Origin of the sequence: Sphingobacterium spiritivorum ATCC 33861, assembly GCF_000143765.1 — a bacterium.
Classification (GTDB): Bacteria; Bacteroidota; Bacteroidia; order Sphingobacteriales; family Sphingobacteriaceae; genus Sphingobacterium; species Sphingobacterium spiritivorum.
In genome coordinates this window covers 2,465-233,150 of the sequence record NZ_GL379776.1, presented here as the reverse complement: position 1 = coordinate 233,150, position 230,686 = coordinate 2,465, and the positions used below count along the sequence as shown (strand labels likewise).

At 39.8% G+C, this 230,686-nt stretch carries 180 protein-coding genes, 1 tRNA gene and 1 pseudogene (1 of these 182 only partly in view); 114 read left to right on the top strand and 68 right to left on the bottom strand.

Going from position 1 to position 230,686, the window contains the following annotated elements; genetic code table 11:
* The 4 genes in view from HMPREF0766_RS19955 to HMPREF0766_RS19940 are tightly spaced (at most 26 nt apart) and all read right to left on the bottom strand, a layout consistent with a single transcriptional unit that may run on beyond the window.
* A protein-coding gene (locus HMPREF0766_RS19955) for an efflux RND transporter permease subunit (protein WP_003001462.1) crosses the window boundary here: on the bottom strand, positions 1-2,404 show its 5' portion. 767 nt of this gene lie to the left of the window's left edge; the window shows 2,404 of its 3,171 coding nt (coding positions 1-2,404); the start codon lies at positions 2,402-2,404; its stop codon lies off the left edge, out of view.
* Between the two features lie 26 nt (positions 2,405-2,430).
* The gene (locus HMPREF0766_RS19950) at positions 2,431-3,579 is read right to left on the bottom strand and encodes an efflux RND transporter periplasmic adaptor subunit (RefSeq protein WP_003001461.1); all 1,149 of its coding nucleotides are present in this window, start codon (positions 3,577-3,579) and stop codon (positions 2,431-2,433) included.
* A 23-nt stretch (positions 3,580-3,602) separates the two neighbouring features.
* Entirely contained in the window at positions 3,603-4,916 is a 1,314-nt protein-coding gene (locus tag HMPREF0766_RS19945; RefSeq protein ID WP_236590453.1) for a TolC family protein, read from the bottom strand.
* Entirely contained in the window at positions 4,903-5,511 is a 609-nt protein-coding gene (locus HMPREF0766_RS19940) for a TetR/AcrR family transcriptional regulator (RefSeq protein ID WP_003001459.1), read from the bottom strand. Before HMPREF0766_RS19940 ends, HMPREF0766_RS19945 begins: the two co-directional genes overlap by 14 nt.
* 619 nt (positions 5,512-6,130) lie before the next feature.
* On the opposite strand from HMPREF0766_RS19940, the gene HMPREF0766_RS19935 reads away from it, so the two are divergent.
* Complete coding sequence (locus HMPREF0766_RS19935; RefSeq protein WP_236590454.1) at positions 6,131-6,817, top strand: hypothetical protein; 687 nt, start codon at positions 6,131-6,133, stop codon at positions 6,815-6,817.
* A 108-nt stretch (positions 6,818-6,925) separates the two neighbouring features.
* On the opposite strand, the gene HMPREF0766_RS19930 is transcribed toward HMPREF0766_RS19935, so the two are convergent.
* The 4 genes from HMPREF0766_RS19930 to HMPREF0766_RS19915 are packed head-to-tail and all read right to left on the bottom strand — an operon-like array spanning position 6,926 to position 8,971.
* Positions 6,926-7,351: a c-type cytochrome gene (locus HMPREF0766_RS19930; RefSeq protein WP_003001456.1), complete on the bottom strand. Its 426-nt coding sequence runs from the start codon at positions 7,349-7,351 to the stop codon at positions 6,926-6,928.
* A 1-nt stretch (position 7,352) separates the two neighbouring features.
* Entirely contained in the window at positions 7,353-7,988 is a 636-nt protein-coding gene (locus tag HMPREF0766_RS19925; RefSeq protein WP_003001454.1) for an SCO family protein, read from the bottom strand.
* A gap of 6 nt (positions 7,989-7,994) precedes the next feature.
* Entirely contained in the window at positions 7,995-8,426 is a 432-nt protein-coding gene (locus tag HMPREF0766_RS19920; protein ID WP_236590455.1) for a transposase, read from the bottom strand.
* Positions 8,427-8,437: 11 nt separating this feature from the next.
* Positions 8,438-8,971, bottom strand: coding sequence for a DUF4442 domain-containing protein (locus HMPREF0766_RS19915; protein WP_003001450.1), 534 nt, complete (start codon positions 8,969-8,971; stop codon positions 8,438-8,440).
* 107 nt (positions 8,972-9,078) lie between these two features.
* Here HMPREF0766_RS19915 and HMPREF0766_RS19910 point away from each other — a divergent pair, with 107 nt between their 5' ends.
* The 3 genes from HMPREF0766_RS19910 to HMPREF0766_RS19900 all read left to right on the top strand — a co-directional run bounded on the left by HMPREF0766_RS19910 (position 9,079) and on the right by HMPREF0766_RS19900 (position 15,156).
* Positions 9,079-10,314, top strand: coding sequence for an MFS transporter (locus HMPREF0766_RS19910; RefSeq protein WP_003001448.1), 1,236 nt, complete (start codon positions 9,079-9,081; stop codon positions 10,312-10,314).
* Positions 10,315-10,643: 329 nt separating this feature from the next.
* Positions 10,644-11,528 carry an ABC transporter ATP-binding protein gene (locus HMPREF0766_RS19905; RefSeq protein WP_003001446.1) on the top strand — a complete coding sequence of 295 codons (885 nt, stop codon included), beginning with the start codon at positions 10,644-10,646 and terminating at the stop codon, positions 11,526-11,528.
* Positions 11,521-15,156, top strand: a complete 3,636-nt coding sequence (locus HMPREF0766_RS19900) for an ABC transporter permease/M1 family aminopeptidase (RefSeq protein WP_003001445.1) — start codon at positions 11,521-11,523, stop codon at positions 15,154-15,156. Before HMPREF0766_RS19905 ends, HMPREF0766_RS19900 begins: the two co-directional genes overlap by 8 nt.
* Positions 15,157-15,189: 33 nt before the next feature.
* Here the strand turns inward: HMPREF0766_RS19900 and HMPREF0766_RS19895 are convergent, their stop codons facing one another.
* From HMPREF0766_RS19895 to HMPREF0766_RS19885, 3 genes are read right to left on the bottom strand one after another with little or no spacing between them, the layout of a single operon-like run.
* Positions 15,190-15,828, bottom strand: a complete 639-nt coding sequence (locus tag HMPREF0766_RS19895) for a uridine kinase family protein (RefSeq protein WP_003001442.1) — start codon at positions 15,826-15,828, stop codon at positions 15,190-15,192.
* 17 nt (positions 15,829-15,845) lie between these two features.
* Positions 15,846-16,769 carry a DPBB and LysM peptidoglycan-binding domain-containing protein gene (locus HMPREF0766_RS19890; RefSeq protein WP_003001440.1) on the bottom strand — a complete coding sequence of 308 codons (924 nt, stop codon included), beginning with the start codon at positions 16,767-16,769 and terminating at the stop codon, positions 15,846-15,848.
* A 16-nt stretch (positions 16,770-16,785) separates the two neighbouring features.
* Positions 16,786-17,580: a hypothetical protein gene (locus HMPREF0766_RS19885; RefSeq protein ID WP_115388612.1), complete on the bottom strand. Its 795-nt coding sequence runs from the start codon at positions 17,578-17,580 to the stop codon at positions 16,786-16,788.
* Here HMPREF0766_RS19885 and HMPREF0766_RS19880 point away from each other — a divergent pair.
* Entirely contained in the window at positions 17,579-18,931 is a 1,353-nt protein-coding gene (locus tag HMPREF0766_RS19880; RefSeq protein WP_003001436.1) for an NfeD family protein, read from the top strand. The genes HMPREF0766_RS19885 and HMPREF0766_RS19880 overlap by 2 nt on opposite strands.
* 77 nt (positions 18,932-19,008) lie before the next feature.
* On the opposite strand, the gene HMPREF0766_RS19875 is transcribed toward HMPREF0766_RS19880, so the two are convergent.
* On the bottom strand, positions 19,009-20,571 hold the full coding sequence (locus tag HMPREF0766_RS19875; protein ID WP_003001433.1) for an OmpP1/FadL family transporter: 1,563 nt from the start codon (positions 20,569-20,571) through the stop codon (positions 19,009-19,011).
* A gap of 77 nt (positions 20,572-20,648) precedes the next feature.
* Positions 20,649-21,773, bottom strand: a complete 1,125-nt coding sequence (locus tag HMPREF0766_RS19870; RefSeq protein WP_236590456.1) for a hypothetical protein — start codon at positions 21,771-21,773, stop codon at positions 20,649-20,651.
* A gap of 181 nt (positions 21,774-21,954) precedes the next feature.
* On the opposite strand from HMPREF0766_RS19870, the gene proS reads away from it, so the two are divergent.
* The 4 genes from proS to HMPREF0766_RS19850 all read left to right on the top strand — a co-directional run bounded on the left by proS (position 21,955) and on the right by HMPREF0766_RS19850 (position 26,344).
* The gene (gene proS, locus HMPREF0766_RS19865) at positions 21,955-23,427 is read left to right on the top strand and encodes a proline--tRNA ligase (protein ID WP_003001429.1); all 1,473 of its coding nucleotides are present in this window, start codon (positions 21,955-21,957) and stop codon (positions 23,425-23,427) included.
* 49 nt (positions 23,428-23,476) lie between these two features.
* Entirely contained in the window at positions 23,477-24,262 is a 786-nt protein-coding gene (locus HMPREF0766_RS19860; RefSeq protein WP_003001427.1) for a Rossmann-fold NAD(P)-binding domain-containing protein, read from the top strand.
* 31 nt (positions 24,263-24,293) lie between these two features.
* Positions 24,294-25,439: a cystathionine gamma-synthase gene (locus HMPREF0766_RS19855; RefSeq protein ID WP_003001425.1), complete on the top strand. Its 1,146-nt coding sequence runs from the start codon at positions 24,294-24,296 to the stop codon at positions 25,437-25,439.
* Positions 25,440-25,561: 122 nt separating this feature from the next.
* A complete protein-coding gene (locus tag HMPREF0766_RS19850; protein ID WP_003001423.1) occupies positions 25,562-26,344 on the top strand; it encodes a TIGR02757 family protein in 783 nt (260 codons plus the stop codon).
* Positions 26,345-26,378: 34 nt separating this feature from the next.
* Here HMPREF0766_RS19850 and gap read toward each other — a convergent pair whose 3' ends face one another.
* From gap to HMPREF0766_RS19830, 4 genes are all read right to left on the bottom strand, one after another.
* On the bottom strand, positions 26,379-27,395 hold the full coding sequence (gene gap / locus HMPREF0766_RS19845; RefSeq protein ID WP_003001421.1) for a type I glyceraldehyde-3-phosphate dehydrogenase: 1,017 nt from the start codon (positions 27,393-27,395) through the stop codon (positions 26,379-26,381).
* Between the two features lie 3 nt (positions 27,396-27,398).
* Positions 27,399-28,010, bottom strand: coding sequence for a peroxiredoxin family protein (locus tag HMPREF0766_RS19840; RefSeq protein ID WP_003001419.1), 612 nt, complete (start codon positions 28,008-28,010; stop codon positions 27,399-27,401).
* 114 nt (positions 28,011-28,124) lie between these two features.
* Positions 28,125-29,189, bottom strand: a complete 1,065-nt coding sequence (locus tag HMPREF0766_RS19835) for an AI-2E family transporter (RefSeq protein ID WP_003001417.1) — start codon at positions 29,187-29,189, stop codon at positions 28,125-28,127.
* Between the two features lie 87 nt (positions 29,190-29,276).
* The gene (locus tag HMPREF0766_RS19830) at positions 29,277-30,272 is read right to left on the bottom strand and encodes an acyl-ACP desaturase (RefSeq protein WP_003001415.1); all 996 of its coding nucleotides are present in this window, start codon (positions 30,270-30,272) and stop codon (positions 29,277-29,279) included.
* A gap of 190 nt (positions 30,273-30,462) precedes the next feature.
* On the opposite strand from HMPREF0766_RS19830, the gene HMPREF0766_RS19825 reads away from it, so the two are divergent.
* From HMPREF0766_RS19825 to HMPREF0766_RS19745, 17 genes are all read left to right on the top strand, one after another.
* Positions 30,463-31,686, top strand: a complete 1,224-nt coding sequence (locus HMPREF0766_RS19825; protein ID WP_003001414.1) for a cysteine desulfurase — start codon at positions 30,463-30,465, stop codon at positions 31,684-31,686.
* A 13-nt stretch (positions 31,687-31,699) separates the two neighbouring features.
* Positions 31,700-32,119, top strand: a complete 420-nt coding sequence (locus tag HMPREF0766_RS19820) for a SufE family protein (protein WP_003001411.1) — start codon at positions 31,700-31,702, stop codon at positions 32,117-32,119.
* Positions 32,120-32,463: 344 nt separating this feature from the next.
* Entirely contained in the window at positions 32,464-35,436 is a 2,973-nt protein-coding gene (locus tag HMPREF0766_RS19815) for a SusC/RagA family TonB-linked outer membrane protein (protein WP_003001408.1), read from the top strand.
* Between the two features lie 22 nt (positions 35,437-35,458).
* The gene (locus tag HMPREF0766_RS19810; RefSeq protein ID WP_236590457.1) at positions 35,459-36,994 is read left to right on the top strand and encodes a RagB/SusD family nutrient uptake outer membrane protein; all 1,536 of its coding nucleotides are present in this window, start codon (positions 35,459-35,461) and stop codon (positions 36,992-36,994) included.
* Positions 36,995-37,005: 11 nt separating this feature from the next.
* The gene (locus HMPREF0766_RS19805; protein ID WP_003001404.1) at positions 37,006-37,662 is read left to right on the top strand and encodes a fasciclin domain-containing protein; all 657 of its coding nucleotides are present in this window, start codon (positions 37,006-37,008) and stop codon (positions 37,660-37,662) included.
* A gap of 4 nt (positions 37,663-37,666) precedes the next feature.
* Positions 37,667-38,665 carry a DUF5007 domain-containing protein gene (locus HMPREF0766_RS19800; RefSeq protein ID WP_003001402.1) on the top strand — a complete coding sequence of 333 codons (999 nt, stop codon included), beginning with the start codon at positions 37,667-37,669 and terminating at the stop codon, positions 38,663-38,665.
* 17 nt (positions 38,666-38,682) lie between these two features.
* Entirely contained in the window at positions 38,683-41,853 is a 3,171-nt protein-coding gene (locus HMPREF0766_RS19795) for a SusC/RagA family TonB-linked outer membrane protein (protein ID WP_236590458.1), read from the top strand.
* Positions 41,854-41,872: 19 nt separating this feature from the next.
* Positions 41,873-43,459 (top strand): RagB/SusD family nutrient uptake outer membrane protein, encoded by a 1,587-nt coding sequence (locus tag HMPREF0766_RS19790; protein WP_236590459.1) that lies wholly within the window; start codon positions 41,873-41,875, stop codon positions 43,457-43,459.
* A gap of 11 nt (positions 43,460-43,470) precedes the next feature.
* Positions 43,471-44,196, top strand: coding sequence for a fasciclin domain-containing protein (locus HMPREF0766_RS19785; protein ID WP_003001396.1), 726 nt, complete (start codon positions 43,471-43,473; stop codon positions 44,194-44,196).
* An 8-nt stretch (positions 44,197-44,204) separates the two neighbouring features.
* Positions 44,205-45,818 carry a DUF5008 domain-containing protein gene (locus HMPREF0766_RS19780; RefSeq protein ID WP_003001394.1) on the top strand — a complete coding sequence of 538 codons (1,614 nt, stop codon included), beginning with the start codon at positions 44,205-44,207 and terminating at the stop codon, positions 45,816-45,818.
* A gap of 24 nt (positions 45,819-45,842) precedes the next feature.
* Positions 45,843-47,633 carry a LamG-like jellyroll fold domain-containing protein gene (locus tag HMPREF0766_RS19775; protein WP_003001392.1) on the top strand — a complete coding sequence of 597 codons (1,791 nt, stop codon included), beginning with the start codon at positions 45,843-45,845 and terminating at the stop codon, positions 47,631-47,633.
* A 10-nt stretch (positions 47,634-47,643) separates the two neighbouring features.
* Entirely contained in the window at positions 47,644-49,641 is a 1,998-nt protein-coding gene (locus HMPREF0766_RS19770) for a M60 family metallopeptidase (RefSeq protein WP_003001390.1), read from the top strand.
* Between the two features lie 14 nt (positions 49,642-49,655).
* On the top strand, positions 49,656-51,383 hold the full coding sequence (locus tag HMPREF0766_RS19765; protein WP_003001388.1) for a LamG-like jellyroll fold domain-containing protein: 1,728 nt from the start codon (positions 49,656-49,658) through the stop codon (positions 51,381-51,383).
* Positions 51,384-51,436: 53 nt separating this feature from the next.
* Positions 51,437-53,413 carry an NHL repeat-containing protein gene (locus HMPREF0766_RS19760; protein WP_003001386.1) on the top strand — a complete coding sequence of 659 codons (1,977 nt, stop codon included), beginning with the start codon at positions 51,437-51,439 and terminating at the stop codon, positions 53,411-53,413.
* 230 nt (positions 53,414-53,643) lie between these two features.
* Entirely contained in the window at positions 53,644-57,288 is a 3,645-nt protein-coding gene (locus tag HMPREF0766_RS19755; RefSeq protein ID WP_003001384.1) for a T9SS C-terminal target domain-containing protein, read from the top strand.
* A 101-nt stretch (positions 57,289-57,389) separates the two neighbouring features.
* Positions 57,390-57,965, top strand: a complete 576-nt coding sequence (locus tag HMPREF0766_RS19750; protein WP_037460997.1) for a Crp/Fnr family transcriptional regulator — start codon at positions 57,390-57,392, stop codon at positions 57,963-57,965.
* An 84-nt stretch (positions 57,966-58,049) separates the two neighbouring features.
* Positions 58,050-58,490 (top strand): carboxymuconolactone decarboxylase family protein, encoded by a 441-nt coding sequence (locus tag HMPREF0766_RS19745; protein WP_003001381.1) that lies wholly within the window; start codon positions 58,050-58,052, stop codon positions 58,488-58,490.
* Between the two features lie 29 nt (positions 58,491-58,519).
* Here HMPREF0766_RS19745 and HMPREF0766_RS19740 read toward each other — a convergent pair whose 3' ends face one another.
* The 3 genes from HMPREF0766_RS19740 to HMPREF0766_RS19730 all read right to left on the bottom strand — a co-directional run bounded on the left by HMPREF0766_RS19740 (position 58,520) and on the right by HMPREF0766_RS19730 (position 60,535).
* Positions 58,520-59,038 (bottom strand): ClbS/DfsB family four-helix bundle protein, encoded by a 519-nt coding sequence (locus HMPREF0766_RS19740; RefSeq protein ID WP_003001379.1) that lies wholly within the window; start codon positions 59,036-59,038, stop codon positions 58,520-58,522.
* Positions 59,039-59,099: 61 nt separating this feature from the next.
* Positions 59,100-59,909: a DNA alkylation repair protein gene (locus HMPREF0766_RS19735; protein WP_003001377.1), complete on the bottom strand. Its 810-nt coding sequence runs from the start codon at positions 59,907-59,909 to the stop codon at positions 59,100-59,102.
* Complete coding sequence (locus HMPREF0766_RS19730) at positions 59,906-60,535, bottom strand: peroxiredoxin-like family protein (RefSeq protein WP_236590460.1); 630 nt, start codon at positions 60,533-60,535, stop codon at positions 59,906-59,908. Before HMPREF0766_RS19730 ends, HMPREF0766_RS19735 begins: the two co-directional genes overlap by 4 nt.
* 104 nt (positions 60,536-60,639) lie before the next feature.
* Here HMPREF0766_RS19730 and HMPREF0766_RS19725 point away from each other — a divergent pair, with 104 nt between their 5' ends.
* The 7 genes from HMPREF0766_RS19725 to HMPREF0766_RS19695 all read left to right on the top strand — a co-directional run bounded on the left by HMPREF0766_RS19725 (position 60,640) and on the right by HMPREF0766_RS19695 (position 68,866).
* Positions 60,640-60,999 (top strand): winged helix-turn-helix transcriptional regulator, encoded by a 360-nt coding sequence (locus tag HMPREF0766_RS19725; RefSeq protein WP_003001373.1) that lies wholly within the window; start codon positions 60,640-60,642, stop codon positions 60,997-60,999.
* 305 nt (positions 61,000-61,304) lie between these two features.
* Complete coding sequence (locus HMPREF0766_RS19720) at positions 61,305-62,399, top strand: porin (protein ID WP_236590461.1); 1,095 nt, start codon at positions 61,305-61,307, stop codon at positions 62,397-62,399.
* Positions 62,400-62,423: 24 nt separating this feature from the next.
* Positions 62,424-63,854, top strand: coding sequence for an anion permease (locus HMPREF0766_RS19715; protein WP_003001370.1), 1,431 nt, complete (start codon positions 62,424-62,426; stop codon positions 63,852-63,854).
* A gap of 12 nt (positions 63,855-63,866) precedes the next feature.
* Positions 63,867-64,523: a succinate dehydrogenase cytochrome b subunit gene (locus HMPREF0766_RS19710; RefSeq protein ID WP_003001368.1), complete on the top strand. Its 657-nt coding sequence runs from the start codon at positions 63,867-63,869 to the stop codon at positions 64,521-64,523.
* Positions 64,524-64,542: 19 nt separating this feature from the next.
* Positions 64,543-66,459: a fumarate reductase/succinate dehydrogenase flavoprotein subunit gene (locus tag HMPREF0766_RS19705; RefSeq protein WP_003001367.1), complete on the top strand. Its 1,917-nt coding sequence runs from the start codon at positions 64,543-64,545 to the stop codon at positions 66,457-66,459.
* An 18-nt stretch (positions 66,460-66,477) separates the two neighbouring features.
* Entirely contained in the window at positions 66,478-67,224 is a 747-nt protein-coding gene (locus HMPREF0766_RS19700) for a succinate dehydrogenase/fumarate reductase iron-sulfur subunit (RefSeq protein WP_003001366.1), read from the top strand.
* A 244-nt stretch (positions 67,225-67,468) separates the two neighbouring features.
* The gene (locus HMPREF0766_RS19695; RefSeq protein WP_037460950.1) at positions 67,469-68,866 is read left to right on the top strand and encodes a LuxR C-terminal-related transcriptional regulator; all 1,398 of its coding nucleotides are present in this window, start codon (positions 67,469-67,471) and stop codon (positions 68,864-68,866) included.
* Positions 68,867-69,437: 571 nt separating this feature from the next.
* On the opposite strand, the gene murI is transcribed toward HMPREF0766_RS19695, so the two are convergent.
* Both murI and HMPREF0766_RS19685 read right to left on the bottom strand, forming a co-directional pair.
* The gene (gene murI / locus HMPREF0766_RS19690) at positions 69,438-70,265 is read right to left on the bottom strand and encodes a glutamate racemase (RefSeq protein WP_003001364.1); all 828 of its coding nucleotides are present in this window, start codon (positions 70,263-70,265) and stop codon (positions 69,438-69,440) included.
* 54 nt (positions 70,266-70,319) lie between these two features.
* Positions 70,320-71,738, bottom strand: a complete 1,419-nt coding sequence (locus HMPREF0766_RS19685) for a glycoside hydrolase family 125 protein (protein WP_003001363.1) — start codon at positions 71,736-71,738, stop codon at positions 70,320-70,322.
* A 188-nt stretch (positions 71,739-71,926) separates the two neighbouring features.
* Here HMPREF0766_RS19685 and HMPREF0766_RS19680 point away from each other — a divergent pair, with 188 nt between their 5' ends.
* Entirely contained in the window at positions 71,927-73,567 is a 1,641-nt protein-coding gene (locus HMPREF0766_RS19680) for a hypothetical protein (protein ID WP_003001362.1), read from the top strand.
* Between the two features lie 33 nt (positions 73,568-73,600).
* Positions 73,601-74,017: a type II 3-dehydroquinate dehydratase gene (aroQ, locus tag HMPREF0766_RS19675; protein WP_003001361.1), complete on the top strand. Its 417-nt coding sequence runs from the start codon at positions 73,601-73,603 to the stop codon at positions 74,015-74,017.
* A 64-nt stretch (positions 74,018-74,081) separates the two neighbouring features.
* Here aroQ and HMPREF0766_RS19670 read toward each other — a convergent pair whose 3' ends face one another.
* A complete protein-coding gene (locus HMPREF0766_RS19670; RefSeq protein WP_003001360.1) occupies positions 74,082-75,287 on the bottom strand; it encodes a multidrug effflux MFS transporter in 1,206 nt (401 codons plus the stop codon).
* 49 nt (positions 75,288-75,336) lie between these two features.
* Positions 75,337-76,167, bottom strand: coding sequence for a prolipoprotein diacylglyceryl transferase (gene lgt, locus HMPREF0766_RS19665; protein WP_003001359.1), 831 nt, complete (start codon positions 76,165-76,167; stop codon positions 75,337-75,339).
* A gap of 483 nt (positions 76,168-76,650) precedes the next feature.
* Here lgt and HMPREF0766_RS19660 point away from each other — a divergent pair, with 483 nt between their 5' ends.
* From HMPREF0766_RS19660 to HMPREF0766_RS19650, 3 genes are all read left to right on the top strand, one after another.
* Positions 76,651-77,769, top strand: a complete 1,119-nt coding sequence (locus HMPREF0766_RS19660; RefSeq protein WP_003001358.1) for a M42 family metallopeptidase — start codon at positions 76,651-76,653, stop codon at positions 77,767-77,769.
* A 46-nt stretch (positions 77,770-77,815) separates the two neighbouring features.
* Complete coding sequence (locus tag HMPREF0766_RS19655; protein WP_003001357.1) at positions 77,816-78,127, top strand: DUF3467 domain-containing protein; 312 nt, start codon at positions 77,816-77,818, stop codon at positions 78,125-78,127.
* 263 nt (positions 78,128-78,390) lie between these two features.
* Positions 78,391-79,899: a carbon-nitrogen hydrolase family protein gene (locus HMPREF0766_RS19650; RefSeq protein ID WP_003001356.1), complete on the top strand. Its 1,509-nt coding sequence runs from the start codon at positions 78,391-78,393 to the stop codon at positions 79,897-79,899.
* An 85-nt stretch (positions 79,900-79,984) separates the two neighbouring features.
* Here the strand turns inward: HMPREF0766_RS19650 and smc are convergent, their stop codons facing one another.
* Positions 79,985-83,527 (bottom strand): chromosome segregation protein SMC, encoded by a 3,543-nt coding sequence (gene smc / locus HMPREF0766_RS19645; RefSeq protein ID WP_003001355.1) that lies wholly within the window; start codon positions 83,525-83,527, stop codon positions 79,985-79,987.
* Positions 83,528-83,643: 116 nt separating this feature from the next.
* The gene (locus HMPREF0766_RS19640; protein ID WP_003001354.1) at positions 83,644-84,129 is read right to left on the bottom strand and encodes a regulatory protein RecX; all 486 of its coding nucleotides are present in this window, start codon (positions 84,127-84,129) and stop codon (positions 83,644-83,646) included.
* 72 nt (positions 84,130-84,201) lie between these two features.
* Between HMPREF0766_RS19640 and HMPREF0766_RS19635 the strand changes: the two genes are divergently transcribed.
* Entirely contained in the window at positions 84,202-86,643 is a 2,442-nt protein-coding gene (locus tag HMPREF0766_RS19635; protein ID WP_003001353.1) for a bifunctional UDP-N-acetylmuramoyl-tripeptide:D-alanyl-D-alanine ligase/alanine racemase, read from the top strand.
* 52 nt (positions 86,644-86,695) lie between these two features.
* A complete protein-coding gene (locus HMPREF0766_RS19630) occupies positions 86,696-87,292 on the top strand; it encodes a DUF502 domain-containing protein (RefSeq protein WP_003001351.1) in 597 nt (198 codons plus the stop codon).
* Positions 87,293-87,418: 126 nt separating this feature from the next.
* On the opposite strand, the gene HMPREF0766_RS19625 is transcribed toward HMPREF0766_RS19630, so the two are convergent.
* Positions 87,419-88,909, bottom strand: a complete 1,491-nt coding sequence (locus HMPREF0766_RS19625) for a transglutaminase-like domain-containing protein (RefSeq protein ID WP_003001349.1) — start codon at positions 88,907-88,909, stop codon at positions 87,419-87,421.
* A 317-nt stretch (positions 88,910-89,226) separates the two neighbouring features.
* Here HMPREF0766_RS19625 and HMPREF0766_RS19620 point away from each other — a divergent pair, with 317 nt between their 5' ends.
* The 4 genes from HMPREF0766_RS19620 (at position 89,227) to HMPREF0766_RS19605 (ending at position 93,375) form a co-directional block, all read left to right on the top strand.
* Positions 89,227-90,864 (top strand): O-antigen ligase family protein, encoded by a 1,638-nt coding sequence (locus tag HMPREF0766_RS19620; protein WP_169311228.1) that lies wholly within the window; start codon positions 89,227-89,229, stop codon positions 90,862-90,864.
* A gap of 10 nt (positions 90,865-90,874) precedes the next feature.
* Entirely contained in the window at positions 90,875-91,300 is a 426-nt protein-coding gene (locus HMPREF0766_RS22755; RefSeq protein ID WP_003001345.1) for a DUF1573 domain-containing protein, read from the top strand.
* Positions 91,301-91,328: 28 nt separating this feature from the next.
* A complete protein-coding gene (locus HMPREF0766_RS19610; RefSeq protein WP_003001343.1) occupies positions 91,329-91,901 on the top strand; it encodes a hypothetical protein in 573 nt (190 codons plus the stop codon).
* Positions 91,902-91,974: 73 nt separating this feature from the next.
* Positions 91,975-93,375, top strand: a complete 1,401-nt coding sequence (locus HMPREF0766_RS19605; protein WP_003001341.1) for a TlpA family protein disulfide reductase — start codon at positions 91,975-91,977, stop codon at positions 93,373-93,375.
* Between the two features lie 48 nt (positions 93,376-93,423).
* Here the strand turns inward: HMPREF0766_RS19605 and HMPREF0766_RS19600 are convergent, their stop codons facing one another.
* From HMPREF0766_RS19600 to HMPREF0766_RS19590, 3 genes are read right to left on the bottom strand one after another with little or no spacing between them, the layout of a single operon-like run.
* Entirely contained in the window at positions 93,424-94,491 is a 1,068-nt protein-coding gene (locus HMPREF0766_RS19600; protein WP_003001339.1) for a hypothetical protein, read from the bottom strand.
* An 11-nt stretch (positions 94,492-94,502) separates the two neighbouring features.
* Positions 94,503-96,278, bottom strand: a complete 1,776-nt coding sequence (locus HMPREF0766_RS19595) for an HSP90 family protein (RefSeq protein ID WP_003001337.1) — start codon at positions 96,276-96,278, stop codon at positions 94,503-94,505.
* A gap of 3 nt (positions 96,279-96,281) precedes the next feature.
* On the bottom strand, positions 96,282-98,768 hold the full coding sequence (locus HMPREF0766_RS19590) for a tetratricopeptide repeat protein (protein ID WP_003001335.1): 2,487 nt from the start codon (positions 98,766-98,768) through the stop codon (positions 96,282-96,284).
* Positions 98,769-98,962: 194 nt separating this feature from the next.
* Between HMPREF0766_RS19590 and HMPREF0766_RS19585 the strand changes: the two genes are divergently transcribed.
* Positions 98,963-99,574, top strand: a complete 612-nt coding sequence (locus HMPREF0766_RS19585) for a LytS family sensor histidine kinase (RefSeq protein WP_003001333.1) — start codon at positions 98,963-98,965, stop codon at positions 99,572-99,574.
* Here HMPREF0766_RS19585 and HMPREF0766_RS19580 read toward each other — a convergent pair.
* Positions 99,571-100,350: a Cof-type HAD-IIB family hydrolase gene (locus tag HMPREF0766_RS19580; protein ID WP_003001331.1), complete on the bottom strand. Its 780-nt coding sequence runs from the start codon at positions 100,348-100,350 to the stop codon at positions 99,571-99,573. The genes HMPREF0766_RS19585 and HMPREF0766_RS19580 overlap by 4 nt on opposite strands.
* A gap of 62 nt (positions 100,351-100,412) precedes the next feature.
* Positions 100,413-103,772, bottom strand: coding sequence for a DEAD/DEAH box helicase (locus tag HMPREF0766_RS19575; protein ID WP_003001329.1), 3,360 nt, complete (start codon positions 103,770-103,772; stop codon positions 100,413-100,415).
* Positions 103,773-103,878: 106 nt separating this feature from the next.
* On the opposite strand from HMPREF0766_RS19575, the gene HMPREF0766_RS19570 reads away from it, so the two are divergent.
* The 3 genes from HMPREF0766_RS19570 to HMPREF0766_RS19560 are packed head-to-tail and all read left to right on the top strand — an operon-like array spanning position 103,879 to position 105,107.
* On the top strand, positions 103,879-104,217 hold the full coding sequence (locus HMPREF0766_RS19570) for a DUF6249 domain-containing protein (protein WP_003001327.1): 339 nt from the start codon (positions 103,879-103,881) through the stop codon (positions 104,215-104,217).
* Positions 104,218-104,225: 8 nt separating this feature from the next.
* Positions 104,226-104,762 (top strand): RNA polymerase sigma factor, encoded by a 537-nt coding sequence (locus tag HMPREF0766_RS19565; RefSeq protein ID WP_003001325.1) that lies wholly within the window; start codon positions 104,226-104,228, stop codon positions 104,760-104,762.
* Positions 104,763-104,765: 3 nt separating this feature from the next.
* Complete coding sequence (locus HMPREF0766_RS19560; RefSeq protein WP_003001321.1) at positions 104,766-105,107, top strand: hypothetical protein; 342 nt, start codon at positions 104,766-104,768, stop codon at positions 105,105-105,107.
* Here HMPREF0766_RS19560 and HMPREF0766_RS19555 read toward each other — a convergent pair.
* The 3 genes from HMPREF0766_RS19555 to HMPREF0766_RS19545 form a co-directional block, all read right to left on the bottom strand.
* Positions 105,104-107,185 (bottom strand): TonB-dependent receptor, encoded by a 2,082-nt coding sequence (locus HMPREF0766_RS19555; RefSeq protein ID WP_003001318.1) that lies wholly within the window; start codon positions 107,183-107,185, stop codon positions 105,104-105,106. The two genes, HMPREF0766_RS19560 and HMPREF0766_RS19555, sit on opposite strands and share 4 nt — an antisense overlap.
* Before the next feature lie 74 nt (positions 107,186-107,259).
* Positions 107,260-108,561, bottom strand: a complete 1,302-nt coding sequence (locus tag HMPREF0766_RS19550; protein WP_003001314.1) for a BamA/TamA family outer membrane protein — start codon at positions 108,559-108,561, stop codon at positions 107,260-107,262.
* 208 nt (positions 108,562-108,769) lie between these two features.
* A complete protein-coding gene (locus tag HMPREF0766_RS19545) occupies positions 108,770-109,723 on the bottom strand; it encodes an acetyl-CoA carboxylase carboxyltransferase subunit alpha (protein ID WP_003001311.1) in 954 nt (317 codons plus the stop codon).
* A 204-nt stretch (positions 109,724-109,927) separates the two neighbouring features.
* On the opposite strand from HMPREF0766_RS19545, the gene HMPREF0766_RS19540 reads away from it, so the two are divergent.
* The 3 genes from HMPREF0766_RS19540 to HMPREF0766_RS19530 all read left to right on the top strand — a co-directional run bounded on the left by HMPREF0766_RS19540 (position 109,928) and on the right by HMPREF0766_RS19530 (position 113,511).
* Positions 109,928-112,078, top strand: coding sequence for a glucoamylase family protein (locus tag HMPREF0766_RS19540; protein ID WP_003001308.1), 2,151 nt, complete (start codon positions 109,928-109,930; stop codon positions 112,076-112,078).
* Entirely contained in the window at positions 112,075-112,905 is an 831-nt protein-coding gene (gene ygiD / locus HMPREF0766_RS19535) for a 4,5-DOPA-extradiol-dioxygenase (protein WP_003001303.1), read from the top strand. The genes HMPREF0766_RS19540 and ygiD overlap by 4 nt, the downstream gene beginning before the upstream one ends.
* 84 nt (positions 112,906-112,989) lie before the next feature.
* Positions 112,990-113,511, top strand: a complete 522-nt coding sequence (locus HMPREF0766_RS19530; protein ID WP_003001299.1) for an OmpA family protein — start codon at positions 112,990-112,992, stop codon at positions 113,509-113,511.
* A gap of 45 nt (positions 113,512-113,556) precedes the next feature.
* On the opposite strand, the gene HMPREF0766_RS19525 is transcribed toward HMPREF0766_RS19530, so the two are convergent.
* Positions 113,557-113,748, bottom strand: a complete 192-nt coding sequence (locus tag HMPREF0766_RS19525) for a PLDc N-terminal domain-containing protein (protein ID WP_236590654.1) — start codon at positions 113,746-113,748, stop codon at positions 113,557-113,559.
* A gap of 328 nt (positions 113,749-114,076) precedes the next feature.
* Between HMPREF0766_RS19525 and HMPREF0766_RS19520 the strand changes: the two genes are divergently transcribed.
* The 5 genes from HMPREF0766_RS19520 (at position 114,077) to HMPREF0766_RS19500 (ending at position 124,726) form a co-directional block, all read left to right on the top strand.
* The gene (locus HMPREF0766_RS19520; RefSeq protein ID WP_003001292.1) at positions 114,077-116,035 is read left to right on the top strand and encodes a tetratricopeptide repeat-containing sensor histidine kinase; all 1,959 of its coding nucleotides are present in this window, start codon (positions 114,077-114,079) and stop codon (positions 116,033-116,035) included.
* A 247-nt stretch (positions 116,036-116,282) separates the two neighbouring features.
* On the top strand, positions 116,283-120,707 hold the full coding sequence (dnaE, locus tag HMPREF0766_RS19515; RefSeq protein WP_003001289.1) for a DNA polymerase III subunit alpha: 4,425 nt from the start codon (positions 116,283-116,285) through the stop codon (positions 120,705-120,707).
* A 120-nt stretch (positions 120,708-120,827) separates the two neighbouring features.
* The gene (gene trxA, locus HMPREF0766_RS19510; protein WP_003001286.1) at positions 120,828-121,145 is read left to right on the top strand and encodes a thioredoxin; all 318 of its coding nucleotides are present in this window, start codon (positions 120,828-120,830) and stop codon (positions 121,143-121,145) included.
* A gap of 200 nt (positions 121,146-121,345) precedes the next feature.
* Positions 121,346-122,659 (top strand): ammonium transporter, encoded by a 1,314-nt coding sequence (locus HMPREF0766_RS19505; protein ID WP_003001282.1) that lies wholly within the window; start codon positions 121,346-121,348, stop codon positions 122,657-122,659.
* A gap of 156 nt (positions 122,660-122,815) precedes the next feature.
* A complete protein-coding gene (locus tag HMPREF0766_RS19500) occupies positions 122,816-124,726 on the top strand; it encodes an amidophosphoribosyltransferase (RefSeq protein WP_003001279.1) in 1,911 nt (636 codons plus the stop codon).
* Positions 124,727-124,807: 81 nt separating this feature from the next.
* Here the strand turns inward: HMPREF0766_RS19500 and HMPREF0766_RS19495 are convergent, their stop codons facing one another.
* Both HMPREF0766_RS19495 and asnA read right to left on the bottom strand, forming a co-directional pair.
* Positions 124,808-125,287, bottom strand: a complete 480-nt coding sequence (locus HMPREF0766_RS19495; RefSeq protein ID WP_003001277.1) for a GNAT family N-acetyltransferase — start codon at positions 125,285-125,287, stop codon at positions 124,808-124,810.
* A 63-nt stretch (positions 125,288-125,350) separates the two neighbouring features.
* Positions 125,351-126,358 (bottom strand): aspartate--ammonia ligase, encoded by a 1,008-nt coding sequence (gene asnA, locus HMPREF0766_RS19490; protein WP_003001274.1) that lies wholly within the window; start codon positions 126,356-126,358, stop codon positions 125,351-125,353.
* A gap of 472 nt (positions 126,359-126,830) precedes the next feature.
* Between asnA and HMPREF0766_RS19485 the strand changes: the two genes are divergently transcribed.
* The 6 genes from HMPREF0766_RS19485 to HMPREF0766_RS19460 all read left to right on the top strand — a co-directional run bounded on the left by HMPREF0766_RS19485 (position 126,831) and on the right by HMPREF0766_RS19460 (position 138,387).
* The gene (locus HMPREF0766_RS19485) at positions 126,831-128,471 is read left to right on the top strand and encodes a DUF6377 domain-containing protein (protein ID WP_003001271.1); all 1,641 of its coding nucleotides are present in this window, start codon (positions 126,831-126,833) and stop codon (positions 128,469-128,471) included.
* 212 nt (positions 128,472-128,683) lie between these two features.
* Entirely contained in the window at positions 128,684-131,668 is a 2,985-nt protein-coding gene (locus tag HMPREF0766_RS19480; RefSeq protein ID WP_003001269.1) for a SusC/RagA family TonB-linked outer membrane protein, read from the top strand.
* Between the two features lie 11 nt (positions 131,669-131,679).
* The gene (locus tag HMPREF0766_RS19475) at positions 131,680-133,200 is read left to right on the top strand and encodes a RagB/SusD family nutrient uptake outer membrane protein (protein WP_003001267.1); all 1,521 of its coding nucleotides are present in this window, start codon (positions 131,680-131,682) and stop codon (positions 133,198-133,200) included.
* A gap of 39 nt (positions 133,201-133,239) precedes the next feature.
* Positions 133,240-134,715, top strand: a complete 1,476-nt coding sequence (locus HMPREF0766_RS19470; protein ID WP_037460987.1) for an endo-1,6-beta-glucanase — start codon at positions 133,240-133,242, stop codon at positions 134,713-134,715.
* An 8-nt stretch (positions 134,716-134,723) separates the two neighbouring features.
* Positions 134,724-136,058 (top strand): DUF5125 domain-containing protein, encoded by a 1,335-nt coding sequence (locus HMPREF0766_RS19465; RefSeq protein WP_003001263.1) that lies wholly within the window; start codon positions 134,724-134,726, stop codon positions 136,056-136,058.
* A 1,108-nt stretch (positions 136,059-137,166) separates the two neighbouring features.
* On the top strand, positions 137,167-138,387 hold the full coding sequence (locus HMPREF0766_RS19460; RefSeq protein WP_003001258.1) for a DEAD/DEAH box helicase: 1,221 nt from the start codon (positions 137,167-137,169) through the stop codon (positions 138,385-138,387).
* Positions 138,388-138,488: 101 nt separating this feature from the next.
* On the opposite strand, the gene HMPREF0766_RS19455 is transcribed toward HMPREF0766_RS19460, so the two are convergent.
* From HMPREF0766_RS19455 to HMPREF0766_RS19420, 8 genes are all read right to left on the bottom strand, one after another.
* Positions 138,489-140,441 carry an OmpA family protein gene (locus tag HMPREF0766_RS19455; RefSeq protein ID WP_003001256.1) on the bottom strand — a complete coding sequence of 651 codons (1,953 nt, stop codon included), beginning with the start codon at positions 140,439-140,441 and terminating at the stop codon, positions 138,489-138,491.
* A 57-nt stretch (positions 140,442-140,498) separates the two neighbouring features.
* A complete protein-coding gene (locus tag HMPREF0766_RS19450; protein ID WP_003001254.1) occupies positions 140,499-141,512 on the bottom strand; it encodes a PorP/SprF family type IX secretion system membrane protein in 1,014 nt (337 codons plus the stop codon).
* A gap of 38 nt (positions 141,513-141,550) precedes the next feature.
* The gene (locus tag HMPREF0766_RS19445; RefSeq protein ID WP_037460943.1) at positions 141,551-143,137 is read right to left on the bottom strand and encodes a T9SS type B sorting domain-containing protein; all 1,587 of its coding nucleotides are present in this window, start codon (positions 143,135-143,137) and stop codon (positions 141,551-141,553) included.
* Between the two features lie 137 nt (positions 143,138-143,274).
* The gene (locus tag HMPREF0766_RS19440; RefSeq protein ID WP_003001249.1) at positions 143,275-144,075 is read right to left on the bottom strand and encodes a hypothetical protein; all 801 of its coding nucleotides are present in this window, start codon (positions 144,073-144,075) and stop codon (positions 143,275-143,277) included.
* An 81-nt stretch (positions 144,076-144,156) separates the two neighbouring features.
* Positions 144,157-144,936: a hypothetical protein gene (locus tag HMPREF0766_RS19435; protein WP_037460985.1), complete on the bottom strand. Its 780-nt coding sequence runs from the start codon at positions 144,934-144,936 to the stop codon at positions 144,157-144,159.
* Positions 144,937-144,944: 8 nt separating this feature from the next.
* Complete coding sequence (locus HMPREF0766_RS21990; RefSeq protein WP_003001243.1) at positions 144,945-148,196, bottom strand: WD40 repeat domain-containing protein; 3,252 nt, start codon at positions 148,194-148,196, stop codon at positions 144,945-144,947.
* A gap of 428 nt (positions 148,197-148,624) precedes the next feature.
* Positions 148,625-149,074 (bottom strand): KTSC domain-containing protein, encoded by a 450-nt coding sequence (locus HMPREF0766_RS19425; protein WP_037460980.1) that lies wholly within the window; start codon positions 149,072-149,074, stop codon positions 148,625-148,627.
* 134 nt (positions 149,075-149,208) lie between these two features.
* Positions 149,209-149,433 carry a VF530 family protein gene (locus tag HMPREF0766_RS19420; protein WP_003001237.1) on the bottom strand — a complete coding sequence of 75 codons (225 nt, stop codon included), beginning with the start codon at positions 149,431-149,433 and terminating at the stop codon, positions 149,209-149,211.
* Between the two features lie 511 nt (positions 149,434-149,944).
* On the opposite strand from HMPREF0766_RS19420, the gene HMPREF0766_RS19415 reads away from it, so the two are divergent.
* The 7 genes from HMPREF0766_RS19415 to HMPREF0766_RS19385 all read left to right on the top strand — a co-directional run bounded on the left by HMPREF0766_RS19415 (position 149,945) and on the right by HMPREF0766_RS19385 (position 154,865).
* Positions 149,945-150,775 carry a hypothetical protein gene (locus HMPREF0766_RS19415; RefSeq protein ID WP_248676789.1) on the top strand — a complete coding sequence of 277 codons (831 nt, stop codon included), beginning with the start codon at positions 149,945-149,947 and terminating at the stop codon, positions 150,773-150,775.
* Position 150,776: 1 nt separating this feature from the next.
* On the top strand, positions 150,777-151,478 hold the full coding sequence (locus HMPREF0766_RS19410) for a hypothetical protein (RefSeq protein ID WP_003001231.1): 702 nt from the start codon (positions 150,777-150,779) through the stop codon (positions 151,476-151,478).
* A 14-nt stretch (positions 151,479-151,492) separates the two neighbouring features.
* Entirely contained in the window at positions 151,493-152,131 is a 639-nt protein-coding gene (locus tag HMPREF0766_RS19405) for an FG-GAP repeat protein (RefSeq protein WP_003001228.1), read from the top strand.
* On the top strand, positions 152,109-152,471 hold the full coding sequence (locus tag HMPREF0766_RS19400; protein ID WP_003001226.1) for a hypothetical protein: 363 nt from the start codon (positions 152,109-152,111) through the stop codon (positions 152,469-152,471). Before HMPREF0766_RS19405 ends, HMPREF0766_RS19400 begins: the two co-directional genes overlap by 23 nt.
* Positions 152,472-152,659: 188 nt before the next feature.
* A complete protein-coding gene (locus HMPREF0766_RS19395) occupies positions 152,660-153,934 on the top strand; it encodes an MFS transporter (protein WP_003001223.1) in 1,275 nt (424 codons plus the stop codon).
* A gap of 157 nt (positions 153,935-154,091) precedes the next feature.
* Positions 154,092-154,541, top strand: coding sequence for a hypothetical protein (locus HMPREF0766_RS19390; protein WP_003001220.1), 450 nt, complete (start codon positions 154,092-154,094; stop codon positions 154,539-154,541).
* 96 nt (positions 154,542-154,637) lie between these two features.
* Positions 154,638-154,865: a hypothetical protein gene (locus HMPREF0766_RS19385; RefSeq protein WP_003001217.1), complete on the top strand. Its 228-nt coding sequence runs from the start codon at positions 154,638-154,640 to the stop codon at positions 154,863-154,865.
* 15 nt (positions 154,866-154,880) lie between these two features.
* Here HMPREF0766_RS19385 and HMPREF0766_RS19380 read toward each other — a convergent pair whose 3' ends face one another.
* Complete coding sequence (locus tag HMPREF0766_RS19380) at positions 154,881-155,459, bottom strand: hypothetical protein (RefSeq protein ID WP_003001212.1); 579 nt, start codon at positions 155,457-155,459, stop codon at positions 154,881-154,883.
* 222 nt (positions 155,460-155,681) lie between these two features.
* On the opposite strand from HMPREF0766_RS19380, the gene HMPREF0766_RS19375 reads away from it, so the two are divergent.
* The gene (locus HMPREF0766_RS19375) at positions 155,682-156,554 is read left to right on the top strand and encodes a DUF808 domain-containing protein (RefSeq protein ID WP_003001210.1); all 873 of its coding nucleotides are present in this window, start codon (positions 155,682-155,684) and stop codon (positions 156,552-156,554) included.
* Between the two features lie 1,054 nt (positions 156,555-157,608).
* Here the strand turns inward: HMPREF0766_RS19375 and HMPREF0766_RS19370 are convergent.
* Positions 157,609-159,798, bottom strand: a complete 2,190-nt coding sequence (locus tag HMPREF0766_RS19370) for a glutamine synthetase III family protein (RefSeq protein ID WP_003001208.1) — start codon at positions 159,796-159,798, stop codon at positions 157,609-157,611.
* Between the two features lie 473 nt (positions 159,799-160,271).
* Here HMPREF0766_RS19370 and HMPREF0766_RS19365 point away from each other — a divergent pair, with 473 nt between their 5' ends.
* Complete coding sequence (locus HMPREF0766_RS19365; RefSeq protein WP_003001205.1) at positions 160,272-161,039, top strand: DUF3050 domain-containing protein; 768 nt, start codon at positions 160,272-160,274, stop codon at positions 161,037-161,039.
* A complete protein-coding gene (locus HMPREF0766_RS19360; RefSeq protein ID WP_003001202.1) occupies positions 161,039-161,785 on the top strand; it encodes a metallophosphoesterase family protein in 747 nt (248 codons plus the stop codon). Before HMPREF0766_RS19365 ends, HMPREF0766_RS19360 begins: the two co-directional genes overlap by 1 nt.
* A gap of 187 nt (positions 161,786-161,972) precedes the next feature.
* Here the strand turns inward: HMPREF0766_RS19360 and HMPREF0766_RS19355 are convergent, their stop codons facing one another.
* On the bottom strand, positions 161,973-164,762 hold the full coding sequence (locus tag HMPREF0766_RS19355) for a S9 family peptidase (protein ID WP_003001200.1): 2,790 nt from the start codon (positions 164,760-164,762) through the stop codon (positions 161,973-161,975).
* 111 nt (positions 164,763-164,873) lie between these two features.
* Here HMPREF0766_RS19355 and HMPREF0766_RS19350 point away from each other — a divergent pair, with 111 nt between their 5' ends.
* The 6 genes from HMPREF0766_RS19350 to HMPREF0766_RS19325 all read left to right on the top strand — a co-directional run bounded on the left by HMPREF0766_RS19350 (position 164,874) and on the right by HMPREF0766_RS19325 (position 171,081).
* Complete coding sequence (locus HMPREF0766_RS19350) at positions 164,874-165,608, top strand: SIMPL domain-containing protein (protein WP_003001196.1); 735 nt, start codon at positions 164,874-164,876, stop codon at positions 165,606-165,608.
* A 49-nt stretch (positions 165,609-165,657) separates the two neighbouring features.
* A complete protein-coding gene (locus HMPREF0766_RS19345; RefSeq protein ID WP_037460937.1) occupies positions 165,658-167,175 on the top strand; it encodes a bifunctional ADP-dependent NAD(P)H-hydrate dehydratase/NAD(P)H-hydrate epimerase in 1,518 nt (505 codons plus the stop codon).
* A gap of 114 nt (positions 167,176-167,289) precedes the next feature.
* On the top strand, positions 167,290-168,099 hold the full coding sequence (locus HMPREF0766_RS19340; RefSeq protein ID WP_003001191.1) for a DUF2314 domain-containing protein: 810 nt from the start codon (positions 167,290-167,292) through the stop codon (positions 168,097-168,099).
* 13 nt (positions 168,100-168,112) lie between these two features.
* Positions 168,113-168,883, top strand: coding sequence for an MBL fold metallo-hydrolase (locus HMPREF0766_RS19335; protein ID WP_003001189.1), 771 nt, complete (start codon positions 168,113-168,115; stop codon positions 168,881-168,883).
* A gap of 35 nt (positions 168,884-168,918) precedes the next feature.
* Positions 168,919-169,497 carry a GDP-mannose pyrophosphatase NudK gene (nudK, locus tag HMPREF0766_RS19330; protein ID WP_003001186.1) on the top strand — a complete coding sequence of 193 codons (579 nt, stop codon included), beginning with the start codon at positions 168,919-168,921 and terminating at the stop codon, positions 169,495-169,497.
* 231 nt (positions 169,498-169,728) lie between these two features.
* Positions 169,729-171,081, top strand: a complete 1,353-nt coding sequence (locus HMPREF0766_RS19325) for a PDZ domain-containing protein (RefSeq protein WP_003001183.1) — start codon at positions 169,729-169,731, stop codon at positions 171,079-171,081.
* A gap of 25 nt (positions 171,082-171,106) precedes the next feature.
* Here the strand turns inward: HMPREF0766_RS19325 and HMPREF0766_RS19320 are convergent, their stop codons facing one another.
* From HMPREF0766_RS19320 to HMPREF0766_RS19300, 5 genes are all read right to left on the bottom strand, one after another.
* The gene (locus tag HMPREF0766_RS19320; RefSeq protein WP_003001180.1) at positions 171,107-171,508 is read right to left on the bottom strand and encodes a hypothetical protein; all 402 of its coding nucleotides are present in this window, start codon (positions 171,506-171,508) and stop codon (positions 171,107-171,109) included.
* A 111-nt stretch (positions 171,509-171,619) separates the two neighbouring features.
* A complete protein-coding gene (gene dapA, locus HMPREF0766_RS19315) occupies positions 171,620-172,498 on the bottom strand; it encodes a 4-hydroxy-tetrahydrodipicolinate synthase (protein WP_003001176.1) in 879 nt (292 codons plus the stop codon).
* A 47-nt stretch (positions 172,499-172,545) separates the two neighbouring features.
* Positions 172,546-174,567, bottom strand: coding sequence for an NAD-dependent DNA ligase LigA (gene ligA / locus HMPREF0766_RS19310; RefSeq protein ID WP_003001173.1), 2,022 nt, complete (start codon positions 174,565-174,567; stop codon positions 172,546-172,548).
* Positions 174,568-174,689: 122 nt separating this feature from the next.
* Complete coding sequence (locus HMPREF0766_RS19305; RefSeq protein ID WP_003001170.1) at positions 174,690-175,721, bottom strand: glycosyltransferase family 2 protein; 1,032 nt, start codon at positions 175,719-175,721, stop codon at positions 174,690-174,692.
* A complete protein-coding gene (locus HMPREF0766_RS19300; protein WP_003001167.1) occupies positions 175,718-176,584 on the bottom strand; it encodes a lysophospholipid acyltransferase family protein in 867 nt (288 codons plus the stop codon). The genes HMPREF0766_RS19305 and HMPREF0766_RS19300 overlap by 4 nt, the downstream gene beginning before the upstream one ends.
* An 83-nt stretch (positions 176,585-176,667) precedes the next feature.
* Between HMPREF0766_RS19300 and HMPREF0766_RS19295 the strand changes: the two genes are divergently transcribed.
* From HMPREF0766_RS19295 to HMPREF0766_RS19285, 3 genes are all read left to right on the top strand, one after another.
* Entirely contained in the window at positions 176,668-177,279 is a 612-nt protein-coding gene (locus HMPREF0766_RS19295; protein ID WP_003001164.1) for a WbqC family protein, read from the top strand.
* Between the two features lie 67 nt (positions 177,280-177,346).
* Positions 177,347-178,030: a hypothetical protein gene (locus HMPREF0766_RS19290; protein WP_236590463.1), complete on the top strand. Its 684-nt coding sequence runs from the start codon at positions 177,347-177,349 to the stop codon at positions 178,028-178,030.
* A gap of 9 nt (positions 178,031-178,039) precedes the next feature.
* Positions 178,040-179,698 (top strand): ABC1 kinase family protein, encoded by a 1,659-nt coding sequence (locus HMPREF0766_RS19285; RefSeq protein ID WP_003001159.1) that lies wholly within the window; start codon positions 178,040-178,042, stop codon positions 179,696-179,698.
* A gap of 152 nt (positions 179,699-179,850) precedes the next feature.
* Here the strand turns inward: HMPREF0766_RS19285 and lon are convergent, their stop codons facing one another.
* Entirely contained in the window at positions 179,851-182,316 is a 2,466-nt protein-coding gene (lon, locus tag HMPREF0766_RS19280) for an endopeptidase La (protein ID WP_003001156.1), read from the bottom strand.
* Between the two features lie 374 nt (positions 182,317-182,690).
* Here lon and HMPREF0766_RS19275 point away from each other — a divergent pair, with 374 nt between their 5' ends.
* Both HMPREF0766_RS19275 and HMPREF0766_RS19270 read left to right on the top strand, forming a co-directional pair.
* Positions 182,691-183,365: a tetratricopeptide repeat protein gene (locus tag HMPREF0766_RS19275; protein ID WP_003001153.1), complete on the top strand. Its 675-nt coding sequence runs from the start codon at positions 182,691-182,693 to the stop codon at positions 183,363-183,365.
* 600 nt (positions 183,366-183,965) lie between these two features.
* Positions 183,966-185,444 carry a DUF3943 domain-containing protein gene (locus HMPREF0766_RS19270; protein WP_003001151.1) on the top strand — a complete coding sequence of 493 codons (1,479 nt, stop codon included), beginning with the start codon at positions 183,966-183,968 and terminating at the stop codon, positions 185,442-185,444.
* A gap of 25 nt (positions 185,445-185,469) precedes the next feature.
* Here the strand turns inward: HMPREF0766_RS19270 and HMPREF0766_RS19265 are convergent, their stop codons facing one another.
* A complete protein-coding gene (locus HMPREF0766_RS19265) occupies positions 185,470-185,961 on the bottom strand; it encodes a hypothetical protein (RefSeq protein WP_003001148.1) in 492 nt (163 codons plus the stop codon).
* A 491-nt stretch (positions 185,962-186,452) separates the two neighbouring features.
* On the opposite strand from HMPREF0766_RS19265, the gene HMPREF0766_RS22610 reads away from it, so the two are divergent.
* Together HMPREF0766_RS22610 and HMPREF0766_RS19255 are read left to right on the top strand one after the other, a co-directional pair.
* A complete protein-coding gene (locus HMPREF0766_RS22610) occupies positions 186,453-186,593 on the top strand; it encodes a hypothetical protein (protein ID WP_003001142.1) in 141 nt (46 codons plus the stop codon).
* On the top strand, positions 186,578-186,895 hold the full coding sequence (locus HMPREF0766_RS19255; RefSeq protein WP_003001139.1) for a DoxX family membrane protein: 318 nt from the start codon (positions 186,578-186,580) through the stop codon (positions 186,893-186,895). The genes HMPREF0766_RS22610 and HMPREF0766_RS19255 overlap by 16 nt, the downstream gene beginning before the upstream one ends.
* A 161-nt stretch (positions 186,896-187,056) precedes the next feature.
* On the opposite strand, the gene HMPREF0766_RS19250 is transcribed toward HMPREF0766_RS19255, so the two are convergent.
* Together HMPREF0766_RS19250 and HMPREF0766_RS19245 are read right to left on the bottom strand one after the other, a co-directional pair.
* Positions 187,057-188,367 (bottom strand): ABC transporter permease, encoded by a 1,311-nt coding sequence (locus HMPREF0766_RS19250; RefSeq protein ID WP_003001134.1) that lies wholly within the window; start codon positions 188,365-188,367, stop codon positions 187,057-187,059.
* Positions 188,360-189,304 (bottom strand): ABC transporter ATP-binding protein, encoded by a 945-nt coding sequence (locus HMPREF0766_RS19245; protein WP_003001130.1) that lies wholly within the window; start codon positions 189,302-189,304, stop codon positions 188,360-188,362. Before HMPREF0766_RS19245 ends, HMPREF0766_RS19250 begins: the two co-directional genes overlap by 8 nt.
* Positions 189,305-189,547: 243 nt before the next feature.
* Between HMPREF0766_RS19245 and yihA the strand changes: the two genes are divergently transcribed.
* The 5 genes from yihA (at position 189,548) to cmk (ending at position 194,647) form a co-directional block, all read left to right on the top strand.
* A complete protein-coding gene (yihA, locus tag HMPREF0766_RS19240) occupies positions 189,548-190,171 on the top strand; it encodes a ribosome biogenesis GTP-binding protein YihA/YsxC (protein WP_003001127.1) in 624 nt (207 codons plus the stop codon).
* A gap of 9 nt (positions 190,172-190,180) precedes the next feature.
* Positions 190,181-191,035: a 4-hydroxybenzoate octaprenyltransferase gene (locus tag HMPREF0766_RS19235; protein ID WP_003001124.1), complete on the top strand. Its 855-nt coding sequence runs from the start codon at positions 190,181-190,183 to the stop codon at positions 191,033-191,035.
* Positions 191,036-191,132: 97 nt separating this feature from the next.
* Positions 191,133-193,502, top strand: a complete 2,370-nt coding sequence (gene topA, locus HMPREF0766_RS19230) for a type I DNA topoisomerase (protein ID WP_003001121.1) — start codon at positions 191,133-191,135, stop codon at positions 193,500-193,502.
* Positions 193,503-193,528: 26 nt separating this feature from the next.
* Positions 193,529-193,942 (top strand): hypothetical protein, encoded by a 414-nt coding sequence (locus HMPREF0766_RS19225; RefSeq protein WP_003001118.1) that lies wholly within the window; start codon positions 193,529-193,531, stop codon positions 193,940-193,942.
* 3 nt (positions 193,943-193,945) lie between these two features.
* Positions 193,946-194,647, top strand: coding sequence for a (d)CMP kinase (gene cmk, locus HMPREF0766_RS19220; protein ID WP_003001115.1), 702 nt, complete (start codon positions 193,946-193,948; stop codon positions 194,645-194,647).
* An 85-nt stretch (positions 194,648-194,732) separates the two neighbouring features.
* Here cmk and HMPREF0766_RS19215 read toward each other — a convergent pair whose 3' ends face one another.
* From HMPREF0766_RS19215 to HMPREF0766_RS19195, 5 genes are all read right to left on the bottom strand, one after another.
* Positions 194,733-195,026, bottom strand: a complete 294-nt coding sequence (locus tag HMPREF0766_RS19215; protein WP_003001111.1) for a hypothetical protein — start codon at positions 195,024-195,026, stop codon at positions 194,733-194,735.
* Between the two features lie 124 nt (positions 195,027-195,150).
* Entirely contained in the window at positions 195,151-196,350 is a 1,200-nt protein-coding gene (locus tag HMPREF0766_RS19210; protein ID WP_003001108.1) for a pyridoxal phosphate-dependent aminotransferase, read from the bottom strand.
* 152 nt (positions 196,351-196,502) lie between these two features.
* Positions 196,503-196,877 carry a DUF1573 domain-containing protein gene (locus tag HMPREF0766_RS19205; RefSeq protein WP_003001104.1) on the bottom strand — a complete coding sequence of 125 codons (375 nt, stop codon included), beginning with the start codon at positions 196,875-196,877 and terminating at the stop codon, positions 196,503-196,505.
* Positions 196,878-196,996: 119 nt separating this feature from the next.
* Positions 196,997-198,259, bottom strand: a complete 1,263-nt coding sequence (locus HMPREF0766_RS19200; protein ID WP_003001101.1) for a cation:proton antiporter — start codon at positions 198,257-198,259, stop codon at positions 196,997-196,999.
* A gap of 50 nt (positions 198,260-198,309) precedes the next feature.
* A complete protein-coding gene (locus tag HMPREF0766_RS19195; protein ID WP_003001098.1) occupies positions 198,310-199,275 on the bottom strand; it encodes a KpsF/GutQ family sugar-phosphate isomerase in 966 nt (321 codons plus the stop codon).
* Between the two features lie 99 nt (positions 199,276-199,374).
* On the opposite strand from HMPREF0766_RS19195, the gene recQ reads away from it, so the two are divergent.
* Positions 199,375-201,564 (top strand): DNA helicase RecQ, encoded by a 2,190-nt coding sequence (recQ, locus tag HMPREF0766_RS19190; RefSeq protein WP_003001095.1) that lies wholly within the window; start codon positions 199,375-199,377, stop codon positions 201,562-201,564.
* A 26-nt stretch (positions 201,565-201,590) separates the two neighbouring features.
* Complete coding sequence (gene kdsA / locus HMPREF0766_RS19185; RefSeq protein WP_003001092.1) at positions 201,591-202,406, top strand: 3-deoxy-8-phosphooctulonate synthase; 816 nt, start codon at positions 201,591-201,593, stop codon at positions 202,404-202,406.
* Between the two features lie 91 nt (positions 202,407-202,497).
* On the opposite strand, the gene HMPREF0766_RS19180 is transcribed toward kdsA, so the two are convergent.
* Together HMPREF0766_RS19180 and HMPREF0766_RS19175 are read right to left on the bottom strand one after the other, a co-directional pair.
* Complete coding sequence (locus tag HMPREF0766_RS19180) at positions 202,498-203,049, bottom strand: ferritin (protein WP_003001089.1); 552 nt, start codon at positions 203,047-203,049, stop codon at positions 202,498-202,500.
* A 96-nt stretch (positions 203,050-203,145) separates the two neighbouring features.
* Positions 203,146-204,048, bottom strand: coding sequence for a serine hydrolase (locus tag HMPREF0766_RS19175; protein ID WP_003001086.1), 903 nt, complete (start codon positions 204,046-204,048; stop codon positions 203,146-203,148).
* Positions 204,049-204,124: 76 nt separating this feature from the next.
* Here HMPREF0766_RS19175 and HMPREF0766_RS19170 point away from each other — a divergent pair, with 76 nt between their 5' ends.
* On the top strand, positions 204,125-204,682 hold the full coding sequence (locus tag HMPREF0766_RS19170; protein WP_003001084.1) for a DUF1543 domain-containing protein: 558 nt from the start codon (positions 204,125-204,127) through the stop codon (positions 204,680-204,682).
* Positions 204,683-204,931: 249 nt separating this feature from the next.
* Here HMPREF0766_RS19170 and clpB read toward each other — a convergent pair whose 3' ends face one another.
* The gene (gene clpB / locus HMPREF0766_RS19165) at positions 204,932-207,538 is read right to left on the bottom strand and encodes an ATP-dependent chaperone ClpB (protein WP_003001081.1); all 2,607 of its coding nucleotides are present in this window, start codon (positions 207,536-207,538) and stop codon (positions 204,932-204,934) included.
* Positions 207,539-207,801: 263 nt separating this feature from the next.
* On the opposite strand from clpB, the gene HMPREF0766_RS19160 reads away from it, so the two are divergent.
* The 3 genes from HMPREF0766_RS19160 to HMPREF0766_RS19150 all read left to right on the top strand — a co-directional run bounded on the left by HMPREF0766_RS19160 (position 207,802) and on the right by HMPREF0766_RS19150 (position 209,339).
* A tRNA-Thr gene (locus tag HMPREF0766_RS19160) sits at positions 207,802-207,874 on the top strand.
* A 121-nt stretch (positions 207,875-207,995) separates the two neighbouring features.
* On the top strand, positions 207,996-208,742 hold the full coding sequence (locus HMPREF0766_RS19155; protein ID WP_003001079.1) for a hypothetical protein: 747 nt from the start codon (positions 207,996-207,998) through the stop codon (positions 208,740-208,742).
* 3 nt (positions 208,743-208,745) lie between these two features.
* Positions 208,746-209,339 carry an LEA/WHy family protein gene (locus HMPREF0766_RS19150; protein ID WP_003001075.1) on the top strand — a complete coding sequence of 198 codons (594 nt, stop codon included), beginning with the start codon at positions 208,746-208,748 and terminating at the stop codon, positions 209,337-209,339.
* A gap of 299 nt (positions 209,340-209,638) precedes the next feature.
* Here HMPREF0766_RS19150 and HMPREF0766_RS19145 read toward each other — a convergent pair whose 3' ends face one another.
* A complete protein-coding gene (locus HMPREF0766_RS19145) occupies positions 209,639-210,376 on the bottom strand; it encodes a DUF2071 domain-containing protein (RefSeq protein ID WP_003001072.1) in 738 nt (245 codons plus the stop codon).
* 12 nt (positions 210,377-210,388) lie between these two features.
* A complete protein-coding gene (locus HMPREF0766_RS19140; RefSeq protein ID WP_003001069.1) occupies positions 210,389-211,030 on the bottom strand; it encodes a CatB-related O-acetyltransferase in 642 nt (213 codons plus the stop codon).
* 215 nt (positions 211,031-211,245) lie between these two features.
* Between HMPREF0766_RS19140 and HMPREF0766_RS19135 the strand changes: the two genes are divergently transcribed.
* The 18 genes and pseudogenes from HMPREF0766_RS19135 to HMPREF0766_RS21980 form a co-directional block, all read left to right on the top strand.
* The gene (locus HMPREF0766_RS19135) at positions 211,246-211,815 is read left to right on the top strand and encodes an RNA polymerase sigma-70 factor (RefSeq protein ID WP_003001067.1); all 570 of its coding nucleotides are present in this window, start codon (positions 211,246-211,248) and stop codon (positions 211,813-211,815) included.
* Positions 211,816-211,923: 108 nt separating this feature from the next.
* Positions 211,924-212,937: a FecR family protein gene (locus HMPREF0766_RS19130; RefSeq protein ID WP_003001064.1), complete on the top strand. Its 1,014-nt coding sequence runs from the start codon at positions 211,924-211,926 to the stop codon at positions 212,935-212,937.
* Positions 212,938-213,103: 166 nt separating this feature from the next.
* A complete protein-coding gene (locus HMPREF0766_RS19125; RefSeq protein ID WP_236590464.1) occupies positions 213,104-216,361 on the top strand; it encodes a SusC/RagA family TonB-linked outer membrane protein in 3,258 nt (1,085 codons plus the stop codon).
* Between the two features lie 8 nt (positions 216,362-216,369).
* Positions 216,370-217,797 (top strand): RagB/SusD family nutrient uptake outer membrane protein, encoded by a 1,428-nt coding sequence (locus tag HMPREF0766_RS19120; RefSeq protein WP_003001058.1) that lies wholly within the window; start codon positions 216,370-216,372, stop codon positions 217,795-217,797.
* Positions 217,798-217,874: 77 nt separating this feature from the next.
* Positions 217,875-219,341 carry a TlpA disulfide reductase family protein gene (locus HMPREF0766_RS21985; protein ID WP_003001054.1) on the top strand — a complete coding sequence of 489 codons (1,467 nt, stop codon included), beginning with the start codon at positions 217,875-217,877 and terminating at the stop codon, positions 219,339-219,341.
* A 211-nt stretch (positions 219,342-219,552) separates the two neighbouring features.
* Positions 219,553-220,125: a hypothetical protein gene (locus HMPREF0766_RS19110; protein ID WP_115388690.1), complete on the top strand. Its 573-nt coding sequence runs from the start codon at positions 219,553-219,555 to the stop codon at positions 220,123-220,125.
* Positions 220,126-220,320: 195 nt separating this feature from the next.
* Positions 220,321-220,998 (top strand): aspartyl/asparaginyl beta-hydroxylase domain-containing protein, encoded by a 678-nt coding sequence (locus tag HMPREF0766_RS19105; protein WP_003001047.1) that lies wholly within the window; start codon positions 220,321-220,323, stop codon positions 220,996-220,998.
* Complete coding sequence (locus tag HMPREF0766_RS19100) at positions 220,988-221,941, top strand: hypothetical protein (RefSeq protein WP_003001044.1); 954 nt, start codon at positions 220,988-220,990, stop codon at positions 221,939-221,941. The genes HMPREF0766_RS19105 and HMPREF0766_RS19100 overlap by 11 nt, the downstream gene beginning before the upstream one ends.
* Position 221,942: 1 nt before the next feature.
* Complete coding sequence (gene cysC / locus HMPREF0766_RS19095; protein WP_003001041.1) at positions 221,943-222,500, top strand: adenylyl-sulfate kinase; 558 nt, start codon at positions 221,943-221,945, stop codon at positions 222,498-222,500.
* Positions 222,478-223,467: a phytanoyl-CoA dioxygenase family protein gene (locus HMPREF0766_RS19090; RefSeq protein WP_003001038.1), complete on the top strand. Its 990-nt coding sequence runs from the start codon at positions 222,478-222,480 to the stop codon at positions 223,465-223,467. The genes cysC and HMPREF0766_RS19090 overlap by 23 nt, the downstream gene beginning before the upstream one ends.
* A gap of 24 nt (positions 223,468-223,491) precedes the next feature.
* Positions 223,492-224,040: a hypothetical protein gene (locus HMPREF0766_RS19085; RefSeq protein WP_003001034.1), complete on the top strand. Its 549-nt coding sequence runs from the start codon at positions 223,492-223,494 to the stop codon at positions 224,038-224,040.
* 434 nt (positions 224,041-224,474) lie between these two features.
* The gene (locus tag HMPREF0766_RS19080; RefSeq protein WP_169311227.1) at positions 224,475-225,608 is read left to right on the top strand and encodes an ABC transporter substrate-binding protein; all 1,134 of its coding nucleotides are present in this window, start codon (positions 224,475-224,477) and stop codon (positions 225,606-225,608) included.
* Positions 225,605-226,546, top strand: coding sequence for a formyltransferase family protein (locus HMPREF0766_RS19075; RefSeq protein WP_003001028.1), 942 nt, complete (start codon positions 225,605-225,607; stop codon positions 226,544-226,546). Before HMPREF0766_RS19080 ends, HMPREF0766_RS19075 begins: the two co-directional genes overlap by 4 nt.
* Before the next feature lie 7 nt (positions 226,547-226,553).
* Positions 226,554-227,153 (top strand): phage tail protein, encoded by a 600-nt coding sequence (locus HMPREF0766_RS19070; RefSeq protein ID WP_003001024.1) that lies wholly within the window; start codon positions 226,554-226,556, stop codon positions 227,151-227,153.
* Between the two features lie 3 nt (positions 227,154-227,156).
* On the top strand, positions 227,157-227,747 hold the full coding sequence (locus tag HMPREF0766_RS19065) for a phage tail protein (RefSeq protein WP_003001022.1): 591 nt from the start codon (positions 227,157-227,159) through the stop codon (positions 227,745-227,747).
* Between the two features lie 7 nt (positions 227,748-227,754).
* A complete protein-coding gene (locus HMPREF0766_RS19060; RefSeq protein ID WP_003001018.1) occupies positions 227,755-228,342 on the top strand; it encodes a phage tail protein in 588 nt (195 codons plus the stop codon).
* Positions 228,343-228,393: 51 nt separating this feature from the next.
* Positions 228,394-229,323: a bifunctional UDP-sugar hydrolase/5'-nucleotidase gene (locus tag HMPREF0766_RS19055; protein ID WP_003001015.1), complete on the top strand. Its 930-nt coding sequence runs from the start codon at positions 228,394-228,396 to the stop codon at positions 229,321-229,323.
* Between the two features lie 36 nt (positions 229,324-229,359).
* Positions 229,360-230,686: pseudogene (locus HMPREF0766_RS21980) on the top strand (hypothetical protein); the annotation flags it as partial.

The window sequence follows — 230,686 nt, the reverse complement described above, 5'->3', positions numbered from 1 at the left end:
ATGTAGCCATTGGTACCGAAGAGCCGGCTGCATTTCTAACATACAGTTTGTTGATATCTTCTATTCCCATGCGATAAGCTGTATCTGCCTGTGTAACGACACGGAAGTTACGGCCATATTTCGTGAAATCGTTGACATAACTACTACCAAGGTACGCAGCTATAGTCGAATAGATATTGGAAACAGGAACTCCCATTCTTTTTGCCTGTTCACGATTTACGTGCAGTTTATAGTTAGGAGAATTCGAACTGAACAGGGTATAGGCCATACCGATCTCAGGACGCTGATTAGCAGCGGCCAAGAATTTACCTACTACGCCTTCAAATTCTTTGATATCTACCGTCTGCTGATCTAATAACATCATAGAGAAACCTCCGGATGTACCAAGACCCGGAATAGCAGGAGGTGTTACTGCCAGAATACGGGCTTTTTGATAAGCCATATATTTTTGCATAATAGCACCTGTAATCTCCGCAGCTGTACGCTTACGGTCGTTCCAGTGTTTCAATGAAACAAAGAGCGTTGCACCATTTGGTTTAAATGCACGGTTAAGGATATTGATACCAGAAATGGTCGTTACGTGATTGATTTCAGGGAAATCTTTCTTTAAGTCCGCTTCCAGTTCGTCCAGTACCTCATTTGTACGGGCAGAAGAAGCTCCTTCAGGCAATGTAACACCGGCAAAGAACATACCTCCATCCTCGGAAGGAATAAATCCTGTAGGTTTGGCGTTGAACATCCATCCTGTTCCCACAAAAATACATAAGAGGATAATCAGTACCAGAGGTGCCTTACGGATACATTGCTGTACACCTTTGGAATATTTGTTAGTTACTTTTTCAAACCATACATTGAATTTGTAGAAAAACTTATTCAGTCCTCGGGCTTCTTTATTAACGGATGTTGGTCTCAACATCAGTGAACACAGGGCTGGAGTAAGGGTAAGTGCTATAAAAGCCGATAACATTACAGATACGGCAATTGTAATGGCAAACTGCTGGTAAAGTTTACCAACCATACCCGGGATAAATCCTACCGGAACGAATACTGCAGAAAGAATCAGTGCAATTGCAATAACAGGAGCCGTAATATCTTTCATCGCCCTACGGGTAGCTTCTTTAGCATCCAGCTTATAATGATCTATATAATGCTGGACAGCTTCCACTACAACGATGGCATCATCCACTACGATACCAATTGCGAGTACGAATGCAAGCATCGTCAGGTTATTGATAGAGAACCCAAACAGTAAGAAGAATATAAATGTTCCTACAATAGAAACCGGGATAGCCAGTACAGGGATCAATGTTGCTCGCCAGCTCTGCAGGAAGAAGAACACCACCACCGTTACCAGTAATAAGGCTTCTAAAAGGGTGTGGATAACCGATTCTATAGATGCATTTACAACCGAAATGGTTTCATATCCGACAACGTAATCCACATCATCCGGAAATGATTTTTTCAACTGTTCCAATGCTTTGTAAATACCATCAGCTGTTTCTACCGCATTACCTCCCGGAGTCTGATTGATCATCATACCGGTAGATACCATTCCGTCAGTTTTGGTAGAGGTACTGTAAGAGAATTGTCCAAGCTCTACACGGGCCACATCTTTCAATAATACGATAGATCCGTCTGTATTGGCTTTTACAATAATATCTTCAAAGTCTTCCACATTGGAAAGATCTCCATCTGTCAGGATAGGATATTCGAATACAGTAGAAGATTCCTGAGGGCGTCCACCCACACTACCTCCCGGCATCCGTATATTCTGTTCCTGGATAGCATTTGATACATCAGCAGGTGTAAGTCCAAGGTTTGACAGTTTGTTTGCATCTAACCATACCCGCATAGAGAATGGCTGTCCGAATACTGTTGCATCACCCACACCTTTGACACGCATAATCGCATCTTTGATGTAGAGGTTGATATAGTTGGACAGAAACTTATCATCTCTTGTTCCTTTAGGAGAAACTAAGGAAACGAGCATCAGGATATCTGTATTTGCTTTACGTGTAGTCACACCCAGACGTCTTACCGCTTCCGGTAGTGACGGTTCAGCAATACCCACACGGTTTTGAACGTCAAGCGTTGCAATATCAATATCTGTACCTACTTCAAAGGTTACGGTGATCTGAGACTGACCGTTTGAGGTACTGTTTGATGACATATAGATCATGCCCGGAGTACCGTTGATCTGACTCTCAATAGGAGTAGTCACCGTTTGTTCTACAGTCTGTGCATCGGCACCTGTATAGTTAGCCGTCACAGATACTGTCGGAGGAGCAATGGAAGGGTATTGACTTATCGGCAGTGTGGCAACGGATATCGTTCCCAGAATCGTAATCAATATTGATATTACGATTGCCGTTATGGGTCTTTTTATAAAAACTTCTGAAATCATATATTAATCGTTAAATGAGGATCGTATTATCCTTTTTTAGGAGCTGCACCATTCTCTGTTCCTTTACTTTCAGTTACTTTAACACCGGGCTGGAGATTCATTACTCCTTCAACAATTACTTTATCACCCGGAGTAATTCCTTTTTTGATGACAATTCGGTCGCCGATCTTAGTTCCCAGTTCGACATGACGAATCTCAGCTTTACTGCTGTCACCTACTACGTATACATTGAAGACGCCCAGTTGTTCCATTACTGCTTTGTAAGGGACAACAAGCTCATTGCTGGCAGATTCCTGTTTGATGCTCAGTGTGAGGTTCATACCGGCTACCAGGCTTCTGTTTGCATTGTTAAATGCAGCACGTACTTTTAATGTTCCTGTATTCGGATCGATAGCTCGGTCAACTGTATGTATGGTACCGTGTCCGGGATATTCTGTTCCGTCAGGTAAGGTTAATGAAATAGCAGATGAGCTGTGGCTGTTTCTGAGTGCCGTGAATTTGCTGATATCTTTTTCGTTGACCTGAATTTCTACTGCGATAGGATCATTTGATGAAATGGTATTTAGCAGCGTAGTTCCTGCAGATACCAACGCTCCTGCACGTACCTGTGAGATGCCTACTGTTCCTGCAAAAGGGGCTCTGATCACTGATCTTGCCAGGTTGGTATTAGCTGTTGTCAACGCAGCTTTTGCAGAAGCCACTTGCGCTTGTTGATTAGCCAGGTCAGTCTTTGCATAGTCTAATGTCTGCTTTGCAATCGCATCTTGCTGAGCAAGTTTCTCATATCGTTTCAAATCGGTTTGTACACGGTCATAATTAGCCTGCGCAATATTCAGATTCGCTTTCGCCTGATCTACAGCTGCAGTGTAACGTATGCCATCGATTTCATATAATTTCTGTCCTTTTGAAACAACCGCTCCATCGGCAACAAATATGTTGGTAATGTAACCATTAACTTCAGCACGTAGTTCTGTTTCATTGAGTGCAACTACTGATGCCGGGTAAGTGATATTACCAGTTACAATTTCTTCGTTAACAACGGCTGTAGTAACCGGAACTATCCGTTCAGCAGGTGCCTGTGCAGCGCCTTGCTGTTTAGCATCCTTATTCCCACATGATTGCCACACGAGTGCGGAACCAATAAAAAATGCCGTTAATAATTGTCTTTTATTCATGATATTGTCGATTTCTTAAGTGATTAATTCGTTTGTATATTTCCCAATGCTTTTTGAACATCCAGCTTACTGGACAACAATGCATACAATGCATTCAGATAGTTTAGCTGACTTGTTTTTAGATCAGTTTCTGCTGTCATCAGATCCAGATAGGTCTTGATCCCTTCATCATATTGAAGTTTGATCGTATTATAGACTTCTTTGGAAAGATCAACATTGTCTTTTGATGTTTTCCAATCGCTCAGATTTGCATTATAAGAAGCTTTGGCTAACGAATATTCAGTACTGATCTGATTGTTCAGATTCTGAATATCCCAGTCTATCCTTGCTTCTTGGAGTTGTGATTTATTGATTTGATTTTTTCTTTTAAATCCCTGGAAGATAGGGAAAGTCAGATTAAGACCTACAGTAGATCTAGGGAAGCTGTCATTGTAAAGATCTCCGAACTTATCATTGCGGTAATCAAGCCCGTAATTAATAAATGCACTAAGACTAGGCAGGTATGTCCATTTGTAGTACTGCGTATTTAACTGTTGTAGTTTTTTCGCAGTTTCTAATTGTTGGAATTCAATCCGCTTACTGTTATCCAGTCCGCCTGTTGTATCTAAAAGTATTTCGGTTTCCATATTCGCATTGTCAAATGACAGCGTCAACGGATCTTTTATATCCAAGGCGAGGAGTTGCTTCAGATAGTCATACTTATATTTACGCAGTTCCACTGTTCTTTTTTCATCTGCTCTTGCATTACTCAGCGCAATCTGTGCACGTTTGAAGTCCGTCTTATCCACCAGCCCTACTTCGTATCTCACTTGTGCATCCTTCAATTGTTTGTCCAGTCTGATGATATTTTCTCTGACAATGTTGATTTGCTCTTCACTTGTCAGAATATCATAATAGGCTTTACTGACGTCCACTACAGTATTTATCCGGACATTTTCAGTATTCTGTTTATTAGAGAGTCTGGTCAGTTCAGCTGCTTTTGACGCTTGCATAAGGGCTGGATTCAGTAATTGCTGATCAGCCTGCAGTGTCAGGTTGCTTGAATTTTTCTGTCCCATGACAACAGTTTGTCCACCAAAAGCATTCGTAGGTATCTTAAGATTATGATTATAATTACCGGTCAATGCCAACTGAGGGTACCATCCGGAAAGGGAGATATCAATATCTTTCTCGCCGATGGCTTCATCAATTTCGGCTTGTTTTATTGAAATTTTGTTCTGCAAAGCATAATCTATAAGCTGTTGCAGCGTAGCCTTTTGAGGCACTTGCTGTGCAAACGCCCAGTTGAAAAGGGCAGTGGTGGCAAGGATGGATAATATAATTTTATTGGACTTCATATTTATTTTCATTTGAAACACCATCCCAAACAATCTGGATCAATTGGTCGTAATGTGTCTCTGTGTAATTTACTTTTGCGTATAGTATGATTCTGATAGTAGATGTAGCAACTCCAATGTAAGAAGTTAATAATATGTTGATATCTAAATCCTTAAGTTGTTTTGATTTCACTCCTTCAACAAGGAAATCATGTATATTGTTTTCACTGATAGCACTATGTCTGTACTTTTCTTTAATATTCTCCATATAAGGGGAGGAATAGAACTGCTCAAGAAAGCCAAACATGTCCGGTTGCATTAACCCGTAATGGATAAACCGTTTCCAAATGGTGAAAAATTTTTCTTTGTAATCCTTAATCTCCGAAATATTTTCAAAGATGTGTGCATTCAGAAACTTTTTACATTCCAGATGAAGTTCCTCTATCAGACAGTCCTTAGACGGAAAGTAATGATAGATGGTACCTGTCGCAACCTGTGCCGATTTTGCAATCATACTCATAGAGGTGCCATGGAATCCATGCTCACCAATGAGTGCTATAGTCGTATTGAAGATAGCAGCCTTTTTTTCATTTATATCTCTAAACCGAACGTTCATTCGGTTGCAAATGTAGATAAAATTAAGTTCAGAAAATGTCAAAATAATGTTATAAAGACCATCTTTAACAGAATTTAAGATTTCTTAACAATTTGTTTATTTGTAGGCTGATTGAAACGTTTTGGCTGTTTTTGGAATATCGGTAGGTGCTAGTCCACACTTTTTGAGAGAAAGCAAACGGGGGCTTAAAAATATTTCAAAAAAAGATTTGGAGTGAATCGAAATAAGCTGTACCTTTGCAGTATCATAATTTAGGTTTATAATTGGTTAGTAAAGGTTTCCATTCTCCCCGTTTGGAAACCTTTTTTTATGCACTGAATTTACCCAGATCTTATTCTTAATGACTGAGATTAGTCCCCGTTTTTACCCTATTATTCTTCAATTTTTTTGTTAATCAGCATTCCTGGCCTATACATTGTGCATTTAGCTTTGAGTTAAGGTAAAGGGAGATGTTTTAGGATATATAAATTACATGTATATGGTATTCATCTTTGAGGTATATTTGATGGGTGATAAACGAATTATTTAATCTGATCTGAAATTGAAACGAGAGATTCTATTTAAAGGTGTAACTAAGCTAAAGGTAAAAGGGAAGGATAGATATTCAGCTTTATTACTGATGGTACTACTAACATTGTTTTTAAGTTGTAAACAAGAAGATAAATTTGATTTGCTGAATCTGTCCTTTCCTGTTAAAAAAGAGCTGCTGAATAGTATGGGGATAGAGACTAAGGATTATAATACATATCTGGAAGGGGAGATCAGAAAATTCAGTTCTGAAAAAGATTCGGTTTTAATTTTTGGTAATGTAAAATTATCCGGAAATATCAGCAGATACAATAAAGATCTTTTTTTTGCCAATTATGTTGATTTTTTCGAAGACCCACTTCAGAAAAACATAGGGGCTTATCAGGTCAATATTCATACAACCGAAGAAACTAAAGCCTTAGAAGAGTTTATGGCAGAGCATTTTGGTAAAACTGACTTTTATTACAAAGACAAAAAGATAAGCTGTCGTATCTGGGAAGCTGATAACCGGATACTTTTCTTTGGCGTCATGAATGATCAGCATCATCCGGATCTTCCCAATAAGGTACAAAGTACCTGTATGCTTTTTGTTATTGATAAGTCAAATAAAGAATTAATGAAAGAATCTCCCCAAGGAAGTTACTTTAAGTTTTATAAGGATTATCTGGATAAAAAGGAATCTACTAAACAGCAAGCTGAGGTTTATATCTATAGTGATTTCGTGCATGATAGTGGAAATGAAACTATTTATACAACCAATTATGTGGGCGATAAATAAACACAAATAACCAATTTGTTATAAGTACTTTATATATCTTTTTATAGTATTTTCAATGCGAATTCTGGTGTTTGCATTGTCCATTACAGAGCCTTATATCTCATATTACTATTTACAGTTTTGAAGGTTCATCCGAACCTCTTCCTGACTATATTTTTCTGTCTCCTGAGCGAATGTTGTTGTGATGTACGTCAGAATATAGGCGATATCGACCTCTGTGAGTTCAGGTAATCCCGGCATTTTTTCATTAAAAGTTTCTCCGTTAATCTTTATGGGTCCGGAAATACCGTTTTTTATAATACAAGGAAGTATTTTGCGGTTATCTTTGAAATATTTAGCATCTGTAAGGGGTGGATACAGTTTTCCAAGTCCTTCTCCTTTGGCACCATGACAATTCTGGCAGTGCGTGCTGTATAGTTTTTGACCATTGACGGCATATTGAGCTGTCTGAATGCTCACATTTGGTTGGCACGCATTCAACAGGCTGATAAGATAGACTGCTGCCAAACAGCTCAATACGGTCAATAATTTCATATTACTTGTATTCGTTGAATAAGATTTCCAGATCTTTTAATAATTTGTCTACCTGTTCTGAATCTGTACCATCATAAGCACCACGGATACGTTTTTCCTTATCCACTATCACAAGATATCCCTGATGGTCATATCCGCCGGGTACATTGCTGTCTTCTTTGGCAAACACAAGATAATCATTAGCTATGCCATATATGTCTGCTTTAGACCCGTTAACGAATTGCCACTGGTCATTCGTTACACCCAGTTTATTAGCATATGCCTTTAATATATACGGATGATCATATTTGAAATCAATACTATGTGAAAGAAAGGCTATACGCTGATCTCCTTTATATTTTTCATATACTTTCAATAAGTTACGCTGCATAGTAGGGCAGATGCTCGGGCAATGTGTAAAGAAAAAGTTGGCAATATATATTTTATTGTCAAAATTCTTATCAGTTATCAGCACACTATCCTGATTGAGAAAACTGAATGCAGGAATAGTATGATATGCTGTGTCAATAACGACTTTACCATCCACGGTCTTTTCCACAGCTTCTCTGTCTCCGTAGATCGGAAGTTTGGCATCATTACCTGAACAAGCGGACAGAAAAAGACCGGCAGCCAGTGTCAATGTGTATAGTAATCTCATAATCGTTTAGTATTTTCCTAATATAGTTTTGCTTTCTGCGGATACATCTGTAAATAGCTTTTTCATTGTATTTACTTTCTCCAGTTCTTTTTGCTGGTATTCTACGTTTGTGCTATCTACGGCATATTCCATCATCCAGTCTTCCATAGAGCCGGTAGCCTGTTCCAATTTTGACTTGAGCGCCGATAATTCAGTTCGTGCTGCAGCGGTGTCAAGTGCAGCGTTTTTAGCTTTTAATGCTGCAATATTGGTCAGTATAGAATCTATACGGACCGTATTTTTATCAAAAGTGGAGATCTGTGGCATGATCTCATCATGTATAGCGATAGCTTCTTTTTTTATTGTTTCGATGTCACCACCTTTTTTTTGATCTCCTGAATTCTGACATGAGACAGCAAAAGCTGATCCTGCTAATAATAAATAGGCTAAATTTTTCATATACATTATTTTTAGTTTATGGAATTAATATTTATTTCTGAAGTGTTTATTTCTTTCGGTGAAGGAGTTTGCTGGGATTCATGAAGGAGATTGCGAATGTATATCTCATTATTGGAAACGGCGCATAGATTACGGTGTTTATCATAGATCTCTATGGTGAATATTTTGACAATCTTACCTTCATTCTGAATGGAACGAAGAGCGTCACTGATATCTTCCTGCGAGATACGTATGGATATATACAGATTGCCGTCTCCCGGTTTTTTATATTCTATACGTGCAGATTTGACCCATACTACTGTCTTTTTATATCCTTTTGCCTTGAATATCTGATCGATGAGAAGCGGATGTAAAGGATCTGTAGCTGCAAATATGGTGCCTCCGAAGATTGTTCTGTTGCCATTAATGTTAAAGAGGCTTCTGAATATCTTGACATCAGCTCCACTATAGTCCGGGAGGATCTTTTGAATCCAGATCCGCTGGAATAGAAAAGGCGGATAGCTACGGAGTATCCATTTGAGTATATTGGGACGCAATGTCAGCATAGTATTTACAAAAATAGCACAAAAATGAGAGGAAGTCGAACTTATCGGGAATATCTTGCATTAAAATGAAAACTATATTAAATTCGCTTTTCTAAATTAACCAAATCATGTCTGAACTACAGCAGAGTGTGCTCCCCAATAAACGTGTATGGATTATTGTTTTCGTTGCTGCCTTAGGGTACTTTGTGGATATCTATGATCTGATTATTTTTTCTATAGTTCGGGTGCAGTCTTTTGGAGATATCGGAGTCGCAGAAGCTGATATGCGAAGCAAAGGCGAGTTTGTATTGAACATGCAAATGGGAGGGCTGCTGATCGGGGGAGTCATCTGGGGTGTGATCGGAGATAAGTACGGGCGTCTGAAAGTGCTCTTTGGGTCTATATTACTTTATTCCGTTGCCAATATTACTAATGGATTTGTGCATGATGTGACGACATATGGAATTGTTCGTTTTATTGCCGGTATTGGTTTAGCCGGTGAGCTGGGAGCAGGTATTACTCTGGTAAGTGAGAGTATGAGTAAAGAGAAAAGAGGATACGGAACCATGATCGTGGCGGGAGTAGGAGTGCTGGGGGCTATATTGGCTTACTTTGTAGCAGAATTGTTTGATTGGCGTATCGCTTATTTTGTAGGCGGAGGAATGGGGTTACTGTTACTGCTGTTGCGTGTTGGTGTATTTGAATCGGGTCTGTTTCATAATATGAATTCTGCGAATGTACAGAAAGGGCAACTTCGGATGTTGTTTAATAATACTGTACGGTTTAAGCGTTATTTGTACTGTATGTGTATCGGACTACCGATATGGTTTGTGGTAGGCGTGCTGGTTACACAGTCGCCCGAAATCGGCAAGGCACTGGGGGCCCCGGTCGTATTGAGTGCAGGAAAAGGGGTTATGTTTACCTATTTAGGAATATCACTTGGCGACTTTATCGCAGGCCTGTTAGCTCAATGGCTTAAATCCCGTAAAAAGGTGGTTTTTATATGTCAGATCCTTATCATTATAAGTTCGTGCTGGTACCTGAATAGTAAAGGACTGACCGAACCTACCTTTCTGGGATTGGCTTTTCTAATGGGGTTAGGGGTAGGCTACTGGGCAACTTTTGTGACTATTGCTGCTGAACAGTTTGGGACTAACCTGAGAGCTACAGTAGCCACGACAGCACCGAACTTTGTCAGGGGAGCTCTTATTCCGTCTACCTTGCTCTATGGATATTTTGTTGATATATGGGGCATCGTAACAGCAGCTCTGATCATGGTATTTCTTCTTTCGGGAATTGCCATATTTGCACTGACGCAATTAAAAGAAAGCTTTTCCAGGGATCTGGACTATATTGAGGAATAACCCATTATCTTTTGGGACATTTCTTGCACCTGCTGCCTCTTTTATATTTTTTGCAGCACTTTTTGAATACACAGCAGGAAAATCCTGCAGTCGGATTTAATCTTTTATGAAGATCCTCCATCTGTAATTCCGGGGCACATAAATCAAGCATTATTTGATTTTCTCGATCAATCATGCTGCAAAGATAAATATTGTTTAGATTTGTTATAAATAATATTTTAAAATATGACAATTCAGCGGGTTAGGCGGTATTGTCTGATTTTTTTTATGTATGTTGTAACAAAATGTATAATTAAGATACCAATTCAATATTAACAGTTAACTGCTTTATGAATTTATTAATCCAAGAACTTAGTAAAACCTATTCTAACGGTGTAAAAGCGCTCGATCATGTCAATCTGGAGATTACTCCCGGAATGTTTGGACTGCTTGGTCCGAATGGTGCGGGTAAATCCTCCCTGATGCGTACTATTGCGACTTTACAAAAACCTGATTCGGGAAGTATTCAGTTTGATAACATTAATGTGCTGGAGAATCAAATGGAACTGCGCAAGGTATTAGGATATCTTCCTCAGGAATTCGGCGTTTATCCTAATCTGTCAGCTCAGGAACTCTTACAATATTTTGCCCGCCTTAAAGGAATTTCTTCAGGTGCTGACCGGGAAAAAATTATCAGACGGGTACTGGAAGTTACTAATTTGTGGGATGTGCGTAATAAGAGTGTAAGCGGGTATTCAGGAGGTATGAAGCAGCGTTTTGGTATTGCGCAGTTATTGCTGAATGATCCGAAATTAATTATTGTAGATGAACCGACAGCAGGTCTGGATCCGGCTGAACGCCATCGTTTTCTGAATGTACTCCGTGAAATCGGAACGAATCATACCGTAATTTTCTCCACTCATATTGTGGACGATGTCCGTGAATTATGTCACGAACTGGCCATTCTTAACGGGGGTAAGATTCTGCTTCAGGGCACACCAAAGGATACTATAAGTCAATTGGATGATAAAATCTGGGTGCGTATTATCGGCCGTGAGCAGCTGGATGAATATATTGGGAAGTTTAATGTTATTTCGACCAATTACAATCAGGATAATACCCTTAATATTCGTGTCTATAGTGACAGTGTACCTGACGAAACATTTGTAAAAGCTCAGGTTCAACTGGAGGATGTCTATTTTGTTGCCCTTAAAAAAGATCAGCGTCATGTTTAGTACTATCTTTAATTTCGAATTTAAACGATGGTTCAAAAATGCTGCTATATATGTTTACATGGCCTTATTTTTTGGACTGGCGTTGCTGATTATGCTGATGTCACTGGGGATATTTGATGGAATCACAGCTACGACTTCATCCAATACCTATATGAACTCTCCGTTGGCGATCAGTGATATGATCAACGGCATGTCTGCCCTGATTTATTTTCTGATCCCGACTATCGTAGGAGCTTCTATATACCGTGACTTTCAGTATAATGTTCATACCATACTGTTCAGTTACCCCTTTACAAAGACAGATTACCTTCTGGGGAAGTTTTTCGGATCCTTGCTAGTGGTTCTGATTGTTGTTCTGTCTTCTACATTAGGAATTATTTTAGCGCAGTATGTGCCGGGGATCAATCAGGAATTGCTGGGGCCTAATCATATTTTTGCCTATTTTCAGACTTATCTCGTACTGATTATTCCAAATCTGATTTTTATAAGTTCTATTATCCTTGTACTGGTCACGCTCACCCGAAATGTGTATGTGGGTTTTGTGGCCGTTCTGATTCTGATGGTGCTGCAGGGAGTGATTCACAACCTGAGCAGCAATGTAGACAATCGGTACTGGGGAGCGCTGCTTGATCCTTTCGGAGAGTCTGCTATCACATATTACACGCAGTATTGGTCGCCGGAAGAGAAGAACGTAAACAATCTTCCTTTTGAGGGGGTTGTCATCTACAACAGACTGATTTGGCTGGCTGTTTCGGCATTATTTATTGGCGGCTTTTATATATTCTTTTCTTTTTCACAGAGCAGACTTTCTCTGGTAAAGAGCAAGAAGTCTGAACGGGTTACCAAGAATAATTTCGGGAGTATATTCAAAGTTGATCTGCCAAAAGTAAACTATCGTTTTTCTATGGGGCACTACCTGAAGACGACATGGTCCCTTTCTAATTATGATTTCAGGTATATCGTCAAAAATCCGGTATTTTTGATTATCTCTCTGATCGGAATTTTATTTGTGTTCCTGATGGCCTCTACTTTCGGAGAAATATTCGGAACGTCCACCTATCCTGTTACCTGGAAAATGGTCATGATACCAGGCTCTACATTCAAATTTTTCATGATGATTCTGACTTTCCTGTTTTCAGGACTGTTGATTCATCGCGGAGAGATTTCCAGGATGGGAAGTCTGATCGATTCTACGCCGGTTCCAAACTGGACACTGCTGTTATCCAAAGTCATTGCTATAATAAAAATGCAGCTGTTTCTGATGCTTCTTGTGATCCTGACCTGTATGGCTTATCAGGCCTATTACCAGTATTATAAATTCGAGATCGGACAATATATTATGACCTTGATGGTGTTTGGTATGTTAAGCAATATCATCTGGCTTTTTCTGGCTGTATTTGTCCATACCTTATTTAAAAGTTATCTGAGTGGCTTTTTTGTGCTCCTGATTCTTTATATAGGCTTACCGTTTCTTTCCTTTGCAGGAATCGAACAGGATATTTTTAAATTTAATCAAGGACCCAATCTGCAATATTCGGATATGGACGGCTTTGGGTTTATTCTGCCATTCCTGACCTACAAGTTTTATTGGTTCCTGTTTGCTATAGTACTGTTGATTCTGGGATTGTTACTTTGGAGAAGGGGAATATTTTCCGGAGCCAGAGAAAGATGGAATATGCTGAAATCCGGTCTGGATATGAGTAAAGGTATTATACTTGCTGTATGTTTGCTTGGATTTTTAAGTATTGGATCTGCGATCTATTACGAGGATAATGTAAAGAATCCGTATTATAAAGCACTCGATATTGAAAAACAAGCTGTACAATGGGAAAAGAAATATAAAAAATATCAGTATCGTGCTCAGCCTCGTGTCGTGGACGTAAAGTTTAATCTGGATTTTTTCCCTTCATCCAGATCATTCAAGGCAAAGGCTTCATATGTACTCAAAAATAAGACAGCACAGGCAATAGACACGATATTTGTAAATTATAATGATTACGAATATACCTTCAACTGGAATGTGCCTGTCAAACTGATTTCAGAAGATGATGTGTATAATTTCAATATCTACACACTTCAGCAACCTTTGTTACCGGGCGATTCTATTGTGTTGACTTTCGAAACAATGAACAAGCCTAATACCTGGATTCATGAAAATTCACCTGTAAAGGGAAATGGAACTTTTATAAATAATATGATGTTTCCAAGAATAGGTTATTCGGATCAATCTGAACTTGTGGATAATGATATCCGTATCAAATACGGATTGCCGGCTAAAGAAAGGATGGCAAAACCTACTGATCAACGTGCCAGACAGAACAATTATATCTCTAATGATGCAGACTGGATCCGGTTTGAAGCAACTATAGGTACAGATGAGGATCAGTTAGCTATTGCTCCGGGATACCTGGTGAAAGAATGGACGAAAGATGGCCGTAAATATTACCAGTATAAAATGGACAGTGAAATGCTGAATTTTTATGCATTTAACTCGGCTCGTTATGCGGTAAAAAAGGATAAATGGAAAGATGTCAATCTGGAGATTTATTACCATCCGGGGCATGACTACAATCTGGACCGGATGTTAGCTTCCAGTAAGGCTTCATTAGATTATTACACCCGCGAATATAGTCCTTATCAGCACAGGCAATTGCGCATTATTGAATTTCCGCATACCGGAGGTACGTTTGCTCAGTCATTTGCCAATACCATACCTTTTTCAGAAGCCATTGGTTTTATTGCTGATGTAGATGAAAAGAATCATAATGCCGTAGATTATCCTTATGCTGTCACTGCACATGAGATCGCGCACCAGTGGTGGGCACATCAGGTTGTAGGTGCTAATGTACAGGGAGCAACCCTGATGTCTGAAAGTATGTCGGAGTATTCTTCCCTGAAAGTACTGGAGCAACGGTACGGTAAAGGACAGATGCGCAAGTTTTTGAAAGATGCACTGGATAATTATCTCAAAGGGCGCAGTGCTGAACGCCTGGGTGAAAAACCGTTGATGTACAATGAGAATCAACAGTATATTCATTACCAGAAAGGTTCACTGGTATTGTATGCGATGAGTGATTATCTGGGTGGAGCGGTATTTAACGGAACTGTAAAAGGATATCTGGAACAGACAGCCTTCCAAAATCCACCTTACACCACTTCACTGGAGTTTGTAGATCATTTGCGAAGGGCTACTCCTGATTCATTGCAATATTTAATAAAAGATATGTTCGAGACCATCACTTTTTATGAGAATAAGGTTGAAAATGTATCCAGTAAGAAGTTAGCTAATGGAAAATATCAGGTAGATATCGCTTTTCAGGTGGCTAAGTACAGAGTGGACAAAAACGGCAAACGTATATATGATGACAGTAATCCTGCTGCACAGCCTAAATCCAAAAAAGGAGAGATCCGATCCCTGCCCTTACAGGATTATATTGAGGTGGGTGTATTTGCTGAATCCAAAAAGGATAATAATGACCAGAAGGAATTGTATGTGAAGAAGCATAAGATAGGTCAGGTCAATAATAAACTGTCTATTATTGTAAATGAAAAACCAACTGCAGTCGGAATAGATCCGTACAACAAACTGATCGATACCAACTCTGATGATAACAGAAAATCAATTTAAGGATATATAAAAAAAGCGGCTTAGCCGCTTTTTTTATATTGTTTTTATTTTATCCTTCACTTCCTGACAGATCTCATCTGTCACCATTCGGATGGGTTCCGGATCATCAATATTATTGATGATTACTTTATCACAGAATTCTCTGTAGGGTAATAAATATTCATTATAAGACGGTACGACATGGTTTACCCATTTGTAACGTACATCGTCTTCATCGTATCCGCGTTCTATGAGGTCTCTTCTCAGACGTCTTTCCAGAGCAACAGATTCTTCCGCATCCAGAAATATACGCATATCCAATAAGTCATTGACTTCTGTATAATAGAAGATAAACAGCCCTTCAATAATCAGAATGGGGGCCGGTTTGATCTCCAGCATTTTGGGTGTAAGTGCCGGATTATTGAATGTATACTCTTCTTTAAAAACTGTTTTTCCATCGAAGAGGTCTTTGATGTCATTATAAAAAGCGGATCTGTCAATAGAGGTCGGAATATCGAAATTGTACAGTCTGTTTTCTTCCTGAGTCTTTGTATTTGCCGGAATATAGTAATCATCCTGTGAGATGAGTGTAATCTCATCTTTTGAGAAATGTTGCAGGAAACTATTTAAGAAAAATGTTTTACCCGAACCGCTACTTCCTGCGATTCCTATGACGAAGGGTTTGTTATTCATTTATGATACGATACTGTTTAATTTTCCAAAGGTACACCATAATTTATTTCTACCAAAAAACGCTTATCCAAAGCTCCTATGTAGGAAGCTGCCGATTTGGATAATACTACAATGGCATTTTCCGTTTCTGCATTGTCATTAAACTTTCCGACTACTTTGGCGTAAGTGACATTGTGTGTCATCGGATTGGTGATTTTGAGGATAGTGCCTATAGGAGCTGTTTTATGAAGTGCAAGGTTGCTCTTTCCGTCCGAATTCAGATTACTCATCCATACTGCAATACCTCGTTCTTTTTTCTCGCGGATACCATATTTATTAGCCGAGATTTCATTGTAAGATGAATCCCGTTCTGTAGAATCTACACGGGTCGTGTCTATGGGTGTCAGAACGATCTTGGGTTCTTCCACAGGTTTCGGAGGTGTAGGTGTATTGTTCGGAATTTTTAACAGTTGATTTTCCTTCAGTGAATTAGAGGTCAGGTTATTCAGTTTTTTGATATCGTCTACAGATACACCGAATCTTCTGGAGATCGCATATAATGTTTCGCTTTTTCCGACTTTGTATTCTGTAAGAGGAGTCTGCTGCTGTGGATTGCCTGCATTTTTTGATTTTTCAGGTTGTGTAACAGCTTTAGCAGTTTGTTGAAACGGTCGGCCGGTAGGAATTTTTACGGTATCTCCGGGACGCAAATCCTTGCTGTTGTTTGCCGCCATAATATTTTTCACTATGGCATTGTATTGGCGACCTAATTTATAGTAGGTGTCTTTTTGTTCAACTTTATGAAGGATATAAATTTCTCCTTTGACATTTTCAACGCCTATAGAGTCTTTTGGGCTAAAATCTGTTTTCCACGAAGATGCGTACAGATTTGAAATAGAAAAGCTAGCAAAGGCAATGACTGCTATCTTCTTATAAAGAGATGATTTCAATAGTTTGTTCATGATAAAAATTATGCAATTATACTAAATACGAAACAATTTCCTGTTTATTATAGGTCATAAGAAATATTTGATCGTCAATTTGAAAATAAGGCTGAGGAATCATTTTAGAATTTTGCTCAAGCAGGCAGCATCTGTGTATCTCTCTGTATTGATCAGATATGCAGATATTCAGGTCAAATTTATCCTCCTTCCGGGTATGATAGCACCAAAGATACCGTTGTCTGATCTTGCTGATCCACATCGTATCTTCGTATACTGTCGATTGTAAAAAATGCGGTAAATTTCCGTTATAAGCTAACGGAAAACTGATATGATTAGCGCAATACTGGATTTCGCTATCCGTTGTTTGTAACGGAGTTCCGGTAGAAAGGGAAATATATTCATCAAATCCGGAACTGATGGTATGATGTCTTACTTTGAGTAAATCTTTGAAAATATCAATCAGCAAATACTGATGCCATTGTTGGGTAATTGTACGGGACGGAATATGTAATACGGTGATTCCTGCTGCATAAGGGGTATTGGTGCCCAATTTTTTGAGAATCAAGTAGTCGCCCTGAATATCTGCCAGCGTCCATTCTTTAGTTTTTAGCCGGAAGTTGTCTAATAATCGGGTACCTGTAAAGCTAATGACATGAAAGGCAGGCAATGTGCTTTCCTGATCACGGGTTTCCACAGCCAGTAACCGGGTATTGGAGTCGGCTTCAATTTTCCAGATCGGATCCGAAAAACTTTCCGCAAATACTTTATTAATTGTATATTTAACCATTACGCTCAACACAAATTTCAACCAGTCAATGATTGAATACATGAACAAATTTACGAAAACCTTTTTAACCATACTATTTCTGATGTCATGTTTTGCGATTACAGCAGTGCAGGCACAGGAAGTGTATCATGTTCGTATCCATGATGAAATAGGCCCTGCCGCATGGCGTACATTTGACAAAGCCACTAAAAGAGCTTCAGAATTAAAGTCGGCTTATTTGCTGGTCGAGTTGAATACATTTGGCGGAGCAGTCAATTATGCAGATTCTATACGAAGCAGGTTGCTCAACTCTCCGATGAAGACAGTTGTGTATATTAATCATAATGCGGCTTCTGCAGGCGCATTGATTGCTATGGCTTCGGATTATATCTATATGCAAAAGGGAGCGAGTATAGGCGCTGCAAGCGTAGTGGATGCAAAAGGGGAGGTGCTGCCGGAAAAATATCAATCATACATGAGAGGACTGATGCGTGCTACAGCTGAAGCAAAGGGCAGAGATCCGAAGATTGCGGAGGCTTTTGTGGATCCCTCAGTCTCCATCCCAAACCTGAAACCTGACGGCAAACTGCTTACTATGACCGCAGACGAAGCTGTAAAGGCCGGCGTAGCTAAAGCAGAAGTGTCTGCAAATAAAGAAATATTTATTGACCTCGGTATTAGAAAGCCAACTGTTACTGTGCACGAAGTAGGGATGATTGATAATATCATCGGCTTTCTGATTAATCCGGTTGTAAGCGGAGCACTTATTCTCTTGATTATCGGAGGTATCTATGCCGAAATGCAGACTCCGGGAATCGGATTTGCTCTGGCTGTTGCTCTTATAGCGGGTGCTTTATTTTTTGCGCCTCTTTATATGGAAGGATTGGCGGCACATTGGGAAATCGCACTTTTTTTTATAGGCGTAATACTTATCGCGTTAGAAATATTTGTTATCCCTGGCTTCGGGGTCACAGGTATACTGGGGATTATCTGTCTGGTGTGCGGGTTGGCATTTAGTATGGTATCCAATGATTATTTTGATTTTAAACTTGCACATCCGGGTATGCTGTTTAATTCTTTTCTTATTGTAATAGGCTCGATGTTTCTGGCCGTCATATTAATGGTGATCTTTGGTAAGAATATTTTGAAATCTTCCGCATTTAAGAGACTTGTTCTGGAAGATGAACAAAAGTCGGATCAGGGGTACACTTCTTCTGTATCAAAGGCTGATCTTTTGCATAAACAGGGAGTTGCAAAAACTGTCCTTCGTCCTTCCGGTAAGATAGAAATAGATGGAGTATGGTACGATGCGGTCGCGTTGGATGGGTTTATAGATGCAGGAGATCTTATATATGTAGAGAAACATGAAAATTATAACCTTTTCGTTCGTAAGATAGAGGAGCTAAAAGGCTAACAGCTAAAAACAAATGCTATAAAAAAGGCTCAGATTCTAAAGAATCTGAGCCTTTTTTTATAATGATAATCTCTGGTTTAGAATTTTGCGCCAAGGGTCAACACTGCATTTGTGCGGTTGTTTTTAATTTCTGCTACAGGGTTAGGAGTCTCCCAGAATCCTTCTTCAAAAGTATACGGACTTTCATAGTACTTCAGCATATTGTGTACTACCGCTATATCCATATAAAGGGAACTGGATAATTTTACACCCAGACCTAAGGTCCCTGTATAGTGGCTGTAGTCTGCGTTCTTATATGGATTACCATAATAATTAAATCCGGCACGACCACTTATAATGTTGGTGATCAGATATTCCCCACCGATTCTGGCATTAATTGCCGCTTTGTACATACCTTTGACTGATTTTTCCATATCTACTTCCATTTGCGGATTATAACGGTTCGGCGATCTGAATTTGGTTGTAGAATAATCTGTCAGATCAGCATCTGCGGTAATAAGACCTCTTGGGAAAAATTTTGTAACACCCAGACTGTATTGAAATGGCGTAATGATATTGATATCATCTTCCGTATTATAAGAATCTGACTTGTAAGGATCTAATGCTGTAGTTCCTCCTGTATAATAGATATCCGTATAGGAATTTGTATTGTCCTGTACAGCTATCCAGGTTGGTGTCTTTATGGTAAGTCCCAGATTCCAGTCCTGTGCAGGTTTGTATATCATACCTAATTTGAAATCTACTCCTGATCCTTCTGTATATTGATTGTAGTAATCGTCAAGTGCATATTTGATTCCTACATATTTGCTTTCTGCTTTGGTAGGGTCAAGATATGGGGAGTTTGGGTTTCTACTTTTGATCTCATCGCTGCTTTTAGTAGATCCTTCTTCTGTAAACTTCTGTGCTGTCTCATATTTGAAAGAAACCATCGAGAAGGAAGCTCCTATATAAAATTTGTTGCTGTAATTAGCTCCGAAAGAAAGGGTTGTTCTTGAACGGTCTCCTTTTTCAAGAATATTATTTTGCTGGTATTTATCCGCTCCTTCTTTTGCCAGGGGAAAATACCCTCGTTTATCAATATCCGCATAGCCTTCCATAAAATAAGAACTATACAGATCTTTCCCCCAGGGCGTATTATCCTGTGTATACATCAGATCTGCTAGTGTCTGCCCCTTGGTGCTTTCATTATTGGTTCCTGAATACAGAATCTTGTTGCGAAAATTATTTGTCTTATCGTAGCTCAATCCCACATTAAAATTAAGCCATCCTTCTGTCAGATCTGCTCCCAGTCCTCTTGCTGAAGGAAAATGGAAAACAACACCGGCATTGTCGATCAGAAAACGGCCCTGATTCTGACTGTTAGACTGACCGAAATAATTTGTCTTGCTGTTATTATTGAAATAATTAAAAGTGACACCGATATCTGACTGCCCGTAAAATCCTAAACCTGCAGGGTTGCCGGCTATGGAACTCAGATCGCCTCCTAAAGCGGTCTGTACATTACCCATACCTTTGAAACGCGCTGTTCCTCCGGGATATTCCTGAGAGAAGAGAAGTGCTTCTTTTTCAAATTGCGCATGTGCTGTTCCTATTATTCCACAAAGGAAAAATGATGAGAGTAGTAAGTGTTTGATATTCATACGTAAATGAAGTATTTATTGCAAAATAATAGTCAATACGCAAGAGCATATTGACTATTAATACGTTTGTTTATGGTTTAACGTCTTCCGGAACGTCCAGAGCCTCCGCCGGATGATCCACCTCCAGATCTGGAGCTTCCGCCACCCATACTAGGTGATGCAGATCTGCCCGAAGATGGTGAAGGTGTATATGACGGTCTGGATGCCGGTTGATCATATGTTCTGCCTGAAGAAGAACGACCTGAAGATGTTTCTCTTGATCTGGTCTCAGCCGGACGTGATGTAGAGCGGGTAGATGGAGCTACACGTTCTGAAGTACCTTGTCTTGAGCTGGTTCTGCCTGAGTTAATATCTCTTGTATCTCTGTAGATCGCGTTGTTATCTCTTGCTGTTCCGGATCTACCTGATGCCGTTCCTGATCTGCCTGAACCGCTTCTGTCAGTACCGCCAACTGCAGATCTGCCGCTGGTCGAACGTGATGATCTTCCAGAGCTTGTACCTGTGATTCTGCCATTTGCATCTCTGCTTACAGCAATGCCGCTTCTGTTGCTGCTTCTTCCTGAAGATGCACTTCTTGAAGAAGTTCTTACATTAGAATAATTATTACGGTAAGCTGTCGAACGGTTGGATGCTACACGGTAATTACCTGCGTAATGTCCGTGGCCGTAGTAAGGATGTCCCCAGGAGTTATAGTAGGAATTATATCCCCAGTAATTGCCCCATCCGAATCCGGGATAACCGTATCCGTAGTAAGGGTAACCACCCCAGCCGAAGCCTCCGCCCCAACCGAAACCACCACCCCAGCCAAAGCCAAGTGACCATCCGCCACCCCAGCCCCAACCAAGGCCTAATCCAAATCCGCTATATCCGTACCATGGATCAAACCATGGATCGTAATATGACATACCGGGTGAAGAATAATAGAATCTGTTGATTCTGTTTGCATATTCCAGTTCGCCCATGTCATCATATCCGTTGTTATATTCATCGTCCGAATATTCGTCCGAATAATAGGAGTCATCCTGTGCATATTGATCTCCGTCAGTATAATAATAATCCGGACTCTGATACACTCTCTGAGCCTTAGATTGGTTATTATAGACATCATCTCTATAGGTGATTTGCTTATTGGTTGAGCAGGAGCCAAGTGCTATGACCGCGGCTATTGCCAACCCACCGAATAATAATCTATTTTTTTTCATGATTTCCATACCAGTTAACCTTCGACAATTACAGTCTTATTTGTTATCTTAGACGCCGAATTAGGCGATTAGTTTAATGCGTCCTGTAAAATAATTTAAAATTACGGATTTTAATCCATTCACTACTTATAGAGACGGAAATTAATCACATATTGTTACATATTTTTGAAGAAATACATATATGAGTAAAGGAATTACAAGTAGAGCAGAAGATTATTCACAGTGGTATAATGACCTTGTTATCAAGGCGGATCTGGCCGAATATTCTGCGGTAAGAGGATGTATGGTGATCAAACCATACGGATATGCCATCTGGGAACGCATGCAGGCGATTCTGGACAAGATGTTTAAAGATACCGGTCATAGTAATGCCTACTTTCCTTTATTTATCCCCAAGTCTTTCTTTTCTAAGGAGGCATCTCACGTAGAAGGGTTTGCAACAGAATGTGCTGTAGTTACGCATTATCGCCTGAAGAATGACGGAGCCGGAAATATTATTGTTGATGAAGATGCAAAACTGGAAGAAGAACTGATCGTAAGACCGACTTCGGAAACGATTATCTGGAATACTTACCGTGGCTGGATAGAATCCTACCGCGACCTGCCAATTCTGGTGAATCAGTGGGCGAATGTTGTTCGTTGGGAAATGCGTACACGTTTGTTTTTGCGTACTGCAGAATTTTTGTGGCAGGAAGGACACACTGCTCATGCGACGAGTCAGGAAGCTATAGAGGAAACGGAAAAAATGCTGGGTGTATATGCTCATTTTGCGGAAAACTATTTAGCTGTTCCTGTAGTAAGAGGCAGAAAGACTGAAAACGAACGTTTTGCAGGAGCATTGGATACCTATTGTATTGAGGCTTTAATGCAGGATGGTAAGGCTTTACAGGCGGGAACTTCTCATTTTTTGGGACAGAACTTTGCAAAGGCTTTTGATGTCAAGTTTACTTCTAAGGAAGGTAAACAGGAGCATGTCTGGGCATCTTCCTGGGGAGTGTCTACCCGTTTGATGGGAGCGCTTATCATGGCACATTCGGACGATCAGGGATTGGTATTGCCTCCTATGCTGGCACCTGTTCAGGTGGTGATCGTGCCTATTTACAGAACGGATGAGGAAAAAACGAATATCGATGTTTTCGTGGATGGTCTGAGTGCAGAGCTGAAAGCAAAAAATATTTCTGTTAAATACGATGACCGTGATACACAACGTCCGGGTTTCAAATTTGCAGAATGGGAACTTAAAGGCGTGCCTTTGCGTGTAGCTGTTGGCGCACGTGATATGCAGAATGGTACTGTTGAACTGGCCCGCAGAGATACACAGACCAAAGAAACAGTTTCTCAGGAAGGATTATCGGCTCTGATTGAAGGTTTGCTGGATACCATACAGGAGAATATTTTCCAGAAAGCGCTGACATTCCGGGATAGTCATATTACAGAAGTGAATTCTTACGAAGAATTTAAAGATGTACTGGAGAACAAAGGCGGATTTATTTCCTGCCATTGGGACGGAACTGTGGAAACTGAAAAGCGTGTGAAAGAAGAGACTAAAGCGACTATTCGTTGTGTGCCTTTGGATGCAAAAGAAGAAGAGGGAGTATGTATCTTTACAGGTAAACCTTCTAATAAACGAGTTTTATTTGCTAAAGCTTATTAATAATAATTGATTGACAATAAGAAGTTTTACTTCTTTAAATTACTGATATATGCGTTACCTGATATTAGGTTGCGGTTGGGTAGGAGAATATGTCGCCCGTTTGTGGATTGCTGAAGGGCATGAAGTATGGGCATCTACTACCTCATCAGAAAAATACCATCGGCTGTTGTCCGATGGTATTTTTGCTTTTGTGCATAATTTTGATGATGAAAATGCTGTTCCGGATAATTTTCCGGAAAGCTTTGATTATATTCTGATTAGTGTACCCGCTACCAAACGTCATAGTGAAGATATCCTTATCAAAAGATTTGATCGTGTATTCGGGTTTGTCTCGGGACTAACGTATAACAAACTTATTTTTCTCAGTTCTGTAGGAATCTATCCGGATGTTTCCGGTGATATGTTTGAGAACGGATGGGAGAGGAATCAGCTTGATGCAAAGTTGTTAAGCGCTGAAGAATCTATACAGCGTCTTAGCAGGGTGATTGTATACCGGCTGGGGGGCTTATTTGGTCAGGAGCGGATTTTTGCGAAATATTTTCAACATAAGGTGTGTACCACCGGCGGGCAGCTTTGCAATTTTGTTCATCTGGAAGACGTGGCTGCATTGATCCGTCTGGGGTTTGCTTTTGATCTTACAAACGGGCTGTATAATGTAGTTACTCCAGCTCATCCGCTGAAGCATGATGTGATCTTAGCATCGGCACGAAAGTATGGTTTTGCTGTTCCTGAAGCTTTTCGGGATGAGGATTCTTTTCAAAAAAAGGTACACGGATCTTTACTTCAGGATGAACTGAATTATACTTTTAAATTCCCTTCTCCGTTAGATTTTTGATAAATTTACATTTCACTAAATAAACAGAATAATGGCTTATAAATTTGCAACGAAAGCGATTCATGCCGGTCAGCAGTCAGATCCGACTACCGGAGCCGTCATGACCCCTATATATCAGACTTCTACATATCAGCAGGCTTCTCCGGGAGATCATAAAGGTTTTGAATATTCGCGGGGAACTAATCCTACGCGTAAGGCTCTTGAAGATTGTCTGGCGGCGCTGGAAAACGGAAAGCACGGACTGGCTTTTGCAAGCGGTATGGCTGCTACGGACTGTGTGCTGAGACTGTTGAAACCGGGGGATGAAGTGGTGACAGGTGATGATCTTTATGGCGGGTCGTATCGTATATTTACAAAAGTATACGAGCAATATGGTATTACTTTCAAATTTGTCAATACATCTGATGCAGAGGCTGTGCGTGCTGCCATCACAGATAAGACAAAACTGATCTGGGTAGAAACACCAACAAATCCTACGCTGAAGCTGGCTGATATTGAAGCTATCGGTCAGATTGCCAAAGCGGCGAATGCGCTGTATGTAGTCGATAACACATTCGCTTCTCCTTATTTACAGAATCCTCTGGATCTGGGGGCTGATATTGTAATGCATTCGGCTACGAAATATATCAACGGGCACTCTGATGTAGTCATGGGAGCGTTGATCCTGAATGATGACGAAGTATACAAACAATTATGGTTTTACTATAATGCCTGCGGAGGTACTCCGGGACCTCAGGATTCTTTTCTGGCACTTCGCGGTATCAAGACCTTGCATCTTCGTATGGAGGCTCATTGTGCCAACGGACGCAGGGTGGCAGAATTCCTGAAAAATCATCCTAAGGTAGAGACGATTTACTGGCCGGGTTTTGAAGATCATCCGGGACATGAGATTGCTAAAAAGCAAATGCGGGATTTCGGAGGAATGATTTCTATCGTCCTTAAAGGGGCTGATATGAAGGAAACTTTCCGTATTTCATCGCGGTTCAAGGTGTTTACGCTTGCTGAATCACTTGGAGGAGTAGAATCGCTTATAAATCATCCGGCAACTATGACACATGGTTCTATACCAAAGGAAGCAAGAGAAAAGGTAGGGGTAGTGGATAATCTGCTCCGTCTTTCGGTGGGTATAGAAGATGCTGATGATCTGATTGAAGATCTGAAACAGGCATTGGCTTAGTATTACTTTTATCAGGGGCTGTCTCAAAAATATCTTTTCATAGCTTATCTGTTTCCAAATCTTAGGATAGGAATCTTGTTATAGCATGTAAGTGTCGGATTTGAGACAGCCTTATTTTTTAGATGACCATGTCTGATTTTAATATAAAAGAATTTCTGGATCAAAAGGTTGAACAGTACAATCAGCCTGGTTTTATTCCAAATGATCCTATCTGTATTCCTCATTTATTTGCCCGAAAACAGGATATTGAGATCATGGGTTTTTTTGCTTCTGTTCTGGCCTGGGGGCAGCGCAAAACCATTATTAATAAATGCCGGGAGCTGATTGACCGTATGGATGGAGCTCCTTTTGATTTTATAATGCATCATCAGGAGACGGACTTGAAACAGCTGCTGGGATTTAAGCACCGTACCTTTAATGATACAGATTTATTGTATTTCATCTCCTTTTTCAGATATCATTTCTCAGTGTTTGATTCTTTGGAAGATGCCTTTTTGATTGGTCAGGAACAGACTAAAGAAGTTTCAGTAGAGAAAGCATTGAATGCTTTTAAGGCTTATTTTTTCTCTTTGCCGGATTTTCCTTTACGTACAAGAAAACATATCAGTGCTCCTGTACAGAAATCAACGGTAAAGCGTATAAATATGTTTTTGCGATGGATGGTGCGTCGGGATAATAACGGTGTTGATTTTGGAATCTGGACCCGGATTTATCCAAAGGATCTGATTTGTCCCTGCGATCTTCATGTGGAAAGGGTGGCTCGTAAATTCGGGTTGATTACGCTTGATAAAGTGAATTGGAAAACGGCTCTGGAACTTACCGAAAATCTCCGGATGCTGGATCCGATGGATCCGGTTAAATATGATTTTGCATTATTTGGACTGGGAGTAGAGAGGGAGATGTAGATATAAGTTTGCTAACAACTGCTACAGCGTGTTTTTACACTGTAGCAGTTGTAGAGTCTATTTTTAAGAGCAGATCTACCAGTCTGTTGGAATATCCGAATTCATTGTCGTACCAGCCGACTACTTTTACAAGCCCGCCTACAATGGAGGTCAGTTGCGAATCAAATACGCATGAATAGGGATTGTTTATGATATCTACAGATACAATGGGATCTTCAGTATAATACAACACTTCTTTTAATGAGCCATTTGCAGCAACTTGAAACTTTGCATTGATTTCTTCTACTGTAGTCTGTTTTTTTAGGGTACAGGTGAAATCTGTGAGTGATCCGTTTAATACGGGAACACGTATTCCTGCACCTCCTAACCGGCCTTCTAAATGTGGGAATACATTGGTGATAGCTTTTGCAGCACCTGTACTCGTGGGTATAATAGAGGAAGATGCAGCACGTGCACGACGCAAATCACGATGCGGTGCATCATGTAAATTCTGATCCCCGGTCATGGAGTGGACAGTCGTGATGTACCCGTCTTCTATTCCCCAGTTTTCATCCAGAATTTTTACTAACGGCGCAACATTATTTGTTGTACAGGAGGCATTGGAGAGTATAGGAGCGGATAAATCGAATGCTTGATCATTGATGCCTAAAACTATAGTAGGAATCTCTTTGTCAGGTGAAGGGGCAGATATAATGACTTTTTTTGCTCCGGCCTTCAGGTGTAAAGCCGCCTGTTTTCCGGAGGTAAAATGTCCTGTAGATTCAATAACGATATCAATTGAGAGTGCTTCCCAGGGAAGTAACTCCGGATTTTTTTCTTTGCTGACCTGTATCTGTTGTCCATTGATAAACAGATGATTCTCATCATAACTTACGGTGCCTTGAAAAGGGCCGTGTACCGAATCATATTTGAAAAGGTGTGCAAGTGTTTTGGTGTCCGTCAGGTCATTAATCGCTACTACGTGCAATTGTTCGCCGACATTCCTAAGCAGAATATTCCGAAGTGTATGTCGTCCTATCCGTCCAAATCCGTTGATCGCAATATTGATCATGTGTTATTTTGTGTAAGCTGCAATAATCTCGTTAATGTTTTTGTCACCTTCCCAATGCTCTTTTAGCTGTCCGTCCGGACCGTATACATAATTAGCCGGGAACTGTGAAGGAACATGGAATTTCTGGATAAACTCCTGATTGCGGTCATACAGTAGCTCTACGTTTGATTTACCATTTAATTTTGGTCCGAACGTGTCAAAAAATGAAGCCATTAAAGCAGGATCATTCATAGAAACGAAGTAAACGTTTACTCCTTTTATCTTATCGTAGTTGTCGGACAGGGCAGTGGCTTCGTGTTGACAGTGGCTGCATCCCGGATCGAAAAGAACGAATACAGAGTTTTTATCTTTTGCAAGATCTGCTTTTCCAAAGCTGATGCCTGACTTCAGTTTGTAAAATGTGAAATCAGCAGGCAATACTTTTGCGATTTCTTTTGTCATCGGCGGAGCAGCCTGAGCGGGACTATGAGCTGCTTGTCCTGCATGCGGGTCTTCTGCTGGAGCAGCTGTCTGCTCTGAGGATGTCTGTGTAGCTTGTTTGTTTTCTGAATTGCAAGAGAAAAGCAGAGTTGCTGTAAGCATACTCATTGCTCCTAAAACTAACTTCTTATTCATATGGATATTGCTCTTAATGATATTATGGCTTCAAAACTATGAAAAAAATATAAGTTTAAAGGTAAGAATACTGTTATATGACAGTAGGCTGTTCTTTTCAAAAATGTATTTGTTTCAGGGGAGCGTTTTATCTTCTGATGCATCAGGTATACCACTGTTGGAACGTCCGTATTCATTGCTGTAGACCTTGAGTAATACACCTACAGAGGATAGAATAAGAGGGCCGAAAATAACACCCAGCATTCCAAAAAGTTTCAATCCGAGGAGTACTCCGAATACCGTGATCAGCGGAGGGACGTCTCCTAATTTTTTGAGTATGGTAAATCTAAGCACGTTGTCAATACCACCAATCACAATAAATCCGTACAGCAATAATCCTATACCATTCCCGATCTCCCCATTGGCAAACAGGAATATAGACAGCGGTACATATACCGTCATGGTTCCAAGTACCGGGATTATGGTAGATACAGCTGTCATTCCTCCCCAGAGAATAGGATTTTCAACGCCCAGAAACCAATAACCTACCATAGCTACAAAGCCCTGGCAGAGTGCCAGTATGGGGATTCCGATGGCATTTGACCTTACCATCATATTGACCTCAGTCCACAACTCATTTTTACTTTGTGGTGAAAAGGGGATAGCATGATATATGGTCGATTCCATTCGTTTGGAATGTACCAGCATAAAGTAGAGTACAAATAAAGATACGAGAAGGTTGACCCCTACTTCTGCGATTGAGTTGAGGATGCTTGGAAGGTAACGTGTGAGTTTTTGTAAGATATTTAACAATGCTTCCTCGGAGAGGTCGACATTTTTTAGTAAAGGTACAGTTGCTATATAATCTTTTATTGAATTAAAATTTTTGATAATATCATTTTTATCGCCAATAAGATTTGTCATCTCTGGTGTGATGTAATTTATAATTCCCCATGTCGGAAATACAATAAACACAACTGTTAGGAGCACCATGAGCAGGCTGACGAGCGATTTGTTCCATTTTCTCTGTTCTGTCATTTTGAAATAGGCATTTCTAAAGAGAATATATAAGGTAACGGCTCCCAGAAATCCGGGAAGGTAGTACGACAGATTGGTGAAGATGAGTATGCAGATCAGAATGATAATAATGATCAGCATGATCTGATTGATAGAATTGTTATGTATTTGCTTGTACTTCATCCTGATATCCGGTTTATTTTTTAATAAATATCATAAAATAGTTTAACAAATAAAAAAAGCGCTAAACTATTAGCGCTTTTTAAAGTTTTATCCGTAAATCCATTTGAATTTATATTCTTTTAATGGTGTTTTCATACGGTCTGCCAACCGGAGGAGGCGATCCGGCAATTTAAGCAGATAATCTCTTGCTTTCTCTGCCTGTTCATTCAGTCCGGTCAGTTTATCAATATTCCAGTCTGTATTTAATTCTTTGAGGATATCTACATAATCTATTGCTGTATATACACCCAGACGTTGCGCTGCATCGGAAAAGTGAGCAAAGGCTTCTCCCTGAGGTTCTCCGGATTCTCTCAAAAACTGAGCTGGCATAACGATTTTTTTACGCATCATATCTTCAAATGCCAGAATTACTTCACTTGCATCGACAACGAGTGCCTGAGAAATAAAAGACATATATGCTTTAGCATGTCTGGCTTCGTCTGAAGCGATTACACCACACATTTTTGCCAGAAGTTTATCTCCGTGTTTTTTTGCCAAACCGGCTACCCGGCGATGAGATACGTTGGTCGCTATTTCCTGAAAGGAGGTGTAAATAAAGTTACGATACGGATCTCGTCCTGTGCCGATATCAAATCCGTCCTGTATAAGGTATTGAGCTGAACGCTCAAATTCTTTCATATTAACACGCCCGGTGAGGTATAAATATTTGTTCAGTAAATCTCCGTGGCGGTTTTCTTCTGCAGTCCATGCGCGTACCCATTTCATCCATCCTCCCTGCTCATTTTTCTCTACATCATCCACCATAGTCAACCACGATTCGTAGGTAGGAAGGGCTTCTTCGGTAAGTGTATCGCCGATAAGTACTGCGACTAAATCATAAGAAAGTTCTTTAGCACTTTCCTGCAAGTCTCTTACCTCTTCAAAGAATGTATCTCTGGAAGCATCAGGCAAAAAATCTGCCGGTTGCCACATTTCTTCAACAGGCTTTAAATATTCGCTCATCTCATTCAGCATGAACGGCTCCAAATAAGTCATGACCTCTTTACGGGATCCTTCTGGTATTTGTTGGTTTAATTCTTGCATAGCATACAAAGGTAACTAAATAATGATTAATTGTATTTTAATAATTTCATAATTTGAATGGAAAGTGATGCAAATCATATTGTTTAGAGGAACGTTAATTCTCTCGATTTTTCAAAAGAATACAGTGTGCTGACGTATTTTTTGTCTAAATACTATTAACTTTGTCTACTTTAATAAACGTGTATACATTTTGAAAAATTTCAATATATCCCAAATCAGGGCCGATTTTCCTATTCTTTCCAGGTCGGTAAACGGCAAACCTCTGGTGTACCTGGATAATGGGGCTACCACACAAAAACCTCAGCAGGTCATCGATGCTATTGTTCGGTACTATACGGATATGAATAGCAATGTGCACCGTGGAGTACATTTTCTGAGTCAGATTTCTACCGATGCATTTGAAGTGACCCGCCGTAAGGTGCAGGCCTTTATCAATGCTGCTCATGAACATGAGATTATTATTACAACAGGTACTACTCATGCTATTAATATTGTAGCGACCTGCTTTGGAAAAGCTAATATCGGAAAGGATGACGAGATCATGATATCTGCGATGGAGCATCACTCTAATATTGTGCCCTGGCAGATGTTATGCGATGAAGTAGGTGCAAAATTGAAAGTTATTCCTATGGATGAAAAAGGTGAGCTGGATATGGATGCCTATCAGGCGCTTTTTTCTGAAAAGACTAAAATTGTATCTTTCACTTATGTGTCTAATGCCTTGGGTACAATCAATCCGGTGAAAGAAATGATACAGATTGCACATGAGCATGGCGTACCGGTACTGGTCGATGCTGCACAGGCGATTCAGCATATCCCTGTGGATGTACAGGATCTGGATGTGGACTTTCTGGTGTTCTCCGGACATAAAATGTATGGTCCGACGGGAGTGGGTGTATTATATGGAAAGGAAGATTTGCTGAATGCTATGCCTCCGTACCAGGGTGGAGGAGATATGATAAAGGAAGTAACGTTTGAAAAGACCACCTTTAACGAGCTTCCTTTCAAATTTGAAGCGGGTACGCCTAATATTGAAGCAGGTATTTGTCTGGCTGATGCAATAGATTATATTAATGCTATCGGACTTGACCAAATTGCTGAATATGAAGCAGAGTTACTGGCGTATGCAACTGAAAAGATGTCCGCTATTCCGGGAATGAGGATTATCGGTACAGCGGATCATAAGTCCTCTGTACTATCATTTGTAATAGATGGTGTGCATCCTTACGATGTAGGTGTGATTCTGGACAAACTGGGAATAGCTGTTCGTACGGGACATCACTGTGCACAACCTGTCATGGACCAGTTTGGTATCCCGGGAACAGTACGTGCTTCTTTTGCATTTTATAATACAAAGGAAGAGGTAGATCAGCTGGTAGCAGGAGTGGAGCGTGCTGTAGGTATGCTCGTCTAAATTAGAGTAAAATATGACAATCAACGAGATACAAGATGAACTCATAGAAGACTTTTCATTCTTTGAGGATTGGATGCAGAAATACGAATATATTATTCAACTGGGTAAAGAATTGCCTTTGGTCGATGAACAATATAAGACGGAGGATTATACCATTAAAGGCTGTCAGTCTAAGGTCTGGTTACATCCGGATATGGAAGACGGCAAGATTATTTTCAAGGCAGACAGTGATGCTGTTATTACAAAAGGGCTGGTCAGCCTGATGGTGAAAGTATTGTCGGGTCATACGCCTAAAGAGATCGTGGAGTCAGATCTTTACTTCATTGATCGTATTGGTTTGCGTGAGCATTTGTCTCCGACACGTGCCAATGGATTGCTTTCAATGGTGAAACAGATGAAACTTTATGCAGTAGCACTGCATGCAAAAAATTAACTAAGGCTATCATTTATAGAAAAAGGAGGTTTCGTTATTCGCAACCTCTTTTTTTTGCTTCTTTCATTTTCTTTTATATTTAATTTATATACAATAAGAATATTGTATGTTCATTTTATGTAAATAAAAGTGTGTTGTAAACACGAAAACGTTATAGTTAGTTACGCAAACGGTTGTGTTTTTGTGACATTCTTCGGTGTCATTCTATAGTTCTAATATTGCCCTACCAATTAATTAACATAGAACTAACAAGGCTATAAACCTGACGAAGAGAAAAGCCATTATAAACCTTGAAGTCTCTAAGTTTTTTTTAGGTAAAAGTGTTCATCTTTTAAATCCGTTAAATGAAAAAATTATACGTTGTTGCTACGGTTTTTTCTCTTATTGGTGGATGTTTGACGGGGATCGTTTCAGCTTCTCCGGGAACAAAGGCATCAAGTAAGAGAGTTACTGGTTTCGGGATAACCAATTTTTCCAAAAGGCTGGTTGATACCACGCAAGTTGACTCAGTCCTCATTTATGACCTGAGTGCAACCAAGCTTTACCTTGGAAAGGACAGTCTCGGTATGGAAGCTGCCAGATTGAGACCTTTTGTATCTGTTCAACAGATGCTGAAGGGTAATATTTCGGGACTGTATATTCAGGAATCTTCCGGCGAACCCGGGACGATCAAACAGGGAGTAACTGTGAGAGGTATTTCTACGCCTGTATTACATGCGACAGATTTCAATAAGAATAAGCCGCTGATTGTTGTGAATGGCATTCCGCTGACGGAGGATCCTGCAATTGTATATGATATCCAAAATTATACTATACAACCTGTCGGAGCTGCAACCAATATTAACACTATACTGGATCCGGACAATATCGAATCTATTTATGTATTGAAGGATTACAGTACTGCGGCTATCTACGGACCAAGAGCAGCGAACGGAGTTATTTATATAACTACCAAAAATGCATCGGCAGGGGAGAGACGTATCAGTGTTAACGGGCATTTCGGATTTGCGACTCCGTCGAATGTATCTACGATAAACGGAGAATTTGAAAAGAATTTCCGAAAACCATTTTATGACCGCTATGCAGATATCCTGCAGCAGGCTTCTTACCCTGCTTATCTGAGTGATTCTTCCAATGTCAATTATTACGGTCCTTCCAACTGGACAGATCTGTATTATAAAACATCTCCGATCTATTCGGTCAATGGTAGTCTTGTCGGTGGAGGAAACCGGTCTAATTTCAGATTTTTTGCAGGACATACTTCAGATGCAGGAGCAGCTGATGCCGCAAAGTTCAAAAGATATCAGGGCGCATTCTATATCAATATGGTTCCTCTTCCCTGGTTGACTATCTCCAGTATGATACATGCTACTCGTCTGGACCGCGATCGTAATAAGTCGATCATCGAACGGTTTGGTGAGACCCGCTATGTGCCGGATCTGAGTACACCTATCTCTCCGAATAAAGATATGTATGGCTTATATCTGAAGGAGTATGATAAAACTATTGATGAGAATTTCAATAATAGTATTATCGGTTATTTCGCACTGAATTTTGCTATTCTGAAGAACCTTAGTTTTTCTCCGAAGCTAATGATGGATTATAATGAGAATACAAGAAACGTATTCTGGCCTTCAACGTTGATGTCAGGCAACAATTATGTTTCCAATTACTTCGGCTATAATGAACGGATGGTATTTGATAATACGCTGAATTACTTTTATGATGTCAATGATAAAGATCGTTTAAGTTTTGCGGGAGGATTCAACTATCAGGCTGATGTACAAAAATATAATTATGCACAAGGCTACAGAGGGCCAAACGATTTTATTAAGGTCAACGTCGTGGAAGGAAATTCGCAGTATGCTAATTATCTGAAGTCTGTCGGTTTTATTCCTTACTATTATTCAGATAAGATCCAGCACAGACTGGCTTCGTTCTACGGAAAACTGAACTATACCCGCAAAGATGAATGGAATGTTGCAGCATTGATCAGAAATGACGGTTCATCTGCCGTACAACCTTCTGAACGTTGGTTTTTATCTTATGCGGTCAATGCGGATTATAATCTGAATCATGTAATAAAATCTGATTTCTTCGATTACTTCAAAGTACTGGCTTCCTATGGCCGGCTTGGAAATATTCCGACCACAGACCGGGATGCGGCAGGACCTCAGTATGCCTCTGAACTGGGCTGGGATGGCAATAAAGCCGTATTTTCATACAATGGATTAGGAACATTGAGCCGTCCGTATCAGTCGGGTTGGGTAGGTTACGATCTGCCATGGTCATATACGGAAATGTTAAACGTGGGTCTTGATGTTTCTCTTCTGAAAAACATGCTTACGGCCAGAGTTGATTTTTATAGTAAAGATAATAAGGACGCTATTTTTAATGTGCCTATCGTGGCGGAGTCAGGATATCAGTTCGAACGAAAAAGCGGAATGGTGGTCAATAATAAAGGAGTAGACCTGACGCTGAATTTTAATCTTCCTTCCAAAAACGATTTCTCATGGAACAGTTCCTTTAACATCTCTTATAACAATAATAAGCTGAAAGCTTTACCAAACGGTCTTCAGGAGATTGAAATCGGAACCCGGAAACTGGCTGTAGGTGAGCGTATCGATCATTTTTGGTTGTTGCAGAACAGAGGAATATTCAACAACGACCTGGATGTGCCGGTGAATCCGTCGACTTACAAAATCCTGACTTATAACGGTACCGATATGAAAGGCGGGGATCCAAGATGGGTAGATGTGAACGGGGATTATGATATCAATAATAAGGACCGTCAGTTAATGGGGAATATTTTTCCTAAGTACACGGGAGGATTCTATAATCAATTCAAATATAAGTCTTTTGATATCAGTGCTTTGCTTTATTTCAATCTGAAAAAAGATATTCTCAATTCTCAGGCGGCGAGCTATTATGATTTTGCCAATCAGGATGAATCCAGTGCTATCGGAGCGGTAAGAGATATTACATTCTGGGAGAAAAATTTTGATGATAAAGCCTATCCTCTATATAATCCCTGGTCTCCGGTATCGCCTTATCAGGCAGAGCAGGATATGTTTCTGGAAGACGGTTCATTCCTGAAACTGAGAAATCTCACTTTGGGGTATGATATGACCAAACTGATGAATCGCAGCAAGGATAGATTTTCAAAATTTTATGTGTACGTGAGCGGAAGCAACCTGTGGACCCTTACAAAGTATACGGGAAGAGATCCTGAGTTAGTAGATTTTTATGGATATGACACGGGTTTGGGTCTACGGATTCCGAAGACATTCATATTAGGTGTTAAAATGGACTTGTAATCATAGGGTTATGTTAAGAAAAATGAAAATTAAATATTCTAAAAAGCGTTTTCTGACCACATTAATGATGGGTGCAGTGATGACCGTTGTAAGTGTCAGCTGTAATAAAATGCTGGATATCGAGTCTCAACATATTGTTGATGAAGAGAATAAGTGGAAAGATATTAATGATGCACGCGGTTCGATGCTGGGTGTGTATGGTTTGCTGCGTAGTGCTTTGGCGGAGAACAATTCACAGTGGATGTATGGTGAACTGAGAAATGGAGATTTTACTTCATTAGGCAAACGCGATCTGCAGGTTATCATTAACGGTGAGCTGAACTCATCTTATGCTTTAGTTCAGAAACTGAGTAACTGGCGTAAATTTTATGCCGTCATCAACGCTGCGAACCTGTTTATAGAAAAATCTCCTGAGATCGTTAACAACGATAAGCAGTATACAGCCTTGAATAATAGAATAGATGTTGCACAGATGCGTGTTATCAAAGGATTCTGTTATTACCTGCTGGCGCGTACCTGGGGTGATGTGCCGATCTGGGACAAATCTTATGAAGGTAGTTTTCCAAAGGTGAAACAATCCACAGAGAAAGAAGTATTGGCGTATGCAGAGAAAGAGTTGAAAGCTGCTGCAGAAATTCTTCCATTTCAGTATGGTTCGCGATTCGATGAAATCTATCCTACTGAAAAGTACATGGGATTCGATCAGACAAAATGGAATGGTGTCTTATTTAACAGGATTTCTGCTAATGCTATTCTGGCACATGTGGCTGCCTGGAGCGGCAATTATCTGGAAGCTTCGGTATATGCAGATTATGTGTTGAAAAATGCAAATAAGGCTGGTGCAGCTTATGTAGAATCTTCTTTTCTGAGTTCTGAAAAAGGATTTTTCAGTAACTCTAATTCTTCTCAATTGGTGGCTCTTCCTTTTTCATGGACGGCAAGCGAGGCTTCATTTGAAGGTCATCTGGAACAGCTCACACTGGCAGCTCCATTAGTATCCAAACCTGTAGCTGATATTTATATACCTGCAGACCAGATTATTCAGATTTTCCACGAAGCAGGAGATGTACGTTTCAGTATCAATAGTGCTGGTGCTGTACAGACCACTTACTTTACTGATTTCGGTGGAGTCAGACCTATATTCAGTAAAATCAAAGTGATCCGTGAAGGAGTTTCCGGAACAGACGGTTCGCTGCCCTTATTCAGTTCGGCTATCGTATTTACACGTATGGAAGAGATTGCCTTGCTGCGTGCAGAAGCCCTGGCTGTATTGGGGCAACGTGAACTTGCTAAAAACATACTGGATCAGATAAGAAAAAGCCGTGGTCTTTCGGAGTCTTCTTCTGCTACCGATCTCATAGATGAAATCTTTGCCGAACGTCGTCGCGAACTATTGGGCGAGGGCTGGAGATGGTACGATCTGGTTCGCTACAAAAAGATCAAAAGAAATGATGCAGCCTTCAATATCCTTATCGATCAAAAAGGAATTTTCTGGCCGGTTGCATCCGAAGTCTTATCAAATAATTCTGAATTAGTACAAAATCCTTATTGGAAATAACCTCCTGAATTATGAAACAACAATCTATACTATTCGTCATTATGCTACTTGTCACTGCCTCCTTATGGAGCTGTGCCAAGACTGATGGTTATTATGACTATGAAAATAAGGAGAATATCTTCACAGGAAATACGATTGAATATTTTCAGTCTAAACCTCAGGTATATGATTCCTTATTGACTGTGCTGAATAAATTTCCGGCATTAAGAGATTCTATTGCAACGACGGCAACAACTGTCTTTGCGCCAACCAATTCTTCTTTTCATTCTGCTATCACCAATCTTAATCTGGTTAGGAAAACACAAAATAAACCTTTGTTATATATCCGTGATCTGGATCCTGTACAATTGGATACCCTGATCAGCAAGTATATATCCGAAGATCTGGTAACGACAGATTCTATGCTTTTTGTAGACGGGCTTTTTATCAATGCGCGGTATAATCAGGATATGCATGCTCAACGTATTAAACAAGAGTCTTCAGGATTTGTAGGAGGTGGATTAGTGACGGTGTATTACAGTGATACCAAAGGTTCAAATTTTCAGAGCCAGTGGACACGTACAACAACGCAAGCTGTAAATATCAAAACTTCAAACGGAGTGGTACATATCCTTAATAACGGACATGAGTTTGGTTTTGGTGAATTCCTGACACGTTTTAATAAGTAATCAAATGAAAAGAATATATATCAATTCCATTGCAATAGTTATTTTATCTGCTATTGTATGTATTGGATGTAAGAAAAATTTTCCTGAAGATCTGGATGCTTTCAGTCTGGATATGAATTTTACGAGTACCGAATATAAGCCGGTACTGGGCAGAACAACTTATTTTTCGGGCAATTTTAATCCGGGACAGACTACACTGCCTCTTACATTCCGGATTTCTGCTGTACGTACACATGAAGGTAAAGCTGCTCCGGAATTACAAAAGTTATTTCCGGTCTCCGTATGGAAAGATCGCTATACAGGGGAGGAAACATCTCTGGAGCAAATCAATGCTAAACGCGAAACGGTAATGCGTCCGCTATGGGAGATCGGAGAGCACTCCGGTAATTTTATTATGCATTCTTATGCTAATTCAAATATCCTGAAAACATTTCCGGACTCCGGTTACCTGTTTGATGTAGAGGTAAGCAGCAACGGTGGAAAGCGTTTTTTCAGAGATATGAAATTAATGCCTGAAAAGGAACGCTCTTATGAGCCTTATAATGATAACGGCTCTGTATCTCCTATGTTTATGATTGGTGTGAGAGGTGACTCTACCCGTACATTGATGGCAGGTTCGGATATCAAAGTCTGGTTTAACAAAGTAGGGGAAGGAAATTCACTGACCTTTAAATTTCTTGATCCGGATCTTAAACCAATTAAGCTTTCCAGGTTTAATACAACGAAGTGGGAGGATTTGGTACATGGTTTCAATATGACATTTGCATCAGATTCATCTTCTGTACGCTATGATGTCGCCTACCCGATTCCTCTGGTTCCGACGATTAAGACCAAGTATAACAACGGTGCCCTTGCACAATGTATGTTCAGTTATAACAGAACAGCCTTTGGGGGTATGCGTGAAATATCAATTATCGGGATGAACTATACTATACTGGAAAAAGGAGATTGGGAAATGATTTATTATTTCTCCAATGAGGCTCCATTATTTGATAACGATTAACAGCCATGCATATAATTATGAAAAGATTTATACTATTAAGTTTGATTTTAATGTTATCCGGGCTGGTGTATGGACAACAGACAATATCAGTTTCGGGATTTGTCCAGGATCAGAGTTCGCGTATCGGGATGGGGGATGTGACTATACGTTCTACCAAATTGAAGCGTGCGCTGGGATCTACGGATAGAAAGGGACTTTTTAAAATTCAGGCGCCTGTAGATGATATTTTGATTTTTACCAGCACAGGTTTCAAAACTGTCACTGAAAATCTTGCCGGAAAGAAAGCTTTTGTCTTTACTATTTATATGGAAAAGCAAGAGAATGAATTGGATGAAGTGGTGGTCCAGGGTTATCAGCAGCGTAAACGTGAAACACTTACCGGTGCATCGGTGACTATATCCGGAAAAGATCTGCAGGATAATCCTGTTTCCAACGTGACAGAATTACTTCAGGGTAAGGTCGCGGGTATGAATGTACAGATGACGACCGGACAACCGGGAGTCAGAGCGTCCGTACTGATTCGTGGTCTGAATAGTATTTCATCCACAGGAACAGGTTCGGATGCGTTTCTTACACCTACTTCTCCGCTTTATATCGTGGATGGTGTGCCTGTAGATGATAACACTGATTTTCAGTATGGATTCAACAGCGGAGGTACTGGTATCAGTCCGATTTCGTTGATTCCACCAGAAGATATCGAATCGATGGATATTCTGAAAGATGCTGCTGCTACAGCGCTGTACGGTTCCAGAGGTGCATATGGTGTTATCCGTATTACAACCAAAAGAGGACGCTCGAAGATTCCGATTATTCAATATACAACAAACCAGTTTTTCAGTGTTCCTCCACAGTTAAGATCTGTATTAGGAGGTAAGGATGAACGTCTGATCCGTATCAATCAGGTTTTGGAAAATGACGTGGATTATTATACCGGAAGGGATAAAATCTATGATAATCAGATTCTTTCGGATAGTCTGAACCCGTATTTCAATAACTCGACCAACTGGCAGAAGGTATTTTACAAGCCTACTTATAACCAGACGCATAATGTGAATGCTTCGGGAGGTGATGAAAACTTCAATTATAAGATCAACGGTCAGTATTACAATGAAAAGGGTATTATTCAGAATACCGGATTCAGTCGCTATACTTTGAGTATGAACTCTGAGTACAGACAATCTGATCGTTTCAGACTCTTTGTAAATATGTCCGGTAATATCGGAGAACAACAGACCGGAAGTGGAAACTCTGTGACACAAGGGGGTGTGGCGAAGGCTTCTTCTGCTTCTTCATTACTGCCTGCGCCTAGCTCTTCTATTGTAGGAGGAGGGTTGGTATCTGCACTGGAAGGACGAAATGATAACCGGACAACAGATGTCAAAGCAAATGTGGATCTGGAATATGAAGTTTTCAAAGGTATGAGAGCTAAGAACTCTTTCAGTTATAACTATATCACGTACCGTACGGATAATTTTACGCCAGCCATTGCCAATAATAATATCTCTCAGAATTATAACTACGATGCGCAGCGCAACTCGATGTATAATCTCTTCCAGTTATCTTATCTGAAAGCTTTTGGTGCAGAAGAGAAACACCTCATCAATACCTATGTGTTTAATGAGTTGAATCTTAACAGCTTCAAAGCTAAGGCGCAACGGAAATCCGGGTACCCTAACGATCAGCTGGAAGGGCCTTTTGGATTTGATGCCGGAAGTGCTGTGGGGGGTGTGCTGAATAACCTGGCAGATGTTCGCTCAGCGGGTTTTGCAGGAGCATTCAGTTATCAGTATGATTCCAAGTATATTATCGACTTTACCTACCGTCTGGACAAATCTTCTTCTGTAGGTCCGGATGTACCATGGGTCAAAAATCCATCGATTTCCGCTCGCTGGAATATGGCGAAGGAACCTTTCATGGATGTTTTTACAGACAAGTGGTTAGATTATTTTTCATTCAGAGGAGGGTGGGGTAAGAATATTACACCTACGGGAACTGTATTTGATGCAAACGGAAGATATATTTTTACAGGAGCTTTCAATAATAATCCTACTATCGGTTTCAACTGGAATCAGATGCCTAATAGTAAATTAGTTCCTTCTACCACTACCTCTTCAAGTTTGGCGATAGAAGCGGGATTCCTGAAAAACAGAATCACAACGATCCAGGAGTTCTATTACAAACAGGTAGACGATCAGTTATGGTCCAGAAATCTGGCCGATCATAATGGTTTTACATCTTTACAATCGAATGAAGTCAGCTTTGTAAACTACGGATATGAATTCACATTCATGTTCAGACCTTTATCAAATCAAAGTAAAGTGAACTGGAGTATTAGTCTGAATGGAGCAATCAATAATGAAGTATTGACCCGTCTGCCTGATAACAGCCGTGAATACCTGAAATATGATGCTAATAATAAACTTCATACGCTTTACCGCCTGGGTCGTAATACGATGTCGCATGTATTGTTTGATTACCGTGGAACATTTGCTACAGATGCTGCGGTACCGGTCAATCCTGCTACGGGTGAACCTTACAAAATGATCAAAGACGGAGCTGTTTATTATTTCCAGGCCGGAGATCCGTACTGGACTGATCTTAACGGTGACTATATTCTGGATGAGAATGATCTGGTGACGGTCGGAAATTCACAACCAAAGGTCATCGGAGGTTTGTCCACATTCGCACAGTATAAAGGAATCAGTTTGTCTATTAATACCTCTTTTACTTTGAAGCGTGATATCATTAATGAAGCTCTGGCTAATCAGATGAACTCTTACGGTAACCCATTGATGGGAGGTACCAATGGTATTGAAAAATCAACTTTACTGCCTCTTGACAAATACAATTTCTGGCTTAATAACGGCGATATAAGTGCGTATCCGAATCCGTATGGGTTTACACGTCAGGGGATTATCACTCCGTTTCGTGCCAATCAGACTTTATTTATGGAGGACGGTTCTTACTGGAAGATCAACAGTGTGACACTGTCTTATACGTTCCCGAGAGAAAAAACACAACGTTATAAAATATCCTCTCTCCGGGTTTACGGAACAGCAAATAACGTATACACTTTTAGTAATTATTCAGGTCCTAATCCGGAGAACGTAACGGATATGGGCTATGACAGAACAGATGGTTACCCGAATAAAAGAACATATACGCTGGGATTAAATGTACAGTTTTAAGATGAAAAATTTGTCAAAGATGAAAGGGAAAAGAATTGCTAAATATATAGTTATCGTAGCGGTAACAATAAGCTTTTTGGGATGTAAAAAATTCCTCAACGTCGAACCGATCGACAGTCTTTCCGGAAATAATTTCTGGAAAGATCAGAATGATGCGGAGACGTTTACGAGAGAGGTATACCGTCTGTTTCGTGTAGGAGTGGGAATAGACCGTCCTCTGGTACTGATGGGTGATCTGCGCAATGCTCCTGTTCTGAAAACGGAAACATTTCCGAACAGAAATGATATCCGTATCATTTCCAGAGGAAGTATTAAAGAACTGGTGAGTACAATCCGCCCTACACCAGGTACCGATGCTGAACGCTTCTGGACGTATAATGTAGAGTGGGATAAGATTGCAGACTGGAAACCGGTTTATAAAGTGATTCAATCCGCTAATATCCTGTACACCTTAGTACCCAAAGTAGCGGAAAATGACCCTTCTTTTACACCTGCACAAGTCCGTAAATATCAGGCTGAAGCTGTTTTTATGCGCAGTATGTCTTATTTCGTATTGCTCAGATTGTTCGGAAATGTACCTTACTATACGGATGCATACAATCAGGATCCCCTGCCACGTATGGATCACAGAGAAGTAGCCAGAAAATGTATTGAAGATCTGGAAAAAGTAAAAGACGATCTTCCATGGACATACGACGATCCGGCCAATCGCGGGGTAAGAGCTATGAAAGGATCCGCATTGACGTTGATGATGCATCTGAATATGTGGTTAGCCTGGTTTGATAAACCTAATGCGAATCAATATTATGCTCAGGTAGACCGTCTGGGTGATGAGTTGAGACTGGAGAATAATGGAGCATATGAATTGCTGCCAATCGAACGCGTGGCTGAGATTTTCAATGGTCGCTCCAAAGAAGGGTTATTTGAAATTCCGAATAACGTAAATTATGGTGAATCCTACGGAAGTCTTCGTAAAACCTATTTCGCACATGTACTTCATGCACCTTATTTCATTCTGAATGCAACGACTACTGACAAGAGTGAACTGGCATACGAATCTTCATATATGAAGACTTTATATCCTGAAGGAGAATCAGACGGAAGGATACAAAGTTGGTTTACAGATAAACAGGGAAATAATTTTATGTTTTCCGGCAATGGTAATTTTACCTTTTTCAAATTCTTCAATTTAGCCCTGGGATCTGGTAATACAGCACAGTCTATTGGTAACTATCAGGTGATGTTTCGCTATGCAGACGCAATCCTGTTACAGGCAGAGGCGCTGGCTGCAATGGGCGGTAACGACGATAAGGCTACTATGCTGCTTAACCTGATTCGTTCACGTGCTAAAGCCGGTCTTTATCCGGAAGCCAATAATTATGACAACAAACTGCAGGATGCTATTTACTGGGAGAGATGTAAAGAATTAATGGGAGAGGGACATTACTATTATGATCTGGTACGCACAGGCAAACTATATGACGCCGCTTATTCGTGGCATCCGATGGCTTACTCGGCATATCTGCAGGAAGCCTGGACCTGGCCTATCGATCCTAAAGCATTGGAAAACAATCCTTTTATGACACTAAATGAATACTGGAAATAAGAGAAAGAGATATGAAAAATTTACTATACATACTAACCGCACTGCTTGTATTAGCATCTTGTAATAAAGACGATTATTTTTCGGATTCGGGGGTACATGATCCTAAGTTCAATGGAAATATGATGCAATATCTGGATTCAAAAGGTCAAAAACCACAGGATCCATTTGATACGCTGACGCAAATCATCCGCTATGCCGGAATGGAAGATAATTTTAAAAATGACAGGCTGACCTTTTTCGCTCCTCCCGATCCAACGATCCGCAAGGCACTGAACTACCTGAATGTGGTTCTTTATTTAGGCGGACAGGATACGATCAAGAGTTATCAGGAAGTAAAGCCGGCGGTCTGGAAATCTATCTTATCTGAATATATGATCAAGGGTGATTTTGGATTAAATGATTTTCGTCAGGTAGATACTACTGCATTGTATGCTTTCAGCGGGCAGATTTTCGAAACGTATAATGAAACTCAGCCGATCAATGTAGGTGCGGTCTACCATGATCTCAATAACAACGGTGTTGTGATCAAATATGCCGGGCCAAGACAAATTTTACTTTCGTATGTGCCGGATTATTCCAGACCAACATCCTCCTGGGTCAATACTTTTGTAGCTTCTTCTAATATTCAGCCAACTAACGGAAGAGTTCATGTATTGAATTACAACAGACATGTATTTGGGTTTTTATATAACCGGTTTGCCAATCTGGCGATCGAATATGGTATTGATTATAAATAAGATCTGATATGAAAAAGAATTATACAGTTTACTCCTTTATTATCTTGTTCGCGGTAGCGCTGCTGGCCTCCTGTACGGACAAAATAACATATGGACCAGATCCTTATGCCGGTGGGGCAGAACCTTTGGGTATCGGATTCAGAGAGGCATTGCCCTCACCTTCACAAGCCAGACCCGGCACAGATGTAACCTTTAAAATAGATGGTTTGCTGAAATATAAACCTGAAGATATTCAGTTGTTTATGAATAATATTCCGGCTCGTATTGTCAATATTACAGATACTTCCGTGACTTCTACCGTTCCGGTTAACGCCAGTACAGGCGGAGTCCGGGTAGTTGTAAACGGGCAGATTTTTGCAGGACCATTGCTGCCGATTATAGGGAAGGCAGGTCTTGACCTGACCTTCAGGTCCGGTACCGGTACAATCGGACCCATTTTTTCAATTAAGCAGCTCAGTAACGGACAGATTTATATCGGCGGAAACTTTACAGATTATAATGGTTTTTCTTCTTCTACCAAAATTGGTGGTATAGCACGGTTGTCGAATTCAGGGGATTTTGTAAAAGGCATGAAATTCGGTGAAGGGGTGAAAGGATCCATACTGTCAATCAATGAACTGACTAACGGCTCTCTGTTGATCTCGGGTGCGTTCACCAATTTTGATACCATCAATCTGGTGAGAAATATTACACGTATCACAAATACCGGAGCATTAGATGTTGCAAGTGTGCCTATTCTGAATCTGACATCTGATCCGAAAAAGAGCAATCTTATTGCTCCGACATTTAATGGAGGAACAGACCTTTCTGTTGTGAAGACTTTTGTTCAGAATAATAAAGTAACGGCTATCGGCAATTTCCAGTCTTATGCAAACAATTATTATACACGTTCCACATTTGATAATATTCTGACAGATTACTTTTCTACAAAGCAAGTTGTGCGTATGGATATGAATGGTGTGCTGGATTCTAATTATTACATGAATAAAACTACGCTTCCGATTAAGGGACTGGCAGGGGTTAATGGTAATATTAATGATGGTTACCTGCAGAAAGACGGCAAACTGGTATTGGTAGGGTCTTTTACCAATTTCAATGCCACTCAAAGTGCAGGCAGGATTGTCAGGCTGGATGTCAATGGTAATTATGATCCGAGTTTTTCTGCCGGTTCAGGAGCCGATGACAGGATTATGAAGATATTCTATTCAGCTACTACTAATAAATATATCGTGGTAGGGAGCTTCAATACGTTCAATGGCGTACCGTCAAATGGTATTGCAGTGTTGAATGTTGACGGAAGTGTTGATCCTTCTTTCAAAAGCTATGGCTTTGCAGGTGGTAAACCAAACTATGTCACGCAACTTTCGAATGGATTGATCCTTGTTTCGGGAACATTTACAAAATACAATGATGTGATCCGGGAAGGTCTGCTGATCCTTAATCCTGACGGTACGCTTGCTGCTGATTACAATAATACGGGTAAGCTGGTTGGCAGTATCTATGATTCTTTGGAAGGAACCAATTCTCTGGGGCAGCGAACGATCACGCTGGTGGGAAGTATCAGTTCTTTCAACGGACAGCTTAATGTCGGAAATATTGTACGTATGACGATTGTTGATTAACAGGAGTATTAAAGAGATTTAGAAATGAAAAATAGCAATACAATTTCGATCAGGAAATATAGCCGTCAACTGCTGCTGTTGACTACAGCTATATGGGGACTGCTATCCTGTAATAAGGATTTTGAAAATAAAATTCAATTTGGCGATGATGAGCCTAACCTTAATATAAAGGGATCTCAGTTTCGGATGGCCTATATTATTGTAGAAGGAGCGGTAGGTTCAGTGGTCGGTAATCAGGCTACAGACTATGGGGTGATGCCCAATTTGTCTGGGATGACTTTTAATGCCATGTTTAGCTGGAACTCGGTCAGTGCAGCTTCTCCAAATGACGGAACAACATATGCAGATCTGTTGACTGGTGTCGAAAAAGATAAACATAAAGTAACCAGTACCAATCTTTCAGGTAATAATCTTGCAAAATATCCAAGTCTTTTTACGCGGATTAAGCAATATACTAAATTGCGTACAGCTCTTGTGACAAGTAACAACACTGTAGAAGGGATTGTGAATCCGGCAGATGTCGATCAGAATCTAAAAGTCAATAGTGATACAGAAGTACTGACAGGAGCTCAGACAGAACTGAATCATGCAGATGCAGGTCTGGTGGTGGCCACTTTTAAAGATGTAAAAGCTGCCGGAGATGCTTATGGATACGGTCCTGATTCGGAGCGTTATCTACAGGCATTGCATCAGTTTGATCAGCGATTAGGCGAGCTGATGAAAACGATCAAGTCAAGACCGAATTATAAAGATGAAAAATGGTTAGTCATCGTCGCATCGAATAACGGCGGATCTTATACCCTGAAACCGGGGCTGGATGACGGAAGTGTGTTTTCGAAAACCGATCGCAATAATTTTGTACTGATGTATAATAATCAGTTTGCTTACAAACTGGTGGAGCGTATTGAAACAACAGATCCGGCCTGGAGCTCTTCTGCGGTTCGCTACACAGGTAATTCGGGTTTTGCAGCCATAGCTCCGGCCGATGCTAAACTTTATGATCTGGGAACAGGTGCAGATGCCGGTAATTACACCGTGCAGATAAAACTCAAAGTACATGAGATGAATGGCAAAGGAGGGAAGACCGGAAGTGCATTAAATGGTGTTATCGTAGGAAAGATGAACAGTGCACAGAATTTTCCGGTGGGTTGGAGTATTACCTATAACGGAGGTAATGGATGGCGATTTATATCGAACAGCAGTTCATCTTCCAATTATGCATTTGATAGTGCCCCGTTTGAATTGGATACCTGGTACACGTTGACAGCCAAGATCTATAAAGACGGTACCAATCGTGTCGTCAAGTTATTCAGAGACGGCGTATTGAAGCAGACACTTACCAATTTTGCTGCACGTAACCTTTCTTCTCCGGATATGCCATTACAGTTAGGATATCAAAAAGGGTCTTATGGCGACAATTCAGGATTTGTTCATTCTATAGCAGATGTCCGGATATATAATGCTGCATTACCGGATAATTATATTGCTGCAAATGCATGTACTACACTTTCTACGCCTCAAAAAGATAGCTATTATGCTAATCTGATCGGATATTGGCCAGCCAATGACGAAGGTACACAGATTAAAGACCTAAGCCCATACAAGAGAAATTTTGTACTCAACGGATCTTTTGTGTGGAACAGTTTTTCAGAACGTGCCGGTAATTTATGTCCTACCGTTCCGGATAATCTGGAAAGATATGTTATCCGTACAGTAGATGCACCTTTGATGATGTATAGCTGGTTAGGGATATTAGAAGTGTCGCAGTTCGATCTGGATGCACAGAGTTGGTCTCCAATATTTTCAAACAAATAATTATTGAACGATGAAAAAGCAATTATTTTACGGTTTTTCATTCTTATATATACTGGCTTCTTTAGCTTCATGTTCTAAAGACTACGGTTATAATTTTGAAAACGGATATTCTTCCGGTGAATATGAAGATACAGTAAATGTGAATATCGATACCAATCGGTTTAAGATCGATTATTCTAAAATAACACAAGCCAGACTGTTTCCAGGTGTGGTCGCAACCACAGAACCAAGATTAGAAAACTATAAGGTCAGTATCGATCTGAATTATGTAGAAGTATCTCCTTCCGATCTGCGGATCAGTGTAGCTCCCGGAGCATGGCAGAGTACAAGTATGTTTGCTCCTGCGGGCGAATTGATTGTGATCGATGTACCCCAGGGTGTATACGGTCTTAAAGCGCAGGTCGGTCCGCACGTGTATACAGGAAGTACGAAAATCGAGTTTCCGCGAAGAGATGAAAAAATTGTAGTGAGCAAGGATCTTTTCCCGGGCAAAAACTATATACGTAATCTATACGGTGGACTTGTATATATTATTCCTGAGCGTCCTTTGGGCAGAGTTGTAGATCTTCTTTTCTCCGGAACAACACTTGCGCCAAGTTTCAAATTAGGCAAAATGACCGATCAGCAATGGAAAGACCTTGTTAATAAATCTTCAGTTCCATGGTTTGAACTGGAAGGTAACCGGATCGTATTTACACTGCAGACAGAGCGTCTCAAAAGATTTCCGATCAACAGTCCTACAGAGTTGATGGAACTTTGGGATAAGATGATCAAAGAAGCCTATTGGGACTGGACAGGTATGACTGAGGGAAATCCTGATGTCAAGCATCGTGCACCATTCAATAAGTGGCGTATCGTACATGATGTGTTGTTTGAGCCGGGAGTAGCGCAGGTATCTGGATATCCGGTACGTGCAGGAGCCAATGATCAGTACTTTGGTCAGGCTGTGACTGTAAATTCGGTTCGTACGCAAAACTGGGGAACATATCATGAACTTGGACATAATATGCAACAGGGCAGGGTCTGGAGCTTTGACGGCAATGGAGAGGTGACAAACAACTTATTCAGCTTTAAAGTAGCCATGATAAACGGCCGTCAGCATACCAAAATAGCCGAAGTATGGCCTACAGGGCTGGAATGGATTAATTATGTTCCCAAAGATGCTGCAGATGCTAACCGCAAGATATGGGCTAATATGCCGACATTATCTAAAAATCATAATGACGCCAAGTTGATTATGTATGCACAGATTTTCGAAAAATACGGATACGAGTTTATGACTTATCTCTATACCCGTGCACGTAATGCCAGATTTGAATCGGCGAATGATCAATCAAAGATTGACTTCTTCTATGAAGCATTGTGTGAATATACAAAAGTGGATATGGAACCTTTCTTATGGATAGGATGGGGCATAAAAGTAAGTGATGTTTCCCGTAATTACGTTAAGTTTCAATTGGGACTTCCGTTACTGAACAAGAAATTCTGGCTTTTTAATCCAGTAACCAGAAGCGGGGGCGAAGAACCTTATTATGATGTTATTGAGGTTGCAAAAACCGGATGGACAGCTACTGCCACCAACTATAATACTACATATGAGCCTAAGAATACAATAGACGGCAATCTGACCACCTTCTGGAACGCGTGCTGGAATACCACCTGTACACCAGCTAACAGCTTTGTTGCTAACGGTCCGTGGGTGATTAATTTACAGACAGGAGCTAATGCAATCAGTGCAAGTGGTATCAGTTTTACGCAGCGTCAGGTTGCAAATTCCACGAATCATGTCAAAAATTTCAAACTGGAAGTGAGTGATGATAATGTATCATGGCGTTCATTGGGAACCTACACTGTTACACGTGATCTCCCAACGCAATATGTGTATTTCAATAGTGGTCAGACCGCTGAAACATTCAAGTATGCAAGACTTACAGTCAATAAGTCTGACTTGTATGTTACCACAGACTTTCCGGTGATAGCTGAGTTAGGATTTTACAACAATAGATAAGAAAGGGGATAATTATGAAAAGTAATAGAATAACAAAATTCCTGTTGATGTTGATGCTTTTGGTAGCAGGTCTGACATCTTGTAAGAAGTATTTTGATCCTCCTTTGGTATTTGAGAAGGAAGTCGTCACACCGTTCGTGAAAGAAAGAAAAGTCTTGATGATCGTTGTTGACGGATTGTCCGGTATTGAACTGAAAAAGGACGTTCCGACAAATATTAAGGCTTTATTGCCGAACAGTAAATATTCCTTCAATGCACTGGCGGATGCCAATACCGGTGATGCTTCTACCTGGACGACTATCGTGAGTGGAGTAGGACATAATAAGCATGGTATCGAAGGGGATGATTTTGATGAGGAATTTGATGAAGATGATCCGCATGGTACAAACAACCCGCAGAGCGGAACAGGTTTCGTTACGTTTTTTCAGCGTATACTGGAATCAGGCAAAACAATGAAATCTTATGCTGTAACTCCAAATGCTTTAATTTCAAAGAATCTCTTTGGATTAGCTGATGGGAATGTATTGGTCAGTTCGGACGCAGCAGCAAAGGATAGTATTCTGTCCAAACTTGGTCGTAACGAGACGGATCTGGGTGTGGCAGTTGTCAACTTCAGAGGTGTAAATGAAGCGGGTGTAAAGAGTTCCTTTTCAATGTCAAGTGCTATGTATAAAGATGCGGTAACTGTAGCTGACGGATACATTGGTGAGATCCTGACAGGTCTAAAAAAGCGTAAAGATTATGCAAAGGAAGACTGGCTGGTGATTATCACCTCTAATCATGGAGGTAGCGGTAATACCTATGGTGGTGCATCTCTGGAAGAACGCAAAGTGCCTGTTATCTATTATTCTCCGAATATTGTGGGTAAAGAATTCGAAATACCGGATCTTAAAAACTCATTAACTGTAAATGCTATTAATGCCTTCAATCCTACAATACTTAATGCAAATGCAGGTCAGTTCAATGTAGGGAATACAGGTGATTATACCATCATGTGTAAGGTTAAAGTAATCACAAAATCCGGAACCAATTCGGTTATTGTGGGTAAGACAACACATGCTTACAGTGCGACCAGAGGCTGGCATCTGATGATAGCTTCCTCAGAGAATAAATTCAGAGCCATACTGGGAGACGGTACCTTGTATTTTGTCTATTCTCCGAAAACATTTGTAATCGGACAGTGGCATACCATAGCCATTAAAGTGTATACTGAAAATGGTAAAAGATATGGTCGGGTGTATCAGGATGGTGAACCGGGAGCAGCTGTAGATGTGACAGGTAAAAACATTACCGGTACGGGTGACTTTTTCGTTGGGCCAGGTAAAAGTGGAGTGGCATATGGTGCCTCCAGCAACCTTGTGAATAATCTTGCATATTATAATGTAAATCTTCCGGATCAGTATATCAAGGATTTCGCATGTAAGCAGGAGCTGGATGCTACAGACACGTATTGGAATCAATTGGTCGGATACTGGCCGATGGGTGAAGGATCTGGAAGTGTACTTAAAAACAGAAAAGACGATTCCGGGAAAACTGACTTTTTGTTTCCGGGATCACCTTTCGCATGGAATCTTGCACAATCCTGGTCTTGCAGTACAGAAGAAAACCCGAATATATACCTTACTTATGATAAAGATCTGATGAGTAATATTCTGTACTGGCTGAAGATACCAATCGTGGCTTCCTGGAATCTGGAAGGAACTCCATGGTTGCAAAAGTATGAAACAGAGTTTATCAAGTAATTAATCCGGGGATTGGTCTTGTTTATAAATAACGACACTATTATTAACCTAATATGAAGAGAAGAATATATATATGGATGATACTTTTTACAGGTCTGAGTCTCGCTGCCTGTAAAAAGAATGATTTATGGAATCAGTCTGCTGATGTAGATCGTGGAAGGATTGTGGGGCAACTGATCAATACGGAAGATAATAATCCGTTAAAGGGCGTAAAAGTCTTGTTTCAGCGTCAGACCAGAGCAAATGGCACCCAAACATTTATTGATACGGTTAGTACAGACAGTGAGGGTAGATTTTCATATGAGATCACGTACCCGAATAAAGTACAGGTTGTGATTCGCGATACAGGAAGATATGCCGCCGATACAGTACAGGTTGTCCTGGAAGAGAAGAAGGATTATACGATCGGCCTTAAAAGTCATCCGCGGTTCGGATTGTCTGCTATAACGACTACCCTCACAGATAAGGATACAAAAGCACCTTATGCAAATTATAAGGTAGCCCTATTTGTCAAAGAAAGTGCTACTGAGTCATACTCAGCAGCTGATACATTGGTAACGGATATGAATGGCCGCGTACAATTTAAGGATATAGCATTTCCTGTTTATTATAAAGTCAAATCCGTAGCCAATGAAAACCTTTATACACTGGATTCTCTGGAAGGAAGAATAGTTACAAAAGATCCGTTGACTTTAAATCTGGCTAATACCAAGAGAGCTCTTAATTACTATTTTAACAGCAAAAATTTCTATTCTTTAAAAGTAGATCAGGATGCTAAAATCCGTATACAACTGAAAAAAGCAAATGGAAATTATGAAGATGCTAAAGACTATACTTTCGACAATGAAGGAACGGTTGTCATCCAGTTTAATGCTGAATATCTGGGTGGGGCTGTGCGTGTTGTCGCTGTAAATCCTTCTGAATACCCGCTATTTGGGGAAAAGATATTCCCAATCACAGAAAACACCATTAACAATCATACGGAGTTAGAGTTTAAAAATGCAACTCCAAAATATGCAACACCTGTCTATACCAACCTGGAAGTTTCTGAGCTCAATACCGGGTCTGTAACTTTTGGATTTCCGCAGGATGCTGTTTTTGATCCTGTCAGCGGAAATACGTACATCACCGATGGAGCCGTGACCAGTGGAAATAAGATTGTTAAAATTGACAGATTCGGTACAGCTTCTGTGTTGATCGGTTCAGGCGGAGCCGGCTATGTTGACGGCAGTCTGGCAGATGCGAAGACAAACGGAGCATGGGGTGTGGTAGTGGACAACAAGGGAGATTTGTATTTTACCGATAACAATGCGACAGGAGGAAACCGTATCCGTAAAATTACATTCGATGCTTCCGGTAACGGAACCGTAAGTACTATAGCGGGGCAGGCCAGTACCGGTAATGCTGATGGAATAGGTGCTGCAGCTTCGTTTAACAGACCTTCAGGGCTGGCAATCGATAAGAATAATAATATATTGTATGTCTCGGAATGGATAGGCAACAGAATACGAAGAATCGATCTGGCTACTAATCGTGTAGAATTACTTGCCGGAAGTGCAACAGCACAAAGTGGAGATGTGGAAGGTATTGGTGGTGTTGCCAGGTTCAATCAGCTAGGAAACGCACTTGAACTGTCACCTGATGGTAAGAAACTATTTGTATCCGGCAATTCAAGTAGGTTTGGAGTAATCGATATTGCTACAAAAAGCTATAAATTTTATACCACTAATGCTGTAGGAAGCGGATACCGTTCCCGGGGAATGGACATTGCTCCAAATGGCGATCTGTTTATCTACAGTCCGAGTACATTCAGGCTTTATAAAACAGATGTCAATCAGCCGGTAGGAACAGCCGTATTAAAAGAAATTGCCGGAACTGCATCAGGACGTGTTAACGGGCCTGCAGCCTCAGCTAGTTTTAACGGTGTACTGGGTATTATGTTCAATCCCTATACGAATACCTGGTATCTGATGGAAGGAGATGCCTCTGGAACTAAAGTCAGAGTCATTAAATCCAGAGATGTCCAATAATCCTGTAGTCTATATATACAATAAAAAAGTTCCGGATGATCTCCGGAACTTTTTTATTATTAGTGCTTTGATGTAGAGCTTAATCTACATAATTAATGAAGCTTAGGTATTATAATGCATTATCTGTTATATTTCCTATTGTTTTTGTAATTACCGTTGTACTATTTAAAATAACTGGTATATTTACGTTAACATTTGATTATCATATACTTCGTTAACCTAAAGTAAACATGAATAGAGTAAGGTGGAGGGCTTGCTTTCTATTGGTATTCCTGAGCTTTATAGCCTCTGCTTTTGCTGATGGTTCTAAAGATTTGTATCCTGAAGGAGTACAGGGTAACCGGGCTTTTATGATGTCCAAAGGTGAAAGCGGACAGGGTACAGCGAGCTTTCCTTTTCCAACGCTAGGGGCTCATTTTGTGTATGTCCGTATCGGAGAGACTATCGCAGCAGCTTCAAGTGCTCAAAATGCATTTGACGGACGTATTCGTATAACCAGCCCATCCGGTAAAGTCTATACTTCTGCCGCAAACAATATAGGCAAGATTATGGATAAGGGGCAGGGAACACGCAGAGCAGAACTGGATGGGCCTGATGTCGGCTATACACCTTATAAAGTGGCTGTAGATGAAGAAGGTGTGTGGAAAGTAGAGTTCTTTTCACCTTTAGGAGAAAATAATGATGCGGATGTAAATACCCTTCTTCCTGCTTTAGGCGCTAACGAGGACTGGATACAGTTCGATGGTATGTATATCGCAGCCTGGGATGTATCTGTAAGAAATGTTGCAAACACGGCCTGGCTACCGGGAAGAGTATATACCAATGTTCTCAATCTCTATATTAATAGTGGAAGACTTTCAAATGCTGATGGTGCATTTTATGGCAAAAATTATGTCATGACTAATGATGGATACGTGTACAGGGTAGATGGAAATGGTAGTAATGGGATAGCCTTTACCTCATTTGTCAATAATAAAGGATTTCCAGGTGCAAATGGACAATCCGTGTATAAGAGTCTTAACTATGTGCCAGCTGCCGGTTCTTCCGATGTAATCGATCCCCGGGCTGCAGATGCTAATGGTAATGTCACGCATAAGATGATGTATACATTACCGGATATGAGTATGCCAGCAGAAGCAGCAGGAGCTGTTCCGGGTAAAAAAACATGGCTGATCCGTCATCGTATAACTGCTCAGGTAAATGATATAAATGTGACGGGAGTCGAAGGAAATGCAGATCACGTAAGCAGCAAAGGGGCCTGGGTGCAATTCAAGACAAATCTGGCCGGCAATTATAAAATTACAATTTCAAGTCTTGACAACAGCCATTCCTTTCCGGATGCTCAATTTATATATCTGGCGAAGGAAGGAGTAAATAATGCCTATTGGAACGGACGTGATCTGAGTGGGAATCTCGTTCCTGCCGGAGATAAATATCCGGTAAAAATCAAAGTCGAATTACTGGGCGGAGAAGTGCATTTTCCTTATATCGATATGGAAATCAATCCGCAGGGAATTATTCTGGAATTGCTTTCTGAGGATTTGCATACGGTCGAATCTGATATTGTGTATTGGGACGACAGTAATGTCAGTGAAGGACTGCCTTCGGAAAACAGTGATCCGAGAGTAAATCTGGAAGGCATTAGCAGCCGTATCAACGGACATCGCTGGGGGACATATTCGAATGCGACAGTTAACAGAAATAATAATCAGAATTATGGTAATTTCAGCTTTGGAAATGAGAAAGCTATGGATACCTGGGCTTATGCACTGAATATTGCTGAAATCAAAACTCAGAATATAACCGTAAAAGTAGCCGATCTGGAAGTTGTATCTGTAGAAACGAGCAGCAGTCAGGTAGAATTGGGAGAGAGTTTTACGTATATAGTGACTGTGAGAAATAATGGTCCTTCTGCAGTTGATAAAGCTCCGTTTCATTTTACTTTGCCGGAGGGAGTGATCATACAGCAGGTAAATCCGGTTTCCGGGGCGGGTACTATATCCGGAGCACTGACTAATAATAACCGCTATGCAGCCTATCTCACCTTAGCGGATCAGGAAGAAGTCGTTCTTTCGTTTACTGTACGGGCAGATGTTGTTCCGGATGCGACCTATGGATATGTTCCGGCTAAAGCTACCATTATGCGTAAACCGGATATGACAGACCCTGATGCAACTTCAACAGATATTTTAAAGCTCCTGCCGAACACAGCAGAAGAAGAGTGTGCCAATAACGGCAAGGGTGGAACCTGTAATAATATAAAGATCAACAGTCAGGTATTTTTATTAGAGCCGTTAAACGAAAGGGGAAAACTGGCGCTGCTGAAAACAGCCGTTTTCACGGATGAAAATAAAGATTCCTACATGCAGGCCGGCGAAACGATACAATACACACTTCAAGTGGAGAATGTCGGCTATGTACCTGTCAAAGATATTAAAGTGCTGGATCCGCTTATCAGATCTGCTGAGATTATGATGACACCGGCTGTACTGGCAGCACAAGGGAAGAGCAGTGTTACACTTTCATACACGATCACACAACAAGATTTTGATAAAGGATTGATTACCAATTCGGCCAATGTTAGAGGGAAAAATCCAAGAGGATTTGATGTAAAGGATATATCCGGTTCTGCTGTTGATAATGATGAACCGACCGTGACACTCATAGACCGTATTCCGGAAGTGTATTTACGCAAACGAATTACTAACCGGGGTTCAGGAACCGGAGGATTATTTATTGAGGGAGATCAGCTGGAGTATACGTTTACAGTGTGGAATAAAAGCGGATTTACGATCTATGATCTGTACCTGGAAGATCCGATGTTGTTTACAACAGCTACTTCTATTTCTTCTGGTGCTCTGGCTGCAAGCGATTCAGTGAAGTACGTCGTACGGTATCAGTTGCTTGATACAGATTTTGACAAAGGAAAAGTGAGTAATTCAGCGCTGTTGACTGCAAAAGAAAGTAAGAAAGGGCGTACCGTAAAAGATGTCTCAGGTACGGAATATGATAATGACACGGCTACAGAAATTACTATAGCAAAGAGACCTGTGGCAGTGGCAGATTCCTATACAGTAAAGCAGAACCGGAAATTACAAATGGAAGTTCTGAAAAATGATATTACCGAACGTACACTTATTAATGTCAGTTCAGTCAGAATTACTAAAGCTCCTGAATATGGTACGCTCAGCATCGAAAAAGATGGTACCATAAGCTATATTCCACAGCATAATTATTTTGGTTCGGATGAGTTTTACTATGTTTTTAGTGATGGAAACAAATTAGAATCTTATCCCGGAAAAGTAAATATTGAGGTTGCAAAAACAGTTCCGGTCGCCATACCTGATACCGTCAATGTGCGCTACAACACGACTATGATCATTCCTGTACTTAAGAATGATAAACCGGAGGAATATGCTCCTTTGGATCCTATGACTATACAGATTGTTTCATTACCACAATATGGTAAAGTAGTCGTGAATAACGGAAAAGTATCCTATACTCCGCAATTGAATTTTACAGGAAAAGATCAGTTCGGATATCAGGTATTGGATGCTAATGGCAATTGGACAAATATTGCCTCAGTAGATATCATGACCTATGGATTCTTTGTGCCGAATGTCTTTACGCCAAACGGGGATGGTAAAAATGATGAATTTGAAGTTATTGGTACGGGATACTATGATCGTATAGAAGTTCAGATATATAACCGGTATGGCAAGATTGTATATGAGAATGATAATTATAAAAACGATTGGAATGCTGACGGTTGTTTAGATCAGACTTATTTTTATACTGTGACGGCTCATAAAAGTGGTGAGGAATCCAAACGCAAAACGGGTTATGTACTGATTGCAAGAAGGCTTGCACAGTAAAATCTTATTTAATTTTTTCAGATAACAGAAGAGGCGGATAGCCGGAGATGGCTATATTTGATGATGCAGCGTGCCTGTTATGTACGCTCAACAGAATCTATATGTCAGAATTATTTAAACAACATCTGCAGAAATTCATTGTAATTGACGAAGAAAAATTCAACGATGTGCTTTCTTTTTTTGAACTGAAAACAGTAAAGAAAAAAGAAAATGTACTTGTGGAAGGTCAGGTCTGTAAGTTCAACTATTTTGTGCTGAACGGTTGTATGAGAATGTTTTTTATCAATGAAAAGGGTGTTGAACATACGACTCAGTTTGCTATTGAGAACTGGTGGATTACAGATAATATGGCATATGAACATCAGTTGCAGACCGAATTTTATATTCAGGCAGTAGAAGATACCCGTCTTTTGACCCTACATGCCGAATCTCAGGAAAAATTACTGTCCCGTTATCCGGAGATGGAGCGTTATTTCCGGTATATATATCAGCGAGCGTACGCTGCAGCCCAACGTCGTATAAAATATATATACGATTTTTCCCGGGAGGAACTTTACAATCATTTTCAGCTGGTCAATCCTCAGTTTGTACAGCGTATTCCGCAATACCTTATAGCATCTTATCTTGGCTTTACACCTGAATACCTAAGTGAGATCAGGCGAAAAAAACGAACTTAAACTGGTTTAAGTTTTTTGTGTAATCTAACGCTTAACTTTGTCTCATAATCATTGAAAAATATATCATTATTTAATTAACATGTTATGAGTGAGAGAATTAATATAGCGAAGTCAGAGCCTCAGGGATATAAAGCAATGTCCGCTCTGGAACAATATATTCAGGCTTCGGATGTGTCTAAAACGCATCTGGAACTAATCAAAATCAGAGCTTCACAGATCAACGGGTGTGCATTTTGTCTTGATATGCATACGAAAGATGCCTTAAAAAAGGGAGAAACAAACCAACGCATATTTTTGCTGAATGCCTGGAAAGAAACCACTTTGTTTACCGAGGAAGAGCGTGTCATCCTAAGTATGACAGAGGAAGTGACCTTGATACATGAGCACGGACTTTCTGAAGCCACTTATCTCAAAGCCGTAGAATTACTAGGTGAGCAGTATGTTGCACAGGTACTGATGGCAATCGTGACGATCAACGGATGGAATCGTATAGCTGTAAGTATGCAGTACCAGATTCCGGAATAATCTTTATTTTGAATGGACAGCAACATATCTTATTCCGCTGCTGCCCCTTTTAATTTTTTCCAATTTCGTATTCTGGCTCTTGCATTGGTATATGGGGAGGCCGTATTGAATTGGATCATACGCCCCAGAGTCCACTTTTCATACCAGGACTCTTCATATAATTCACGATTTGTTTTACGCCCGATGAGTTGTAAAATATCTCCTACAGTAGTATCCAGACGTTTTAATAATTCAGGATAAGGAATAGTTTCGTAATCGCTGTAAAATTTCTGTGCAAGTATACCCAGCTGATTCCATTTATATTCGGTTTCCGGAAAATCTACTGTCTCCTGCAGATCTTTTTTTCTATTCCATTTAAGAACCAGCTCTCCCCATCCGATAAGGTAGGAGACAAGATTGTGCACACTCATATAGGTGTCTTTAGCATGCCCTTCCAGTTCGGGGATAGAAGTATCTGCTAAAGGGATGTCCGCTAACTCTTTCATGAGTTTGTCGTAATTGCTTTTAATTGCTATCAGCAATTGTTCTTTATTTGTTGGAATCGCCATTTGGTTTTCAATAAGAAATCAGATGTTTGAGACATTCAATATACACAAAAACAGTAACACATCAGGCTTGTTTATCTAATGTTCGCATGGCTTTTTTTAAGATATAAAGCGTTTCTTTGGTTGGACTCTCCATCTTCCATCGGGAACAAATATCCAGTACAAATGCCGGATTAGTTTTACTTGCATCATTTAACCAATTGCCAACACTGTCTCTCACATATTTGGAAGAATCTGATTTTAATTGCTCAAGTACAGGCAATGCCAATTCAGGTTGTTTTTTCAGTATCTCGATATGTGCACACCATACACCTCTCGGTCGTATAGATTCAGACGCAAATCTTCTTATGTTTTCATTCTCATGGGCTGCCCATAGGGTTAATATAGATATACTATGTTCCAGATTCTGTATAATACTGTTTCGAACAGCCATCCATGCGATTTCCCGTACTCCGAAGTGGCGGTCTGCTGCGAAAAACTGAATCTGATCCAGTTTCTCTGTAATGGACAAGTTTTCATTATTTCCCGTCAGATATGTGGCCCAGCACCTGACCATATCTGAGGGATGAGTTTTTAAAGCCTGCTTTATGTGCAGATCCGAATAAGAGACTGATAAAGTAAGTATTGTATTTCCGATGGCTTCATTAACGGTATTCACTGTTTTTTTGGGGAGCTTATCTATTGCTGCGGATACAGGTGCTATATAATGTTCCCTGCCCATTTGGGATAATACACGCTTCAATAATATGTTCTGATCAATGGTGAGCCATTCCGTCAGATTAGCGGATTCGATCAATCCGCTGTTGAGTTGTTCCAATACTTCTGCAGGAATATCTTTTGCAGATCTGGCTCCTTTTCTTTTTTCGTCTTTCATAATTGTGCTATCAGCAAATCCGGATCTATCCTGTTGGTGTAATCTGTATCTGCAAATGTATATATAATCGTGTGATCGGTGTCCACGACAAATATTGCAGGAATAGGAAGTTCGTACGTGTTGTTTGCATTAAACGCTGCCAAATCAATTCCCAGCTCCTCGTAATAAGGTTTTACAAAATCCTGTAATTCGAAGGTAATCCCTAGTTTGCGGGCATAGTTATTATCCTTATCTGTCAGTACATCAAAATCAAGATTATGTTGTGTAGCTGTATTACTGTTGTGGGATAAGGATTGCGGAGAAATAGCTACTAAAGTGGCATTTTTATTTGTTACCTGATTAAGCTGATTATTCAGTGCCCTGATCTGCAGATTGCAGTATGGACACCATATACCTCTGAAAAATGCTATAATTAATTTGCCCTGCGAAAGGAGCTGTTTAGAACTTATGATATTATTGGCTACATTTGGTAATTCAAAATCCGGTAATTTTTCACCGGTACGGATTACTCCGGCTTCGATATTCCGCTGTTTCAGATCCTGTACGGATGCTTCAAAGGCCTGCACTGTGGAAGCAGGGAGTTGAGCATTTATTTGCGCGCGGAGCGCAGCTGTTTGTTCGGTCATATTACTCATGTTGTACGTTATTGTTTTTGCAAATATTTAAAAGTATTCCGGCTCCGACAATACCGCATAATTTTACCCCTATGGGTTAAAAAAGTCACTTTTTTATGAAAACAAAGGAATCAACGATTATAGAGAAAATTTGTCCCTTAGAATTTGCTGTTAATGCCATCAGCGGTAAATGGAAAATTCCTATTGTATGGCAGATCAATGAGGGCAAAAAAAGACCAAGTGAGTTTTTGCGTGGTATCGGAAAAGTTGACCGACGGGTTTTGAACCAACAATTGAAAGAAATGGAGCAAGCCGGAATACTGACAAAGGAACAGTTTGCTGAGTTACCTCCCCGTGTAGAATATTCTCTTACACCCATAGGAGAAAAATTAGTAGAAGCATTATGGTTGCTGAATGACTGGGGAAAAGTATTGCTTGATAGAGAAAAACCAACTTCAGAGACTGATAACCATTAATTTAATACCCAATTAAGAAGTATTTTTTTCAAATTACCTTTTAGGGCTATGCTGTACACCGGACTTCTCCGTTTGTATAAAATCTGTAATTCCCCCTCTTTACTTATAGCCTTATTTTAATATTTTCTTATTAAGATTGTTTGTGAATTGTAAATAAATTGAAACAATTCCATTTTGTATTTGTAATTTATATACCAAATACCAATTAACATAACTACCGAACCATGAAGAAACATTTATTTTTTCATATGAAAATACATGCCTTATGTCCTTTCTTCTTGATTTTAATAATTCATGTATTTCCTGTGAATAAGGTATATGCTCAGGTACCTGACAGTACATGGGGAAAGGATTTTGAAAATTACCCCAAATTTCAGTTTAAAGGATTATTTCAGGCAAGGTTCACCACGAGTCTGAATAAAGATGTGGATGTAGGAGGTTTACATCATGCAGATCATTCAGGCACAGACAACACATTTGCATTGAAATATATGCGTGCTCAGGTACAGGCTAAGATCAGTAAGCGCACTGAAGTAGTCGCTTTGGTAAATCTGGCTGATTTTAAATCTGATCCAAAGACTAAAGTATTGGAAAACGCCTATCTCAAATATACATTTAGTCCCAAAATAGCGTTGACGGTAGGGCAATTCAGACCCTGGTTCGGAATAGAAGAAACTTATCCTGTAGATATTATCAAATCCTTAGACTGGTCCAATCAGTATTTTGAATTTGGTAAAAATGGCTGGACAAGTTTTCAGCTGGGGGCTTCGGTAGGCGGGACGTTACATTTCGGAACGATGCCTTTCCAGTATGCGTTGTCCGTTGTCAACGGTAATGGTAAAAATCAGATTTCTGATAATAACAACGGGAAGCAATACCTGTCCAGAATGGTATTCGGCTTGTCCCGCAAATATGGGGTTAATCTGGGTGTAAACGGTGGAGTAGGTGATGCTTTCCATAAGACTGTATATGCCCTCGGGGCCGATATAACCAGTAACATAGCCCTTTCTCCGCGCTGGTTCCTCGATATGCAGGTAGAGGCCAAACAGGCTGTCAATCACAATCTGTACTTTGCATTAGGTGAGGATGTCCGTTCTCCTGATATCAATGATTATCAGATGCGGGGTATATATTTTCTGCCAAATCTGCGGTATGAGATCAAGCATAAGAATCTGAGTGCAATAGAAGTTTCCTGTCGTTATGAATATCTGGACGTCAACTTCAAAAAGGATAAAAATCCGAGAGAAACCATTACGCCTATGTTCGGTCTGGAATTTCTTAAAAATTACGGAGCAAGGATTCAGGTTGGTATGCAGATAGACCGCTATAAGCATCAGATCGAAAATACCACTACATACAACGGAAACCTGTTTATTCTACAGGTACAAAGCAGACTTTAAAAAAACTAAACTATACGAGATCATATGAAGGAGATTAACATTAAGAATGTATGTATTACATTTATTGTGGCGATCATTATCTGGTTTATACCTATACCCAAAGGTGTCACACCGGAAGCATGGCATTTGTTTGCCATTTTCGCTGCCACTATTCTGGGAATTATTCTCAAAGCAGCTCCGATGGGTACCATGTGTATGATGGCCATTGGTTTTACGGCATTGACGCAAGTACTTGCACCCGGTAATGCGAGTGCATCTATTGTTAAATCACTCAGCGGCTTTGGAGACAAAGTAATCTGGTTGATCGGAATTTCATTTTTTATTGCCCGGGGTTTTATTAAGACAGGTCTTGGTAATCGTATTGCCTTTCTGTTTATCAAAGTATTCGGAAAGAGTTCTTTGGGACTGGCCTATGGGTTAGGACTGGCAGATGTCTGTCTTGCTCCTGCGATCCCCAGTAATACTGCCAGAGGAGGAGGAATCATCTATCCGATTATGAAATCTATGGCGATTAGTTTTGGTTCAATGCCTGACGATCCGAAAACTCACCGCAAGCTTGGGGCTTTTCTCACGCTGAACAGCTATTACATGAATCTCATCGCTTCCTCTATGTTTCTGACGGGAACAGCGAGCAATCCGATGTGTCAGAAATTTGCTGCAAACCTGGGTATCGATATCACGTGGATGTCCTGGGCTATTGCCGGATTTGTGCCGGGAGCAGTTGCTTTTTTTATTGTTCCTTTGGTTCTGTACAAATTATTTCCGCCGGAACTTAAAAAAACCGGAGATGCACCCAAAATGGCATCTGAGAAACTGAAGGAGATGGGGCCTGTTAAGAAAAATGAATGGCTGATGCTATTGGCGTTCTTTATCCTTTTGTTTCTTTGGATTTTTGGAGGTTCACTGTCTATTGATGCTACAACAACAGCCTTTATCGGTCTGACCCTGCTACTATTGACCTCTGTACTGACCTGGGAAGATGTCAAATCCGAAAAGGGAGCCTGGGATACCATAGTATGGTTTGCGGTATTGGTCATGATGGCAAGCTCTTTAAATGAGCTGGGTTTTATAGGTTGGTTCAGTGATCTGATTAAAGTACAGATAGGTGGCCTCAATTGGCTGGTTGCGTTCCCGGTGATCATATTGGTTTATTTTTTCAGTCATTATATTTTTGCCAGCGCAACAGCACATGTGGCTGCTATGTATGCGGCACTATTGGGAGTTGGGGTATCATTGGGTATTCCTCCGATGCTTCTGGCCATGATGCTGGGGTTTATGGGATCTATATATGGTGTACTGACGCATTACGGACATGGTCCTGCTCCGGTATTTTTCGGAAGCGGATATGTCGAACTCAAAGCCTGGTGGCTGAGAGGTTTGGAGATCGGGATTGTACTCCTGATCATATATATGGCCGTAGGCGGATTATGGATGAAAGTAATAGGTTATTATTAAAAATAAAAAGATATGCTGTCTACATTGTCCAAAAAAATAGTCATGTGCCTTACCGGATTGTTTCTGTGCTTTTTTCTGATCATTCACTTTCTTGGCAACCTGCAGTTGTTTCTGCCTGCGGAGCAGGCAAGGGAGCAGTTTAACTGGTATTCTCATTTCCTGTCTGGCAATGCTTTGATCAAAATTGTGTCTTATGTGTTGTATGCGAGTATACTGCTGCACATGCTGGATGCACTGGTTATCACTATTCGTAATCGCAAATCCGGAGGATCATACCGTCAGGATAAACGGGGAAGAGCGAGTAAATGGTATAGCCGCAATATGGGCATTCTGGGAACCATTATCTTGATTTTCTTAGTGATTCACTTCCAGAATTTTTGGTATGTGTACAAATTCGGAACACTTCCGCTTGATGGCAACGGACACAAAGATCTCTATCTTCTGGTGGTGACGACTTTCAAGGAATGGTGGTACGTATTGATATATGTTTTAGCTATGATTGCGCTATGCTATCATCTGATTCATGGTGTATATAGTTCTATACGTACGCTCGGATTATTCCATCCGAAGTATATCAAATGGTTAAAAATTGCCGGTATTGCTTATTCTGTGATTATATGTGCAGGATTTGCACTGATGCCCGTATATGTTTATTTCACAATAGATTAATCTTTAACACTTATTAGGGATGAATTTAGATGCTAAAATACCTCAGGGTCCCTTAGAGGACAAATGGGAAAATTATAAAAAGACAGCCAAACTGGTGAATCCGGCCAACCGGAAGAAACTGGATGTCATTGTGATCGGTACCGGACTTGCCGGAAGTTCTATAGCCGCCTCACTGGGCGAGATGGGATATAATGTCAAATCATTCTGTTTTCAGGATAGTCCGAGAAGAGCTCATTCCGTTGCTGCACAAGGAGGCGTCAATGCCGCCAAAAATTATAAAAATGACGGAGACAGTGTATACCGGATGTTTGTGGATACACTCAAAGGTGGAGATTTCAGAGCCCGGGAGGCTAATGTATACCGTATGGCCGAATGTTCACTCCATCTGATCGATCAGGCAGTAGCTCAGGGTGTACCATTCGGAAGAGAATATGGCGGTTATCTTAATAACCGGTCATTTGGTGGGGTACAGGTAAGCCGTACCTTTTATGCAAGAGGACAGACCGGTCAGCAGTTGCTGTTAGGTGCTTATCAGGCGCTGATGCGACAAGTGGGCAAAAAGACAGTACAATTGTTTTCCAGACATGAAATGTTAGATCTGGTTGTGGCAGATGGAAAGGCCAGGGGAGTCATTGTACGGAATCTGGATACCGGTGTTTTAGAACGCCATGCAGCTCATGCTGTTATTCTGGCTACTGGCGGATATGGTAAAATTTATTATCTGTCAACTCTCGCGATGGGCTGCAACGGTTCAGCGATATGGCGTGCACACAAAAGAGGTGCATTGATGGCCAGTCCGAGCTGGACACAGATCCATCCTACATCGTTACCTCAATCCGGAGATTACCAGTCCAAACTGACACTTATGTCGGAGTCTCTCCGCAATGACGGCCGTATCTGGGTACCTACTGATACGGAAGAACGACGTGCTGCCAATGATATTCCGGAAGAGGAAAGAGATTATTATCTGGAAAGACGCTATCCTGCATTCGGCAACCTGGCACCTCGTGATATTTCTTCACGTGCAGCCAAAGAACGTATTGATGCCGGATACGGTATAGGTCCGCTCAAGAATGCCGTGTATCTGGATTTTGCAAAAGCAATCCAAGAGCAGGGGGTGGAAAAGATCAAAGAGAAATATGGAAATCTATTTGATATGTACCGTAAAATCACCGGATATGATGCATATAAAGAACCTATGATGATATCCCCTTCGGCACACTTTTCTATGGGGGGACTGTGGGTGGATTATGAATTGATGACCACTATTCCCGGTTTGTTTGCGTTGGGAGAAGCAAATTTCGCAGACCATGGTGCCAATCGTCTGGGGGCAAATTCATTACTGCAAGCCTCTGTTGATGGCTATTTTATTGCACCTTATACCATAGCAAATTATCTTTCGGGCGATATACATACAGGTAAAATATCAACTGACTTACCGGAATTTTCAGAGGCTGAAGAACGGGTGCAAGCTCTTTTAAACCGTCTGATTGGTAGCAAAGGAGATAGAACCGTGGATTATTACCACAAAACCTTAGGTAAAATTTTGTACGACTATTGTGGTCTGGCAAGGAACGAATCGGGACTGAATTTTGCAATAGCCGAAATCCGGAAATTACGCAAAGAATTTTATGAACGGGTACATGTGCCCGGAAGTCTGACTATGATGAATACCGAATTGGAAAAAGCCGGAAGAGTAGCTGATTATCTGGAGATAGGAGAGCTTATGTGCTATGATGCCTTGACAAGGAATGAATCCTGCGGAGCGCATTTCAGAGAAGAATATCAGACTCCTGAAGGAGAAGCCCAACGTAATGATGAAGAGTATCAGTATATATCGGCCTGGGGCTGGAATGGAGAAGATGCTGCTCCGATCCTGAATAAAGAACCATTGAAATTTGAAGTCTTACAGCCTACAGTGAGGAGCTATAAATAACCTATTAATAATCGAAACATGAAATTACATTTGAAAATATGGCGTCAGGAAGATCGTAATTCCAAAGGGAAACTGGTCGATTATGAATTGGAAAATCTTAATCCTCATATGTCTTTTCTGGAAATGCTGGATACCTTAAATGAAAAATTAATTGTAGAAAATGATCAACCAGTGGAGTTTGACCACGATTGCAGGGAAGGAATCTGCGGACAATGTGGTATGATGATCAATGGTATCGCACATGGTCCGCTGGAAAATACCACTACATGCCAACTGCATTTAAGAACATTCAAAGACGGGGAGACTGTTTTTATAGAGCCTTTCCGGTCGCATGCTTTTCCTGTTAAAAAGGATCTGAAAGTAGACCGATCGGCATTTGACCGTATCATCTCTTCAGGCGGGTTTGTATCTGTCAATACAGGTCAGGCTCCTGATGCGCATGCTATTCCAGTAACACATCAGTCTACAGAGGCTGCTTTCGATGCTGCCGCCTGCATAGGTTGCGGAGCTTGTGTCGCTACATGTAAAAATGGAAGCGCAGCTTTATTTACTTCTGCCAAAATTGCGCATATGGCCTTACTGCCGCAGGGAAGGGAAGAACGAAACGAAAGGGTTATTAATATGGTTCAGCAGATGGATCAGGAGTTTTTTGGTCATTGTTCCAATACGGAAGCATGTGAGGTCGAATGTCCGCAGGGTATATCGGTGATCAATATTGCACGAATGAATTACGAATATAACAGAGCTTTATTTTACAAGAAATAGTACCTGTCTTGATATACCAAAATATATTGTCAAAACAACAATAAAAGCAGACCTAAGATCTGCTTTTATTGTTGTTAAAAGAAAACCTGAATCTTTGACAGAAGCATAAAAGATAGGGCTAAATTGTTTAAAAAAATACTAAATTTAAGCCTTTAACCCTAAATGTTAATAATCTACCTAATCTTACATGAAAGATATGTATCTTTTTAGTTGCCGCTTTCCATATTGCATTATTATAATTTCTATGGTATTGTCTCTTTTAATGGTGCATACTCAATTGAATGCATCTGTTCTGGAAACTGAAGCACCGCCATCTGTCATTCAGGAAATACAGTCTTTAAAGTTTGGATCTGTCCTCAATCGGGACAAAACACAATATGCAGATGGAGCGGATGGTCAATCCTGGTGGATCAAAGGTGTCTTGACCGGAGAACAGCTTCATAAAGAGCTCATACTCCAGATTCCTTCGCCACATTTCAGAGATGCCTCTTTATATGTGTATTCACACGGAAAATTAGTTCTCCTAACAGATAGCGATCATGCAGCTAAAGCAGAGTCTTTTGCCAGATATAATCAATTTCATTTCATGACAGACCAGCCTGTGTATTATATTAAGAGTAACAGTACCATGTACAAGGGTATTCATGTTGTTGTCAAAGAAGAGAGTGCTTTTTTCCGTCATGAGGCTACCCAGTTATTTGGAATTGGTTTGTATTACGGACTCGCAGTTATGTCTGTCATCTTTAATTTCGTATTCTACCTTATTTTCAAAGACAGACGATTTATTACTTACTGTTTGTTTCAACTGATCGTATTCGCAGAGTTTTTCTATGAAGACGGTATGTTTTATTTTCTCTCGGAAGGTAAACTCATATTGGAGCATTTTGTAGTCTATTCCGTTCCGTTCTCCTCTTCTTTGGCCTGTTTATTTGCCTATTATTTTCTGGATCTTCGGAATAATTTTAGAAACTATTGGAAAGTGGTTATTCCGCTTATGACTTTGTCTTTTGTCGGATTGATACTTTTTATCATTTTTGAATGGAAAGGCTTCATAAGCGTAGTCAATATATCGAGTTTTGCTGCGACATTATTTGCAATAGCTTTAGCAATCAAGCAATTCCGTAAAGATGTATATGCACGGTTTCTGGTTCTTACGTTTGGTGTAATACTGCTTGTCGGAATCGGATTTGTATTGAATACAAATTTTAATCAATCCTGGCTGTCTGTTTTCAATATGGATACATTGAGACTGGTAAGTGCTTTTGAAATTATTAGTATCAGTTTTGCCATTGTTTTTAAGGCCCGTGCTTTACAGGAAGAAAATGAACGCTGCCGGAATGAGATCAATAGCTACCTCAATCAGTTGAATGAGCTGAAGGATAATCTTCCTGTCGCTAAAGAAACAGTTGTACTGAAAGAAAATACCATCGTATTCTTAAAGGAAAACTATCAGCTTACGGAACGAGAGATGGATGTGCTGATGGGATTATGGGAAGGCTTATCCAATCAGGAGCTTGGTGAAAAATTATTTATTTCTTTAAATACGGTCAAGTATCATGTGAGTAATCTCTATATCAAACTGGATATAAAAAGCCGCACGCAGGCACTCAAATTTAAAGAGAAAATAGGTGGTCTGACCTGATATCCGATTTTATGAATTTTTCCATATAAAATAGAAGTCAACAGTACCTACCCAGGGGGACAATTTGTGTTATTTTATTAAAATTCTGATTTTCAATATTTTATAAATTATATTATTTTCAATCCTATACTTTCGGGTGGGGATAAAATGGATTCGTCGTTGTACTTTTACATCGTATTTAACCAACATCTTAAAATGGGAGATAACTTATTAACCATCCATTTATTCTTTAATGTGCAGTCTTGGGGAAGGGCCGGCCGCAATTAGTTTTCCGGACGGTTATGTACATTTTTTGTAATTGGTTAATAAAATCTCAAAAGGGAATAAATTCAGTTACCACAGCAAATTGAATTATTCCCTTTTCCTTAAGATTGGTGAGCAACGAAAATGGCAGGATAATATTCAACCTGTGTGACAGTAAATAATGTAGAAGCAGAAAGAAGATTGGACAAATCAGATTTTCTTATGATACATTTTTAAAGCGCAAATTATTAACCCAAATAAATCATCACTTCTTGTGGTATCTTTTTAAGGTGGATCTTGCTGATCCACCTTAAATTATGTTTAAAAGTCAGACTTTTATAGTACTGGCTTTTACGGGGTGTCCGAAAAATATTTCAGCTTTCTCTTCAAATCCTGAAGCATCATCTGTGGTGAAAAATTGTAATGTAGAACCTTTCGAACAACTTTGCTCTACTTCAGGATGTCTTTCCAGATAATTTTTCAGGCTATGTGCTACAATAGGACCCTGCGAGATAATCTGAATATGAGGAGGAACGAATTGCTTGATTACTGGAAGTAACAAAGGGTAGTGCGTGCATGCCAATACTATGGTGTCTATTTCCGAAGATTGCGAAAGAAGCTCGTGAATATCTTTTTCTACAAAATAACGGGCACCTTCTGTATCTATTTCATTGTTTTCTACCAAGGGTACCCAAAAAGGGCAATCATGCTGAAAAACCTCAATCTCCGGGTAGAATTTGTTGATTTCAATTTTGTAGGATTCTGATTTTACCGTGCCGGTAGTAGCCAGTATACCAATCTTATTTGTAATTGTATATTTCTTGATTATTTCGGTAGTTGGCCTGATAACACCTAGTACCTTCTTTCCGGGAGGAAGGTCATGCTGCTGTATAGATCGTAAGGCTTTTGCAGATGCGGTATTGCAGGCCAGAATAACCAGATCGCAGCCCAGATCAAATAATTTGAAAACGCACTCTTTCGTAAATTGATAGACGGTTTCAAAAGAACGGTTGCCATAAGGAATACGGGCATTATCACCCAGGTATATATAGTCGTATTCAGGAAGTTCCTTTTTGATTTCTTTAAATACAGACAACCCTCCGTAACCGGAGTCGAATACACCTATTGGACTGTTATGAAATACAGTATTGGACATAAAAAACGCTATTGAGAATATTCCCAATAGCGTTTTACCTTAAGAATATTCTGTTTACTTAAGCAAAGATGGCTTTTCTTTGTAAGTTTTCCATAGTAATTCTCCAAATAATGTATTTGCCCATGCAAACCAGTGACGGGTGAATTTCGTAGGATCATCTTTATGGAAGGATTCGTGCATAAATCCGGTACCTCCATGGGTATGAATCAACGTCTGAATACAGTTGCGGATCTCTTCATCATTCGTAGAAGTGAAGGCTCGCATGATGATCGACATTGGCCAGATCATATCACGACCAATGTGAGGACCTCCGATACCTTCAGCTTTTGTTCCTTTAAAGAAGAACGGATTGTCTGAAGAAAGGATATATTTACGTGTACGTTGGTATACTTCATCATTGACATCTACAGCACCAAGATATGGTAAAGCCAATAAACTTGGTACGTTAGCATCATCCATCATAAGATGACTGCCGAAACCGTCTACCTCAAAAGCGTACACACGGCCAAACTGCGGGTGATCGATAATGCCATATTTCTGAATAGCTTGTTCTACTTCATTGGCAAGACCCTCCATTTTGGAAGCGAGATCCGCGTTTTTGTTTACAGCACGTAAGATTTCGGCGGATTGTCTCAAACTGACTACAGCAAACAGGTTAGAAGGAATCAGGAAGGAGAAGATAGTCGCATCATCCGATGGACGGAAACTGGAACAGATCAGTCCTACAGGTTTTACAGGATAACCTAATCCATCTACTTGTAAGGTATCTGTACCGCGAGCTGTTGTACGTTCGAATTTGTATGGTCCTACACTTTCTTTACGTTGCTGCTCTACAAATGTTTTGTAAATGTTTTGTTGTGCTTTTACCCATTCCTCATCAAATGGAGTTGCATCATTTGTTGCCTTCCAGTATGCGTATGACAGACGGATAGGATAACAAAGAGAATCTATTTCCCATTTGCGCTCATGGATACCCGGTTTCATATCCGTATGGTCACTGAACCATTCTCCTTTTTTAGCAGGATCGTTGTAGAACGCATTTGCATAAGGATCAATGATGATACACTTGCTCTGCTTGCGGACTAATCCCATTATAAGATTCTGAAGATTCTTATCTTGCTTCATAAAAGGCAGGTATGGCCATACCTGCGCACTGCTGTCACGAAGCCACATCGCATCGATATCTCCTGTGATAACATAGGTAAGTGGTTTATTTCCATCTTTTTCAGGATAAACAGTTGTGTCCAATGTATTTGGAAAACAATTGTTAAACATCCATGCCATCTCTTTATTTGAAACTCCTTTCTGGAATTCGCTAATCACATCTTCAATGACTTTACTGGAAAAATGTCTTTTATCTTTTGCGATACGTACTACCGGAAATGAATTTTGCATCCCGGCGAATGAAAGTTTACTGGCCATCATTCCGGACGTCAGAAGGGCGGCATTTTGAATGAAAGTTCTTCGTTTCATTATGGTGGAGTTATAAATTAGTTTCTGTAATAATTTGCAATATAATAAAAATATATTTCTTTTTAAACGCGGCAAATACGTTTTAGCTTTATCAAAACTGACATTGACAGAAATCGAGTCAATAATATTTAGTTAATTTGCAGTTAGGAATGGATTTTGCTTGTAAAATCCGTTGAAACTTGATATATATGAAATTCACTTTACTCAGACCCTGGCTGCGTTGGACATTTGCCGTATTGCCTTTATTACTTGTATCTCATACTGCATTAGCACAGGTCAGAAATCAGACATATTCTTATCAGTATTATCAGAAATTCAACGAACTCGTGTATTCTCCCGATACCCGGGAATTTACATCTTCCAAACCCTTTATATTTAAGGATCAGCTATTATCTAAATATGACTCATTACAAAATGTAGGACATGTCGATTCGGATAATATCTTTATGCGTAAGATATTTAATGAACATCTGGTACAGGTAGAAAAAGAAGATCATACTTTTTACCTTGATTTTATGCCGGATTTTCAGATTGGTAAAGATCTGATGGGAGACAAACGCAGCACCTGGATGAATACACGCGGTATTCAGGCTGGTCTGACAATAGGAGACAAGTTTACATTCTATGCCAATGCTTTTGAGAATCAGGCACGGTTTCCGGAGTATCTGGATAATTATATGACGCAAAATATGCTAATTCCTGGACAGGGAGTTACCAAATTACAATCTAATAATGTCAAAGACTGGATGTATGCAACTGCAAGTGCAACTTATGATGTAAACCCTTACTTACAGGTCACACTGGCATACGACAAAAACTTTATCGGAGACGGTTACCGTTCTTTATTACTTTCAGATTTTTCATCCAACTATTCCCATCTTAAGCTAAGAGGTAAAATCGGGAACGTGCAATATACTTCGATATGGGCTTATATGACAGACCCCAAAAATCCGCGAGTGGATTCACTCAATTCGGGAGGAAGATTCGGGGATGGAATCAAGTGGGGTGCATTTCAGTATTTAGATTATAATGCGACAAATAAGTTGTCAGTAGGTTTTTTTCAGGCTGTGATCTGGGCTAATCAGAATGAAGCCGGTAAAAGAGGATTTGATTTTAACTACATTAACCCAATCATCTTTCTGCGTGCTGTAGAATCAAATAATTATTCTTCGCCTGATAAAATGTTTCTGGGATTGAATGCCAAGTATAAGGTCCTGCGCAATGCAACCGTATATGGTCAGTTCTTACTGGGAGAATTTACAGCAAGCGAATTTTTCAAAGGAAATGGCTATGCGCACAACAAGTGGGGAGTACAGCTCGGAGCACGTGGATTTGACCTGTTTGGTGTAAAAAGCCTTAATTTTCTGGGAGAATTTAATACCGTACGTCCATATACTTATCAGCACTTTACTTCTATATCTAACTATAGTAACCATGGTGAACCTCTGGCGCATCCCTCGGGAGCTAATTTCAGAGAATTGATCGGAATGCTGAATTATTCTTGGAAACGATTTGATTTTTCAGGTCAGCTGATCTATAACAGATACGGTACAGATCCTAATCCGGATATCAATATGGGGGGTGATATCTTTCAATCTTATGAGACGCTCCCGAATATGTACGGAAATTATATCGGACAAGGTGTCAAGAATAATCTGTACTATGGAGATCTGAGAGCTGCCTATGTGTTAAATCCGAAGTATAACCTGAGGTTTGAAGTGGGGTATACCCAACGCTACCGCCAGATCGAAAATCTTCCGACGCAAAAATCAGGTGTTATTTCAGTAGGATTGCGGTCTTCGTTCCGCAATTTTTATGGAGATTTCTAAGAATAACCTATCTTTACGGAATAGCATAAGCACATGAAAAAAATATTAATAATCAACGGTCCGAATCTTAATCTCTTAGGTGTGAGAGAAAAGAGTATTTACGGAGATCAGGATTTTAAGTCATATTTTGAAACATTGAAACAGCGGTTTCCGGAACTGGACCTGAACTATTTTCAGAGCAATTCAGAAGGAGCCATTATTGACAAAATTCATGAGGTAGGTTTTGATATCGATGGAATTGTGTTAAATGCGGGTGCATATACGCATACTTCTGTTGCTATAGGGGATGCTATTGCGGCAGTAAAGACTGCGGTTATAGAGGTACATATTTCCAATGTATATGCACGTGAAGAATTTCGCCATAAATCATATCTGGCGAAGAACTGTAAAGGCGTAATTTGTGGTTTTGGATTGGACGGCTATCGCTTAGCTATAGAAGGACTGATCTAAAGCATAACATAATCATATAATGAAAACGGGCTGTTCTGATTATCAGAACAGCCCGTTTTTTGTATTATATAGTAGCAGGTTTTAGTAATTTCGGCAGATATAAGTATATAATAAGCCCTAAAAACGAGCATGCAGACATGACGATCACCATTGGCAACGCGGTGTTGTTGTGCAGTATACTCACCGCTCCGGAAGCCAGTGCTCCAATGCCCATCTGAAAGCAACCCAATAAGGCAGAAGCACTTCCGGCAAGTTCTTTGAATGGTGCTAAGGCCAGGGCAGAAGTATTTGGGAAAATAAATCCCTGAGCCAGCAGAATCAGAAAAATAAATCCGACCATAGTAGGAAGGGTGATCCACCCCCCTAAAGTCACAACAATAAATAATGCAGACATACTCACCTGTAGACGTGATGCAAATCTGGAAATATCGCTACTTGACCATCTGTTGAGTGCAATCCTGTTGATCTGGGTAGCCAGTATAAGTGCAGAGGCGATTATTGCGAATACAATTCCATATTCTGATTCTGTAAGTCCGTATAGTTCCTGCATGACGAATGGCGAGCCGGCCAGGTAGGCGTATAGTGCGGATGCAGTAAGTGCGCTGACGAGACAAAAGCTCAAAAATTGCGGGTTTTTACAAACCGTCCAAAAGTTAATTGTGACCTGTTTCGGTGCTAAAGAAAAATTTTTATTTCCGGCAAATGATTCCGGTAACAGGAAAATAACGCTGATCAGAATAAGGACAGCCATGACCGTCAGAATGGTAAAGATCATATGCCACTCAAAGTGCGACATGACGAATGCCCCGACACTCGGTGCCAGAATAGGAGAGATACCCACGATAAGCATCAGCATACTGAATATCTTTGCGGACTCCTGCGGTCCAAAATAATCTCTCACCATTGCCCGTGAAGCGACCATACCCGAGCAGCTGCCCAAGGCCTGTATAAAGCGGAAAACAATCAACTGTTCAATATTAGTGGAGAATATACACATTATGGAAGCGAAAATATACAGACTGATTCCTACGATCAGTGGTTTTTTGCGTCCGAATTTGTCAAGAAGAGGTCCGTAAACAAGCTGACCGATAGCTATCCCGATAAAAAAAGAAGAAAGAGATAGTTGTACACGATCTACAGAAGTACCAAAATCCGTTGCTATGGTTTTGAAAGCCGGCAGATACATATCAATAGAGAAGGGACCGATAGCCGATAGCAGGCCCAGAATAAAAATAATAGTACTTCGTTTGAATTTACTGAAATTGTGCATATATATTAAAATGAAAAAGCCCTTTTTAAGCAAAAAAGGGCTTTTATGATTATTTGGATTGACCTTCTTTCGGTTTTCGGAAGATCAGATAAAAACCCGCAAGAATAAATGGAATACTCAGGATCTGTCCCATATTAAATAACATGTTCTTTTCAAAATCTTCCTGATCTATTTTGAAGTATTCCAGAACAAATCGCGCACCGAATAATAACACCAGAAATATTCCGAACAAATATCCAGGCTTAAGAATGCTCTTTTTATTGTAGAGGTACCACATCACAATAAAAATAATCACATAAGCCAATGCCTCATACAATTGTCCGGGATGACGGGGAATATTATCAATATTTTTGAATACTACAGCCCAAGGAAGATCTGTAGGAGGACCGATCATTTCAGAGTTGAAGAAGTTACCTAATCTGACAAAAGCTCCTGCTATCGGTACGACAATCACAAGACGATCTGCTACCCACATAAAATTGATCTTTGTTTTTCTGGCAAAGAGATAGATCGAGGTCAGTATACCGACAGCAGCACCATGGCTGGCTAAACCTGCAAAACCTGTCATTTGGAAATTGCCATTTGCATCCCAACGGAAAGGAAGGAAAATCTCCATGATATGATCTTTGTAGTAATCAAACTCATAAAACAGACAATGTCCCAAGCGGGCACCGATTAATGTTCCTAAGAAAATATAGATACTTAACTGATCCAGCTGCTCCTGTGTTTTGCCTTCTCTTTTGAAGATCTTCAGCATCAGAACATACGATATTGCAAATGCCGCCAGCCAACAGAGTGCATAATAGCGTAATCCAAAAGAGCCGATCTTAAATATTTCGGGATGAATATCCCAGTAGATTATATTGAAAAGATTTTCCATTTGTTATGAACTATTTTGATGCTGTAAAGATAGTATTTCTCCACCTTTTTAAAAGGCTTTGTCCAAATGTTTTAAGCCTGGTGAAAGCCCTGGTGGAATAAGTACAATCTTATTCTGCTATAGTATGGTTATTCTGTGTAAGTTAGAATATACTTCAAATCCGCAGGTAATATTTTTAATACACCTTCAGCATTAAAAAACAGGATACTCAGGGATCACTGAATTAATTAAGATAATTATATTCTTTCTGCAAAGAATTAGGGAAAAGAATTCTTTATTGTGTTTTTTTGATTATTTTACATTCGTATCCCTCCATGGGAGGAATACTGTGCTCCCAGGGCAGAAGGTGTAGATTATAATCCTTGTTTTTGGACGTGAATTAAACGGAATAGAGGTATCCGGTCCGAAAACTTAAAATTATCTTTTTTAACTTTGTCCTGAGCTTACTATGTAAGCAATCGTATCTGAAATCATTAATTGAATATGGCTAAGAAAAGTGAAAAAACAGAAAAAAAACACATTCCGATAGTGACAAAAGAGTCGCTCTCTTTTTTTGAAAAATACATAAATAACCCTTCACCAACAGGTTTTGAGTGGGAGGGGCAACGCATGTGGCTGGATTATCTGAAGCCGTATGTAGATACAACTTATATTGATAATTATGGTACAGCTGTAGGAATTATCAATCCGGATGCGCCTTATAAAGTAGTTATAGAAGCACATGCAGATGAAATTTCCTGGTTTGTAAATTACATTACGAAAGATGGTTTGATCTATGTTATCCGCAACGGAGGTTCAGATCATCAGATTGCACCTTCCAAACGTGTAAATATCCATACAGATAAAGGAACCGTAAAAGCTGTATTCGGATGGCCGGCTATTCATACCCGTTCAGGCGAAAAAGAAGAAGCACCTACTCTTAAAAATATTTTTCTGGATTGTGGCTGTACAAGCAAAGAAGAAGTAGAGGCGCTGGGCATTCATGTAGGTTCAGTAGTTACTTATGAGGATGAATTTATGATCCTCAATGACCGGTACTATGTAGGACGTGCACTGGACAACCGTGCCGGCGGATTCATGATCACCGAGGTAGCGCGTTTGCTGAAGGAAAATAAGAAAAAACTGCCTTTTGGTCTTTATATCGTTAACTCTGTACAGGAGGAAATTGGTCTTCGCGGGGCAGAAATGATCGCCGATTATATCAAACCTCATGTTGCTATTGTGACCGATGTAACCCACGATACACAAACACCGATGATCAATAAGATTACCCAGGGAGATCTGGCTTGTGGTAGCGGACCTGTATTGTCCTATGCACCTGCAGTGCAGATCAACCTGAATAAACTGCTAGTCAGGGTTGCGGAGCAGAATCAGATTCCATTCCAGAGACAGGCTTCATCCCGTTATACAGGTACGGATACGGATGCCTTTGCGTACTCTAATGGTGGTGTACCTTCGGCATTGATCTCTTTACCGCTTCGCTACATGCATACTACAGTAGAGATGATTCATAAAGAAGATGTAGATAATGTGATCAGACTGATTTATGAAACTGTACTGGCGATAGAAGAGGGACAGGATTTCAGAACATTCAAAAGTTAATAATAAGACTATATTATAAAAACCCTAAATATATATTACAATAAGAATGGAAAATAACAATCAGGAGAATCAGGAATTGAGTATTGAACTGACGGAAGAAACAGCAGAAGGAGTATACTCCAATCTGGCTATTATTACACATTCATCTACAGAATTTGTTGTGGATTTTGTTCGTATCATGCCCGGTGTACCAAAGGCAAAGGTCAAATCCAGAATTATTCTGACTCCCGAACATGCGAAAAGGCTTTTAGGTGCTTTGCAGGATAATATTAACCGTTTTGAAGCTCAAAACGGATCAATTAAAGCCAATGATAATACATTGCCGCTTAATTTTGGAACTCCAAAAGGAGAAGCATAATTAAAAAATCTCTTGCTGCCTTTAGCCGAAATCAGAGGATAAAGGCAGCAATGATTTATAAACGGAACTCATCCTTTCAGACGTTCCGATCCATACGTACCTGCCGGTATATCAGGATATTCAGACTTTCTTTCGTGCAAATTAGCTGATTAATTTTAAAAAAATGCTAAGTTAGGATAACAGTTGGCATTATTTTTTGTTTGAATGATGTATGATCGCTGATCTTAATTTTTCACTTACATTAAATTTTAAAAATAATATATATGGATATACAGGTAAGACCTTTGACCAAGAAGGACTATAGAGATTTAAAAAACTCCATGGAGGAAGCCTATCAGGGTATGGGAGAAGTCTGGAGCCGGGAGAATATCGTCGATCTGATTGAGTTGTTTCCCGAAGGGCAGTTATGTGTGGAGGTCGATGGTCATGTTGTCGCTTGTGCCTTATCCATTATCCTTAATTCAAAAAAGAATAATATCTATGATAGTTACTACGATATTATTGATGATGGTAAATTCAGTAAACATACGCATGAAGGTGATACTTTATACGGGATAGAAGTTTTTGTACATCCGGATCATCGTGCATTACGCCTGGGGCGAAGACTTTATGACTCCCGTAAGGAACTGTGTGAGCAACTCAATCTCAAAAGTATTGTAGCCGGAGGACGTATCCCTAACTACCATAATTACTCAGAAAAAATGAGTCCCCGCGTTTATATCGAAAAGGTAAAACGTAAAGAGATCTACGATCCGACGCTCACATTTCAGTTGTCCAATGATTTCCATGTCAAGAAGATTCTGAAAAATTACCTGCCAGAGGATATGGATTCCATGGAGTTTGCGGTATTACTGGAATGGAATAATATTTATTACGAACCCGATTCCCGTTCCATTTCTACATCCAAACAAACTATTCGTCTTGGACTGATACAATGGCAGATGCGCCTCTTTGATAATGTCGAGGCTTTTTATGACCAGATTGAGTTTTTCGTAGATACGGTCAGCGATTACGGTGCTGATTTTATTATGTTTCCCGAATTTTTCAATACTCCGTTGATGAGTCCATTCAATGACCTTCCTGAAAGGACCGCAATGAAAAGACTGGCCGAGCTCACCAATGAGATCGTAGATCGTATACAGCAGTTCGCGGTATCATATAATGTCAATATTATAGCAGGGTCTATGCCTGTCTATGAGAATAATAAACTGTATAATGTTTCCTATCTCTGTCACCGGAGTGGTAAAGTAGATTCCTATCGTAAGATCCATATCACCCCGAATGAGTCCAAGTATTATGGTATGATAGGAGGGAATGAAGTCAAAGTATTTGATACAGATTGTGGTAAGATCGGATTATTGATCTGCTATGATGTAGAATTCCCGGAATTGAGCCGTATACTGGCCGATCAGGGTATGCAGATTTTATTTGTACCTTTTATGACAGATACGCAGAACGGATATATCCGTGTACGTACATGTGCGCAGGCACGTGCTATAGAAAACGAATGCTATGTGGCTATTGCAGGTTCAGTCGGTAATCTGCCACGTGTCAATAACATGGATATTCAATATTCCCAATCGGCTGTATTCACTCCCTCTGATTTTGCATTTCCCAATAATGCCATCAAAGCCGAAGCCACTCCCAATGCTGAAATGGTGCTGATCGCAGATGTGGACTTATATGCGTTGCGGGATCTGCATGAATATGGTACCGTCAAGATCATGAAAGACAGAAGAAAAGATCTGTACGATGTACGGCTATTGAAATAAGAGAAGGATAGTAATAATCAGGTCCTGATATAAGAAAATCTTCACCTGGCATATTTGTAAAACATGCCAGGTGAAGATTTATTTTTTAAGCGACATCTCTCAGGTCGACAGCAACTACTCTGGAGATTCCCTGTTCTACCATCGTCACACCGTAGATGACATCTGTACTTGCTATAGTACGCTTGTTGTGCGAGACTACTATAAATTGTGAATCGTTAGAGAATTCACGGATAATATTGTTGAATTTGTCAATATTCGTATCATCAAGCGGAGCATCTACCTCATCGAATATACAGAAAGGCGCTGGCTTCAGCAGATACAGGGAGAATAACAACGCTGTAGAAGTCAACGTCTTCTCTCCTCCCGACAATTGATTAATAGAAAGCGGTCGCTTGCCTTTAGGACGTGCAATAATGTCAATATCCGATTCCAGTGGATTGTCCGGATCAGAAAGCGTCAGGTCACAGCTGTCTTCTTCATTAAATAATGATCTGAACACACGGATAAAGTTTTCGCGGATCATAGTAAAGGCCGTCATGAACTTATCTTTAGCCGAATCATCGATCTCTTTGATGGTTGCCATTAAAGAGTTTTTGGCTTCCAGCAGATCAGATTTTTCTTTCGTAATGAAGTCCGACCGCTCGTTCATTTCATCATAGGCTTCTTTGGCCATTGGATTGATTGTACCGTATTCATCCAGTTGTTTCTTGATCTTCTCACAGGTTATCTGCAGCGCTTGCTGAGACAGGCTTGTTTCTGGAGGTTCAGTTTCCAGAAGGTCTTTAAGGTCAATATTGAACTCTACAGAAAGACGCTCACGAAGAGCATTCAGATCGATCTGTAATCTGGTCTTTTTATCTTTAATCTCACCGATCAGCATATCGGTAAGCTCTTTGGATTTGCGCAACTGTGCTATAGCTTCTTCCAGATCATTAATGACTTTGCGTGAAGCATAGAAGTCCTCTTCTATGTCCTGTAAGCCTTTTTCAAGAGCCTCCTTCTGAGCGTACATAGCGAGCAGATCCTCATCGTTATGATCAACGTGCTGAAGTGTATCTTTTATACTTTGTTGTACCTCTTCATATTCAATCGTATTCTTTTCGATGCGGGCTTCAAATGTTTCTTTCTGAACATCTCTGTATTCCAGATCCTTCTGAATACCTGATACTTTATTCTGTTGCTGATGAAAATGAATATTCTGTTGATTGAATACCGCTGATTTTTCAGTCAGGATCTCCGATATTTCATTAAAGTTTTCCTGCAGATCCTGTACCTCCAGATCTCTCTTCTGGTTTTCAATTTTCAGATCCTGTAAGGTCGGGTCTGCCGTCAAAAGATCATTGGTAATAGTCGTGATTTTGGCTTCTATGTCCTGTTTACGGTTATGACTATTGGTGATAAAAGTCTGGTATTGTTCCTGTTTGGTTTTGACGGATATCAGTTCATTGTTGAGACGATTAAGCTGGTGGCGCAACTCATCTATAGTTTCCCGTTGTGAATTGTTTTTGAGCGATACCAGTTTACCGGATTGCTCTACTTCACGGGTTTGCAGTTCTACGATCTGCTGATTCAATGTTTTGATTTCTTTTGCCAGATTCTCCAGGTTTTTGGCCCTTCCGATTCTCTTCCCTTCAAACAATCCTACCGAACCACCCATAAGTCCTAATCTGTTTTTTGCAAATCGTCCTTCCTTATGCAGTATGATTGTATCATCCTGCGGAAGCTGCGTTTCGAGATCTGCAGATTCGCCGTGTTTCAGGATGAAGACATGTTGTAGTAAGATTTCGCACAGCGTTCTGTACTTTTCTTCTACAGTGATGACATCCAATGCCCGGATCAGCTTTTCATCCTCAACGGCAGGAGCGAATGGAGAAAGTGAAGTGATAGCATCCAGTACAAAAAAGTTTGCTCTTCCTCTCGACGCATCGCTCAATAACTGGATGGCCTGTACGGCATCCTGTTGTGAATCTACCACATAATGATTCATGATAGGCTCCAGGTAGTTCTCCACTGCAACCCGATAGTCTTCTTTACAAAAAAGAATATCCGAGAAGAGCGGAAATTGTTTTTTCCAACCTGCACTTTTGCGCAGGAACCGGATAGACTCCGGAAATCCTTCCAGATTATCGACCAATGACTTGGTCAGATTATATTCGTTCTGTTTTGCATCGACTATACGACTTTGTCTGTTGAGCTCATCCTTAATCGTCTGCAACTCGGATTCCGTAGCCGTGATTTGTAGCTGCAGTTCACTTTCAGATTGTATAGCGGATTCGTATTGCTGCTGTTGAGAGTCTACACGACCTTCAAGATCTGCAACGGCGATATTAAACTGATTTAATTCCGTTTCTTTAGAAGCGGTATCGCTGACATTGCGCAGAGATTCCTGCTGAAGAGCATCTTTTTGTATATTGAGTACTGCGATATCTTTTTCCAGCTGATAGATTCTGCTCTGAATTTCCCCTCTTTCTTTTTGAAAACTGTCTAACTTGGCTTTTGCAGATTGTTGTTGTGCTCTCAGCTCTTCTACTTCAGTCTTGTTAGCCTCCAGATCCATTTTTATACTGTCAAATTTGGATTGCTCTTCAAAGAGCTCCTCATTGAGTCTTTTTATATTATAGAAAGCATGGTTGAGTTGTTGCTTATCATTTGCCAGTTCTGTACTTAATCTCGCCTCTTTTTCCTGCAAATGACGCATCTGCTCATTTTTGATCTTTTTCTCCGATTCGTATGCTCTTATCTTATTGACATACTCGTGCGTACTCTTTTGTTGTACAGAGAGATTCTTCTCTTTAGCAAGGATATCCTTTTTCTTTTCCTGCAGCTCCGTTTCCTGCAGGCCGATCTGAGATTGATTCTGCTGAATAACTTCCTGCTGTGCAGCTTCCTGTTCTTCCAGTTTTTCCAGATCCTGGCTGAAATCTGCCAGTTTGAAATAGGCGAGACTTACGCTGGCGTCTTTATATTCATCCTTGAGACGGAAATATTTATCTGCTTTCTTTGCCTGATTTTCCAGACTCTTCAGATTCTTACCGATCTCAAATAGGAGGTCATCTACACGGCTAAGGTCGTTTTCTGTTTCTTTCAGTTTAGAAAGGGTTTGCTTTTTGCGAACCTTATACTTAGATATACCGGAGGCTTCTTCAAAAAGATTACGCCGGGAATTATCTTTATTATTAATAATCTCGTCAATCATTTTTAACTCAATGATGGAATAGGTATCCGCCCCAAGACCTGTATCCAGAAAAAGATCCGTAATATCTTTTAAGCGACATTTTACATCATTCAGTCTATATTCACTTTCTCCGTTTCGGTAGAGTTTTCTGGTGATATTCACGGTTGAGAACTCTGTAGGAAGAATGTTTTTTGTATTATTAAAGGTGAGGGATACTTCGGCCAGATTAGCAGGCTTACGGTTTTTCGTGCCGTTAAAAATGATGTTTTCCATCTTTTCCGAACGCAGCGCTCGGGTGCTTTGTTCACCCATTACCCAACGGATCGCATCTACCACATTGGATTTTCCGCAACCGTTAGGGCCCACAATAGCCGTCACACCATCATTAAAGTTGATCGTAATCTTGTCACCAAAACTTTTGAACCCCTTTATTTCCAACTTCGTTAACTGCATATTCGTTAATTTACTTCTTCTAAAAAATAACGTGCGAAAATACTAAATATGTTTATATCCACGTAACATAGATTTTAAGTTAGGTTTATTTTTGAAGGATATTGGCTGTATGCCGGTCAATATGTGTTTTCTTTTAGAAGATCCCATATTTCTGTACTTTCAAACCCTCTTCCGGCTGCATATTGAGCCAACTTGTTTTTACGTATATACGGGTCGTCCTCTTTTAGCGAAGCTGCTTTTTTTTGCAGGATATCTGCCAGACGAGAGAGGTACTCATCGTAATCAATTGCTGCTAATGCCTGTCTGATAAGGGGAGGAGATACTTTTTTGAAAGTAAGCCCTTGTTTTATCTTTATTTTCCCCCAACCTTTCATTCTGAATTTACCCGAAGCATAGGCCAGAGCAAACCGTTCTTCATTGAGGAAGTTGTCGGAAATAAGCTCGACAATTATATTTTCCACATCTTCCTGATGTAGTCCCCAATCATAGAGTTTATCTCTTACTTCCTGTTGAGCCCGTTCCTGATAAGCACAATAATTCTCGGCTTTGAGCTTAGCCTGTGCCGCTGTCAGTACCCTCTTTTTCTTTTCATCGTCCCGCATCTTACAAAAATTAAAAAAATACCCAACTTATGGAAAAAATGGCAATCTTTGATCTACCAAAAGAGAGGTAGTATGTACACGATTTCAGAGATTCAGGATATTATTAAGCCCCGCAGATCTTATTTAGCCGATACTAAGGTAAGTATCCATTACCTGCTATATGACAGTAGAAAGATTGCACATGAGAAATTAGGTATTTTCTTTGCATTTACCGGACGTCAGGACGGCCATCTTTATATTCAGGATGCTTATAATAAAGGAGTACGTAATTTTATACTGGAAAAAGATACAGAACAGGAAGTACAGATGCCCGATGCCAATATCCTGTGGGTTGCAAATTCATGGACAACCCTGCAATCTTTGGCACAACATAACAGATCGCGTTTTCAGGGACCAGTCATAGGTATTACGGGTAGTAATGGTAAGACCATTGTCAAAGAGTGGTTGTTTCAACTGATGTCTCCGGAATATAAAATCTACAGAAGTCCTAAAAGTTACAACTCTCAATTGGGGGTAGCCCTATCTCTATGGGATCTGTCCAATCAGTATAATCTGGCTATTATCGAAGCAGGTATCAGCCATGTCGGTGAAATGGACCGTCTGGAAGCTATGATCAAGCCCACTTTTGGCGTGCTTACCAATATTGGTATTGCTCATCAGCAGGGATTTGCTTCAAAGCTGGAGAAAACCGAAGAGAAACTCCGGTTATTTAAAGATGCGGAGACGCTTATTTACCCCGCCAAATATCTGGAGGCTGTACAGATTCCCTATAAGCCGCGCAAACTGTCCTGGGGAGAAGAAGAAGATAATCAACTGGAAGTCTATTCTATCCGCAAGCCGGAGGATGGACAGACCTATGTGACGCTATACTATGGCGGAAAGACGTTTGGCATTTCGGTTCCGTTTACGGACAGTGCTGCTATGGAAAATGCCATTACCTGTGTAGCGGTGATGCTGCGCTTCGGTTACGATACAGCGCTGATAGCCGAGCGGATCAGGAACCTGTTGCCGGTTGAGATGCGTCTGGAACTGAAGAACGGTAAAAATAATACATCTGTCATAGACGATTCATACAGCAATGATCTGGTGTCCCTGCAGATTGCTTTGGATTTTTTAAATCAACAGCATCAGCATACGAATAGCATACTCATCTTATCCGATATTCCGGGTGTTACGCTGACTGATGAAAAGAATCTCAACAAGCTAAAACGTTTGGTTGCGGACCGTAATCTGACCCAACTGATCTTAATAGGCCCCGTACTGAGGCAGTACGCTGAACAATTAGGCGTACCTTTTCAATGCTATGCATCTACGGCCGATTTCATTGCTAATCTGAAGGATATAGAATTTCGGGATGCTACCATATTGCTGAAAGGAGCGCGTGACTTCCATTTTGAGGACATCAGTAAGCTGTTAGTCGCAAAATCTCATGATACGGTATTAGAGATTAATCTGAATGCATTGGAGCATAATCTGAATGTGTATCGCGGACTGGTACCCAAAGAGGTGAAAATGATGGCTATGGTTAAAGCCTTTTCTTATGGAAGCGGAAGTTTTGAAATTGCAAACCTCTTACAGTTTAATCAGGTAGATTATCTTACTGTGGCCTATGCAGATGAAGGAGTGGAATTGCGTAATGCAGGAATTACGCTGCCCATTGTTGTCATGAGTCCGGATGAAAATGCTTTTGAATCCGTAGTTCAGCATAATCTGGAGCCCGAAATCTATAGTTTTCGTATTCTTCATGCCTTTATTTCGTTTGTCAGGATCAAAGACCTAAAAAATTTCCCTATTCATATCAAGGTAGATACCGGTATGCACAGGCTAGGTTTTATGCCGGATGAAGCTGAAGCGCTGATCGATATCCTGCGTCAACAGGATGTGGTCCGGGTACAATCGGCATTCTCTCATCTTGCCTCGGCTGCAAATCCACAGGATAATGCATTTACGGCCGAGCAGATCCTTAAGCTGGATCAGTTTGCGAAGAAACTGCAGCAGGAGCTTGGATATAGTTTTTTACGTCATATCGCGGCTACTTCAGGAATTGAGCTGTGGCCGTCTGCTTATTTTGATATGGTGCGTTTGGGGATAGGTATGTATGGTGTGGAGGCGAGCAGGACAGATCTCAGCTTACAGACAGTAGGTGTATTGAAGACGAATGTAACGCAGATTAAACATATTCCGGCATCAGAGACTGTCGGATACAACCGTCATGGCGTATTGCACCGGGACAGCAAAATCGCAACGATTAAGATCGGTTATGCAGATGGATATGACCGTCGGTTTGGTAACGGAGTAGGGAAGATGCTGGTCAACGGACATCTCGTGCCGACAGTAGGAGATATTTGTATGGATATGTGTATGCTCGATGTGACAGATATTGCTGTAAGTGAAGAAGATGAAGTTGTTGTGTTTCCGGATATTACAGCGGCTGCAAACAGTATTGGTACGATTCCGTATGAGTTACTCGTCAATATTTCACAACGGGTAAAAAGAGTATATTTTTACGAATAATGCGCTGATGATTTCGCATCTTTGTAAATCATTTTTTAGGGTATAATACGCCATGTTTTCAAAAATTTTTAGAGGGTTTTTAAACTATCTGATCAAGGGCACCTTGGTCATGGTTCCATTAGCAGGAGCAATTTTTCTGATTGTCTGGATCGTAGCATCTGTAGATTCGACTTTGAATCTGACCGAACATTTCTTAGAGGATGAAAGCGGTCATCCCTTGTATATTCCGGGTATCGGGATATTAACCGTTATACTGATCCTGGTTCTGGCTGGAGTTATATTCACAAATTTTGTGACAGATCCGATCAAGCAGTGGATTACACGCCAGATTAACCGGATACCGTTGTTCAATACCTTATATTCCTCTATTAAGGATTTCACTGAAGCTTTTGTCGGGGATGCCAAGAAATTCAACGAACCGGTATTGGTTACTGTAAACGATATGGGACTCAAGAAGATCGGATTTCTGACGCAGCATGATCTGAGCAAACTCAATCTTCCGGATGATGTGATAGTTTACTTTCCCTATTCCTACTCTTTCGCAGGTCAGGTCGTGATTGTTAAGGCTGATAAGGTAGAAAAACTGAATATGTCTGCTACAGATGCAATGAAACTGGTTGTTTCAGGCGGTGTCAGCGGTTTGGAGTAAGATATAAAAGATAAATAATTTTTATATAATAATTAAAAAATGTTTGTTTTTAAAGTATTTGTGAAAATTTTATATAATTATAACAGTGTTTTTTTTGAGATAATTAATTAGAAGGTTTGTGTATATTTACCACCAAATAATTTTATTATTTACATATTGAAATGGTCTAGCTAAATAGTCAATTGAATTCTCACCTGTAAGTTTATAAAATGAGTTTGGAGAATGTATAATACGAAAAGAAAGTCGGCCATTTTTAGGATATTTAGATTCTAACTTTTTCCATTCTCCATTTGAAAGTAATAGATTTAATGTATACAATTTTTCAGATTCGACGTGAGCCCTCTCTCCATCATTAAACTTATTTATCTTTATAATATGAAATTTTGATTTCTTTTTTAAGTAAATATGATCAATATTTTGTACTTCTCCCTTATTAGTAACAAACAAAATATTAGGTAATAATTCTATTCCATTTTCTGTTGGTGATGCGATTCTATAAAGAATATTTGTGGTCATTTTTCTAAATGACGCTATGTTATTGTTGTTTTTACTCCAAAAGATTGGTTCCCAAGCGCCATAATTGTATACACAAATATATAGGAATGGAGATGAAGAATATTTATCTGGAATGTTGAATTTGATGTCATAACATGTTGTATGTTCATTTGTCACATCAGTTGTATTATCATTTATAAAATGATCCAATTTAAAAGGATAATTCCTGAGATAAGGTGAAATAGAATCAGTGTATAGACCACTATACGAAAAGTTTTGTCTGAAAACCTTGGAGGCTCTGCATAGGCCTTGTTTATGTTCAGTTGTGACATTGGCTTTGAGATTTCCAGATGAATCCAATAAAACAAATTCGGCATGACCTGCATTTTTGCTTCCCCATTTTGGAACAATATCAACAGTTGCAGGAATTCCTGCAGATCTTAAAGCATAAACAAACAATCTTGCTATTCTGTAACATTCTCCTTTTCGGGAAAATAGTAATTCATTAAAATCTGGCTGTTGAGAGAACAGATAATTACTCTTATCATATCTGTACCATTGGTAAATATTTTTGGAAATGAGCTTAGCTGCATTTTCAATAGAATTATCTGTAGTTCTATCTAAAGAATCCAAAAATCCTTGTTGTATTCTTTCAAAATAACTTCTCCATTCAGTAGGGAATTCCATTTCAATTTTGTAGGGGAGAACATATTTTAAGAATAAATCTTCTGAAACCCCTTTTGACCAGGAATATCTTTCTCGGGATGAAACTGCTTCTTCAATAAAACGCCTTATATCTTTAGTATTTAATATCTCACTTTCTTTAATTTTTATTACAGAAGATTCTAATTTGTTTATTTGCATATATTTCATCAGAGTTGCTTCATTTTGAATTGAATCTATTCTGATTTTTATTCTGTTATTTTTTTTATCCATAAAAAGTAATTTTTCACTGTATCTAGATTCAAATTTATTTCGAAGAAATAAAACACTTTTTAATTTTAGGCTATCTCTATCATCTTTTGAGTAATCATTTATTAGAGAATTCCATTCAATAATCTCTGGTTCTTTACATTGGATGATTAATATTAATGAAAATAATAGAATTATTCTGCGCAGCATAATGAAATTTATAAAGAGTATTTTGTTTAATAAAATTATTTTAAATTATTATAATTTTTACAATATATTTATTATACTTGATTTTTGAAAATAATATGTCTATAATGTGTAATTTATTTTTTTTAAATATCTATATTGTTCGGTGTAATTTTTTTTGTAAAATTTTATGCGGAATTTTTTTATTTTTTTTGTTTATTTGTCCTATTATTAATTTTATTGATTTTGATGATAGGTTTATTATTTCTTCTGAATTTTTCTTTTTATTTACAATTTCTTTTGAATATGTCGCATTAACAGTATTGTTTTTAGTTTCATCTATGAAAAGAGGGATATCATTCACTATTTTAGATATTCTTATTGCAGTTTTTATGTTTTACATTATGATCAGGTATTCTAGCCAAAATACGTTTGCTTTTGATAGTTTGATATTCTTAAATATAATTACTTCGGTTTTTGCATATATTATATTCAGATCGATTACAAAATTTCTCAATTCTAAAAATCTTATACTTTTTGCTATAAATACTCTTTCGATAGTAGTACTCATTGTTAGTATCCATTCAGGGTTAGAATATTTTAAAGTTTTAGGTTCGGATATTTTTAAAATCACAAGTGTATTTGGCAATCCGGGTATTCTAACTAATTATTTAAGTATAAGTCTACCATTCTTACTTGGAGGGCTATATGTAATAAAAAAATATTCAGTTTATAGAATTCCGTTAATGTTTCTGAATACTCTAAGTGTTTTTACATGTATTTCAATCCTTTTATTAGCAGGACAAAGGGCAGCGCTTATAGCGGTTTTTTTTGGATGTTTTTTTATATTGTTGATAATTGATGGTGAAAAAATGTATTCTTATTTTAAAAGAAGAATAGTAGTTTTTTTTGGTCTTTTTTCTATAATCATATTTTTTCTATTTTTTGCTGTTTCTTATTATTCCCAAATAAAAACTCAATCTGTAGATGGTCGGATATTTATTTACAAGAACACCTTAAATATGATTATGGATAACCCAGTGTTTGGAGTTGGGTTAGGAAAATTTAAATCGGAATACAATTTATATCAGTCGGAATGGTTCGAGTCAAATCCTGATGATCATTTTAATTCTCTTATTGCTTCAAACACCAAATCTCCGTTCAATGAATACCTATTAATAACGAGCGAATTAGGTATAATTGGATTATTAATTTTTGGTGTACTTACTCTTGTGATTATTTCTTATAGTTTAAAAACACTTAGATGTACCGGAAATGGAAAAGAAAAAATAGTAAAAATTGCATCTATTGGAAGTTTGATTAGCATTTATATTTGTTCTCTTTTTTCATATCCTACTGCTGATAGTTCAATTTTACTATTGATAATCTTTTTTCTGACATTATTGAATTTTAATCAACGAAATGTCTTTCACATATCCAATTTTAGTTTGGGTGTAATTATACAGTGCTGTTTTTCTCTTATTATATTGTATAATATAACAGAAGTATATATATGTCATAGAAAGTGGGAAAGAGCCGCAAATTGTGCTGAGAATGGTTATTTTAATGAAAGGGCATATATAAATATTTATCATCGCCTTCAAAGCAATAGTAATTTTCTTTATAATTATGGAGTAGAATTGCTTTTTAATAATAAGGTTGAAGAAAGTGTTAGAGTTTTAGAAGAATCTAGAAAATACTATACTGACTCAGATGTTATGGTATTCCTTGGCGATGGTTATATGATATTAAACAATCTTGATAAATCGGAAGAAAGCTATCTTAAAGCAGTCTATATGGTGCCTAAGAAATTTATTCCCAAGTATGCTTTGTTGCAATTTTATTGGGGTATTGATGAATGTGATAAAGCGAAATATTGGGCGAATAAAATATTAAATACTAAAGAGACAGTTCTTAACGCAAAAGTATACATAATCAAAGAAAAGGCTAAAAAAATTTTGAATGTAAACTGTAATTAATGTAAAAAATATGGTAATCAAAAAGTTAAATCAATGTTTTCAACTACTAATATTTGTATCTATTTTTTCTAATTGGTCATGTGTTGATAAGAGTCTAAAGACAAAGTCTGAGATTGTAAATGAATATGGCAAATTTAGATTCGATTCGGATTTTTATGATTTTGGGAGAATTAAGAATGGAGATACAGTTCAACACACATTCAATTACGTAAATATTGGTTCAGAACCTCTCATTATTCAGGATATATCAACTTCCTGTGGATGTACGTTAGCGGAATGGACTAAAATACCAGTAAAAACTGGAAGTAATGGTTTTATAACAATTAAATTCTCGAAGACTCATGATCCAGGTATTCATTCTAAGAGTGTAATAATAAAAGCGAACACAGAAGACACTTATACAGTGTTGAAAATAATGGCGGATGTATTAAAATAAATTATAAAACTTTAAAATTTAAACATTTATGAGAAAAAGTAAAAAAACTATGATTGGTATCATTTTGATTATGGCATCATTCTATTTAAGTTCATGTAAGAATTCTTCTATTGAAGTTCCTGTAAAATCAAAGAATGAATTTAAAATGAATTATACTGCTGCTAAGACTAGTAATGAATTAATTGCACTGCGAGAGAATAAGAATGCGAATGTGATTAGAACAGGTCTGGATTTAGAAAGTGTAATTTCTAGTCAAAGCACCGCTTTAAGTAAACTTTCTAATGAGCAATTAGAAAAATTTATGAAAGGAATTGTTTTTAAAGAAAATGTAGGAGTTGTAGGTTTTAATTATCAAATTTTGAACAATTCATTGGCTGCAGATGATTTTGCAGAAGTAATGGCTTTGTTTGGATTGGATGTTAAACACGGTTTTTGGGGATTTAGTTCTGACAAGAATATTGCAGAGAAGTTAAGTATCAATGAGGAAATAAGAGGTGGTAGTGCAAGAAGTTTGATGTTTGAGGATTACAAAGGTTATAGATGTGAAAGTCCACATAACTGTCGTATGAATTCGGATTACATATGTTTAACAGGATGTTAATTTAATTTTGGAGGCATATTATTATGCCTCCATTTGCACCTTTATGTTATATAGAATTTTAATATTATTAATAATGTCTTCTATATGTAGGCAAGTTGTTGGACCGCAAAATGTGTATGTCGAAAAAATAGATTCTGTAAGGATTCGTTACGACATAAAAGGAACTCCAAAAGAGAATATATTTTTTGTTAAAAAACACATTATTGATGGAAATGATGAGGTGTTGGGTATAATTCCAAGAGAATTTGAAGTGAAAAATGCAGAACTATTTATCAAAGCCAAGTCTCCTTCTTTAATTTATATTCTTTACAATGATAAGAAATACCCTGTCTATATAGCAAACAATAACAATAGTATAACTATTGATGTAAATGATACAATACCTAAATTGTACTATCAAGGTTCGGATAAGTTTGCGAATCAATATTTGCTGGCCAGACAAAAAATTTTGGATGAAGAATATTTAAATGTCCGTAGCTTGTATTCTTTGTCTTTAGATAGTTTCATGAATTTAAATGAAAAAATTGAGGATAGAATAATTGTATTACGTGAAGAATATTTTGATGAAATAGAAGATGACGGATTTAAAACATTTGACTATGCTGATATTAAAAGTCTAATAACTATCCGTCACATCTTGTTCTCCGATTACCACAATTATTTTACTAAAGAAAGAGTCGAACCATTAAAAAACATAAGTGAAGTTAAGGTTGAGGATTTTGGTTATGATACAAGTTGCTTGTTATCAAAAACATATGTTGATTTGGTGGGTATGTATCTAAACTATAATGTAAAAAACAGGATCGATTGTTCTAAGGAAGAGTTTGAGAATCAACAACTTTGTTATTTCAGTGCAAAATTCAATATTGCCTTATCAATTTTTACCAATAAAGAAATTTCTGAATTTTTTGCCATTCAGACAATGATTGATGCTCTGGATTATGGTTTGACAGATTTCTTTAAAACTCATTTAGAAGAAATGAAAAAGCAATTTTCTCAATCTGAATATCTTAAAATTGCGATGTGGAAAGAGAATGCATTAAATAGTATTGAAAAAGGTAAAAAAGCCCCAAACATAAAATTTGTCAGACAAGATAGTACGTCCTTCCAACTCAATGATCTATTGGGGAAAGTTGTTTATTTGAATGTATGGTCGTTGGGATGTAGTTCCTCAGTTGAGGAACTTTCAGGTATTAATTATCTTGTTAATGAATTTAGTGATTCCTCAAAGTATAATTTTATCAATATTTATCTTGATAACGATTCAAATGAACAAAAGAGGTATTTAGAATCTTCACCAATAAAGGGTGTAAATGTAACTCTCTCTAATATTAATGATTTCTCTAAAAAATATTTTGTAAATACTTTACCTCGCTATATCATTATTAATAAGGAAGGCATGGTAGAATCACCGTATGCTTCAAGACCCTCTTCTCCTGAATTAAAAGCCAAGTTAAAAAGTCTGGTTGATTAAATATATATCGAAATGGCCCTGCAAATTCCTTGCAGGGCCATTTTTGTGTTATCTGGTTTTTATCTGTTTCGTGAAATTGTTATTCTCATTGCGAAGGTCAAACTGCTTTGCCAGTAACTTTGCTTTATCCAGATAGTAAGTATAAATCTCATCTACCGTATAAGTGTTTTCCGGACGGTATAAAGCGTGCGAAGGAGGAATATTCAGTGTTACGGTTTCTCCTCCTTGTTTTTGAGATAACGCTTCTGCCATTCCTCTTGCAAAGAAAAACCTTGTGCTCTTATCCGTATCCAATGTCCATGGAATAAATTGTTCTACATAGTTCCAGGCTGATTCGGGTTTTAAGGCAAAGATGACAGGCATAAAATCTCCCAATGAACTAATGAGATAAGTATCTTCTTCCCGCTCCGATAATTCCTGTATCACACGATCCAGGTATTGCTGTGCAATATCATGCTGACCGTTTATCAGGGCATGGTAAGCAATATTGACACGTGTTACAAGCGGAACACGTGCACATGTATACTGTTCCTGAAGGATAGGCTGAGCTTTATTCAGACCTTCCTCAAAATTATTATCCTGCAATAACGTCAATACTTCACTGTCTAGTTCACAAGCCTGACAATCACTGATTCCGTCACGGGGAAAGAGATTGATCTGGCTTTGCAGATATAGACTCTTTTCCACATCCATCTGTTCTGCTGCTTCATGCAATAGTTTGGAATGATAAGCTCGCAGATTATATCCTTCCAGTTCAGATCTTCTTTTGAAATCTTCCATAATATTATTCATATGTGCAAGGCTGATTTCAGGATTGGATTGTACTTCACTTATGATCCATTTGTATTTCCAGAGCAATTCTTCGACATCATACTCATCAGGAGAAGCATCATAGGCGTTGAGCAGCCAGCTGAATGTAGGCAGGAAGTTCTTCCGGTCAGTATGTTCCCATTCGATGTCCATCAGCTGCATCCGTAGTTCATATGCCCATTCAATATCCTGATTATCATCTGCGAGCTGGATGGCCTGTAAAAAGTATTTAATCTTATCTTTATTCTTATCATCCAGGTAAGATGCTTTATTTAAGAGTTTTTGTATTTCTAATGTGTAGATCATGCTGTAGTCTGCTAAATATTTAAAAAATTGTCAATGCCCATGACCAACATGTCATTAATGGCTTCGTTGAATAATGTCATCTCGGTATCGCTGACCGGATATTTACCAAGAAGTAGGGATTGTACATACAGGATATGAACAATAGACCGGATCATATAATCGTCTTTCAGGGAGAGAAGATTAGCAATCAGCTTATTATTACCGTTAAGACACAATAAGGGTTTATTTTCAATCTTTTTGGCGGCGAAAGAGCCTAAGATATCATTTAGCGGATTCGCTGCTGATTTTTTGACTGATGACGACTTGATTGCATCCGTTCCGGTGATATAAAGTGCCGGAATATCTTCCGGTGCATAAGCTTTTATCAGCACCTCACAGTTTTGAGGCTTCAATACATCATTAGCCTTATCTATAAAAGTTACATAGGCTATTTCCTGTTCGGGTGATAAATCCCGGAAACGCGCCATGATATCTTGGGGTGTTATCTCTTTTACCTGAATCGATGTATCTATGTACTGTGCTTTTTTCAACAGTTCTTCCTCAAAAGTATAGGCTGCATTGATCACCAGTATTCCCTGTGACTCTGCAATTCTGCGCATTTGCTTGAAATCATCAATGTTGGGTGTATAATAAATACAATCCTGATAATTTTTGATATTCTTAAAGTTCCGGAATCCTTTATTTGTCTCAAAAGGCAGGTCATCCAGAAATACCCGGAGCATATCATTATCTTCTGCGGCTATGGCCTTGATATGCAGATAATGAGTATTGATCAGACCGTTATACACCTTATTATCTATTGTCCGTATATTCCGGAGGTAGTCTTTGATCGCTTCAGCTATTTCTTTTTGAGTTGCTTTCAGGCTTTCATTTGCCATTAATGATTCACGTGATGCTGTAGCCTGCAACTGATTGCTGTTGATAATACAACGGATGAAAAATGCCCATCGCGGTAACAGCCTGCAGTCGTCATCACTCAAAAACATTCTTTTGAGATACAATTTGTGTTGCTGCCGATTCGAAAACTGTGCTTTATGAGGCAGGATATAAGCTATCGCCTTTACTCCTCCTGAGGGAGCTTCGATACGGAAAGCATCAATAAAGTTGGTATGAAAGGTTTTCTTTCCTATTTCGAGCAAATCCTCTTTGCTGATATCATGTTCCATCCATTTTCCGGCAGCAGGATTGATCAGTAATTCCTGATCGTCTTCTATGCAGGTTATAGGGATAGGGAGCAGGTCCCCGTAGTAGCTGAGATTTTGTTCCAGAGAGGAAAAAGCAAAAAGATGCATCCATTCCTTTTTCGGTGTCAACAGTACGCGTGTTCCAATGGCTCTTGGTTCAGCGATATGTTCAATCTCATACGTTCCGTTTGCGTGTCCGGTCCAGCGAATCGCCTGTTCGCTCATAGCAGAGCGGGTTTCCAGTACGATCTCATTACTGACCACAAAACAAGAAAGGAGACCAATACCAAATTTTCCGATAAAATCCTGAGCATCGATGCTGTCTCTTTTGGAACTCTCTCCGATCACGGCGATAAACTTATGAATTTCGGCTTCAGTCAGTCCGATGCCGTTATCCTCGAATATCATCTTTTTGTCTTCCAGACGGACCGTGATTTTTCCCTGATGCGATTCGTCCAGATTTTGAAATGCTGTGATCGCATCTACTGCATTCTGGAGTAATTCACGCACAAAAGTATTCGGATTACTGTACAGGTGTTCTGAAAGGAGCGAAATCATCCCTTTCAGATTGACCTGGAAAATATATGACTCTTTTTTTTCCATGAATTATCTTTTTGACTTTCTAACTATTTTTTCGGCTTTTTCGTGCCCGTTTTCTGCTGCCAGCTCATACCAGTACATGGTCTGCTCTTCGCTTTCTTCCACACCGTCACCCATCAGGTAACAGTTGCCCAGTTCGAATTGTGCAGCAGCATGGTTTTGTTCTGCAGCCTGGCGGATCAGTTTAATACCTTCTTCTTTATTCACGGCAACGCCATTTCCTTTCAACAGTAACAGACCTGCATTAAATTGAGAAGGGATATCACCGTAATTAGCCGCCGTAGCAAACCAATGATACGCCTGACTTTCATTTTTACGGGTACCTGTACCGCTCAAGTAGCATTTACCAAGTCTGTACATCGCATTTTTGTTGTTTTTGTTGGCGGCTATTTCATAGTATTTAAATGCTTCAGAAGCGTTAGCTTCTGTGCCGAGTCCGTATTCATAACAAATACCGAGTCCATCAGATATGACTTCATAATTGTTATAAGCTTCCAGGTATAGGGACAATGCCTTCTCATATTCATTGAGCTGATCATAATCATATAGATAATAATCTCCCAGTTCAAGGAAAGCATAAGGCTGATTGTTTTCTTTGGCTTTATTAAGCCACATGAGGGCTTGTTCCGTATCAGCCAATATAGGTTCGCCCAGACTGCCGTGCATCAGGTATGAGCCTGTCTTGTATTGCGCAAACGGATAGTTCATTTCTGCAGCCTCTTTCATAAGGTCAAATGTTTTCTGTGCATCAAAACTGACTCCAAATTCATAATCATAGCACATCGCCAATTCGACCATTCCTTTAGGAAGTCCTGCATCGGCAGCTTTCTGAAAGTATGCAACAGCAAGATCCGGATTCTGTTCATGTACAATTCCGTACCGGTAACAACGTCCCATTTCGTAGATACAATTGATCTCCTGCAATTCAGCTCCTTTTTCATACATGCGTACTGCCTCTTGCTGGTCAGTCTCACCGTTTGTATGGTAACCAAATTCCAGATACTGACCTCTTATATAGCAGGCGTATCCATATCCTCCATTGGTTTCTGAAGCGAGAGTGAATAGTTCAAAAGCTTTCCCGTAATCTTTGTCAAGTGTGCCATCTTCATACATGAAAGCAAGCTCGGTTATACAGTATGGATTACCCTGTTCCAATCCTTTTTCAAAATATTTTCTGGCTTTTTCATTGTCAACTTCTGTTCCTATACCATAACGGTGCATTCTGCCGGCATTGCTATTTCCGTAGAAATGATTCAGTTCAGCAGCTTTTTCATAATAAGAAAGGGCTTTTTGTGGTTCAGATGTACCTGCTTCTGTCAGTCCAAGTTCATAAAGATACCCAAGACGGTAATAAGCATAAGGGTTTTGGTTTGCTTCTGTGGCTCTTTCAAAATATAACCGGGCATTTATTACATCTTTGGGGACGATTTGATCCTCCAGGTATATTTCAGCCTTCTCTACCAAAGCATCCGCTAGCTTCTGCTCACACGCCTGATCCAGATATTCGAGGCCTTTTGTAGTATTTTTGTAGGCTTCAACATAAAGATATATCAATGCAAGACGGTACGTTGAAAATGCATTGCCGTACAACTCGCCTACAGTAAACCATTTTAATGATTTTTCATATTCTTCTTTTGGAGACTGCTCTTTAGGAAATGCCAGGTGCCCTAAATTATTCATAGCATCTCTATTTCCTCTTACCGATGCCTGTTCCAGCAGATTCATGGATTCTTCCGGGCTGTTTTCATAGTTAATTAAAGCATATCGGGTCATTGCATAGGCCGAAAAATAGTTCTCCATGCAATACTTGAATATTTCTTTGGCTTTTTCCGGATTTCCCTGCCATTCATAGCAGCAGGCCTCCAGAATATAGCCATTTTTGACAATTTTGATATCTGCGCTTTTTTGTAATTCTTCAAAAAGAGGAGGGATGCTGTCGAATGCTTTTTTATCCAGATACATATAGCCTCGGTACAATTTACCCCATTCGCTGTTGTCTTCTTCCAGTATGCGGGTAGCTTCTTCTTTATCCTGGCGGGTCAGATAGTCATAATACAGGAAATAAGCATATACAGGCCTTCCTATGGCCGCCCCGTGATGAGTAGCTGCCAGCAGGTATTCTTCTACTTTGGCTTTGTCCTGAAAGTTTCTGCGGGCTTCCTGATATTGAAACGCCAGTTGGGCATATGCTTCGGGCCATTGAGTAGCCAGATTTTCTAACACCTCATTGATCTTGTTCCAGTAAAAAATGTAATCTTCATCATTCAGTAAGTATGACGAATGGAAATCCAGCCCGTCATGAAAAAGATTCTCATAAAGTTTGACTACAGCTTCTTTCTTCTGATCGAAGTGAGCAATGCTTTTTTCTAATAGAGCCAGGCCTTTGAACCAGTTTTCAGGTTGCTGTAAAAATGTGTATTCTGTTTCAAAATTTTCCAACGTGGAAACATCAGTTTCAGCAAGTATGCTTTCGTAACGGGAGTTCAAATTCATGTTTAATTCGATTTTGTCCTAAAATATGGTTTGAATATAATAACGATTTGTGTGATCTTTTATTCAAAATAATTAAAATTTTCTTATTTGCCTAAATATTAAGAAAAAAGATATGAATAAATCAGGTGAGGGAGTTGTTTGAAGATTCTTTTAAAAGAAATAAGTAATTTTGACCAAACAAAATAACAGATCATATGACCTCGGTTTTTAATAAGTTATGGAATCGTACTGCTACCGGTAACAGCGGGGCGTCAGCTATTGAAAATCAATTGTCGTTTTTAGAATGTCAGGTAGACCGGAAGCTTCTGGATTTATGGGCATCCGCCTGTATAGAAAACAAAGATCAATCCTGGCAAATCCGGTTTGCAAAACTTCAGCAGAGCAGTTTGTCACGAGTCTGTTCCCAGCCTGTATCTGTTATTGATGAAATCGATTGTCTGAATGAATACTGCTTAGTGTATCAGCATATTAAATCAGAAGAATTGTATATTAACTTTAAGTCTGATTATACAGATACAGCAGCGCTTATTTATCCTTTTGTTTTGATGCCTCTTGTACAGAATGCTATTCATAACGGATATACATCCATGGAAAAATATCCGGTCAAAATAAAAGTATCCGGCTCGGCCAGACTCCTGATTATGGAAGTCAGCAACAGAGTAAATCACCGTATTGCTGATCAGCAGGGTACAGATAGTATAAGGCTGTTCAGAGAAAGATTACAATTTCTGTATCCGGATCGTAATGATCTTTTATTCAATAGCAACAGTAATACTTTTAAAGCGACGCTTACTGTACAGCTTTAGATTATTTCATAATGTTTGAGCGCATTCCAGATGCCGTTATTGTCTACATCATCCGTGATATAATCTGCTATCGCCTTTACTTCCGGATTAGCATTACCCATAGCTACGCCAATATGTGTATGCGCTAACATGGTAATATCATTGCCTCCGTCTCCGAATGACATCGTTTCATGGAGTTCAAGTCCGAAATGTTGTACAAACACATCGATACCTACCTTTTTACTTTGGCCGACAGGATTGACATCCGCAAAAAGAGGAGTCCAGCGGGAAGCTATGGAATTGGGCATTATAGTACGCATAAAGTCTTCTTCTGCTTCCGGTTGAATAAAGATATTGGTCTGCAATACGGTTGCTTTGTCAAAGTTATCGTAGTTCCTCTGCATGGGTACGGGCAGATTGAGCTGGTCGTACATCTTTTGTATATCAGGCGTGACATGGAAGATAGAAATCTCATTTTCAGACATCAGCGAAAAGCTAACCGGCTCATTATTCATTGCATAATTGAGCAGAGATTCGATATCTTCCTGTGGAATAGGTTTTCTAAACAGCACTTCATCATCTTTTGTGACGCAATAGCCTCCGTTAAATGTTATAAAGCCATCAAAATTGAGGTATCTGATATGATCTAAGCTGTTGATGGATCTACCCGTAGAGATGATTACTTTAATTCCTCTGGATTGTAATTCACGGATAGCTTTTTCGGTAGACTCGGGAACGAGATGTGTTTTGAAACTTAATAGTGTACCGTCGATATCAAAAAATACTGCTTTGATCATATTGTAAGGGCTGTTTTTATAAGCAAATGTAGGCAAAATATTCGGAAGCTAAAGCCTGATAGTTAGTGCAACAGGCTGAGCAATTGCTCTTTTGTGAAGTTTTGTAATAGCGGATTTCCTTCTTTTCCGATCAGTGCAGAGGCCAGTTCATTTTTGCTCTGCTGCATTTTAATCATTTTTTCTTCAACGGTATCTGGGGTAATAAGACGGACAGCTGTAACCGTTTGCTGCTGACCTATGCGGTATGCACGATCTATGGCCTGATTCTCTACAGCAGGATTCCACCATGGATCTACCAGATATACAAGGCTGGCTGCTGTCAGATTGAGCCCTGTACCACCAGCTTTGAGTGAGATCAGGAATACCCGGTTGTCTTCCTGCTGTTGAAAGTTGTGCACGACCTGATCTCTGTTTTTTGTCTTCCCTGTCAGCATAGAAGCATCTATACCTTTTGCGGATAATGCTTTCTGAATAAGCTGCAGCATACTGACAAATTGAGAAAAGACAATAATCTTGTGGTAGGCAATGTTATCTTCGATTTGTTCTATAAGTGTTTCTATCTTAGCTGAATTGTCCTCAGTACTTAAATCTTCCGTTTTCAATAATTTGGTCGAATTACAGATTTGCCTCAGTTTGGTCAGCCCTTTCAGAACGTACATCGGGCTTTTGCGAATCTCATCACCTTCGGTTGCAGATATGAATTCCCTGAACTCTTTTTCATATAGATCATAGATGCGGCGTTGAGCAGGCTTCATCTCACAGTAGATGACCAGTTCATTCTTCTCCGGAAGCTCTCCGGCAACTTCCGCTTTTGTTCTTCTCAGGATAAAAGGATTAATCTTGTTATAGAGCATTTCTGTACGTTTCCGGTCACTGAATGCATCTATCGGAGTAGTAAAGACATCTTTAAAATACTTTTTACTGCCAAGTAGCCCGGGCGAAGCAAATGATAACTGCGCATACAGATCCATAGTGCTGTTTTCAATCGGTGTACCCGTCATTACTATACGGTTACGTGACTGTAAAAGGCAGGCTGCTTTATAGCGCTGAGAATTGGGATTTTTAATCTGTTGGGATTCATCCAGAAATACATAATTAAACCTGAATTTCTTTAGATAATTGATATCCGTTAGCAGTGTGTGATAAGAAATCAGTATGAGCTCATACCGATCAAAATCAGCGGTATTTCTGACGCGGTCTGTACCGTCCAATAGTAGAAAGCGTATACTGGGTGCAAATTTTTCCAGTTCATGCTGCCAGTTAAACAGTAGTGTCTTCGGAAGCACAAGCAGGTTACAGTTGTGACTGGCCTTATCCCGTTGGGAAAGAATAAAAGCAATAATCTGAATAGTCTTGCCTAACCCCATATCATCTGCCAGGCATCCGCCAAAATTGAAATCATCAAGAAAATTGAGCCACTTCAATCCGTCCAGTTGGTAGCCGCGTAATTTTCCGTTAAAATGTTTAGAGACATTTACTTTATTTAAATCTTTGAAATTCTTTGCTTTATTCTTTAACTGCTCGATTTCTTGTTTAGCTGATTCATGTAGCTGAGAGGCCTCGAAGAGACGATCTATATCATTGAAGCTTGTCTTTGCAATCAGCAATTGCTCCTCGTCATTCCATTCGCCTGCCTGAAAATATTCTTTAAACTTTTCCAGCCATTCTTCCGGTAATATACCATGTGTGCCGTCATCAAGTACCACAAATTTGGATTTGTTACGCACGGCCTTTTCCAGATTTTTGGCTGATGCCTTTTTACGACCGAAACTCACATTGACATTTACATTGAACCAATTGATTCCGCTTAATACTTCAATATTGATGTTCGCTTTGAAAGGACTTATAGTATTGTTCTTTAAGGTGTCAAAACCAATGACCCGTATTCCCTGACTGTGCCATTCCTCAAATACATTTAAAAACCAGTCTTCATTCAGGAAATGTTTACGGTGAAGATAGAAATACAGAAAAGATTCATCCAGTTGTTCTTCAAAGTAAGGATGTTGCCGGATCAGCAGACCTGACAGTGCCGTTTCCCGATCCTGTTGTCGTTCTACAATATAACTTTTTCCGGATTCATCGATGCCAAAGATCTGCCGTTTGGATCGTACAGGTACTTCCACATCACCATAGCGCATGACAGGCGTGAGTGTAACATATTCCTGGGATTCATCCAGATAAATTATAGCTTCAGTATCCGTGTAGTAAAGATGTTGATCCAGTTGTTTCTTGCTGGCTCTCGGAATATCAGGATAGCTTATCGATACCCGATCAGAAAGCGGATCCAGAATCTGTGTTTTGAAATACTCAAATTTGGATGTATGAATCCAAAGCGCATTATTACGGTTTTTGAACAGCTGTATCAAAGACCTTACTGTCTTATCATGTATAAAGTAAAGAGAATGTTTGACTTGCACAAAATAATCAAACTGTATGTTTACATCACTCAGTGCGATTTCTTCTCTTCCCACAAGAAGATCGCCTTCTACAGAAAGAAACGATCCTTTTTTATGGATACGGAGTTTACTTTGTACAGAACTTTGTTTCAGGAGTACGGCATTCAGACTGGATGCCAGTATATTTTCCGATAAGGAAGCATCGTGTACAAATACCTCTAATTGAAAAGGATTATGTACAACAGCTTCAAGCGCTTTTGGAAGATTAGGATCTGAAGCATCCTGTGTGTTTTTTTCCAATAAACGAATAGCTGTGAAGAACTTGCTTTCCGTAATGTCTTTGCATTTCCAGATTCGCTCTGATGTATCAACCGGTTTAACCGGATTTTTAAGTTTTCCGTTTTTTGTTATCTCCGATTCAAAAAGCTGAACCTGCAAGTGTTTGTAGAATTTATGCTTTCGGAAGACAATAATCAATCGGCCGGCATCTGTAGGATCGCCAGATAGATTTGATGTTTCTTTATTAAATAAATCTATGTTATCCAGTGGAATAAGATGGTTGTTAAGAATAGATACTTCAATAGTGTTATTCGTGTATCGCAGTTCAAAATACTCTTCCAGTGCCTGTTCATGCTCAATGCCATAAGTCAAAGCTGCTTTGGACAAAAGTTTTTGATAGCGCATCGGAGAAAAGAAAGTCAGCCAATCTTCCTGACGGATAAAAGTAGCGAAGACCGCTTGCTGGTGTCGGCAGAGACCTTGTTTTTCTGAACAGGAACAATAGATAGATAATACGGGTTTTGTGTATTTCAGTAGCACTGTCTCTTCGTTTTCGGAGAACCCAATACGAAATCTGGCTTCATTTACAGACAAGTGTTCTACCTCAATAGTAATTCCTATATTCGTCGTGCTGTCTATCTCCTGAAAATAGCTGTACCTATCCGTTCGATCCATGTCAATATCCGTAATAAGATATTGATGGTAATCCGAATGATAATCTTTAAGCTGAGGGTCTTGCTTTGACATACGAACCAAAGATAATGAGATGTGAGACGCACATAGGAATAAAAAATAAAAAAAATGTAACCTTTTGGATTCGGGCTGCATCTTATGAGCAAAGACTAAAAAAATTATGGAAAAGGAAACAATGGTAGCTACTATAATCGTAGCATTTTGCTTAAGTACATTTTTATCCCTGTATTTCTACTGGCTGGCCAGACATAAGGAACGTATGGCACTGATCGAACGCGGGATGGATCTGAGCGATTTTTACAATAATAAACTCAAAGGCTCTAACTGGCTTAAAGTAGGGGTAGTAGTAGTAGCTTCAGCTGTAGGTTTATTGATTGTAGGAATTATTAGTGAATCCAAAGTCGAAATTCATTCAGACGCGATTCCTGTGGCTATAATAGGAATTTTCGGAGGAGCGGGTATGATCGTCGCAAATTACCTGGATAAAAGACCATCTTAAGAAACCGGATGGATCAGGTTTATATTGATAAAATACTAGCGGGAGATCGTGAGGCTTTCAGATATTTTCTGTCAACATATAAGGATATGGCCTTTTCCGTAGCAATCAGCATCGTAAAAAGTGAGGTTGTTGCGGAAGAGGTTGTTCAGGATGCTTTTGTGAGCTGTTATCATGCCTTGAAATCTTTTCAGGGCAAATCCAAATTCAGCAGCTGGCTCTACAGAATTGTGGTTAATCATGCTTTTACAAGGCTGAGGCGGATCAAGATCGAGTTTGTGCCCATATCCGGACAGGATGAGTTGTCTGTGTCCGATGAAGCTGCCCTATGGCAACTGGAGCAGAAAGAGCAGGCTCAGCTGATTGAGGAGGCTTTACAGCACTTACCCGTTAATGAAAGTCTGGCTTTAAGATTATTTTATCTGGAAGAAGAGAGTATAAAAGATGTATGTCAGATTACAGGATGGACAGAGTCCAATGCGAAGGTTATTTTACATCGCGCACGCAAACGCATACATGGAATATTAAGTAAACTAATGAAATCGTAGAATATGGAAAAGGATCGTGATATTTTACAACAACTGATGAGGCAAAGTACTCCGAAAATGCCGTTTTCGGATTTTGAAGATCAGGTAATGGCCCGGATAGAGAAGCAGGAGATGACTTCCCCCGAAATCCTGAAGGTCAAGATGAAAGGAATATATTTCTTTCTTGCAGGAACGATATTCGGGCTTGTTATTAATTATGTTGCAGCAGGGTATATGTATGAAATAAAATGGACAACTATTTCAAAAGAACAGATAATGCTGTTCTCCCAACTGATTTATGTAACACTGATATTATTGTTTTGCGACAGGATTATAAGGCTTTTCAGATTAAAACAGCATAGTTAATAAGAGATCTTTAATCCTCCGTAATAATTTCTGCCCGGAGCTGCATTAAAAAAGCGATTGCCGAACGCATTGATATCGTTACCCAGACTGTATTTCTGATCCAGGATATTATCAGCTCCGGCAAAGAACTGAACCTGTAATTTTCCGTTTATCGGGCAGAGCCACGCAAGTTTGGCCTGTAATAAATGATATTTAGTCCCGTAAGCGGTATTCGCATCATTCAGCGGGATACGGGAAGTAAAGTTGTGCATGATATTCAGTTCTATGTGTTGTGCAAACTGAATATTTGCATGATTAACCCATATCCAGTCCGGGACAGCAGTAAGTTTGTTGCCTGAATAATCGTTTTCTCCTACCTGGTAAGCCTTGAATTTATAATCATTATAGGTCAGATTGCTTCCTATGGACAAACTCTGTACCCAGCCGGAGGTACGCGGAGCAATAAGATAACCTGAAAGCGAGGCTTCTAAGCCCTTCTGGTCGGTTTTTCCGGCATTCAGATAGTATTCTGCTCCGTTTTCCCGGATCTGCCTTATAATAGCATTATCCATCCGGTAATAATAGTAGGAAACATCCGCAATAACTCTCCGGTCTGCAGTTTCCCATCTGATGCCCGCTTCATAATTCGTTCCGGTTTCAGGATTCAGTTGCCGGTTGATTATGTTGTCCGAAGAACGAACCTCTGCAATGGTAGGAGCGGATAATCCTTTGGATACCGAACTGCGTATAGCCATTTGAGGAGTGACAAGGTAGGAAAGAGCAAATCTTGGCATCCAGGTATTCTTAAAATCAATCTTTTCCCATTTATCAGCAAGTACAGGGAATATATTTTGATAGGAAATAGTATTGTAATTAATTCCCAGTGAACCTTCAAGGGTCAGTTTTTGAGCAACGAGTACCTGACCGCGTAAGAAATAGAAGTGCTGGCCATTTTTCAGATCATCCTTAGCCTGCGGATCAGTAGCTACGCCGCCTTTGTTATTATAATTATCAATTTTATACCGTCCGTTTTGTGCTTCCAATCCAAGTTGCATTTGCCAATGTAACTGCTGATTGCTGTTGTCTGCATAAGAAAAGTAAGTGCGGATGCCCATATTCTTTTCATCACGCTTTTCGTAATTGGTAATAAACGGATTTTTGATGTCCGAATGACTGCCGAATATACTGACAACGTGTGTCAGATTTGTCGTGATGTGGTATCGGTTAGAAAGACCTCCAAAAAATGTTTTGTTGTATATTCCAGCCTTTTGATCAGCCGCACCGGGATTTGGTCCTGCTGCAGGTCTGGCGAGTTTTGGATTTTCATCATACTGCGTTTGTGTAAGGCCGCCGGGAGTTCTGTATCCCAGATCTGCATAGAATCCAATCGCTTTTAACTGCCCTTTATCAGAATAGTCCCATTGATGAGCAGTCTGTATAGTTTTTTTATTTAAGGCAGAGTTTTGCCGATACCCGTCACTACGGGTAAAACTTTGATCCACTGCAAAACGGTAATGGGGATTGACCTGCTGCTTTGTAGATAGTTGTTCCTGAAATAAACCGAAAGAGCCGCCCTGTAGCAGCAGAGAACTGCCGGAGCCTGTGTCAAAGCCATTCGGAGCAATCGTAATCACCCCGCCTGAGTTAGGCCCGTAGATAGATCCGTCAGGACCCTTGAGTATATGTATACTGCTGACAGCCGCCGGATCTACCAGATTAAAGTAGGTATTGCCTCCGGCATCGGTTAACGGAAATTCATCGAGGTATATCTTGATGTTTCGTACTCCAAAAGGTGATCGGATAAGGCTGCTTCTCATCGCTAACCGGTAACTGCCCGGCGAACGCTCTTCCATACGGATACCCGGAACAGTATTGATAGCTGTCAAAAATGTACTGTTATTCTGACTGGAAATAAGCCGGGAATCCAGCGTCTTTGCAGAAGAAGTGAGCGATAAAAGAGGTTGGTTGGCGAAATAAGCATTGATCTGTACCGGAGCAAGTCTGTTGAGAACGGTGTCTGTCAGTTTTGTTTCCTGAGCCAAAAGTTGGTTGGTCAGGAAAAATAAACAAAGTGTACTCAAAGTCCGGTAAGATCGCATACTGTTTTCGGTTTAGCAGTCGCTAAAATAGTAAAAACAAGGCATAATCATAACGTTGCCTATTGATTGCAGGACTAAAATGCTTCATTAAGACCTAAGAAAAAGCCTCTGTTTCCATATTTTCCGAAAGCATAGTCCAGACAAAGGTTTGTTCGGGTTGCTTTATTAAATAAAACACGTAGTCCGGCACCTCCACCGGGTTCCCAACGCTGAAACAGTCGGGTTCCGATCTCGTCACTTGCAGATTGTATATTGAGAAATGTCACACCGCTCAGGAATTTGTTCTTCGTAATCGGGAAGCGGTATTCCACTTCTGAGTAAGCAAAAGATATACCCTTGAAATAGCCGATAGTATAGCCCCTTCCTGTTCTGACATTTGTATCTTTCCCTGTTCCGGGAAGATCAAAGTAGGGAAGTGTTCCACTGAGTTTATAAGATCCCCAGTACCAGAATCCTAGTACGTGTTCCGGATTTTTCTTAGACAAGCTAAAATATTTTCTGAAATCTGTAACCAATTGAACGGCGTTCTTTGAACTTCCCATCCACGTCTGATTGACACGTATACCTACATCGGAGTATATACCGCTGTAAGCCCTGTTCGGATTATCCCGGGTCATGTACTGAACATTGAACAGTAATCCGTTGGAATTGTATTTTTTTGGATTAAAGCCATGTTTTTCGCTGTACAAGGAGGGTGGTGTAGGACCGTTAACTAATTGCGGTTCCTCTATATTCCTTCGAAGATCGAAAGATACTCCGGCTCCCAGAAATAATCCGTGAGCTACCTGACGGTAGACCTTTTCATTGAAAATATAAGAATTGTATCGTGATCCGAATATTTTGCGGTCAGGGTTAGCAATGACGCGCTCATCTTCTGTTGTCCAAGCATTCATATTCATCCCTATACCGGCATCAGGAGCAACCATGTGAACAGCCGCCAGACTCCCCTGAAAATTCCAGGTATTACCCGGTGTAAACACATTATGGCTCAGGTAGAACACCATAATACCTTTTGTAGTGATAGAAGCTGAAGTGGCTGCGACTGACATAGTGGTATTGGGGTGGTTGCCTAATACCTTACCGGCTACGGCTTTTACTCCTCCCTGTGCCCCGATAGTCGGATTATAGGCAACGTTAGGCATCAATGTTATGGGAGAACGTCGTTTAGAACGGTCAGGTTTGCGTTTGGGATGAAGAATAGTCCGAAACAGATCACTGATATCGTAATGATCCTGATAGGGAGGAGGTGTTTTTAAGCTGTCCGAGCCAGCCAATGTGTCTTTGCGCAGTCTTACCGTGCTGGTTGTATCATGCTGAGCAAAAGAATACGTTATATGAAACAGTACGAGAGTGAATACCATAACTGCTCGCTGCATAGGGGAGTGTACTTTTTTAATAAGAGGGTGAAAAATAATGCACGGTTTTTTCACAGACTTTCTGTTTAAATAGATATAAATAATATGATTTCCATTATGTACAACAACTGATATGATATTTGGTTTATGGTTTGGTAAAATTCTGAAGCAACTAAAAAAGCCGGTACATTACAATGTATCGGCTTTTTGTTTGTGTATGTAGTATCTGTTATTCTACGACGTAACCCATTTTACTGAATTTGTCGATTCTTTCCTGTACTAATACTTCAGCTGTCTTAGCTTTAAGTACCGCCAGATCAGAAAGGATTTTAGTTTTTACATTTTCAGCTGCAATAGCAGGTTCCTGATGTGCTCCGCCCAATGGTTCAGCAATAATGCCGTCAATCAGACCATTCCCAAGCATATCTTCAGCCGTTAATTTTAATGCTTCTGCCGCACGCTCCTTGTGATCCCAGCTTCTCCATAGAATAGATGAACAAGACTCCGGTGAAATGACCGAATACCAGGTGTTTTGAAGCATATATACGCGGTCACCTATACCAATACCTAATGCTCCGCCTGAAGCACCTTCGCCGATCACAATACAGATAACAGGTACTTTCAATACAGACATTTCAAGCAGGTTGCGGGCGATAGCTTCTCCCTGACCTCTTTCTTCTGCCTCTAAACCGGGATAAGCACCCATAGTATCGATAAGCGTAATAACCGGCTTATTGAATTTTTCTGCCATTTTCATCAGACGCAAGGCTTTGCGGTATCCCTCAGGGTTTGCCATTCCAAAGTTGCGGAACTGACGTTCTTTGGTGTTTTTTCCTTTTTGATGGCCGATAACCATTACAGCTTCACCGCCAATCGATGCAAATCCGCCGACTATAGCTTTATCATCCTTTACATTACGATCACCGTGCAGTTCGATAAACTCCTCACAAATCATCTCGATATAATCGAATGTTTGAGGGCGCTCAGGATGACGTGACATCTGTACTTTCTGCCAGCCAGTCATATTATTATAGATCTGCAGTTTGGTTTCTTCCAGTTTTGCTTCCAGATCCTGAATAGTCGCACTCATGTCGACCTTAGTCTTTTCAGCTACCTGATTGACTTTCTCTATCTGTGTTTGCAGATCTGCAATAGGTTTTTCAAAATCAAAAGTTGTTTCCATGTACTTTTATGAAAAATTAGAGGGCTAAGGTAAGGGTATTTTTAGGTATTTTAAAATTTTAGTAGACATTCCTCTGACACGCCATATGAATTTCATTTGTTATTTTTGTATCATCCAAAGTAACATTCATGTTTTTGTTAGCATCTATACTATTTGGTTTATTTTACTGCTATGATTAAATATTACTATTTCATAATAACCTGCATGTTGCTGGTATCTAATGCATTGAAAGCGGATACTTATCCGGAGGTTGTATTCGATAATAGTCTTGTGGGAGGGAGTTATGCAAAGAGTTTAGTGCGTTATTCAGGTAGTAGCTGGGTCGAGAATGTACGTAATCATCTGTTGGTGTCGGACACACTTTTTTTTACTCCCGGTAACGCTTTGTCTCTGAAATACCACAGTTCTGCAACCGGAAGCTGGGAAGCAGATATCTTATATAGCCGCCAAAAGTTTTTTTATCAGGTTTCTAAAAAGGATGTTTTGGTATTTAAAATGTATGTACAGACTGCATTTACCAAAATTGAGGAATTGCCGGATGTTATTCTTAAACAGGGGTTTAAACAAAGTGAACCTGTTTCATTGGCACACTTTATTGATGATTTTGAACCCAATATGTGGGTCAATGTAGAAATTCCGGTAGATAAGATTAAGGGATTTGAAGAAGGTGCTATACGGTCTGTAAGTTTTGTGCAGAGAAATGCTTCTAACAAGACGCATCATATCCTGTTGGATCAGATTGAATTTTTACCAAAAAATCCATCCAGCGTTAAATTGTCATCACCTGCAATCTTATCGGAAGCAAAAGCCTATGACAAACAAGTGCTGCTGAGCTGGCAATTGCCGCTGACACCTAGTATACGCTATATCAAGATTTATCGTTCCACAGATAAAGAGAATTTTGAACCTGTAGCGATCCGCCCGATTCAGATGCAAAGCTGTCTGGATCGCGTTCCAGAAATAGACAAGACCTATTATTACAAGATCGCATGGGTAGATTATGATTATATTGAATCTCCTTTTTCTGCCATTAAAGAGGTGAAAACAAAGAAGTTGTCGGATGAGGAGCTGCTTAACGTCGTGCAGGCTGCACATATAAATTATTTCCTGGAAAATTTTGACTTTAACAGTGGTATGTATATGCCGTATCGCCGGAAGGATAAAGCAATTGTATCCGTAAGAGAATCGGGGTATGCTGCACTGGCCTTAATTGTCGGAGCAGAAAGAAAATTTGTGAACAGGAATGTTGTATTGGCACGTTTCACAAAAATGGTGAACTTTCTGAAGAAAGTACAACACAAAGACGGTGTTTTTCCGGAATACTTCGACGGAAGAACCGGTTTGCCGGAGTACAGACAACATATACCCAAATATAGTCTGACGGCAACGACAGCCATGATGGAAGCTTTACTTATTGCCAGACAATACTTCTTCAAAGAAGATGTAGCTGAAGAAAAAGCTCTTCGCGAGAATATTACAGCATTATGGGAGCGGATTGACTGGAAAGTATTCTCTTCAGGAGAACATAATAATGTGCTGTGGGATAGCTGGTCTCCGGTAGACAGCACCAGAAGATCACATATATTAGGTGGTTTTAACAGCAGTCTCAATACCTATTTACTGGCGATATCATCTCCTACACACCCAGTTTCTATGGATGCCTATACATTTGGTTTTAGCAATGTCCATGTACACAGTAATCAATTGCCGACCTATTTTTCAAGATTCGTAGTTGGAGATACTTCCCCATTGGACTCGGTGTCGGTAGAGGAAAATGCATCAGATACTTCACAGACGCTATGGTCAAGATCCATTATCCGGGATACCGTAGAATATGGTCTGCAGACCAAAGTGCCCGATATAGGAGTTCCGCTTGTAGATGTATATCGTATGTTCTATACAATAGATCCCAGAGATAAAAAAGATTCCTTACTCGATTACAATAAAGAGGTTCGGAATATGATCCGTATTGCCAAAAGAAGAGATAATGAAATGGGCGTAGGAACGGCGTTTTCGGATGTATGGGGATATTATAAGGTAAAAGATACGGTTTCCCTAACACGTATTAACCCCGCAGTTGGGCCTTCAGCATTATTTATCGACAAAGAGATCGGTATGAAAGCAATGAAAACGCTGTACGAGAAATATGCTGACATTCTGTTTACGGAATATGGATTCCGGGCATGGTTAGACCTGAAGGACAATGATGTGTCTGATGAATATCTGGCTGTCAATCAGGCTACCGTAGCTATTATGATTGAAAATTCCCGTTCAGGATTAATATGGGAGTTATACAAGGAAATACCGGAGATTAAGCTAGTGACAGATAAATTGTTTAAGACGAAGAAAAAATGATAAGTGGATTAAAGGATCTGAAAAACCTTTCGGATAGTCTCCGGACGCAGTCTAAGTTAATGCCTGTACTTTTTGTCGGTCACGGTTCCCCGATGAACGGGATCGAGGACAATGAATTCTCCGGAAACTGGAGCAATATGGCGAAAGAAATCCCGCAGCCTCAGGCTGTATTAGTCATCTCGGCACACTGGTATACCGATAGCACAAAAGTGACGGCTATGGAAAAACCAAAAACCATTCATGACTTTTATGGATTTCCGAAAGAACTGTTTGCTGTAACATATCCTGCTCCCGGAAGTCCTAAACTGGCCATGGAGACAAAATCGCTGATTTCGCATACACAGGTTGAACTGGATCATGACTGGGGACTGGATCACGGAACCTGGACAGTGGTCAGATATATGTATCCGGATGCACAGATTCCCGTGTTACAACTGAGTATTGATTACCGGCAACATCCGTCCTGGCATTATGAGCTCGGTAAAGAACTACTGGCTTTGCGTAAAAAAGGAGTGTTGATTATAGGCAGCGGAAATATGGTGCATAATCTTCGCATGGTTTCCTGGGATATGATTCACGGGGGTGGATACGACTGGGCGTACCAGATGAACGATACATTCAAAAAACTGATTGAAAGTAAAGAACACCAGAAACTGATTCGATATGACGAACTTGGTTCAGGAGCAATGCTTGCGATCCCTACTCCGGAGCATTATCTGCCTATGCTGTACAGCTTATCTTTACAGCAATCCAATGAAGATGTGTCATTTTTTAACGATAAGCTGGTTGGGGGCTCTTTGAATATGACTTCTCTTAAAATCTCGTAATAAACAGGAATTAATTGAGGAATTACGCTATTTTTGCTATATTTATCGAACAAAATCATAAAATTCAAAAGAATTAATCATTTCATGAAGCAATTAAACATATTTACGCTGATTTTATTTTGTGCTGTTACCTTATTCTCCTGTAAGCAACAGGCGCTCACTGTTAATCCCGGTGCAGTACTTTCAAAAGACGGTACAGATGACGGGTTGAAAAACGTCAAGGAAGAATTTAAAGATGCTTCCAGAACAGAAGAGGGAATCAAATTTTCGTTGTCATCTGACTTTTTATTCCCGACTAACTCTTCTTACCTGACAGATAAATCCAAAGGTGAACTGAGTAAACTTGCCAAATTACTGAAAGATAATTCTAAAACAAAAATCCGTGTAGACGGACATACCGATGCAACTGGTACACCGGAATATAATCTATGGTTGTCTGATAAAAGAGCAGTTTCCGTTAAGAAGTTCTTAGTAGACTCCGGAATTTCCGAAAGCCGTATTACCACTAAAGGTATCGGACAGGCAAAACCTGTAGCTGATAACAAAACTCCGGAAGGCCGTCAGATGAACAGACGTGTAGAAGTCGTATTACTGAATCAGAAGTAGTAAGGAAAGATATAAATCTAAGGGCAGTTGAAAAACTGCCCTTTTTTATTTTGCAGTGAACTGATCTTTGATTAAAGGATATTTATGTCTTAACGAAAATAGATAGACACATGACCCTATAACAGGCAGGAAGAATACCAGTACAATCATTAAGATTTTATCGCCGCTATCCGTGAATTGTCTTTTAAGGATGTCAATTAATGATATAATAATCAGAATAGTTGGAATAAAACACATGAAGATTAGCATTAAAATGAGAATCAACTCCTGCGTTCCGATATTAAAAAAAAGTAAGTTCATAAGGTCAAAAATTGTTATGTATAAATGTAGTAAAAAACAATCTTTTTAAGAAAAAATATTTTAACATATACTGCTATATAAACACCGAGCAAGCAATCTGGAAATGTATTGTTTTTCAAGAAGCGCCGGGAATTAGTAATAATATAAAGTAAGAGCGTTATATTCGCTATCAAAATAAAACTGTTCTGATCAGGAATTTGAAACCTTTCAGAAGAGGAATAAACAACTTAAACCATCAGTTTTCAACTGTTGTAACAATTGATCTATGAAGCGACTACTTCTTTTCGTTATACTATTGCTCCAATATTCCTATTCTGTTGCGCAGGATAACAAAAATAAAATCTACACCGATAGTCTGTCAAAAGTGTTGCAAACAGCAGCTAATGATAGTATTAAAGCCCGTTCCGCATACCTGCTTTCTAATCATTGGATCAAACAGAAAGATACCTTGCAGTCTTTGAGATACCTTGATAAAGGCAGGCAACTCAGCGGTAAGAACAGTTATCTGAATGCACTCTATGCTTTTTATAAAGGCAGTTATTTGTTCATAAAAGATGGTGAGACGCAGGAATGCATGAATTGGTATAAGCAGGCAGCTCTCTTATTTGCTAAGCACAAAAGCAAAGAAAGCTATGAGTTTCAGGTCAAAAGCTGGCATAATTATGCCATGATGCTGGATCATAAAGACAACAAAAAAGGGATGGTAGAAATACTGATCCAAAAAGCCATTCCTGCAGCAGAACTGGCTGAAGATCATGAATGGGTGGCGCGCTCGTACGGTAATATAGGAATGGCATTTGCAAATACAGCTACCTATGATAAGGCTATAGAATATTATGAAAAGAGTATCCGGTATTATGAACAGCATAATCTTTCAAAGGATAGATATGCCATCGTATTGTTAGATCTTGCACGGGTATATGTGGAATCAAAAAATGCGGACAAGGCCACGTCTTATATCCGCAAAGCGGAAACCATACTGCGTACTATACCTAAATCTGTGGCGCACCTGATATTGGGAGAAACGGCTTCTATGTACTACCAGCATAAAAAGGACTATACTAAAGCAGAAGGATATATCAAACAGGCAATAGCAGTTGCTACTGAACTGAATATGCCCTATGAACTGAATAGCCTGAGGTACCAATACTTTAATGTCTATTTTAATCAGAAAAAATTTCCGCTTGCGCTGAAAGAGTTATATACTGTAATGGAAAATATGCCGTTTGAAATGGCAAATAACCGGCAGCAAATCGCCTTGGATCTTTCCGATACTTATAAGGAAATGGGCGACTACAAAAATGCGCTTACCTGGATGAAAAACCACGCAGCATTAAAGGACAGTATTTATGAAGAAAACACAAAGAAAGAGATAGCTGATCTTGAAATTAAATTTAAAACTGCTGAAAAGGAGAAAAAAATAGTGCAATTGGAGGCTGAAAAGCAGCAAACACTGTTACAACAAAAGAATCAGGTGTTATTTAGCTGGATATTAGGTATAGGAGCCTGTTTGTTACTTTGTGTCCTCTTCGTATTTATATATTTATACAAGCAACACAAGAAACAGGCGCAACAGCAGCTTAGCATACTGAAGCAGCAGCAGGAACTGAAATTTGCGCAGGCTATGCTGGCCGGAGAAGAACAGGAGCGAAGCCGGCTTGCGCGTGATCTGCACGATGGTCTCGGAGGCGCATTGGTAGGAATTAAATATAAACTTGCGGCAGAGGCCGAAACAACTAATATTAATGATATACGAACGCAACTGGATAACAGTATCAGCGAGCTAAGGGATATTGCCCGGAATATGATGCCCGAAACATTAGTTCGTTCCGGACTTACAGTTGCTTTGGAGGATTTGTGTACATCTTTACGCCGTGAAGGTCTGGTTATTGAGTTACAGTGTGATGAGATAAAAAATGATATTCCTGCTGGCGTGCAATCCAATATATACAGGATTATTCAGGAATTACTGAACAATGCTATTCGTCATGGTAATGCGACAAGGATCATTGTACAATGTTTCCGGAATGAAGAGGGATTTCTCATTACAGTAGAAGATAACGGAAAAGGATTTGATGCCAGTCAGACAGAGAAGCAAGGGAAAGGTATCGGCTTGCAGAATGTAAGAATGCGGGCTTCTTATATGAAAGGAAATGTAGACATCAGCTCTGTTGCAGGTGAAGGGACGAGTGTCAACATAGAACTGTTATTTGATAAGGTGTAAGTAATTGTTTTTCAATTTGTTTTCTTATTGAAGCTTCCTCGGATATGGCTTGCTGTGTGCTGTGCCTTTGTTTCTGAGCTGTTGAGTCCTTATTTATAATTTATTGTAGATTAACAGGATAAAAGATATCCCATTTTTAAAGTGCGATGACTGGAAATCTTTAGTAATTTTGTAACTTCATGGAAGCTTTGAACGGCATATTTTATGACGCTCATGTCGCAGTAAGAAAAGGATAAGGAAGGACGATATGTATATAATTTTTGATACGGAAACTACAGGTTTACCTAAAAGATGGGATGCACCGATTACGGATACCGATAACTGGCCCAGATGTATACAAATTGCATGGCAGCTTCATGATGATATGGGGAATATGGTGGAGCATGCAGATTTTCTCATCGCACCGGATGGCTTTAATATTCCTTATGACTCTGAGAAGATACACGGTATATCTACAGAGTTAGCGCAGGAGCGCGGTATCCCTATTCAGGAAGCACTCGTCAGGTTCAATGAAGCATTGGCAAAAGCCAAATTTGTCGTCGGACAGAATATTGGCTTTGACTTAAATATTATGGGGTGTGAATTCTACCGTTACGGAGTAGAATCACCTATGGCTGGGATGCCTGTGCTGGATACCTGTACTGAAGTAACTGCTGAGTTGCTGAAACTTCCCGGTGGACGTGGAGGCCGGTATAAACTTCCTAATCTGACGGAGTTACACACTTATCTTTTTGGAGTACCTTTTGCTGAAGCACACAATGCAACTGCCGATGTGGAAGCAACGACTCGTTGTTTTCTTGAACTAGTACGTCTTGAAGTCTTTACATTAGATCAGCTTCAACAGGATACCGGATATTTTGTTGAGTTTAAAACACAGAATCCCGGACCAATAGAAACGGTAGGTCTCCAACACCTGAATCTGAAAAAGGCTTCAGATGAGATCAGATCCCGTCAGCAAACTTCAGGAGCAGATGAAGTTGTCATTGATCAGGAAGCTGCGGCTGCCCTGGATGATGCTGTATTTGCGCATTTACATAATCACTCCCAATTTTCCGTTTTACAATCCACGATCTCTATAGGAGGTCTGGTTGATGCCGCTGTTAAAAATAAAATGCCCGCAGTAGCCCTGACTGATCATGGAAATATGATGGGGGCTTTCCATTTTGTGAGCCGTGTACTCGGTCACAATAAAGATGCGGAAACAAAAAATCAGGAACTTATAGATAATGGTGAAGCACCTACAGAGACTATAGTAAAACCTATAGTAGGATGTGAGTTCTTTATCTGCGAGGATCACCTCGATAAGAGCCGGAAAGATAACGGTTATCAGGTTGTCTTCCTGGCTAAAAATAAAAATGGCTATCACAATCTGGCAAAAATGTCATCGGTAGCGTATACAAAAGGATTCTATTATGTGCCGCGTATTGACAAAAAGGTTGTAGAGCAGTACAAAGAAGATATTATTGTCCTTTCGGGTAACTTGCAGGGGGAAATTCCGAATAAGATACTCAACATCGGAGAGAATCAGGCGGAAGAAGCATTGATCTGGTGGAAAGAACAGTTTGGGGAAGACTTCTATATCGAAGTCATGCGCCACGGACAGGAAGATGAAAACCGTGTCAATGAAACATTGGTTTCGCTGGCGCGCAGACATGGGGTAAAAGTCATCGGAACAAACAATACTTACTATGTTAATAAAGCAGATGCTCATGCTCACGATATTTTACTTTGTGTAAAAGACGGAGAGAAGCTCTCTACGCCAAAAGGAAGAGGACGTGGTTTCCGTTTTGGATTGCCCAATCAGGAATATTACTTTAAATCTGCTTCTGAAATGAAGAAGGTGTTTGCCGATCTTCCGGAAGCCATTGTTAATATTCAGGAGATTATTGATAAAGTAGAGATCTTCAAACTCAACAGAGATGTTTTGCTTCCTAAGTTTGAGATTCCTGAACAGTTTCAGGTACAGGAAGATAATGAAGATGGGGGTAAAAGAGGCGAGAACAAGTATCTCGCTCATCTTACCTATGTAGGTGCGGAGAAGCGATATGCCGAGATTACGGATGATATTCGTGAGCGATTGGATTTCGAACTTGCGACTATTGAAAAGACAGGATATCCCGGATATTTTCTTATTGTGCAGGATTTTATTGCCGAAGCCCGCAATATGGGGGTTTCTGTAGGCCCCGGACGTGGATCTGCTGCCGGATCTGCGGTTGCTTACTGTCTGGGTATTACAAATATTGACCCGATTCAGTACGATCTGCTTTTTGAGCGTTTCCTTAATCCCGATCGTGTATCCATGCCCGATATTGATATTGACTTTGATGATGAAGGCCGTGGAAAGGTTATGCAGTATGTAATTGATAAGTACGGTGCTTCGCAGGTCGCGCAGATCATTACCTATGGTACAATGGCTGCCAAATCTTCGATTAAGGATACAGCCAGGGTATTGGATCTGCCGTTGTCTGATGCCAATGAAATAGCGAAACTGATTCCTAATCTCAAGCTCAGCAAGATTTTCAATATGGACGAAAAGGCATTGAAAGAGGCCCTTCGGGCCGAAGAACTCGAAGCTGTCCATAAGCTCATTTCGCTTGCTGATGGTGCCGGACTTGAAGCGGAGACAATCAAGCAGGCAAGGGTACTGGAAGGTTCTATGCGGAACACAGGTATCCACGCCTGTGGAGTTATTATTACTCCGGACGATATAACCAATTTCGTCCCTGTATCATTAGCTAAAGACTCCGACCTTTATGTCACGCAGTTTGATAACTCCGTGGTGGAAAGTGCGGGTCTCCTGAAGATGGACTTTTTAGGGTTAAAGACACTTACGCTGATTAAAGATACTGTTGCAAATGTCAAACTGAGGCATAATCTGGATCTGGACCCGGACAATTTCCCGATAGATGATCAGTTAACATATGAATTATTCCAGCGTGGTGAGACGATAGGTGTATTCCAGTACGAGTCGCCCGGTATGCAGAAGCATATGAAGGATCTTAAGCCAACAGTATTTGCCGATCTTATTGCGATGAATGCCCTTTATCGTCCGGGCCCGATGGAATATATCCCAAGCTTTATCAAACGTAAACACGGAATAGAGCCGATTGTATACGATCTGGATGCCTGTGAAGAGTACCTGAAAGAAACATATGGTATTACGGTATATCAGGAACAGGTAATGCTCTTGTCCCAGAAACTTGCCGGATTCTCAAAAGGTGATGCCGACGTATTGCGTAAGGCCATGGGTAAGAAACAAAAGGCTGTACTTGATAAGATGAAGCCCAAGTTTGTGTCACAGGCTGTAGAGAAAGGACATAATGCCAAAGTGCTGGAAAAGATATGGACCGACTGGGAAGCTTTTGCGAGTTATGCCTTCAATAAATCACATTCCACCTGCTATGCATGGGTGGCTTATCAGACAGCATACCTCAAAGCACATTTCCCTGCTGAATATATGGCGGCTGTACTGTCCAATAATATGAATGACATCAAACAGGTGACATTTTTTATGGAGGAATGCCGGAGAATGGGGCTGGAAGTATTAGGGCCGGATGTAAATGAATCACATTACAAGTTTACTGTAAATGATAGGGGGGCTATTCGTTTTGGAATGGGAGCCGTCAAAGGAGTAGGAGCAGGTGCTGTAGATACGATTGTACAGACGCGTGAGGGTAATCCTTATAAATCAGTATTTGATATGGCCAAAAGGATAGATCTTCGTGCTGCTAACAAAAAAGCGTTCGAAAGTCTGGCCTACGCCGGAGGATTTGATAGTTTCAAGGAGACACACCGTGCTCAGTATTTTCATGTGGACGGAGATAATTCTACCGGACTTGAAAAGGCGGTCAGGTTCGGTCAGCGTCACAAAGAAAATGAAAGCTCAGCGCAGGCGAGCCTGTTTGGAGGAGGTGGAAGCGCTGAGCTTCCGGAACCTGTACTGGCGCCGTGTCCGCAGTGGGGACTTATTGAAAAACTCAAGTATGAGAAAGATGTGATCGGTATCTACCTGACCAGTCATCCGCTCGACAACTATAAATTTGAGATCAAACATTTCTGCCAGAACAACGTAAGTGAGCTGCAGCTGATCAACAAAGTCAAGGCTTCAGAAGTGGAAGAGGATGTATTGCTGGAGTTCAATAAGATCAAAAATAAAGAAGTTATTATCGGAGGGATAATTGCAGCGGCAAATCATCGTGTTTCCAAGAATGGCAAACCCTTTGGTATCTTGGTTATAGAAGACTATTCGGATTCATTTGAAATGATGGTCTTCGGTGAGGATTATGTTAAATTTAAGGGCTATCTGCAGGAAGGATATTTTGTGCAGATCAGGGGATTGGTTCAGGAAAGATTCAGGCAGGTCGGAAACTGGGGTTTTGAACTGAAAAATATTCAGTTGTTATCGGATCTTAGGGAGAAGCTGGCGAAAAGTTTTACCGTGCAGGTACCTTTACAGGTTGTTAATTCTGAATTTGTACAGTTTATGAAGAACTTAATAGACGGTACACGGGTAGAAGGGCAGGATGCCAATTGTCAGTTGAAATTCAAAATTGTGGATGTACAGGAAGGCTTCAATATAGAGATGCCGGCGAAAACTATAAAAATTAACCTCACAAACGAATTTTTGGATGGGATAGAGCAGTTTGAAGGTGTTAATTATAGATTGAATTGATACAGCATAGTTATTATTTAACCCCTTGATGACTAAAATTCAGATGACGTTGTTTATCTTTGTTAGAGATTAAAGAGATAACCCATAATGATGTAAATCATTGTTTAAAAAAAAATAATTATGGCTTTAGAAATTACAGACAGCAATTTTGAAGAATTGGTATTAAAATCAGATAAACCAGTATTGGTAGATTTTTGGGCAGAATGGTGTGGTCCTTGCCGCATGGTTGGTCCGGTGGTAGAAGAGATCGCTAAAGAATATGAAGGTAAAGCTGTTGTGGGAAAAGTTGATGTGGACAGCAATCCTGAAATTTCAGTTCGTTTTGGTATCCGTAACATTCCTGCACTATTGTTCTTCAAAAACGGCGAGATCGTTGATAAACAAGTCGGAGCAGTGCCAAAATCAGTATTGACAGAAAAACTTAACAAACAGTTCTAAGAAATAGAAGGTTTTTAACCTCAGAAAGGAGATGATCATAGATCATCTCCTTTTTTTTATTGCCAATTTTATCTTTATTGATGGTTTTTGTTTTGAATATGATTGTATTTTTAAATATTTTTTGAAATAAATACACTTTTTTTATTGATTTTTTAATGAATTAATATATTTTTGAGCAATTATAAAGCGTAATATTAAATATGAAAAGTAAAAAGTCTGTTTTTCCGCTGATTTTTATGGTGGGAGTTTTGATTTTAGCTCTGATTTTTCCTTCAGTTCCTGTTAGTGGTGGTGATTTTGAATATTCAGGTTCGGATACTGCCTGGATGTTGACATCTACGGCTCTGGTTCTAATTATGACTCCGGGTTTAGCTTATTTTTATGGAGGAATGGTGAAAAAGAAGAATGTAATCTCCACGATGTTGCAGAGTTTTATTTGTATGGCAGTAGTGGCTGTGATATGGGTTGTATTTGGTTTTAGTCTGGTGTTTGGTACCTCCATTGGCGGTATTATAGGAGATCCACGTACCTATTTTATGTTTGAGCATGTAATAGGAGGTAAGCCCTGGCCGGGGGCACCAACCATTCCGTTTACCTTGTTTGCAATGTATCAGCTCAAGTTTGCAATTATTACACCAGCATTGATAACGGGTGCTGTGGCCGAACGTATACGTTTTACTTCCTATATCCTCTTTATCTGTCTGTTTTTTATTTTTATTTATGCTCCGCTTGCGCATGCTACCTGGCATCCGGATGGCGTACTTTTCAAGCTTGGCGTATTGGATTTTGCCGGTGGTACAGTTGTGCATATGTCTGCGGGACTGACAGCTTTGGCAGCAGCGATCTATCTTAAACAGGGTAAAGATTTTCATGCCCATAATCCGGCGCGTATTACATATGTGATGCTGGGCACGGGGATGTTATGGTTCGGATGGTTTGGATTCAATGCCGGTTCAGCTTTCGGAGCAAATGCATTAGCTGCTACAGCGCTGGCGACTACTTCTGCAGCTTCAGGTGCTGCGGCATTGATGTGGATATTTTTTGATGCAGCAAGAGGAATTAAACCATCTGCTATGGGGACTTGTATCGGTGCAGTAGTAGGATTGGTTGCTATTACCCCTGCTGCAGGGTTTGTGACTGTACCACACTCCCTGATTATTGGTGCTGTAGCCGCACTCATCAGCCGGATGGTCGTAGACTGGAGAACCAAATCGCGTGTGGATGATACGCTTGATGTATTTCCATGTCACGGATTAGGAGGTATGGTGGGTATGCTGCTAACCGGAATCTTTGCTACTAAAGCGATAAACGGAGCAGTAGAGCATGACGGATTATTTTTCGGGGAGACTACGCTTTTTGTGGCGCATGTGATAGGTTTGGTAGGAGCGACTCTTTTTACACTGATACTGGCTTTTGTACTTTTAAAACTGACAGACCTGATCTCTCCGTTGCGCGTGAGTGAAGAAGAAGAAGAAATCGGACTTGATCTTTCTCAGCATAATGAGAAATTATGATATATCTCACTACTAATTTCCCCAATCCCCTGTAAATCATCCGATATACAGGGGTATTTTGTGTAGTATAAGAAATGACATTGCGGAAACTTTAGAAAGACTTTTTATGAAAAATTTTCTTAAATAATATGTAACTTTGCGTCATCAAATCAAGCTATGAGTGACGCTATAAAACACGAGTGCGGAATTGCACTTATTCGATTGTTAAAACCCCTCTCTTATTATCAGGAAAAATACGGTACGCCCTATTACGGGATTAATAAGCTGTATCTATTAATGGAAAAACAGCACAATCGCGGACAGGATGGTGCTGGTATTGCGACGATCAAATTTGATACGCAACCTGGTAACCGTTACATCAGCCGTTATAGAGCAATGGGTTCATCAGCCGTTGCAGATATCTTTGAATACGTTCAAAAGAAATTTGCCGCTGTTCAGAAGGCATATCCTAAAGAATCGAAAGATACAACCTGGCTGAAAGAACATGTAAGCTTTACCGGTGAAGTGCTATTGGGACATTTGAGATATGGAACTCACGGAAAAAACAGTATTGAAAGCTGTCATCCTTTTCTTAGACAAAATAACTGGATGAGCCGTAATCTGGTTGTAGCCGGAAATTTTAATATGACAAATGTGGATGAGTTGCTGCAACAACTGTATGAGTTGGGACAACATCCAAAGGAAAAAGCGGATACAGTAACCGTGCTGGAAAAAATCGGACACTTCCTGGACGATGAAAATCAGGAGTTATTTGATAAATTTAAAAAAGAAGACTACTCTAATGTGGAAATCAGTTCACTGATCGCCAAGAATCTGGATGTAGCCAAAATATTAACCCGCTCTGCTAAAACCTGGGACGGCGGATATACGATTGCCGGTATATTTGGTCACGGTGATGCTTTTGTCATGCGTGATCCGGCAGGTATCAGACCGGCATTCTATTATCAGGATGAAGAAATCCTTGTTGTTGCTTCAGAAAGACCGGTAATACAGACTGCTTTCAATGTTCCTATCGGAAGTGTTAAAGAAATCAAACCCGGGCATGCGCTCATTGCTAAGAAGGATGGTACTGTCACGGAAGAGATGTTCCGCCAGCCGGTTGAGAAAAAATCATGTTCATTTGAACGTATCTACTTTTCCCGTGGTTCTGACGCAGATATTTACAAGGAACGTAAAGAATTGGGACGTCTTCTGACTCCGCTTGTACTGGAATCTATAAATTATGATATCAAAAATACAGTATTCTCTTTTATTCCTAATACTGCTGAAGTTTCATACTATGGTATGACTGAAGGTGTAAATGCATACGTGCGAGATCTTCAGAAACAGGCTTTATTAAACCGGGAGGATAAAATTTCGGATATAGAGCTGGAAGAAGTACTGAGTATGGCGCCACGTTTTGAAAAGTTAAATGTAAAGGATGCGAAATTAAGAACGTTTATAACACAAGATGCCGACCGTACTGATATGGTACAACATGTGTATGATACCACTTATGGTATCGTCAGAGATGATAAAGATACTATTGTAGCTATTGACGATTCTATCGTAAGAGGAACGACATTAAAACAAAGTATTCTGACGATCCTGGATCGTTTGAATCCGAAAAAGATTGTTATCGTTTCTTCTGCACCACAGATCCGTTACCCTGATTGTTATGGTATCGATATGTCACGTATGGGAGAGTTTGTGGCGTTCGAAGCGGCTATTAACCTGTTGAAGCAGCGCGGACTGGCACATATTATTGATGAAGTTTATCAGAAGTGTGTAGCTTCTCTGACAAAAGATAAAGAAGAAATTGAGAATTATGTAAAGGCAATCTATGCGCCGTTTACAAATGAAGAAATCTCAGCTGAAATTGCGAAGATCATCAAACCTCACCATTTGAAAGCAGATGTAGAAGTTATCTTCCAGACATTGGATAACCTGCATACAGCTATCCCCGATCATAAAGGAGACTGGTATTTCTCAGGAGATTATCCTACCCCTGGAGGAAACAAAGTTGTAAATAAAGCTTTTATGAACTGGGTAGAAGGTAAAAATGTAAGAGCCTATTTCAGTAACTAAGGTAATATAAGAATCCATCAAAAAGGTCTTATGCACTGCATGCATAAGACCTTTTTTGTATAATGCTGAAAACCTATCCTTTTAAGGCTGTTTTTGATCCGTCCCGGGATCGTATCGCATGCTGTAAAGATCATAACCCGGCGCCCAGTAATCTTTAGCTATTTTTGTAAGTATAAATCCGTTCTTTTCATAAAACTTATAAACCAGTTGAGAGGTACGGACGGTTATTTTCTGAATGTGATGTGTATGCTGTAATTCATTGATCCGGTATTTAAGTAATGCACTGCCTATGGCTTGCCCCTGGAAATCCGGATGGAGAATATCCCAGCTGATTTTGCCGACAGTTTTATCTTCAGCGAAGTTGATACCTCCGCATCCGATAATTACCCCATCAGATTCAACAACATAATAGTGATCTATTTCATGTTGAAGGTAATGTATCAGATCGGCTTCCTCTTCAGAAGAAAAATATTCAGGTGTATTGAGACGAAGTAGCCCGATGATCTGAGCATGATCATCTGCTTCGAATTCTCTGATGGTAAATGCTGTTTTTTCGGTCATTCGTATTTAGTATATATGGACAGCAGGTCTGATCAGCTCAGACCTGCTGTTTGTAGCTTTCGACTAGAGAATATTGATTCCCTGAATTCTGAGATTTTCTTTTTCCTGCTCATCCCAGATACTAACCTGTACTTCACCTATATGTGCTTTTTTAAGCATAAACATACAGACTCTGGATTGGCCTATTCCTCCGCCTATGGACTCCGGAAGATGTCCGTCAAGGAGCATTTTATGAAAAGTAAGAGATGCTCTTTCGGTATTATTGCGGATTTCGAGCTGATATTGCAATGCCTTTTTGTCTACGCGTATACCCATAGATGAAAGTTCAAATGCGCTGTTGAGAACGGGGTTCCAGACAAGAATATCTCCATTCAGGCCGTTGTAACCGTTTTCATTTACACTGCTCCAATCATCATAATCTGCAGCGCGTCCGTCATGTGCTTTACCATTGCTTAGTTCGCCACCGATACCGTACAGGAATACAGCACCAAATTCTTTAGTTATTGCATTTTCTCTTTCTTTTGGAGTGAATGAAGGATATTTCTGCAATAGTTCTTCTGATGAGATAAAAGTGATTGTATCCGGTAAAATAGCTTTAATCGCGGGATATTGTTTTTCGACCTGATGTTCAGTGAATTTTAAAGATTCATAAATTCTCAGAACAGTCTCTTTAAGGTAATTCAGATTACGTTGTTCAGGCAAAATTACTTTTTCCCAATCCCACTGATCAACGTAGATAGAATGAATAGGAGTGTAATCTTCGTCCGGACGTAAGGCACGCATATCTGTAAGAATACCTTCTCCGGCATGCATGTCCAGTTCACGGAGACGTAGTCTTTTCCATTTTGCCAGCGAATGCACGACGACAGCCAGACGTTCTTCCAATGCTTTGATCGGGAAGGCAACAGGGCGCTCTATGCCGTTCAGATCATCATTGATACCTGTACCGTCCAGTACCACCAGCGGTGAGGAAATCGGTATTAAATTTAAATTGTGTTTTAACTGTTGTGAAAAAGTGTCTTTTACAAAACTAATAGCCACTTCTGTTCTCAGTAGTTCTCTTCCTTCCATGAAGTATATTTTTATTAAAAATGCCTTTTCTCAAAAAAAAGACATTCGATTGTGGATTTATCTCCAGATCATAATGTAGATTGCATGCAAACCTAAGTTTTACTTTGTTCCGCTTATGATGTGAAACCTCATATTATTACGTTAACAAAAATACTATAATTTAATTCAAATGGAAGTTTTGTTGATAATATTATTTTAATGCTGTTGTATTGTTGATTAATTTTTAACGAGAAGCTTGATTTTTATGATACTTCCTTATTGACTTAATAAAACCAAACTCCGTGTAAAATCCCTATCTTTGAATATATTTATATTGCATTTCAGCGTGTTTTTCACTGATACAGTATATTTATAAGGTATGAAGCCCTGAGATTCAGGATTGTATATCGAAAAGGATGCGATTTCGTGTCAGTACCATATCGTAAATACACACAGACCCATTTATTGAGTAACCAAAAAGATTAATCCCTTAATGCGTATTGTATATTTCTTTTTTGCAATAATGTTTTTGTTTTCTGCAGATGTTTTTGGACAGCAGAATCTTTTGCCATATTCGGATGTAGAGAAAAAACTGGATGATCTGATCCTGCGTCAACATTATTTTGTGAAAAAGAGAGAGGATATGATTGCTGGTCTGAAGCAGCAGGCTGCATTGGTTAAACGCGAACCAGGAAAATATTTTGACGCTAATTACCGGATTTATGAAGGCTATAGAAAGTTTCAGTCGGATTCAGCGATTGCTTATGTATTGAAGTGTCAGACATTAGCCCATGAATTGAAAGACGATGCATTGCGAATCCGTGTAGCTCTTGACCTTGCGGCATTGTATTCTACTGTAGGCCGTTATATCGAATCAAAGAAATTGTTGGAGAATATTGATCGGAATAAACTTGATCCGAAGTTTTTACCTTCGTATTACGAGACATACAGCTCTTTTTACAGCCATTACGGTCAAAGTAATAATATGAGTACCTATTATCAGCAAAGTGAATTGTACAGAGATTCCTTGCTTTCAGTTCTTGACCGCTCTTCTGAACAGTATGCCATAGTACAGGCAACCCAGACGTTGTTTAAAGGAGACAGAAATGCAGCTGAAGGGATGTTGCTGAAGTTATTAGATACCTATCAGAATGATCTGGAAAACAAAGCGATGACAGCCTATTTTTTGGGATTGATATATCAGCAAAATAATGATATCCCAAAGAAAAAATATTATTATGCAGTATCAGCCTGTGCAGATATAGAACATGCTACTCGGGATAATGCTTCCTTACAGGATCTGGCATTGAGTTATTATGAACAGGGAGATTTTGATCGCGCATTTAAGCTCATCGAGAAAGCTATAGATGATGCGATGGTTTCGAATGTAAGATACCGTGTTATTGAAGGTACATCATTCTATCCTTTGATCAATGCTGCTTACCAGCAGCGTATTGAACAACAGAAAAAAGTTCTTTTAATATATCTCATTCTTATCAGTGTATTATCTGTCGTGCTGATTGCAGGTATTGTATATCTGTACAGGCAGATGAGCCATTTGGCTAAGACCCGGAAAGCATTATCCGAGACAAACGAAAGATTAAAGGACTTAAATGAAGATCTTTCCCTGGTCAATATGAACCTGTCTGAATCTAATCATATCAAAGAGGAGTATATCGCCCGTTTTTTTGATATGTGCTCTTCTTATATAGATAAGATGGAAGATCTCCGGAAGTCTGTACTCAAACAAGCCTCCAATAATCAGATCAAACCACTGATCGAACAGTTGAAATCTACCAGAATGGTGGAACATGAGGTGGAAGAATTGTATAAAAACTTTGATCGTATTTTTCTCAATCTTTATCCTGCCTTTATTCAGGATTTTAATAGTCTGTTACTTGCCGAAGAACAGATATGGCCTAAGAAAGGAGAGCTGCTGAATACAGAACTCCGTATATTTGCGCTGATCCGGCTAGGAATAACGGATAGTGTCAAGATCGCAGGTTTTCTGCGGTATTCCCTTCGTACCGTCTACAATTACCGCACGAAAGTACGAAACAAGGCTGCGGTAGAACGGGCTGATTTCGAAGATATCGTTCGTCAAATAGGCCTTAAAGTGCGGAATAATCATTAATTGCTTCTTAAACAGGTACTTTTTACAATGTATTTATTTTGGTAATCATCTTATTATCAATTAGTTGTTTTTAATTATAAGTACTTTTTCACTATGTGCCCTTAAAAGCAGGGGCTCGCTTTTATAACTTTGGTCAATATCGCGGTCGGCTCTTTATGCGGATCGTATGAGGAATAATAACCAATCAAATAAATCATCAATTTCAAAACATTATGAAGCTTTTTATCCAAAAAAGTAAATGGTTCATCTATCTGTTTCCGATGCTCCTGTTGATACTATGTCAGTCTGTGTTATTTGCACAGGAAAGTATCACGGTCAGAGGAACCATAACTGATGCACAAACGAAGGAGGTGCTGGCGGGGGTGTCTGTTGTACAGAAGGGGACTTCCAACGGTACATTGACAGGTCAGGACGGACGGTATGAACTTAAGGTGCCCCGTAATGCCGTACTTGTAGTGACGTATGTCGGTTACAGTCCGCAGAGTATTACGGCAACTACATCTTCACATTCTGTAGCATTGCAGTCTGCCATGAATGAGCTGGAAGATGTCATCGTTATCGGCTATGGTACCGCTAAACGTAAAGATGTCACCACGGCCATTTCTTCTGTATCGACAAAGGATCTGGATCAGCGGCCGATTGTGAATGTAGGTCAGGCCATTCAGGGGAAAGCGGCCGGTGTATCGGTGATACAACCCAACGGTACTCCGGGAGCAGAAATGTCAATCCGGGTGCGCGGGACAACTTCTTTTAATGGTAGTAATGATCCGTTATATGTAGTCGATGGGGTGCCGGTAGATAATATACGTTTTCTTTCGGCCAACGATATTGCCGGTATGCAGATTTTGAAAGATGCTTCTTCCGCTGCGATCTATGGATCCAGAGCGGCCAATGGTGTAATTCTGATATCGACCAAGTCTGGTGTAGCAGGCGAAGCAAAAATAGATCTCAATGCACAGCTTACTCATAATGTGGTGGCCAACTCATTCGATGTACTTAATACGGATCAATATCGTGAATTACAGAATGAAATCGGTTTGGTTTCTTTGCCGGCAAATCTAAAAGATCAGACAGACTGGTTCAAGGAAGCTTACAAAACAGGTAAGTTGCAGAATTATCAGCTATCCATTTCGGACGGTACAGAAAAACTGAAATACTTCCTTTCGGCAGGTTATGTCGATGAAAAAGGAGTTTTAAATGCAGCTTTTTTTAAACGATATAATTTCAGAGCTAATATTAATAATCAGGTGCGTAAGTGGTTAAATGTAAGTGCTAACGTAAACTACTCGGATTATTCTAATAATGGCATTTCTACAGGTACAGGTGCTAATCGGGGCGGTGTGGTATTGTCTGTCATCAATACGCCTACCTATGCGCCGATCTGGAATCCGGAAAATCCGGCACAGTATTATAATAATTTTTACGGGATAGGGAACATTACAAGTCCGCTGGAGAATCTGGCCAGAAGTGCTAATAATAAAGATAAGGAAAACCGTCTTTTGGCCAGTGGAAGTGCGTTGATCACTTTTCTGCCCGAACTGACCTTTAAGTCTTCCTTTACACTGGATAGAAGAAATGCGGTAAATACCAGATTTCTGGATCCTATCGCTACAGCATGGGGACGCAATCAGTTTGGAGAAGGGGCGGACTTGCGGAATATGAATACAGTTCTTACATGGGATAATGTCCTGACCTATAACAAGAGTTTCGGAAAACATAATATAGAATCTATGTTGGGGAGCTCATGGACAGATTCTAAGTATACCAATAGTTACATTTATGGCTCTCACTACCGTAATGATCTGATCCAGACACTGAATGCTGCAAATAAAATATCCTGGAATAATACAGGATCGGGTGCTTCTGCTTGGACAATCATGTCTTACTTTGCACGAGTCATGTACAACTTTGACAGTAAATATCTGGTCACTGCAAACGTGCGTGCAGACGGATCATCTAAGATACATCCGGACAATCGTTGGGGGATATTTCCGTCCGTATCTGCTGCATGGAGACTGTCTGCAGAGGATTTTTTGTCTGATACCGAATGGCTGAATGATCTTAAAATCCGCGGAGGATGGGGAGAGACCGGAAATCAATCGGGAATAGGAGACTACGCTTATTTGCAACGCTATGATATTGGCCGGATCGAATGGTTCAAGGAAGGTCAGCAAAATGCTCTTCCTACCATATCTCAGGCTAATCTGCGTACTCCCGATCTGAAATGGGAAACAACAAGGCAGTCTAATGTAGGAGTGGATCTGTCCGTATTAAACGGTCGTTTTAATGTCGCGCTGGATTACTATTACAAGCATACCCGAGATATGTTGATGTATCTGGTACTTCCGGCAGGCTCAGCAGCAGTGGGTAATATTGCCCGCAATGAAGGGGAAATGATCAATAAAGGATTTGAAGCTACTGTAGGGAGTAAGAATCTGACGGGTGACCTGAAATGGGAAACGGATTTTAATATCTCGTTTAACCGTAACCGCTTAGAGAACCTGGAAATGCAGAAAATCTATAATGATGCTGTTACAAGTGGTGTTGTGAATGAGGCTGTTGTGCGGAATGAACCAGGCCGTCCGATGGGTGGTTTTTATGGATATATCAGCGATGGTGTAAATCCTGAAACCGGAGAACTGATGTATCGGGATCTCAATAGTGACGGCAGATTATCCCCTTCGGATCGAACCTATATCGGAGATCCTAATCCGAAGTTTACTTATGGAATGACGAACAATTTTTCATGGAAGAATATAGACCTGAGCATTTTTATACAAGGGTCTTATGGAAATGATATTTACAATGCCAGCCGTATAGAGACTGAAGGAATGTATGATGGTAAGAATCAGACAACACGTGTGCTGGACAGATGGCAAGTACCCGGACAGATCACAGATGTGCCTAAAGCCGGATTTAATATCAAAAACTCTACATACTTCGTAGAAGACGGCAGTTATCTGCGTCTTAAGAATATCTCGCTTGGTTATAATATTACATCAGAATCGCTCAAACGTATCGGTATTCGCAAGTTGCAGCCCTATGTATCGGCAAGTAATCTGTTGACGTGGACAAATTACACGGGGATGGATCCGGAAGTAAATCAATGGGGAAATAACGGAGCAGTACAGGGAATTGACTGGGGAACCTACCCGCACAGTCGTTCATTTGTAATCGGATTAAATGTTGGATTTTAATAGTTAAGGATATGATATCAAGATATATATTAATTCTTTTGCTGAGCAGTATGGGATGTACAATGATATCCTGCTCATTAAACAGAGATCCGTTAGATACCTATTCAGATGTCACTGAAGGAGTAACGGAGACAGGCAAAAAAGTAGTGTTTAAAGATAAGGCAACTGTACTGAGTCATATGAAGACTCTTTATCAGCAGATGAGAGACCGGCAGGAACACTGGTATCTGGATCTCTTACTGATTGCGGAGTCGCATGCCGACAATGCATATGCCGGAACGACCGGAGCGGAAGTTATTCCGTTTGAGAATAATGCTATAGAAGGTTCTAATTCAGTAGTCAACAGGGATTGGAACCGGTATTTGCAGGATATAGGTCGTGCAAATCGTCTTATTGTCAATATTGACAGTGTGAAAGATAATACGCTGACTGCACAGGAACGCAAGCAGTATAAGGCGGAAGCGATGATCTTCAGAGCGATGATTATGTACGATATGGTACGAATATGGGGAAGTATTCCGGTGATTACAACAGAAGCAGCTGATATTACATCGGAGACACTCGAAGAAGTCTATCCGCAGTATTTTCCAAAACAGGCGACCGAGCAGGAGGCCTATCAGCAAATTGAAAAAGACTGTCTGGCTGCGCTGCAGGATGCTCCTAATAGTGTAGCTTCGGACAAAACGGTATTTTCAAAATCTGTAGCCAAGACATTACTTGCTAAGATATATGTAGAAAAACCACTTCGTGATTATGCCAAAGCCATACAGTACTGTGATGCAGTAACTGCAGACGGATTTGATCTGGTATCGGATTTCAGTGATCTGTTTGGAATGAATGCAGGAAATACCGATGCAAAAATGCGTAATACAAAAGAATCTATTCTGGAAGCGCAGTTTTTTCCGGGCAGCGGTAACTGGGCCACCTGGATGTTTGGACGTGATCTGATCAATTACGATAATAATTTTACCTGGGCGAAGTGGGTTACACCTTCACGTGATCTGATTAAAGCTTTTCAGGAGGAGGGAGATCAGATTCGGTTCAATCAGTCTGTTGTGTATTATGTAGCTAAATGGAGTAATTATTATCCGGCCAGCAATTATCCTTTTATGTATAAGCTGCGTTCGGCCAATAGCAGTATTATCAAATACAGATATGCCGATGTATTGCTGCTGAAGGCTGAAGCACTGATCCAGCAGGGAAGTTCTGATCTGTCTGCCGCTGCTGATATCATCGATCGTATTCGTGTACGGGCAGGATTACCCAAACTTACAGCAGCAGCAAAAGCCTCAAAAGAAACGATGTTGAGTGCTCTTCTTAAAGAAAGACGTCTGGAACTGGCTTTTGAAGGTCAGCGTTGGTTTGATCTGGTCAGACTGAATAAGGTGGAAGAAGTCATGAATGCCGTATTTGCAAAAGACAGCGGACGTAAGCCACTGGTCTATCCGTTTAATACAAATTCATACCGTTTACCTGTGCCGCAGGCAGCAATTGACCAAAATCCGAATCTGGTGCAAAATCCGGGGTATTAATTAATTCTATCAAAGATGAACAAGTATAATAATAAGTATATGATTTTAACATTCCTGTTTTCGTGTCTGCTGACTGTGGGATCATGCAACCGCGAGAGCTACACTCCTTCCAATGGTTCCTCATCTCCGGAAAGCGGAGATGTCACAATATATGTAACGACTAACAATCGTAGTTATGATTTCCAGAAGGAATACAAACCATTCAGTACGAAATTTAATATGTCGCCCAATACGATTACATTGGACCCTGCCGTCAAATTTCAGACTATGGATGGATTTGGTGCTGCAATAACGGGCTCGACCTGTTACAATCTGATGAAGATGAAAAAGGAAGACCGTACAACTTTCCTGAAAGAAACATTTTCAGATAAGGAAGGCATGGGGATGAGTTACATCCGTATAGCTATCGGATGTTCGGATTTCTCTTTGAGTGAATATACCTGCTGGGATACCCCCGGAATAGAAAACTTTGGACTTCAATCGGAAGAGAAGGATTATATTATTCCGGTATTGAAAGAGATACTCGCAATTAATCCGAATCTGAAGATCATAGGATCACCGTGGACAAGTCCCCGTTGGATGAAAGTAAATAATCTGACGGAGTTAAAAGCGTATAATTCATGGACCGGAGGTCAGCTTAATCCTGCACATTATCAGAATTATGGAACCTACTTCGTTAAATGGTTACAAGCCATGGCCGCTCAGGGTATAAAAGTGGAAGCGATTACTCCTCAGAATGAACCGTTGAACAAAGGTAATTCAGCCTCTTTGTATATGACCTGGGAGGAGCAAAAGGCCTTTGTAAAACAAGCGCTGGGACCACAATTGAGAGCTGCAGGTCTGCAGACAAAGATATATGCATTCGATCATAATTATAACTATGATAATATTGCCAGCCAGAATGATTATCCGGTCAATATTTATAAAGATCAGGAGGCTGCATCTTACTTTGCGGGAGCAGCTTATCATAATTACGGTGGTAATAAATCGGAGCTGCTGGATATTCATCAGCAACGACCTGACAAAGAGCTGATCTTTACCGAGACTTCTATAGGTACATGGAATGACGGGCGTAACCTCTCTACACGGTTGATGGAGGATATGCAGGAAGTTGCCCTGGGTACGGTCAATAACTGGAGCAGAGCAGTGATTGTCTGGAATCTGATGCTGGATACAGAAAAAGGCCCGAACCGCGAGGGCGGATGTCAGACTTGCTATGGTGCTGTAGATATCAATTCGGCAAATTATAAGACAATTACCCGTAATTCGCATTATTACATTATCGGACATTTGTCATCGGTCGTAAAACCGGGAGCGACACGTATAGGAGCATCGGGATATGCAGCTGACGGATTACAGTATTCCGCATTCCAGAATGCAGATGGCAGTTATGCGGTAGTATTGCTGAATAATTCGAATGAAAACCGTGCAATAACATTGAATGACAGTAAAAATCATTTTAGTTATCAGGTGCCGGCAAAATCTGTGGTCTCCTATCGTTGGACTTCTAAATAACAGTAATCATGAAGAAAAGTATATTAGCAGGATTTTTACTGCTGCATAGCCTAGGAATCTTTTATTCCTGTAAAAAGGATGAAAAATTAAGCCCCGGAAACCCGGAAATGACGCTTAAATCAGAGCTTAAAACAGCTTTATTTGGAGATAGCCTTTCCTTTGAAGTACAGGTGTCTGATGCTACTGTGCCCTTGTCTACACTCAAAGCCCAATTGTATTATACAGATGATCAGGTGGCCGAAACGGTTATACGAACTAAAGAGAACGGAACGTACTCCGGAAAAATCTTTATCCCGTTTTATAAAAATGTACCTGATGGTACGGCTACATTGAAACTGGTCTTGCAGAATATCAGTAAGACGACTACCGAGCAATCTCTTGATCTTGTCGTGAGTCGTCCGGATTTTCCTTACCTGACTCTGGTTGCTGAGGGAAAAGAATATAAGATGCAGAAAAAGACAGCTAACCAATATGCGGCAACTGAGGTTTTTCCATTTTCTGTTAAGGGATATATCAAAGCACCCAAAGTAGGGGTAAATGGCAATGAAATGAACTTTGGATGGGAAAGTAACGCAATCGCACTTGGATCCACTTCTCCGATTCCTTTTTCCAATTCTTCATCAGGTACATATACCATTGCATTTAATACCTTTAATTATGAAGCATCTCCGTTTATTATTGCTTATGCAATTAATCAGAAAGTGCTGAATCGTGTTAACGATGACAATTTCAGGACAGACCTGACGATAAATAAGGGTGATCAGGTAACAATTGATGGCTTTTCAGATCTTAAAGACTGGTGGATTGATCCGGATTTCTTTACAAAAGACAGTAACGGCAAACTGACTTTTAATGCCATAAATGGTAATTATAGAATTACGGCTAATTTTCCCAATAAATATTTTATCGTAGAAGCGCTGGACGGAAGTAATTATGCGTCATTGAAAGCGGACGGAACAGGAGCGATATGGATTATCGGTGAAGGGGTAGGGAAACCTTCGGTAACGAATAATCAGGTTGGTTGGAATACAGATAAAGCCCTTTGTCTGGCTCCAATAGGAAATAAGAAGTATCAGGTTACATTTAGAGGAAAGGAAACGATAAAGCTTGATAACATCAACTTTAAATTTTTCCATCAAAAAGGATGGGGCGGTGAATTTGGTTCTGCAGCCATTAAAACCTCCGGAGACCTGATCTTTATCGGTAACGGATCCAATGGCAGAGATTCCGGAAATTTGGGGCTGCTCACAGGTAAAACCCTGGAAGATGGAAAAACTTATGTATTTACTGTAGATGTCAGTGCAGGGAATACATCTGCAGTACTGACTGTACAGGCTAAATAAATACTTTGGAATAACGAAAGTATGGAAACGATTCCCTGATCTGCCAACCAGCAGATCAGGGAATCTTGTTTTGTTAGTGTCGCTGAACTGACTATGACTGGTTTAACCGTTGTCAATTCTCTGGCGCAGGTATGTTGCCTGTGCCTCTATATGTTGCCGGTGTGGACACCGACAAACGCAGTTGAAGCGTCTGTTGGCGTCCCGGCCAACAGTATGCGATACAGATAGTTTTTCAACTATAAAAGCACACAAGTTTTAACTTTATTAACAATATCAACCTTATCAACTTCTTAGTAACCTCTCTGCCCTGCGGGCATCTCTCCCTGGAAAGGAGAGAATTAATCCGGTTTAACCGCTGTTACTTCTCCGGCGCAGGCATGTTGCCTGTGCCTTTATAATGTTGCCGGTGTGGACACCGACAAACGCAGTTGATGAGTGTGTTGATGTCCACACCAACAGTATGCGATACAGATAGTTTCTTAACTATAGAAGCACACAAGTTGTAACTTTATTAACTATATCAACCTTATCAACTTCTTAGTAACCTCTCCGCCCTGCGGGCATCTCTCCTTGAAAAGGAGAGAATTAATCCGGTTTAACCGTTGTTACTTCTCTGGCGCAGGGATGTTGCCTGTGCCTTTATTATTCCGGATACGAGCGTGACACTCGCACCAGCTTTTTTTTCTTTGCGTCTGTTGGCGTCCCCGCCAACAGTATGAGATACAAATAGTTTTTTAACTATAAAAGCACAAAAGTTTTAACTTTATTAACAATATCAACCTTATCAACTTCTTAGTAACCTCTCTGCCCTGCGGGCATCTCTGCTTGAAAAGGAGAGAATTAATCCGGTTTAACCGCTGTTACTTCTCCGGCGCAGGCATGTTGCCTGTGCCTCTGTTATTCCGGATACGAGCGTGACGCTCGCACCAGCTTTTGTTTTTCTTTGCGTCTGTTGGTGTCCTCACCAACAGTATAACATGCTTATAACAAGCTGCTTATTTTTGAATTTTTAATTTCAAGGTCTATCAGACATACTTCTGTAATTTCTTTCTTTCAGAAAAAAACACTAAATTATGCTGTTTTTACAGTATAACGATATAATAAAAGATTGAAATTCACCGAATTTGGTTTGGCTCCTCTGTTGGAGGAGGGGTTAGACAGTATGGGTTATCTTGATGCAACTCCTATACAAGAACAGGCTATTCCTGTTATCCTCCAAGATAAAGACCTTATTGCCTGTGCGCAGACAGGTACAGGCAAAACTGCATCTTATCTCTTGCCTATCTTACATAAAATTGAAGTCCGAAAATCGGAACATGTCAATACCTTGATTTTAGCTCCCACACGTGAATTGGCGCTGCAAATTGATCAGCAGATCATGGGACTTGCTTATTTTACAGGTGCGACATCTATTGCAGTATATGGCGGAGGTGACGGGATAGGATATGAACAGCAGAAAAGAGCAATCCGGGAAGGAGTAAACATTATTGTAGCCACTCCCGGAAGATTGATTGCTCATATGACATCCGGTAAATTTGACTTCTCTAAACTGGAACATCTTATTCTTGATGAAGCTGATCGTATGTTAGATATGGGGTTCTATGAAGATATTCTGCGGATTATCAGTTATCTGCCGGCAAAACGTCAGAACTTGCTTTTTTCGGCTACTATGCCACCGAAGATTCGTTCTCTGGCTAAACAGATCCTTCATGATCCTACAGAAATAAACATTGCGATATCCAAACCTTCAGATGGCATAAAGCAGCAGGCATATCTGGTATATGATGAACAAAAAACGGAGTTGATCAAAACTATTCTCTCCGATGATAGCTATTCCAGTGTTATTATTTTTGCATCCAAGAAAGAAATCGTTAAGAGACTGACGCATGAATTGCAGAAAAAGGGAATAGCCGCTGAGGCATTTCATTCCGATCTGGAGCAGACTCAGCGTGAAGAGGTGATGAACAAGTTTAAAGGCAAGCGTCTGAGTGTACTTGTCGGAACGGATGTGATATCAAGAGGGATAGATGTTGTGGGAATAAGTTTGGTGATCAATTATGATGTACCTCCTGATCCTGAAGACTATGTCCATAGAGTAGGTAGGACTGCCAGAGCAGCAACTACCGGTACTGCCATAACTTTTATTAATACCAAAGATCAGAATCGTTTTGGCCGGATTGAAGCATTGATAGGTAATGAAATCGAAAAAGTATCCTTACCGGAAGGATTTTCCGAAGGACCTGTATATGATCCGAAAAGCCGGCCTGCGAAAAAGAAATTTCAACGGAAAAAGAAGCCGTTCAGGAAAGTCGCTAAGAAACAGGATTAACAGCTACTTATAAATAAAAACACTAACTTTTATGCCAGTAAAAGTTAGTGTTTTTATTTCTAGTCATTAACAGAATATGAAAATTTTACTTTCATTATTAGTTAATAGTCCAGTATTTTTATTTCTGTACGTCGGTTCGCCTGATGTTGTGCTTCTGTACAGCTTACACCATCTTTGCAGTTATTTACCAACTGGCTTTCTCCGTAACCTTTAGCTATAAGCCGGTTCCTTGCTATTCCGCGACTAACTATATAATCTACAGCAGATTGTGCTCTGCTTTGAGATAACTTCATATTATATTTAGCAGTAGCTCTGCTGTCTGTATGGCTTGATAATTCAACTCTTAAACCTGGGTTGTCCCGCATCGTTCGGGCAAGCTGATTGAGAATAGGTTTGGCGTCATCTCTGATATTATATTTATCCAGATCGTAGTAGATATTCTCCAATACAAAACTTGTCCCTTTTTCCATCACAGGTTGCAGACGTAGGGTCAGACGTATGGTGGTATCCCGATAGGGTAGAGGGGCTGTGAAAGCGATAGAATCTTCCATAAAACCCACTTTCTCCCCAACTATACGATAAGATAATCCGGGATCTGCCTGAAAGTTAAATTCACCTTTTTGATTGCTTGATTTGCTTTGAATTATCTGTCCTCTTTCATTCTGTAATGTCAGTTGTACAGATGCGATCAGCTCTGATGTTGCTTTATTGAAGGTTTGTCCTTCCAGATACACATGAATTTTTGGTTTTTGAAATGAAAATGAGTAAATGTCATCCAATCCCTTTCCACCTATGCGGTTGGAAGACATATATCCGGAAAAGGATTCATTATTTTTGCTGACAACCACATATGAAAAATCATCTGAAGCGGAATTTACAGGAAAACGCAGATTTTTGGATTTACTGAATCCATTCTCTTTTATCTCAGTCACGAAAATATCCAGACCGCCCATACCCGGAAAACCATTACTGGAATAATACAGCTTATTTCCGGAGACAGATGGAAACATTTCATCTCCTGATGAATTAACTTCCGGACCTGCATTTACCGGTTTGCCCCAGCTGCCGTCTGAATTACGTTGACAGAACCAGATATCTACACCGCCGATTCCTCCGGGCATATCCGAAGCAAAGTATAATGTTGACTCATCTTCACTTAATGCGGCATGTCCTGTAGAGTAGCGCTGTATATCATTGTAGGAAAACGGAGTCGCTGACCAGGAGTTTCCGGATCTGGTGTAGATGATCAGTTCCAGATTATGTTTTTTAAACGTGTAGTTTCCCGATCGTTGTTTTTTAGCATCTTTACCTGGGTAGGTCCGGGTGACCAACAGCAGGTTTCCATCTTTACTGACGGCCACAGGGCCAACATGATATGCGACATCGTTAAATACATCGGGTAAGATATTAGGATGTAATAAAGTGAAATCTTTGTCCGTTGCAGCTGAATATACGCGAAGATACGGCCGGCCGGTACGTCCGGAAATGCCTGTACTCCAGGTGCTGGGTTCACCTGCATATAATACATTCTTGTGAAGCAGCGTAGTGCCAAATTCAGAATAGCGTGTATTGATCCCATCCTCATTCTTTATTTTATGTAAAGTAGGTGAAGCCATCCATACGATTGCAGAATCGGCTCCCTGTATGGCGAGGGCAACTTCGTCTGTCTTTCCGGTGCGCATCGCATACTGATTAAACTGTTCTTTTGCGCCGGCATAGTTCCCTGTCGTTTTCAGCAGCTCTGCATATGCAAGTTGCGATTGATCCGAAAACTTTCCTTCATTGATAATACGGGCATACCAGTTTTGAGCGAGGCTATAGTTATCAATAAGATAATAACATTCTGCCAGACGCTCCATATCCTGAAGACGGGGTTTCTTTGTGTCTACAAGTTTCTCATAAATGCGAGCCGCCCTATAATATTCGTACTGATGATAGAACTTATCTGCGGTGACTCTGAGACTGACCTGCTCCTGACCTTTTACTGAAACTACTACGCTCAACAGTACTCCGATAGCCAGTAGTTTATATATAGTATGTAGTTTTTTTGCCATTATTTTGCTGTTATCAGGTTCTCTTCTAAATTTTATGTTGTACTTCCTGATTTTCTCCTAGAAAAAGCGCGGACTCAGGTACTGATTTGCTCCCCGGCTTCCGAATGTCAGGCCCAACGTGATTTCATGAGAGCCATTTTGTAGTCCACTCATGCGGTTGATCATTGCATCATATGAATATCCGATACGTAACCGTTCGGTCACATAGAACTGTGCAATACCGGTAATTGCATTCATTGCACTTAGTTTGTCTACAGTATGATCCTGATAAGTGCGGTTAAAGAGTTTGGCCCGTGTACGATATCCTGCTCCTATCCAGAATTTGCTGTTGAAGATTAACATCGTATTTATATCCAGCGATGTCGGTCCTTTAAAATCTTCTTTTAGCAGCAGACTTGGCCGTAAGTGGACGCCCTGACTCAACTCAAACAACATACCTGAAATCACATACATACTTACCGTACGATATAGATTTTCGGAAGTATTCTGATTGAACCGGTAGTCGGATCCTGAATTGGTACCATTGAAGAGATCCTGTATGGATACTCCGGCATACCAGCGAGGATTAGTATAGTATACACCTAAACGGATATCCGGCACCCAGTCAGATATTTTTCCTCTTGGAATTATCTGATCATTATAATCATTGGGATCCAGTTTATTTCCGTCAAGACTGTATTGGGTGACGCCTCCTGCTATGCCAAGACTTAGTCGCTGCGTATCTTCATCATCCAGTTGTAAACGAAAAGAATAGTTTCCATAGATTGCAGTAGCTGCCTGTGCACCCAGTTTGTCTGCAGTGAGATTAAGTCCTACTCCGTGTCGTTTTGTCTGGTCATCTAAAATACCATCTATAGAGACTGTTCCTGTTTTTGGGGCACCTTCCCAGCCGGTCCATTGGCTACGCAGACCTACTTGTGCAAACCACTCTTCTTTGTAGCCTGCATAAGCCGGATTCACACTCATGGAATTGAAAATGTATTGCGTAAACTGGATACTCTGCTGAGCATAGCTCTTACAGAAGCCAAGTAATCCTGTCAGCGTGAGTAAAATGTATTTTCTGTATTTCATTTTTAATAGTTCTTATGTAGTTTTTAAGACAATCACTATTATTGGGGTTTGATCAATACATCTCCTTTGAATACACGTGTTTCTCCACCCTTTATAGCTTCGATAATATAGAAATAGGTACCAGTATTCAGACCACTGCCGTTCCATTTATTATCGTAAGTACCGTTACGATATACTTCATTTCCCCAACGGTTGACAATGGTTATTCCGATACGATCATAATATTCATAGCCGATAATCTCAAAATAATCGTTGATACCATCTCCGTTCGGAGTAAATACATTCGGAATATGAAGGTCGCGGGAAAGGATATTAAGTGTGACACGGGCTGTATCCGAAAGTCCATATTCGTCAGTGATGCTATATTCAAAGGAATCTTCTCCTATGTAGCCCGGATCGGGGGTATAAGTGATGCTACCATCTATATTGACAGTTACCTTTCCGTGTTGTGGCTGACTGAGGATGGTTACTGAAGAAACGATAATGGGACTGGAGCCTGCATTGTCATTTTGCAATACATGTAATTGATTTTCCTTGTTGAGATATTCATCTGCATAGGCAATCGTAAAGGTGTCATCATTGGCTTCAGGGCCCTTGTAGCTGAACTTAGTCATCCAGGTACCGCTCAGCGTAGGAACAGCATAAGCTAATACGTCCTGCCGGCTGTGTATACCTGTCCCTACTAATGTGGTAACATCTCCGATCCAGTTACCGTTGCCTGAATATTGCATGATTTCTGCTTTGCTATCCACAAAGAGATTTCCATTGGTGATGGCCTGATGAATCAGCGTGTAATCCGCTCTCAGTTCCTTACTGGCATAAATATGCCAGATACGGTCCATACCTACCTCCGTATCCTTGATCTGGATTGTTGTCGCGGCTTTATAATCTATAACTCCGACATGGATATCATCGGCTGTTTTTGGAGTAAGGATTGCCGGAGTGTAGCTGCTTTCATTTATACCTACCGGAAACAGGAATTTTTCACCCTGTTTCAGACTCTTTACAAGTGAACTGCTCGGTATATTACCTGTTACAACATACCCGCGTATATTCTGATTCGGACTATTAATGCTACCTGCGTTTAATAACTGGGCATTAGACCCCAGAATCAGTTCAAATCCGTTGAGCAGAATATCTCCCCCTTGTACATTAAAATCAATGTTAGCATCTACTTTCAAACCTGCGGTATTATTTACACCTGCCGGAGTACCGTAACCCGGATCTGCAATGTCTGCCAACTTGATATTAGAAGGGTTGTCAATTGTAATATTTACTTTAATAAACTCTCCGTTATTTGCATCGATCAGTGTCGGTTGATTACCCCAGCCTGAATAGTAAGGATTGGAACCTGGATCTTTCAGAATAAGTTTACCACTTCCGGTGATTTTGGCGGTAGGAGCGACCCAGATCTTGTTGCTGTAGATATATAAATCTCCGTCAATCTGCCATTCTGCATTAGGGCCTATAAAGAGACTTTCTGAATATATAACATCTGCTGTGCCTTCAGAAACGATAAAAAAAGAGTTATTTGAAAAATCGGAATTTTTGCCATCTTGAGCATATAGCGATAGGCTAAACATCCCGATTGCAGCACTAAGGAAAAATTTGATAGAATTTTTCATACTAATACATGTTTGTACCTTCATGTACAGATTACGGTACCTTAATGACAGCAATCTAAAACTGTCAATACCTGTTATTAATCTGCTATGTAGTTTCATCTTCAGGTCTTTTATTGTTACTCCTTGTTTTGCTGTTTTTATTGTACAGGGACTGCATAAAAATAATTTTCAGAATTGTTGGTCGCATATTGGAAAATATCAGTGGCCCAACTTTGGAAAAGCAGATAGATGGTTGCTCCTGTGGATGCAGTCACATTAATAACCGAACTTCCGGATATAAAACTTGTCCCATTTGTATCAGTAGGCGAAGCTTTAGCCGCTTTAAATAATACCCCTGCATAAGAGGTGTTGTTCCCTGCCGGACCTAAATGGGTAAAGCCTACCTGCGCTATACTTGCTGGGCTAGAAGATAAGTAACAATGTTGCCAGCTATCGGTATTAATATTGTTAAATGTCATGCCTGCATTTACGGCCCATTTGCCCTGCGGAAGAGTGATAGATGCACCTGAAGCCACTACGCCACCAGAACCGCCATTAGCATGCACAGTAATAGCGGTGCCAGGGAAATCTCCTAATACTGTTGGACGAAATGCCGGGACCAAAGTCCAGCTGCCAATTCCGTTTGCATCACTGGTCAATACGTAGCCGTTGGCTTCCGTTCCATCTATGATTTTAATGGCAGCTCCGGCAGTACCGTTATCAATAACGAGTTTTGTGGTAGGAGCTATAGTACCAATACCAACATTACCTGTATTGGTAACAACAAAATCATTAGCAGGCTGTGTCCCTGTAGGGGCTCCGCTGGCATTATTATCTTTACCACCATCTACATGGAATGTAGTACGTGGATTTTTGGTATTGATTCCCGTATTTTGTGCGTAAGCGGATGCAAAGCAGATCGTAGCAAGCGCTGTAGCTATAATTTTAAATGTTTTCATTGTGTTGTATATTAATAACATTAGATATTATTTGCTTATGCAGATAGACTGATATTTCATTACGGTAAAAAGTATCCGATATCAATCTATTGGTTTGGCAAAAAAATAATTTTCCAGATAATTCTGTGCATTGAATTCGTAAGCACCCGCGGGCTGATTCTGTAACAACAGGTAAATAGTGGCTGTCGTTGCGGTTACTTCTATAGCCACGCTGCCAGTAACAAATCCTCGTTGTTGACCCGTTGCAGTCCTATCAGTTATATTGGTAGCTACTATACCACCATAACTGCTTTGTGCACCTGCAGGTCCCAAAAAGGTAAAGCCATTTTGCTGTAAAGCATTATTTGCAGAGGATAGATAGCAGCGTTGGAATATGGTTCTGTTACCTTCTACAAATGTAAGCCCTGCATTTACTATCCATTTTCCTCTGGTTAGTGTTATGTATACATTTGAGTATTTTGGAGTTGCCCCTCCATCTGGTGTTACCTTTGCATTGCTTGAAAAAATACCATTAACTACCACTTTTGATACGGCCGGATAATTCCACCTGGCAAGGCCGCTGGCATTGCTGGTCAGCACACTGCCAGCCTGCTCTCCTCCGTCTCTGATCTGGATTTTTCCCCGGATGTCTAATTTGTGTGTAGGACTGATCGTTCCTATCCCTACACTACCTGCCGATGTAACTACAAAATCGTCAGCTTCCTGTACAGTGGGATTATTGTCTTTTTTTGCATCCACATGCAGGACTGCCTGTGGATTTTTGGTGTTTACACCAGCCTGCTGAGCTTGTAATGTGGCCAATCCGGAAACCCATAACAACAGCGGTAATGATGTCGTCAAACTATTGATTTTCTTTTTCATGACTGGCATTACTTTGTATGAGAAGCCTGTGTTCCGTAAAGTTTTTCGATACGTTCCAGACGATCGTTCATATTTTTTACGGTTTCCTTTAATGTTTCAATCTCCCGGTCCTTGTTGTCTAATTGCTTCTTTTGTTCGATAGTATGCAGATATAATTCTTCTACCTTTTCCAGAATCTGAACACTGAGTTCGGATATATTAAAAATATATTCGCCTTTCTCATTTTTGCTCAGCCCTTTGATCCCTGTAACTCCCGGAAGGTGTTTGTTTTCATTTATAAACGTTTCTACTTCATCTAAAGATTTAAATGAATAGTCACTATTCAGCTTAGAAGTTCCTTCAAGATAATCTTCAAAAACGTAATCAGCATATAGTGAAGACGCTGTAGTAATAGTTCCGTTGACATAGAGTTTGGCATTTGCGTCAGCTCCGGTCAGTGCAGTAGCACCTGCGCCTATTGCTACATTTCCCATCTGGTAAATATTTTGCAGATTGGTAGTTGCACCGTTGGAAGTTCCTTGTTCTCTCCAGGGTTCCAATGTGTTTTGGTTTACCCATTGTGGCACTCCTGTAGCACTGGTAGTTAACACCTGATTGGCACCTGCGTTAGCTATTTTTTCTTCTGAAATCGTACTGTTTGCAATATCAGCATTGACAATAGTTCCATCTGTTATTTTTGTGGATGTAATGGATCCGTCAGCTATACTTAAAACGGCATCGGCCAAAACAGAACCGGCTAACGCGTTAACTGCATTCACTTTAATAATACCGTCGGTAGTAATTGTTTTACCTAAACTGGTTGCTACATTGACAGGATTTACAGCTAGTTCGCCATTTATAATATTTACCGTCGGGTTAGTCGTGGCTTCTTTTACTACCCCTAATGAAGTGCCATTTGCTGTTGCGACGTCTATACTAAAAGGCTTTAAGACAGCTCCTGTTGGGGTACCACCAAGTATAACTTTAGTGCTCCCTGCAGTTACATCTTTACCTAAGCTGGTAGCTACATTGGCAGGATTTACAGATAGTTCGCCATTGACAATATTTACAGTCGGGTCGGTGGCAGCTTCTTTTACTACCCCTAAGGTTGTTCCATTGGCAGTTGCTACATCATACTTATAAGGTGTGGCAATAGTTCCGTTTCCAGTTAAAGTAGCATTAGTCCCATTAGCGAACTTTAATGCATTCTGTACTGCAGGTGCTAAGTCTAATGCTGTAGCAGTGACACCGTTTACTGTCGTAGTCAGATTTGAACCGGATAAGCTGTTTGCAACTGTATTGACAACTTGCGCTGTAGCTGTTACTCCGTCTACTGTTGATGTAAGTGTATTTGTTCCGTTGTTCACTAAGGTGTTTGTCGTAGCAGGAACCAATGTGTTTTGGTTTACCCATTGTGGTAATCCTGTAGCACTGGTAGTTAACACCTGATTAGCACCTGCATTGGCTAATTTGGAAGGTGTAATTACACCGTCATTTATATTTGCTGTTACAGTTGTAAGGGTTGCCCCTGTTCCGCCTGTTATATTCAGATCTGTTGAGGTAAAGTTTTCTCCAGTTACCGAACTTGCCGGTAATTTTCCGTAGGTAACCGCTCCGGTTGCATCAGCAATAGCGACACGGCCAGCCGTACCTGTTCCTGCGGTTAGTTTTGCAGCAGTCACATTTGCGTCAGCAATTTTTATTGTGGTTACAGCATTGGTCTTAATGTCAGCAACTACATCAGTAAGGGTTGCCCCGGTTCCATTTGTAATGTTTAAATCTGTAGAAGTAAAATCTTTACCAATACCTCCAGTACCTGAAGAGTTCACGGACAATGTTCCGTCGGCCGCTACCGACAATCCGGAGCCTGGTTTTACCGCTCCGGTAGATGTTGTTGTAGCAGGAGTTACATTTATGGTATAAGCGGTGTTGTTACCAACCGTTGAGGAAGTCACAGAGGTTGCTGTTCCTGCGACAACTGTTGTTGTTGTTTGATTGTTTTTGACCAGATTGCTGATATCAAGCGTATTAATAGTTCCTGCTTCGTCTTTGTAGGTTAGTTTGTTTGTCGCCGGATCGTAAGTAAGTACAGTGAGTGTTTCATTCCCTGTAACGAGTGTACTGATGTTGATCGTAGTCGGCAGATTTTTCTCATCTGTGTAGGTCAGAATCTTGGTTGTGTTATCGTATGCCAGTGTAGTCAGTGTCTCATTGTTTTTGACCAGATTGCTGATATCAAGCGTATTAATAGTTCCTGCTTCGTCTTTGTAGGTTAGTTTGTTTGTCGCCGGATCGTAAGTAAGTACAGTGAGTGTTTCATTGCCGGTCACGAGTGTACTGATATTGATCGTAGTCGGCAGATTTTTCTCATCTGTGTAGGTCAGAATCTTGGTTGTGTTATCGTATGCCAGTGTAGTCAGTGTCTCATTGTTTTTGACCAGATTGCTGATATCAAGCGTATTAATAGTTCCTGCTTCGTCTTTGTAGGTTAGTTTGTTTGTCGCCGGATCGTAAGTAAGTACAGTGAGTGTTTCATTGCCGGTCACGAGTGTACTGATATTGATCGTAGTCGGCAGATTTTTCTCATCTGTGTAGGTCAGAATCTTGGTTGTGTTATCGTATGCCAGTGTAGTCAGTGTCTCATTGTTTTTGACCAGATTGCTGATATCAAGCGAATTAATAGTTCCTGCTTCGTCTTTGTAGGTTAGTTTGTTTGTCGCCGGATCGTAAGTAAGTACAGTGAGTGTTTCATTGCCGGTCACAAGTGTACTGATATTGATTGTAGTCGGCAGATTTTTCTCATCTGTGTAGGTCAGAATCTTGGTTGTGTTATCGTATGCCAGTGTAGTCAGTGTTTCGTTCGCTTTGACAACATCTTTCAGATTAATAGTTACAGGATTACCATTGACATCTATAAATGACATCTCGAATGTTGACGGATTGTAGGTAATATTAATAGCTCCGTAAGAATTACCTACGGCAATCCACTTGTTTCCGTCATTATAGTATATACCGGGAGAAACGTCGCCGACTTTTGCCGTATTATATACCATCATACCCAGCACATGTTGATTACTCTGTAATGGAGCAGGATTAGTAGTGGATTGTAGCTCTACTCTTGAAAATAGTAACCCTTTGTATTTACTTGATAGCTCAAGTATGGCATCTTTATTCGGTAGATTTGATGCTCCGGAGATTGAACCGTCTCCGATTTTCTGCTGGGCATATCCTGTTGCTACTGCAAGACATGATAGCAGCACTAATAATGAATGTTTTTTCATATCAATGTTAATAATTGAAAATATTACTTAGATGTAAACCTTAAAATAATCAGGTATTTTATTCCCCTTTTAAATCTATTTTTTGCGAATATATAGATAGATAATATGGATTCGAAAGTAATAAAATTTTTGTAGTACAATAGCTACATTTTAAATTATATGAACGAATATTCTGTTTTTTTATAAGACATATAACTACACGTTATTATCTGTTTTGTAGCGATTTCGCGACAATAAAAATCTGTAATCATGTGGAATTTAATTATTGTTCAGAAATTCAAAGAAATATGGTGTTTTTTAATCAAAATTCAATAAATGACTTTGTCAATTATTGAATGAATTATATTTTAGGAGGGTATAAAAAAAGCACCTTTTAGAAAACTAAAAGGTGCTTTTTTTGATTTTGGTATGTCGGGTAACAGTTAAAATCAGACGGGCTCAGAAGTCTTTAACACATTTCTGTAAGGATAAGAATGAAAAATGTGTCTTCTTGCAAAGCGACCTGGTGAATCAGCGTTAATAAACTTGATGTAATCATTTTTTGCTACACCAAAATATTCATATTGACTTCCATCGTGAAAGGTAATAACCAAAACCTGCGATTTCCAGTCAAAATCAGCAATACCGGAGTTGGCTATAGTTGCAGTATATATAGGAAGCTGGTTTTCCAGCGTTTCCGGACAAATACTTACTAAAAAATGATAGGCTTCTATCATCTCTTTACTTTTGATCTCAGCAGCGATCCTTCCTTCTTCATCATTAACAAATTTATCAGGATGACACTCTTTCATAATCGCCCGATAAGTCGATTTTAATATTTTAAGATCCGCTGATTTATCTACGTTCAAAAGCCTTCTGTAGTCTGCAATTTTTTTCATGGCTGCAAAGGTAGGCATTCTTTAATGATAATCTGCTATTGCAAAGCGAATTGCTGTATTAACGTTAGAAAATTAATAGAATAAATTTTGTAACGAGAGATTGATAATATTCTTTACGACTGTGGGAGGAAATATTATTTATGACTGATAATCCGTACATATAATTCTTCAACCTTCTGACGCGCCCAGGGTGTTCTTCTGAGAAATGTAAGGGATGATTTCAGACTGGGATTCTCATTAAAACAACGGATCTGAATACGTTTACCTAAACCTTCCCAACCGCCGAAATGATCGACAAGGTATTCAATAATAGTATCTAAACGGACTCCGTGTAAAGGATTATTAGGTTGCTCATTCATCGTGTAAAAGTAAGGAATATCGGTGAACTTATAGTTTTATATTGCTGATAGTATATTTAAGTCTTCAAATAGGAATAGAGTTTATTGAAGTATAGCACGTATATTTACTCAACTTTCAGCTAATCAAATGGAAAACCTGATGACCACGGCCAATATCAAGGCACTGATCCTGTCATTGCTTATTTTAATTTTTACCTATTGGTATTACAGCACTCAGCAACCGAGTTTTTTAAGCTTCGGCACAGCAGTATTTGCAACATTTATCAGCCTTATTCTCATATTGCTCGTTGCATGTATAATCAGAGGTCTTGATCATCTTATAGTATCACAGCTCATCTATCCACATATTCTATTTCGCTTTTTACAACCATTTCTTATATTACTATTGCTGTTTTGGCTAGGTTATGGAATATTTTGTATAGCTAGTTTTGGCTATTCCAATGAATTTAGCTCTTCTGTAAAACAATTTTTTCGTTTACACCTACCTTATATAACAATAGTTTGTATCCTGTTGGCGATCGGGTTGTCTTTACCGTTTCAGTCACAGAAGATCAGTGTGGGTGCCTTATTTTATAACAATATCAAGTTTGCACTATGTGTTGCCGGAATAGTTGTTGTCAGTGTTTTTCTGATTTACTGGATTAAGCTAATAAAGCAACCTGATCTCGGGACTAAATTTGTCTTATATCAGACCTTAGATAATCAGTTTGACCTGGATGGGGTAGAAGTAAAAATGTTATTGGATGCAGGGAAACAGCATCATGCCAGTGAGCCTTATTTTCTGCCGGATCGGAATGAGTTGATTATTAATATACTGTCCGAAAGTTCAAATAAGACTCCTCCTTTGCAAAAAAGCTATAAAGTGGACAAAGAAGGAAAGATTATAGCCGATCTGGATACCGATGCCCAATTTGCTGGAGCACAGGGTCCTTTTACATTTGAAGATGGATATATAAAAGCCAATCAGGCTGATCAACTGGTCACCTGGGTGTATGACGGAAATAAGGAAATCCGAGATATCAGCAGTTTTTCTGCTCCTCATAACCGGACTATCACTAGATTGACCCCTGATCAGAATCAGCCTAAAGCAGAATATTTCTACAAAACATCCAAAATCCGGTGTGCGGATACAGAAGTGAAATGGAACGGGACACGCTATTATACGATAGCCTATCAGGGTGACACCGTCAGATTCAAAATAAATAATGTATATATGCAGAATAGTACGCAAAAGGAATGTACAGAACAGAAGGTTGAATACTTTGAATGTAAGGGCATGAATTTTGATCTGATCCGATTAAATGAGCAGGTATATTATACCCTAAAACAAAAGAGAAAGTAATATGAGAATCTTGATTTTACTGTTATTGGTATCCCTGACTGCTCAGGCGCAGAAGAAGGAGATAGCTGTAGGATATGCAGATACTTATGATAAGCTGCCTTCCATCAAATTTCAAAAATCTTCGAAGGAAGAGTATGACTTATGCCGTCAAGCCCTGAGACCGGATTCTTTACCACTCAAAGAGGCGAACGGGTATATGTTGATCCCTACAAAACAAGGAACAGTCCGGTTGCAGAAATACAACGATTCGGCTAAAGGAGATTTCAGAGGTTATGAATACTCCGGTTATTTTCCCGGATTAAAGATGTATGTGGTCAATAGTATACATGTAGCAGAGCATATAGGATTCAGTGACCGTATATTAATTGACAGCACCAGCGGATATCAATATGCTATTGTCTCTGTCGGGGATGATGCTGTCGAAATCCCTGTACCTTCTCCTGATGGTAATTATATACTGTATTATTATAATTATGTCTACGAAAAAAACAGTTGTTTTATAGGGATATTGAATGTCGATAAAATAACTCATCCAGCAAAACGGTTGTCTGAGAAAATGAGCTTTCAGACGAAGGACTGGGCTGTAGAGGAGATACGGTGGAAAGATAACCGGACTTTCATGGTGAAAGCCAGTGTTGCTGAAAATACTAATAATCAGCAGAATATAAACCATCTGTACTATATCGCTCATTTAAATCCTTAGGTCGAAAAAAAGTTATGAAAAAGCTGTCAACTCTTTTCGTGCTGTTCATCTTGTCTATATGTACTTTCACAAGCACTGCTAAAACAGCTGTACGCTGCGTTAAGTATTGTGAAACTGCCCTGCTGAATGAGGATACCACATTAGATTATTATCCCTTTAAGGATAGTACTTATGTACTTTCTGTAAAACCTTCTCAAAATCCGGATGCGCCGGATACAGTAATCTATATGCGAAAGACTTCCGGTAATACCAGCACTGTACTTTGGAAAGAACTTCTTCTTCTTCCCCAAGCGATAGATTTTCGTTCCGAAGATTTTAACGGAGACGGGCAGGAGGATGTATTGATTTATGCCGGGACAGGAGCCAGGGGAGCGAATGAATTTTACCATTTGTACGTAGCAGATCCTGAGAGGCATACATTAATCAGGATTCAGGGATTTGAAGAAATTCCAAATACGGTATACCTGCCTGATTATAATATTATTGTGGGATATGCTTATAGCGGAGAGAACTATTATATAGTCTACAGAATTGATAAAAATAATGTTGTTCAACAGATGGGAGATTCATTTAAAGATGATTTTGATAGTGATCAGGAAGACTTTGATAAACGAATTAAGACTATTCTGAATGCTGAAAAAGAAAAACACTAAAATCAATCCGTACCTAATTATTAGCGTGGTGCTGCTGCTTATTATCTGGCTGATGATGGGAGTGAGTCAAGATGATGAGTTCAATGAATACAATGTATTCGTAAAATATCGTCCCACAACACAACTTTATTTTAAATCCCCTTTGGGAATGGACGATATGCCTCCGGATTTTCCTGAAAAGCTCAGGGCAAAACAGGCCATATATGATGATTTTATCCTTACAAGACATTGGAGCGATCATGAGGTGGTCAGTATTACTGGCAGAATTCTCGTTCTTATTACTCCTGTATTCCTGTTTATTGGTATTTATAAGCAAATAAAAAATAACTACCAAATTTAGTTGCTGGTAGTAGTTTTCCCCTTTCTTTGATCGTTTCTTCTGATCAGTATATTTCCTGAGTATTTTTTTTCTCACATTGGTGATTTTTGAAATATTATTTTCGGGAATAATTTGTGTTTTTTCTTTCCTGTAGAATTGTATTCGTGAATAGAATTTGTAAATTCACTTAACCTTAATCACAACTAATTATGAGTACTATTAAATCAACCAAACTTTTTACAGCCAGTTGTCTGGCTTTGCTGGTCACTTCCCTTTCTTTTGGGATACGTGCCGGAATGATGAATCAATTGGGTATAGATTTTCAATTGAATGCTACACAGCTAGGAACCATCACAGCTACTGCCTTTTGGGGGTTTCCACTTGCTATTGTAGTTGGCGGTTTTATAGTGGATATCATCGGAATGAAACGTTTGCTTGTCATGGCATTTTTGTTTCACCTGGCTGGCATTGTATTAACCATTTTTGCTCAGGGGTACTGGACTTTGTTTTTTTCGACTTTACTGATCGGAATCGCCAATGGAACGGTTGAAGCGGCCTGTAATCCATTAGTAGCAGCACTGTATCCGGAAGATAAAACGACACGTCTTAATTACTTCCATTTGTGGTTCCCGGGTGGAATTGTCATAGGAACACTTTTGGTAACACTGTTCGTTAATCTGGGGATAGGCTGGCAATTTCAGGTAGCAACAATGTTGATTCCAACTTTGATTTATGGTTACCTTTTCTTAAAACTTGAATTCCCTGTTACAGAACGTGTATCATCCGGCTATTCTAATAGTGATATGTACAAAGCTGTTTTCAGTCCATTATTTCTGTTTATGTTTGTCTGTATGTTCATGACAGCCATTACAGAGCTGTTTACCGGTCAGTGGATCAGTCTTTTACTGAAGAATGTAACGGATAATGCTATTCTGTTGCTGACAATTACAACCGGTATTATGGTGGTGGGGCGTGCTTTTGCAAAACCTATAGTCAAGAAACTGGCTCCACAGGGTGTATTACTTTTTTCTGCTGTTTTTGCAGCTTTGGGATTGTATCTGTTAAGCACACTGTCCGGAAATTCTATTTTCTTTGCGGCCCTTATATTCGGTATAGGCGTATGTTATTTCTGGCCTACTATGATTGGTTTTGTTGCTGAAAATATTCCTAAATCCGGAGCGCTGGGCATTAATCTGCTTGGCGGAGCCGGGATGTTTGCAGTGTCCATATATACTATTTTTATGGGTAATTTTTATGATAATTTAATCGTCAAACATTTACCTGAAGGTGCAGATATTCAAAAATACAGCACCGCTGCTGAAGGCTCAGCAGAAGCTATAGCATTCGGATCAGCAAAGAATCTGGCCGGACCGGAAGTATTACAGGTTACGCTGATCCTTCCTGTTGTATTGATCTTTGCTTTTCTGGGATTAGTCTTATACATGAGATATTTGAAAAAACAATCTCTTACATCGGGGATATAATATCATTAAGACTGTTTATAGAAAAAAGACAAAGAGTTTTCTGCAGCCTGTTATCATAGGAAATTTATATTTTGTAATCGTACATATACTGTTGATCAGTCAAAATCTGTACATTTAAACTAATTGATGCCAGTATGTACTGACAAAAATCAGCGGTATGATTATTTACAAAAGTATACATGTGAGACTTAAATTGTTTCTGTGCTCTTTTATTTGTTTGTCGGCATTTGTTTCATGTAATGAATCCAGATTGTCGAAGGAAAAGATTACAGCTCTTTCTCTTATAGGAGCAGATATTTCGATATCACAAAGTCTCACCGATAAAAATGATAATGAAATAATTATAAAACTATTTGACAAAGAGGGGAATATCATTAACAATGATAGTGTACTGATAAAGGTCAATGGAGCGGATATGGAGCTTCAGAAAAGACAGGGATTATATTACACAACAGAGACCCGATATTATAAAACCAATAGTTCTGTTGATAAAGGTTATCACCTGACAATAAATCTTAATGATAAATGGTATGCATTAGGAAGTGTAGCATGTATAGCTGAAGTTAATGAGGAGGATATTATTACGGATAAGGAAGCTGACAGATAGAAGGATTACCATATTAAATGGAATAATCTGAAGCAGATAAATGAATTGTCCGTTTCAAAGAGCGTTCTTCTAAAGAAATCTACTCCTCTGGAACAGATGTATGAATACAGAGAAGAAGAAATCCATAAGATATCGGCAGATGGTAAGTTTACTGTGCCGGTATCTTATTTTTCGGATTCAACATCTACAATCAGCTTCTTAATACTAAAATTTAATGCTTCAAAACAAGGAAATGTAAATCCGGCTTTGGTCAAAGGAAGTCAGATCAATGTGAAAGGATCAATTAAAATGACAAAAGACTTTGATCATGAGGGTAATCCTTAGAACAGTTTTTGGTCATCAGGGTTTTATATTAAAGTTCTGCCAAAGCATATAGCCAGTTGAAGTCTTTCCGGATGTATTTGTATAATTTACAAATACCCATTTATTATCGATAATATTCTCCAGATCAGTTTGCACCTTGTCGCCCTTTAGGAGATAAGTCCGGAGGTGTGAATTGCTTTTGGTGGTTTTATAAAAATACGCTTTAGCTGTTTTGATCAGGTATTCTCCTGGGATTTGAGTTGTTATTTTAATATAGTTACCCGCAAAATCTTCCGGTAGATTTTCAGTATTGCAATCTGAAAATATTGCATTTAATGCATTGTTACTAAAGCTAAGTCTGACGCAACAGGTACTTTCTTCCTGAGTCCTGAGTGTGCATATACTGTCTCTAATCATACCTTGTCCGCTGAATGCACCGTGTGTGCCGGAAGAGGTATTCCACCATGCAAATATCTGACCTTTCAACTGGGATTGACTCTTTTGTACTGCAATAGTACAGGAAGCACCCGTTTTGTCTGTACGTCGGTAGGTGCCTGTCTGAGCAATCGCAGAAAGCATAACAAGACAGAAAAGTAAACTTATAAAAGGCTTCATCTGAAATATAACATTTGTAATAGGATTTTGTTGAGGAAAGGGTTTACTGCATGCTTTATCCGGCTAATAAATTGTTTTAACATTTATATCTGAATGTATCTATAAGGGGTATCAATGCAGGAAATGGCTGGTTGGTATTTTTATATTCAGAAAGAAAAAACAGATTACCGGATGTATGAATTTAATTTATATTTTTATACCCGTACAAATAAAATATAACACATGGCATCAGGTTTTTTTGCGATTTTGGATGATATAGCTGCTTTAATGGACGATGTAGCAGTTACCAGTAAAATAGCCACACAAAAAACAGCAGGAATACTTGGCGATGATCTGGCCGTCAATGCAGAAAAAGCTACAGGATTTCTTTCCTCACGCGAACTACCCGTATTATGGGCGATTACAAAAGGATCATTAATTAATAAACTTATCATAGTTCCTATTGCTTTGCTTTTAAACGTGTTTTTTCCGATAGCCATTAAGTTTATACTTGTTTTAGGAGGTTTTTATCTGGCCTATGAGGGAGTAGAAAAAATTATTGAATACTTCTTTCACCGATCGAAAAAAGGACATGAAGTTATAGCGGAAAGAAAGGAAAATGATAGTGAGGTCGAAAAAACTAAAATAAAATCTGCTGTTACGACTGATTTTATTCTTTCTGTAGAGATTGTCATCATAGCATTAGGTACAGTGTTGGATAAAAGCCTTACTTTACAGATTATAACCGTTTCTGTTGTAGCTCTTGTCGCTACTATCGGTGTGTACGGGATTGTGGCTTTAATTGTCAGAATGGATGATGCGGGTTATAAACTGATAAAACATTCAAATGATAAAGGCTTGTTATCTAAACTAGGGCACTTACTGGTAAGTTCACTTCCGATTATTATCAAATGTCTGGCGGTAGTGGGAACTGTCGCGTTGATCCTGGTTTCAGGTGGTATCTTTGTTCACAATATCGATTATTTACATCATATCGCTCCGAATATTCCTTCAATAATAAAAGAAGTGACAATCGGACTGATAGCCGGACTTCTGGTAGTTGCCCTTGTGACAGGCAGCAAAAAACTGATCGGACTCTTCAAAACAGCTGCTTAAGTCTTTAGCGAAGATAATTTTCTCTCCATTTGAAGGAGAGGAGTAAAAAAGTAAATACTAAAAGGCACAAACAACATGCTTGAGCCAGAAAAGTGACAACGATTAAGCCAGCTTAATTCTCTCCTTTCTAAGGAGAGATGCCCGCAGGGCAGAGAGGTTACTAAGAAGTTGATAAGGTTGATATAGTTAATAAAGTTACAACTTGTGTGCTTCTATAGTTAAGAAACTATCTGTATCTCATACTGTTGGAGGGGACGCCAACAGACGCATCAACTGCGTTTGCCGGTGTCCACACCGGCAACATTATAGAGACACAAGCGGATGCTTGCGTCAGACAAGTAATATTTGGTAAATCGAGATTAATTCTCTCCTCTTTAAGGAGCGATGCCCGCAGGGCAGGGCGGTTACTAAGAAGTTGATAAGGTTGATATAGTTAATAAAGTTACAACCTGTGTGCTTCTATAGTTAAGAAACTATCTGTATCGCATACTATTGGTGTGGACATCAACAGACGCATCAACTGCGTTTTTCGGTGTCCACACTGGCAGAATTATACAGGCACAAGCGGACGCTTGCGCCAGACAAGTAATATTTGTTAAACCGAGATTAATTCTCTCCTTTCTAAGGAGAGATGCCCGCAGGGCAGAGAGGTTACTAAGAAGTTGATAAGGTTGATATTGTTAATAAAGTTACAACCTGTGTGCTTCTATAGTTAAGAAACTATCTGTATCGCATACTGTTGGCGGGGACGCCAACAGACGCATCAACTGCGTTTGCCGGTGTCCACACCGGCAGAACTATACAGGCACAAGCGGACGCTTGCGCCAGAGAAGTGACAACGGTTAAGCCTGGTTAATTCTCTCCTTTTTAAGGAGAGATGCCCGTAGGGCAGAGAGGTTTTAATACTATTCACTAGAGTTCATCAGAAAAAAATATGTGTACATATGCACCATACGCAAAAATCCCGGATTCTGAATGAATCCGGGATTTGTTCATTTAATGCGTATCAAGTATCTGATTTAGATTTTTGATACAGTTGTTACTTATTTTTTACTTATCTAATGAAAAGTAACTCTCTTAATTTCGGTAAAGGCCATTTACTATCATCTACGATTTGCTCCAGTTTGTTAACATGGTAACGAATCTGATCGAAATATGGTTTTACCAATTCGTCATAAGCAATAGAGCGCTCACGTACATCTTCCAGAGCATTTGCTTTTTTACGTTCCTGACGCATAGCTTCTGCTTCTTCAAGAATTGTGTTAGCATGTTTAGAGATACGTTCGATCAGGTTCAGCTGAGAACTGTATGCTTCTTTTGGAAGACCCAGATCTTTTAATCCTTTTACATTCGTGATCAGATCATTTTGGTAGGTGAATGCTGCAGGAGCGATCAGACTACTTACGATCTCACCGATAACACGCGCTTCGATCTGAAGTTTCTTGTAGAAGTTCTCCAACAAAATCTCGTGACGTGCTTCGCTTTCACGGTGGCTGTAGATACCCATTTTTTCGAAGAGATCAAGAGAACTTTCTTTCGTGTAGATATCCAATGCTTTAGGAGTAGACTTGATATTAGACAATCCTCTTGCTGCAGCTTCTTGTTCCCACTCATCACTGTAACCATTGCCTTCAAAACGGATAGCTTTTGATTCTTTGATGTATTTGCGGACAACATTTAGGATCGCAAGATCTTTTTTGGTTCCTTTTTTAATTTGTTTGTCTACTTCGATTTTAAATTCAGCCAGCTGATTTGCTACAATAGCATTCAATACTGTCATTGGCAATGCTGAGTTTGCAGATGAACCTACTGCACGGAATTCAAATTTATTACCCGTAAAGGCGAAAGGAGAAGTACGGTTACGATCTGTGTTATCCAATCTCAATTCAGGGATTTTTGGAATACCATGCCATAAGTTTGCTTCAGCTTTTACTTTTTTAGCTACACGTGCAGATTCAACTTCTTCCAGTAATTCATCCAGTTGAGAACCCAGGAAGATAGAAATGATCGCAGGTGGCGCTTCATTGGCACCCAGACGGTGATCATTGCTCGCACTTGCGATAGATGCACGTAACAAATCTGCATGCTCATGAACAGCTTTGATCGTATTCACGAAGAAAGTCAGGAACATCAGATTGTTTTTTGGAGTTTTGCCCGGAGACAATAAGTTGACACCTGTATTTGTGATCAGAGACCAGTTATTGTGTTTTCCTGATCCGTTAACACCGCTATAAGGTTTCTCATGTAGTAACACTTTGAAACTGTGGCGTAAAGCTACCTGATCCATTACATTTTGTAACAATTGATTGTGGTCGATAGCTAAGTTGATTTCTTCAAACATCGGCGCACACTCAAATTGCGAAGGAGCAACTTCATTGTGTCTTGTTTTTAAAGGAATACCCAGTTTCAAAGACTCATTTTCAAGATCTACCATAAACGCAAGTACACGCTCAGGGATAGCTCCGAAATAATGATCTTCTAACTGCTGACCTTTTGCTGAAATATGTCCGAATAATGTACGGCCTGTAAGCTGTAAGTCAGGTCTTGCATTGTATAAAGCAAGATCTACAAGGAAATATTCCTGCTCGATACCCAAAGATGGAGTAACTTTAGTGACAGCCTTATCAAAGTACTGAGCCACTTCTACAGCAGCTTTGTCAATAGAATTGATTGCTTTCAGTAGAGGTGCTTTATAATCTAAAGACTCACCGGTATAGGATACAAAAACAGTAGGGATACATAAGGTCTTGCCACCACCTGTTTCGAAAATAAATGCAGGCGAAGTCGGATCCCATGCTGTATAACCTCTGGCTTCAAAGGTATTACGAATACCTCCGTTAGGGAAGCTGGAAGCATCCGGCTCTTGTTGAACTAATGCGTCAGCAGTAAATTTTTCAATTGCACTACCATCACTGTCCGGCTCAAAGAAAGCATCGTGTTTTTCAGCTGTAGAGCCTGTTAATGGTTGAAACCAGTGCGTGTAGTGTGAAGCTCCATTGGCAATCGCCCAGGATTTCATTGCCTGAGAGATGTGTTCTGCCAAGTCACGGTCAATCGTTGTTCCCTCTTCAATGATCTCTACCAACTGCTTGTAAGAGTTTTTTGGTAGAAAATCTTTCATTTTAGAGATAGTAAAAACATTTTTACCATAAAGGGCTGTTGCTTTTTGCAATGCCAATGGTTGTGTAGAGGTCTTAGGTCTGCCACCTGCTGCTTCTACGGCCTGGAATCTTAAGTCTGACATTTAGAATTAGTGTTGAAATTTCTTTTTTTTAATTAAAAAATCATATTGATCTTCTAATAATGTTGTAAAAATATGGTGTTTTGGTAAAAATAAAAATATTTTTTTAAAATAATTTGAATTATTTCGTGATTTTATTGTGAATTTATAGTTTTTTATGTTCTTGTTTATGATTTTTATTGCCTTTAAGACTGTTCTTGTTGTATTTTGTTTGTAAAATTTAGGAATTTACAGTTTTTTGTTGATTTCTTGTTGTTTTGTTAATACTGCCTGTTGTGTAATAAAAAATTCTGATTTTGATGTAGTATAATGTAAAAGACAGACAAGAATGATCTGTTTTAGGAAAAAAACTGCTGTTTGTGTTTTTTGTGCTTTTATTTTTTGGTCATAGAGCTATTTGTTTTCATGATATTGATCAGACAGACCAAAAGATATTCTTTTGTACTTTTGATCCGATTTTTTAATATTATAAAAGGATGGATAGAATACAGGAAGTACAAGATTACATTCAGACAGAAAGAGATGTTTTACTAAAGCACCCCTTATATGAAAAGCTAAATGATCTGGAATCATTAAAGCATTTTACAGAAGTGCACGTATATGCTGTATGGGATTTTATGTCCTTATTGAAAGCGCTTCAGGTAAAATTGACCTGTACACAGGTTCCCTGGTTTGCTTCCGCATATCCCAATACCAGATATCTGATCAATGAGATCGTACTCGCTGAAGAGTCAGATGAATATATAGATGGTTCCCGTCTAAGCCATTTTGAAATGTATCTTGACGCTATGCTTACTATAGGTGCAGATCCGCAGGCTATGCTGGATTTTATTAACAGCCTCAGGAACGGGGAAAATATACATACAGCAATTGATGCAGTTAAGCTGGATATACGTATAAAGGATTTTCTGAATTTTACTTTCGATACAATAGCAAAAGGCGGAGCACATGAAATTGCATCGGCATTTACATTTGGCAGAGAAGATCTGATCCCGGGCATGTTTACGTCCATGCTTAGCAATATTCAGAACAATTCACCTGCAGTTGATCTCAGCAAACTGATTTATTACTTTGACAGGCATATATCTCTGGACGGTGATGAGCATGGACCTCTGGCTATGCAGATGATTGCAGAGCTGGCCGGAGAAGATGAAAACAAATGGCAGGATATCAAAAATACAGCTAAAACAGCGCTGCAAAAAAGAATTGCATTGTGGGATGCCATAAATGACGGACTTGCCTAATGATCAGATTAGCCATCATCAGTGATATACATGGAAATCTTCCTGCATTACAATGTGTATTGGAAGATATAAGACTGAGAGTTATTAATCAGATTTACTGTCTTGGCGATCTGATTGATTTCGCTCCCTGGGGAAATGAAGTAATCGATCAGATTAAAACTCTGGGTATTCCCTGTCTTCTGGGAAATCATGATGAACGAATTGCTTTTGATCAGGATATAAGACCTTTGCCTCATCACAGTGAAGAAGAGACTGCTGTAAGGTATTTAGCGATCAATCACTCTAAGGCAACAATTACTTCGGCTCATAAAGAATTTCTCGCTCAACTTCCTTATCAACTCAAAATGGTGTATAAAGTCGGATCTAAACAGTGGAATATTCAGCTGGTGCATGCCAGTACGAGGAGCAATGATGAATATGTATATGAAGATCATGAGGAGACAGATCTCATAGACATGCTGTCACAGTCTGATGCGGACCTGCTGGCAATGGGACATACGCATTTATCGTATCAGCGTAAGGTAACTCTTCCTTCAGGTAAGATTAGTACAGCTTTAAACTGTGGTTCGGTAGGGCGTTCAAAAGAGAACGATCGTAAAGCTACTTATGCCGTTATTACACTTACTGAAGAGGCTTTGGAAGCCGAAATCATAAAAGTGGACTATCCGATCGCAGAAGTGGCAAAGGCTATTGCAGAAAGCAGTATTCCTGATTTTTATACTGAGTTTTTACTGAAAGCAAGATAGAAGAATAAAGTATACATTCAATTAATAAGCGTCAGCCTTCGTGGGGAATGGTATAGCTGAATCCCGCCCGCTTACACAAGGAAAGATTCAGGACAGAAATTAAAATAGTATATAAAAAGCCCGGGATTCTTTAAGAATCCCGGGCTTTTTAATAAATCATCTTTTGTAGATTGACTTGACTGCATTATTAATTTGTGTCAAACCCCCAGTCAATTCCTTTATTTATTGCAGGGACACCTTTGGATATCCAGTTTGGAGCAGGTTTTCCTTTCAGAAAGTGATCAAAAAACTGTGCTTCACGTATCTGTATATCTTTACGGTTCTGACGTTGGATAAGATTGTGCTCTTCACCATTATAATTGAGCATCCATACTGGTTTTTGTAATCTTCTTAATGCGGTAAACATTTCAATTCCCTGATACCATGGCACAGCGCCGTCATTGTCATTTGCCATGATTACTACAGGAGTATTTACTTTATCCAACTGGAATAAAGGAGAGTTTTCCAGATAAGTATCCAATCCTTCCCAAAGCGTCTTTCCTAAGCGGCTTTGAGTTTTTTCATACTGAAACTGACGGGACATACCGGTCTGCCAGCGTATGCCACCGTAGGCCGATGTCATATTGACTACCGGTGCTCCGGTCCATGCTGCAGCATACATATTTGTTCGGGTAATCAGGTGAGCCACCTGATATCCGCCCCAGCTTTGTCCCTGTATCCCCATTTTGGTAGAATCTACCCATGAATTTTGAGCCAGATATCGCATACCGGAATTGATATATTCTTCGGCTGATTTGCCGGGGCTGCCGATTTCATAACGAATGTCAGGAGCAAATACCAGATAACCGTTACTTACAAAATAAGAAATATTCAGGCGGGACGGAGTAGGCGCTGGAGCCTGATAAGTGTAAAGACCATCGGATAGCTTTTCGTAGAAATAAGCGATGATCGGATACTTTTTGTTCGGATCAAAATCTTCCGGTTTATACAGTATACCTTCAGCAGCATATCCGTTTGGTGTTTTCCAGTGTACCAGTTCTGCAGTTCCCCAGTTGTATTGTTCCTGTTGAGGATTGATATCGGTCAGCGGTGTTTCTTTTACAAAATCCGATGTCAGATACAGATCCGGGCTGTGTTGGTAATTCTCTTTTGTGTAGATGATCGCCTTTTTGTTTTCCGAAGCACTGTATCTTCTGAAGGTGTAAGGCGCCATGATGATTTTTTCAGGATTTCTGTTTTTCTTACTGGAAACCTCATAAATCCCACTTTCTTTATTTACTTCATTGAAAGCTGTTACCAAATAACTGGTGTTATTCGCTATCAGTGTAGATTTACGATCTTCCTCACGGGAAAGGTCCAGATAACGTAATACCGTATTAGATGCGCGGCCAAGTCCGTTTGTTGCGATAGATTTGTCTTTTCCATCTAATGCAAAATTCCAGATGTCATACTTATCATTTATAAATACTGATTTTCCATCTGCAGACCATCCTGCGATTCCGTAAGAGCCAGCCTGTGCAGGCATATCATTGTCTTCATCAGAAAAGTTGACAGGAAGATCTTTATTTAGATGTATGGTCTGCCCGCTGGCAATATTAAAACTGTACCAGTTGCTGTTGTCCAGATTGAAATAGACAATATGTGTACCGTCAGGGGAAATATCGGCATGACCGGAAAAGTTTTCAATTACTTTTTTCTTTTGACCGTTTAAGGTAGATATAACGTACAAATCCTGTTTTATTGACGTATTCCATTGGTAGGCTATTCTTCTGCCATAATCAGAAGTAGCCAGAATCCATTCTGCATTTTTGCTGTCACTCAGATAAGTTCTGGAAAACGTATCATCGATCAGTGGTAAAATACGGTTGCCCTGTGCAGGATAGATGACGGCCAGATAGTTTTTAGCCAGATCTCTTTTCAGGTTAACCAATTGCTGCGTTTGCAGATAATCATCCTGCCAGCTCCAGATATCAACTTTAGCATGTTCAAAGTCTACCAGAGTCGTATCGCGTGTACGGGGAACAGGAGCAAGGCCGAAAAATAATTTTTCACCGTTGTCGCTAAACTGAATATTTCCGTCTCCACTTATATACCAGTTCTGAGGTATATTCGTGCTGTTTTTGGCAGCGATTACAGTCGCCGAATCCTGACCGGATTTGAAATAGAACAGATTAAAATCCTTTAACAGCGATTTTGCTTTCGAAAGATCTCCAAGATAGGCGATCTGATTGCCGGATTTATCAAACTCAAAATTTTTGAAAGCTCCTTTTCTGTTTGTAATCTTAGTTAATTTCTTAGCCGGAAGATCGTAAAGATATACACCCGGAACTTTTGAAAGGGAATCCTTATCCTCTACTTTAGTTGAAAAAATCAATTTTGTTCCCGCCTCATTTATTTTATACTGATCCACCTGTGCAAAATTGGTGGTATCGCCCGTTTGCAGATTAAATAAATGCAATGTGGTAATTGTTTTTTCCTTTTCTTTTTTCTTTTGAGTAGTGTCTTGTGCAGGTTTTGATTTTATATCAGAGACAAATGCCAGATGTGTTGCTATTTCCTTCGGAACCTGATAAGATTTTACATTTGGAAATTTATATTGATTTCCGGTTTTTACAGCATATACAAAAAGTGAATCTTTGGGCATTTCCTCCGCTTTCTTCTTTTTGATCTTGGCCTGGCGTGTTTCCTCAAAAGTTGGCTTGATCAGTGATACAAAATAGCCTTCATCTTTAGTGAGCTGACTGTTATAACCTCTGGAAAGTGTAAGGATTTCCTTATTCTCATTATTCTTGAGAACAGATAAACTATTGCCTTCCTGCGGTGTTATACTGTAGAATATATACGATCCGGAAGGGCTGATATTTGCAGAGCTGATACTTTTCCAGTTGTCATAGACCGTATGGTCGACTGGTTTTTTCTGCGCAAACGCACTGGAAGTAAGAGCTAGTGCTGTGAAAAGACAAAATCTGACTTTCATTTTCAGGTAGTGTTAAAATTTTGTAATAAATGCCAATAATAGTTAATAAATGCTATATTTAGGGTAGTTTATTTGCAACAATGTAGTTAAATTATAATTATTTGATACGTTATGAAGTCTAATGCTGTAGTTATTGCGGTTATCGCAGGTCTTTCCTTTATTATTTTTGGAGCCGTACTCGGAGGAGCCTATCGTTATAAATTTAAAAGTTCCAATACGATTAATGTCACAGGAAATGCAAAGAAAGACTTTGAGTCTGATCTGGTAAAATGGACGGCAGTGTACAGTCGGAAGTCTATGGAGCTTAGTGAAGCCTCCGAACAACTTAAAAGAGACAGGGATCTTGTACGGGACTTTCTTATTAAACAAGGAATCAAATCAAATGAGATCCGGTTTAATGCCGTCAGTATTACTAAAGATTTCAACTACACCAATGACGGTAACGGAAATAGTTACAGCACTTTTTCAGGATACAGTCTTTCGCAGAATGTAAGCATTGAATCCCGGGATCTGGATAAGGTAGATGCTGCTTCCCGAGAGATTTCAACATTGATCTCTCAGGGTCTGGAGCTTAGTTCCAATACACCGAGTTACTACTACTCCAAGCTGGAAGATCTTAAACTGGAGTTAATTTCTCAGGCTTCCAGTAATGCACATCTGCGTGCCGGTAATATTGCTAAAGAAGCCGGTTCAAGTTTGGGTGATTTAGTAAAAGCAGACCTTGGGATCTTTCAGATCACCGGACAAAATGATAACGAAGAGTACTCTTACGGAGGCGCTTTCAATACAACTTCCAGAAGTAAAACAGCAAATATCACTGTCAAAACCAGCTATTTGACAAATTAAATAACGATAGATCAGCATAAACCGGCTGATGTATTCAAAGGTTGTTAAAATGAAAATACTGAATGCGATCCAGTTAAAGGAAGTCGACCAGTTGACAATTGCTGCGCAGCATATTTCTTCATTGGAACTGATGGAAAGAGCTTCTTTTGCGCTTACGCAGGCAATAGAACGGGACCTTAAAGATGTTTCCGGTTATTCTTTTGCAGTGCTGTGTGGCTCCGGAAATAACGGAGGAGACGGACTTGCCGTTGCCCGCATGCTGCAGGACAAAGGAGCTGCAGTGCAGGTGTATCTTCTGAAGGCCTCCCGTTACAGCGATGATAACCTTCAGAATCAGAAAAAAGTTCATCCCGATTTTATTAAATCCTTCGAAGCAGGGCAACCTCCTGAAATTAGTAAAGATGCCATTATTCTGGATTGTCTTTTTGGTGCCGGCTTGTCCAGACCCCTTGATGAGAGCTACCGTGCGTTGATTGAAAGTATTAATAATCATCCTAATTATATCCTGTCGGCAGATCTTCCTTCGGGCTTGCAGGCAGATGTAATCAATGCCGCTGATGCAATTGTAGTAAAGGCAACCAAGATATATACATTTCATAGTCCTAAGCTGGCTATGCTACTTCCTCAGCATCAGGAATGGGTAGATAAATATGAAGTGATCGACATCGGGCTGGATCCGCAAGCGATCCGGCAACAACATGTGGATCATTATTATGTAACTGAACAATGGGCATCTGCAAAGTTGAAAGCCCGCAATCGATTTGCACATAAGGGCAGTTTCGGACATGCTTTATTGATTGGTGGAAGCTACGGTAAGATAGGAGCGGTCAGGCTGAGTGCTACTGCTGCTGCCAGATCCGGTTGTGGTCTTGTTACTGTGTATATACCCGGTTGCGGATATACGCCTTTTCAGGCTTCCGTTCCGGAAATAATGGTGCTGACCGATTCAAATAATAATCATATCGCCAATTATCCTGCTATCAAGCCTTATACTGCTATAGGGGTAGGTATAGGAATGGGACAGGAGGGACCTACAGGGACTGCTTTTGTAAAACTGATGCGATCTCTCACTTCAGATACCCGACTTGTACTTGATGCAGATGCATTGAACCTGTTGGCTACACGACAGGATTTGATGGCAAATCTTCCTCCAAATACGATTCTTACTCCGCATCCAAAAGAATTGAAAAGACTGATCGGAGAATGGACGGATGATATGGAAAAGATAGAAAAGGTTCAAAATTTTACTTCCCTGCATCAGGTCATTATCATTGTCAAGGGGGCTAACACGATGACCGTATTGCCGAATGGCGGGCTGTATTTTAATTCCACCGGTAATGCAGGTATGGCAACCGGGGGCAGTGGGGATGTATTGACCGGAATTATCACTTCTCTACTGGCACAGGGATATGCGGCAGAGGATGCGGCTATACTGGCTGTATTTCTCCATGGAGCAGCAGGTGATGCTGCACGAAAGGAATGGGGAGAAGAAAGTCTCATTGCATCCGATCTTATTACCAGCCTGGGTAAAGCATTTCAACACCTGAGATCGTCCCGTATATTTTAAGTAACCGAAGAATATTCGTATCCTTTACAACGTTGATGTATATCATGTGTAAATTACATCTGCTCTGTAGTTAGGGATCCGAAGTAATATAAATAACAGACAAAAACAGTAATAATGGCAAGTAACGAAATATTTTTTGCGCCGGGAGATAGTCCGAAGATGATGGATGCTTTTAAAAATGCACAGCAGACATTTAAATACTTTTGGCGGGAATGGTCCTGGGAAAACAGAAGAATTATCCCTGCGTTGACTGTGGCTTGTGTAAAGGTCGCTTTTTCACAGCGGCAGGCAGATCAGGAAGATCCACTGGTGGAGCATATGTGGATCAATGAAGTCGATTTTGACGGAATTAATATAAGAGGAGTCTTGGTCAATAGTCCGAATGCATTGACAAATATTGCAAATGGCGATTTCGTGGAAATTCCTTTAGAACAGATCAGTGACTGGTTATTTGCTATCCCGGAAAGCAAACCAAAAGGTCTTTCCAGGCTTTTTTCAGGAAATCCTTTACCCAGGGCATATGGTGGATTCACAATACAGGCTATGCGTTCCGATATGTCTGCCCAGGAGCGAAAAGAACATGACAAAGCCTGGGGACTGGAATTTGGCGATTACAACGAAACATTAATTGTTAGTCAGCAAAAGGAATATCCTGAAAACCTGGAAGAGCATCCGATGAGTAAGAATATGCGAGAAAAACTCATCGAATTTATAAAAGATAATCCGGATGAACTTACCCATGCAGACGAAGAAGGATATACACTGTTGCACAGGGAAACCATTGCCGGAAATAAGACTTCTGTGGAAGTGCTTTTAGCGGCAGGAATGGATAAAGATGCTAAAACAAACCAGGGATATACGGCCCTTGATTTTGCCGCAAAACTGGATTGGCAGCATATTATTCCATTATTTGAAACTAAGTAGTCTCGCTATCCTCATGATAAAAATACACCATATTAACTGCCTGAAGATCGTAACAGCAGTGAATGACAATGTGATAGGACATTGTGTATTGATCGAATCGGATCATGAACTATTTCTTATAGACACTGGTGTTGGCCTTTTGGATACGAGGCATCCCAATGAAAGAATAGGAGAGCAGTTGATAGAAATGGCAGGATTCCGCTTTAATGAAGACTGGACTGCAGTAAGGCAAATTAGTGCATTAGGATTGGAGAATAAACCTGTCAAACATTGCATTATTTCCCATCTGGATCCGGATCATATAGGAGGACTTGCTGATTTTCCTGATGCTACAGTACATATTGGAAAAGAAGAATATGATAATTTTAATAGTGGAAATCCACGTTATCTGACGCATATGCTGGATCATCATCCTGTGATACAAACATATGCAGAAACTACGGATAAATGGTTTGGACTGGAAGCCAGAAAAGTTAATATTAATCCGGGGATTGATATATACCTTATTCCTCTATTCGGGCATACACGGGGACATTGTGGAGTGGCATTCCGACAGGATGATAAATGGTTCTTTTATATAGGCGATGCCTACTATATGAAAATAGAGCTGACAGATAAGGGGCATCCTGTCAATGATATGGCGAAGGCCAGAGCGGATAATAATGAATGGAGGTTGAATACACTGCATAAAATACGTGAATTTATAAATCATCATCCTGATGTAGAGGTTTTTGGTTATCACGATATTGAAGAATTCAACTCACTGCTGAAGGAGATAAAATAAAAATGAGATACTAATAATAACTAAGCATAGGTTTTATGATTGATAAAGTAAAGATTGTGGATACACAGATCCTTTCAGACAACTGGTATTTACTGCGTAAAATCACCTATGAATACGTCAAGAAAGACGGGACAAAACAGATACAAAGCAGGGAAGCATACGACCGCGGCAACGGAGCTACTATCTTACTCTATAATGAGCAGCAAAAAACAGTAATTCTGACCCGGCAATTCAGACTACCTACCTATGTCAATGGCAACAGCAGCGGCATGCTTATAGAAACCTGTGCAGGGTTATTGGATCAGGATAACCCGGAAGATTGTATAAGACGGGAAACGGAAGAAGAGACGGGTTATCAAATTAAAGATGTCCGCAAAGTATTTGAAGCATACATGTCTCCGGGCTCGGTAACTGAGATTTTATATTTTTTTATTGCTGCATATGATAAAGATATGAAAGTCACAGATGGGGGAGGACTGGAACAGGAGGAAGAGAATATAGAAGTGCTGGAATATCCTATTGAGGATGCTATGAATATGATAACAAATGGCGAAATCAAAGATGGTAAAACAATTATGTTGCTCCAATATATAAAATTACAGGGTATTTTATAGCCATATCGACTATTCAGATACATCTACAGCCGGTGAAAACACCGGCTGTAGATGTTTAGCGGCAATTGCAGCAGATGTTTTTTTATGCTGCAGCCGGAAACAGGCGCTGCTGTTTCCGAAAAAAATAATATGTTTTGGAATATCTCATTGCAAAACTTTTACTAATAATATTTTTCTCGTAATTTGTATCACATTACCATTGTGAAACAATGACCAATATGTATTCCTAATATGAGATACCTTATCATCATATTATTTTTATGCAATGTATTTCCAATACATGCTCAAGGGCATTTTGAATTTATTAAGGATGAAGATAAAGCCGTCATCCCTTTTCAATTCGTAAGAAATCTGGCTCTTGTTCCTATTAAGATTAATGGGGTTGATCTGATATTTCTGGTAGATACCGGTGTTAAGGAAACAATCTTGTTTAGTCTGGAAGACAATACGTTGAGTTTTAAGAATACTAAAAAGCTTAAGTTTAACGGATTGGGTGAAAATGAAGGGATAGAAGCTATTCAGGCCACAGGTAATACAGTAGAGGTGGGCGGAGAACTCATCGATACGGCACACACAGTGTATGTTATATTGAATAGTGATTTTAATTTTTCGGCTTATGTCGGCGTGCCTATAAACGGTATTCTGGGAAGTCATTTTTTTAAAGATCATCCTGTAGAAGTAGATTTTGTCAAGCATAAGCTTACGGTTTACAGGGACAGTGAGCAGATTGAACGAAAAGTCAGAAAATATGAACGTCTGGATATAGAGCTGGAAAACAGCAGACCTTATATCGATACCTGGTTATCGTTACAGCAGGAGGGAATAAAGGCCAAAATGCTGGTCGATATGGGTAACAGTGATGCTATTATGGTATTTCCTTCACGGGTACCGGGTTTCCGACTGAATGAGCCGAATATAGAAGAATTTATTGGGCGGGGATTTAGTGGAGATATACATGGCAGGATGAGTCGTATCCATCAGTTTCAGATGGGGAAATTTAACTTCAGGACTCCTACATCCTCATTCCCGGACAGTATTGCTGTTCGTTCTGCCAAACTCGTAAAAGATAGGGTAGGTTCGGTGGGAAATGAGTTGCTGATGCGCTTTAATATTATATTTGATTATACAAGTCAGGCTATTTATATCCGCAAGAATAAATTTTACAACAAACCTTTTCTGGTAGATATGAGTGGTTTAGATGTCAAGCATGATGGCATGATATGGGTGCAGGACTGGGTAAAGGTAAATATTCCGTCGGAAGTGACAAATGATCAGTTGACCAGTACCAAGCCTGTGTATGAAGCATCTACCGGAGCTTTACAGTATAAATTTGTGCTGAAGCCTTCTTATTCTGTTGTCAGTGTCAGAAAAGGTTCTCCTGCAGAACATGCAGGCCTGAAGAAAGGAGATATGCTCATCAGTATTAACAGAAGAATGACGGGAATGATGTCTCTGGATCAGATACAACATTCTCTGAGTGAAGATGAAGGAAAAAAAATTAACATGGTCATCCGAAGAAATGATCAGGATGTTAAGGTTTCTTTCCGGCTTAAAGATCCGATTCCTTATGTGGAACCATCGTAGTTTACAGACTTCCGGACAATCTTCTCTATCTCATATTGATAACTTTGTCCACAATATATACGGTGTTTCCTCTCCAGGGAATTACACCATGAAATTCCTTATAATGAAGGTCGAAATATTTACCGCTATTCATTTCCAGTACATGAAATACAGAATCATCTTCGATTGAAAATTCAAACTCATAGCTTGCCAGTCCTCCCGTTTTGCCTTGTCCGATTCCCTCCTGTATCAGTTTGCCTTCATAAGTTTTGAAGATATTTCCCTTTTTGACTGCAAAATTCAATTTTCCGGATTTGACACCTTCTCCAAAGACAAAGTAATACTTGTAGTAAACAGATCCGGCTCCTACAGCAATTAAAATGAGAAGGAGAATAATTAAAAACTTTTTAAATCCGCTTTTTTTTCTTGGTGCTGTATTTTCTTCCATATCCTTAGTTATTATTAACTGCTGAATGACAACTAAAAGTAAAGAGAATAATTGATAATTAACACATGGGTATAAAATAAAAAGAGGTGAATTGTTATCACCTCTTTCTGATTATCCTAATGTTTTCATTTCCTGTTCGATCGCCTGTTGAGTCCTGACACTTACGGGTACAAGCGGTAATCGTACATGATCCCTGCCGATACCTTTCTGCTGTAATATGTATTTGACACCCGCCGGATTGCCTTCTATAAAGCATAGGTCCGTAATTTCCAGCAATTCATTATGAATTTGTCGTGCATCAGCATAATTCCCCTCCGCGCAAAGTCTGGATAAGGTAGCTACTTTTGCAGGATACGCATTTCCGACTACGGAAATGATACCTACAGCTCCCAATGCCATCATGGGCAGTGTAGCCGGATCATCTCCCGAAATCAGGAGAAATCCTTCAGGTTTATCCCTCATAATGGCACTGAATTGCGCAAAATTCGCTGACGCCTCTTTGATCGCTACGATATTGTCAAAATCCTTTGCCAGGCGAATAGTTGTCTCAGCTGTCATATTGCTGCCTGTTCGTCCCGGAACATTATATAAGATAACCGGGAGTTTTGAAGCGGTAGCTATTGCCTTGTAATGCTGGTAGATACCCTCTTGCGTAGGTTTGTTGTAATATGGAGAAACAGAAAGAATCGCACAGTAAGCACTGTGATCAAATTCCTGTACCTGAGTGACAATTTCTGCAGTATGATTTCCACCAATTCCGGCAACCAATGGAACGCGGCCGTTCACCTGTTTGGCAGTAAAATCCCAGATACGCTTTCGTTCTTCTTTAGAAAGTGTAGCGACTTCGCCTGTAGTTCCTAAAGAAACCAAATAGTTCATACCTTCATTGATCTGAAGCTCGATCAGTTGTGCCAGGGCTTCAAAATCAATAGATCCTTCTGCATTAAACGGAGTGACTAATGCGACTCCTGCTCCGTGAAGCTCGTTCATTGTGTTGTTTTTGATTAATGGATATTGTTAATTATAATATTTCTTGTTTAGTTGTTTATCAAAACCAGCAGTTCCTGTTCGTTGATAATAGGAACCTGTAATTTTTCTGCTTTTGCGAGTTTGGATGGTCCCATTTTGTCTCCTGCAACCAGATAATTGAGTTTGGCAGAAATACTGCTTACCATCTTACCTCCGTGACTCTCGATAAGTGCTGTTAATTCTTCTCTTGAAAAATCAGCAAATACACCGGAGATCAGAAAAGTCTTTCCTTCCAGACCGTTTCCGGCAAGTACTACTTCTTTCTCTTCAATTTCAAACTGCAGTCCGTAATCTTTTAATTTTTGTATCTGCTGCTGATGTATCGGTGTATTCAGATACTGATGCACACTTTCGGCAATACGACCGCCGATATCCTGTACGGAGGCGATTTCTTCTACAGAAGCTTGCGCCAATGCATCGATATTCTTAAAATATAAAGCCAGTTTTTTTGCAATAGTCTCTCCTACATGACGTATACCCAATGCAAAAAGTACTTTTTCAAATGGCTTTTCTTTGGATTTCTCGATGCCCCTGAGCATATTGTCAATAGATTTTTGCCCGAACCGTTCCAGTTTTTGCAAATCTTCTTCATGCTCTTTAAGACTATAGATATCGACGACGTTACGGATTAATCCTTTTTTGAAAAAAGTCTCAATGGTCTCATTTCCCATCCCTTCGATATCCATCATTTTACGTCCGATAAAATGCTGCATCTTACCGATAATCTGTGGAGGACATCCGTCTTCATTTGGACAGTAATGTACAGCTTCTCCTTCTTCACGAACGAGTAAGGTCTGGCATTCCGGACAGTGTGTAGGATAATGAAACGGTATTGCATCCGGTTTGCGTTTTTCCAGATTGGCGGCAATGACTTTAGGGATGATTTCGCCACCTTTTTCTACGTAAACTGTATCCTGTTCGTGCAGGTCCAGACGCGCTATTTCATTTGCATTGTGAAGAGAAGCACGCTTTACGGTAGTTCCTGCCAGTGACACAGGTTGCAGATTGGCAACAGGTGTGACTGCTCCTGTACGGCCTACCTGATAGCTGATAGACTTTAAAATAGTCTCTACCCGTTCTGCTTTAAATTTATAAGATGTAGCCCAACGCGGATTTTTGGCTGTAAAGCCTAATTCTTCCTGTTGCGCATAATCATTAACCTTAATAACTATACCATCAATTTCATAACTCAGATTATGCCTTTCTGTATCCCAGTAATTGATAAAAGAAAATACATCATCTATATTACTGCACAATCTGGTGTGGTCACAGACATGAAATCCCCATTTGCGGACCGCTTCAAGACTTTCCCAGTGTGTGCTGAAATGTTTTCTTCGGTTGTCCATATACAGGAAATACAGAAAACAATCCAAAGGTCTTCTGGCTACTTCAGCGGAATCCTGTAGTTTGATTGTACCTGCAGCAAAATTACGGGGATTGGCATAGATCTGATCACCGTTTTCTTCCCGTTCTTTATTCAGTCTCAGGAAGGCAGATTTATGCATGAATATTTCGCCACGGATCTCAAATTCTTCCGGATAATCCTTGGTTTTGAGCGTGAGCGGAATGCTGCGGATTGTTCTCACATTGGCAGTCACTTCATCGCCCTGAGTTCCGTCTCCTCTGGTTACCCCTTGTACGAGTTTACCGTCTTTGTAGGTCAGACTAATGGAAAGACCGTCAAATTTTAATTCACATACATACTCAAAATCGTCACCGATAATTTTGCGTATCCGTTGATCGAAGTCCCGCAACTCGTCCTGGCTGTAAGTATTGCCCAGAGAAAGCATTGGCCAACGGTGTTTGACGGTATTAAATCTGGATGTAATGTCTCCTCCTACACGACGGGTAGGGGAGTTTGGGTCTGCAAACTGCGGATATTGCGATTCAAGAGCTTCTAACTCTTTGAGCTTCTGATCAAAATCATAATCAGAAATAAGACTCTGGGCCAGGACATAATACTGATAGTTATAATGATTAAGTTCCTGAGTGAGTTGTGCTATTTTTTCTTGAATTTCAACTGCCGACATAGTCAGCGAAATTACGAAAAATATCCCCTCCAAAGCAAGTAAAGTGCATTTTTAATGTTAAAATGCACAAATGGCAGACTGTGCTTATTTGTGCGTTTTTTTAATCATCAACGTAAAGCAGGTTATTTGAAATTTTCAACAGGAAGATCCGAGAATTTCCGACGTTTATTCATGAAATATTCCCATATAACACAGCCTTTGTATTTTCCTTTTTTGTTTTCAAAACGAATCTGTTCCTTACGTTTTTCTGCTGTTTTGAAAATATTCAGGAAAAAATATTGATGTGCACGACTTATCGCCCAGGCATCTTTGAATTTTTTTTCAGTCAGAAACTTGAAGATTGCCGCCAGATCCAACCACAAACGTGCGAAAATAACCCATACTGCTGTCCAGAAAGGAAGATTTTTCTGTAACATCAGCAGATTGTTTCTGAAATTCAGATACGTCTTTTTTGGATTGCTGGTATTGAGCGTTCCGCCGCCTACATGGTACACAACTGACTGAGGACAATAACCGATTTTATAGTCCATTTTTTTTAGTCTCCAGCAGAGATCGATCTCTTCCATATGGGCAAAGAAATCCGTATCAAAACCCTCAGCTTCTCTCCATGCTTCAGATTTAATAAAGAAAGCGGCTCCTGAGGCCCAGAAGACCTCTTTCACGTCATTATATTGCCCGTGATCTTCTTCCAGATGATCCATAATGCGACCTCTGCAGAAAGGATAGCCAAAGGCATCAATAAAACCACCGGCACCACCGGCATGTTCAAATTTCTGCTTATCGTGATAGGCTAATATCTTGGGTTGAGCCGCAACCATGTCCGGATCTGCTTCCAGCATATCAATGACAGGAGCAATCCAGTTTTCAGTCACTTCAACATCTGAATTGAGCAATACATAATAATCGGCTTCAACCTTTTGGAGGACTTTGTTGTAACCTCCGGCAAAACCATAATTTGTATCGTTTTGTATAATCGTAATATGCGGATAATAATTCTGAACAAACTCTATAGAATTGTCCGTAGAGTTATTATCTCCAATTACAAATTCAATATTAGGATAAGCGCTATTGTATACTGAAGGCAGGAATTTTTCAAGAAAAAATACTCCGTTCCAGTTCAGGATAACAACCGCTACTCTGGGATAATTTTTCATTTTCTACGTTTACGTTTCCAACGTCTGTGTGACCACAGCCAGTATTCAGGTTTTTCTTTGATAATGTCCTCTGTAAACTTGTTGTGCAAATGGGTGATTTCATGCTCAGCATACAGCGATACATCTTCCACTAATGTAGTAAATTTACAGTAATAATAACCTCTTTTTTCTTTACGTCCGATATGACAATATACAACAGGATCATGTGTCATACGGGCGATCCGTTCTGTACCTGTATACACCAGCGTTTCCTGATTTAGAAATTCCAGAAAATAATCTGAATCCTGATAAACCGGAGTCTGGTCTGCGACAAACATGCTGATATGAGGTTGTTTTTTTAACCGTATGATAGCTCTCAAAATTTGCTTCATAGGAATCATCTGTGCCCCAAAACGGCTTCTGATATTGTTGTATAATGTATTAAATGAAATATTATTAAGCGGTTTGTATATGATCAGAACAGGATTTGGAGTCATCAGACTTAACCGGTGAATACCTAATTCCCAATTTGCATAATGAGCTGTAACACCGATAACTGCCTTACCTGCATTGAAATGTCTGTACACTTCGTCAGCATCTATTAGTTCCATCCTCTTTAGCACTTCCTTTTTGGAAATTGTTGCCATTTTGACAGCTTCAACTACCAGATCAGGAAAGAAACGGTAAAATCTTTTGGCGATCATTATCCTTTCTTTTTCTGTTTTTTCGGGAAATGAATTCTTCAGATTTTCCAGTACTACCTTTTTGCGGTATTTGATCCCGTAAAAAAGCAGATAATAGAAAAGATCGGATAGCGCATAAAGCACCCAAAAGGGTAAGATAGAAAGACAGAAAAGTATACCTGACAACAATTTGATTTTCATGCTATATCTCTTGAAATGCTATTTTGTTACAAATATCCTTAATTTAAGTTACTTTTGCCTTATAATAAAGAGCTAATTTCATTATGTCAAATCATATCTTATTGCCGGCATGCTATCTGCCTCCTGTTTCCTATTTTCATGTAATCAAACAACATGACTTGCCTTTGCTTCTGGAGAAAAAAGAACATTATCCAAAGCAGACGTACAGAAACAGAACGAGTATCATGACTTCAAACGGTAAACTGGATTTGACGGTCCCGATCATGCATAAACGTAAAGATCATGTTGCTATGGGGGATATCCGGATTAATTATGATCACAACTGGCAAAGATTACACTGGCTGAGCCTGCAGACTGCCTACAGAAGTTCAGCTTATTTCGAGTATTATGAGGATGATTTTGCGCATTTCTATAAACAGGAATATGAATTTCTGTATGAATTGAATAAAGAACAACTTTTGTTGATGCTGAAGTTACTGAAACTAAACAGAACAGTAACAGATACGGAGATCTATGTCAAAGAAGATGAAAATGCAATTGATCTTCGTTCTCTGATGCATCCTAAGAAACCTTTGTTACAGGAACCGGCCATTCCGTATTACCAGGTTTTTGAAAATAACAACGGCTTTATGCCCAATCTGAGTATTATTGATTTGCTCTTCAACCAGGGACCTCAGGCAAAAAACTTTTTGTAGCAAATATTGCTTCGGTTCACAAACCTTTGGAGAGGTTAAGTGTTTTTTTGAAAACAAGTATATGTTAATGAAAACAAGTTTAGCTTTTCTCCTTCTTCTGTTTTGTGTTCAGGGAGCCGTCAGGGCGCAGTCTGGTGTAGACACATTACATTATCGTAAAGTTTATTATTTCGGAGGTACAGGGCTTGCATTTCCTATGGGAAAGACCAAGGATGTTCTTACGCCTAAGTTTTCAGGAAGTATGGGGCTTGATATTTCTCTGAAAGACAGTCGATTCTATGTAATGCCGGTGCTTTACACGCTTTCATTCGGTTATAAGCAACAATTGCTGGATAATTCGAGTCCCTATCGTATCAATAACGGAGACGCTACATTTTACAACCTGAGTCTTTCAGGTGGTATGAGAAAACAACATAAACGACTCAATACCTACGGTTATATTGGTCCCGGTTTCGGTATTTTCCTTGAACCGAGGGCTATTGTCAATGATGCCACATCGGTCGTGGAGATCGAAAAGAAATCGAAATTTAATTTTTCTTCAAAACTTGGTTTAGGTGCCGATTATAAGTTTAAAGGGTTTTTCGTAGGTCTGGAAGTGGGGTATGTACACAGTTTTACCAAGATTCAGAATACGCCAATTAATGCCATGACCGTGATGGTAGGACTTAAATCCGATATTACCCGACTGGGGGATAAGGTGGTATCTGTATTGGGAGTGGATGGAAGTATAAGTGGAAAGCAAGAAAAGTAGAGGCAACATATGATATATGAAATATCGAAAATAAAAAGGGTAGGACGTATAGCGAAAATATTGTCACAGTATGGATTTGGCGAACTGATCTCCCGCTCTAATATAGATACTTTTGTGCCGGACAGTCTGTTACATCTCAACAGTGATACAGAAAAGCTTTTCGAAAAAGATTTTAATGTACGTGTCAGACTGGCCATAGAAGAACTTGGCCCTACATTTATTAAACTGGGTCAGTTGCTGAGCAACAGAGAAGATATTATCCCAAAAGATCTGCGTGATGAACTGGTTAAGTTACAGGATAATGTTCCTCCTGAAGAAATGGATGTCAGGCAGAAACTTCGTGAGCATTTTGATATTGTACCGGAAGATCATTTTGAATATATTGACGAAAAGCCCCTTGCAGCAGCATCTATTGGTCAGGTGTATAAAGTTCGACTCAAGTCCGGTAAAGAGGCTGTCCTTAAAATAAAAAGAAGCAATATCAGGGAAGTTATTACTGCGGATCTGGCTTTTATCAAAGACCTGACAAAATTTCTGGAAAGTAAGTATGAGGTCATTTATAAGATGAACCTTTATCAGATTATTTTGTCATTTGAAAATTCGCTTATGCGCGAATTGTCTTTTGTAAATGAGCTGAATAATATGGAACGTTTCCGTAAGAATTTCAAAGACAATATACAGATTTACGTGCCAAAGGTATACCGGGCATATTCGGATGATGAAATGCTTTGTATGGAGTTTATTGACGGGGTCAAGATCAACGATGTTGAGGGACTGAAAGCATTAGGTTTAGCCCCGAAATCTATTGTTCAGCAAGGACTTGACCTGTATCTGGAACAGGTGCTGGTACATGGGTTTTTCCATGCTGATCCGCATCCAGGAAATGTATTTGTCAATAAGAAAGGTCAAATAGTTTTTATAGATTTCGGGGCTATGGGGATGATGATTCCTATGGACAGAAAGCTGATCGAAGCTATGGTTATCAATTTTCTCATGAAAGATGCGAGAGATCTGATCCGTAACATCAAAAAATTAGCTGTCGTACAACATATTGAAGATGAGCGAAGGCTTGAGCGCGACGCTTATGAGATCTTCGATATTCTGGATCAAAATTCATTAGCCAACATTGAGATTTCAGTATTGTTGCGTATGGTAAATAATACCTTGCAGCATAATCATATTCTGATGCCTGACTTTATTTATATTCTGATACGCGGTATTGTATTATTGGAAGGAATAGGCAGGCAACTGGATGCAGATCTCAATATTCCAAAAAGTATTTCACCGTTTGCGGACAGAATAGCGAAGCAAAAGATATCTCCAGGGTATCTCAGAGAACAGACGATAGAGAAAGCGAAGTTTTTAAAGGGATTATGGAGCGATATTCCTGAAGATGCCTTAGCATTGCTTGATAAGGTTAAGAATGATAAAATACTTCTTAATCACCGACTCCGGGATTTTGACAGTTTTCAGCTAATTCTGCACCGGATGGGTAATAAACTCATGTTGTCTATATTAGCTATGACGTTTGGTATAGGATCAAGTATTCTGGCACACGGTAGAGTAGGGTATTTGCTGTGGGATGTGCCTCTGCTTTCCTGGTTAGGATTTCTGATGAGTTTCTTATTGACTGTGGCTTTGCTGTTGCAATTATTCCGGTCAAAATAAATAATTGAAAATATTTTTAACAGGACACAATAAATAAATTTCTCAGACGTTTATAATAGCGAAATATAAAATTTCATAATTTAGGTTAATAATTGGTTTGGAAACCCCTGAAGCTCCCCGCTTCAGGGGTTCCATTATTTTATACCTTTGTGTTAACTTTCTTTACTGTTGAAATCCAGAACTTTAGCATTTTTTACTTTCTTGTCCAGTAACGCTAATTTAATGACTTCAGACATCTCGGTAACATAATGAAATGTCAGGTCTTTGATATAGTCCTCTTTAATCTCTATAATGTCTTTCTGATTGGATTTACAGAGAATGATTTCTTTGATGTTTGCCCGCTTGGCTGCCAATATCTTCTCTTTGATACCGCCTACAGGAAGTACTTTGCCTCTTAGCGTGATCTCACCTGTCATAGCCAGTTTGGCTTTGACCTGTCTTTGTGTGAATAATGAGGTCAGTGCGGTCAGCATTGTCACACCAGCCGAAGGGCCGTCTTTCGGAGTAGCACCTGCCGGCACATGTATATTTACATCCCACTGATCAAATACCTTATAATTGATCCCAAACTCTTCCGCATGAGATCTGAGATATGCCATCGCTATACTGGCAGATTCTTTCATGACTTCTCCCAGATTACCGGTCAGGCTTAGCTTACCTTTTCCCGGACTCAGGCTAGATTCTATAAACAGAATATCCCCACCTACGGAAGTCCATGCAAGACCTGTGACTACACCTGCCACATCGTTGTTTTCATACATATCCTTGTCGAAAATAGGTGCTCCCAGTATTTGCTCAATATCAGCTTCAGATACATTCGGATCATACTCCTTTTGCATTACGATACGGGTAGCGATACCGCGCACTACAGAACCTATTTTCTTTTCCAGACCGCGGACACCCGATTCACGTGTATAATCCTCTATGATCTTTTCAACCACTTTTGGACGCATCGCTACATCTTTGGTCTGCAGACCGTGCATTTCGCGCTGTTTCGGAAGGAGGTGTTTTTTCGCTATTTCTATCTTTTCTTCTATTGTATATCCGTTGACTTCGATGATTTCCATACGGTCCAGTAAGGCCGGCTGTACACCATTTAATGAGTTTGCCGTAGCAATAAACATTACCTTCGATAAGTCGTATTCCATTTCCACATAATGATCGTAGAAAGCCGTGTTTTGTTCCGGATCAAGTACTTCCAGTAAAGCAGAGGAAGGATCTCCTTTGAAGTCAGCTCCTATTTTGTCAATCTCATCCAGTACAAATACCGGGTTAGAGGTTCCGGCTTTCTTAAGGGATTGTACAATGCGACCCGGCATGGCGCCAATGTAAGTCTTACGATGTCCTCTTATCTCTGCCTCATCACGTACACCACCCAGCGCCATACGGGTATATTTACGACCCAAAGCACGCGCAATTGATTTACCTAAGGAAGTTTTGCCCACTCCCGGAGGGCCTACCAGACACAGAATCGGAGCTTTCATATCATTTTTAAGCTTCAGCACGGCAAGATATTCAACGATACGCTGCTTTACTTTTTCCAGGCCGTAGTGATCTTTGTCCAGTACTTTCTGTGCACGTGCAAGATCAAAATTGTCTTTTGTAAATTCTCCCCATGGCAGATCCAACAGCAGTTCCAGGTAATTCAGCTGAACGGAGTAATCTGCTGCAGCAGGATTGATGCGGGCCAATTTTTCAATTTCTTTATTGAAATGTTTGGCGACATCATCTTTCCATTTCTTGGACTTGGCGCGTTTTTTCAGTTCTTCCAGTTCAAGATCCGGAGTGCTGCCACCCAATTCCTCCTGAATGGTTTTGATCTGCTGATTAAGAAAATAATCACGCTGTTGTTTGTCCAGATCTATACGTACTTTATTCTGAATCTGATTCTTTAATTCAAGCAACTGGATTTCGGTTGTAAGATATTCCAGCAATTGCTTTGCACGCTTCCCGAAGTCTTTCATTTCCAGTAATTCCTGTTTACTTTCTACTTCCAGACTCATGTTGGAAGCAATGAAATTGACAAGGAAAGTCGGACTTTCGATATTTTTTATAGCAATACCTGCTTCACTTGGCAGATTCGGAGACAATTGAATAATTTGCAGCGCCAGTTCTTTAATCGAAGAAATCAGCGCCTTGAATTCTTTGTTAACCTTTGGTTTTTCTTCCTTGAATCGCTCTACTTTTGCTTTCAGATACGGCTCTGACTGAATAACTTCTGTGAGTTTGAAACGTTGTTTGCCCTGAATAATGACTGTTGTATTGCCATCAGGCATCTGCAGTACTTTGATGATATTGGCTACCGTTCCGATTTTGTTGAGTTGTTCGACATTCGGATCTTCAATAGTCATATCCTTTTGGGAAACGACACCTATTGTTTTGTCGCCTTTGTAAGCATCCTTTACCAACTTGATGGATTTGTCCCTACCCACAGTGATAGGGATCACAACACCGGGAAATAAGACGGTATTGCGAAGAGGTAAGATCGCTAATACTTCCGGTATGTCAGCATTGCTCATCTCATCTTCATCCTGTTGGGATAGTAAAGGGAAAAATTCAGTGTCTTCGTTTATAATGGGGATGGCTTGATTGAAATCAAAGGGCTCAAATTTGCTCATATATTATTATTAATGTCTCGGACAGACTGTCAGACTTTGTTGTTTTAAAATTTAAAAAAAAATACTATTTGGTATATGCAAGCACAGTGCCAAGATAAAAACTGGTATTATTTATGCTATACTAACATCAAAAGGCTGAAAAAAAGACAGTCCCCGGTTCTGATTTGTCAGAAACATTTTTAAGACTGTAAATATACGAATTGAAGTTTTTAGCAGTTTATTATATAGTGAAATACATGCAGATAATTATAGAAATGTGGAAATGTGAATAACTTCTGATTGCGGTATTAAACTATTTGGATCAACTTTACTCTATTCTAGGGAATTGGTGTTCAAACGACATCGAAACAACATTAAAAACGAAATATTTAGATATGAAACTTAATTTCTTAAACATCACTTTGAAAAATGCCAAAATGGGTTTGGCGACTCTAGCATTAGCTTTCTTCGCTCTTAGCGCTTCTGCTCAGCAAAAAGAACAAGAACACAGTAATCCTAATGTGAGGTTGGGTCAAAAAGCACTGTTGGATGGTGATTTCAAAAGTGCAGCAACACATTTGGAAAAAGCTCTTCCTAAAGAAGGCAGTGATCCGAACGTACTGTACATGTTGGGTTACTCACAATTCCATAATGGTGATTTCAAAAAAGCATCAGATACATTTGGTAAAGTAGTGGCTTTGGATGCTAAGAATGGAACAGCTTATTATTATAAAGCTAAAGCGTCAAATAACCTTGCTGTACAGACAGAGTCAAAACTTTCGAGCGCAAGCCGTGAGCAATTGTTGAAAACGGCAATTGATGACTTTTCTAAAGCAATCGCTATTAATTCGAGTGATGCTAAATTATACCAGAACAGAGCAATTGCTTACCGTGATTTAGGTATTTTAGTAGGTACTTCAGGTGCGGCTAATTATAATAAAACTGCTGCAACAGATGCTTACAATAAAGCAATCTCAGATTACCAAAAGTTGTTGTCATTTGATTCGTCAAGAAAAGACATTCAACGTGAAGTGAAAAAAGCTACAGTTTACAGAGACAATCTGAAGTAAGCTAAAAGTATAAAATAAAACGGGTTGGAAATCAAAATTTCCAACCCGTTTTATTTTATAGCTGATTTTTTTTTTTGCTGAATGTATAACCACGAGATAGCAATAATTCTGGTGCGAGTGTCCGTTTGTGCCTTTATCGGGAATAAATAATATAAATGAATGGAATTAACCTCTCTGCCCTGTGGGCATCTCTCCTTGAAAAGGGGAGAAAAAGGAGATGTATTTGATAGTGAGTTGCGCATATTTTAAAGCATTTTCAAAGTTGATGAGTTTGGATCAACCTGCGTATGTTGACGTCTTCCTCTGGCGCAAGCGTCCGCTTGTGCCTTTATTGGGTAAATCATATAATTGGAATGGAATTAACCTCTCTGCCCTGCGGGCATCTCTCCTTGGAAAGGAGAGAAAAAGGCGCTGAGTCTGATAGTGCATTGAACATATTGTAAAAACACTTGCGAGGTTAATAAGATTGCTTCAACCTGCGTATGTTGGCGTCCCCGCCAACATTTTACGATATATAGATGATCTAATTAAAGGGTATTCACCTTGAATTTATCTGTAATTAAATGAATTACTCTATTTTTGCAATTATATTTTTTGAGTATGCCGATTCGATATATAAATAGAACCCTGCTATTCGTTTTCCTGTTAAGTACGATACTAATCGGTTTTCAGAATCCAACATTGGCGCAGGATTTTCCATTTTCTACACAATTAAAGGATACTACAATCGCTGATCCCTATCTGAGAAAGATTAAACCGGATAGTCTCCGGTTGCCGGATTATATGGATACCCTATATGCCAGCAAAAAGAATTTCTGGAGAGCAGCTACAGAATGGACACTTACCCAGGCTTTTCCGGCCTCATTCAACTATTTTGTGCGAAAAGACCCTTATTCACATATCACTTTTAAAAATTTTATAGATCATCAGCGTTTAAGCGCATGGAAATGGGATGACAATGAATTTATGACTAATCAGATTTCCCATCCTTATCACGGGCAGTTATATTTTAATTCCTTTCGGAGTAATGGTTATTCATTTACGACCTCTTCACTTGCCACACTGGCAGGAAGTTATATCTGGGAGACAGGTGGAGAGACACAGGCTCCGTCTATCAATGATCTGGTTAATACCACGTATGGTGGTATCGTGTTAGGAGAAATGACACATCGGATTGCAAATAATATACTTGCGAAACCTGCTTACGGCTTTCAAAAACAGGCGAATGAGGTAGTTGCATTTTTGGTCAATCCCATAAATGGCCTGAACCGTCTGCTGGATGGTAAATGGGGAAAGTATGAGAAGCGGAATCTGACAGACTCTTCTGTGATAACAGCAGAGGTAGATATGGGAATAAGACGGTTTGATACAAAAGTTTCCAACCTGCTGGAGAAAGGGAAAAATGCAGCATACGGCAGGTTGCGTATTATCTATTCTGCAGGTGACAGCGAGTATAAAAAGCCCTTTGAAGAGTTCTATGTCAATCTGGAACTGGGAAGTGACGACAGTTCATTTGTCAATTCCGTCAATGCGTATGGTGTGCTTTATGGAGAGCCCTTATTGATCAGACTACCCGGCAAACATTACGGCACGATCACAGCCAACTATGATTTCATTTACAATGAAGCGTTCTTTTATGGAGGACAGAGCCTGAACTATAATGTGCTGTCAACTTTTAATCTGGGACGTAAGAATAAGCTAAAGACTGCTATGGGTATGGGGTTTGTTCTGTTATCTGCAATTCCGGATCCGCATCTGTTGTACGGAGCAAGTCGTAATTACAATTACGGTTCGGGTTTCTCTGTAAAGTTTGATTCTGAACTCAACCTCTTTGGTCGGTTGCGAATAGGGGTCGGATATAATGGTGCATATTCGTATACCTGGGAGAAAAGCGGGAATGCATCCACCTATTACCTTCACGCTTTCTCCGGCAATTTTGGATTCCGGTTTTACAAAGATTTGTCGCTGAATCTCAATTCAGGTTATTATCGTCTGGAAGGCGAATTCAGAGATTACCCGGATCTGGACAAAACTTACCCCTTTGCACGTATTTCACTGGGTTATAATATTCGGTTTTAGAAAATGAAGTTCAGCGTATATAAAGTTATTTTATGTGTAATTTCATGAATTCAATAATTTCAGATGGAACTTCTTCATTTAACTTTTTTATTTCCCATTTAACTGTTTGCTCCCTGTCGTTTTCCTTCTCAAATACATGAATTTTCACAAGTTTTTTCATTTCTTCTTTTTCTAATATTTCAGAAAAACTAAAATTTGTAGAAGGTATATCGTCTGAGAAAAAGAGTTTTTGGCAATAACTTTTATGCTCTTTAACATCACTTTCTTCTTTAATATAGTATTTTCCTAAAGTATATTTTTTTATCTGTGCATTATTTTGTGGCAGAATGATCTGACCATTAAAAGTGAATAGGTTCATGTATAATGAATCGTAATTCATAGATATTGGATTGGAATCTATAAATGATTTGAATTTCAAAACACTCTTTTGCTTACGATCAACAAGAGCATAATAATGCGATACTACATGATCGGCTTCTAATATATTTTCCAATTCTACACTTCCATCCAGTTTCAATGTGTCATTTTGATAAACGCCATAATTGGAAGTTTACAAAGCATAAGATCTTTGTATGAAAAAATGTCGATGATTTTTTCCGGAGGATTGAAGATCGTGTTATTCTGTGTTATAGAAATTGAAAATTTAAATTCAAGTGCACTTATTTCATTCATGTGTTGAGCCAGACTAAATTTTGAGATGAGGAAAAGAGCACTAATGATTATATATTTCATATTGTTAATCTAAATACTAAAAATCTTTTCAATATCAATAGGATGCGAGTCAACCATAGGAAAACCTTTACATATCATGCTTATTTATATGGCTTTTGGGTGGCGCCTAATCGTAAACCCGTAACTCTTGCTGTTTTTTACATCCGTTTTTTATTTTTTATCTTAGATAAAAATAGAAGTTATTTTTAATGTTAAAAATTTATATTATTTTCTTAAACCAGTTTAAGTTTTTTATACAGCTGGTAACTGAAATTTGTATGAATTAAAATATTTCTGATGGAACATGCCAATAATACCCTCTATACACAGCTTTTTCTTCGGTTAGCGTTGGCATTACTCTTCTTTCTGCTGTTGCTGATCGTTTTGGACTATGGCCTGCAGCAAATTCTGTCTGGGGAAATATGGATGCCTTTATAGCTTATACCGGACAGATTACCTCATTTCTGCCGACCGTAATGACAAAGTTAAATGCCTACTTTGCTACTGCTACTGAAATTATTTTAGGCATTTTGATTATTCTTGGGTTTAAGACCAGGATAGTTGCAATTAGCTGTGGAATACTATTACTGATTTTTGCGCTTTCTATGACCGTTACATTGGGCATTAAATCTACTTTTGATTATTCTGTATGGATAGGAAGTGGGGCATCTTTTCTGTTAGCAACCCAGAGGAAATTCTTCTTTAGTCTGGATGAAGTACTAAAAAAGAGAAATAAATAATGTAAAGACCTTATGTTCCAACAGATCAATCTGAATGTTGAACTGTAATGATAAAAAAAGTTACATAATTGACAACAGTCTTTTATATGGTATGAGATACAAAAAAGCCCTTATACCTAAGATATTTAAGATATAAGGGCTAAATATATTTATTTCTGTAATTAACGTTTATAGTTAAACCATTTTATCATTTCCTTAAAGCTGGCTTTCTTACCGTACATTAATATACCTACTCTGTAGATCCGGGCAGCTACCCATGTGGTCAGAAGAAATCCACCTACAAGTAATAAAGCTGACACAATAATCTGCCAGGTCGGGACGCCGAAAGGAATTCTGACGAGCATCGCAATAGGAGAGGTGAACGGAATAAAGCTCAGCCATGTGGCAACCGGCCCGTTCGGATCATTGACCAATACACCAAATGACAGAATGTAGGTCAGCAAAAGCGGCATCGTGATAGGCATTGTAAACTGGGATGCTTCAGTTTCGCTTTCTACTGCCGATCCGGCTGCAGCAAATAATGCACTGTAAAGCAGGTATCCGCCGATAAAGAAAATAAAGAAACAGATAATCAACTGAGGGAAATTCACAGATTGCATAGCTTCCTGAAAGTCAAATCCCGAAGAATTCATAGCCTCCAGTTGTTGTGCCTGTCCCTGACTGTTCATGGCTCCGGTGAGATCCTCTTTAGACAACATTGTAGAAGTTGCTATAGTGGTCAGTCCTACTGTGAGCAACAGCCATAGAATAAACTGCGTAAGTCCCACCATACCGATTCCAATGATTTTTCCCAGCATAAGCTGGAAAGGTTTTACACTGGAAATAATGACTTCAACTATACGACTGCTTTTTTCTTCAATAATACCACGCATCACCTGTGCTCCGTACAGGAACAGAGAGATATAGATCAGAATAGAGAGTCCCATCGCTATTCCCATTGCCACCTCCGTATGGCTCGCCTTTTCAGAGCCTGTTTCTGTTAATTCCTTGGCAACAAGATTAATTTTAGGACGTATGTTGTCTAAAGTTTTTATGTCAATGCCTGCTTCCTTATATTCATAGTTTCTGACAATCTCTTCCAGTTGATTCTCAATCTCAGACTGAGTACTTACACCTGCCTTACCTATTGTAAGGTATTCTATGTTTGTCGTTTTATAAAAATCTTTAGGAATAATAAGGATACCTGAATTACCTTTCTCCGGATCCAGATCTTTCTTCTGATCCTGAAGCGACTTCAGGGATTCGATATAGGTGATATTCTTATTGCTTTTTAATAATGCACCCGTATTCCCTTCATTGTCTATAACATAAACGGTTGCATGAGAATCTTCAAAGCTCTTTTTTGTTAAGTAGAAGATCAGTACATACATCCCGATAAAGAATAACGGTACCAGAAAGGTGAGCAGCAAAAAAGATTTCTTTTTTACTCTTGAAAAATATTCACGTTTTATAATCAATAATACCTTATTCATAAGAGGAGCTGTTAAGTTGGGATTTTGTTACATTTTCGATAAAGATGTCCTGCATGGAAGGAACCTTTTCTATAATCTGATGAATGCTGATTTTAGGAATAAGATAAGAAAGTGCATCATTAAGTTTGATACCTTCCTGAAGTTTCAGGGTTATCTCGGCATGATCATCCGATGATTCATCAGGTTGCGGGTAAGTGATGACTTCAAAAAGCTCCGGATTGTGCCAGTCCTGCAGGGTTGCATCCTGTTCGAATTGCAGCGTAAAGGTCTGATTTTTATATTTCTGTTTGATCTCTTTTACAGATCCGTCCAGAATTTTCTTTGATTTGTTAATCAGCGCAATATTATCACACAACTCTTCCACGGTCTCCATCCGGTGGGTAGAATAAATGATAGTAGCACCCTTTTTATTCAGTTCCAGGATCTCATCCTGAATAATCTGAGCATTGACAGGATCAAATCCCGAAAAAGGTTCATCCAGAATAATCAGTTCCGGCTCATGTACAATTGTAGCTACGAATTGTACTTTCTGTTGCATACCCTTGCTCAGATCTTCTACCTTTTTGTCCCACCAGGATTGAATCTGCAGTTTTTCAAACCAATATCGGATTTTGGTAGAAGCTTCAGCTTTTGACAGCCCTTTTAATTGTGCGAGATACAGCATCTGCTCGCCAATTTTCATTTTTTTGTAAAGGCCGCGTTCTTCAGGCAGATATCCGATTTTACCTATGTGATTGGGGTTTAAAACTTCTCCGTTGAAGAGGATCTGTCCTTCATCGGGAGCTGTGATTTGATTGATAATGCGTATAAGGGAAGTCTTTCCTGCTCCGTTAGGTCCCAGAAGTCCGAATATTTTCCCTTTGGGGATAAAAAGTGAGACATCATCCAAGGCTCTGTGGTTAGCATACTGTTTGACGATGTGTTGAATGTCAAGCATAGTGATTTTGATTATTTTGCCTAAAATAAATGAAATAAACCAGATTATAATACATCCTATTAGGTTAACTGATTATTTTTTTATTAATAGTATATACTATCATTATAGCCAGCAGGTTGAGTGCTCACTTGTGAAGAGCTTTGGTTTGCAGATCATATATCCTGTATCCTGTTTCAGTTCGTTTCGAAACAGAGATGTCAGTGCTCATTTAATTTTCCAATCAATTAATCATACCTTTGTCCTATGCTAGTAAAGAAAGCTGAATTCGTCTGCAGCAATACAAGAGTCGACAAACTTCCTGATCCAACATTGCCGGAGTATGCTTTTATCGGACGTTCTAACGTTGGTAAATCCTCTCTGATCAATGCAATGACCAATAAAAAGGGACTTGCCAAGACCTCACAAAAACCAGGGAAAACACAACTGATCAATCATTTTATTATTAATGATGAATGGTTTTTGGTGGATTTACCGGGATATGGCTTTGCCCAGACTTCAAAGACAAACCGTTCGGAATGGCAAAAATTTATCAGAAGATATCTGACACACCGAGATAATCTGCAGTGTGTATTTGTGCTGATAGACAGTCGCCATGAGCCACAGAAAATAGATCTGGATTTCTGTTGCTGGTTAGGAGAGTGCGGACTTCCGTTTATGCTGATCTTCACAAAAGCCGATAAACAGTCTGCTGTGAAATCGGATGTGAATATTGCCAAATTCAGAAAGTCACTGTTACAATGGTTTGAAGAGGTACCTCCTCATTTCCTTACATCTGCGGAAACAAAGACAGGATGTGAGCCTATATTAGAAATGATCAATGACATTAATACGCGTTTCGTGCCGCCGGAGGCTGAAGGTAAGTTTTAAGAAGTTTGTATGAAGAAGTATTTTTCTTTAGTCTTATTTGCGCACAGTGTTTTTGCCCTTCCGTTTGCTCTGATCGGATTTTTTCTGGCCGTACACACTACATCTTACTCATTTGAATGGATAAAACTTGTACTGATGCTGGTTTGTATGGTGACAGCGCGAAATGCTGCTATGGCGTTTAACAGGTATCTGGACAGAGATATTGATGCTAAAAATCCGCGCACAGTTATGCGTGATATCCCGGCTGGTCGTATCAGCGCCCGACAGGCTTTGTTGTTTACGATTATCAATTGTGCGATTTTTACAGGAGCTACTTACCTGATCAATCCGTTATGTTTCTATTTGTCACCAATAGCTTTATTTGTTGTCCTTTTTTATAGTTATACCAAACGCATCACTCCTTTATGTCATCTTGTACTGGGAGTTGGTCTTGGACTGGCGCCAATAGGAGCGTATCTGGTGGTGACAGGTCAATTTAATATCATTCCGGTCTTTTACGGTATCGCTGTCATGACATGGGCCAGTGGTTTTGATATTATTTATGCTTTGCAGGATGAAGAATTTGATCGTGCCAACAATCTGAATTCCATTCCGGTAAGACTGGGGACCAAAAATGCTTTGCGGGTGTCCGAATGCCTGCATGTGATCTCTTTTATATTTGTTGTTTTGCCGGCCTTTTATATGCATGTTAGTTGGTTCTATTATCTGGGATTGGCTTTTTACGGTCTGTTGCTGATCTATCAGCACCGGATTGTAAGTCCTACGGATCTCAGTAAGGTGGATAGAGCTTTTATGACGACAAATGGTATTGCGTCTGTCATATTCGCAGTATTTTACCTTTTGGATGTGATTTTTTTACAATAATAGCCGGAGATTTTCATAAGTTTGCCCCAATATAGTGACGACAATAGTTGTCTATTCTTTAAGAAATACTTTTATTTGCAGAAATCAAAATACATAGATGGCTAAAAATTTGCTCATAGTAGAGTCGCCTGCTAAGGCTAAAACAATCGAAGGATATTTGGGAAAGGACTTTCTGGTGAAGTCTAGTTATGGACATATCAGGGATCTGGTGAAGACAGATGATGCCATTGATACGGAAAATAACTTTCAACAGAAGTACGAAGTTCCTTCAGATAAAAAGGCTGTAGTCAGTGAGTTGAAAAAATTAGCAAAAGAAGCCGAAATGGTATGGCTCGCGTCCGATGAGGACCGGGAAGGAGAAGCGATTTCCTGGCACTTATACGAAACTTTAGGACTAAAAGAGCAAAATACAAAACGTATTGTCTTTCATGAAATTACAAAGCCAGCTATTCTGAAAGCAATTGAAACACCCCGCACAATAGATTACAATCTGGTAAATGCGCAGCAGGCTAGACGTGTGCTGGATCGTTTGGTGGGATTCGAATTGTCACCTGTATTATGGCGTAAAGTCAAACCTTCTCTTTCTGCTGGTCGTGTACAGTCTGTGGCTGTAAGGCTTATTGTTGAGCGCGAAAGAGAAATCAATAAATTTGAAGCAGAGGCTTCATTCAAGATAATTGCTCTTTTTCTGACAGGAAAGGGCAAAGAACAGTTTAAAGCTGAATTACCGCAGCGCTTTGAAACGGAGGCAGAAGCAGCACAATTTCTGAAAGATTGTATTTCCGCATCTTTTTCAGTGTCATCATTGGAGAAGAAACCGGCTAAAAGAACACCTTCAGCACCTTTTACGACCTCCACTCTTCAGCAGGAAGCTAGTCGCAAGCTGGGCTTTTCGGTTGCCAGAACAATGCAGGTGGCACAGCGTCTTTATGAAGCCGGACGTATTACCTATATGCGTACCGACTCTGTCAACCTGAGTGATACTGCAATAGAATCGGCTGAAAAAGAGATTACTAATGCTTATGGTACCAAATACCATAAGATGAGAAAGTATAAAACAAAAGCGGCAGGGGCACAGGAAGCGCACGAGGCTATTCGTCCTACCTATTTCTCTGATCACACCATTGAAGGTGATTCTTCTGAAAGACGTCTTTATGAGTTAATCTGGAAACGTGCCATCGCTTCGCAGATGAGTGAAGCAGAGTTTGAAAAGACAACTGCAAAAATCGCCGTATCTACACGTTCGGAGATGCTTGTTGCTTCAGGAGAAGTGATGAAATTCGACGGTTTCCTCAAAGTCTATATGGAATCTACGGATGAGGATACCGATCCTGGAACAGATGACGATTCATCAAATACACTTTTACCTCCTTTGGAGCAGGGGCAGGCCGTGCAGTTGAGAACAATGAATGCCATTCAGCGCTTTTCTCGGCCGCCCGCGAGATATACCGAAGCTTCTCTGGTGAAGAAACTGGAAGAACTTGGTATTGGCCGTCCGTCTACTTATGCACCTACGATTTCAACGATTCAAAATCGCGGATATGTAGAGAAGGAGGATAGAGAAGGACGTTCACGGGACTATCAGGTACTGACACTGGAAAACGGTCAGGTAAATACCCTTACTAAAACAGAGATCACAGGTGCTGAAAAATCTAAAATGTTCCCTACTGATATTGGCGTACTGGTCAATGATTTTCTGGTAGAACATTTTAAAGGAATCGTAGACTATCATTTTACAGCTAAAGTAGAGAAAGAGTTTGATGATATCGCTCAGGGGCTTACGGAGTGGACAGAGATGATGAAAGGATTCTACGGACCGTTCCATACAGAAGTACAGGATACTCTTGAAAATGCTGAACGCGCTACACACGAACGTGAACTCGGAACGGATCCTGAAACAGGTAAACCGGTAACCGTCAGAGTAGGTCGTTTCGGACCATTAGTACAGATTGGTAGTGCAGATGATGAAGAAAAGCCAAGATTTGCATCTCTTCGTAAAGGTCAGATGATCGAAACCATTACTTTTGAAGATGCTTTGGAACTGTTCAAGCTGCCTAAAAAAATAGGTGCTTTTGAAGAAAAAGATATGACTGTTGCAATTGGTCGTTTCGGACCTTATATCAGACATGACGGTTCATTCTATTCCTTGCCGAAAGGGATGGATCCGCATGATGTGACAGAGGAAGAAGCGATCGGGATCATAAAAGATAAAAGACAGAAAGATAAAGATAAAGTAATCCGTGTATTTGATGAAAATCCGGATGCACAGATCGAAAATGGAAGATGGGGACCTTTTATACGTTTTGGTAAGCAAAATATTAAAATCCCTAAAGGTACAGAAATAGAGAAAATCAGCTATGAAGATGTGCTGAAATGGGCTGAAGCAGATGCTCCGAAAGGTAAAGCTGCGAAAAGCACAGCAAAAAAAGCTGCGCCGAGAGCCAAAAAAACAACAGCAAAAAAGTAACTTTAATCGTTGATATAGCGCGTTGCATGAAAAAAGATTTGCCTGAAAATATTGTAGAAGATATTCTGATTTCTGTGGTGTTGGAAGGAGATACACCGACTTCCCAAAACTGGAAAGTATATCTGATCAATGAAAAAAATGAAGGATTGGAAAATGTGTTCGTCACTTCAAAAGGCTATGGAAAAAAAGATGGTAAGGAAGTGAAGACTACAACCCTCAGACATTTTATCGGAGATGTTGCACCGGCTTCGTTTGTTAAGATAGAGGCGATTGATGATCAGGTTTTCGGATTGACAAATGAATATTGGTTAAGTTATTATATAGGAGGGGTGATCTATGATAAAAAATACATCTTCCTTCCGGAAAGTATTGTTGATGAAAATCTCTCAAAGGTTCCTTTGGTCAACAAACCAGGAGTCATTATAGGAGGAAATGTTTAAGATATGAGCACCCGGCATAATTTTATTATTGCAATAGATGGTTTCTCTTCCTGCGGAAAGAGTACATTGGCAAAAGCTCTTGCTAAAAAATTAAATTTTGTATTCATCGATAGCGGAGCGATGTACCGTGCGGTTACACTGTATTTTATCCGTGAACAAATAGATATGAACAGTGAAGAAGCTATTAGTAAGGCTTTGGATCTTATACATATAGATTTTATTCCTAATATCGAAAAAACCGAGATCCATCTCAATGATGAAGATATTTCAGACGAAATACGTCAGATGTATATTTCAGATAAAGTGAGTGAAGTCAGTGCTCTCAAAGCTGTTCGGAAAGCCATGGTCGCACAACAACAGAAACTGGGGAAAAGAAGAAATATTATCATGGATGGCCGGGATATAGGTACAACTGTATTTCCGGATGCCGATCTTAAGATCTTTATGACGGCAGATCCGATGGTCCGTGCAGAACGCAGATACCTGGAATTGACAGCAAAAGGGGAACACGTTACCATGAAAGATGTAATGGAAAACCTTGCTCACCGCGATCATATAGATAGTACCCGCGAAGAAAGTCCGCTAAGACAGGCTGAAGATGCTATTGTACTGGATAATTCGGATCTCAATCAGGATGAACAGCTGGAATTTGTAATCGGAGAGTACATGAAAATTAAAGAAAGCCGAAAAGTTGTCAAATCCTGAAAGTAAACATCAGGAGAGAATAACATATAAAAAGGGTTGCAAATTTACATTCGCAACCCTTTTTCATTTGTAATTTTGAAAAAAACTATTTAATACTGTTGATTTGTTGCTGTTCTTTTAGCTTGTCAACATTATTTTTCTCACCGAAATCATCCGTTTTCTCCTGAAAGGAGTTTAATAAATCCCGTATTGCATCCGAATTGTCAGCTGTACGCTGGTAAATATCCGGAAGTGTGTTTTCCAGATTTTTATCTCCAAGTTCAATATTGTCAACTTCAATTTTGCCGATTTTTTCTAATACAGCTTGTTGACTGTTACGTACGTCCTCGAGTTCACGTACAATCTTTTCCATCAACTCAAATTTTTTCAATTTATCCATACTATTCTATTTAAATCGTTACTATTATATAAACGATCAAGAGGCTAAATTGTTTTATTAAAAAGCCTTTTCATGTTTTGCATGAAAAGGCTTTTTAATATTTTTAGTGTTGTAATGTTTTGATTTACAGCGTTCTGCCCGGATATTCGGCAAGCGCTTTTTCAAGACATACAAGTGCGTTTTTTAAGTCAGACTGATTCAGTACATACGCCATACGAACCTCATTCAGACCTGCTCCGGGGGTACTGTAAAAGCCCGTTGCAGGTGCCATCATGACTGTTTGATTTTCATATGAAAACGATTCCAGCATCCACTGACAAAATTTGTCTGCATTATCAATTGGTAATTTTGCAACCACATAGAATGCTCCTCCGGGATTAGGACAGAATACACCTTCAATACTGTTCAATCCCTGGACCAACGTGTCTCTGCGAGCTGTATATTCTTTGGATACAGCTTCAAAATAACTATCCGGAGTGTCTACTGCGGCAGTGGCAGCAATCTGTGCTACAGCAGGAGGACTCAAGCGAGCCTGTGCAAATTTTAAAGCAACATTGTACAACTCTTTGTTTTTGGTCACCAGACAACCTAGTCTGGCACCGCAGGCAGAATAACGTTTTGAAACCGTGTCAAAGATGACAACGTGTTGTTCCAGACCTTCCAGATGCATAGGTGAAATAAAAGCTTTGCCATCATAGCAAAACTCACGGTATGCTTCATCCGAAAATAAAAACAAATCATATTTAAGACACAGATCACGTAATGCTTCTAATTCTTCACGGGAATACAGATATCCCGTCGGATTATTCGGGTTACAGATCGCAATAGCCTTGGTTTTATCCGTAATCAGTTTTTCGAATTCGGCAATAGGAGGCAATGCAAATCCATTGTCAATATAAGACATAATCGGTTTGACAACAATATCTGCAGCACAGGCGAATCCGTTGTAATTTGCATAAAACGGCTCAGGGATAATAACTTCCTCTCCCGGATTAAGACAAGCCTGCATCGCAATGGTAATCGCTTCGGAACCTCCGTTAGTTACCAGGATATCTGAAGCAGTGACATTGTAATCAAGTTTATTGTAATATTCAACTAGTTTATTTCTATACGCCGCAGTTCCTTCAGAAGGTGTGTAGGCCCATACTTTGAAATCAATATTCTTAATGGCATCTAACATAATCTGAGGCGTCTCGATATCCGGCTGGCCAATGTTTAAATGGTAGATTTTTTTTCCTTCTTTCTTGGCTTTATCAGCAAATGGTGTTAGTTTACGGATTGGCGAAGCAGGCATGTGAATGCCTTTACTTGAAATTGCTGGCATAGTAAATTGTTCTAAAATTTTGATGCCAAATCTACGAAATTTTTAATACTTAGCGGTTAGTATTTAGACATATATAATCTGTTCGGGCCGCTTAAACGAACAAAGGCATCCGTTTGGGATGCCTTTGTGAATTTTCTTTTGAAGGAAGCCTGTTATTCAACAATTCCTTTGATGTATAATGTTTTCACCGGAGTTTTTGTATTAGAAGTTACAGTAAAACTCTTTGTAAAAGGACCTTTTGAAGCCGCATTATACGTTACTTTTACTACACCTGCATCTCCGGGTTTGATTGGAGTTTTAGTGAATTCAGCAACTGAACATCCGCAAGCTGGCTTTACATCAGAGATGATAATAGGTTCTGAACCGCCATTAGTAAATTTGAATTCATATGAAGCTGGTTTCCCTACAGGGATACTGCTAAAGTCATGTGTTTCTTTCTCGAATTTAAATTCACCTTTACCTGTCTGCATTGAGGTAAATCCTACGAATGCAATTACTACTGCTACGATGGCGAAGAGATTTTTCATATTTCAATTTGTTTAAGTTAAGTATATCAATCTATGTACCAAATTTAGGCTATATCTAATTAAAACAATAGGTTATAACACCTTTTTAACAACAATATTACGAAAATGATGTAGTATTGTTACTTCAACTTGTCCTGTGTAGCCATTTTCTTAATTCTTCCGGCCAGATTCCCGAGAGTCAAGCCCTGAACTAATATAGAAAAAATAACTACAAAATAGGTAATTCCTAAAACTAAGTCTTTATGTTCACCAACCGGAAGAGACAGGGCCAGAGCAATAGAAACTCCACCTCGCAATCCTCCCCATACCAGTAATGTCGTCGCGGCTTTATTGATATTCAATTTTGGAAATAATCTTCCCGGAATGTATATGGAAACAAAGCGAGCAATCAATACCAGTACTACAGAAGTAAAACCTAAGATCCAATAATTAGGAATGCTGGGTATGATTAACAGTTCAAAACCAATAATTAGAAACAGAATAGCATTCAGGATCTCATCTATCAGTTCCCAGAATTTATTCAGATAATCTTTAGTTTCCTCAGACATTGCTCCCTTTGTGTTGTTTTTATTACCGATGATCAACCCTGCGGCTACCATTGTAAGCGGTCCCGAACAATGAAAAGAATGTGCAACCAGATAACCGCCCATCACTACAGCCAGACTCATGAGTACCGATACTTTATAGTCATCAATCTTTCTCATCAGATAGGAGCAGAGCTGACCGAGCGCTATCCCCAGTACAAGACCTCCTCCGGCTTCTTTTACAAATAACCAGCCTACATTGGCAATGGTGATATCTGTCGATGTGCCTAAAGCAATATTTAGTAAGACGGCGAAAAGAACTACCGCAACCCCGTCATTAAAGAGGGATTCACCCGCAAATTTTGTTTCCAGTGCTTTGGACACACCGGTTGTTTTGAGAATACTCAGCACGGCAATCGGATCGGTAGGAGAGATTAACGCACCAAATATCAGACAGTAAATCAGCGGTAGGTGGATGTTAAGAACAGGTAAGATATAATACATCAGTAAACCTACCATGAAAGTAGATATAACGACTCCTAAAGTGGAGAAGAACATGACTGCTCCTTTTTGACTTTTGAGGTCGTTGATATTGATATGAATTGCTCCTGCAAAGAGTAAAAAATTAAGCATAGCCCCCATAAGCACATCCGAAAAGTCAAGCTTAGTGATCATAGAAGAAAACTTCGAAATCTCGTTGCCTGCTATCCTGTCTCCGAAAAGAACGATGCATACGGAAACTAATAGCGCAATCAACATAATGCCAATCGAAGAAGGCAGCCGCAGAAAGCGGTGATTAAGGTAGGCAAAAATAGCTGCCAGAACTATTAAAATAGAAAATGTATAGTATAATTCCATGTGAGTAAGCGTTTGAATTAAGGGTATTATGCAGGGGAGCGCTTAAACCATTAAATAATCCCTTCTTTCAATAGATCCTGTATATGTATTATGCCTGCGTATTTTCCGTTTTCCGTAGCCAGCAACTGTGTGATATTATTGTCTTTCATCTGGTGAAGAGCATTGACAGCCAACTCATTTTTGTCAATGAGCTTAGGGCTTTTACCCATAATATCTTTTGCTGTGATGTGAGACAAATCATCGTGAGTTTCCAGCATTCGGCGAATATCTCCATCTGTAATAATACCCAGTATAGTGCCCTGATCAATCACGGCTGTAGCTCCAAGGCGAAATTGTGTGATCGTAATAATAATTTGTCTGACGGAAGCCTCAGGACTAACTTCAGGTTTGCCGTTTTGATCTGAAAGATCACTTACTTTAAGATACAACTGCTTTCCTAATGCTCCTCCAGGGTGGTACTTTGCAAAGTCGCGGTCCGAAAATTCACGGCATTCCTGCAGGACAACAGCCAGCGCATCTCCCATTGCAAGTTGAGCAGTAGTGCTCGTTGTGGGAGCGAGGTTGTTGGGACATGCTTCCCGCTCGACAGTAGTATCCAGGATGTAGTCTGCATGTTGAGCCAGAAAAGATCCGGTATTTCCGACTATGGCTACAAGCTTATTTTGTGTTTGTTTCAAAAATGGAACGAGAACTTTTATTTCCGGTGTGTTGCCGCTTTTGGATAGTGCAATGATCAGATCCTGAGGCTGTACGATGCCCAGGTCTCCGTGGATAGCATCTGCCGCATGAAGAAAAATAGAAGGCGTGCCTGTCGAATTGAGGGTAGCTACGATCTTTTGTGCTATGATGGCACTTTTGCCGATTCCGGTGACGATAACGCGGCCTTTGAGGTTAAGGATTTCATGCACAACACCTACAAAATCATCATTGATATTGTTTGTCAGATTTTGTACGGATTGTGCTTCCAGCGCGATGGCCTCAATGGCTATGTTTTTGATTTGAGTATTGTTTTTCACAAATATTATATCTATTTTTATATATTCATTTATTCACAAAAATAAGTTATTATTTAACTTAAAAAAAGGTTGTAGTCTATCTTAATTTTCCCTTAGTCAATGGATATAGAAAAGTCATTATTTGATAATCTTCAGGATTTTTTCGGGTTTGATACGTTTAAAGGAGACCAGGAGGCTATTATTACAAATGTGCTCAATAAAAAAGACACTTTCGTAATTATGCCGACAGGTGGGGGTAAATCCATATGTTATCAGCTGCCTGCGCTTATGAGTCAGGGTACCGCTATTGTCATCTCTCCGCTCATTGCATTGATGAAGAATCAGGTAGACCAACTCAGAGCATTCGGAGGCACGGATAGTATTGCACATTTTCTGAATTCTTCTCTCAATAAGGGAGAAATTACGAAAGTAAAACAGGATGTAACACAGGGTAAGACCAAGTTGTTATATGTCGCTCCGGAGTCGCTGTCTAAAGATGAGAATATTGAATTTTTACGACAGATCACGGTCTCTTTTGTAGCTGTGGATGAAGCACATTGTATCTCCGAATGGGGACATGACTTCAGACCTGAATATCGTAAGATCCGGCAGGTAATCAATGGTATAGGTGAAAATATTCCTATTATTGCGCTGACGGCTACAGCTACCCCTAAGGTGCAGTCTGATATCCGTAAAAATCTGCAGATGACGGATGCTACACTGTTCAAATCGTCCTTCAACCGTACCAATCTGTATTATGAAGTTCGGACAAAAAAGAACGTTGTCAAAGAGATTGTCCGTTTTATCAAAAATAATTCAGGAAAGACTGGAATTGTATATTGTCTGAGCCGTAAGAAGGTTGAAGAAATCGCCGAGGTATTAAATATCAACGGTATCAAAGCATTACCTTATCATGCAGGGCTGGATGCCAAGACACGTGCAGATACACAGGACAAATTTCTGATGGAAGATGTCGAGGTCATCGTGGCGACAATAGCTTTTGGGATGGGCATTGATAAACCTGATGTCAGATATGTCATCCACCATGATATTCCAAAATCAATGGAAGGCTACTATCAGGAGACCGGACGTGCAGGACGAGATGGAGGAGAAGGAGTCTGTGTCACATTCTATTCTGAAAAGGATGTTGAAAAGCTGACCAAATTCATGAAAGATAAGCCGGTGTCAGAACGTGAGATCGGTACACAGATATTAAAAGAAGTGATAGATTATTCGGAGTCAGCAGTATGCCGCCGTAAGCAGATTCTACACTATTTCGGTGAAAATTTTGATGAGGCGGGTTGCAACAATATGTGCGACAACTGTAAGACAAAGAAGACCTACTTTGATGCAGAAGAGTCTCTGCTCAAAGTGTTGGGATTTATTAAAGAGCAGGGAGAGAAGTTCGATGATCAGCACCTGATCAATGTCCTGATGGGACAGACTAACCAACCGGTATCGGCTTACAAGCACGATGAACATGCTTTGTTCGGTAAAGGTAAAGAACAAGGTGTGATTTACTGGAAATCCGTACTCAGACAGGCGGAACTTGCTAATTTTCTGAAGAAAGATATCGATCATTACGGGTTATTAATGCTGACGGACGGTGGCCGTAAGTACATCGATAATCCATATGCCATCAAATTTATTCTCAACAGACCCATGGAAAAAGCCGATGTCGACGGTTCTGAAGAACCTACACAAAGCTCAGGTGCTATGGATACCGAATTGTTGAAAATGCTGAAAGAATTGCGGAAAAAGATTGCCAAGCAAAAATCTCTTCCGCCGTTTGTTATCTTTCAGGACCCTTCACTCGATGAAATGTGTACCTGCTATCCGATTTCAATGGATGAAATGAAACAGATTCATGGTGTGGGATCAGGGAAGGCGCTCAAATTTGGAGCACCATTTGTCGAACTTATCAAAAAATATGTGGAAGATCATGATATTGATCGTCCACAGGATATGGTTATCAAGAGTACGGCTAATAAATCAGCACTGAAAGTCTCCATTATCCAGAATATTGACCGTAAGATCGGACTGGAAGATATTGCCTCCTCAAAAGGGGTGTCCTATGAAGATCTTCTGAAAGAAGTGGAATCTATCGTTAATTCTGGTACCAAACTCAATATCGGATATTTTGTCGATGAAATGATCGATCAGGATCGTCAGGATGAGGTCTATGATTATTTCAAAAGCGCAGAAGTGGATTCTATAGAAGCAGCATTGAAAGAACTAGGTGAAGCTGATTATACCTATGAAGATATTCAACTAATGCGTATCAAGTTTATGTCCGAACTGGGTAACTAACAAACAACGAATTTTTTTATTATTACATGATACAATCCTATTTACCTCATATTAAAAACGGTCAGTCTGCCAATTTTTTTCTGATGGCCGGCCCTTGTGCAATTGAAGGAGAAGATATTGCGCTCCGCATTGCTGAAAAGATCGTTACTATTACAGATAAACTTAATATCCCTTATATTTTTAAAGGATCATACCGCAAAGCAAACCGTTCACGCGTAGATTCATTTACCGGAATAGGAGATGAAAAAGCATTGAAAATTTTGGAAAAAGTTGGACAAACTTTTGGAGTGCCTACTGTTACGGATATTCATGAAAGCCATGAGGCAGCTCTTGCAGCGGCCTATGTAGATGTCCTTCAAATTCCTGCTTTTCTATGTCGTCAGACCGAATTGCTGGTGGCTGCGGCTGAAACAGGAAAAGTAGTGAATATTAAAAAAGGACAATTCCTTTCTGCAGAATCAATGAAGTTTGCGGTAGATAAAGTAATCGACTCCGGGAATAATAAAGTTTTTCTGACCGATCGCGGAAATACCTTCGGATATCAGGATCTGATTGTGGATTTCAGAGGAATTCCGCAGATGAAAGCATTTCAGGTGCCTACAGTAATGGACTGTACGCACTCTTTGCAACAACCCAATCAGACTTCGGGTGTGACAGGAGGAAAGCCTGAGCTTATCGAGACCATTGCTAAAGCTGCTATTGCTGTAGGAGCAGACGGTCTTTTTATTGAAACACATCCGGATCCGGCTAATGCTAAGTCTGATGGCGCAAATATGCTTCATTTAGATCTTCTGGAAGGTCTTTTGACAAAATTGGTGCGTGTCAGAGAAGCTATCCTGTAACACATCTAAAAGAATATTATTCTATAAAATAAAAGCGGTGACCTATATACAGTCACCGCTTTTTGTTTTATATAAGCTTTTGTTGTCTGTCTTATGGATTTTCAGCAGTTGCTTCACGGGCCAGGCTCACTTCGTCATCTGCTTCTCCCAATGCTTTGTCCAGGTTGAACAACGATTCGTCCGTAGCTTTATCACCGCCGGCGATTTTCAACTTGTCTATTAATTCCAGCGCCAATTTCTCTTCTTCAATCTGTTCTTTGACAAACCACTGTGCAAAATTCCACGTTGCCCAATCCTGTTCTTTCATCGATAGATTGACGATGTTGTATATGGCTTCTGTATTGTCTACTTCATGTTGAAATACTCTGTTGAAGCATTCTGTCAATGATTTGGGTTCTGCAGGAGGCGCAGGAATAGCTTCTACACGAGGTTTACCTCCACGTTCCAGAATATATTCCATAAACTTGGTCATATGGTTCCTTTCCTCATTGGCATGTCTGAATAGAAAATTCGCAATACCACCATATCCCTGATCATCCGCCCATATGCCCAATGACAGGTAAATTTGTGCTGCACTGGCTTCTTTTGTCATTTGAGCGATCAGTGCGGACTGCATTTCTTTTGATAATCTGTTTGTATTCATAGTATTAAAAGGTAAATGTGCTTTATATACACTGTATACCTTAATAACGTTCTACACTTGATTTGGTTTTTGAATACAGGTAAAATAGAACCGGTCTTAATCCAGAAGGCGTTGTTTTGGAAAAGGATGCTTGGGTTCAAAATAATTCCATAGTAAGCTGGATATACTGCGTGTCAATACTTCGGCTTCATTGGATTTTTCCCAGCTCCTGTCCTTGTTATTTTTAGTAAATACACTGAATACATAGTCTCCGCTTGGAGCATTCACCAGTACGACTTCAGTTCTTACATCCTCCAGAGAGCCACTCTTTGAAGCAGTCTTTATATAAGATGGTATCTGGGATAATGAACGCTCGTTGTAAAAAACATTTCCCAATATACGATACATCTTGTCGGACAGATCCGGTGATATCACTTTACCTGCACGTATCAGCGTCAGAAGAGTTGCCATTTCCCGTGGCGTAGTATGTCCCCAGCCGTATTTTTTCCAGATAGCTTCTCTTCCTGCTGTCCGGGAATTGACACGGGTATTGGGTAATCCTAATTCATCCATCAGCTCATTAATTTTGGTGCCTTCGGCTAGTTCCTGACACCAGATGGAAGTCACATTATCACTGTATCCTATCATCAGTGCTGCCATAGTAGACAGATCTGTCTCTATGCTATCTTTAAAAAACTGCATCAGTCCCGAACCGCCATAGACCCGGCTCTGACGATATACAAATTTGTCGTTGTACTTTAATTCCCCTTTTCCGATCTTATTAAATACACCTGCCAGAATGGGTACTTTGATAATGCTTGCCGTAGGAAAAATACTGTCTGCATTAATCATAACTTCTTTGTTCGTTCTGAGATGACGTACATAGATGCCTATATCACCATGGAAATCACGGGTAAGTTCTTTGAGTTTCTTTTCCAGTTTTTGATCAGTCTTCTGAGCAAAGGCTGAGCTTGCAACGGATAGTAAAAACAGGGTCAGGAATAAGGAAAGGTTTTTCATTTGTTTTTTATAGATGGTATTTATTTGAATATATTTAAGTGTAATTTGCGAAAAATATTTGTCAATTTGTCTAATTATGGATCAAAAATTATTTATGGTATTGCTGGGATGTAAGCCTGAAGGCCGGCATACGGAACAGCATGATATGTATTTTGGAATAGGTGAGAGCCTGCCATCCCTTTTGTTTTCTATGCGGGATTTCTGGCAGGAAGCATCCGGCAATCTACATGTAGACGTATGGCGTGAAGTGAATGTCGTGGATGGCTATACGATTGAAGTGGTTGAAAAAGGTAAGCGTGAAAATGCAGAATTGAAGCTGTTCTTTGTGAACCTTGGCGGATATAAGGAAAATGATTTTGAGGAATATCATTACAAGCAACTGGTGGTTGCAGAGCATATGGCCGCTGCTATTGCTGCTGCAAAAGAAACAGTCTTTTGGAAACACCATACTTCTTCGCATATCGATGACAAATACGGGATAGATGTAGACGATGTGTATGAGGTGGAAGATCTGTTGTCTGCAGAATTCAGATCAAAATATACATTGTCAATCCGGCAAACTGAAATTTCAGAAGCGGATGAGCTTCATATCGGATATCTGAAATTCTCAAAACTGGAGCAAGGAAAGGTATAGGCTTTTAAGAAGGGTAGGGAAGACTTTTTATCATGTTTAATAACTTATCATATGATACTACAGCTCATCCATATGAAGATACTGACCAATAAAGGCTTACAAAATTCTTTATGAAAAGTCATCAAAGATTACTGGATGAACCGGATTGTAACCCTGATGAATAAAAATAAAAGAGCTGCAGTAAACTAATCATACCATGATTAGTTTACTGCAGCTTCTTATATAATTTGTCCGTTAAGGATGCTAACTTTAGTTGGTTTCTTTATCCTTATTCAGGAACACAAACTGTCCGTCGAACGTATCCAGTTGTATAATTGAATCTCTGGAGATCTTTCCGGAAAGGATTTCCTTTGATAATTCATTCAGTATACGTTTTTGGATCACACGTTTCAGCGGTCTTGCACCATATACCGGATCATATCCGAGTTGAGCCAGCCAATCCAGTGCTTCATCTGTAGCCGAGATAAATATATTCTGTTCTGCCAGCTGATGTTGAACTTTACTGAACTGAAGACGGACAATGTCGCCAATCTCGGTTCGGCTCAGCGGTGTGAACATGATAACTTCATCAATTCTGTTTAAGAACTCCGGACGTATAGATTTCTGTAGTAATTCGAAAACCTCACTTCTGGTTTTAGCTACTACTTCATCCTTGTTATCATCATTAAGATGAGAGAAGTTTTCCTGAATAATATGTGACCCTGTATTAGAAGTCATGATGATAATCGTGTTTTTGAAGTTGACGACACGACCTTTGTTATCCGTCAGATGTCCGTCATCCAATACCTGTAACAGGATGTTGAAAACATCGGGATGTGCTTTTTCAATCTCATCCAGTAATACTACTGAATATGGGCGACGTCTCACCGCTTCTGTCAGCTGACCACCTTCATCATAACCTACATATCCCGGAGGCGCACCTATAAGACGGGATACGGCGTGACGTTCCTGATACTCGGACATATCGATACGAATCATAGCCTGCTCATCATCAAAAAGAAATTCTGCCAGTGCTTTGGCTAATTCAGTTTTACCTACCCCGGTAGTACCCAGAAAGATAAACGAACCGATCGGGCGTTTGGCGTCACTCAGTCCGGCGCGCGATCTGCGTATAGCATCAGAGATGGCTTCGATCGCTTCATGCTGTCCTGCTACACGTTTGTGTAACTCTTCTTCCAGTGTCAGGAGCTTTTCACGTTCGGATTGTACCATTTTATTAACCGGAATACCTGTCCATCGTGATACAACATCTGCGATGTCTTCAGAAGTTACTTCTTCTTTCAGCATACGGCTGCTGGCTTGCTTTTCCGCCAGTTCAGCTTTTAACTTTTCGACATGATCCTGTGCTTCTTTAATTTTACCATATCGCAGCTCCGCTACTTTACCGTAGTCTCCTGCACGTTCAGCCTGATCTGCTTCCAGTTTGAAGTTCTCAATATTGGCAATTTCCTGATTGACTTCATCTACAAGAGATTTTTCAGATTGCCATGCGGCTTTCAGTGAATCGCGTTCGGAAGCCAGGTTGGCAATCACCTCAGACAGTTCGTTTACTTTCTTCTCGTCGTTTTCTCTTTTGATCGCTTCACGCTCGATTTCCAGTTGCATGATCCGACGTTCCAGTTCATCTACCGCTTCGGGAACGGAATCCATTTCTAAGCGAAGTTTTGAAGCAGCCTCGTCCACAAGGTCGATAGCCTTATCCGGTAAAAAACGATCTGTTATATAGCGTTGAGAAAGTTCTACAGCAGAAATAATTGCTTCATCCAGAATTCTTACTTTATGATGTGTCTCATATCGCTCTTTTAGTCCTCTTAATATAGATATGGCGTCCTGCGTGTCGGGCTCACCAACCATTACTTTTTGGAAACGGCGCTCTAAGGCTTTATCCTTTTCAAAATATTTCTGATACTCATTGAGTGTAGTCGCACCTATGGCACGGAGTTCGCCTCTTGCTAAGGCTGGTTTCAGAATATTAGCCGCATCCATAGCACCTTCGCCACCTCCGGCACCGACCAGCGTATGGATCTCATCTATAAAAAGTATAATTTCTCCGTCACTGTCGGAAACTTCTTTGACAACAGCTTTAAGACGCTCCTCAAATTCTCCTTTATATTTGGCTCCGGCGATCAGCGCACCCATATCCAGAGAAAATACCGTTTTGGATTTCAGGTTTTCCGGTGCATCACCCTTGATTATACGGTGAGCAATACCTTCCGCAATAGCTGTCTTACCCACACCCGGTTCACCCACGAGTATAGGATTATTTTTGGTCCTGCGGGAAAGGATCTGCATCACCCGGCGGATTTCTTCGTCACGGCCGATGACAGGGTCAAGTTTTCCGGATTCTGCAAATTCATTCAGATTCCGGGCGTATTTATTTAATGCATTGAAAGTGGCCTCCGCATTCTGATCTGTAACGCGGTTATTTCCGCGTAGTTCCTTGATAGCCAGTTTCAGATCCTTTTCATTTACACCCTGATCTTTAAGCAGGGAAGCGGTTTTACCGCCTGCGTTCAGTATGCCTAAAAGTAAATGTTCAATGGAAATAAACTCGTCATTGAATTCCTTGAGATAGGATTGTGCTTTCTGAAGTGCAGAATTAGCCTCGTTACTCAGATAGATGTTGCTTCCGCTAACCTTTGGGTAACTTTGGATTTGTTTGTCCACTTCTCCCTCAAGATAGGCAATATTTACATTTAGTTTTTTTAATAAGTGACCAATGATGTTTTCATCAACGGTCAGTAATGCTTTTAAAATATGTGCGGGTTCGATCGCCTGCTGCTGATTGCCTGAGGCGATTTCAGAAGCCTTTTGAATGGCTTCCTGAGCTTTGATCGTATAGTTGTTGAAATTCATATCGTATTAGATTTTCTATGAGGGTAACAATCATTATGCCTATACGGTTTTCCTAAAATTATCGGAAAAAATGTCCGTTTAAATTGATTTGAAGCGACATTTTTTCAGGTCAGGACAAATAAAACTGAAATTATGTCTAAATAATTGGCTTGGTTTTCAGTTGTTTGCTTACAAATGGTGAGAAAATGGATAAAAAGACTTGCAAAAAAAAGATGAGATTTCGATATTTGCACCGTTAACGGAAAACGTTGGCGATCAGCGACGCCTCCTTAGCTCAGCTGGTAGAGCAACTGACTTGTAATCAGTAGGTCATTGGTTCGATTCCGATAGGAGGCTCACAAAGGCCTGGTATTTATATACCGGGCCTTTTTATTTTGCCTAAATACTTAAACTTATCTATTCTTGGTACAATATTTATATGTATATCGGACGTTAATACATGGTCAACACATATTATATGAATAGATTTGCCGCAGTTGTACTGCTTTTCTCTGTATTGGTTTTAATATTAAGTAGTTGTAGTTCTATCTATATGCCTAATGTTCCGGCAACTCCGATGTTTAGTAAACAGGGAGAAGGATATTTATCAGGACATGTTAATCTTAAAGGAAATGTTAGCGGTAATGCAGGTGTGGCGATTTCGGATCATATCGGTATTATAGCTAACGGCTCTTATGTCAATCACAAAAAACAAATTAAAGAATTCAAACAATATCTCTATGAAGGGGGATTAGGATATTTTACAACTATAGGCAAGTCCAAGAGACAGATTTTTGAGGTATATGCCGGATATGGGATTGGGAATTCGGTAGAGACAGATCTGCGATCTACTACCACAGGTATGCAGCCGGTAGAAATACGGGATATGGACTTTGAGAAAATATTTGTGCAGGTAAATTACTCTTCAACCAAGAAAGATAAGATCAATTTGTTTGGAGCAAAGCGTGAATTAAATTACGGAACGGCTATCCGCATGAGCCGTGTGGCCATGAAAGATTTTACTATTGATGCGGTTGACGCTGAAAAGGAAGATAATATTTTTATAGAACCTGTTTTTTTTACGAGATTAGCACTCAATCGTAATTGGCAGTTGCAATATACTACTGGTTTTAATATTGGAGTTAACAGCAATGAATACCTTAAAGCGGGCAATGCGGTTTTTACATTGGGTGTGAGTTATAATTTTGGTAAAAAGAAAAAATAAAATATGAATGGATTAAAAGGACTGGGCATCTGCCTGATCGTATTTCTAATGGCGGGTTGTGGAGTGAACAGACAAAAAGCGCAGATAGAAAACCTGAGTAAATGTAAGTATGAACTGGAAGCTGTTGACAGTTTAATGTTGGCAGGTACAAGTTTTAAAAATGTCATGCAGAATGGCGAGTTGAATCTTTCGGCTTTGCCGGGATTGGCGATAGCAATGCTGCGAAGAGATGTTCCTATGGAAGCGAATCTCAAATTGAAGGTAACGAATCCTACGGGTAAAAAAGCTGCTATTAATAAATTTCAATACAAGATTGCTTTTCAGCAAACGGATCTGGCTGAAGGAGAGGTGGAACAAAAGCTGTCTATCGATCCGAATCAATCGGCTGTAGTACCCATTAAAATAAAGATGAATCTGTATGAATCACTCAAAAGTGACGGGATTCAGGATTTCTTAAAAGCTCTGGGAAGTAATTCAGGCAATAAGGGAGTACTTACTTTAAAGATCAAGCCGGCTATAACCGTTGCAGGGCAGTCGTTTTATTATCCGGGATATATTACTATTGATAAAGAAGTCAGTCAGAAGCTGTTGTTTTAATTATTTTTTATTCTGTTAGAGGGCACAAGCGGACGCTTGCGCCAGATAAAGAGTGTTTGCCGGTGTCCTCACCGGCAATATAGTGCCATAAGCGGACGTTTGCGCCATACAAAGACTGGGGATTTAGATCGTACAATGTTGGCGTTCCAGCCAACATACGCTGTTTGAAGCATCTTTACCAACTTTGCAAGTGTTTTGGGGTATGCTCCATGTGATAGCAGACACAAAGACATGTTTTGTCCATTTTAAGCAGAGATCCCGATTTATCAGGAGAGAGGTTAGAAAGAGAAATGCTTATACTATGAATAGATTTTCCTTAAAGATGAAATGTGGTTTACCGGTAAGGAATGCCATTCATGCTCTATATTTTCCATTAAAATCGCATTGTCAAAAGAAATACTGTTTTTAGGAAATATATGCTCATCTTCAAAAAAGCTGGAGGATAAATGGTCTACCTTAAGAGGTTTTACTTTCCATTGGTACGTATGAAGTCGCAATCCGTCAAAACTTTTTCCATTGGGAGAATATCCGTCACAACCCTTTTCAAAGAAATCTGCTACTTCATCCAATGTGCCGAATATAGAATCGTTAGTAAAGGTATCAGCAAGTGCTGCAGAGATGGATACAAAAGTCTGATCTGAACTTAAGATGTCAATATGATAAGCATGCTGTTTTTCTTTTACATCAAATGTGGCAAGATGATGTTTTCCCGGAAATATTCTTCCTCCGACTACCGCATTTATTCTTGAAGAAGTGTCCCGTCTTGGGATATACACTCCTTCTTTTAGGATACCTTCTTCATCCCATTCCACAGCAATCCTGTGCGCTGCATTTTCAGATCCGATGCCCAGAAAATCAGGTATTCCTTTTGGTTTTATGTGTTTCAGTCGAATCAGACAAATACCGACAATTGCTTTTCCTTTATAAAGTTTGGGTCTGAAAGGGCCCGGTAAGATACCTGATACAATTTCAGGGTCTACAGTATAATTGATCAGCAACCTTCGCTCAATATAACCATGTATGACAGGTATTTTCATAGTGCACGTATATTATTCCTTATATTCCTTCTCTGCTTTTACCAATTGATCGATATCATTAGCGCAGATGTAAGATTTCAATGTTTCAAACTTTTCTTCCGGCCAGGAGTACAATTGCATTTCTAAAAGTTTTGCTATGGTTTCTTCCGGGAACCTGTAGCCGATCAGTTTTGCAGGATTACCTCCGACAATGCTGTAAGGTGCCACATCTTTGGTCACAATAGCGCCTGCAGCGACAATAGCACCCTCACCGATGCGAATGCCCGGCATAAGTACAGAGCGTATTCCAAGCCACGCCCCGTCATCAATATGTGTATCTCCTTTTGTTTTATAAGACTCTTCCAATGTTTCTGCAAAAGGATATAAGCTGAACCAATCCGACCGATGAGTGTTGTTACCGCCCATCAGGATAATGACTTCTGCACCGATACATACATAATTGCCGATATAGAGCTGGTCGATTTTCCACTGTGGTTTCCAGGTTTTCAGACTATAGGCATCCCCATAGAGATAGCGCACTACAGATTCTTCAAAAGATCCTGTCCATGCAGAACTGTAGTAACTTTTGGTACCCTTAATATGAATATTGGTATTGGTTACGGTTTCATGCAGATATTCGACTATTGACCAATGTTTTTGTTTCGCTTCTTTCATGATATAGTGTTCAGATCAACTACGAATATACCCATTATTCACTGTTTGGAAAGGGAAAAGGAGACAGGGCTGACAGAATATTATTTTTATTCCGGATTCGATTAAAGTATATAATTGTAAAATTACAGACTAAACTTTCCTTATTTTGATATAATTTAATCTTTTTAGCGCTGTTGTTGATTGATTTTGAACAATTGTCTATTTTTGTTTTGATTATGTCAACAGGGAAAAGGTCGGATGAAAATAAATCACGGGATATGTATCGCGCAAAGGAAGAAGAGCCTTTGCGATTGTTGTTCAATGATGTTTTCTATACCTATGAAAAGGCCCTCTTCAGATTAGCACTCAATACCTGCAAAGATGAGCATGTCGCCCATGATATTGTGCATGATGTATTTCTGAAACTCTGGGAAATCCGTCAACAGCTCCATGAAATTAAATCAATAGAATCTTTTCTGTTTACGATGACCCGTAATAAAATTATGGACCACCTCCGTAAAGTAGCATCGGATGCGAGACTAAGACAGGCTATTTGGGAATCCATGCAGACGATTGTTGATAACCATCCGGCTCCGGTAGAATACAAAGAGTATAAAGAGATCCTGAGAAAAGCGGTAGACAATCTTCCTGAACAGCGTAAAGCTATCTATCTGATGCGGGATGAAGGATATAATTATCAGGAAATCGCCGATGAATTTGATATCTCCAGGCATACCGTGAAAAATCAAATCTCAGCCGCAATGAAATCCATTCGTAAAGTTTTTTCTAAATTCCTTACTTTCTGATAAAAATATCTTACTGTATTACAGTTTGTTATAATTTTTCTGGTAAAAAACAATTCTTCGGATAGGACACATGCCGTTTAGTTACGTCTTTATTTAGAGACACACCATATGAAGACACGTATTCGTTATTTGCTGCGCCAATATTTTTATAATCATGCTACTCATGAGGAGCTTGTTGAGTTTTTCGATATGGTTCGTAGTGCGCGATATGATGACGAATTATCTGTATTACTTAAAGAATTATATGAGGAGCTGAAGCGTGAAGACCCTTCTCTCACTTTTGTTGATACTGAGGGTAATCTAATGGAACTTCCGGATAAGGAAACTGTTGATTCAACACATGTTAAAGTATCCCACAGATCTTCCGTAAGCAAATGGGCTGTCAGTCTGTCAGCGGCTATTGTTGTCTTATTGTTTTCATGGGGAGCTTACCGGATAGGGGAGCACACAGAAAACGGAAGTTCAGAGGAATATGTACAGGTCATCAAAGAAGCTGCTAATGATGAAAATAAAGTGCTTCATCTGGCTGATGGTACTACGGTATGGCTGAACGGCTCATCCCGTCTGGAGTATCCACAGGAATTTGAAAAAGATAAACCCAGAGAAGTTACACTGATCGGTGAAGCCTATTTTGAAGTTCATAAGGCTGCAGACTGGCCGTTTATAGTGCATACCGGATCTGTCCGGACAACAGTAGTCGGGACACAATTCAATGTGAAAGCATACCCAGGTATGAAGGATGTGATGGTCGCTGTAAAAAGTGGAAAAGTAAAAGTCAGTAAGAATGATAAACTACTTGCAGTATTGCAGAAAGATCAGGAATTAAGAGTCCCGGTCGTGGCTTCAGTACAGCAAGGCAAAGAACATATCCTTACCGATAAGATCGCAGGTAACTGGAAAGAAGGTTATCTGGAATACGAAGACGAAACCATAGAATCTGTACTTCTCGATCTGCAACGCATCTATCAGATAGAAATAATATTAGAGAAAAAAGAAATCGCTCATAAAGATATTACCTTATCCGTACGTAAAGATAGTGGGGCTTTACAGGTGCTGGATATCTTGTGCGCGCTTACAGAAAGCAGGCTAAAAACAGACAATAGAAACTACATCATTTATTAACACCTAAATAAAAACCGCATATGAAATAAAAAGACATATAAAGAAATTAAGCCATCCCGGCTGGTCCCCGAAGATGGCTCATGGATTCAATAAACAAGTTACGTCATACTAAATCGTTATCAAAATTATGCATTTAATTCCAAAAGAGTGCAATGGGAGATTATTAATGAAAATATCCTTACTGGCCCTTATATTGACATGTGTCACGACCTTTGCAGCATACAGCTCTAATGCCCAGAATCTACGGGACGTAAAGGCTTCTCTGCCATCGGAGACACTCAAACTAAAGGATGCACTTCGTCAGCTGGAGAAGCAGACGAAAATCAGATTTACCTATATGAGCAGTGATATTAACCAGAAAACTGTTCGCACAAATGGCAAGAGTACCAATCTGGCTGATATCCTTCATGATCTGCTGCAAAACACAGATTTGCAGTATCAGGTCATCAATCAGACTGTTATTATTAAAAAAGAAAATTCTACTGTAAACAGTACAGAAAAATACACAGGCAGCTCCCGGCAGCAACCTATAAAAGGCCATATTTTCGATGAAAAAGGAAACAAACTGGCAGGAGTAACGGTACGGTTGAAAGGAACTAATCTGGTGACATCAACCAACGGAAACGGTTATTTTGAACTCTCCGGAGCAAATACAAGCCAGCCGGTGCTGGTCGTTTCCTACATCGGTTATCAGCTGCTTGAACAAGCCTATACACCTACTTCTGCCGAAGGAGCAGAACTTCGCCTTCAGCCGGATCTGGGAAATCTGGATGAAGTGACGGTGATCGGTTACGGTACTACCAGTAAGCGTGTGAGTACGGGTTCTACAGCAGGTATTTCCAGTGATGTTATACAACGCGCCCCTGTCAATAATCCTTTAGAAGCGTTGCAGGGACGTATTGCAGGACTTGAAGTCAACAGTTCTAACGGATTGCCCGGAGCTTCCTTTAATGTGAGATTAAGAGGAATTAATTCCCTGAATGAAAATGCAAATGCGCCTCTTTATATTATCGATGGTGTACCGTATTTTTCGGAATCCTTAAATGTATTCACCGGAGATAATGGTTCGCAAAGTCCGCTGGCAGCTATCAATCCTGCAGATATCGAGCGTATAGATGTACTGAAAGATGCAGATGCTACCGCAATCTATGGATCAAGAGGAGCTAACGGAGTCATTCTGATCACCACTAAAAAAGGAAGTTCAGGCAAAACACAGGTTAGTTTTAATGCCTATACCGGAGCAGGCAAAGTATCCAATAACCTGGAAATGCTGAGTACTGCAGAATATCTGGAATTACGTCGTGAAGCCTTTGCCAATTCCGGTGGTACTCCTGATCCGGAAACTCCGGACCTGTTCAAATGGAGCCAGACAGAAGATCAAAACTGGCAAAAGCTGCTGATGGGGAACACAGGCAAACTGACAGAAGCCAATTTTTCGGCTTCCGGAGGTTCAGAGATGACAACATTTCTGATAAGCGGTACATTTCGGAATGAGACTACCGTACAGCCGGGCGACAACGGATATAAGAAAGGTGCCGGAATGCTTTCCATCAACCACCGTTCGGCCAACAATAAGTTTTCCATATCTGCTACAGCAAACTACACAGGCGATATGAATGATGCGCTGGCCACAGATATCAGTCAATATTTCAACCTGTCACCGAATCTGCCGATTTATGATGAAGTAGGTGATTATTACTGGTATGGCAATATTCAGAACCCTTATGCCTTTCTGGATCGTAAATCAGAATCGCGCAATAAAGCACTATTGTCGAGCGGAACTATACGCTACAGTCCGTTGAAAGGTCTGAACCTTTCTGCTACTATTGGGTATAACCATACTGCCCTTGATCAGTTGCAGATGTATCCCAAGAGAAGTTTTAATCCGCAGAACTCTACAGTAAGCATGTCTTACTTTGGCAACAGCAGTATCTCTTCATACAGCATCGAACCGCAGGCCAGTTATGTATATCATCTGGGAAAAGGCACGTTTGATGTTCTTACCGGAACAACCTGGCAGCAAAGCGTACGTGATGGCCAGTTCTTACAGGCAGAAGATTTTACTTCAGATTCACAACTGGATAATATCAATGCTGCTGTGACGATCCGACCCCGCAAATTCAATTATTCGAAATACAGATATCAGGCTGCTTTTGCACGTGCTACCTACAATTATGACAACAGGTATATTCTGAATGTGACCTTTCGTCGGGATGGTTCGTCACGCTTCGGACCGGATAAGCGCGTCGGAAACTTTGGTTCTGTCGGTGCGGCATGGGTGTTTACAGAAGAAAACTGGCTCAAAGAGGCTGTTCCATTTCTTAATTTTGGAAAGTTACGCGGAAGCTACGGATCTACAGGTAATGATCAGATCGGAGATTACGGATTTATGGACAGCTGGAGTTACCTGAGTTATCCTTATGGCGGAGTGTCAGGTTTGTATCCGACACGAGTTGCCAATCCTACATATAGCTGGGAGAGAAACCGTAAACTGGAAGGAGGGCTTGAACTGGCTTTCTGGAACAGCAGATTGACCTTAAATATCAATCATTACTACAATAAATCTGACAACCAGCTTATCAATTCTACCTTATCTCCGCAGACGGGATTTTCCGGATATACCGCTAATATGCCAGGTGTAGTAGAAAACAAAGGATGGGAGTTTGAAGTAGGATCTACCAATTACAGAACAGATGATTTTGAGTGGAAAACAAATGCCAACTTAACCATTTCACGCAATAAACTGGTTGCTTATCCAGGCCTTATAGGTTCAGGAGAAGAGGGACGGTTTGCTATTGGTCAACCATTGGATATTGTATTCGGTTTTCAGTTTACAGGAGTAGATCCGCAGACCGGTCTTGCACAGTTTGCAGATTTGAACGGAGACGGAAAAGTGGATAATAATCTTGGAGATCAGTATGTAATGGGTACACATCTTCCTAAGTTTTTCGGTGGGTTGAGTAACAGCTTCCGGTATAAAAATCTGGATGTAAGTTTTCTTCTCCAATTTGTAAAACAAGAAGGAGAGATGCTGAATTTCGGATATATGTCTCCGGCAAGTCTGGGTTCACTCGCCAATTTTGATAAATCAGCACTGCGGCGCTGGAGAAATCAGGGCGATGTGACAGATATTCCACGGGCTGCGGCTTTAGCAACTGACGACGGGTATAAGACATATAATACCTTTTACAGACACTCCGATGCACAATGGGGAGATGCCTCCTTTATCCGCTTAAAGAATGTAATGGTCAGTTATGATTTTACTTCATTACTGTCAGCCCTTAAAACCCAGCGTATCAGTCTGTATGCACAGGGGCAAAATCTGTTTACCATTACCGGATATGATGGTTTTGATCCGGAGACAAGAGGCTACGTAGTACCTCCGTTGAAATATTATACTTTAGGCATTCGTTTCACTTATTAATTACGACCATGAGATCATATCTATATATATTTATTGGCTTTATTATCTGTAGTCTTACCGCCTGCGAAAGCTATCTGGATGCAGGCCCTCCGAAAGATCAGATGCCTTCTGAACTGGCTTTTTCTGACGATAAGACAGCTACAGCATCGGTTACCGGCGTGCTGTCCCGCATGAATCAGCTGAACTATCAGTTTGCCAATGTACTCTCCATGATACTGCCGGCAATGTCAGCAGATGAATTTGTCTACGCTGTAGCTTCAGCACCTTATGATGAATTTAAAAATAATGCAGTATTATCCTCCAATTCAAATGTTACCACACTGTGGTCACAGCCTTATACCTACATTGCACAGGCTAACCTGTGTGTAGAAGGCCTGGAGGCTTCGACAAATCTAAGTCCCAAAGTCAAAAGCCAGCTATTAGGTGAAGCTAAATTTATCCGTGCGTTTTGCTATTTCTACCTGGTCAATTATTTTGGAGATGTGCCATTGATTCGCGGTACAAATGTGATGGAAAATAATACAAAACCAAGAACTCCTCAGGCTGAAGTCTATGCCGCAATCATAGAGGATCTGAAAGATGCTAAGGCAAAAATCTTTCAGGGATATCCTCAGGTAGACAAGGCTGATGCTAACGGAGAGCGTATACGTGCCAATAAAAGTGCTGCTTCAGCGCTGCTGGCAAGAGCTTATCTCTATACTAAACAGTGGGATCTGGCGGAGCAGGAGTCTAGTGAAGTGCTTGGTGCGACACAATATAAATTGCAACCTACAGCAGATCTTGATAAAGTATTTCAGGCCAATAATCAGGAAGCGATATGGCAGCTTCAGGTCGTGAATACTGCCGGTGGACGCAATACCTGGGAAGGATTTCTGATCGTTCCGGCGGCGCCAACCAGCGCACCTTTGTTTCGCCTTATTCCGGGATATCTTTATGATGCCTTTGAAAACGGGGATCAGCGGCTTACCCGTTGGGTTGGGAGTATGACAACAGCGGCTGGCGTAACCCACCGTTATCCGTATAAATATAAAATCCGGACCGGAGTCACTCCGGCCAAAGAGTACACAATGGTGTTGAGACTGGGAGAACAATACCTGATACGTGCAGAAGCACGTCTGATGCAAAGCAAATGGGGACTTGCACAGGAAGATATCAATGTGATCAGAAATCGCGCCGGCCTGCAAAGCCTGTCATTAGGAAATGATGCTGTTGCTTTACGAAAAGCTTTAGAACAGGAGCGTCGTGTGGAATTATTCGGAGAGTGGGGACACCGTTGGCTCGACCTGAGACGCTGGCCAAGTGAAACAGGGCAGGAGGGGAAAACGAGAGCAGATGATATATTGCCGGCACTCAAACCCAAATGGCAATCCAAAGCTATATACTTTCCGTTGCCGGATGTAGCATTGCGGACCAACCCGAATCTGGTACAGAATTAAGTAATATATTGCATCGGAATTAATTTCCGGTGCAATCGTTTCTATCACAGTCGCAATAAGCGAACAATCCGAACAACATGTTGAAAAGAATAATTTTATCCCTGATATACATCATTGTGATTACCGTTCACGTACATGCCGCACCGAAGAAAACAGTGCTGACCGGTAAGATAACAGGAGTGAAAGCCGGAACTCTGGAGCTGAATGTACAGGAGTACAGGGTAATGTCTTCGCAGAATAAGATCGATGCCGAGCTCAATGAAGACGGAACATTCCGGTTCGAATTTGAAATCAACGGCCCTGCACGAGCTTTTTTAATATTGGGAAGTACCCCCGTCGAAGAAACATTTGTACTGAAAAAAGGAGATGGTCAGGATACAACTGTTTCCAGTAATACCAATAGGCCGCAGATGATCTATTTTTATCTGATGCCAGGAGATAAACAAATATTACAGGTCGATGCGGCCAACATCCCTGAAACATTGCAGCTGACAGGTAAATATGCAGATAACAGCTTATACCTGAATCAGGAAGACTGGAATTTTAATCAATATAAGGATAAGCACCTCAAAAATTATTTTGCCTATGTACATTATTCACCTCAACAATACAATGAATATGTCGAAGACAGAAGAGCAAAGCGACAGGAATTTTTAACCAGTTTTGCCAGAACGCATAAATTGACTAAACAGTTGAAACAGGCAAGTGAATCGGTGTTGTACGGTGACGCTATACTGGCCAGACTGCTCTATCCTAAGATGAGAGAAAGCTATAAAAAGGACGGATATACAGCCCCTGCCGGTTATTATGACTTTCTGAAAGAGGTTCGCCCTGATCAATCCGGCAATGATAATGGTATTGCTTATTTTTACTTTCTGGATTATCTTTTTAAGGAAGAATATCGTCTGGCAGATACTGATGATGATTATATCGATTTTGTTGCTACCAAACTATCCGGAAAACCGCTATACGAATATTATGCCTTTGCACTTTCGGGTAATTTTAAGAAGAAACTATACGATAAGTTTGGTACAAAAAGTCCGTTTCCGGATCTGGCTAAACGTGTAAAAGAGAAGTATGGCAAATTAGAAGGGATGCTGGAAGGTAATCCGGCTCCGCAAGCTGTTTTTGAAAACCTTACAGGAGATAAAATTACCTGGAGCAAATGGAAAGGGCAGTATATCTATGTCGATTTCTGGGCGACATGGTGTGGTCCATGTATACAGGAAATTCCGGCTCTGGACTCGCTGAGACATGATTATAAAGATAAGCCGATTACTTTTGTCAGTATTTCATTTGACAGTAAAAAAGATCAGCAGAAATGGAAAGATTTTGTGAATGATAAGAAGTTGGAAGGCATACAATTGTGGGCTGATCCCGACAATCATAAGCTTGTAACACAGGCGCTCAATATTTTGCAGATACCTAGATTTCTGTTACTCGATCCGAAGGGAAATATAGTGGATGCAAATGCGCTTCGGCCATCAGACAAACGAATCCGGTCCTTACTGGATAAACTGCTGACAACAGCAGACACGAAGTAAATACAGCTATAGTTCGCAGGCTGTCTGTCAAAGTTGCAGCTAATAATAAACAGGAAAGCCAGATCAATATTAGGTTTGGCTTTCCTGTATTTAGAAATCAGTTTACATAGCAGAATCTGTATAAGTATTTATGATTTTGTTTTTCATCATATCCATTTTACCTATCTTTATTTTTATAAGTATTTACTGCTATAATAAAGTTGCGTTTATCATGAAAACCAGAACTGTGTCGTTGATTTCTCTAATATGTGTTTCCCTTTTTTCTGCTTGTGACCGACAAGCAAAACAACGTTCAATAGAGATTTATTATGAAAACGGGAATGCAGAGAATAATAAGAAAGAGTTTCCTGAATTTGAAAAGATACAGAATAACAGTCCTGAACAAATCAGAGATCTTGGCGAACTGAAGATCGATTCTGTTACATTCAATCAGATTAACAAACATTTCTCACAAGAGAATAATTCACAAATTCAGAACGGAGGCGCAGAAGACAAGGGGAAGTATAATATGTATATACAGACAGAAAATGGAGATCGTTTTATCGTTGACAATACCAATGCCTTCTATTCTTTAGGTCAAAGGACTGTCTTTACAGATGATAGTCTTGCCTATCTGATCAGAGATCATATCCATTACTACAATTCTTTAAAATTATCAGAACTTAAGGATTTTGAAGATTTTATGAAATATCAAAAGCATATTAAATACGATTACCTTTCTTTAGTAGATACCACTGCTAATCCGGCTGTCTATTCCAAAATCGTGCTGCTCCCTCAGCAATAAATATTAAAGTATAGTACCTGAAACAGTTTACGAATGGCTGTGCTGATATGCTCAGCATGAGATGAAGATTATAACGCTTACTAATTCTTAATATCTGATAGTTATTTATTGACTGAAATAACTTAAATTCGCTGTACCATTTCCATCGTCAGTGTAGAAGCCCGGCGATTAATATTAACCTGATTTTTATATCACGTGAAAAACTTTATCAAATTTGATGTGCAGTATGATGTTGCACAATTGCAGCAGGAACTCGCTTATTGCTTAAAAGAAGTTTGGACAGATCATTTTAACACCAAAGATTATCAGGGACGCTGGGAGTGTATTTCTTTACGATCGGAAACCGGAAATCAACAGGATATACGTTCCAATCCGGGTAATAATACTTTTCAGGACACAACTTTATTACAACATGTGCCTTATATCAGATCCATCATTGACAGCTGGAATTTCGAGAAGGAGAGTATCCGCTTAATGGCACTTTATCCGGGTAGTGAGATCAAGCCGCATCGTGATCCGGGATGCCGGTATCAGGATGGTGCTTTGAGATTGCATATACCTGTTGTGACACATCCACTAGTACAGTTTAATGTGGATGGAGAAGATCTGAAGCTGGAAGAAGGAAACTGCTGGTACATTGATTTCTCTAAGGTACACTGGATACGCAATTCAAGTGATACAGTAAGGGTACATCTGGTTATAGATGGAAAGAGTAATCCGGATATGGATAAGGTATTCGAATCACATGGGATTCCATCGAATGAAAAACCTGTATATGATGAAAGGACAAAGCAGGCGATGATCGCGCAGTTAGAACTGATGGATACCGATACTGCCAGACAAATCATCAAACAATTAAAAGATGAAGAGTGATATGCTATATAACTGGATACCGTATTCTCTGAAGTGGGAAGAAAACGAATGGAAAGTCCTTTGGCTGGACCTGGCTGATCATATTATTCAGGAATCTTTCTTTGACGAAACGATCGTAGACCGACGTATTTATATGCGTAGCCGATCAAAATACCAGTCGCAAAGCTCTGTTGAGTATATTCTGGAGCTCGCAGATCAGCTGGAGAGTATTGCACCAACCGCATTTATCTTTCATGTATCACGTTGTGGATCGACATTACTTTCACAATGTCTGGCTACAGATGCAAGTAATATTATGATACCTGAAGCCCCTGTTCTGGATGAAATATTGCGAATAGAGGAGTTTGACGAAACTCTTTTGCCATTAAGAGAACAATTATTTAAGGCAACTGTAAAACTGATGGGACAACAAAGATTAGCCTTTCAGACAAAATACTTTATTAAAATGGATAGCTGGCATATTCATTTTTATGATGTTTTGCGTAGCTGGTATCCGGACGTGCCGTTCTATTTTCTGACGAGAGAACCGAATGCTATTATAGCTTCACAGAAAAAGAGAAGAGGTATACATTGCATTCCCGGTTATATCAATGAAAAACTATTGAAAGTGCCGGTCCGTCCGGGTCACTTTGAAAACTTTGATAGCTTTACCGCGGATGTGCTCCATCAGTTTTATGATGGTATCAGGGAGATCAAAAGTAAAAGACACCGTCTGAATTCCTATTATGATTACAGTTGGGGAGTGTCAGAAATGATAACCGATTTTAATAAAGCAATAGGAAATATATTAGGCGATCTGGAGGAGATGCGGGCCAGGCTCACATATCACAGTAAATACCCGGATCAGATTTTTCAGGTAGAGGTTCCTTTGCCTGATTCGATTGCATTTGAACATACCCATACAGCCTATCAACAAGTTTTGAAGCAGATAACCAGACAATAATATGGCACTTATAATCCAGATGACAGGTCTTTCCGGATCCGGCAAGACAACGCTTTCCAAAATGCTCAAAACAACGCTTGAGGAGGACAGTTACCGGGTAGCATTAGTAGATGGAGATACCTATCGGGCAACCTTATGTAAAGATCTGGGGTTTAGCAAAGCAGACCGTATCGAGAATATAAGAAGACTGGGAGTCGTATCAGTAGAACTAAGTAAGGAATACGATATTGTCATTATAGCTGCTATTAATCCTTATGAAGAAGGCAGAAGCCTGCTAAAGCAGGACAACAGTAACAGCCAACTTGTCTATATTAAATGTGATCTGCAGACCCTGATAAAGCGAGATCCCAAAGGATTATATGAACGTGCACTTCTGCCGGAAGGACAACCTGGCAGGATTGATCAGTTTACCGGGATCAGCGATGTATTTGAGATCCCTCAAGAGCCGGCAGTAACAATAGATACGGCAAATACTTCTCCTGAAGAATGTATTGCACAGTTAAAAGTATTTGTGTTGACATATAGTAAAGTTAAAGATGAATCATACCGAACCATATAATCCAGAAACTGAACAGTCATTAGCAGAAAAACCATTCGCTTTTCTATCGGCTTATACTGCATTTCATCTGGAGAAAAAAGCATATAGCAAGACTACTGACGAAACTTTTGCACGTGCTTCAAATGCGTTCTTAGCTATTTTTGAGCTTGGGCTTTTTGAAACGATTAATTTTCTGTATAACCAGTACACAGATGTGGAAAGTTTCAGACAATGGATTATACGTAAAAAAGGTATGGAATTTTATAAGAGTGCTCGCCAAAAATTTGAAGAATGGGAAATACAGCGGGATGTTAAAGCAGAAAATTATGTTTGTAAAATACTGACGGAAGATCAGTTAAAGTATTGGGAAGAACAGGGGTATCTGAAAATCTCCGGATTGGTATGCGAAGAGGACTGTGATGCTGTCGTAGATCATATTTGTTCGGTATTATCCATAGATTTAGAAAATCCGGAGACCTGGTATCCGGAGCAAACTGCTCTGCAAGGTATTATGTTGCCGGATGCAGTGGGTGCTGCAGTGGAAAAAGTCCGGAACAATACAGCTGTCAGAGCCGTATTTACTGATCTGTATAAAAGTGATGCAATCTTTCCTAATATTCTGCCATTAGGATATAACCCACCCGAAAGTATGGGGTACGCCTTCAGAGGAAGTCGTATTCACTGGGATATTGATTTTTCAATAGGTCCGCGCTATCATATACAAGGTCTGCTTTATTTACATGATGTGCCGGAAAATGGAGGGGCATTCAGCCTTATTCCGGGATATCACAAACAGATTGACCAACTACTGAAAGAATTTGGAACTCCCGAAGCCACTATGCAATATCTGGCTGCTGCAAATCTGGAAAAACACATTAGTGGCAAAAAAGGAGATCTTATCCTGTGGATAGAATCCCTTCCGCATGCAGCTACAGCTAATAAGTCAGATAATCCCCGCTTTGTACAATACATTAACTTCGGGCGATAATAGCATCAGAAGATTATAATACCTATGAATAATACAACAGATAACCTGAATAATCTCCATACACAGCCTGAATTACAGGAAGAACTGAAGTCAGTTATCAATTTTCTGAACGAAATCGGTATTCCGGTATTGGAGCAGGAAAGCCGGCAGAAAAGCTTTCTGCCGGGAATATTTATTGATAAAGGCCGGATTTTGATTGATCGGACAAGGCTCTTACATCCCGGAGATATTCTCCATGAAGCCGGTCATGTCGCAGTGATGTCCCCTGAGGAAAGAATGCTCTCATCCGGAGACTTATTTGAGCATATCGATAAAAATGCTTTGGATGGTTACGAATTATCGGCTATAGCCTGGAGCTACGCAGCATCTGTCTTTCTGAATCTGCCCGCTTCTTTTGTTTTTCATGATAAAGGGTATAAGGGGGACGCTGACATGCTTATCGAAAACTATGAAAAAGGGAATTACCTCTTTATCCCCATGCTTCAGTATTATGGACTCTGCTACGATGCCAAAAATGCAATACTTCATCAGGTGGAGCCATATCCGCATATGGTAAAATGGTTACGCGCATAGTGCAGCACCAATTTTACTTTAAAATAGCCGTCAGAATGTCTTTATGTACGGTTTTTCGTAGATAGCTTTAATCGATCAACAGGTAAGCAGCCCTTTGTAATGGTCTGTTTGCTACATGTTTATCATTTGTCCTCTTTTTGTCCCCCTATTTTATCCTTTATTAAATATGGTAATTACTTAAAATTGTATTAGGATAGGATTGCATTATTTTAGTAAAAATTATTTTTAATAAAAAATATAAAAATTTGCAATTATGTATTGAGAATAATTTTATATTTGTATACCAAAATTATTAACGCATACCTATTTAAAAATAAAGATTACACCAATCATTAACAGATAGATTTTCTATTCGTTGTTTTCAGGAGTTAATTTAAGTGTTATTGCTGCTTAGATTGATGTTCGGAATGTTGGTTATTAACCTTAAGACATATATGAACAAGTCTGTCGATCTTGCTATTGATATAAATAGTCAAACAGGAATGAAATTGCATGCGTCTGCGCAACAGGTAGAAGTTTGTAATTATCATATAGGGATGATTTTGCCTGTTCATACAGAGCAGAACATAGCTAAATCTTTTCAAAAAGGTATAAAATCAGCATTGAAAGACATTAATAATCCTGTTTCTGAGATCTCTACAGAATTGGTAGCGCAGTCTTCTGCATCCAGATATACAGAGGCTATTGTCAAATTGTTTGAATTTGAAGAAGTCGATCTCATTATTGGTCTCTTCTCTGCGCATGAAATTTCAACAGTGGCGAAGCTTGCTGAAAAGTATAGGAAGCCGATTATTGCCTGTCACCTTGGAGAGCATTTACCGCTATATACAGAAAAATATACTTATCTGTATGTACACAGCCTTTCTATCTGGCAACATGTATGGGCTTTAGGTCATTGGGCCGTTTCACAACTGGGACAAAAGGGATTATTTGTAACGGATCTATACGATGGCGGATACGGATTTGGGGCATTTTTAGATCTGGGGATGAATCAGGGATCAGAGGATAGTACATTGTTTTTCCATCTCGTTCCGAGTACACATGACAATTCCTTAGATCTGACCGCTTTCTATGATGTACTGGATCGGGACAGACCTGATTTTATATACGCCAGTTTCAATGGAGCGCAGGCAGGACGCTTTTTAGAAGCCTATGCTAACTCTCCTTATTGCGATATTCCATTAGTAGGGCTGCCATTCCTGTTTGACAACGGTACTCCGGCTCCTGAAAATTTAAAAGCATACACATCTTTGATTTTGTCAGCAGAAACTGTGGATCATATATATGAAAGCTGGGGTAGAAGATTAGCGGAATCGCTAAGAAAATTGTCTGGTCAGCAAGAGGAATTGAATCAGTCAATACAATCACTGGCCACCGCATTTCTGAGTACATGGCAGTTAAATGATCTTTCAACAGATATTGTAATCTTGAAACAAAATGAGTCTGAATATATTCATGAGAAGAGTATAGTATACCACATCGCGCCTTTAGGCGCTGATAATGAAAAGTTGCAGAATATGTTGACGGATATCAATTCAGCCTGGACAAATAGCTATCTGACCCGATGATACCAAATAAAAATATACGCGTCGGACTGATCTGTAATACAGATATGGCTTCTGCCCTGGCAGGACAACTGGATGCGGAAAATAAATTGGCAGGAATTGCGGTTCTGGATCACAACGCATCTTATTTCAAACAAATTTTTGCGGGCACAGGTATCCGGGAAGAAAGTATTCAGGTGATTGATACTGCTTCCTGGAAAGAACAACTGGCAGCCTGGTTCTTAGCGATACAGGCAGACACAGCATTAGTGTTTGCGTTTCCCTATCGTATACCTCAGCATATCTTAGATCTTCCCCCGTTGGGTATATATAATATACATCCTGGGACACTGCCAAAGTATAGCGGGGCTGATCCATTATTCTGGCAGATTAAAAATCAGGAACAACAAATTGCAATAAGTATACATAAGATGACAGCAGCCATCGATAGAGGGCCTTTAGTTATAGAAACCTTTACCAATTTACATCCTTCTGAGAACTATGGATTACTATGTTCCCGCTTGCGAATGGAAGTGGTAGGCGCTATGCAGCAATGGTATAAAAGGTTACAGGAAGATAAATTAATATCCAGAGAACAGGATAATACTAACGTATATTTTGACCGGAAACCTTCGGCTGAAGATTTTCGCATAAAATGGACGGATCAGCCGGCATCAGCGATCAGAGCACTTACACTGGCATGTAATCCTAAATACGGGGGAGCAACCAGCTATTACGGAACACAGGAAATACGCATACTGGAAGCTGAACTGATTAGTTTGGAAGAAAGTGGTACATATCGTCCGGGCGAGATCGTATACGCAGACGGACTGTATGGCGTAATTGCAGCGTGTATAAACGGACAGTATCTGCGCATATTGACTGTCAGTATGCAGGAGGGATATTTTTCCGGATCTAAATTATTTACAATGGGAATAATAAAAGGACAACAACTAAATTAAAAATATTATGGAAGGAACTATGGCAGAGATACGGCTGTTTGCCGGAAACTTTGCACCCAAAACATGGGCACTATGTTATGGACAAACTTTAGCGATTAGTACAAATCAGGCTCTTTTTTCATTATTAGGTACCACTTATGGCGGAAATGGAGTTACTACCTTTCAGCTCCCTGACTTTCGTGGCAGAATTCCGGTAGGTACCGGATCGGGACAAACTGTAGGTATGGGGACCATTACATCTGGTCAAAAAGCGGGGATAGAAAATGTTACACTGTTTGAAAATAACCTTCCTGCCCATGTTCATCAGGTCAGTATAAGCGGAACATTACCGCTGACTGTAAGTAAAAGTGTTGCGGATAAAAGTACCGTTATTGACGGACTGTCTCTTGCCGCTCCTGCCCGTTCTGCAGGAAGAGCAAAAACACCAACATTAGGATACAACAGTCAGACCGGTTCAATCAGCTTAAATCCGGCAAGTATAGATCTTTCAGGTATGACACTGGCACTTGCACCTGTCGGCAATACTATTGCTCATAACAACTTGCAACCTGCTTTAGGATTGAATTATATTATTTGTTTACAAGGAATTTATCCATCAAGAAATTAACCTATGGAAGGATACATAGCAGAAGTAAGAAATTTTGCCGGAAATTTTGCTCCGGCCGGATGGATGTTTTGTGACGGAACATTATTAAGTATCAGTTATTATCAGGCTTTATACGCTATAATCGGAACAACTTATGGTGGAGATGGTGTTACCACATTTGGTGTACCGGATCTGAGAGGAAGAGTACCTGTAGGTACCGGGCAAGGGCCTGGATTAACAAATGTTGTACTGGGACAGAAAATAGGAACGGAGACAGTTACACTATTGGTGCCAAATTTACCAGCGCATAACCACAGCGCACCAGTTAATGCAACTACAGTTCCTTTTGCAGTAAAAGTTAGTGCGGCCGCCTCAACATTGCACGCAGCAGTGACAGGCTCACAATTGGGACAACCTATGTATAACAATACTCCAACATTAGGATTTAATTCAGATGTTCCGGATAAGGTGATGAGTAACAGTTCTTTGAATGCAAATAGCTTAACTATAACAACTACATCGATGGGTGGCTCTTTAGCTCACGAAAATATGCAACCTTTTTTAACAGCAAATTATATTATATGTGTGGAGGGAATCTTTCCATCACGAAATTAATAATACTATGGACGGAACAATAGGAGAAATCAGACTTTTTGCCGCTAGTTATGCACCCCGGAACTGGATGCTTTGTCAAGGGCAACTTATAGCAGTCAGAAGCAATACGGCATTATTTTCTATTCTAGGTACCACTTATGGTGGAAACGGAACAACAACATTTGGACTTCCTGACTTTCAGGGAAGAACAATAATAGGTGCAGGACTGGGACTGGGACTTACCCAAAGAATTATAGGTGAACAAGGCGGTGCAGCGAATGTTACACTGACTGTGCAGCAAATGGCTGCGCATAACCATCCTGTAATCAGAAATGGTGGCCCAAAACTTAAGATCAGCTCTGCAAATGCAACAACTGCGATACCGGTAAATGGTGTGTCTATTGCCAGACCCGGATATATGGAGGGGACAAATTTTGTAACGACTTTGGGATTTGTGTCTGATGCAGCGGATACTGCACTGGAAGCCGCAAATCAGAATATACCAGCCTTTAATACAGATATAAAAGGAGGCAACGAGCCGCACAGTAATATACAACCCTATCTCGGCATGAATGTTATGATTTGTATTGCTGGAAACTTTCCGGCCAGAAATTAACAGCTGAATATAACATGAATCTCCAACGAAATAACCTAAATACAAACTACCATGACTAATCAGCGACGGTCGTTTTTGAAAAGAAGCTCGGTACTTTTGAGCAGTATCCTTCTTGCCAGACCTCTTGCAGGCGCAGCACAGTCCAGTAAAAAAATCAGCTCCCTTGCCGATAATAAAAGACTGATTATATACCAGACGAATGATCTGAGTTCTATAAATTACTGGAGCAGATATAAAGAGATTTTAGAGACATTAGATGCAGAGCCAACCTCTGGTCTGATTCTGGATGCCGGAAATTTATTTGATGCTTCTGCAGATGTCTTTCAAAATAAGAAGCGATTAGCAAAGTTAAATAAGATTGGTTTTCACGCTGCTGCATGCAGTAATATTTATCTGAATAAGGGAGAAGAAGGACTGGCAGATATGTTGTCCGCTATCAATTTCCCGTTGATTTGTTCTAATTATCAATTTTCAGATGCAAGACTCCAAAAGGGAATACTGCCTTATATGATTATTCATTCCAAGGGCCAGAAAATAGGAATTATTGCAGTTGCTCAAAATACTGAAATACCTGATGTCAGTGTTCAAAATCCTTACAAATCAGCTGAAAAGATAAGCAAATTGCTTAAAGAGCAGGAAAATTGTAATCTCGTTATTTGTCTCTCTCAATTAGGAATGGATCGCAAACAATGGAATAGCTATGATCTTGCTCAGGAAACCAGTTATGTGGATATGATACTCAGCAACTCTGTGGGAAATAAGGTAAACGGAACATTAGTCCTTCGAAACAAAGCTAAAAATGAAGTGATCCTGAGTCAGTCTTTAGACAGCGGGCAGTTATTATCCAAAAATATACTGGGCTATGATGACGATAACAACCGGCAATCTTATAACCATGAATATCTCATGCCTGCTAATCACTATGCATCCAATAAGGAGATATATAAAGAGTTGTTTTTAGTGAAACAGCAGCAAGCCTAATACTCATACACCTGAGAAAAATAAATAACCAAGAGAATGAAAAGCTCCAATTATTACAACAACATTTTGAAGAGTATCAAGGGTATGAGGATGGGAGTCCTGTTATTCCTGTTATCTTATATACTCTTTATCGGAAAGGCCTGGGGGCAAACCGAAATAACAGAAACATTTGAGTCTGCGGCGGCAGGGGCGTCGACTTTTACAAGTGGAGGAAAGACATTTACTATTATAAGTAAAGCTGAATCCGGACAATTTGATATACAGGATCTTTATCCGGGTACAGGATGGAACGGAACCGGGCCGGATAATAAGTATATTGACAATGACGGTACGGCTGAGGCTTTTATCGACCAAAGCTTTTCTATAAAAATAGAAGCCGGATTAACTTATTCGGTGAAAAAGTTTTATCTTTTTTTAGCAGATCATAATGTCGAACAATACACGAGCGGAACTGTTACTATTAAAGGTAAATTAGGAGGTACAACGGTATTTACAGCTACTGCAACCAGTGGTTTTGTGCAGTCTACAGCAACTAATAACGGATTTACTCCGATAGACCTCACGACCTTTGGAGGAGCCAACAACAGCACAAAGGTCATCGACGAACTGGAGATCAGCACAACAGAACCTTTTACTTATGTGTGTCTGGATGCATTGACATGGAAACTGGAATATGTATGTCCTACTATCACTATTGATACACAGGCGCAGACAAATGTAGCATGTAAAGGCACTGCTACAGGAAGTGTTACTGTAGCACCAAGCGGAGGAACAGCACCTTATTCCTATAGCTGGACGCTGGGAGCTGGAACAGCAGCTACCGCATCCAATCTTACTGCCGGTACCTACACAGTGACAGTTACCGATAAGATGGGATGTACCGCTACTAAGACGATCACGATTACGGAACCTGCTGCAGCTTTGGCAGGAACAGCTACCAAAACAGATGTAAGTTGCTTTGGCGGTAATAACGGTACAGCTACAGTTGCTGTAACAGGAGGTACAAGCGGTTATAGCTACAGTTGGGCGCCAAGCGGAGGTACCGCAGCTACAGCATCTGGTCTTGCGGCAGGTACCTATACAGTGACAGTTAAAGATGCAAATAACTGTCAGATTACACGTACAGTGACTGTGGGACAACCTGCTGCAGCTTTGGCAGGAACAGCTACTAAGACAGATGTAAGTTGTTTTGGCGGAGGCAATGGTAGAGCAACTGTCTCAGTAACAGGTGGCACACCGGGCTATACTTATAGTTGGGCTCCAAGCGGAGGTACAGCAGCCACTGCTACAGGTCTTTCAGCTGGTACTTATACTGTGACGGTTACAGATGCGAATGCCTGTCAGATCACCCGTACAGTGACTG

Bases quoted from the DNA above. Each gene is read 5' to 3' on its own strand.
- HMPREF0766_RS19950 (WP_003001461.1), bottom strand. From the start codon at position 3,579: ATGAATAAAAGACAATTATTAACGGCATTTTTTATTGGTTCCGCACTC.
- HMPREF0766_RS19945 (WP_236590453.1), bottom strand. From the start codon at position 4,916: ATGAAGTCCAATAAAATTATATTATCCATCCTTGCCACCACTGCCCTT.
- HMPREF0766_RS19940 (WP_003001459.1), bottom strand. From the start codon at position 5,511: ATGAACGTTCGGTTTAGAGATATAAATGAAAAAAAGGCTGCTATCTTC.
- HMPREF0766_RS19935 (WP_236590454.1), top strand. From the start codon at position 6,131: ATGGTACTACTAACATTGTTTTTAAGTTGTAAACAAGAAGATAAATTT.
- HMPREF0766_RS19930 (WP_003001456.1), bottom strand. From the start codon at position 7,351: ATGAAATTATTGACCGTATTGAGCTGTTTGGCAGCAGTCTATCTTATC.
- HMPREF0766_RS19925 (WP_003001454.1), bottom strand. From the start codon at position 7,988: ATGAGATTACTATACACATTGACACTGGCTGCCGGTCTTTTTCTGTCC.
- HMPREF0766_RS19920 (WP_236590455.1), bottom strand. From the start codon at position 8,426: ATGAAAAATTTAGCCTATTTATTATTAGCAGGATCAGCTTTTGCTGTC.
- HMPREF0766_RS19915 (WP_003001450.1), bottom strand. From the start codon at position 8,971: ATGCTGACATTGCGTCCCAATATACTCAAATGGATACTCCGTAGCTAT.
- HMPREF0766_RS19910 (WP_003001448.1), top strand. From the start codon at position 9,079: ATGTCTGAACTACAGCAGAGTGTGCTCCCCAATAAACGTGTATGGATT.
- HMPREF0766_RS19905 (WP_003001446.1), top strand. From the start codon at position 10,644: ATGAATTTATTAATCCAAGAACTTAGTAAAACCTATTCTAACGGTGTA.
- HMPREF0766_RS19900 (WP_003001445.1), top strand. From the start codon at position 11,521: ATGTTTAGTACTATCTTTAATTTCGAATTTAAACGATGGTTCAAAAAT.
- HMPREF0766_RS19895 (WP_003001442.1), bottom strand. From the start codon at position 15,828: ATGAATAACAAACCCTTCGTCATAGGAATCGCAGGAAGTAGCGGTTCG.
- HMPREF0766_RS19890 (WP_003001440.1), bottom strand. From the start codon at position 16,769: ATGAACAAACTATTGAAATCATCTCTTTATAAGAAGATAGCAGTCATT.
- HMPREF0766_RS19880 (WP_003001436.1), top strand. From the start codon at position 17,579: ATGAACAAATTTACGAAAACCTTTTTAACCATACTATTTCTGATGTCA.
- HMPREF0766_RS19885 (WP_115388612.1), bottom strand. From the start codon at position 17,580: ATGTATTCAATCATTGACTGGTTGAAATTTGTGTTGAGCGTAATGGTT.
- HMPREF0766_RS19875 (WP_003001433.1), bottom strand. From the start codon at position 20,571: ATGAATATCAAACACTTACTACTCTCATCATTTTTCCTTTGTGGAATA.
- HMPREF0766_RS19870 (WP_236590456.1), bottom strand. From the start codon at position 21,773: ATGAAAAAAAATAGATTATTATTCGGTGGGTTGGCAATAGCCGCGGTC.
- proS (WP_003001429.1), top strand. From the start codon at position 21,955: ATGAGTAAAGGAATTACAAGTAGAGCAGAAGATTATTCACAGTGGTAT.
- HMPREF0766_RS19860 (WP_003001427.1), top strand. From the start codon at position 23,477: ATGCGTTACCTGATATTAGGTTGCGGTTGGGTAGGAGAATATGTCGCC.
- HMPREF0766_RS19855 (WP_003001425.1), top strand. From the start codon at position 24,294: ATGGCTTATAAATTTGCAACGAAAGCGATTCATGCCGGTCAGCAGTCA.
- HMPREF0766_RS19850 (WP_003001423.1), top strand. From the start codon at position 25,562: ATGACCATGTCTGATTTTAATATAAAAGAATTTCTGGATCAAAAGGTT.
- gap (WP_003001421.1), bottom strand. From the start codon at position 27,395: ATGATCAATATTGCGATCAACGGATTTGGACGGATAGGACGACATACA.
- HMPREF0766_RS19840 (WP_003001419.1), bottom strand. From the start codon at position 28,010: ATGAATAAGAAGTTAGTTTTAGGAGCAATGAGTATGCTTACAGCAACT.
- HMPREF0766_RS19835 (WP_003001417.1), bottom strand. From the start codon at position 29,189: ATGAAGTACAAGCAAATACATAACAATTCTATCAATCAGATCATGCTG.
- HMPREF0766_RS19830 (WP_003001415.1), bottom strand. From the start codon at position 30,272: ATGCAAGAATTAAACCAACAAATACCAGAAGGATCCCGTAAAGAGGTC.
- HMPREF0766_RS19820 (WP_003001411.1), top strand. From the start codon at position 31,700: ATGACAATCAACGAGATACAAGATGAACTCATAGAAGACTTTTCATTC.
- HMPREF0766_RS19815 (WP_003001408.1), top strand. From the start codon at position 32,464: ATGAAAAAATTATACGTTGTTGCTACGGTTTTTTCTCTTATTGGTGGA.
- HMPREF0766_RS19810 (WP_236590457.1), top strand. From the start codon at position 35,459: ATGAAAATTAAATATTCTAAAAAGCGTTTTCTGACCACATTAATGATG.
- HMPREF0766_RS19805 (WP_003001404.1), top strand. From the start codon at position 37,006: ATGAAACAACAATCTATACTATTCGTCATTATGCTACTTGTCACTGCC.
- HMPREF0766_RS19800 (WP_003001402.1), top strand. From the start codon at position 37,667: ATGAAAAGAATATATATCAATTCCATTGCAATAGTTATTTTATCTGCT.
- HMPREF0766_RS19795 (WP_236590458.1), top strand. From the start codon at position 38,683: ATGAAAAGATTTATACTATTAAGTTTGATTTTAATGTTATCCGGGCTG.
- HMPREF0766_RS19790 (WP_236590459.1), top strand. From the start codon at position 41,873: ATGAAAGGGAAAAGAATTGCTAAATATATAGTTATCGTAGCGGTAACA.
- HMPREF0766_RS19785 (WP_003001396.1), top strand. From the start codon at position 43,471: ATGAAAAATTTACTATACATACTAACCGCACTGCTTGTATTAGCATCT.
- HMPREF0766_RS19780 (WP_003001394.1), top strand. From the start codon at position 44,205: ATGAAAAAGAATTATACAGTTTACTCCTTTATTATCTTGTTCGCGGTA.
- HMPREF0766_RS19775 (WP_003001392.1), top strand. From the start codon at position 45,843: ATGAAAAATAGCAATACAATTTCGATCAGGAAATATAGCCGTCAACTG.
- HMPREF0766_RS19770 (WP_003001390.1), top strand. From the start codon at position 47,644: ATGAAAAAGCAATTATTTTACGGTTTTTCATTCTTATATATACTGGCT.
- HMPREF0766_RS19765 (WP_003001388.1), top strand. From the start codon at position 49,656: ATGAAAAGTAATAGAATAACAAAATTCCTGTTGATGTTGATGCTTTTG.
- HMPREF0766_RS19760 (WP_003001386.1), top strand. From the start codon at position 51,437: ATGAAGAGAAGAATATATATATGGATGATACTTTTTACAGGTCTGAGT.
- HMPREF0766_RS19755 (WP_003001384.1), top strand. From the start codon at position 53,644: ATGAATAGAGTAAGGTGGAGGGCTTGCTTTCTATTGGTATTCCTGAGC.
- HMPREF0766_RS19750 (WP_037460997.1), top strand. From the start codon at position 57,390: ATGTCAGAATTATTTAAACAACATCTGCAGAAATTCATTGTAATTGAC.
- HMPREF0766_RS19745 (WP_003001381.1), top strand. From the start codon at position 58,050: ATGAGTGAGAGAATTAATATAGCGAAGTCAGAGCCTCAGGGATATAAA.
- HMPREF0766_RS19740 (WP_003001379.1), bottom strand. From the start codon at position 59,038: ATGGCGATTCCAACAAATAAAGAACAATTGCTGATAGCAATTAAAAGC.
- HMPREF0766_RS19735 (WP_003001377.1), bottom strand. From the start codon at position 59,909: ATGAAAGACGAAAAAAGAAAAGGAGCCAGATCTGCAAAAGATATTCCT.
- HMPREF0766_RS19730 (WP_236590460.1), bottom strand. From the start codon at position 60,535: ATGACCGAACAAACAGCTGCGCTCCGCGCGCAAATAAATGCTCAACTC.
- HMPREF0766_RS19725 (WP_003001373.1), top strand. From the start codon at position 60,640: ATGAAAACAAAGGAATCAACGATTATAGAGAAAATTTGTCCCTTAGAA.
- HMPREF0766_RS19715 (WP_003001370.1), top strand. From the start codon at position 62,424: ATGAAGGAGATTAACATTAAGAATGTATGTATTACATTTATTGTGGCG.
- HMPREF0766_RS19710 (WP_003001368.1), top strand. From the start codon at position 63,867: ATGCTGTCTACATTGTCCAAAAAAATAGTCATGTGCCTTACCGGATTG.
- HMPREF0766_RS19705 (WP_003001367.1), top strand. From the start codon at position 64,543: ATGAATTTAGATGCTAAAATACCTCAGGGTCCCTTAGAGGACAAATGG.
- HMPREF0766_RS19700 (WP_003001366.1), top strand. From the start codon at position 66,478: ATGAAATTACATTTGAAAATATGGCGTCAGGAAGATCGTAATTCCAAA.
- HMPREF0766_RS19695 (WP_037460950.1), top strand. From the start codon at position 67,469: ATGGTATTGTCTCTTTTAATGGTGCATACTCAATTGAATGCATCTGTT.
- murI (WP_003001364.1), bottom strand. From the start codon at position 70,265: ATGTCCAATACTGTATTTCATAACAGTCCAATAGGTGTATTCGACTCC.
- HMPREF0766_RS19685 (WP_003001363.1), bottom strand. From the start codon at position 71,738: ATGAAACGAAGAACTTTCATTCAAAATGCCGCCCTTCTGACGTCCGGA.
- HMPREF0766_RS19680 (WP_003001362.1), top strand. From the start codon at position 71,927: ATGAAATTCACTTTACTCAGACCCTGGCTGCGTTGGACATTTGCCGTA.
- aroQ (WP_003001361.1), top strand. From the start codon at position 73,601: ATGAAAAAAATATTAATAATCAACGGTCCGAATCTTAATCTCTTAGGT.
- HMPREF0766_RS19670 (WP_003001360.1), bottom strand. From the start codon at position 75,287: ATGCACAATTTCAGTAAATTCAAACGAAGTACTATTATTTTTATTCTG.
- lgt (WP_003001359.1), bottom strand. From the start codon at position 76,167: ATGGAAAATCTTTTCAATATAATCTACTGGGATATTCATCCCGAAATA.
- HMPREF0766_RS19660 (WP_003001358.1), top strand. From the start codon at position 76,651: ATGGCTAAGAAAAGTGAAAAAACAGAAAAAAAACACATTCCGATAGTG.
- HMPREF0766_RS19655 (WP_003001357.1), top strand. From the start codon at position 77,816: ATGGAAAATAACAATCAGGAGAATCAGGAATTGAGTATTGAACTGACG.
- HMPREF0766_RS19650 (WP_003001356.1), top strand. From the start codon at position 78,391: ATGGATATACAGGTAAGACCTTTGACCAAGAAGGACTATAGAGATTTA.
- smc (WP_003001355.1), bottom strand. From the start codon at position 83,527: ATGCAGTTAACGAAGTTGGAAATAAAGGGGTTCAAAAGTTTTGGTGAC.
- HMPREF0766_RS19640 (WP_003001354.1), bottom strand. From the start codon at position 84,129: ATGCGGGACGATGAAAAGAAAAAGAGGGTACTGACAGCGGCACAGGCT.
- HMPREF0766_RS19635 (WP_003001353.1), top strand. From the start codon at position 84,202: ATGTACACGATTTCAGAGATTCAGGATATTATTAAGCCCCGCAGATCT.
- HMPREF0766_RS19630 (WP_003001351.1), top strand. From the start codon at position 86,696: ATGTTTTCAAAAATTTTTAGAGGGTTTTTAAACTATCTGATCAAGGGC.
- HMPREF0766_RS19625 (WP_003001349.1), bottom strand. From the start codon at position 88,909: ATGCTGCGCAGAATAATTCTATTATTTTCATTAATATTAATCATCCAA.
- HMPREF0766_RS19620 (WP_169311228.1), top strand. From the start codon at position 89,227: ATGAAAAGAGGGATATCATTCACTATTTTAGATATTCTTATTGCAGTT.
- HMPREF0766_RS22755 (WP_003001345.1), top strand. From the start codon at position 90,875: ATGGTAATCAAAAAGTTAAATCAATGTTTTCAACTACTAATATTTGTA.
- HMPREF0766_RS19610 (WP_003001343.1), top strand. From the start codon at position 91,329: ATGAGAAAAAGTAAAAAAACTATGATTGGTATCATTTTGATTATGGCA.
- HMPREF0766_RS19605 (WP_003001341.1), top strand. From the start codon at position 91,975: ATGTCTTCTATATGTAGGCAAGTTGTTGGACCGCAAAATGTGTATGTC.
- HMPREF0766_RS19600 (WP_003001339.1), bottom strand. From the start codon at position 94,491: ATGATCTACACATTAGAAATACAAAAACTCTTAAATAAAGCATCTTAC.
- HMPREF0766_RS19595 (WP_003001337.1), bottom strand. From the start codon at position 96,278: ATGGAAAAAAAAGAGTCATATATTTTCCAGGTCAATCTGAAAGGGATG.
- HMPREF0766_RS19590 (WP_003001335.1), bottom strand. From the start codon at position 98,768: ATGAATTTGAACTCCCGTTACGAAAGCATACTTGCTGAAACTGATGTT.
- HMPREF0766_RS19585 (WP_003001333.1), top strand. From the start codon at position 98,963: ATGACCTCGGTTTTTAATAAGTTATGGAATCGTACTGCTACCGGTAAC.
- HMPREF0766_RS19580 (WP_003001331.1), bottom strand. From the start codon at position 100,350: ATGATCAAAGCAGTATTTTTTGATATCGACGGTACACTATTAAGTTTC.
- HMPREF0766_RS19575 (WP_003001329.1), bottom strand. From the start codon at position 103,772: ATGTCAAAGCAAGACCCTCAGCTTAAAGATTATCATTCGGATTACCAT.
- HMPREF0766_RS19570 (WP_003001327.1), top strand. From the start codon at position 103,879: ATGGAAAAGGAAACAATGGTAGCTACTATAATCGTAGCATTTTGCTTA.
- HMPREF0766_RS19565 (WP_003001325.1), top strand. From the start codon at position 104,226: ATGGATCAGGTTTATATTGATAAAATACTAGCGGGAGATCGTGAGGCT.
- HMPREF0766_RS19560 (WP_003001321.1), top strand. From the start codon at position 104,766: ATGGAAAAGGATCGTGATATTTTACAACAACTGATGAGGCAAAGTACT.
- HMPREF0766_RS19555 (WP_003001318.1), bottom strand. From the start codon at position 107,185: ATGCGATCTTACCGGACTTTGAGTACACTTTGTTTATTTTTCCTGACC.
- HMPREF0766_RS19550 (WP_003001314.1), bottom strand. From the start codon at position 108,561: ATGCAGCGAGCAGTTATGGTATTCACTCTCGTACTGTTTCATATAACG.
- HMPREF0766_RS19545 (WP_003001311.1), bottom strand. From the start codon at position 109,723: ATGGAAACAACTTTTGATTTTGAAAAACCTATTGCAGATCTGCAAACA.
- HMPREF0766_RS19540 (WP_003001308.1), top strand. From the start codon at position 109,928: ATGTTGCTGGTATCTAATGCATTGAAAGCGGATACTTATCCGGAGGTT.
- ygiD (WP_003001303.1), top strand. From the start codon at position 112,075: ATGATAAGTGGATTAAAGGATCTGAAAAACCTTTCGGATAGTCTCCGG.
- HMPREF0766_RS19530 (WP_003001299.1), top strand. From the start codon at position 112,990: ATGAAGCAATTAAACATATTTACGCTGATTTTATTTTGTGCTGTTACC.
- HMPREF0766_RS19525 (WP_236590654.1), bottom strand. From the start codon at position 113,748: ATGTGTTTTATTCCAACTATTCTGATTATTATATCATTAATTGACATC.
- HMPREF0766_RS19520 (WP_003001292.1), top strand. From the start codon at position 114,077: ATGAAGCGACTACTTCTTTTCGTTATACTATTGCTCCAATATTCCTAT.
- dnaE (WP_003001289.1), top strand. From the start codon at position 116,283: ATGTATATAATTTTTGATACGGAAACTACAGGTTTACCTAAAAGATGG.
- trxA (WP_003001286.1), top strand. From the start codon at position 120,828: ATGGCTTTAGAAATTACAGACAGCAATTTTGAAGAATTGGTATTAAAA.
- HMPREF0766_RS19505 (WP_003001282.1), top strand. From the start codon at position 121,346: ATGAAAAGTAAAAAGTCTGTTTTTCCGCTGATTTTTATGGTGGGAGTT.
- HMPREF0766_RS19500 (WP_003001279.1), top strand. From the start codon at position 122,816: ATGAGTGACGCTATAAAACACGAGTGCGGAATTGCACTTATTCGATTG.
- HMPREF0766_RS19495 (WP_003001277.1), bottom strand. From the start codon at position 125,287: ATGACCGAAAAAACAGCATTTACCATCAGAGAATTCGAAGCAGATGAT.
- asnA (WP_003001274.1), bottom strand. From the start codon at position 126,358: ATGGAAGGAAGAGAACTACTGAGAACAGAAGTGGCTATTAGTTTTGTA.
- HMPREF0766_RS19485 (WP_003001271.1), top strand. From the start codon at position 126,831: ATGCGTATTGTATATTTCTTTTTTGCAATAATGTTTTTGTTTTCTGCA.
- HMPREF0766_RS19480 (WP_003001269.1), top strand. From the start codon at position 128,684: ATGAAGCTTTTTATCCAAAAAAGTAAATGGTTCATCTATCTGTTTCCG.
- HMPREF0766_RS19475 (WP_003001267.1), top strand. From the start codon at position 131,680: ATGATATCAAGATATATATTAATTCTTTTGCTGAGCAGTATGGGATGT.
- HMPREF0766_RS19470 (WP_037460987.1), top strand. From the start codon at position 133,240: ATGATTTTAACATTCCTGTTTTCGTGTCTGCTGACTGTGGGATCATGC.
- HMPREF0766_RS19465 (WP_003001263.1), top strand. From the start codon at position 134,724: ATGAAGAAAAGTATATTAGCAGGATTTTTACTGCTGCATAGCCTAGGA.
- HMPREF0766_RS19455 (WP_003001256.1), bottom strand. From the start codon at position 140,441: ATGGCAAAAAAACTACATACTATATATAAACTACTGGCTATCGGAGTA.
- HMPREF0766_RS19450 (WP_003001254.1), bottom strand. From the start codon at position 141,512: ATGAAATACAGAAAATACATTTTACTCACGCTGACAGGATTACTTGGC.
- HMPREF0766_RS19445 (WP_037460943.1), bottom strand. From the start codon at position 143,137: ATGAAAAATTCTATCAAATTTTTCCTTAGTGCTGCAATCGGGATGTTT.
- HMPREF0766_RS19440 (WP_003001249.1), bottom strand. From the start codon at position 144,075: ATGAAAACATTTAAAATTATAGCTACAGCGCTTGCTACGATCTGCTTT.
- HMPREF0766_RS19435 (WP_037460985.1), bottom strand. From the start codon at position 144,936: ATGAAAAAGAAAATCAATAGTTTGACGACATCATTACCGCTGTTGTTA.
- HMPREF0766_RS21990 (WP_003001243.1), bottom strand. From the start codon at position 148,196: ATGAAAAAACATTCATTATTAGTGCTGCTATCATGTCTTGCAGTAGCA.
- HMPREF0766_RS19425 (WP_037460980.1), bottom strand. From the start codon at position 149,074: ATGAAAAAAATTGCAGACTACAGAAGGCTTTTGAACGTAGATAAATCA.
- HMPREF0766_RS19420 (WP_003001237.1), bottom strand. From the start codon at position 149,433: ATGAATGAGCAACCTAATAATCCTTTACACGGAGTCCGTTTAGATACT.
- HMPREF0766_RS19410 (WP_003001231.1), top strand. From the start codon at position 150,777: ATGAGAATCTTGATTTTACTGTTATTGGTATCCCTGACTGCTCAGGCG.
- HMPREF0766_RS19405 (WP_003001228.1), top strand. From the start codon at position 151,493: ATGAAAAAGCTGTCAACTCTTTTCGTGCTGTTCATCTTGTCTATATGT.
- HMPREF0766_RS19400 (WP_003001226.1), top strand. From the start codon at position 152,109: ATGCTGAAAAAGAAAAACACTAAAATCAATCCGTACCTAATTATTAGC.
- HMPREF0766_RS19395 (WP_003001223.1), top strand. From the start codon at position 152,660: ATGAGTACTATTAAATCAACCAAACTTTTTACAGCCAGTTGTCTGGCT.
- HMPREF0766_RS19390 (WP_003001220.1), top strand. From the start codon at position 154,092: ATGATTATTTACAAAAGTATACATGTGAGACTTAAATTGTTTCTGTGC.
- HMPREF0766_RS19385 (WP_003001217.1), top strand. From the start codon at position 154,638: ATGTATGAATACAGAGAAGAAGAAATCCATAAGATATCGGCAGATGGT.
- HMPREF0766_RS19380 (WP_003001212.1), bottom strand. From the start codon at position 155,459: ATGAAGCCTTTTATAAGTTTACTTTTCTGTCTTGTTATGCTTTCTGCG.
- HMPREF0766_RS19375 (WP_003001210.1), top strand. From the start codon at position 155,682: ATGGCATCAGGTTTTTTTGCGATTTTGGATGATATAGCTGCTTTAATG.
- HMPREF0766_RS19370 (WP_003001208.1), bottom strand. From the start codon at position 159,798: ATGTCAGACTTAAGATTCCAGGCCGTAGAAGCAGCAGGTGGCAGACCT.
- HMPREF0766_RS19365 (WP_003001205.1), top strand. From the start codon at position 160,272: ATGGATAGAATACAGGAAGTACAAGATTACATTCAGACAGAAAGAGAT.
- HMPREF0766_RS19360 (WP_003001202.1), top strand. From the start codon at position 161,039: ATGATCAGATTAGCCATCATCAGTGATATACATGGAAATCTTCCTGCA.
- HMPREF0766_RS19355 (WP_003001200.1), bottom strand. From the start codon at position 164,762: ATGAAAGTCAGATTTTGTCTTTTCACAGCACTAGCTCTTACTTCCAGT.
- HMPREF0766_RS19350 (WP_003001196.1), top strand. From the start codon at position 164,874: ATGAAGTCTAATGCTGTAGTTATTGCGGTTATCGCAGGTCTTTCCTTT.
- HMPREF0766_RS19345 (WP_037460937.1), top strand. From the start codon at position 165,658: ATGAAAATACTGAATGCGATCCAGTTAAAGGAAGTCGACCAGTTGACA.
- HMPREF0766_RS19340 (WP_003001191.1), top strand. From the start codon at position 167,290: ATGGCAAGTAACGAAATATTTTTTGCGCCGGGAGATAGTCCGAAGATG.
- HMPREF0766_RS19335 (WP_003001189.1), top strand. From the start codon at position 168,113: ATGATAAAAATACACCATATTAACTGCCTGAAGATCGTAACAGCAGTG.
- nudK (WP_003001186.1), top strand. From the start codon at position 168,919: ATGATTGATAAAGTAAAGATTGTGGATACACAGATCCTTTCAGACAAC.
- HMPREF0766_RS19325 (WP_003001183.1), top strand. From the start codon at position 169,729: ATGAGATACCTTATCATCATATTATTTTTATGCAATGTATTTCCAATA.
- HMPREF0766_RS19320 (WP_003001180.1), bottom strand. From the start codon at position 171,508: ATGGAAGAAAATACAGCACCAAGAAAAAAAAGCGGATTTAAAAAGTTT.
- dapA (WP_003001176.1), bottom strand. From the start codon at position 172,498: ATGAACGAGCTTCACGGAGCAGGAGTCGCATTAGTCACTCCGTTTAAT.
- ligA (WP_003001173.1), bottom strand. From the start codon at position 174,567: ATGTCGGCAGTTGAAATTCAAGAAAAAATAGCACAACTCACTCAGGAA.
- HMPREF0766_RS19305 (WP_003001170.1), bottom strand. From the start codon at position 175,721: ATGAAAAATTATCCCAGAGTAGCGGTTGTTATCCTGAACTGGAACGGA.
- HMPREF0766_RS19300 (WP_003001167.1), bottom strand. From the start codon at position 176,584: ATGAAAATCAAATTGTTGTCAGGTATACTTTTCTGTCTTTCTATCTTA.
- HMPREF0766_RS19295 (WP_003001164.1), top strand. From the start codon at position 176,668: ATGTCAAATCATATCTTATTGCCGGCATGCTATCTGCCTCCTGTTTCC.
- HMPREF0766_RS19290 (WP_236590463.1), top strand. From the start codon at position 177,347: ATGAAAACAAGTTTAGCTTTTCTCCTTCTTCTGTTTTGTGTTCAGGGA.
- HMPREF0766_RS19285 (WP_003001159.1), top strand. From the start codon at position 178,040: ATGATATATGAAATATCGAAAATAAAAAGGGTAGGACGTATAGCGAAA.
- lon (WP_003001156.1), bottom strand. From the start codon at position 182,316: ATGAGCAAATTTGAGCCCTTTGATTTCAATCAAGCCATCCCCATTATA.
- HMPREF0766_RS19275 (WP_003001153.1), top strand. From the start codon at position 182,691: ATGAAACTTAATTTCTTAAACATCACTTTGAAAAATGCCAAAATGGGT.
- HMPREF0766_RS19270 (WP_003001151.1), top strand. From the start codon at position 183,966: ATGCCGATTCGATATATAAATAGAACCCTGCTATTCGTTTTCCTGTTA.
- HMPREF0766_RS22610 (WP_003001142.1), top strand. From the start codon at position 186,453: ATGGAACATGCCAATAATACCCTCTATACACAGCTTTTTCTTCGGTTA.
- HMPREF0766_RS19255 (WP_003001139.1), top strand. From the start codon at position 186,578: ATGGATGCCTTTATAGCTTATACCGGACAGATTACCTCATTTCTGCCG.
- HMPREF0766_RS19250 (WP_003001134.1), bottom strand. From the start codon at position 188,367: ATGAATAAGGTATTATTGATTATAAAACGTGAATATTTTTCAAGAGTA.
- HMPREF0766_RS19245 (WP_003001130.1), bottom strand. From the start codon at position 189,304: ATGCTTGACATTCAACACATCGTCAAACAGTATGCTAACCACAGAGCC.
- yihA (WP_003001127.1), top strand. From the start codon at position 189,548: ATGCTAGTAAAGAAAGCTGAATTCGTCTGCAGCAATACAAGAGTCGAC.
- HMPREF0766_RS19235 (WP_003001124.1), top strand. From the start codon at position 190,181: ATGAAGAAGTATTTTTCTTTAGTCTTATTTGCGCACAGTGTTTTTGCC.
- topA (WP_003001121.1), top strand. From the start codon at position 191,133: ATGGCTAAAAATTTGCTCATAGTAGAGTCGCCTGCTAAGGCTAAAACA.
- HMPREF0766_RS19225 (WP_003001118.1), top strand. From the start codon at position 193,529: ATGAAAAAAGATTTGCCTGAAAATATTGTAGAAGATATTCTGATTTCT.
- cmk (WP_003001115.1), top strand. From the start codon at position 193,946: ATGAGCACCCGGCATAATTTTATTATTGCAATAGATGGTTTCTCTTCC.
- HMPREF0766_RS19215 (WP_003001111.1), bottom strand. From the start codon at position 195,026: ATGGATAAATTGAAAAAATTTGAGTTGATGGAAAAGATTGTACGTGAA.
- HMPREF0766_RS19210 (WP_003001108.1), bottom strand. From the start codon at position 196,350: ATGCCAGCAATTTCAAGTAAAGGCATTCACATGCCTGCTTCGCCAATC.
- HMPREF0766_RS19205 (WP_003001104.1), bottom strand. From the start codon at position 196,877: ATGAAAAATCTCTTCGCCATCGTAGCAGTAGTAATTGCATTCGTAGGA.
- HMPREF0766_RS19200 (WP_003001101.1), bottom strand. From the start codon at position 198,259: ATGGAATTATACTATACATTTTCTATTTTAATAGTTCTGGCAGCTATT.
- recQ (WP_003001095.1), top strand. From the start codon at position 199,375: ATGGATATAGAAAAGTCATTATTTGATAATCTTCAGGATTTTTTCGGG.
- kdsA (WP_003001092.1), top strand. From the start codon at position 201,591: ATGATACAATCCTATTTACCTCATATTAAAAACGGTCAGTCTGCCAAT.
- HMPREF0766_RS19180 (WP_003001089.1), bottom strand. From the start codon at position 203,049: ATGAATACAAACAGATTATCAAAAGAAATGCAGTCCGCACTGATCGCT.
- HMPREF0766_RS19175 (WP_003001086.1), bottom strand. From the start codon at position 204,048: ATGAAAAACCTTTCCTTATTCCTGACCCTGTTTTTACTATCCGTTGCA.
- HMPREF0766_RS19170 (WP_003001084.1), top strand. From the start codon at position 204,125: ATGGATCAAAAATTATTTATGGTATTGCTGGGATGTAAGCCTGAAGGC.
- clpB (WP_003001081.1), bottom strand. From the start codon at position 207,538: ATGAATTTCAACAACTATACGATCAAAGCTCAGGAAGCCATTCAAAAG.
- HMPREF0766_RS19155 (WP_003001079.1), top strand. From the start codon at position 207,996: ATGAATAGATTTGCCGCAGTTGTACTGCTTTTCTCTGTATTGGTTTTA.
- HMPREF0766_RS19150 (WP_003001075.1), top strand. From the start codon at position 208,746: ATGAATGGATTAAAAGGACTGGGCATCTGCCTGATCGTATTTCTAATG.
- HMPREF0766_RS19145 (WP_003001072.1), bottom strand. From the start codon at position 210,376: ATGAAAATACCTGTCATACATGGTTATATTGAGCGAAGGTTGCTGATC.
- HMPREF0766_RS19140 (WP_003001069.1), bottom strand. From the start codon at position 211,030: ATGAAAGAAGCGAAACAAAAACATTGGTCAATAGTCGAATATCTGCAT.
- HMPREF0766_RS19135 (WP_003001067.1), top strand. From the start codon at position 211,246: ATGTCAACAGGGAAAAGGTCGGATGAAAATAAATCACGGGATATGTAT.
- HMPREF0766_RS19130 (WP_003001064.1), top strand. From the start codon at position 211,924: ATGAAGACACGTATTCGTTATTTGCTGCGCCAATATTTTTATAATCAT.
- HMPREF0766_RS19125 (WP_236590464.1), top strand. From the start codon at position 213,104: ATGAAAATATCCTTACTGGCCCTTATATTGACATGTGTCACGACCTTT.
- HMPREF0766_RS19120 (WP_003001058.1), top strand. From the start codon at position 216,370: ATGAGATCATATCTATATATATTTATTGGCTTTATTATCTGTAGTCTT.
- HMPREF0766_RS21985 (WP_003001054.1), top strand. From the start codon at position 217,875: ATGTTGAAAAGAATAATTTTATCCCTGATATACATCATTGTGATTACC.
- HMPREF0766_RS19110 (WP_115388690.1), top strand. From the start codon at position 219,553: ATGAAAACCAGAACTGTGTCGTTGATTTCTCTAATATGTGTTTCCCTT.
- HMPREF0766_RS19100 (WP_003001044.1), top strand. From the start codon at position 220,988: ATGAAGAGTGATATGCTATATAACTGGATACCGTATTCTCTGAAGTGG.
- cysC (WP_003001041.1), top strand. From the start codon at position 221,943: ATGGCACTTATAATCCAGATGACAGGTCTTTCCGGATCCGGCAAGACA.
- HMPREF0766_RS19090 (WP_003001038.1), top strand. From the start codon at position 222,478: ATGAATCATACCGAACCATATAATCCAGAAACTGAACAGTCATTAGCA.
- HMPREF0766_RS19085 (WP_003001034.1), top strand. From the start codon at position 223,492: ATGAATAATACAACAGATAACCTGAATAATCTCCATACACAGCCTGAA.
- HMPREF0766_RS19080 (WP_169311227.1), top strand. From the start codon at position 224,475: ATGAACAAGTCTGTCGATCTTGCTATTGATATAAATAGTCAAACAGGA.
- HMPREF0766_RS19075 (WP_003001028.1), top strand. From the start codon at position 225,605: ATGATACCAAATAAAAATATACGCGTCGGACTGATCTGTAATACAGAT.
- HMPREF0766_RS19070 (WP_003001024.1), top strand. From the start codon at position 226,554: ATGGAAGGAACTATGGCAGAGATACGGCTGTTTGCCGGAAACTTTGCA.
- HMPREF0766_RS19065 (WP_003001022.1), top strand. From the start codon at position 227,157: ATGGAAGGATACATAGCAGAAGTAAGAAATTTTGCCGGAAATTTTGCT.
- HMPREF0766_RS19060 (WP_003001018.1), top strand. From the start codon at position 227,755: ATGGACGGAACAATAGGAGAAATCAGACTTTTTGCCGCTAGTTATGCA.
- HMPREF0766_RS19055 (WP_003001015.1), top strand. From the start codon at position 228,394: ATGACTAATCAGCGACGGTCGTTTTTGAAAAGAAGCTCGGTACTTTTG.